Annotated in this window: 216 protein-coding genes, 1 tRNA gene and 2 pseudogenes; 76 read left to right on the forward strand and 143 right to left on the reverse strand. The window is 63.6% G+C overall.

Annotated features, from left to right (window positions below):
* Positions 1–286: 286 nt before the first annotated feature.
* From NOV21_RS06475 to NOV21_RS06490, 4 genes are all read left to right on the forward strand, one after another.
* A complete protein-coding gene (locus tag NOV21_RS06475) occupies positions 287–550 on the forward strand; it encodes a type II toxin-antitoxin system RelB/DinJ family antitoxin (protein WP_283170504.1) in 264 nt (87 codons plus the stop codon).
* Positions 551–832: a type II toxin-antitoxin system YafQ family toxin gene (locus tag NOV21_RS06480; RefSeq protein WP_283170497.1), complete on the forward strand. Its 282-nt coding sequence runs from the start codon at positions 551–553 to the stop codon at positions 830–832.
* Positions 833–1271: 439 nt separating this feature from the next.
* Positions 1272–2543, forward strand: a complete 1272-nt coding sequence (locus NOV21_RS06485) for an ammonium transporter (protein ID WP_283170496.1) — start codon at positions 1272–1274, stop codon at positions 2541–2543.
* A 16-nt stretch (positions 2544–2559) separates the two neighbouring features.
* Complete coding sequence (locus NOV21_RS06490; protein ID WP_283170503.1) at positions 2560–2898, forward strand: P-II family nitrogen regulator; 339 nt, start codon at positions 2560–2562, stop codon at positions 2896–2898.
* 117 nt (positions 2899–3015) lie between these two features.
* Here NOV21_RS06490 and pyrG read toward each other — a convergent pair whose 3' ends face one another.
* A complete protein-coding gene (pyrG, locus tag NOV21_RS06495) occupies positions 3016–4662 on the reverse strand; it encodes a CTP synthase (RefSeq protein WP_283170495.1) in 1647 nt (548 codons plus the stop codon).
* A 199-nt stretch (positions 4663–4861) separates the two neighbouring features.
* On the opposite strand from pyrG, the gene NOV21_RS06500 reads away from it, so the two are divergent.
* The 3 genes from NOV21_RS06500 to NOV21_RS06510 all read left to right on the forward strand — a co-directional run bounded on the left by NOV21_RS06500 (position 4862) and on the right by NOV21_RS06510 (position 7573).
* Complete coding sequence (locus NOV21_RS06500; protein ID WP_283170494.1) at positions 4862–5482, forward strand: hypothetical protein; 621 nt, start codon at positions 4862–4864, stop codon at positions 5480–5482.
* A 263-nt stretch (positions 5483–5745) separates the two neighbouring features.
* Entirely contained in the window at positions 5746–7170 is a 1425-nt protein-coding gene (locus tag NOV21_RS06505; RefSeq protein WP_283170493.1) for a dicarboxylate/amino acid:cation symporter, read from the forward strand.
* 70 nt (positions 7171–7240) lie between these two features.
* The gene (locus NOV21_RS06510; protein WP_283170492.1) at positions 7241–7573 is read left to right on the forward strand and encodes a glutaredoxin family protein; all 333 of its coding nucleotides are present in this window, start codon (positions 7241–7243) and stop codon (positions 7571–7573) included.
* Between the two features lie 302 nt (positions 7574–7875).
* On the opposite strand, the gene NOV21_RS06515 is transcribed toward NOV21_RS06510, so the two are convergent.
* Positions 7876–8784 (reverse strand): NAD(P)/FAD-dependent oxidoreductase, encoded by a 909-nt coding sequence (locus tag NOV21_RS06515; protein WP_283170491.1) that lies wholly within the window; start codon positions 8782–8784, stop codon positions 7876–7878.
* 108 nt (positions 8785–8892) lie between these two features.
* On the opposite strand from NOV21_RS06515, the gene NOV21_RS06520 reads away from it, so the two are divergent.
* From NOV21_RS06520 to gluQRS, 17 genes and pseudogenes are all read left to right on the forward strand, one after another.
* On the forward strand, positions 8893–9594 hold the full coding sequence (locus NOV21_RS06520) for a zinc dependent phospholipase C family protein (RefSeq protein WP_283170490.1): 702 nt from the start codon (positions 8893–8895) through the stop codon (positions 9592–9594).
* A gap of 140 nt (positions 9595–9734) precedes the next feature.
* A pseudogene (locus NOV21_RS11370) lies at positions 9735–9818 on the forward strand (topoisomerase DNA-binding C4 zinc finger domain-containing protein); the annotation flags it as partial.
* A 124-nt stretch (positions 9819–9942) separates the two neighbouring features.
* Complete coding sequence (locus NOV21_RS06525; protein ID WP_283170489.1) at positions 9943–11223, forward strand: Fic family protein; 1281 nt, start codon at positions 9943–9945, stop codon at positions 11221–11223.
* 261 nt (positions 11224–11484) lie between these two features.
* A complete protein-coding gene (gene gap / locus NOV21_RS06530) occupies positions 11485–12492 on the forward strand; it encodes a type I glyceraldehyde-3-phosphate dehydrogenase (protein WP_283170488.1) in 1008 nt (335 codons plus the stop codon).
* A gap of 235 nt (positions 12493–12727) precedes the next feature.
* Complete coding sequence (locus tag NOV21_RS06535) at positions 12728–14659, forward strand: NADH-quinone oxidoreductase subunit 5 family protein (protein ID WP_283170487.1); 1932 nt, start codon at positions 12728–12730, stop codon at positions 14657–14659.
* A 14-nt stretch (positions 14660–14673) separates the two neighbouring features.
* The gene (locus NOV21_RS06540; RefSeq protein WP_283170486.1) at positions 14674–15549 is read left to right on the forward strand and encodes a complex I subunit 1 family protein; all 876 of its coding nucleotides are present in this window, start codon (positions 14674–14676) and stop codon (positions 15547–15549) included.
* Positions 15550–15561: 12 nt separating this feature from the next.
* Positions 15562–16065, forward strand: a complete 504-nt coding sequence (locus NOV21_RS06545) for an NADH-quinone oxidoreductase subunit B family protein (protein WP_283170485.1) — start codon at positions 15562–15564, stop codon at positions 16063–16065.
* A gap of 3 nt (positions 16066–16068) precedes the next feature.
* Positions 16069–16527 (forward strand): NADH-quinone oxidoreductase subunit C, encoded by a 459-nt coding sequence (locus NOV21_RS06550; RefSeq protein ID WP_283170484.1) that lies wholly within the window; start codon positions 16069–16071, stop codon positions 16525–16527.
* A 1-nt stretch (position 16528) separates the two neighbouring features.
* Positions 16529–17617, forward strand: a complete 1089-nt coding sequence (locus NOV21_RS06555) for a hydrogenase large subunit (protein WP_283170483.1) — start codon at positions 16529–16531, stop codon at positions 17615–17617.
* A 6-nt stretch (positions 17618–17623) separates the two neighbouring features.
* On the forward strand, positions 17624–18055 hold the full coding sequence (locus NOV21_RS06560) for a 4Fe-4S dicluster domain-containing protein (protein WP_283170482.1): 432 nt from the start codon (positions 17624–17626) through the stop codon (positions 18053–18055).
* Between the two features lie 90 nt (positions 18056–18145).
* On the forward strand, positions 18146–18799 hold the full coding sequence (locus NOV21_RS06565; protein WP_283170481.1) for a CDP-alcohol phosphatidyltransferase family protein: 654 nt from the start codon (positions 18146–18148) through the stop codon (positions 18797–18799).
* A gap of 1 nt (position 18800) precedes the next feature.
* Positions 18801–21221, forward strand: coding sequence for a VanW family protein (locus NOV21_RS06570; RefSeq protein WP_283170480.1), 2421 nt, complete (start codon positions 18801–18803; stop codon positions 21219–21221).
* Positions 21222–21230: 9 nt separating this feature from the next.
* Positions 21231–22586, forward strand: coding sequence for a D-alanyl-D-alanine carboxypeptidase family protein (locus NOV21_RS06575; protein WP_283170479.1), 1356 nt, complete (start codon positions 21231–21233; stop codon positions 22584–22586).
* Between the two features lie 81 nt (positions 22587–22667).
* Positions 22668–23105: an FHA domain-containing protein gene (locus NOV21_RS06580; RefSeq protein ID WP_283170478.1), complete on the forward strand. Its 438-nt coding sequence runs from the start codon at positions 22668–22670 to the stop codon at positions 23103–23105.
* 54 nt (positions 23106–23159) lie between these two features.
* Positions 23160–24911: a thiamine pyrophosphate-dependent enzyme gene (locus NOV21_RS06585; RefSeq protein ID WP_283170477.1), complete on the forward strand. Its 1752-nt coding sequence runs from the start codon at positions 23160–23162 to the stop codon at positions 24909–24911.
* Entirely contained in the window at positions 24908–25513 is a 606-nt protein-coding gene (locus tag NOV21_RS06590) for an indolepyruvate oxidoreductase subunit beta (RefSeq protein WP_283170476.1), read from the forward strand. The genes NOV21_RS06585 and NOV21_RS06590 overlap by 4 nt, the downstream gene beginning before the upstream one ends.
* Positions 25503–26480 (forward strand): tRNA glutamyl-Q(34) synthetase GluQRS, encoded by a 978-nt coding sequence (gene gluQRS, locus NOV21_RS06595; protein ID WP_283170475.1) that lies wholly within the window; start codon positions 25503–25505, stop codon positions 26478–26480. Before NOV21_RS06590 ends, gluQRS begins: the two co-directional genes overlap by 11 nt.
* Here gluQRS and NOV21_RS06600 read toward each other — a convergent pair.
* The 3 genes from NOV21_RS06600 to NOV21_RS06610 are packed head-to-tail and all read right to left on the reverse strand — an operon-like array spanning position 26477 to position 29615.
* The gene (locus tag NOV21_RS06600) at positions 26477–27415 is read right to left on the reverse strand and encodes a prenyltransferase (RefSeq protein ID WP_283170474.1); all 939 of its coding nucleotides are present in this window, start codon (positions 27413–27415) and stop codon (positions 26477–26479) included. The two genes, gluQRS and NOV21_RS06600, sit on opposite strands and share 4 nt — an antisense overlap.
* Positions 27416–27417: 2 nt before the next feature.
* Positions 27418–28575, reverse strand: coding sequence for an Mbeg1-like protein (locus tag NOV21_RS06605; RefSeq protein WP_283170473.1), 1158 nt, complete (start codon positions 28573–28575; stop codon positions 27418–27420).
* A gap of 5 nt (positions 28576–28580) precedes the next feature.
* Entirely contained in the window at positions 28581–29615 is a 1035-nt protein-coding gene (locus NOV21_RS06610; RefSeq protein WP_283170472.1) for a coiled-coil domain-containing protein, read from the reverse strand.
* 265 nt (positions 29616–29880) lie between these two features.
* Between NOV21_RS06610 and NOV21_RS06615 the strand changes: the two genes are divergently transcribed.
* The 9 genes from NOV21_RS06615 to NOV21_RS06655 all read left to right on the forward strand — a co-directional run bounded on the left by NOV21_RS06615 (position 29881) and on the right by NOV21_RS06655 (position 40166).
* The gene (locus NOV21_RS06615) at positions 29881–30972 is read left to right on the forward strand and encodes an ABC transporter substrate-binding protein (protein ID WP_283170471.1); all 1092 of its coding nucleotides are present in this window, start codon (positions 29881–29883) and stop codon (positions 30970–30972) included.
* A gap of 153 nt (positions 30973–31125) precedes the next feature.
* The gene (locus tag NOV21_RS06620) at positions 31126–32106 is read left to right on the forward strand and encodes a FecCD family ABC transporter permease (RefSeq protein ID WP_283170502.1); all 981 of its coding nucleotides are present in this window, start codon (positions 31126–31128) and stop codon (positions 32104–32106) included.
* Positions 32103–32882 carry an ABC transporter ATP-binding protein gene (locus tag NOV21_RS06625; RefSeq protein ID WP_283170470.1) on the forward strand — a complete coding sequence of 260 codons (780 nt, stop codon included), beginning with the start codon at positions 32103–32105 and terminating at the stop codon, positions 32880–32882. The genes NOV21_RS06620 and NOV21_RS06625 overlap by 4 nt, the downstream gene beginning before the upstream one ends.
* 65 nt (positions 32883–32947) lie before the next feature.
* Positions 32948–33709, forward strand: coding sequence for a nucleotide-binding protein (locus NOV21_RS06630; protein WP_283170469.1), 762 nt, complete (start codon positions 32948–32950; stop codon positions 33707–33709).
* Entirely contained in the window at positions 33706–35001 is a 1296-nt protein-coding gene (locus NOV21_RS06635) for a nitrogenase component 1 (RefSeq protein WP_283170468.1), read from the forward strand. Before NOV21_RS06630 ends, NOV21_RS06635 begins: the two co-directional genes overlap by 4 nt.
* Positions 34998–36224: a nitrogenase component 1 gene (locus tag NOV21_RS06640; RefSeq protein WP_283170467.1), complete on the forward strand. Its 1227-nt coding sequence runs from the start codon at positions 34998–35000 to the stop codon at positions 36222–36224. Before NOV21_RS06635 ends, NOV21_RS06640 begins: the two co-directional genes overlap by 4 nt.
* A gap of 179 nt (positions 36225–36403) precedes the next feature.
* The gene (gene galE, locus NOV21_RS06645; protein WP_283170466.1) at positions 36404–37426 is read left to right on the forward strand and encodes a UDP-glucose 4-epimerase GalE; all 1023 of its coding nucleotides are present in this window, start codon (positions 36404–36406) and stop codon (positions 37424–37426) included.
* 57 nt (positions 37427–37483) lie between these two features.
* Positions 37484–39160 (forward strand): phospho-sugar mutase, encoded by a 1677-nt coding sequence (locus NOV21_RS06650; RefSeq protein WP_283170465.1) that lies wholly within the window; start codon positions 37484–37486, stop codon positions 39158–39160.
* Positions 39161–39173: 13 nt separating this feature from the next.
* The gene (locus tag NOV21_RS06655; protein ID WP_283170464.1) at positions 39174–40166 is read left to right on the forward strand and encodes a biotin--[acetyl-CoA-carboxylase] ligase; all 993 of its coding nucleotides are present in this window, start codon (positions 39174–39176) and stop codon (positions 40164–40166) included.
* A 232-nt stretch (positions 40167–40398) separates the two neighbouring features.
* Here the strand turns inward: NOV21_RS06655 and dut are convergent, their stop codons facing one another.
* The 3 genes from dut to NOV21_RS06670 form a co-directional block, all read right to left on the reverse strand.
* Positions 40399–40839, reverse strand: coding sequence for a dUTP diphosphatase (gene dut / locus NOV21_RS06660; RefSeq protein WP_283170463.1), 441 nt, complete (start codon positions 40837–40839; stop codon positions 40399–40401).
* Positions 40840–40889: 50 nt separating this feature from the next.
* Complete coding sequence (gene nrdR / locus NOV21_RS06665) at positions 40890–41333, reverse strand: transcriptional regulator NrdR (protein ID WP_283170462.1); 444 nt, start codon at positions 41331–41333, stop codon at positions 40890–40892.
* 235 nt (positions 41334–41568) lie between these two features.
* Complete coding sequence (locus NOV21_RS06670; protein ID WP_283170461.1) at positions 41569–41898, reverse strand: hypothetical protein; 330 nt, start codon at positions 41896–41898, stop codon at positions 41569–41571.
* Between the two features lie 109 nt (positions 41899–42007).
* On the opposite strand from NOV21_RS06670, the gene lexA reads away from it, so the two are divergent.
* The gene (lexA, locus tag NOV21_RS06675) at positions 42008–42643 is read left to right on the forward strand and encodes a transcriptional repressor LexA (protein ID WP_283170460.1); all 636 of its coding nucleotides are present in this window, start codon (positions 42008–42010) and stop codon (positions 42641–42643) included.
* A 20-nt stretch (positions 42644–42663) separates the two neighbouring features.
* On the opposite strand, the gene hflX is transcribed toward lexA, so the two are convergent.
* The 16 genes from hflX to dapB all read right to left on the reverse strand — a co-directional run bounded on the left by hflX (position 42664) and on the right by dapB (position 61911).
* Complete coding sequence (gene hflX / locus NOV21_RS06680; RefSeq protein WP_283170459.1) at positions 42664–43962, reverse strand: GTPase HflX; 1299 nt, start codon at positions 43960–43962, stop codon at positions 42664–42666.
* Entirely contained in the window at positions 43959–44888 is a 930-nt protein-coding gene (miaA, locus tag NOV21_RS06685; RefSeq protein ID WP_283170458.1) for a tRNA (adenosine(37)-N6)-dimethylallyltransferase MiaA, read from the reverse strand. The genes hflX and miaA overlap by 4 nt, the downstream gene beginning before the upstream one ends.
* Positions 44881–46224 carry a tRNA (N6-isopentenyl adenosine(37)-C2)-methylthiotransferase MiaB gene (gene miaB, locus NOV21_RS06690; RefSeq protein WP_283170457.1) on the reverse strand — a complete coding sequence of 448 codons (1344 nt, stop codon included), beginning with the start codon at positions 46222–46224 and terminating at the stop codon, positions 44881–44883. Before miaB ends, miaA begins: the two co-directional genes overlap by 8 nt.
* Positions 46225–46251: 27 nt before the next feature.
* On the reverse strand, positions 46252–46569 hold the full coding sequence (locus tag NOV21_RS06695) for a stage V sporulation protein S (protein ID WP_283170456.1): 318 nt from the start codon (positions 46567–46569) through the stop codon (positions 46252–46254).
* A 73-nt stretch (positions 46570–46642) separates the two neighbouring features.
* Positions 46643–47761 (reverse strand): ATP-binding protein, encoded by a 1119-nt coding sequence (locus NOV21_RS06700; RefSeq protein WP_283170455.1) that lies wholly within the window; start codon positions 47759–47761, stop codon positions 46643–46645.
* Between the two features lie 15 nt (positions 47762–47776).
* Entirely contained in the window at positions 47777–49360 is a 1584-nt protein-coding gene (gene rny / locus NOV21_RS06705) for a ribonuclease Y (protein WP_283170454.1), read from the reverse strand.
* 245 nt (positions 49361–49605) lie between these two features.
* The gene (locus tag NOV21_RS06710) at positions 49606–50193 is read right to left on the reverse strand and encodes a regulatory protein RecX (protein ID WP_283170453.1); all 588 of its coding nucleotides are present in this window, start codon (positions 50191–50193) and stop codon (positions 49606–49608) included.
* A gap of 11 nt (positions 50194–50204) precedes the next feature.
* Positions 50205–51260: a recombinase RecA gene (gene recA / locus NOV21_RS06715; RefSeq protein WP_283170452.1), complete on the reverse strand. Its 1056-nt coding sequence runs from the start codon at positions 51258–51260 to the stop codon at positions 50205–50207.
* A gap of 283 nt (positions 51261–51543) precedes the next feature.
* Complete coding sequence (pgsA, locus tag NOV21_RS06720) at positions 51544–52689, reverse strand: CDP-diacylglycerol--glycerol-3-phosphate 3-phosphatidyltransferase (RefSeq protein ID WP_283170451.1); 1146 nt, start codon at positions 52687–52689, stop codon at positions 51544–51546.
* Positions 52686–53984, reverse strand: coding sequence for a 30S ribosomal protein S12 methylthiotransferase RimO (rimO, locus tag NOV21_RS06725; RefSeq protein WP_283170450.1), 1299 nt, complete (start codon positions 53982–53984; stop codon positions 52686–52688). Before rimO ends, pgsA begins: the two co-directional genes overlap by 4 nt.
* Positions 53985–54003: 19 nt before the next feature.
* Complete coding sequence (locus NOV21_RS06730) at positions 54004–54501, reverse strand: YajQ family cyclic di-GMP-binding protein (RefSeq protein WP_283170449.1); 498 nt, start codon at positions 54499–54501, stop codon at positions 54004–54006.
* Between the two features lie 107 nt (positions 54502–54608).
* Positions 54609–55772: a helix-turn-helix domain-containing protein gene (locus NOV21_RS06735; RefSeq protein WP_283171790.1), complete on the reverse strand. Its 1164-nt coding sequence runs from the start codon at positions 55770–55772 to the stop codon at positions 54609–54611.
* Between the two features lie 2 nt (positions 55773–55774).
* Entirely contained in the window at positions 55775–58231 is a 2457-nt protein-coding gene (locus tag NOV21_RS06740; RefSeq protein ID WP_283170447.1) for an FtsK/SpoIIIE family DNA translocase, read from the reverse strand.
* A gap of 77 nt (positions 58232–58308) precedes the next feature.
* Complete coding sequence (locus NOV21_RS06745) at positions 58309–60150, reverse strand: ribonuclease J (RefSeq protein WP_283170446.1); 1842 nt, start codon at positions 60148–60150, stop codon at positions 58309–58311.
* A gap of 16 nt (positions 60151–60166) precedes the next feature.
* Positions 60167–61069 carry a 4-hydroxy-tetrahydrodipicolinate synthase gene (gene dapA / locus NOV21_RS06750; RefSeq protein WP_283170445.1) on the reverse strand — a complete coding sequence of 301 codons (903 nt, stop codon included), beginning with the start codon at positions 61067–61069 and terminating at the stop codon, positions 60167–60169.
* A 77-nt stretch (positions 61070–61146) separates the two neighbouring features.
* Positions 61147–61911 (reverse strand): 4-hydroxy-tetrahydrodipicolinate reductase, encoded by a 765-nt coding sequence (gene dapB / locus NOV21_RS06755; protein WP_283170444.1) that lies wholly within the window; start codon positions 61909–61911, stop codon positions 61147–61149.
* 160 nt (positions 61912–62071) lie between these two features.
* On the opposite strand from dapB, the gene NOV21_RS06760 reads away from it, so the two are divergent.
* The 4 genes from NOV21_RS06760 to NOV21_RS06775 all read left to right on the forward strand — a co-directional run bounded on the left by NOV21_RS06760 (position 62072) and on the right by NOV21_RS06775 (position 65128).
* A complete protein-coding gene (locus tag NOV21_RS06760; RefSeq protein WP_283170443.1) occupies positions 62072–63433 on the forward strand; it encodes a radical SAM/SPASM domain-containing protein in 1362 nt (453 codons plus the stop codon).
* Positions 63434–63596: 163 nt separating this feature from the next.
* Positions 63597–64160 (forward strand): type IV toxin-antitoxin system AbiEi family antitoxin domain-containing protein, encoded by a 564-nt coding sequence (locus NOV21_RS06765; protein ID WP_283170442.1) that lies wholly within the window; start codon positions 63597–63599, stop codon positions 64158–64160.
* Entirely contained in the window at positions 64120–64509 is a 390-nt protein-coding gene (locus tag NOV21_RS06770; RefSeq protein ID WP_283170441.1) for a hypothetical protein, read from the forward strand. Before NOV21_RS06765 ends, NOV21_RS06770 begins: the two co-directional genes overlap by 41 nt.
* 262 nt (positions 64510–64771) lie before the next feature.
* Positions 64772–65128, forward strand: coding sequence for a response regulator transcription factor (locus tag NOV21_RS06775; RefSeq protein ID WP_283170501.1), 357 nt, complete (start codon positions 64772–64774; stop codon positions 65126–65128).
* On the opposite strand, the pseudogene NOV21_RS11375 reads toward NOV21_RS06775, so the two are convergent.
* Together NOV21_RS11375 and NOV21_RS06780 are read right to left on the reverse strand one after the other, a co-directional pair.
* Positions 65084–65317, reverse strand: a pseudogene (locus NOV21_RS11375) (hypothetical protein); the annotation flags it as partial. The gene NOV21_RS06775 and the pseudogene NOV21_RS11375 sit on opposite strands and share 45 nt — an antisense overlap.
* Positions 65259–65546 (reverse strand): sodium:proline symporter, encoded by a 288-nt coding sequence (locus tag NOV21_RS06780; RefSeq protein ID WP_283170440.1) that lies wholly within the window; start codon positions 65544–65546, stop codon positions 65259–65261. The gene NOV21_RS06780 and the pseudogene NOV21_RS11375, both read right to left, overlap by 59 nt.
* A 291-nt stretch (positions 65547–65837) precedes the next feature.
* Here NOV21_RS06780 and NOV21_RS06785 point away from each other — a divergent pair, with 291 nt between their 5' ends.
* The 3 genes from NOV21_RS06785 (at position 65838) to NOV21_RS06795 (ending at position 68111) form a co-directional block, all read left to right on the forward strand.
* A complete protein-coding gene (locus tag NOV21_RS06785) occupies positions 65838–66794 on the forward strand; it encodes a Fic family protein (RefSeq protein WP_283170439.1) in 957 nt (318 codons plus the stop codon).
* 15 nt (positions 66795–66809) lie between these two features.
* The gene (locus tag NOV21_RS06790; protein ID WP_283170438.1) at positions 66810–67106 is read left to right on the forward strand and encodes an addiction module antidote protein; all 297 of its coding nucleotides are present in this window, start codon (positions 66810–66812) and stop codon (positions 67104–67106) included.
* 150 nt (positions 67107–67256) lie between these two features.
* Positions 67257–68111 carry a MerR family transcriptional regulator gene (locus tag NOV21_RS06795; protein WP_283170437.1) on the forward strand — a complete coding sequence of 285 codons (855 nt, stop codon included), beginning with the start codon at positions 67257–67259 and terminating at the stop codon, positions 68109–68111.
* A 28-nt stretch (positions 68112–68139) separates the two neighbouring features.
* Here the strand turns inward: NOV21_RS06795 and NOV21_RS06800 are convergent, their stop codons facing one another.
* The 4 genes from NOV21_RS06800 to NOV21_RS06815 all read right to left on the reverse strand — a co-directional run bounded on the left by NOV21_RS06800 (position 68140) and on the right by NOV21_RS06815 (position 72653).
* The gene (locus NOV21_RS06800) at positions 68140–69378 is read right to left on the reverse strand and encodes an aminotransferase class V-fold PLP-dependent enzyme (RefSeq protein WP_283170436.1); all 1239 of its coding nucleotides are present in this window, start codon (positions 69376–69378) and stop codon (positions 68140–68142) included.
* A gap of 84 nt (positions 69379–69462) precedes the next feature.
* Positions 69463–69834: a hypothetical protein gene (locus NOV21_RS06805; protein WP_283170435.1), complete on the reverse strand. Its 372-nt coding sequence runs from the start codon at positions 69832–69834 to the stop codon at positions 69463–69465.
* A gap of 14 nt (positions 69835–69848) precedes the next feature.
* The gene (locus NOV21_RS06810) at positions 69849–71918 is read right to left on the reverse strand and encodes an aldehyde ferredoxin oxidoreductase N-terminal domain-containing protein (protein WP_283170434.1); all 2070 of its coding nucleotides are present in this window, start codon (positions 71916–71918) and stop codon (positions 69849–69851) included.
* A 3-nt stretch (positions 71919–71921) separates the two neighbouring features.
* On the reverse strand, positions 71922–72653 hold the full coding sequence (locus NOV21_RS06815; RefSeq protein WP_283170433.1) for a 4Fe-4S dicluster domain-containing protein: 732 nt from the start codon (positions 72651–72653) through the stop codon (positions 71922–71924).
* Between the two features lie 434 nt (positions 72654–73087).
* Here NOV21_RS06815 and NOV21_RS06820 point away from each other — a divergent pair, with 434 nt between their 5' ends.
* A complete protein-coding gene (locus tag NOV21_RS06820) occupies positions 73088–73702 on the forward strand; it encodes a hypothetical protein (protein ID WP_283170432.1) in 615 nt (204 codons plus the stop codon).
* A gap of 159 nt (positions 73703–73861) precedes the next feature.
* Here the strand turns inward: NOV21_RS06820 and NOV21_RS06825 are convergent, their stop codons facing one another.
* The 3 genes from NOV21_RS06825 to rpsO form a co-directional block, all read right to left on the reverse strand.
* Positions 73862–74401, reverse strand: a complete 540-nt coding sequence (locus NOV21_RS06825; RefSeq protein ID WP_283170431.1) for a TetR/AcrR family transcriptional regulator — start codon at positions 74399–74401, stop codon at positions 73862–73864.
* Positions 74402–74632: 231 nt separating this feature from the next.
* Positions 74633–76849, reverse strand: coding sequence for a polyribonucleotide nucleotidyltransferase (pnp, locus tag NOV21_RS06830; protein ID WP_283170430.1), 2217 nt, complete (start codon positions 76847–76849; stop codon positions 74633–74635).
* A 170-nt stretch (positions 76850–77019) separates the two neighbouring features.
* Positions 77020–77307: a 30S ribosomal protein S15 gene (gene rpsO / locus NOV21_RS06835; RefSeq protein ID WP_283170429.1), complete on the reverse strand. Its 288-nt coding sequence runs from the start codon at positions 77305–77307 to the stop codon at positions 77020–77022.
* Positions 77308–77822: 515 nt separating this feature from the next.
* Here rpsO and NOV21_RS06840 point away from each other — a divergent pair.
* The gene (locus NOV21_RS06840) at positions 77823–78989 is read left to right on the forward strand and encodes an IS110 family RNA-guided transposase (RefSeq protein ID WP_283170428.1); all 1167 of its coding nucleotides are present in this window, start codon (positions 77823–77825) and stop codon (positions 78987–78989) included.
* A gap of 372 nt (positions 78990–79361) precedes the next feature.
* On the opposite strand, the gene recO is transcribed toward NOV21_RS06840, so the two are convergent.
* From recO to rpsT, 10 genes are all read right to left on the reverse strand, one after another.
* Positions 79362–80129: a DNA repair protein RecO gene (recO, locus tag NOV21_RS06845; RefSeq protein ID WP_283170427.1), complete on the reverse strand. Its 768-nt coding sequence runs from the start codon at positions 80127–80129 to the stop codon at positions 79362–79364.
* Positions 80130–81035 carry a GTPase Era gene (gene era / locus NOV21_RS06850; protein ID WP_283170426.1) on the reverse strand — a complete coding sequence of 302 codons (906 nt, stop codon included), beginning with the start codon at positions 81033–81035 and terminating at the stop codon, positions 80130–80132.
* Positions 81036–81038: 3 nt separating this feature from the next.
* Positions 81039–81416 (reverse strand): diacylglycerol kinase, encoded by a 378-nt coding sequence (locus tag NOV21_RS06855; protein ID WP_283170425.1) that lies wholly within the window; start codon positions 81414–81416, stop codon positions 81039–81041.
* Complete coding sequence (gene ybeY / locus NOV21_RS06860; RefSeq protein ID WP_283170424.1) at positions 81413–81874, reverse strand: rRNA maturation RNase YbeY; 462 nt, start codon at positions 81872–81874, stop codon at positions 81413–81415. Before ybeY ends, NOV21_RS06855 begins: the two co-directional genes overlap by 4 nt.
* An 8-nt stretch (positions 81875–81882) precedes the next feature.
* Positions 81883–82869: a PhoH family protein gene (locus NOV21_RS06865; RefSeq protein ID WP_283170423.1), complete on the reverse strand. Its 987-nt coding sequence runs from the start codon at positions 82867–82869 to the stop codon at positions 81883–81885.
* Positions 82866–84116 carry a MiaB/RimO family radical SAM methylthiotransferase gene (locus tag NOV21_RS06870; protein WP_283170422.1) on the reverse strand — a complete coding sequence of 417 codons (1251 nt, stop codon included), beginning with the start codon at positions 84114–84116 and terminating at the stop codon, positions 82866–82868. The genes NOV21_RS06865 and NOV21_RS06870 overlap by 4 nt, the downstream gene beginning before the upstream one ends.
* A complete protein-coding gene (locus NOV21_RS06875; protein ID WP_283170421.1) occupies positions 84113–84895 on the reverse strand; it encodes an RsmE family RNA methyltransferase in 783 nt (260 codons plus the stop codon). Before NOV21_RS06875 ends, NOV21_RS06870 begins: the two co-directional genes overlap by 4 nt.
* 3 nt (positions 84896–84898) lie before the next feature.
* Positions 84899–86023 (reverse strand): molecular chaperone DnaJ, encoded by a 1125-nt coding sequence (gene dnaJ, locus NOV21_RS06880; RefSeq protein WP_283170420.1) that lies wholly within the window; start codon positions 86021–86023, stop codon positions 84899–84901.
* Positions 86024–86045: 22 nt separating this feature from the next.
* On the reverse strand, positions 86046–87053 hold the full coding sequence (gene hrcA / locus NOV21_RS06885; RefSeq protein ID WP_283170419.1) for a heat-inducible transcriptional repressor HrcA: 1008 nt from the start codon (positions 87051–87053) through the stop codon (positions 86046–86048).
* 208 nt (positions 87054–87261) lie between these two features.
* Positions 87262–87765: a 30S ribosomal protein S20 gene (rpsT, locus tag NOV21_RS06890; protein WP_283170418.1), complete on the reverse strand. Its 504-nt coding sequence runs from the start codon at positions 87763–87765 to the stop codon at positions 87262–87264.
* Positions 87766–88159: 394 nt separating this feature from the next.
* On the opposite strand from rpsT, the gene lepA reads away from it, so the two are divergent.
* Genes lepA through hemW form a run of 4 tightly spaced genes read left to right on the forward strand, consistent with a single transcriptional unit; the run spans position 88160 to position 92252 of the window.
* Entirely contained in the window at positions 88160–89965 is a 1806-nt protein-coding gene (gene lepA / locus NOV21_RS06895; RefSeq protein WP_283170417.1) for a translation elongation factor 4, read from the forward strand.
* Complete coding sequence (locus tag NOV21_RS06900; protein WP_283170416.1) at positions 89966–90160, forward strand: hypothetical protein; 195 nt, start codon at positions 89966–89968, stop codon at positions 90158–90160.
* 9 nt (positions 90161–90169) lie between these two features.
* Positions 90170–91150 carry a tRNA dihydrouridine synthase DusB gene (dusB, locus tag NOV21_RS06905; protein WP_283170415.1) on the forward strand — a complete coding sequence of 327 codons (981 nt, stop codon included), beginning with the start codon at positions 90170–90172 and terminating at the stop codon, positions 91148–91150.
* On the forward strand, positions 91143–92252 hold the full coding sequence (gene hemW, locus NOV21_RS06910; RefSeq protein WP_283170414.1) for a radical SAM family heme chaperone HemW: 1110 nt from the start codon (positions 91143–91145) through the stop codon (positions 92250–92252). The genes dusB and hemW overlap by 8 nt, the downstream gene beginning before the upstream one ends.
* A 166-nt stretch (positions 92253–92418) precedes the next feature.
* On the opposite strand, the gene holA is transcribed toward hemW, so the two are convergent.
* The 14 genes from holA to pyrR form a co-directional block, all read right to left on the reverse strand.
* A complete protein-coding gene (gene holA, locus NOV21_RS06915; protein WP_283170413.1) occupies positions 92419–93390 on the reverse strand; it encodes a DNA polymerase III subunit delta in 972 nt (323 codons plus the stop codon).
* Between the two features lie 9 nt (positions 93391–93399).
* Complete coding sequence (locus NOV21_RS06920) at positions 93400–95673, reverse strand: DNA internalization-related competence protein ComEC/Rec2 (protein WP_283170412.1); 2274 nt, start codon at positions 95671–95673, stop codon at positions 93400–93402.
* Positions 95674–95698: 25 nt separating this feature from the next.
* The gene (locus tag NOV21_RS06925; protein ID WP_283170411.1) at positions 95699–96364 is read right to left on the reverse strand and encodes a ComEA family DNA-binding protein; all 666 of its coding nucleotides are present in this window, start codon (positions 96362–96364) and stop codon (positions 95699–95701) included.
* A 125-nt stretch (positions 96365–96489) separates the two neighbouring features.
* Positions 96490–97692 (reverse strand): tRNA uracil 4-sulfurtransferase ThiI, encoded by a 1203-nt coding sequence (gene thiI, locus NOV21_RS06930; RefSeq protein ID WP_283170410.1) that lies wholly within the window; start codon positions 97690–97692, stop codon positions 96490–96492.
* A gap of 111 nt (positions 97693–97803) precedes the next feature.
* Entirely contained in the window at positions 97804–98064 is a 261-nt protein-coding gene (locus NOV21_RS06935) for a DNA-directed RNA polymerase subunit omega (protein ID WP_283170409.1), read from the reverse strand.
* Positions 98065–98083: 19 nt separating this feature from the next.
* On the reverse strand, positions 98084–98650 hold the full coding sequence (gmk, locus tag NOV21_RS06940) for a guanylate kinase (protein ID WP_283170408.1): 567 nt from the start codon (positions 98648–98650) through the stop codon (positions 98084–98086).
* The gene (mihF, locus tag NOV21_RS06945; protein ID WP_283170407.1) at positions 98651–98959 is read right to left on the reverse strand and encodes an integration host factor, actinobacterial type; all 309 of its coding nucleotides are present in this window, start codon (positions 98957–98959) and stop codon (positions 98651–98653) included.
* A 211-nt stretch (positions 98960–99170) separates the two neighbouring features.
* A complete protein-coding gene (pyrF, locus tag NOV21_RS06950) occupies positions 99171–99902 on the reverse strand; it encodes an orotidine-5'-phosphate decarboxylase (protein WP_283170406.1) in 732 nt (243 codons plus the stop codon).
* The gene (locus tag NOV21_RS06955) at positions 99896–100816 is read right to left on the reverse strand and encodes a dihydroorotate dehydrogenase (RefSeq protein WP_283170405.1); all 921 of its coding nucleotides are present in this window, start codon (positions 100814–100816) and stop codon (positions 99896–99898) included. Before NOV21_RS06955 ends, pyrF begins: the two co-directional genes overlap by 7 nt.
* Positions 100817–101614, reverse strand: coding sequence for a dihydroorotate dehydrogenase electron transfer subunit (locus NOV21_RS06960; RefSeq protein WP_283170404.1), 798 nt, complete (start codon positions 101612–101614; stop codon positions 100817–100819).
* Positions 101615–101997: 383 nt separating this feature from the next.
* Positions 101998–102882 (reverse strand): patatin-like phospholipase family protein, encoded by an 885-nt coding sequence (locus NOV21_RS06965; RefSeq protein WP_283170403.1) that lies wholly within the window; start codon positions 102880–102882, stop codon positions 101998–102000.
* 8 nt (positions 102883–102890) lie between these two features.
* Positions 102891–104183 (reverse strand): dihydroorotase, encoded by a 1293-nt coding sequence (locus tag NOV21_RS06970; RefSeq protein WP_283170402.1) that lies wholly within the window; start codon positions 104181–104183, stop codon positions 102891–102893.
* Positions 104167–105111: an aspartate carbamoyltransferase catalytic subunit gene (locus NOV21_RS06975; RefSeq protein ID WP_283170401.1), complete on the reverse strand. Its 945-nt coding sequence runs from the start codon at positions 105109–105111 to the stop codon at positions 104167–104169. Before NOV21_RS06975 ends, NOV21_RS06970 begins: the two co-directional genes overlap by 17 nt.
* 3 nt (positions 105112–105114) lie before the next feature.
* The gene (pyrR, locus tag NOV21_RS06980) at positions 105115–105702 is read right to left on the reverse strand and encodes a bifunctional pyr operon transcriptional regulator/uracil phosphoribosyltransferase PyrR (protein WP_283170400.1); all 588 of its coding nucleotides are present in this window, start codon (positions 105700–105702) and stop codon (positions 105115–105117) included.
* Between the two features lie 360 nt (positions 105703–106062).
* Between pyrR and NOV21_RS06985 the strand changes: the two genes are divergently transcribed.
* From NOV21_RS06985 to NOV21_RS07005, 5 genes are all read left to right on the forward strand, one after another.
* On the forward strand, positions 106063–108486 hold the full coding sequence (locus NOV21_RS06985; protein ID WP_283170399.1) for a hypothetical protein: 2424 nt from the start codon (positions 106063–106065) through the stop codon (positions 108484–108486).
* A 132-nt stretch (positions 108487–108618) separates the two neighbouring features.
* The gene (locus tag NOV21_RS06990; protein ID WP_283170398.1) at positions 108619–110196 is read left to right on the forward strand and encodes a DUF438 domain-containing protein; all 1578 of its coding nucleotides are present in this window, start codon (positions 108619–108621) and stop codon (positions 110194–110196) included.
* A gap of 285 nt (positions 110197–110481) precedes the next feature.
* On the forward strand, positions 110482–111024 hold the full coding sequence (locus tag NOV21_RS06995; RefSeq protein ID WP_283170397.1) for a PadR family transcriptional regulator: 543 nt from the start codon (positions 110482–110484) through the stop codon (positions 111022–111024).
* Complete coding sequence (locus NOV21_RS07000; protein WP_283170396.1) at positions 111021–111647, forward strand: flavodoxin family protein; 627 nt, start codon at positions 111021–111023, stop codon at positions 111645–111647. Before NOV21_RS06995 ends, NOV21_RS07000 begins: the two co-directional genes overlap by 4 nt.
* A 22-nt stretch (positions 111648–111669) precedes the next feature.
* Positions 111670–112620 carry an SCP2 sterol-binding domain-containing protein gene (locus tag NOV21_RS07005; RefSeq protein WP_283170395.1) on the forward strand — a complete coding sequence of 317 codons (951 nt, stop codon included), beginning with the start codon at positions 111670–111672 and terminating at the stop codon, positions 112618–112620.
* Between the two features lie 224 nt (positions 112621–112844).
* On the opposite strand, the gene NOV21_RS07010 is transcribed toward NOV21_RS07005, so the two are convergent.
* From NOV21_RS07010 to NOV21_RS07040, 7 genes are all read right to left on the reverse strand, one after another.
* Positions 112845–113684, reverse strand: a complete 840-nt coding sequence (locus tag NOV21_RS07010; protein WP_283170394.1) for a radical SAM protein — start codon at positions 113682–113684, stop codon at positions 112845–112847.
* 8 nt (positions 113685–113692) lie between these two features.
* Positions 113693–114205 (reverse strand): AmmeMemoRadiSam system protein A, encoded by a 513-nt coding sequence (gene amrA / locus NOV21_RS07015; protein ID WP_283170393.1) that lies wholly within the window; start codon positions 114203–114205, stop codon positions 113693–113695.
* A gap of 19 nt (positions 114206–114224) precedes the next feature.
* The gene (locus tag NOV21_RS07020; protein ID WP_283170392.1) at positions 114225–115025 is read right to left on the reverse strand and encodes a class III extradiol dioxygenase subunit B-like domain-containing protein; all 801 of its coding nucleotides are present in this window, start codon (positions 115023–115025) and stop codon (positions 114225–114227) included.
* Between the two features lie 105 nt (positions 115026–115130).
* Positions 115131–115673: a 2-oxoacid:ferredoxin oxidoreductase subunit gamma family protein gene (locus NOV21_RS07025; protein WP_283170391.1), complete on the reverse strand. Its 543-nt coding sequence runs from the start codon at positions 115671–115673 to the stop codon at positions 115131–115133.
* Position 115674: 1 nt separating this feature from the next.
* Positions 115675–116496: a thiamine pyrophosphate-dependent enzyme gene (locus tag NOV21_RS07030; protein WP_283170390.1), complete on the reverse strand. Its 822-nt coding sequence runs from the start codon at positions 116494–116496 to the stop codon at positions 115675–115677.
* 3 nt (positions 116497–116499) lie between these two features.
* Positions 116500–117633 (reverse strand): 3-methyl-2-oxobutanoate dehydrogenase subunit VorB, encoded by a 1134-nt coding sequence (gene vorB / locus NOV21_RS07035; protein ID WP_283170389.1) that lies wholly within the window; start codon positions 117631–117633, stop codon positions 116500–116502.
* The gene (locus NOV21_RS07040) at positions 117634–117849 is read right to left on the reverse strand and encodes a 4Fe-4S dicluster domain-containing protein (RefSeq protein ID WP_283170388.1); all 216 of its coding nucleotides are present in this window, start codon (positions 117847–117849) and stop codon (positions 117634–117636) included. It abuts the gene before it with no gap.
* 193 nt (positions 117850–118042) lie between these two features.
* On the opposite strand from NOV21_RS07040, the gene NOV21_RS07045 reads away from it, so the two are divergent.
* Positions 118043–118642: a helix-turn-helix domain-containing protein gene (locus NOV21_RS07045; RefSeq protein WP_283170387.1), complete on the forward strand. Its 600-nt coding sequence runs from the start codon at positions 118043–118045 to the stop codon at positions 118640–118642.
* A gap of 100 nt (positions 118643–118742) precedes the next feature.
* Positions 118743–120524 (forward strand): AMP-binding protein, encoded by a 1782-nt coding sequence (locus NOV21_RS07050; RefSeq protein ID WP_283170386.1) that lies wholly within the window; start codon positions 118743–118745, stop codon positions 120522–120524.
* A 21-nt stretch (positions 120525–120545) separates the two neighbouring features.
* Here NOV21_RS07050 and feoB read toward each other — a convergent pair whose 3' ends face one another.
* From feoB to NOV21_RS07135, 17 genes are all read right to left on the reverse strand, one after another.
* Positions 120546–122672, reverse strand: a complete 2127-nt coding sequence (gene feoB / locus NOV21_RS07055; RefSeq protein WP_283170385.1) for a ferrous iron transport protein B — start codon at positions 122670–122672, stop codon at positions 120546–120548.
* On the reverse strand, positions 122672–122887 hold the full coding sequence (locus NOV21_RS07060; protein WP_283170384.1) for a FeoA family protein: 216 nt from the start codon (positions 122885–122887) through the stop codon (positions 122672–122674). The genes feoB and NOV21_RS07060 overlap by 1 nt, the downstream gene beginning before the upstream one ends.
* Positions 122888–123002: 115 nt before the next feature.
* A complete protein-coding gene (locus NOV21_RS07065) occupies positions 123003–124397 on the reverse strand; it encodes an RsmB/NOP family class I SAM-dependent RNA methyltransferase (protein ID WP_283170383.1) in 1395 nt (464 codons plus the stop codon).
* Positions 124381–125343, reverse strand: coding sequence for a methionyl-tRNA formyltransferase (gene fmt, locus NOV21_RS07070; RefSeq protein WP_283170382.1), 963 nt, complete (start codon positions 125341–125343; stop codon positions 124381–124383). Before fmt ends, NOV21_RS07065 begins: the two co-directional genes overlap by 17 nt.
* Before the next feature lie 42 nt (positions 125344–125385).
* On the reverse strand, positions 125386–125910 hold the full coding sequence (def, locus tag NOV21_RS07075) for a peptide deformylase (RefSeq protein ID WP_283170381.1): 525 nt from the start codon (positions 125908–125910) through the stop codon (positions 125386–125388).
* A 218-nt stretch (positions 125911–126128) separates the two neighbouring features.
* The gene (gene dnaG / locus NOV21_RS07080; protein ID WP_283170380.1) at positions 126129–128042 is read right to left on the reverse strand and encodes a DNA primase; all 1914 of its coding nucleotides are present in this window, start codon (positions 128040–128042) and stop codon (positions 126129–126131) included.
* Entirely contained in the window at positions 128042–128971 is a 930-nt protein-coding gene (ribF, locus tag NOV21_RS07085) for a riboflavin biosynthesis protein RibF (protein ID WP_283170379.1), read from the reverse strand. The genes dnaG and ribF overlap by 1 nt, the downstream gene beginning before the upstream one ends.
* Complete coding sequence (gene truB, locus NOV21_RS07090; RefSeq protein WP_283170378.1) at positions 128955–129944, reverse strand: tRNA pseudouridine(55) synthase TruB; 990 nt, start codon at positions 129942–129944, stop codon at positions 128955–128957. Before truB ends, ribF begins: the two co-directional genes overlap by 17 nt.
* Before the next feature lie 21 nt (positions 129945–129965).
* Positions 129966–130931 carry a DHH family phosphoesterase gene (locus NOV21_RS07095; RefSeq protein WP_283170377.1) on the reverse strand — a complete coding sequence of 322 codons (966 nt, stop codon included), beginning with the start codon at positions 130929–130931 and terminating at the stop codon, positions 129966–129968.
* Positions 130932–130935: 4 nt separating this feature from the next.
* Positions 130936–131301 carry a 30S ribosome-binding factor RbfA gene (rbfA, locus tag NOV21_RS07100; protein WP_283170376.1) on the reverse strand — a complete coding sequence of 122 codons (366 nt, stop codon included), beginning with the start codon at positions 131299–131301 and terminating at the stop codon, positions 130936–130938.
* A gap of 89 nt (positions 131302–131390) precedes the next feature.
* The gene (gene infB / locus NOV21_RS07105; RefSeq protein ID WP_283170375.1) at positions 131391–134126 is read right to left on the reverse strand and encodes a translation initiation factor IF-2; all 2736 of its coding nucleotides are present in this window, start codon (positions 134124–134126) and stop codon (positions 131391–131393) included.
* A gap of 10 nt (positions 134127–134136) precedes the next feature.
* Positions 134137–134442: an RNase P modulator RnpM gene (rnpM, locus tag NOV21_RS07110; protein ID WP_283170374.1), complete on the reverse strand. Its 306-nt coding sequence runs from the start codon at positions 134440–134442 to the stop codon at positions 134137–134139.
* Between the two features lie 3 nt (positions 134443–134445).
* Positions 134446–135651: a transcription termination factor NusA gene (gene nusA / locus NOV21_RS07115; RefSeq protein ID WP_283170373.1), complete on the reverse strand. Its 1206-nt coding sequence runs from the start codon at positions 135649–135651 to the stop codon at positions 134446–134448.
* 14 nt (positions 135652–135665) lie between these two features.
* Complete coding sequence (locus tag NOV21_RS07120; RefSeq protein ID WP_346428531.1) at positions 135666–136139, reverse strand: ribosome maturation factor RimP; 474 nt, start codon at positions 136137–136139, stop codon at positions 135666–135668.
* 228 nt (positions 136140–136367) lie between these two features.
* A complete protein-coding gene (locus tag NOV21_RS07125; RefSeq protein ID WP_283170372.1) occupies positions 136368–137105 on the reverse strand; it encodes an amino acid ABC transporter ATP-binding protein in 738 nt (245 codons plus the stop codon).
* Positions 137105–138577, reverse strand: coding sequence for an amino acid ABC transporter permease (locus NOV21_RS07130; RefSeq protein WP_283170371.1), 1473 nt, complete (start codon positions 138575–138577; stop codon positions 137105–137107). The genes NOV21_RS07125 and NOV21_RS07130 overlap by 1 nt, the downstream gene beginning before the upstream one ends.
* Positions 138578–138700: 123 nt before the next feature.
* Positions 138701–139528, reverse strand: coding sequence for an ABC transporter substrate-binding protein (locus tag NOV21_RS07135; protein WP_283170370.1), 828 nt, complete (start codon positions 139526–139528; stop codon positions 138701–138703).
* Between the two features lie 282 nt (positions 139529–139810).
* Between NOV21_RS07135 and NOV21_RS07140 the strand changes: the two genes are divergently transcribed.
* Positions 139811–140539: an acyl-[acyl-carrier-protein] thioesterase gene (locus NOV21_RS07140; RefSeq protein WP_283170369.1), complete on the forward strand. Its 729-nt coding sequence runs from the start codon at positions 139811–139813 to the stop codon at positions 140537–140539.
* A 41-nt stretch (positions 140540–140580) separates the two neighbouring features.
* Positions 140581–141750, forward strand: coding sequence for a Fic family protein (locus tag NOV21_RS07145; RefSeq protein ID WP_283170368.1), 1170 nt, complete (start codon positions 140581–140583; stop codon positions 141748–141750).
* Positions 141751–141989: 239 nt separating this feature from the next.
* Here NOV21_RS07145 and NOV21_RS07150 read toward each other — a convergent pair whose 3' ends face one another.
* Complete coding sequence (locus NOV21_RS07150; RefSeq protein ID WP_487277364.1) at positions 141990–142586, reverse strand: 5-formyltetrahydrofolate cyclo-ligase; 597 nt, start codon at positions 142584–142586, stop codon at positions 141990–141992.
* Positions 142587–142970: 384 nt separating this feature from the next.
* Between NOV21_RS07150 and NOV21_RS07155 the strand changes: the two genes are divergently transcribed.
* From NOV21_RS07155 to NOV21_RS07190, 8 genes are all read left to right on the forward strand, one after another.
* A complete protein-coding gene (locus NOV21_RS07155; RefSeq protein WP_283170366.1) occupies positions 142971–143861 on the forward strand; it encodes a hypothetical protein in 891 nt (296 codons plus the stop codon).
* A gap of 92 nt (positions 143862–143953) precedes the next feature.
* Positions 143954–146761 carry a molybdopterin-containing oxidoreductase family protein gene (locus NOV21_RS07160; RefSeq protein ID WP_283170365.1) on the forward strand — a complete coding sequence of 936 codons (2808 nt, stop codon included), beginning with the start codon at positions 143954–143956 and terminating at the stop codon, positions 146759–146761.
* Between the two features lie 30 nt (positions 146762–146791).
* The gene (locus NOV21_RS07165; RefSeq protein WP_283170364.1) at positions 146792–147382 is read left to right on the forward strand and encodes a 4Fe-4S dicluster domain-containing protein; all 591 of its coding nucleotides are present in this window, start codon (positions 146792–146794) and stop codon (positions 147380–147382) included.
* A complete protein-coding gene (locus NOV21_RS07170) occupies positions 147382–148179 on the forward strand; it encodes a dimethyl sulfoxide reductase anchor subunit family protein (protein ID WP_283170363.1) in 798 nt (265 codons plus the stop codon). Before NOV21_RS07165 ends, NOV21_RS07170 begins: the two co-directional genes overlap by 1 nt.
* 95 nt (positions 148180–148274) lie before the next feature.
* Positions 148275–148889, forward strand: coding sequence for a 4Fe-4S dicluster domain-containing protein (locus NOV21_RS07175; protein ID WP_283170362.1), 615 nt, complete (start codon positions 148275–148277; stop codon positions 148887–148889).
* Between the two features lie 2 nt (positions 148890–148891).
* On the forward strand, positions 148892–149857 hold the full coding sequence (locus NOV21_RS07180) for a 4Fe-4S binding protein (protein WP_283170361.1): 966 nt from the start codon (positions 148892–148894) through the stop codon (positions 149855–149857).
* A gap of 11 nt (positions 149858–149868) precedes the next feature.
* On the forward strand, positions 149869–150561 hold the full coding sequence (locus tag NOV21_RS07185) for a TorD/DmsD family molecular chaperone (protein WP_283170360.1): 693 nt from the start codon (positions 149869–149871) through the stop codon (positions 150559–150561).
* 60 nt (positions 150562–150621) lie between these two features.
* Positions 150622–152163, forward strand: a complete 1542-nt coding sequence (locus NOV21_RS07190; protein ID WP_283170359.1) for a helix-turn-helix transcriptional regulator — start codon at positions 150622–150624, stop codon at positions 152161–152163.
* A gap of 103 nt (positions 152164–152266) precedes the next feature.
* Here NOV21_RS07190 and NOV21_RS07195 read toward each other — a convergent pair whose 3' ends face one another.
* The 11 genes from NOV21_RS07195 to NOV21_RS07245 form a co-directional block, all read right to left on the reverse strand.
* Complete coding sequence (locus tag NOV21_RS07195; protein WP_283170358.1) at positions 152267–153316, reverse strand: inorganic phosphate transporter; 1050 nt, start codon at positions 153314–153316, stop codon at positions 152267–152269.
* 355 nt (positions 153317–153671) lie between these two features.
* Complete coding sequence (locus NOV21_RS07200; protein ID WP_283170357.1) at positions 153672–154205, reverse strand: hydrogenase maturation protease; 534 nt, start codon at positions 154203–154205, stop codon at positions 153672–153674.
* A gap of 78 nt (positions 154206–154283) precedes the next feature.
* Entirely contained in the window at positions 154284–154976 is a 693-nt protein-coding gene (locus tag NOV21_RS07205; RefSeq protein ID WP_283170356.1) for a cytochrome b/b6 domain-containing protein, read from the reverse strand.
* Between the two features lies 1 nt (position 154977).
* Positions 154978–156624 carry a nickel-dependent hydrogenase large subunit gene (locus NOV21_RS07210; protein ID WP_283170355.1) on the reverse strand — a complete coding sequence of 549 codons (1647 nt, stop codon included), beginning with the start codon at positions 156622–156624 and terminating at the stop codon, positions 154978–154980.
* Positions 156625–156627: 3 nt separating this feature from the next.
* Positions 156628–157947, reverse strand: coding sequence for a hydrogenase small subunit (locus NOV21_RS07215; protein ID WP_283170354.1), 1320 nt, complete (start codon positions 157945–157947; stop codon positions 156628–156630).
* Between the two features lie 236 nt (positions 157948–158183).
* Positions 158184–158723, reverse strand: coding sequence for a rubrerythrin (gene rbr / locus NOV21_RS07220; RefSeq protein ID WP_283170353.1), 540 nt, complete (start codon positions 158721–158723; stop codon positions 158184–158186).
* 118 nt (positions 158724–158841) lie between these two features.
* On the reverse strand, positions 158842–159687 hold the full coding sequence (locus tag NOV21_RS07225) for an HhH-GPD family protein (protein WP_283170352.1): 846 nt from the start codon (positions 159685–159687) through the stop codon (positions 158842–158844).
* Positions 159674–161095, reverse strand: a complete 1422-nt coding sequence (locus NOV21_RS07230; RefSeq protein ID WP_283170351.1) for a hypothetical protein — start codon at positions 161093–161095, stop codon at positions 159674–159676. The genes NOV21_RS07225 and NOV21_RS07230 overlap by 14 nt, the downstream gene beginning before the upstream one ends.
* A gap of 168 nt (positions 161096–161263) precedes the next feature.
* Entirely contained in the window at positions 161264–161995 is a 732-nt protein-coding gene (locus NOV21_RS07235) for an HAD family hydrolase (protein ID WP_283170350.1), read from the reverse strand.
* 12 nt (positions 161996–162007) lie between these two features.
* The gene (locus NOV21_RS07240) at positions 162008–163876 is read right to left on the reverse strand and encodes an ABC transporter ATP-binding protein (RefSeq protein WP_428978390.1); all 1869 of its coding nucleotides are present in this window, start codon (positions 163874–163876) and stop codon (positions 162008–162010) included.
* Positions 163876–165642 carry an ABC transporter ATP-binding protein gene (locus tag NOV21_RS07245; protein ID WP_283170349.1) on the reverse strand — a complete coding sequence of 589 codons (1767 nt, stop codon included), beginning with the start codon at positions 165640–165642 and terminating at the stop codon, positions 163876–163878. The genes NOV21_RS07240 and NOV21_RS07245 overlap by 1 nt, the downstream gene beginning before the upstream one ends.
* A 186-nt stretch (positions 165643–165828) precedes the next feature.
* On the opposite strand from NOV21_RS07245, the gene NOV21_RS07250 reads away from it, so the two are divergent.
* Positions 165829–166278: a MarR family winged helix-turn-helix transcriptional regulator gene (locus NOV21_RS07250; RefSeq protein ID WP_283170348.1), complete on the forward strand. Its 450-nt coding sequence runs from the start codon at positions 165829–165831 to the stop codon at positions 166276–166278.
* A gap of 10 nt (positions 166279–166288) precedes the next feature.
* Here the strand turns inward: NOV21_RS07250 and NOV21_RS07255 are convergent, their stop codons facing one another.
* From NOV21_RS07255 to NOV21_RS07270, 4 genes are all read right to left on the reverse strand, one after another.
* On the reverse strand, positions 166289–168205 hold the full coding sequence (locus tag NOV21_RS07255; protein WP_283170347.1) for a heavy metal translocating P-type ATPase: 1917 nt from the start codon (positions 168203–168205) through the stop codon (positions 166289–166291).
* Between the two features lie 9 nt (positions 168206–168214).
* Entirely contained in the window at positions 168215–168433 is a 219-nt protein-coding gene (locus NOV21_RS07260; protein ID WP_283170346.1) for a cation transporter, read from the reverse strand.
* Between the two features lie 35 nt (positions 168434–168468).
* A complete protein-coding gene (locus NOV21_RS07265) occupies positions 168469–168774 on the reverse strand; it encodes an ArsR/SmtB family transcription factor (RefSeq protein ID WP_283170345.1) in 306 nt (101 codons plus the stop codon).
* Between the two features lie 109 nt (positions 168775–168883).
* A complete protein-coding gene (locus NOV21_RS07270; RefSeq protein WP_283170344.1) occupies positions 168884–169735 on the reverse strand; it encodes a methyltransferase domain-containing protein in 852 nt (283 codons plus the stop codon).
* A 36-nt stretch (positions 169736–169771) separates the two neighbouring features.
* Between NOV21_RS07270 and NOV21_RS07275 the strand changes: the two genes are divergently transcribed.
* Positions 169772–171688 carry an elongator complex protein 3 gene (locus NOV21_RS07275; RefSeq protein ID WP_283170343.1) on the forward strand — a complete coding sequence of 639 codons (1917 nt, stop codon included), beginning with the start codon at positions 169772–169774 and terminating at the stop codon, positions 171686–171688.
* Positions 171689–171706: 18 nt separating this feature from the next.
* Here the strand turns inward: NOV21_RS07275 and NOV21_RS07280 are convergent, their stop codons facing one another.
* Genes NOV21_RS07280 through NOV21_RS07290 form a run of 3 tightly spaced genes read right to left on the reverse strand, consistent with a single transcriptional unit; the run spans position 171707 to position 174446 of the window.
* Positions 171707–172405 (reverse strand): 5'-methylthioadenosine/adenosylhomocysteine nucleosidase, encoded by a 699-nt coding sequence (locus NOV21_RS07280; RefSeq protein WP_283170342.1) that lies wholly within the window; start codon positions 172403–172405, stop codon positions 171707–171709.
* Position 172406: 1 nt separating this feature from the next.
* Positions 172407–174062, reverse strand: coding sequence for an ABC1 kinase family protein (locus NOV21_RS07285; RefSeq protein WP_283170341.1), 1656 nt, complete (start codon positions 174060–174062; stop codon positions 172407–172409).
* Between the two features lie 18 nt (positions 174063–174080).
* Positions 174081–174446 (reverse strand): hypothetical protein, encoded by a 366-nt coding sequence (locus tag NOV21_RS07290; RefSeq protein ID WP_283170340.1) that lies wholly within the window; start codon positions 174444–174446, stop codon positions 174081–174083.
* 126 nt (positions 174447–174572) lie between these two features.
* On the opposite strand from NOV21_RS07290, the gene murI reads away from it, so the two are divergent.
* A complete protein-coding gene (gene murI / locus NOV21_RS07295) occupies positions 174573–175349 on the forward strand; it encodes a glutamate racemase (RefSeq protein WP_283170339.1) in 777 nt (258 codons plus the stop codon).
* A gap of 18 nt (positions 175350–175367) precedes the next feature.
* Here murI and NOV21_RS07300 read toward each other — a convergent pair whose 3' ends face one another.
* Genes NOV21_RS07300 through NOV21_RS07310 form a run of 3 tightly spaced genes read right to left on the reverse strand, consistent with a single transcriptional unit; the run spans position 175368 to position 177447 of the window.
* Positions 175368–175670, reverse strand: coding sequence for a thiamine-binding protein (locus tag NOV21_RS07300; RefSeq protein ID WP_283170338.1), 303 nt, complete (start codon positions 175668–175670; stop codon positions 175368–175370).
* A gap of 1 nt (position 175671) precedes the next feature.
* Positions 175672–176499, reverse strand: a complete 828-nt coding sequence (thiM, locus tag NOV21_RS07305; protein ID WP_283170337.1) for a hydroxyethylthiazole kinase — start codon at positions 176497–176499, stop codon at positions 175672–175674.
* 33 nt (positions 176500–176532) lie between these two features.
* A complete protein-coding gene (locus NOV21_RS07310) occupies positions 176533–177447 on the reverse strand; it encodes a serine acetyltransferase domain-containing protein (protein WP_428978389.1) in 915 nt (304 codons plus the stop codon).
* 139 nt (positions 177448–177586) lie between these two features.
* Here NOV21_RS07310 and NOV21_RS07315 point away from each other — a divergent pair, with 139 nt between their 5' ends.
* Together NOV21_RS07315 and NOV21_RS07320 are read left to right on the forward strand one after the other, a co-directional pair.
* On the forward strand, positions 177587–178906 hold the full coding sequence (locus tag NOV21_RS07315; protein ID WP_283170335.1) for a Na+/H+ antiporter NhaC family protein: 1320 nt from the start codon (positions 177587–177589) through the stop codon (positions 178904–178906).
* A 55-nt stretch (positions 178907–178961) separates the two neighbouring features.
* Positions 178962–179207: a hypothetical protein gene (locus NOV21_RS07320; protein WP_283170334.1), complete on the forward strand. Its 246-nt coding sequence runs from the start codon at positions 178962–178964 to the stop codon at positions 179205–179207.
* Between the two features lie 1057 nt (positions 179208–180264).
* On the opposite strand, the gene NOV21_RS07325 is transcribed toward NOV21_RS07320, so the two are convergent.
* The 5 genes from NOV21_RS07325 to NOV21_RS07345 all read right to left on the reverse strand — a co-directional run bounded on the left by NOV21_RS07325 (position 180265) and on the right by NOV21_RS07345 (position 183933).
* Positions 180265–180534 carry a type II toxin-antitoxin system RelE family toxin gene (locus tag NOV21_RS07325; protein WP_283170333.1) on the reverse strand — a complete coding sequence of 90 codons (270 nt, stop codon included), beginning with the start codon at positions 180532–180534 and terminating at the stop codon, positions 180265–180267.
* On the reverse strand, positions 180534–180749 hold the full coding sequence (relB, locus tag NOV21_RS07330; RefSeq protein ID WP_283170332.1) for a type II toxin-antitoxin system RelB family antitoxin: 216 nt from the start codon (positions 180747–180749) through the stop codon (positions 180534–180536). The genes NOV21_RS07325 and relB overlap by 1 nt, the downstream gene beginning before the upstream one ends.
* 203 nt (positions 180750–180952) lie before the next feature.
* On the reverse strand, positions 180953–181669 hold the full coding sequence (locus tag NOV21_RS07335; protein ID WP_283170331.1) for a LutC/YkgG family protein: 717 nt from the start codon (positions 181667–181669) through the stop codon (positions 180953–180955).
* Complete coding sequence (locus NOV21_RS07340) at positions 181666–183153, reverse strand: LutB/LldF family L-lactate oxidation iron-sulfur protein (protein WP_283170330.1); 1488 nt, start codon at positions 183151–183153, stop codon at positions 181666–181668. The genes NOV21_RS07335 and NOV21_RS07340 overlap by 4 nt, the downstream gene beginning before the upstream one ends.
* 3 nt (positions 183154–183156) lie before the next feature.
* Complete coding sequence (locus NOV21_RS07345) at positions 183157–183933, reverse strand: (Fe-S)-binding protein (RefSeq protein ID WP_283170329.1); 777 nt, start codon at positions 183931–183933, stop codon at positions 183157–183159.
* 400 nt (positions 183934–184333) lie between these two features.
* On the opposite strand from NOV21_RS07345, the gene NOV21_RS07350 reads away from it, so the two are divergent.
* A tRNA-Asp gene (locus NOV21_RS07350) sits at positions 184334–184410 on the forward strand.
* 93 nt (positions 184411–184503) lie between these two features.
* Here the strand turns inward: NOV21_RS07350 and NOV21_RS07355 are convergent.
* From NOV21_RS07355 to NOV21_RS07420, 14 genes are all read right to left on the reverse strand, one after another.
* Positions 184504–184815 (reverse strand): ferredoxin family protein, encoded by a 312-nt coding sequence (locus NOV21_RS07355; RefSeq protein ID WP_283170328.1) that lies wholly within the window; start codon positions 184813–184815, stop codon positions 184504–184506.
* Positions 184812–186125 (reverse strand): FAD-dependent oxidoreductase, encoded by a 1314-nt coding sequence (locus tag NOV21_RS07360; RefSeq protein WP_283170327.1) that lies wholly within the window; start codon positions 186123–186125, stop codon positions 184812–184814. The genes NOV21_RS07355 and NOV21_RS07360 overlap by 4 nt, the downstream gene beginning before the upstream one ends.
* A gap of 158 nt (positions 186126–186283) precedes the next feature.
* The gene (locus tag NOV21_RS07365) at positions 186284–187816 is read right to left on the reverse strand and encodes a 2-isopropylmalate synthase (RefSeq protein ID WP_283170326.1); all 1533 of its coding nucleotides are present in this window, start codon (positions 187814–187816) and stop codon (positions 186284–186286) included.
* Positions 187817–187900: 84 nt separating this feature from the next.
* Positions 187901–188404 (reverse strand): acetolactate synthase small subunit, encoded by a 504-nt coding sequence (gene ilvN, locus NOV21_RS07370; protein WP_283170325.1) that lies wholly within the window; start codon positions 188402–188404, stop codon positions 187901–187903.
* A gap of 2 nt (positions 188405–188406) precedes the next feature.
* Positions 188407–190239, reverse strand: a complete 1833-nt coding sequence (ilvB, locus tag NOV21_RS07375; RefSeq protein WP_346428530.1) for a biosynthetic-type acetolactate synthase large subunit — start codon at positions 190237–190239, stop codon at positions 188407–188409.
* A gap of 582 nt (positions 190240–190821) precedes the next feature.
* Complete coding sequence (locus tag NOV21_RS07380; RefSeq protein ID WP_283170324.1) at positions 190822–192927, reverse strand: FAD-dependent oxidoreductase; 2106 nt, start codon at positions 192925–192927, stop codon at positions 190822–190824.
* Positions 192928–192938: 11 nt separating this feature from the next.
* The gene (gene nuoE / locus NOV21_RS07385; protein WP_283170323.1) at positions 192939–195176 is read right to left on the reverse strand and encodes an NADH-quinone oxidoreductase subunit NuoE; all 2238 of its coding nucleotides are present in this window, start codon (positions 195174–195176) and stop codon (positions 192939–192941) included.
* Positions 195177–195347: 171 nt separating this feature from the next.
* A complete protein-coding gene (gene pyrE, locus NOV21_RS07390) occupies positions 195348–196028 on the reverse strand; it encodes an orotate phosphoribosyltransferase (protein ID WP_283170322.1) in 681 nt (226 codons plus the stop codon).
* Between the two features lie 67 nt (positions 196029–196095).
* Positions 196096–196956, reverse strand: coding sequence for a purine-nucleoside phosphorylase (locus NOV21_RS07395; RefSeq protein WP_283170321.1), 861 nt, complete (start codon positions 196954–196956; stop codon positions 196096–196098).
* Positions 196957–196959: 3 nt separating this feature from the next.
* Complete coding sequence (locus NOV21_RS07400) at positions 196960–198210, reverse strand: N5-glutamine methyltransferase family protein (protein ID WP_283170320.1); 1251 nt, start codon at positions 198208–198210, stop codon at positions 196960–196962.
* Between the two features lie 651 nt (positions 198211–198861).
* Entirely contained in the window at positions 198862–199362 is a 501-nt protein-coding gene (locus tag NOV21_RS07405; protein ID WP_283170319.1) for a transposase, read from the reverse strand.
* 57 nt (positions 199363–199419) lie between these two features.
* Positions 199420–200073 (reverse strand): IS110 family transposase, encoded by a 654-nt coding sequence (locus tag NOV21_RS07410; RefSeq protein ID WP_283170318.1) that lies wholly within the window; start codon positions 200071–200073, stop codon positions 199420–199422.
* Positions 200074–200761: 688 nt separating this feature from the next.
* Positions 200762–201754: a nucleotidyl transferase AbiEii/AbiGii toxin family protein gene (locus NOV21_RS07415; protein WP_283170317.1), complete on the reverse strand. Its 993-nt coding sequence runs from the start codon at positions 201752–201754 to the stop codon at positions 200762–200764.
* Positions 201751–202329 carry a DUF6088 family protein gene (locus NOV21_RS07420; protein WP_283170316.1) on the reverse strand — a complete coding sequence of 193 codons (579 nt, stop codon included), beginning with the start codon at positions 202327–202329 and terminating at the stop codon, positions 201751–201753. Before NOV21_RS07420 ends, NOV21_RS07415 begins: the two co-directional genes overlap by 4 nt.
* A 404-nt stretch (positions 202330–202733) precedes the next feature.
* On the opposite strand from NOV21_RS07420, the gene NOV21_RS07425 reads away from it, so the two are divergent.
* A complete protein-coding gene (locus NOV21_RS07425; RefSeq protein WP_283170315.1) occupies positions 202734–203111 on the forward strand; it encodes a transposase in 378 nt (125 codons plus the stop codon).
* A 126-nt stretch (positions 203112–203237) separates the two neighbouring features.
* Here NOV21_RS07425 and NOV21_RS07430 read toward each other — a convergent pair whose 3' ends face one another.
* Positions 203238–203480 carry a helix-turn-helix transcriptional regulator gene (locus NOV21_RS07430; RefSeq protein ID WP_283170314.1) on the reverse strand — a complete coding sequence of 81 codons (243 nt, stop codon included), beginning with the start codon at positions 203478–203480 and terminating at the stop codon, positions 203238–203240.
* 173 nt (positions 203481–203653) lie between these two features.
* Here NOV21_RS07430 and NOV21_RS07435 point away from each other — a divergent pair, with 173 nt between their 5' ends.
* The 3 genes from NOV21_RS07435 to NOV21_RS07445 all read left to right on the forward strand — a co-directional run bounded on the left by NOV21_RS07435 (position 203654) and on the right by NOV21_RS07445 (position 204750).
* Complete coding sequence (locus NOV21_RS07435) at positions 203654–204217, forward strand: helix-turn-helix domain-containing protein (protein WP_283170313.1); 564 nt, start codon at positions 203654–203656, stop codon at positions 204215–204217.
* Between the two features lie 74 nt (positions 204218–204291).
* Positions 204292–204531, forward strand: a complete 240-nt coding sequence (locus NOV21_RS07440) for a hypothetical protein (RefSeq protein WP_283170312.1) — start codon at positions 204292–204294, stop codon at positions 204529–204531.
* Positions 204532–204543: 12 nt separating this feature from the next.
* Positions 204544–204750 (forward strand): hypothetical protein, encoded by a 207-nt coding sequence (locus tag NOV21_RS07445; protein WP_283170311.1) that lies wholly within the window; start codon positions 204544–204546, stop codon positions 204748–204750.
* Between the two features lie 554 nt (positions 204751–205304).
* On the opposite strand, the gene prfA is transcribed toward NOV21_RS07445, so the two are convergent.
* From prfA to NOV21_RS07470, 5 genes are all read right to left on the reverse strand, one after another.
* Positions 205305–206426, reverse strand: coding sequence for a peptide chain release factor 1 (prfA, locus tag NOV21_RS07450; protein ID WP_283170310.1), 1122 nt, complete (start codon positions 206424–206426; stop codon positions 205305–205307).
* A gap of 124 nt (positions 206427–206550) precedes the next feature.
* On the reverse strand, positions 206551–206856 hold the full coding sequence (trxA, locus tag NOV21_RS07455; RefSeq protein ID WP_283170309.1) for a thioredoxin: 306 nt from the start codon (positions 206854–206856) through the stop codon (positions 206551–206553).
* 501 nt (positions 206857–207357) lie between these two features.
* The gene (locus NOV21_RS07460; RefSeq protein ID WP_283170308.1) at positions 207358–207873 is read right to left on the reverse strand and encodes a GNAT family N-acetyltransferase; all 516 of its coding nucleotides are present in this window, start codon (positions 207871–207873) and stop codon (positions 207358–207360) included.
* Positions 207870–209339 (reverse strand): amino acid adenylation domain-containing protein, encoded by a 1470-nt coding sequence (locus NOV21_RS07465; RefSeq protein ID WP_283170307.1) that lies wholly within the window; start codon positions 209337–209339, stop codon positions 207870–207872. The genes NOV21_RS07460 and NOV21_RS07465 overlap by 4 nt, the downstream gene beginning before the upstream one ends.
* Positions 209340–209653: 314 nt before the next feature.
* A complete protein-coding gene (locus tag NOV21_RS07470; protein WP_283170306.1) occupies positions 209654–210346 on the reverse strand; it encodes a TetR/AcrR family transcriptional regulator in 693 nt (230 codons plus the stop codon).
* 104 nt (positions 210347–210450) lie between these two features.
* Here NOV21_RS07470 and NOV21_RS07475 point away from each other — a divergent pair, with 104 nt between their 5' ends.
* On the forward strand, positions 210451–211686 hold the full coding sequence (locus tag NOV21_RS07475) for an MFS transporter (RefSeq protein WP_283170305.1): 1236 nt from the start codon (positions 210451–210453) through the stop codon (positions 211684–211686).
* Positions 211687–211724: 38 nt separating this feature from the next.
* Here the strand turns inward: NOV21_RS07475 and NOV21_RS07480 are convergent, their stop codons facing one another.
* The 9 genes from NOV21_RS07480 to NOV21_RS07520 form a co-directional block, all read right to left on the reverse strand.
* Entirely contained in the window at positions 211725–213785 is a 2061-nt protein-coding gene (locus tag NOV21_RS07480) for an SEC-C metal-binding domain-containing protein (protein ID WP_283170304.1), read from the reverse strand.
* Positions 213786–213887: 102 nt separating this feature from the next.
* On the reverse strand, positions 213888–215006 hold the full coding sequence (gene glf, locus NOV21_RS07485; protein WP_283170303.1) for a UDP-galactopyranose mutase: 1119 nt from the start codon (positions 215004–215006) through the stop codon (positions 213888–213890).
* Positions 215007–215274: 268 nt separating this feature from the next.
* Complete coding sequence (locus NOV21_RS07490) at positions 215275–215472, reverse strand: hypothetical protein (RefSeq protein WP_283170302.1); 198 nt, start codon at positions 215470–215472, stop codon at positions 215275–215277.
* Between the two features lie 62 nt (positions 215473–215534).
* The gene (locus NOV21_RS07495; protein ID WP_283170301.1) at positions 215535–216077 is read right to left on the reverse strand and encodes a GNAT family N-acetyltransferase; all 543 of its coding nucleotides are present in this window, start codon (positions 216075–216077) and stop codon (positions 215535–215537) included.
* A gap of 37 nt (positions 216078–216114) precedes the next feature.
* Positions 216115–217401, reverse strand: coding sequence for a CDP-glycerol glycerophosphotransferase family protein (locus NOV21_RS07500; protein ID WP_283170300.1), 1287 nt, complete (start codon positions 217399–217401; stop codon positions 216115–216117).
* Between the two features lie 34 nt (positions 217402–217435).
* A complete protein-coding gene (locus tag NOV21_RS07505; protein ID WP_283170299.1) occupies positions 217436–218872 on the reverse strand; it encodes a lipopolysaccharide biosynthesis protein in 1437 nt (478 codons plus the stop codon).
* Positions 218873–218932: 60 nt separating this feature from the next.
* Complete coding sequence (locus tag NOV21_RS07510) at positions 218933–220033, reverse strand: DegT/DnrJ/EryC1/StrS family aminotransferase (protein WP_283170298.1); 1101 nt, start codon at positions 220031–220033, stop codon at positions 218933–218935.
* A gap of 3 nt (positions 220034–220036) precedes the next feature.
* Positions 220037–220441 (reverse strand): sugar 3,4-ketoisomerase, encoded by a 405-nt coding sequence (locus NOV21_RS07515; protein ID WP_283170297.1) that lies wholly within the window; start codon positions 220439–220441, stop codon positions 220037–220039.
* A gap of 128 nt (positions 220442–220569) precedes the next feature.
* Positions 220570–221556, reverse strand: a complete 987-nt coding sequence (locus tag NOV21_RS07520) for a glycosyltransferase (protein WP_283170296.1) — start codon at positions 221554–221556, stop codon at positions 220570–220572.
* Between the two features lie 132 nt (positions 221557–221688).
* Here NOV21_RS07520 and NOV21_RS11380 point away from each other — a divergent pair, with 132 nt between their 5' ends.
* Complete coding sequence (locus NOV21_RS11380) at positions 221689–221922, forward strand: LicD family protein (protein WP_428978387.1); 234 nt, start codon at positions 221689–221691, stop codon at positions 221920–221922.
* Positions 221923–222141: 219 nt separating this feature from the next.
* On the opposite strand, the gene NOV21_RS07530 is transcribed toward NOV21_RS11380, so the two are convergent.
* The 6 genes from NOV21_RS07530 to NOV21_RS07555 all read right to left on the reverse strand — a co-directional run bounded on the left by NOV21_RS07530 (position 222142) and on the right by NOV21_RS07555 (position 230251).
* Positions 222142–223188 (reverse strand): pyridoxal-phosphate-dependent aminotransferase family protein, encoded by a 1047-nt coding sequence (locus tag NOV21_RS07530; protein ID WP_283170294.1) that lies wholly within the window; start codon positions 223186–223188, stop codon positions 222142–222144.
* 54 nt (positions 223189–223242) lie between these two features.
* Positions 223243–224589: an adenylyltransferase/cytidyltransferase family protein gene (locus NOV21_RS07535; RefSeq protein WP_283170293.1), complete on the reverse strand. Its 1347-nt coding sequence runs from the start codon at positions 224587–224589 to the stop codon at positions 223243–223245.
* A complete protein-coding gene (locus NOV21_RS07540; protein ID WP_283170292.1) occupies positions 224590–226026 on the reverse strand; it encodes a cytosine permease in 1437 nt (478 codons plus the stop codon).
* Between the two features lie 12 nt (positions 226027–226038).
* Entirely contained in the window at positions 226039–226212 is a 174-nt protein-coding gene (locus tag NOV21_RS07545) for a hypothetical protein (RefSeq protein WP_283170291.1), read from the reverse strand.
* 71 nt (positions 226213–226283) lie between these two features.
* Positions 226284–228044, reverse strand: coding sequence for a phosphotransferase (locus NOV21_RS07550; protein WP_283170290.1), 1761 nt, complete (start codon positions 228042–228044; stop codon positions 226284–226286).
* A 377-nt stretch (positions 228045–228421) separates the two neighbouring features.
* Positions 228422–230251: a L,D-transpeptidase family protein gene (locus NOV21_RS07555; protein WP_283170289.1), complete on the reverse strand. Its 1830-nt coding sequence runs from the start codon at positions 230249–230251 to the stop codon at positions 228422–228424.
* Positions 230252–230686 lie beyond the last annotated feature (435 nt).

Consider the following 230686-nt stretch of genomic DNA (forward strand, 5'->3'; position numbering starts at 1 on the left):
CGGCCTTCGAGCCGCAGAAGAAGGAGGGGCCTGCGCAATGGGGCGACGGGCTGGTCTGGTCGGAGCTCCACCACTCGGCCAAGTGGCGCACCGATTGGGATTAGCCATCAACACGTTTTGGCCTATAGCCCGAAAGTTACGGTAACCTCGCGATTGCGACCAATGTAGATATTCAGATGACTATTCGAATCAATGCTATATACGTAATGCAATAGTGATACAATGCATATACAATTAAAGCAATTTTGGGAGGTGTATTCAATTGCCAAAGTCGGCGACTATAAACATGCGCGTGGATCCTGCCGTTAAGTCTGATGCCGAGTCCATTTTCGCTAGCCTTGGAATGACGCTTACGGAGGCGATCAACGTCTTCCTGCACAAGTCTGTTATGGAGGGCGGTCTACCCTTCGAGGTGCGTCAGCCCCGCTATAACGCCACAACTGAGACCGCTATGCGCGAGGCACGCGACATCATGGCAGGCAAGATCGAGGTGCCGGTTTACGACTCTGCGGCGGAGCTCTTTTCGGCTCTCGATGCCGAGGCGAAGTAGATGGCTCTAAGGCTTGCGACCACTGCGCAGTTCAAGAAGGACTACAGGAGAATAAAAAAGCGCGGATTCGACACATCGGAGCTTCAGGCGGTCATCGATGACCTTTGTGCGCAGAAAACGCTGTCTGAGGAGAAGCGCGACCATGCGCTCGCGGGCAGCTATTCTGGCTTCCGCGAGTGCCATATTCGTCCTGATTGGCTCATTGTCTACGCAGTCGATGGGGAGAAGCTCATATTGACTGCATCTCGTACCGGTACGCACTCGGATCTCTTCATGAGGTAGCTCTCGTCGGAGACAGTGAAGCGTCGGCATGCGTGCGAAGCAAGCCGACGAACATGCAATCAAGCTGATTAGATATACAATGAGTTTTTAGCACAGTTAAACGCGCTTATACGCAGCTGCTGACACGGAAGAGGCCACAAGTTTCCCACGGGACGAGATTCGCGTCGCAAATCTCGTAACGCCCACCATAATGTCGCAACTCGTAAAATCAGTTCTCGGGCTGCTTTGCCCCCCGTTGACAATCTTTTCAAAATATGGAGCGCACCTCCCTCGGAGACGAGGGGAAACGCCCCTAGACAAGCTCTTATCTGCGTCGATGCGAGCAATCAGTTCCATTTTCCATGACGGGGTTATTTTCAGGGCGAAGTTAACCGTTTGGAAAGAATTGCGTGCGAACATAGTCTGCGAAAATGGTACTCGATTGCAGGAGGCTGGTCGCATGGACACTGCGCTTACCGCGTTCACACTGCTGAGCGCCGCCATGGTTCTCGTCATGACCCCGGGCATAGCCCTCTTCTACGGGGGGTTGAGCAGGAAGAAGAACGTCGGCAACACCATAGCCATGGTGCTGCTGTCGTTGGGGGTGGCGGGAGTCGTATGGGTCGCGTTCGGGTATTCTATTGCCTTCGACGGGTCCGACGGCGACCAAGGCGGTCTTGCCCGGCAGTTCGTTGGCGGCCTTTCACAGCTCATGCTCTCCGGGACCGATATGCTTGCGCAGGGAAGCATCGAAGACGGGCTCCCCGATATGGCGTTCTCGGTCTTCCAAGGAGCGTTCTGCATGATCACGGTGGGCATCATCGTTGGATCGGTATCCGGGCGCATCAAGTTCGGAGCGTTCGCTGCCTTCATAGCTGCATGGGTAGCGCTCGTGTACGGCCCGCTTGCGCATATGGTGTGGGGCGGCGGGCTCATAGGCGAGACCATAGGCGCCCTCGACTTCGCGGGAGGAGACGTGGTTCACATCTCGTCGGGAACAGCAGGCCTCGTGCTCGCTCTCCTCGCGGGAAAGAGGCGGGGTTACGGTAACGCCTCGTACCGCGCCCACAGCACCCCGCTCGTCGCCATCGGCGCGGCTTTTCTCTGGTTCGGCTGGATGGGCTTCAACGGCGGTTCGGCCTTCTCTCTCGACGACGGGGTTGCCGCGCTTGCTATTTCCAATACGGTAGCGGCGTCATGCGCAGGCCTTTTGAGTTGGATGGTCTGCGACAAGGTGGTGACGGGGCATGTCACGCTTGTCGGTGCGTGCACGGGACTCGTCGCGGGACTTGTGGCCATCACGCCAGCGGCAGGGTTCGTTACCGCGGGACCGGCTATGCTCATGGGAGCGGCGGTCTGCCCGGTGTGTTACTTCGCCATAGCGAAGCTGAAGCTGCGCCTTGGTTACGACGACGCACTTGATGCGTTCGGGCTGCATGGTGTGGGCGGCGTGTTCGGCGGGGTTATGACCGGTCTCTTCTGCGTTCCCGAGCTTTCCTGGACAGGGGAGGGCGGCCTGCTCTACACGGGCGATCCGAGCCTGCTGCTCGCTCAGTGCCTGGGTATACTGGTGACCGTAGCATTCGTCATCGTCGCGACGTTGGCTATCGGCCTGGCCGTGCGCGCATGCTTCGGAGGCAGCCTGCGTGTGGATGGGCACGACGAGGGGCGCGGGCTCGACGTAACGGTGCACGGCGAGGACGCATATCCCGCATTTGACGGAATGGATTAGGAACAGAGGTGTGGGAATGAAGAAGGTGCAGGCGATCATAAGGCCGGATTTCCTCGAGGACCTCGAGGAAAGGATCTCGGAATCGGATATCGGCGGCATGACGGTGAGCGCGGTGCATGGTTGCGGCAAGCAAAACGGCTGGAAGGAATACTACCGCGGAACGGAGATCGCGATGAACATGCAGCCGAAGCTCTGCTGCGAGTTCGTCGTTGAGGACAGCCTGGTCGAAGAGGCAATAGCGCTTATCGTGGAGGTTTGCCGCACGGGCGAGGTGGGGGACGGGAAAATCTTCGTCACCCCTGTTGAGCAGGTCGTGCGCATCCGCACCGGGGAGCGGGATTCGGCTGCGCTGTAGCGCTGGGGGATCCGCCCATGACAGCGACCTCCCATCCGGTGCGCGTCGCGGGTAGGTGGGAAAGCCGTACGATATAGGAGCGACGGCTGAAGCCGGCAGGCAAGGGATCTATTCCCCTCAGTTCGGTTCGACCAGGCGTCGCTCGCATCCCTCGTGGTGGGCGATCGCCGCTCGGACGAATTCGCGGAAGAGCGGTGCCGGGCGGGTTGGACGGCTTTTGAACTCCGGGTGCGCCTGGGTGGCGACGAACCATGGGTGCGCGCTTTCCGGCAGCTCGACCATCTCCACCAGGCTTCCGTCGGGGGAGGCCCCGGATATCGTCAACCCGGCCTCCGCCAAGGCGGCGCGGTATCCGTTGTTCACCTCGTAGCGGTGACGGTGGCGCTCCAGCACCGAATCCTCGCCGTACGCCTCCCGGGCCAGGGTTCCGCAAGCGATCTTGCAGGGATATGCCCCCAGGCGCATCGAGGCGCCCTTGCCGGAAACGCCGACCTGCTCGGGCATCAGGTCAATGACGGGATTCGCCGCATCGGGCTCGAATTCCGACGAGGTGGCGCCGTCGATCCCCGCAACGCTCCGCGCGAACTCGCACACCGCGACCTGCAGCCCCAAGCAAATACCCAAGTAGGGGGTTTTCCGCAGGCGTGCGAGCTTCGCCGCGAGGATCTTGCCTTCGATGCCGCGCAATCCGAAGCCGCCCGGCACCAGAATGCCGTCGGCGCCCCCGAGCGCCTCCTCGGCGATGCCCTCGTCGAGGTTCTCGCCGTCGACCAGCTCGATATCCACGTGACGGCCGAAGAACACCCCCGCATGGTGGATGGCCTCGATCACGGAAAGGTACGCGTCGGGCAGCTGCGTGTACTTTCCGACGACCTTGATGCGGGTCGCGTCGCAACGCTCGTCGGCGCGGTGCATGGAGGCTGTGAACGAATCCCAGGCGCTCATGTCGCTTTCGCGCAGGGGAAGCCCGAGCCTCTCGAGCACCTTCGCGTCGAGGTCCTGCGCTGCGAGGTGCGCCGGCACGTCGTATATCGAGGGGCAGTCGGCGTTCTCGAAGACGCAGCTGGGATCCACATCGCAGAACATGGCGATTTTCGCGCGGACCCCCTCGTCGATCGAGCGGTCGCCGCGGCAGACGATGAAGTCGGGCTGGATGCCCATGGACCGCAGCTCCTTCACGGAATGCTGCGTGGGCTTGGTCTTCAGCTCGTGGGCGGCGGCGATGTAGGGGACCAGGCTCACGTGGATCACTACCGTGTCGGCCCGATCCCTCTCCTTCCGGAACTGGCGCATGGCCTCCACGAAGGGCTGGCCCTCGATGTCGCCGATCGTGCCGCCCAGCTCGGTTATCACCACGTCTGCGCCCGATTGCTCCTCGATGCCCGCGAAACGCTCCTTGATGGCGTTCGTGACGTGGGGGATGACCTGGACCGTGCCGCCGAGGAAGTCGCCGCGCCGCTCGCGCGCGATGAGGTCCCGGTAGATCGCGCCCGTGGTGAAGTTGGAATTCCGTGAAAGGTTCTCGTCGATGAAGCGCTCGTAATGGCCCAGGTCCAGGTCGGACTCGTAGCCGTCCTCGGTCACGAACACCTCGCCGTGCTGGAAGGGGCTCATCGTCCCCGGATCCACGTTCAGGTACGGATCCGCCTTCTGCATGGTCACCTTGTAGCCGCGGGCCTTCAGGAGGCGCCCCAGCGATGCAGCCGTGATGCCCTTGCCCAACGATGAGACGACGCCGCCGGTGACGAAGATGTGCTTTGCCATGTGAACCTCCCGCAAGTTGCTCGCTCTTACGGGATTCCATTATATCGCCCCGCGGTTTCGTGCTCGTTACAATATCGCTCGAATCCGCATCCCGTCGTTCGGTCCGGACGGCGGGTTCCCCGTCGGCCTCCGGACGGATCTGCGCTCCATGGTACAATCCCTAACTTGTACGGGGAGATGTCTGCAAGGGGGATATGATTTGAACATCACTACACTCAAACGGGGGAGCGTTGCATTCGCCCTCGCCCTCGGCCTCATGCTTTGCTGTTCCGTCATCGCGGGTTGCAGCGGCCCTTCCGGCTCGGACGCTAAAGCCTATGTCCCCAAAGACATCCCGCTCGAGAACACCGTCGTTGAGACCGACGCAACGGCCCAGTTCGGCTCGCTCCGCATTCCCATCTCGTCGTCATGGCGGCATGAGGAAGCCGACAAGATGAAGGCGGATGCGGTCGAGCACTACCTGGTCGACGAGGATAAGGCGGTGCGCATCACGCTCACGCGCGTTCTGATCGACAACGCGCCGTCGCATGACGAGTACGACAACTACGAGGCCATGGCGAAAACCATGCAGGACCTTTTCAGCACCCAAAACATCCAGGTTTCCCTGGAGGAATCGTCCGTCGCGGGACATGTGGCCGTCAAATGCCTGTTCGAGGGGGAGGGATACGAAAACATCATCTCCGAGAACCATCAGTACGTCTTCATGAACAGCGAGGGCCTCTATCAGATCACGTTCGGCAAATCCGCCGGCTCCGGCTACGATTTGAGCGTTTTGGAGAACGCGGTGATCCCCGCCATCGCCGAAGGATCGGCGCTCTAACGACGGATCGGGCATCGTCAGGGGGCCGCGCTGTAGCCCGGTGCGGGGCGTGGCGCGTTCGGGGCGGCGGGCACCTCGGCGCTTTCGTCAGCGCCTTTTCCGCTTTTCGCTCTTCCACTTCGGGCAAATGAGGGCACCATGGCCCCGTTTAGGATAAAATAGCCTGCGTCTGCCGAAATCGGCATACGATTCTGCCGTGCGGGGAAAGCAGCTCGTCCTGCGCCCCCTCGCGTTTTAGCAACGCATCCCAGAAAGGCCCGAAGGTGTCTACCGAATCGAATAAGTTCAACCTCACCACCTGGATCCTCCTGTCGCTCGCCCTCGGCGTCGCCGCAGGGCTCGTCTGCAACGCCATGCTCCCGCGCGAGACCATGGCATACGACATCCTTATCGAAGGCGTCTGCTACGTCTTCGGGCAATGGTTCGTGCGCATCATGCAGATGATGGTCATCCCCCTGGTGTTCTGCTCCATCGTCTGCGGCGCCGCCTCGATGAGCGATCCCAAGATGTTGGGCAAGGTCGGCATCGGCACCATCGCGATGTACCTGGTCACCACCGCGCTCGCCGTCGTCATCGCCATATTCTTGGCCCAGCTGTGCCAACCGGGCGTCGGGCTCGACATGAGCAAGGTCGTCTCCCAAGCGCCCTCGGCGACTACCACCGACCAGACCATGCGCGACATGCTCGTGAACATCGTTCCGAAGAACATTTTCGCAAGCATGGCGTCGGGCGATATGCTGCCCATCATCTTCTTCGCATTGGTGCTGGGTTTCCTCCTGGGGCACTTGGGCAAGAAGGTCGGCACGGTCAACCGCTTCTTCGCGCAGTTCAACGCCATCATGATGAAGATGATAGGCTACTTCCTGCGCATCGCCCCCATCGGCATCTTCTGCCTCATCGCTCGCACGTTCTGCAACCTCGGCATCGAGGGCATCCTGCCCATGCTGAAGTTCATCGGCACCGTGTACCTAGGACTCGCGGTGCAGCTGCTGGTGGTGTACATGCTCATCCTCGTCATCGGCGCGCGCTTGAACCCCCTGCGCTTCCTGCACAAGTTCTGGCCCGTCATGGTGTTCGCCTTCTCCACGAGCTCGTCGAACGCCACGATCCCCCTGAACATGGAAACGTTGAGTAAGAAGATCGGCGTGGACGAGCGCGTCACCAGCTTCACGATTCCGCTGGGCGCCACCATCAACATGGACGGCACGGCTATCATGCAGGGCGCCGCCGTCGTGTTCATCGCGCAGGCGTTCGGCATCGACCTTTCCACGACTGCCCTGCTCACGGTCATCGTCACGGCCGTCACCGCCTCCATCGGCACCGCGGGCGTACCGGGCGTGGGCACCATCATGCTGGCGATGGTCTTCAACTCCATCGGGCTGCCCGCCGAGGGCGTTGCCATGATCATGGGCATCGATCGCATCCTCGACATGGGGCGCACCGCCATCAACATCACGGGCGACGCCGTCGTCACCACGGTGATGGGCAGCGCCGTGGGCATGCTCGACAAGAGCGTGTTCCATAACGCCGATTTCAGCGCGGTGAGCGTCGACGATCTCGACGAGCCCCTCGATCCCGTCGTGTACGACGATTACGCGGCGGAGGGGGACCCCGATGAGGTTCTGGAGCAGGGCGAGCCCGACCGCTTCGCCGACATCGACGAGCCCGTCGTTGCAAAGCGTCACTGACCTGCAACTTTGAATCCGCCTCTCACCTGATATGATGCGCGGCGACACAATTTGATCCGAAAGGAACGTTATGGATAGCGTGAAGGATATACCCGGATTGACGCTTTACAAGGCCGCCTGGTGCCCCTATTGCCACGAGGTGCTGTCGTTCATGGAGCAGGCGGGCATCCAAATCCCCGTGGTCGACATCGATGTCGACCATTCCGCCATCGACACCATCTACGCCGCAGCCGGAACCGACCAGGTTCCCTGCCTGATGATCGACGGCGAGCCGATGCTCGAGTCCGTCGACATCATCAAATACCTGGGGCAGCTGTTCGGCAAGGCGGATGAGGCCCGGGCCTACATCGACGGGCAGGATATCGGCAGCGGCGGGTGCTCCGGAGGCGTCTGCTCGCTGTAGCCGCATTCCGATCGCAGCGCGGTTTCCGTCCTCCGTTCCGTATGGCCATGAAACGCTTCCGCGCGGCGGGAAGCATGCATCGATTTGCCGTGTACGAGGTCGAGGCAAATGCGGCATAGGGCAGCCATCGGATCGCGCGGTGGTTTGCGCGCTTTGATCCCCACGAGGGCAACCATAGCGGCGATGCCCGGCCCCACCGCGATGCAACCGAGTGCCGAGACGGGGAGGAGACCCCCGGTTTTGAAATCGCCGGGGGCCTCCTCGGCCGAGACGCGTTGCATTGGAAAGAGCGGAGGGGGCGCTTACTTCAAGCTCGCCGAAGCGTTGATCGCGGCGATCGTGCCATCGGAAACGGCAGTCGATGCCTGCCGCACCTGCTTGGCGCGGATATCGCCCGCCGCGTACACGCCCGCGATGGTGGTTTCCATCTTCTCGTTCACCGGGATGAAGCCGTCCTGCAGCCCCAGTGCTTCGAGACCCTGGGTGTTGGGCACCGTCCCCGCGTAGATGAATATGCCGCACCCGGGATCGGCGATCGTCTCCTCGTCGCCGGTGTGCTCGTCGCGCAGCACGAGGCTTTCGACCTCATCCGCTCCGTCGACGGCGGCAAGGCGCGCATGCAGGCGGTATTCCACGTTGCCGAGTTGCGCCAGGCGGTCCTTGAATTCCGCGATGCAGCCGATCTGATCCTCCCAATGGATGATCGTGAGCTTCTTGGCGAAATCTGCCAGGTACAGCGCCTCTTTGATGGCGCCGTCAGCGCCACCGACCACATAGATGTTCTTGCCGCGGTAACGTTCCGCATCGCGCGGTGCGTTGAGGTCGACGCCGTGGCCGGCCAGACGGTCTTCGTTGGGAACGTGCAGCTTGCGCGGCGCGCAACCTGCGGCGATGATGAGGCGTTTCCCCTCGTATGCGCCGGTATCGGCGATGACGCGTTTGATATCGCCCTCCATATCGACCGACTCAACCGTTCCGAATACGGTTTCGATGGTGGGGTAGCGGGTGAGCTGGTCGGACAGCTTTTCGGCGAAGGAGGCGCCGGTCTCATCGCCGTCGACCGAGGCGTAGTGCGTCACGGAGGAGACGTTGCCCACCAATCCGCCTACTTTGGATTTCTCGATCAGAAGGACCGTGCGCCCACGGCTTGCCGCGTATACGGCCGCGCTGACGCCCGCGGGACCCGCTCCGATGATGAGGATGTCGTACATTCGTTGCTCCCTTCGGTAAAGTGCATCATGCGTGAAAAGGGTAGGGGGACGCCGTGATGTTGTCAAAGGAAAAAGGGGAAACCTGCGCGGGAGTGCTATGTTACGTTCATGCCGAGCTGGAACATACATATCCACCATGCCGAAGCGGTGCTCCGCGATCCGTCTTTGGGCGGGGAAGTGCGCGATCCGGATGCGTTCCTTTTGGGGAACTGCCTGCCCGATCTGTACGTCGGATACATGGTGCCCAACTGCTCGCACCTCATCCCGTACCGCATAACGCATTTCACCGAGCCGGGACCCCTCCCCGAGCCCCATTACTGGGAGTTCTGGAATGAATACGCATTGCCTCCGATCGCCGAGCGGCGAAAAGCCGATGACTTGGTGCTGGGTGCATGGGCGCACCTCGCGGCCGACTTCGCCTACAACCATGCTTTCAACGAGTTCCTCGCACGGCGCGGAATGAAGCCGAGCGACGAGATCCGGATAAAGAAGCAGAACGATTACGATGCGTACGGCAAGCGCCTGGGCATCTCGTCCATTCCACAGGTTTCGCCGATGGTGCTGAGGGAATGCGCGGCGTTCCCCCAGTATCGGATCGACGAGCCCGATGTCCGCGCGATGGCGGACGTGATGGGCGGGATCGTAGAGGCGGCCGGTTCGATCGGGCCCGCGAGCGACCACGTGTACGCGTTTCTGACCGAAGAGCTTCTCGAGCAGTCGAGGGAAGCAGCCGAAGCGCTGATCGCACGCGGCCTTTTCGCTTTCTTCAACGGCGACATGGAGTCCCCGGGCGCACGCCCGCAAGGGTAAACCTGCGCCTACCGACGTGCCTGATAGGGAGTTGGGCGCCCCGATCGAAAACATGCTGGCACGGCCCCTCGAACGCACATCCGGCTTTTCTTCCTCGCGCGTTCCGGCGAAGAGACTCGCAAACATGATGCGGTAGCGAGCTCGTCGAGCGCAACGGCAAGTATGGCAGGTTCCTGGGTTGCAGCAACTATCCCGAATGCAGGTTCACGTGCTATTTGCGGTAAGAATGCCATCGCATCGCATTCGGCCGCTTACTTTCGCACCGTCTGCATCGAACGATGCTTTCCGCGAGATTAAGACATCGTCTTGCTACGAGTTGTATAATAAGTCGGAACAAGGAGGTGCCCCATGGGGACTTTTCATAAGGCTTACTGGGCGAGCGAGGGTGCGGGACGCAGCCGCCGCGAGCGGCGGAGCGGCGAGTACGAGTACTACGTCCCAACGCCGCTTGCCGATTTAAGCGCGGCGCTGGAGGCGGACGTCGTGGGCGATGTCGCGAGGGCCGAGCGCGCCATCGCCGAGCTGAACGCCGGCGTGGCGGCGCTGCACAGCTCGGATGGCCTCGCTCGGCTGCTGCTGCGCGCCGAGGCCGTGTCATCGTCCCATATCGAAGGGTTGACCATCGGGACCCGCAGGCTGTTGCGCGCGGAGGCGAACCTCGGCGGAGGAGAGTTCAGGGGGGATGCTGCCGCGGCCGAGGTCGTGGGCAACATCCACGCGATGCAGGACGCGCTCGATACGGCGCTCGGCGGCGGCCCTGTGACCGTGGACACCATCCTGGGGATCCACCGCACGCTGCTCGCCGACACGCGCATAGCCGACCTCGGCGGCGTCGTGCGCGACCGACAGAACTGGGTGGGCGGAAACTCCTACAACCCCCTGGAGGCCGACTATGTCCCGCCCGCGCCCGAGTCCGTCGGGGATCTGCTGGAGGACGTGGCGGCCTACTGCAACGACGAGCTGCCCTCACCTGTGCTGCAGGCGGCTCTCGTCCACGCGCAGTTCGAGACGATCCACCCGTTTATGGACGGCAATGGCAGGACCGGGCGCGCGTTGATCCACCTGGTCCTGAGAAAGCGGGGGCTGGCTCCGAACCTGGTGCCGCCGATATCGCTGGTGCTGGCGACGCATGCGAAGTCCTATGTCGACGGCCTCGCGGGCTTCCGCGGCGTCGACGGAGGGGGAGATGCCGCCGCGGAAGGCGTCAACGAGTGGGTTTCGTTTTTCGCGGGCTCGTGCGCTGAGGCGTGCGAAGAGGCGGCTAAGTTCGAGGAAGCGGCCGCGCACTTGCAGGATTCTTGGCGCGAGCGGCTGGGCTCGGTGAGGGCGAACTCGGCGCTGGATGTGCTTTTGCCCGAGCTGGTTGGCATGCCGCTCTTCACGGTGAAGTCTGCCGCAGCGGCCACCGGGAGGTCGGTGAGCTCCATGAACGTCGCCGTGCAGCGCTGTCTGGATGCGGGCATCGCCAAGGCCGCCAAGAAGCAGAAGCGCAACCGGGCATTCGAGGTCCCCGAGGTAATCGACGAGTTCAACCTCTTCGAACGCAGGCTGGCAAGCCCCGTCGGCGACACCCGCGCCGCCAGACCCGTCCGGCCCGTTCCGGAGAACCTGGCGAAGAAGAAAGGCTAACGGCGGCATCGATGTAATCCGCATACCGAGATACGCGCAAAGATCTGCACAGACGGGAAAGGGCTTGCTATCGCATCGCATTTCTGCATGACGGATTGAGGCAAGTGAGATAATAAAGACCGAAAACGACCACGGAACCCTCGATCTCCAATCCGCATCAGGCGAATCCCTGATTGCAAGATAGGCAAAAGAAATGGCATGCGTTGGGGTACAATCAATCCGATGGATCAATACCATTGCTGAAAGTTCAGGAGGATTGACATGGCAGTAAAAGTTGCAATCAACGGGTTCGGCCGCATCGGCCGCCTCGCATTCCGCCAGATGTTCGACGCCGACGGATACGAAGTGGTCGCCATCAACGACCTCACCAAACCCGAGATGCTCGCCTATCTGTTGAAATACGACACCATGCACGGCCGCTACGACAAAACCGTGGAATCCACCGACGACAAGATGATCGTCGACGGCAAGGAGATCCCCATCTTCGCGGAACCCGATGCCGGCAAGCTCCCCTGGGGCGAGCTGAACGTCGATGTCGTCCTCGAATGCACGGGCTTCTACACCAAGAAGGATAAGGCGATGGCGCACATCGACGCCGGCGCCCGCAAGGTCGTCATCTCCGCCCCCGCGGGCAAGGACCTGCCGACGGTCGTCTTCAACGTGAACCACGGCATCCTAAAGCCCACCGACCAGATCATCTCCGCCGCGTCCTGCACCACCAACTGCCTGGCGCCTATGGCCAAGGCCCTCAACGACTTCGCGCCCATCCAGGCCGGCATCATGCAGACCATCCACGCCTACACGGGCGACCAGATGCTGGTCGACGGCCCGCAGCGCAAGGGCAACCTGCGCCGCAGCCGCACCGCCGCCCTGAACATCGTTCCCACCAGCTCCGGCGCAGCCAAGGCCATCGGCCTGGTCGTTCCCGAGCTCGACGGCAAGCTGATCGGCGCCGCCCAGCGCGTTCCCACGGCCACCGGCTCCACCACGATACTGATCGCCACGGTCAAGGGTGCCGTCACCGCCGAAGAGGTGAACGCCGCCATGAAGGCCGCCGAGACCGAGTCCTTCGAGTACAACACCGACCAGATCGTGTCCTCGGACATCGTCGACAGCACCGCCGGATCCATCTTCGACGCAACCCAGACGAGCTGCGTGCCCATGGACGACGGCAACACGCTGGTGCAAGTCGTCGCCTGGTACGACAACGAGGCATCCTACACATACCAGATGGTCCGCACCATCAAGTACTTCTCGGAACTCGCGTAACGCGATACGCATTCCCTAGCGGTATGGAAGCCCGGCTCCCCAAGGAGTCGGGCTTTTTTCCGTTGGCGGGAAGAGCGCATCCGTTCGCCCCAGATATAGGATTTCTTAATAACCGCTCGCCGACTCAGATCAAAGGCGGCTGCCATCAGGCTGTTTTCACGCGGGCATATTTGATATTGTAGCCGGAGGCTCTGCAGGCCATTTTTTATTGGGAGAGTTCAGGAAGGGGAAGCACGTGAACGTGATTATGTTTTTGATCATCTTCCCGCTTGTCGCCGCGGCATTGCTGCTGTTCGTCAAGTCGGACGGTGGGCGCAACGCCATCGTGTACGCGTCTTCGGCCATCATCGCCGCCGCGACGCTGTTGCTGTGCGCGACGAATCTATCCACGGGACCGGTTTATTATCTCTCGAGTTCGGAAGCGGTGGACATCATCTGCACCGTGGTGGGTGTCGCGATCGCTGCCATCGTCGTCGGCTTCGCGGTCAAGTACAAGAACGTGTGGGCCGGGCTTCTGGCGATCGTCCAGGTTGTCGCCGCGCTCATCTTCGACCTCACCATAGCTCCGGGCGTGGAGGTCGCCTACTCCCTCTACCTCGACCAGCTTTCCCTCATACTTGCCTTCATCATCGGCATCGTGGGCACCGGCATCTGCGTGTACGCCCTGGGCTACATGAAGGATTTCCAAGACCATGAACCTGAAGGCGCGAAAGATCGCCGTCCCGTCTTCTTCGCCATCATGTTCCTGTTCCTGTCCGCCATGTACGTCATCGCGTTCAGCAATAACATGATCTGGCTGTTCACCGGCTGGGAAGTCACCACGGTCTGCTCGTTCCTGCTCATCGCTTACACGCGCACCGACGAGGCCATCCGCAATGCCTTCCGCCAGATCATCATGAACATCGCGGGCGGCATCGGATTCGTCTTCGCCCTGTATTATGCGGGCGGCGCCATGGGCACGCTCTCGTTCGCGGACTTCATCGCTATGGGCGTGATCAGCCCCATCCTCGTGATGTTCCCCGTCACCTGCCTCGCGTTCGCCGGGCTCACCAAGGCTGCCCAGATGCCGTTCCACACCTGGCTTCTGGGCGCCATGGTCGCACCAACTCCCACCAGCGCCTTGCTCCATAGCTCGACGATGGTGAAGGCGGGCGTCTTCCTGCTCATCAAGCTCGCGCCCGTGTTCGCGGTCTCCCTTGCCCCCTCCATGATGGTCATCCTGGTCGGCGGCATCACGTTCTGCCTCGCCAGCTTCATGGCGATCAGCCAGAGCAACGCCAAGCGCGTGCTCGCCTATTCCACGATCGCCAACCTCGGCCTGATCGTCGCATGCGCCGGCGTCGGCACCGCGGAAGCCGTGTGGGCGGCCATCTTCCTGATGATCTTCCACGCGTTCGCGAAGAGCCTGCTCTTCCTGTGCGTCGGCACGGCCGAGCACCATATCGGCAGCCGCAACATCGAAGACATGGACCTCCTGTTCGACCGCATGCCCCGGCTGGCGCGTCTCATGATGCTCGGCATCATGGCCATGTTCATCGCGCCGTTCGGCATGCTCGTCAGCAAGTGGGCCACGCTCGTGTCCCTGGTCGAGACGAATCAGGTCGCGTTCATCATCCTGCTCGCCTTCGGCAGCGCCGCCACCTTCTTCTTCTGGGCGAAGTGGTTGGGTAAGCTCGCCGGCATCGCGGGCAGCCCCGAGAACGTCGAAGGCACCATCCATGCAAGCGAGTGGATCTCGCTCGGCATCATGGCGGCGCTCATCGTGCTCGCCTGCGTGTTCATGCCCATCATCAGCGACGTCTGCGTCCTGCCGTATCTGAACGCCATCGCCATCTACGCGGGCGCCTGCAGCACGCTCGGCAACGACATACTCGCCATCACGAGCATACTATCCGCCGTCATCGTCATCGTGCTCTTCTCCGGCCTCGGCCGCAAGAGCGGCGATGTCGGGCACACGAGCGTCTACCTTGCTGGCATAAGCATGGACAACGATGCGCGCGAATTCCGCAACGCGCTTACCGGCACGACCAAGGCGACCTTCCGCAACTGGTACATGGAGGGCGTATTCGGCGAGGCTAAATTAAGGCCCATCGGCGAGATTTCCTGTGCGGTGCTGATTGTCGTGTGCTTCATGCTGTCCGTTCCCGCGATCGCGGCGCTGTTCTAGAAAGGGGCGGAACCATGGAAACTTTGATTACCACGATCATCGGTTCGATCATCTTCGCGATCGCCGCCCCGATCATAGGCTGCTTCCTCCAGGGGCTCGACCGCATCATCAGCGCGCGCATGCAGGGCCGCGTCGGCCCGAAGCTGCTGCAGCCCTATTGGGATGTGCGCAAGCTTCTGGGCAAGCAGCGCAAGAGCGTCAACACCGTCGAGGGGACGTACGTCACGTGGGCGCTCGTCTTCGCGATCATCGCCGGCGGTGTGTTCTTCAGCGGCGGGAACTTCCTGCTGTGCGTGTTCATCATCACGCTGGGCAGCCTGTTCTTCATCCTTGCCGCGTACAGCACGCGCAGCCCCTACGCGGAGGTCGGCGCCGCCCGCGAGGCACTCCAGGTCATGAGCTATGAGCCGATGGTGCTTCTGGTGGGCGTGGCGATGTATGTGCTCGCCGGCACGTTCAACGTCGCAGGCCTGTTCAGCCAGCCCGAACCGCTGATCTGCTGGGGATGGGGAGTGCTCTTCGGCCTTATCTTCATCCTGACCATCAAGCTGCGCAAGAGCCCCTTCGACCTGTCGGACAGCGGGCATCACGCCCATCAAGACATCGTGAAGGGCGTTACCACCGAGATGAGCGGCCCCACGCTCGCCAAGGTGGAGATCATGCACTGGTGCGAGAACGTGATGTTCCTCGGCTGGGTGGGCATGTTCTTCGTGTTCGCCGCCGGCTGGTCCATCCCCGTCGCCATCGTGTGCGTGCTCGCCGTATGGTTCCTGGAGATCTGGATCGACAACAACTTCGCGCGCGTGAAGTGGCAGGCGATGCTCAAATGGGCATGGGCGGTCGCGTTCATCGCGGGCGGCATCAACATCACCGTCCTGGCGTTCATCTAAGGAGGGCCGAGAATGTCTTTTGCAAGCAAATCGCCCTGGGTTATCCATTACGACGCCAGCAGCTGCAACGGTTGCGACATCGAGGTGCTGGCCACACTGTGCCCCGGGTTCGACGCCGAGCGCTTCGGCGTGGTCAACACCGGCAACCCCAAGCATGCCGACATCTTCATGGTGACGGGCAGCGTGAACGAGCGGAACATCCATGTCATACGCGAGATCTACAGCCAGATGGTAGAACCGAAAGCCGTGATAGCCTGCGGATGCTGCGCGTGCACCGGCGGTCTGTTCCACGACTGCTATAACGTGATCGGCGGCGTCGACAAGGCGATTCCCGTCGACGTCTACGCCCCCGGCTGCGCCGTCAGGCCCGAGGCGCTCATCGACGCCGTGGTCGAGGCGGTCGGCGTGCTGGACGAGAAGGCGGAGGCAATCGAGAACGGGACATACACGCCCGCGAAGCTTCCCGAGATCACGCGGGGAACGCCTATTGAAGAAGAAATCGAGAAGGGGGCATAGAGCATGGGACTGACGCGCAAGTTCACCGACATCGAACTTCCAGCCCTGCGCGATCTTGCACAGGAGAAGTATGATACCGGCTGGCGTGCGGTGCAGACGCATTGCGTCAACGCCGACTCCGGCATCGATTTGGTCTACACGTTCGAGAAGGACGGGGTCTACGACAACTACCGCATCCGCGGCGTCCAGAAGGGAACGCCGGTTTCCTCGCTGCAGGATCTGGATCTCGCCCTGTTCCCGTTCGAGAACGAGGCGCACGACCTGTTCGGCGTCAACATGACGGGCATGGTCCTCGACTTCCAGGGCGGGTTCTACGACCTGGCAGAGAAGGAGCCGATGACCGTGATCACGCCGGAATTGAAGGAACGCCGCGAAAAGGCGGCGAAGGCCGCCAAGCTCAAGGCCGAGCGTGCGGCTGCCGCTGCGGCCAAGAAGGCCGCCCAGGAAGGGAAGGGGGAGTAGCATGGCCCAGAAGACGATCATCCCCTTCGGCCCGCAGCATCCCGTTCTGCCCGAGCCGCTGCATCTCGATTTGGTGGTCGAGGATGAAACGGTCATCGAGGCGATCCCTCAAATCGGATTCATCCACCGCGGCCTCGAGCGCCTCACCCAGGTGCGGGATTACAATCAGTTCATCTACGTCGCAGAGCGCATTTGCGGCATCTGCGCCTTCGGGCACAGCATGGGTTACGCCGAGACGGTCGAGAACCTTTTGGGGGTCGAGATCCCTAAACGCGCGGAATACCTGCGCGTCATACTGCACGAGCTCTCACGCATCCATTCACATGTGCTGTGGATGGGCCTCGCCGCCGACGGATTCGGCTTCGAAAGTTTGTTCATGCACTGCTGGCGCCTGCGCGAGCGCGTCCTGGACTGCTTCGAGATGATGACCGGCGGCCGCGTGATCTTCTCGAGCGTCCTGGTCGGCGGCATGGTCAAGGACCAGGATGCCGACACGCTCTCGCACCTCGTCTCCACGCTCGAGGGCATCAGGCACGATTACACCGAGATCTGCAACTCGTTCCTGAAGGACAAGAGCGTTCTCAACCGTCTCGTCGGCATCGGCGTGGTGAGCACCGAAGACGCCAAGAAGTACGGCATGGTGGGCCCCTTCGCCCGCGGGTCCAACGTCAACAACGACGTGCGCAGGCTCGGCAACGGCGGGTATAAGTACCTTGCCGACTTCCAGCCCATCCTCGATGACAACTGCGATTGCTACGCGCGCGTCAAGGTCCGCGCCCTGGAGGTGCTTCAGTCGATCGACATCATCGAGGAGATGATCAAGGGCATCCCCGAGGGACCGGTTTCCATTCCCGTGAACGGGGCTCCCGCCGAGGGCTCCATGGCGTGCAGCGCGCTCGAGCAACCTCGCGGCGAGGTGTACTACTACGCGCAGGGAAACGGGACGAAATACCTCGAGCGCATGCGTATACGCACGCCCACCAGCATCAACCTCGCCGGAATGGCGACGGCGCTGGCAGGTTGCGACTTAGCCGACGTCAACATGATCGTGCTGACCATCGACCCCTGCATCAGCTGCACGGAAAGGTAGGCGCACATGGGAACCAAGCTGGGAAAGATGACGCTCCGCTCCCTGTTCGGCAAGCCGGAGACTGTACGGTATCCTTTTGAAACTAAGCCCATGCCCGAAGGCCTGAAGGGCCACATCGAAAACGATATGGAGCAATGCATCCTGTGCGGCATGTGCGAACGCACCTGCCCGGCGAATGCGATTACGGTCGATAGGGCGGCGAAGACATGGTCGATCAACCGTTTCCGCTGCGTGCAGTGCAAAAGCTGCACGCGCGCATGCCCGAAGAAGTGCCTGACGATGAGGCCCGAATACCAGAAGCCGGCGCGCCATATCAACATAGAGACGCTTGACAAGCCGGAGGAATCCGAAGAGGAGAAGGCGGCCAAGGAAGCAGCCAAGAAGGCGAAAGTTGAAGCGGCTATGAAAGCGAAGGCCGAAAAAGAGGCCAACGCGTAGTTCAAATTCGGCATTTGCTACAATTGCAGGTCGGGTAGCGGGCAACCGCTCCCGGCCTTTGCTTATTCGCATGCGAGAGAAGGGGAATGCGTGGCGCGCCAGATCGAACAGCACGCCGGAACGCCGGATGATCCGCTGACACGCGTCTTCACCGTGTCCAACGCGATCACGTTCGCGAGGCTTTGCATGATCCCCGCTTTCTTCGTCGAGCTTGTCGGCGGCAACAACGTCGCCGCTTGCGTGCTGTTCGCCCTTGCGGCGGGCACCGACTGGTTCGATGGGCAGATCGCCCGTCGAACGAACACGGTGAGCGTCCTCGGGCGCATGCTGGACCCCTGCGTGGACCGGCTGCTCATGATCTTCGGCGTCATCGGCGTGTTCATCGTCGGGAGGATCCCCCTGTGGATCATACTCCTCGTCCTCATCCGCGACATCGGCATGATCGCGGGATACTCCTACCTTCTCAAGCGATGGGGCATCCGCATCGACGTGATATACCCCGGCAAGGTGTGCACCACGTTGTTTTTCATCGGGTTCGCAGCCCTGCTGCTCAACTTCCCGCCCCTTGTCGGCCTCGGGTTGACCGACCTCTCCTGGCTTCCCGGCTTTAACGGCGAAATCTATTCATGGGGCATTTGGTTCATATACGCCGGCCTCGTGCTGTGCGTCTACACGACCGGATACTACATCCGAACGGCGCTCGCGCGGCTCGATGACGCGCGCAACGGGTCGGAAAGGCGGTAGCATGCCTCCATCTTCATCTGCGAACAATGGGGCACGCCGTGCACGTCCGACCGTGAAGAAAGCCGACAAGGACGCCGCGAAGAGGGCGGCAGCGAACGCTTCGCCCCATCTGTCCTCCGCATCGTCGAGACGGGAACGGTCCCGCACGTCCAACGCCGAGCGTGGGACAGCGGGCAATCCCAAACGCCTCGCCGTCCCGAAGCGCATGAGAGCGCGTCCCGGCGAAGAGCCGGCGACCGCGCCGAGGCGGAGGCAATCGGCGAAGAGCCCGCTTCCGGTCGCCACCGCGCCCATGCGGAAGGAACGCGTCGCCGGCGGCCGCGTGCGCATCGATGCGCGGGGAAGCCAGCCATCCGCTCCCGATAGGCGTACGCGTGCCGGGCGCAACTCCCACCGTAGCGCAATCGGAGCCAACGCGCAGGTCCGAACATACGGGAAGGGGATCGGCACTCCCCAGACCATCGGGCCTAGCCCGCGCTACACGCCTATCGGAACCACGTACAGCAATCGCAAAGGCACCAGCTTCCCGCAGCGAATCCTCGATTACGTCAAGGGGTTCTTCGAAGCCTGCTACCGCCACGCCCCCCGCGCGACGATCGGCGTGGCCGCCGGCATCCTCATCGTCCTATGCGCCAACATCGCCTATGGCATCGACGGCATCAACAGCGCCGACAAGATCATGCCCGGCGTCAGCGTGAGCGGCGTCGACGTTTCGGGGATGACGCAAGAAGAGGCCGTCACCGCCGTGTCATCCAAATACGAGCCGCTCCTGGGCAAGGATGCCGTGCACATCTACGCAAGCGACGACTACCGCCTCGCGCAGGCGAAGAACACGGGCACGACCGACCAGGCCTCCGTGGCGGAAAACAGCTCCAACACGGTCGTATGGGATGCCACGTCCGACTCCCTGCAGGCGACCATCGACTACTACGGGCTGGCGCGCTCCGCCTACGATCAAGGACGCGGAGGCGTGCTCGACAGGCTTTTCCTGAACTTCGGAGGACGGAACCTCGACGTCGGGGTCGAGCTGAACGGCGAAGCGGTCAACAACCTCGCCTTGCAGATCGACGCGACGCTGGGAGAGGCCTCCCAGGAGTTCGGCATATCCATCGATGGAGGCGCCGCGCAGGTGACCGAGGGCCACGACGGGAACATGGTGGACCGCGTGTGGCTCACCGACCAGATCTCCCGTATGCTCCTGCAGGAGAGCGACGACCCGCGCGGCTTCACCGCGGTGGTGCAGTACACCCCCGTCCGCATCGACCGAAAGGCCGCGCAAGCCACCGCCGACGCGGTGAACGCGGCGCTCGCGCACGGAGCGGTCCTTTCATGCAACGGGCAAACGCTTTCCATCAGCGGGGAGGACCTCGGGTCCCTTGTCGGCACGACGGTGGCGCCGATCGGGAACGGCTCGTACCGCCTCGACCCCTATCTCGACGAGGAGGGGGTCAAGAAGACCGTGCTCAAGTTCGTGACCTCCACCACGGAGGAGGCTCCCAACGCATCGGTGGGGTTCTACAAAGCGGATGATGGGACCATCATGGTGCGGCCGGCGAACATAGGCCTCATGCCCCAATCGTCGGAGGCGGCGTCGAACTTGGACCGCCAGCTCTTCGATTCGTACCGCAATACGGGGAAGGCCGCCGATTTCTCCGAAGCCCCCACGGTCGAGGTGTCCATGACAGAGGCTCCCAGCACCATGACCTTCGACGATGCTGTCTCGTACGGCGTGGTCACGGTGATACAGTCGTTCACCACCGAGTACACGGCTAACCGCGAGGCTCGCAACACCAACATCCACCTGGCCGCGGACTTGCTGAACAACTCCATCGTCCCGGCAGACGGCGGCGTGTGGAGCTTCAACGACATCGCAGGCGAATGCAATGCCGAGAAGGGGTTCATGGCGGCGGGATCGGTCGTCGGCGGCCAGCATACCGACGAGATCGGCGGCGGGATCTGCCAGGTGGCCACCACGGTGTTCAACGCCGTCTTTTTGGCCGGCTACCCCGTCAAGGAGCGGCACAACCATTCCATCTACATCTCGGCGTACCCCGCCGGCCGCGACGCCGCGATTTCGTGGACGTCGCCCGATTTGAAATGGACGAACGACACGCCGAGCGACGTGCTCGTGCGCATGGACTACGATGACACCACGGTCACCTGCACGCTCTACGGCATCGACCCGGATTACAAGGTCGAATACCAGACGGGCGATTGGGAGGAAGGCGAGGACTTCAAGACGGTGTACGAGACGGACGATTCCCTCGCCACCGGCGTGCAGGTCCTTGCGCAGAACGGCACCAAAGGCCGCCACATCACCGTCACCAGGACGGTGAAGGACGCCGCCAGAACCGTTCGCGGCGAGGACACGTTCACCTCGAACTACGTCGCGCAGAACAGGATCATCAAAGTAGGCGCCTAAGGAGGCCCCATGCACGCACGAACCGGATACGCCACATGGATCGCGCTCGCGGCCGCCCTCGCATGCGCGCTGGCGCTTGCCCTTCCGCAGGCGGGCTACGCCAACGTGCGGAAGAGCGACACGGTGTACGGCAGCACGGTCGAGCAGCGGGGGCTGGCATCGTCCCAATGCCCCGACGTCTCCGCCGAGCGAGCCATCGTTCTCGGCTCGGACGGCACGGTGTATTTCGAGCGAAACGCCGATGACGAATGCCATATCGCCAGCATCACCAAGGTCATGACGGCGATCGTCGCCTGCGAGAACGCCCCCCTCGACGCCACGGTCACCGTCAGCGCGAACGCGGCGGGCGTCGGCGAATCGACCGCGTCGCTCAGGAAGGGTGACACGATGACGCTCGGGGAGGCGCTGAAGGCGCTGCTCTGGCCGTCGGGCAACGACGCGGCCATCGCCATCGCCGAATCCGTCGGGGGGAGCCTGCTGCAGTCCGAGGGACGGGATCCCTCGGATGCCGCGGCCTGTTTGGACCGCTTCGTCGAGGCCATGAACGAGCAGGCCTCGAAGATCGGCATGACCGGCACGGTGTTCAGCAACCCGCACGGGCTGGATACCGATGCCTTCGGCAACGAGCAGATGCACTCCAGCGCGCGCGATGTGGCAACCATGTCGGCATATGCCATGAACGTCGATGCCATCCGCTCCATCACCAGCGTCGACGGGGGAACCTGCACGGTCAATCGTGACGGCGGGGAGGCGAAGCTCGAGCTGATGAGCACCGACGAGCTGCTGGGCGCGGTCGATGGCGCCCAAGGCGTGAAGACCGGGTTCACCGACAGCGCCGGCTACTGCTTCGCCGGATCGTGCGAGCGCGACGGCGAGCGGATCATCGCGGTGTCGTTGGGCTGCGCCGCCGCCTCGCAGCGATTCACCGACTGCAAGAACCTCTGGGAATGGACGTTTGCGCACCGCATCTCCTATCCGCTCGCCCATGCCTCCACGAACCAGAACGGCAAACCGGTCGTCGCCTACGTCAGCTGCACCGCCTGGCCCGACTCCTCCGTGGCCGCCACGCTTGCGAACCCCGACGAGGCGATCACGGTGTTCGACCTGGGCGGCAACGTCAGCGAGCAGGCCAGCTTCAAGGAGCCCGAGGGCGGTGTCAAGCAGGGCGACGATCTGGGGGAGCTCACGTTCTACCAGCGAAACAGGGTGGTCGCCACGGCGACGCTCGTCGCGGCGGAGGACAAGCCCGCGCCGAATCCGCTGGAGGGCATCGGCATATGGTGGCAGCGGCTCTTCGGCGGAGCCGCTCCGGGCGAAAGCTACCTGGCGAACGACACGCCGCTCATCTACGACAAAGCCGCGTAACGGGTTTGTCCCGCCCCTTGGGGCCGATTTCAGATTGTTAGAGTAAGATTGTTCGAAATCTTGCAGAGGTGAGGATGAAGTATGGATAAATGCCCTGTTTGCAACGGGCCCTTGCAGCCGACCGACACCGTATGCCCCGCATGCGGCTTCAAGCTCGCCGGCGCCACCGAGGAGTTCAAGCCGATCGATCTCGCCGAGGACGAGACCGCGGCTGCGGCCGACAAGCGCACGCCCGGCACGCTCACCGTCGTGCGCGGGCCGGCCCAGATCAACACCGTCTATTCGCTCGAGAACCGCGAGATGAGCGTCGGCCGGTCGCCCCAGTGCGACATCTTCCTCAACGACATGACGGTTTCCCGAGAGCATGCGGTCGTCCAACCGGTGGGAACGGAATACGCCATCCGCGATGCCGATAGCTTCAACGGCGTATGGATCAACAACGAGAACATCGCGCAAGCGGTCATGAAAGACGGCGACCTGGTGCAGATAGGCGCCTTCATCCTCGCATACCAGCGTTAGCAGACGACGGGCGGGCGCCGTTTCCCAGCGCCTGCGCAAGAGAGAAGGAATTCCATGGAGCTATTGAGCGGCAATGAGGCCATTGCCCAAGGAGCATGGGAGGCGGGCGCCCACATCGGCGTCGGCTACCCCGGCACCCCCTCCACCGAGACGATGGAGGCGTTCGCGGCGAAGGCGGACGTCTATGCGGAATGGTGCAACAACGAGAAAGTCGCCATCGAAGTCGGGTTCGGCGCCAGCGCCGGCGGCGCCCGCGTGCTGGCGACCATGAAGCACGTCGGCGTCAACGTCGGCGCCGATCCCCTGTTCGCGGGCGCCCACACGGGCGTGGGCGGCGGATTCGTCATCCTCGCGGCAGACGACCCCGGCATGCACAGCAGCCAGGACGAGCAGGATTCGCGGTTCTACGCGCAGGCTGCGCGCGTGCCCGTCTTCGAACCCTCCGACTCCGCCGAGGCGCGTGCGTTCACGAAGGCCGCCTTCGACCTCTCCGAGAAATTCGACATCCCCTTCCTCATCCGCAGCACGGTCCGCATCAGCCATGCGAAATCGCCAGTCGAGGTGGGGGAGCGGGAAACCCGTCCCATCAAGCCCTACGAGAAGGACGCGGCCAAATGGGTCACGCTGCCCGCCTACGCCAGGGGACGGCGTGCCGATCTGGACCGCAGGCAGGATGCGCTCGCCGCATGGGCCGAGTTCTGCGATTACAACGCGGCGGAGATGAGGGATGCGCGCATGGGCGTCATAACCGCGGGCGCATGCTACCAGTACGTCCGCGATGCGCTGCCCGAGGCGAGCGTTCTGAAGCTCGGCATCACCTGGCCCCTGCCATCCGATCTCATCCGCGATTTCGCGCGGAAGGTCGATCTGCTCTACGTGGTCGAGGAAGCGTCGACCTACCTGTCGACCCAGGTCAAGGCGACGGGTGTCGTGGTATCCGAGCCGCCCGCGGCTCCGCTTCCGCGCGCAGGCGAGCTTTCCCCGGCGCGCATCGCCGCATCTTTCGGATTGGGACTGCCCGAGGCCCTCGACCCAGTCGACGACATCCCCGCCCGTCCGCCCGCACTGTGCGCGGGATGCCCGCACCGCCTGGTGTTCAAGGAGCTCGCCCGGGCGAAGTGCATCGTCACCGGCGACATCGGCTGCTACACGCTCGGGGCGCTGCCGCCCCTGTCCGCCATGGACACCTGCCTGTGCATGGGTGGGAGCGTATCGATGGCGCATGGATTCGAGCTCGCCTTGGCGGCGCAGGAGCATCGGCCCGTCATCGCCGTCATCGGCGACAGCACGTTCGCGCATTCCGGCTATTCGAGCCTCCTGAACACCGCCTACAACCGCGGGGCGGGCACCATCTGCATCCTCGACAACCGCACGACCGGCATGACCGGCCACCAGGGCAACCCGTTCAACGGGATCACGCTTCAGGGCCGACCCAGTCGCGAGCTCGGGCTCGAGGGCATGGTGCGCGCTCTGGGGATCGACGACATCCAGACGGTCGACCCCAACGATATGACGGCTGTCCGCGCCGCCATCAGGGAAGCGACCGGAAGGACCGACGAGCTTTCCGTCATCGTCTTCCGCGCTCCCTGCGCGCTCTTGAAGAAGGAATTCATCCGCCAGGCACCCTATGCGGTCAACGATAGCTGCCGTGCATGCGGCGCGTGCACGCAGCTCGGATGCCCCGCCATCGCCCGTAACGAGGACGGCACGGCGAGCATCGATGGCGAGCAGTGCGTCGGCTGCGGCCAGTGCGCCGCCTACTGCGCCTTCGGGTGCATCACGCAAGGGGAAGGGGCGCTTCGATGAGCGATGCGAACGTCTACAGCGATGGTTCGACCACGGTATTGCTGGCCGGCGTCGGCGGGCAGGGGACCATCCTCGCAGCCGACCTTCTGGCGAAGACGGCCATCGCCAACGGGCTTTCCGTCAAGCTGTCCGAGATCCACGGGATGTCCCAGCGCGGAGGCTCCGTGACGACCGTCGTCCGCCTGGGCAAGACGGTGAACAGCATGGTCTGCGGCGCGGGGAGCGCCGATTACCTGCTCTCGTTCGAGACCACCGAGGCCCTGCGCAACCTACCCTATCTGAAACGCGGTGGCTTGCTCCTGGTGAACGACGCGAGCATCAAACCGCTGCCCGTTCTCACGGGGAAGGACAACATGCCGAAGCATGCGCGCGAGCGCCTGCTGGACGTTGGAGCCACGTTGGTTCCAGCCCGCAGGCTCGCGTGCCAGGCCGGCAGCGTAAAGTGCGCGAACGTCGTCCTTTTGGGCGCGTTGGCCGCGGGGATGCCCTTCGCCCAAGAGAGCTGGGAGGGCCAGATCAGGCTGCGTGTCCCCCCGAAAACCATCGACATGAACATCGAGGCCTTCCGTCTGGGGATGGAAGCCGTTCAACATGCCGAATAGCGATCCGGGCGGCAGCGTCCGGCCATCGAGCCAGGAGGCGCTCGTCGGCCGGTACGCGCCTTCGCCCACGGGGAGGATCCACGCGGGGAACATCTTCGCTTCGCTGGTCGCCTTCATAGTCGCCCGGCGGAGCGGAGGGCACATGGCCATGCGCATCGAGGACCTCGATCCCGACCGGAGCAAGCAGGCCTACATCGATGCCATCTTCCGCGATTACGAGCTTCTCGGGCTGGAATGGGAAGGCGAGGCAGTTTACCAAAGCAAGCGGCGCGAGGCATACGAGGACGCCTTCCGGCGCATCCGGGCCGGGCACCGCGTCTACGAGTGCTTCTGCACGCGCGCGGACATCCACGCCGCCAGCGCGCCGCATCGGGGGGAGAAGGCCGTCTACCCCGGCACCTGCCGCGCTCTGACAGCTGAGCAGCGCAGATTGCGAATCGAAGGCGGGCGGAGGCCCGCCTGGCGCCTCGAAGTTCCTCCGGTGCGCATAGGCCTCGTCGACGGGCTCCAAGGCGCCTACGGGCAGTGGCTCGACCGCGATTGCGGCGACTTCATCATCAAGCGCAACGACGGGGCGTTCGCCTACCAGCTCGCCGTGGTGGTGGACGACGCCGCCCAGGGGGTCACCTCGGTTGTGCGCGGGGTCGACCTGCTTCCCAGCACGCCCCAGCAGATCTTCCTGCAACGCTGCCTGGGACTCGTCACGCCCGCCTACGCGCACGTGCCCCTGCTCGTTGCGAAGCGGGACCGCCGCCTCTCGAAGCGCGACCGGGATGCGGGCATGGAGGAGCTTCTGGGCCGGTATAAGACCGCGGAAGGCATCCTCGGGCATATCGCCTACCGTGCGGGGCTGATATCCGATGACGCTCCGACCAGCGCGGAAGAGCTCGTCTCGTGCGCCCGCCTCGACGCGCTCGCCGGCAAGATCCAAATCCCCTGGAACGGCGCGGCGCACGAGCGGGATTAGATCGCCGCGCAGAAGATCGCCGCAGCGTAAAACGCCCCGAGCGCCACGTTAAGGCTCGTGCACTGGCCGAACGCGGCCCCGCGCGTGCGGGGGACGAGCGGGTTGGCAAGCAACGCGCGCCCGAGCGGATGGACCGCGAGCAGCATGAAGGGCAGCACCACCCACCCCTTGGTGAAGAACAGCAGCACGATGGCGCAGATGGAGAGCACCCATGCGTAGACCGCGCCATGGTAGGCGGCCACCGTGCGCTCATGGCCGAGCAGCACCGGCAGGGTCCGGCGATTCGCCTCGATATCCTTTTCGATGTCGCACCCGTTGTTGGTCATCATGATCAGCCCGATCCCCAAAATCAACGGGAGCGACCACACGAGCACGAGGGGGTCGAACCGCAGCGTGAGCACCTGATAGCTTGCCAGCGTGATCAACCCGCCCATGGTGATGCCGCTCACCAGCTCGCCGATGGGGAGATATGAGATGGGCGTCCGCCCTCCCGAGTACAGGAACACGATGAGGACACCCACGCAGGCGATTGCGAGCGGGATCCATCCCGCCAGGACGATGCAGTAGATTCCCAGGGAGAACGCGCAGGCGATGAGGATGATCGCGTAGGCGAGCGCGTGCCGCGGATCCACGTTGTTGTACACCAGCACGGCATCCGTCGGATCGTCCTGGTTCTCCGCCGTGTCCGTGCCCTTGACGTAGTCGAAGTAGTCGTTGATCGTGTTCACCGCGCTCTGGAACAGCACGCTGATGGCAAGCAGGATGCACACGGTCAACCCGCTGAGGGCGCCCGCCATCGCCGCCGCGTCGGTCGCAAAGGCGAGCGCCACCGCTGTGAGGACGGGGAAGATGGAGGCGGGCCAGGTATGCGGGGCGGCGAGCTCCACCATCATCTTCGGAGTCAATCGCCCGTAATCGCTCGATTGTCGTGCCATGCTCATTCAGCTTCTTCCCTCTGCTCCGCTTTTCCGGGCAGGCGCGGCGGCCCGGGAAGCTTCTCGCGCGCCTTCCCCCATGCATTGTTGCGCAATATGCCGAAGGCATCGCCGAGCATGCCGAACATGGCCTGCCGGGTGGTGGCATCGGTCTTCGCAGCCTCCTCGAAGATCGTCTTCACGTACGAGAAGGTGTCCTCGTTCACTTCGCTCCACGAGTGGATTCCCGCCGATCGGAGCACGTCGAACACGTTGTCGACGAAATACTCGCGCTTCTCGGGTGGATAGCTGTACGCCCACTTGGTGAGCGTGCCCCCGATGACGACGGCGTTGGACGACAGCTCGTGCGCATCGACGAAATCGTCGCCTTCGATCGTCCAGTTCAGCGGCGCATGCTGATCCATCAGCGCCCCGCGAGCCTTGACCACGCGATAGTCCGCGCGCCTTTCCATGAGCATGCCGAAGATGCTGCTCTCCGGAACCGTCTTGTGCAGCCGGTTGCGGTAGTCGATGGTGCCCATGCGCGGCGCGACGTCGGTGCAGAAGCTGGGGCCGTCGTGGTTGTACACGCGCGCGACCTTCTTATACGCCTGCGGGTTGCAGGTGATCGCCGCGTATTCGGCAAGGTTCCCACCCTTGCTGTGCCCGCCGACGTAGATCATGGGGATGGTGAGCCGCGCGAGCCGTTCGACATAGGCGCGCGCCGCCACCTGCCCTGGCGTGCCCTCCATGAACGACAGGTTGAAATCCTCCTTCCAACCGGCAAGGGAGTTGTCGGTTCCCCGGAACGCGGCGTACGCGCAACCGTCGGGGAAGAAGAAGGTGATCGCCTCGAACTGCTTCTCCATCGCATCGGAGAACTCGTCGATGTAGTATGAGACCTGCAGGGACATGAAGCGCGGCGATTGGAGCAGGGCGGCGAGGAACCCCCGTCCGTCGTAATTCTTAAGCCAGCCCGATCCGATGAGGGCGGGGTAGGGGATGCCGCAGATCGCCTGCGCGAGGGGGACGAGCCGTTCGCTTTGCCCCGCGCCAAGCATTCCCTCTTCGAAATGGAAATAGGATATCGTCGAGAGGACGAGGCTGTCCACGCCGGAGAAGGGGGCGTCGTCAAACGACGCGGTCTGGCGTTCGAGGTATTCGATCAACGTGCCCTGCATGGCAGCTACAGGAATCGATAGCTGACGGTGCGCAGGCCCCAGTGGTCGCACGACGAATACCCGAACGCGCCGAATACCCCGGGCTGCAAATCGAGCGAGCGCAAGCCGCCTCCCATGCTGCCGCAGTCGTTGACCACTGCGATCACCGTCTGCCCGCCATAGCGGATCTCGACCAGCTTTCCGAAGAAGCTGCGATAATTCGGCCAGCTCATGGGAACGGCCACGCCCATGGTGCCGTCGGTGCACAGGGCGCCCGTCGCCGTGGTGCCCGGATTGGGGGTGCTCGGATCGGTGGAACCCCCGTAGGCGGAGGCGATGCCGGTATACCAGCCCGTCGCGTTCGCCTCGCCGGCCTCGATATCCTCGACGGTCACGACACCCTGCATCGAGCTGCCGATCGAAGCGTTCAGCGCCTCGAGTGCGGCAAGGCGGGCGGCCTCTTCCGCCTGCGCATCGGACAGGGCGGCGCTCGCCTGATCGACGATCGCCTGGGCCTCCGCCTGGGCGGCCTGCAACTCGCGCAGCTTCTGCTGCTGCGCGTCGCGCTGCGCATCGAGCTCGGCGAGGAGGGCCCGGAACTCCTCCGACCGGCGCTTTTGATCTTCCACCTGGTCGGAATAGAATTGCATGAGGTATTGGCAGTAATCGAGCGATTGGACGAGGTCCTCGACGGAGTCAGATTCGACGATCATGGCCAGAAGGAGCGAGAAGTCGCCCGAGCGGTACCTCGCCGCCGCCGTGCGGGCCAGGCTCTCGCGGCCCTGGACGACCAGCTCCTGCGCTTGGGCCGCCTGCTGCGCGGTCGAGTCTATCTGCATCTGCATGCGCTCGTATTCCGCGTTGGCGGCGTCGTAGGCGTCGACGGCCGATTGCATCTTCGCCTCGGCATCGTCGAGGCTCGCCTGCGCCTCCTCGACAGACAGGGCGGAAGCGGGGCAGGGGGAAGCGGCAACCCACGCCAAGGCGCATGCCGCGAGCGCGAAACCGAGCGCGAAACCGCGCGCCCGTATTCGGATTTCCGTTGATTCCTCAGAAAACATGACGACTAGTTTACCGGAGCGGGGCCGCAAGGGCAACTTTTGCCAAGACATCCACGCAGGCCCGCAACCGCCTCCATGTTCCGGCAGGGTCGGGAAGGATCCCCTGCGCGGCTTCGGATGACCGGAAAACGGAAATAAATACCCCACTTGAGAATAAACTGGTGTTAGGATTATTGCCATATGCGAATATTATCTCGCAGGGGTAGCAGGATCCGTCTCATACGGCCCAGAGCCCTGTATGCGGAACCAATCGTAAGGAGGAACCATGAGATTTGGAAAACTACGGGAAGGGGCGAGGATACGCAGGGCGGCGATTCCGTTCGTGTTCGCCTGTGCCCTGATTCTGGGCTGCGCGGTCGCGGCAGGGTGCTCTTCGCAGGCGGAGACGAATCGGTCTAGCGGCGGGAGAGCGAACGAAACCGCCGCCCAGAACGACGCTTTCCCCACAACGATCACGGATGCGGGCGGGCGTTCCGTCACCATACAAGAGCAACCCGAATCCATCCTCACCGTGTATGGGCTGAAATACGTCCTGGCCCTCGGCCTGGGCGATAAGGTAGTCAACCAGAGCAAGGGCGCGTTCGAACTCGCCGTGGCACCCAACATGGCAGATGGCGTTCCTTTCGGAAAAGATCAGATGAACGCGGAGACCATCGCGCAATTGGAACCCGATATATTCATCCATAAGGCGCATGCGGACGAGATGTACGATGCTCTCGACAAACTTGGGATCGCGGGCCTGGGCATCCAGATGGAAACCCCGGACGAGGTGGTTGCCACCACCGAGCTCTTGGGCAAGGCCCTGGGCGTCGAGGACCGTGCGGACATGCTGTGCGACTACTATGAGAACCTAATGGGCAAGGGCGCCGATCTCACGAAGGGCATTCCCGATAACCAGCGTCCTACCGCCATCCTCATGGGGAACACCATCGGGAAGGTCGCGAACGGGTCCATGCTCCAGTCCATCATGATAGAAAAGGCAGGCGGCAACAACCTGGCAAAGGATATCGAGAGCAAGGAGACCTGGCCCACCGTGGGCACGGAGCAGATCTTCGAATGGAATCCCGATTACATCTTCATCATGAACTCCACAGCCCGCGACTACGATGCGCAGTCCCTTTTGGAAGATCCCGCATGGCAGAACATCAAGGCCGTCCAGAACGGCAATGTGTACGTGGTCCCAAGCGATATCGATTCCTGGGAGTACCCCTCACTGGAAAGCGCGCTGGGAACCCTGTGGATGACCCACATCATGTTCCCGGACAAACTGGGAGATGCCGAATTCGAGGCAGCTGTCGACGACTTCTATCAGACCGTCTACAACGTGAGCTTCACTCGCGAGCAGCTGAACTACTAAACGCCCGCATCCAGCAGGCAAAAGCATGAGGAAGATGCTGGGAGCCGGCACGCTTTCGGCATCCGGCCTCGCCAAGGGGATTCATTGGACTCTTTCGATATCCGATCGAGCCGGCGCGTTAAGAACGCGCCGGCATGGTTCGCTTTTTTAGGCGTGTTGCTCGGGCTGGTATGCCTGGCCGGGCTTTGCGTTGGACAATACAGGATAGACCCGGGGCAATGCGTATCGATCCTGCTCTCGTCGATCGTACCCGGCATCGAACGAGATTGGTCCCGCGTGAGCGAGGAAGTCGTCTGGTACCTGCGCATGCCCCGGATCCTCGCGGCCGCCCTGGTGGGCGCCTCCCTCTCCATGGCGGGCGCATGCTTCCAAGGTGTGTTCCAAAACCCTCTGGTGTCGCCCGACCTTCTAGGCGTATCGTCCGGGTCCTGCGTCGGTGCCGCGCTGGCGATCCTTCTGGGACTGGGCGCCGCGGGCATCCAGGGATTTGCATTCGCCATGGGGGTTGCCACGGTGGCGCTCACGCTGCTGATCCCGCGACTTCTGAAGAACGACACCAACATAATGCTGGTGCTGTCCGGCATCATCGTGGGCGGGCTCATGGGATCCGTCATGGGATTTATCAAGTACGTTGCCGATCCCGAATCGGAGTTGGCAACCATCACGTACTGGCAGATGGGCAGCTTCGCCTACATCACGCCGGGGGACCTCCTGAGCATCCTTCCCGCTCTGGCCGTGGGATTCGCGGGACTGTTCGTGCTCGCGTGGCAGATCGACCTGATGAGCCTCGGCGAGAGGGAAGCACGCATATTGGGGGTGAACGTGCGGCCCATCAGGAGGCTCGCGATCCTCTGCGCCACGCTCCTCACAGCGGGATCGGTCTGCATCTCGGGGACTATCGGATGGGTCGGCTTGGTGGTCCCGCATTTCGCACGCGGGTTCGTGGGACCGAACAACCGGGTGCTTTTGCCCTCGTCGGCCTGCCTGGGAGCCATCTTCCTGGTGATCGTGGATACCTGTGCTCGCACCATCACCACCACGGAGCTTCCCATCAGCGTCATCACGGGCCTGATAGGCGCTCCCTTCTACGTCTTCCTCCTATACAAGCAGAAGACGAGGATGGACGCTCGATGATCTACTCCGTCCATGGCATCACGCTTGCCTATCCGAGGATGCCCCCGGTGGTGAGGGAGGCGAGTTTCGAGCTTGATGCAGGCGATATCCTCACCATCCTGGGACCAAACGGAGCAGGAAAATCGACGTTGCTCAACGGCTTGATGGGATTGCACGAGTTGGATGGGGGACGTATAGAGGTGGGTGGAAAGGACCTGGGATCGCTCTCGCCGAAGGAGCTCGCCCGCAGCGTTGCCTACGTGCAGCAGCACCAAGCGCCGGTATTCGCGTTCTCGGTAGGGGACTTCGTGGCGATGGGGCGCGCTCCGCATCTAAGCGTGTACGGCAAGCCGAGGAGACGAGATAGGGAGGCGGTGGAGGCGGCGGTGCGCGCCATGGACTTGGATGGCCTTGTCGATCGCCCGTGCACCGACATCTCCGGCGGGCAGCGCCAGCAGGCCGCCATAGCCCGTGCGCTTGCCCAGCAGCCGAAGGCCATCCTCCTCGACGAGCCGACGGCGCATCTGGATTTCGGGAACCAGATCAAGATCGTTCGCCTGGTGCGGCATCTTTCCAAGATGGGTTACGCCGTCATCATGACCACGCACGACCCGAACCAGGCAATCATGCTGCGCGGGCGGGTCGCCATATTGGACACGGCCGGCACATTGACCGTGGGATCGGTCCAAGAACTCATGGAGGAGCGGGCGCTGTGCGACCTGTACCGCACGGATCTGAAGCTCGCCTATGTGGAATCTGTCGAACGGGACGCCGTCCTGGCGGTCACTCCGGATTGACGGAGGCTGCTGTTATTCGGCGGCGCCGCAGCATTTCGCATTCATTACGAGAAAGAGGGAAGCCAATGGTGAAGATAGCCATATACGGGAAGGGCGGTATCGGCAAGTCGACCACCGCATCCAACATTGCAGTGGCGCTCGCCGAACGCGGGCTGAGGATCATGCAGATTGGCTGCGACCCCAAGGCCGATTCCACGAGGTTCCTAACGGGCGGGGCATCCATCCCCACGGTGCTCGATCGCATGAGGGAGGATCCGGACTCGATGGAACTCGATGATATCATGGCAACCGGCTACGCGGGCGTGATGTGCGTGGAGGCTGGAGGGCCAACCCCGGGTATCGGATGCGCCGGACGGGGCATCATCACGGCATTCGAGAAGCTCGCGGAACTGGACGCCTACGAGATCGGCCATCCGGACGTGATCCTCTACGATGTGCTGGGGGATGTCGTCTGCGGCGGATTCGCCATGCCATTGAGGAAGGACTACGCGGACGAGGTGTTTGTCGTGACTTCCGGAGAGAAGATGGCGCTCTATGCGGCTGCCAACATCATGCTCGCGTTGAAGAATTTCAAGACCCGTGGGTACGCCGAGCTGGGAGGGCTGGTTCTCAACGAGAGGAATGTCGCCCGCGAGCGCGAGCTGGTGGAGGAGCTCGCCTGCGAGGAAGGCACATCCGTTGTGGGCTCGATCCCCCGCGCTCCCGAGGTGCAGGCGTCCGAGGACAGGGGGCAGACCGTCATGCAGTCATTCCCGCAGAGCGCGATAGCCGGACGATATCGCACGCTTGCCGAACGCATGCTCGAGGCCTGCGGGGTCCCGGCATGAGGGGAACGTGCTTCGCATGCTCCCCAGGAAGCAAGCCGGACGGGCGGAGCGGCCTGGAAAGCACGCTGTCCTACCGCATCCCCGAGGCACCGCGCAAGCGCACCCTGTTGCATATCCCGGAAAGCCATACCCTGTTCACGGGACCGTCCTCCTGCATGCGACGCCATTCCCTGGCAGCGAGGCAGTACGGGAACATCGAGAATATATCCTGCCTGTGCATCACGCAGGCCGACGTCATCTCCGGGAACTACGAGGACCTGATCGTGGAGGCGGCGGGCGAGCTCCTGGAAACCCTGCGCCGCAGACCGCGCATCATATTTATCGACCTCTTCTGCATCGATGATTTCCTGGGCACAGATGACGAATCCCTTGCAGGCGCCTTGGCTGCCGCCTATCCGGATACCCGGTTCGCCGTGGAGCACATCCACCCGGTGGCATTGAACGAGAAGGTCTCCATGGGCGAGGTCGACCATTTCAACCTGTACTCGTTCGTGGACCCCGTCCCGCCCGACGAGCACGATGGCGGTGTGAACGTGCTGGGGGCCTTCGTCCCCTTCAACCCGCGGAGCGAATTCTTCCGCGTGCTGGAGCAGATGGAGGCGGGTCCCGTGCGCTATCTGCATGCTTGCAGCACGTTCGGCGAGTATCAGGATATGGGGAAAAGCTCGCTTGCCTTGGTTGCGCGCGCCCTGGGGCGCACCGCAGCCGAGGACATGCGAGACCGGTTGGGCATCCCCTTCATGTCCTTCCCGGCTTGCTACGATTGCGACCAGGTGGGAGCAGACTACAAGCGCATGGCTCAGCTTCTCGGGAAGCCTGAACCCGATTTATCGGAGTGGGATCGCCGCGCGCGCTCCGCCGTGAAACAGACGGTCGAGGTTCTGGGCGACGTGCCCCTTGCCGTGGACTGCGAGGGATCCTTGGTTCCCCATTCGCTCGCCCGGGCTCTTCTGGATTACGGTTTCAACGTGAGATGGCTCTTCCGCTCCAAGCACCTTTTCGACACAGACGCGGACGATAGGGAAGTGTTGGCAGCGCGATACCCAGACCTTTCGATAGCTCGCGTTGACGATGCTCGTCTCCACGTGGACGCCATGGTAGGCGGGCGGGACATCCGCCGCCGGAAAGATGTTCTGGCGATAGGGAGGAGCGCGGCATGCATACTGGGTACGCCCTATTACATCGATATGTGGCACGATGAGGGCTTCACCGGCTACCACGGCATCTGCGAGCTCATGCGCCTGATGCGTGGGCAGCGCGCCCGCATGGAGGGGAAGGAGGCAGCGCTATGAACGGGCTCCTGCATTACCTTCCGCCCTTCGCCAGCGACTACTCGGGTGTTGCCTCCGCGTTGCACGGCATGGGGAGCATGACGATTCTGTGCGATGCGGGATGCTGCACGGACCAGTACATCTTCTACGATGAGCCCCGGTGGGCCGAGCAGCAGGAACCAGTGTTCTCCACCACGCTCCGAACGGTGGATGCGGTTTTGGGCTGCGACGCCGGAATCGTAGAGCGGTGTGTCGCCATGGTCGGATCCCTGAACGTGCGTCCCGCATTCATCGCGCTGATCGCCACGCCGGTTCCCGCCATTGTGGGCATGGACGCTCGCGGTGTGGCCTGTGAAATCGAGAGTGCGCTGGGCATCCCCGCCCTCGGGTTCGACACGACGGGGTTCCGATTCTACGACTGGGGGATCGAGGCGGTGCCGCGCGCCCTCGTGGACCGCTTCGGACCCGAAGCTCCCGCCGTGGCTTCACGGGAAGTGATCGTGAACCTCTTGGGGGCGACGCCGTTGGATTTCGGAGACGTGGGGATGCTTGAACGCACGACCGATGCCCTGGCCTTGCACGGCATCCGCGTGAACGTCTGCCTGCCGGGAGCGGGCGGTACGGATCGGATATCCCATATCGCCGATGCGCATGCGAACCTGGCGCTCACGGCATCGGGTGTGGGGATAGCCCGCATGCTGGAGCGGCGGTACGGTACGCCCTACGCGATTGGGTGCCCTTACGGACCGGTTGGCGGTGACATCGTCGCCGCCCTTGCGGATGCGATTCGCTCCGTCGCCTGCGGCGAGCAACCCAGCGGGTTCGCACCGCTGCACCCCTCCACAGGACGCAAGCTGCAAGGGCATGACGGCGGTCCGTATCCACCCGATGGAGAGAGCGCAGCCATGCCCGTAGGCGCGAACGAGCGCGTTTTGGTCATCGGGGACCAGGTGATGGCGCAAAGCGCGCGAGCAGACTACGCGGCGCGACACCCCGAGGCGCGAATCGCCGTGGCGAGTCCCTTCGGATGGCGGAAGGAGCTCGCGGCTCCCGGGGATTTCCACTTCAAGGGCGAGCAGGACCTAATTGACGAGGCCAAGGCATTCGGCCCCCAGACGGTGGTCGCCGACCCGCTCTACGGGTTTTTGGCAGATACGCTCGACGGCTGCACGCTTATCCCAAAGGTCCATCCGGCGATCTCCGGAAAGCTCCACTGGAAGGATGCGCGCAACCCCATCACCTGATACGCCGAGCAAGGCGCCGGGCGAGAGCCACGACCTCTGGTTCTTGGTCGCGTGCTCCGCCGTCGCCCTGCTGGCCGCCTGGGCCGCCATGCGACGAGGGGAGTTCTTCTAGCCGCCGTCCGATGTGATGGGCTTGGGGTACAATGGATTCGCTTTCCCACCATCGCAAAGGAGACCGTATGCAAACCATCCTCGTCAGCGGCGGAACGGGCTTCATCGGAAGCCATACCTGCGTCGAGTTGATCAAAGCCGGCTACGATGTCGTCGTGTTCGACAACCTGAGCAATTCGAAGGAGGAGTCCCTCAACCGCGTGCAGCGGATCACCGGCGTCAAGCCCCGTTTCTACCGGGCGGACATGCTCGACCGCGACGCGCTGGAGAGCATCTTCGAAGCGGAGCCGGACATCTCGGCCGTCATCCATTTCGCCGGGCTCAAAGCGGTGGGCGAGAGCGTGCAGAAGCCCTGGGAGTACTACCAGAACAACATCGAGGGCACCCTGGTGCTGGTGGACGTCATGCGTCGCCACGGCGTGAAATCCATCGTGTTCAGCAGCTCCGCCACCGTGTACGGCGACCCGGCCTTCGTGCCCATCACCGAGGAATGCCCCCTGGGCAACCCCACCAACCCCTACGGCCAGACGAAGAAGATGCTCGAGCAGATCCTCACCGACCTCAACGTGGCGGATCCCGAGTGGAACGTTTCCCTGCTGCGCTACTTCAATCCCATCGGCGCGCACGAGAGCGGTCTGATGGGCGAGGACCCCAACGGCATCCCCAACAACCTCATGCCCTACATCACGCAGGTGGCCCTGGGCAAGCTGCCGCGGCTGGGCGTGTTCGGCGACGATTACGACACCCCCGACGGCACCGGCGTGCGCGACTACATCCACGTCGTCGATCTCGCGCGAGGCCACGTGAAGACGCTGCAGGCGACCGACGGGAAGCCGGGCGTGCACATCTGGAACCTGGGCACCGGGGTCGGCTACAGCGTGCTCGACGTGGTGCGCGCGTTCACGGAGGCGACGGGCGTCGAAGTGCCCTACGAGATCAAGCCCCGGCGCGCGGGCGACATCGCGCAATGCTACGCCAGCGCCGGCAAAGCCGCGCGCGACCTAGGCTGGAAGGCGGAATTCGACCTGCGCGACATGTGCCGCGACAGCTGGAGGTGGCAGAAGGGCAATCCGAACGGATACGATAACTGACGGCCGAGGAGCCGGGCGGCGGATACGCCCGGCGCTCCCTCGGGGAAAAGGGGACCGATGGACATCAAGCAAGAATTCCAACGCTGGCTCGCGTCGGCCGAGGATCCGGAGATCATCGACGAGCTGCATGCCATGGAAGGGGACGACCGGGCGATCGAGGATGCGTTCTTCCAGGAGCTCGCCTTCGGCACGGCGGGGCTGCGCGGCGTGCTCGGCGCGGGCACGAACCGCATGAACGTCTACACGGTGGGGAAGGCAACCCAGGGGCTCGCGGACTACCTGACGGCCCATTTCGCGGAGCCGACGGTGGCGATCGCACGCGACAGCCGCAACAAGGGCGAGCTCTTCGTGCGGGTGACCGCGGCAATCCTCGCCGCCAACGGGGTGAAATGCCACCTGTTCCCCCGCATCGAGCCCGTGCCCGCGCTGTCCTTCGCGGTACGCGACCTGGGCACCACGGCGGGCATCGTCATGACGGCGAGCCACAACCCCGCCGAGTACAACGGCTACAAGGTCTACGGGGCAGACGGCTGCCAGATCGCAAGCGAGGCCGCGGATGATATCTCCGCGGCGATCGATGATGTCGACGCCTTCGCCGATGTCAAGACGGGCGATTTCGACGCCTTCGTCGAAGCCGGGACGATCGATTGGATCGACGATGGCGTGCTCGACCGCTTCCTCGATGCGGAGCTCGCCGCCAGCATGGCCGACCCCGATGCCGCGGACGTGTCGTTGAGGCTCGTGTACACGCCCCTCAACGGTTCCGGGCTCGAGTTGAACACGCGCATGTTCGAGCGCATCGGCGTCACGGACGTGACCATCGTTCCCGAGCAGAGGGATCCGGACGGCGATTTCCCCACCTGCCCGTACCCCAACCCCGAGATCCGCGAGGCCATGCAGAAGGGGATCGAGTGCTGCGAGCGCGTCCATCCCGACCTGTTGCTGGCGACCGATCCCGATGCCGACCGCTGCGGCATCGCCGTCAAGGACGGGGACGACTACACGCTGCTCACGGGCAACGAGGTGGGAATCCTCATGCTCGACTACATCTGCAAGATGCACGAGAAGCGCGGCGACATGCCGGCCGACCCCGTCGCGGTCAGCACGATCGTCTCGACCATGATGATCGACGCCATCGCCGAGCGGTACGGGGTCGCCATCCGGCGCACGCTCACCGGGTTCAAATACATAGGCGGCGTCATCAGCGAGCTCGTCGACGCGGGGCATCCCGAGCGCTACCTGCTCGGCTTCGAGGAGAGCTACGGGTACTTGGGCGCCACCCACGTGCGGGACAAGGATTCCATCAGCGCGAGCCTGCTCATCTGCCAGATGGCGCAACATTGCAAGCTGCACGGCATGAATCTCGCCGATGCGATCCGCGCCCTCTACGAGGAATACGGATACTATCGCAACAAGACGGTGACGCTCGCGTTCCCCGGGGCGCAGGGCTCCGCCAAGATGGCCTCGATCATGCAGTCCTTGCGCGACGAGCCGCTTCGCGAGATCGCGGGGCGCCCCGTGCTCGAATCCATCGATTACGCCCCCGGCTACAACGGGCTGCCCTCCGCCGACGTCATCGAATTCCGCTTGCCCGACAGCAACAAGGTCATATTCCGTCCGAGCGGAACCGAGCCGAAGATCAAAGCGTACCTCTTCGGCAGGGGGGCCACGGAGGAAGCCGCGGATGCGGTGGTCGCGGACCTCGAAACCGCCGCGCGCGAAGTGCTCTCATAAGGCGGCCCGATCGATGGCGCTCAAAGACGGCATCCGCGCCCGTTTGCTCCAGGGGAGCCGGGCGGGCGCGGGCGATTGGCTATCCGGGGAAGACCTATCGCGCGAATTCGGGGTGAGCCGCACGGCGGTGTGGAAGGCGGTCGAGGGCATCCGCTCCGAGGGGTTCGCCGTCGAATCGTCCCGGAACAGGGGATACCGCCTTGCAGCCGACCAGGACGCGCTGACCGAGGAGGGCATTCTTGGCAATCTTCTCGAATATAGTACGGATGTTCACCTTTCGGTCGAGAAGCGAACGGGGAGCACGAATGCCGACGCGAAGATGCTCGCGGAAGCTGGCGCCCCCGAGCTCACGTGCCTCGTCGCTGGGGAGCAGACCGCCGGAAGAGGGCGTCGCGGACGGCCGTTCTTCTCGCTAGGGGATACCGGCGTCTACCTGAGCATCGTGCTGCGGCCGCACTGGTCGTTGGACCGGGCCGCCCTGATCACCGGGGCCGCCGCGGTCGCCGTCTGCCGCGCGCTCGATCCGATGGCATCCGGGGAACCCCGCATCAAGTGGGTGAACGATATCTATATCGCCGGGCGGAAGGTCTGCGGCATCCTCACCGAGGGGTCCGCCGACCTCGAGACCGGAGGGCTGGCCTATGCCGTCGTGGGCATCGGCGTGAACGTCTACGAGCCCGACGGGGGCTTCCCGGAGGAGATCTCCCGCAGGGCGGGCGCCGTGCTGACGCGGAAGCGCCAAGGTATGCGCGATGCGATCGCCGCTCGCATCATACGGGAGTTCATCGGGATCTACCGGGATGCCGCTTGGCCGGGGTTCATCGGCGAATATCGAAGCCGATCGTTCTTGCTGGGGGAATCAGTCGAGGTGGTCGGCGGTTCGCATGATGGGGAAACCGTGAGCGTCATCGGGATCGACGATGCCCTGGGACTCCGCGTCCGCTTGCCCGACGGGTCTTCCGCCGTGCTTCGCTCCGGGGAAGTGTCGCTCCGTTTGGAGGGATAGGGCCTCCCTTTCCTTCTTTGCCTTTTGGTTTACATAATATATATTATCAATAATATATATGCGGGATACCAGGAAGCTTCGATGGCCACGACTCCGGGGCTTCAAGCCCTTTCGAGGGCGTCGCCGCATCCGGACCTGCGATGTCCCGGGCTCTCCAAGGCCCCATATCCCGCAAGCCCGCTAAAGCATCGGGAATGCAAGTACCCCCGATGCTCGCAATTTTGCTATTTTGCTATTTGGTGCCGCTCGAGCCGAACCCGCTGGTTCCGCGCTCCGTCTCATCCAGTTGGGCGCATTCGACGAGGCGGACGTTCTCGACCTTCATGATCACCAGCTGCGCGATGCGGTCGCCAGGGCTGATTTCTATGGGATTTTCAGCATCGAGGTTGATGAGGATGCACTTCAGCTCGCCACGATAGCCGCTATCGACGAGGCCTGGAGCGTTCACCAGCGATAGCCCCCGCTTGATGGCGGAGCCGCTTCGAGGAAGGACGAAGCCGGCATATCCTTCGGGGATCGCCACGGCCAAGCCGGTTGCGACGGCGGCGCGCTCGAAGGGCCCGAGCGTGACCGACTCTATCGAACGCAGATCGATGCCCGCATCGCCCTGGTAAGCGGTTGCGGGAAGCTGTGCACGCTCGTCGAGCTTCTTAACTGGCATATCAAGGGACATAGGGAGTACTCCTTAGATGCATGCGAATGTATGAAGTTAGGTCTTCCTACTTAAAGACCCTGTATCGCCTGGTTGAACTCTTCCACGGTTTGGAAGTCTTTATAGACGCTTGCGAAGCGGATATAGGCGACATCGTCGAGATGCTTCAGGCGCTCGAGGACCATGTCCCCCAAATCCTTCGACCGAACCTGGGCGAACCCCTTGTTGCGAAGCTCGGTTTCCAAGTCGTCGACGAGGCCGTCGATCTGATCGGGCGTGATACGCCGCTTCGCGCAGGCGATGTACAGGCCCCGGAGGATCTTGTCGCGGTGATACACCTCGGAGGTCCCATCCGACTTGAGAACAACCAAGGGATTCTCCCCCAGCCGCTCGTACGTGGTGAAACGCCGGCCGCAATTCAGGCATTCGCGGCGGCGCCGGATGGTCGACCCATCTTCCGAAGGACGGGAATCAACGACTTTGGAGTCGGTCTCCCCACATGAAGGACAACGCATACTCTATCCTCTCTCACTCGATGGAAAAAGAGTACCACACTTGCGCCAGCTGTCGGCAACGGCCCGCCTTTCAGCACGGACTCAACGCCTTGCGATCCCCTCCGGGCGGGAGTCCGTGGAACGTAAGGCAGGCCGAGGTTGGAAATCGATGGAAGCGCGTGCGCCCAAACGCAGCATCGGGCGCACGCAAGGGATGGCAACCGGAAAACGCAGCCAGGGTTGCCCGGAGAAAACGTTATGATCCTATGATGATGGCGGCAAGCCCCATGATGGAGTACACCGATCCGGCGGCCGCGAGCTTCCATGCCGGGACGCCACGGGAGGCCTTTTCGCCTTCAAGCGACCCGGAACGCATATCGCCGGCCATCTGTGACCGCTCGTATGCCGCTGCAAGCCGATGCATGAAGCGTTTCAGACCCCGCGCCTCGGATGCGCGAACGCCACCCGCTTGGATCAGGGCGTCCTGGAAGCTGATAATGCGCTCGTTTTCGTTGCCGTATCGAGAACAACCAGGCTTCAAAGCGGACGTTCCCTCGATGAGCGCACCGAAATCGCTGTCCTTCATTTTTGCCTCCTTGCCCTTGTTTAGAACTTTTGTTCGTGTATACTGTAAAGCGAACATAAGTTCTTGTCAACGACTTTCTCAAACATTTGTTCGTATGAAAGGAAGCGCTGTGGCAAAGCCGATCACCAAACGCCAGCAGGCGGTGCTTGACTGCATTACGGAATTCATCGAGGAAAAGGGCTACGGTCCCACCGTGCGCGAGGTCTGCGAAAATCTCGGCCTCTCCTCCCCTTCCACGGTCCATGTTCACCTCAAGGCGCTCGAGGAGAAGGGGCTCATCAATCGCGACCCCTTGAAATCCCGTTCGATCACGCTCTCGTGCCCTTCATCCCCCATCACGCACGATGGCATCGCGTTCTCGTACGGGAACGTGGTCGACCTCCCCTTGGTCGGCGACGTGGCGGCGGGGGTGCCCTTGCTCGCGGAGGAGAACATCACCGAAACGATCTCGCTTCCCACGGAGATCGTGGGCAATTCCGCATCCTTCCTGCTTTCCGTGCATGGCGACAGCATGGTCGAGGCGGGCATCAACAGCGGAGATTACGTCGTCGTGCGCGAGCAGCAAACCGCAGAGAACGGCGACATCGTCGTCGCGCTCATCGACGATGGGGCGACTGTGAAGCGCTTCTATCGTGAAAAGGACCACATCAGGCTGCAACCCGAGAATTCCTCGATGGACCCCATCCTCGTGCGGGATTGCTCCATCGTCGGCAAGGTGGTCGCGCTCTTCCGAAGGATACGCTAGAAGCCCTCCAGGCGTCGCGGCTACCCCGACACCGCGAACGGCTCGAACGCCGTTTTCATCCGCTTGCTCACGCGCAGCGTCATGCGCGTGCCATCTGGCGCATACTCCTCGTCGATGATGAGGCAGCGCTCGTGGGCCAGCGAGACGATGTCCCCCCGGGAATACGGTATGGACAGATGGAGCACCTCGTCCTGCGCCGAGGCGACGCGCACGATCCGTTCGACGAGATCCTCCACGCCCTCCCCGGTGGCAGCGGAAACGAGCAGTGCGCTCCCATATCGTCCCGCCAGGGCCTCCCGCTCCCCATCTGAGAGCATGTCGCATTTATTGAACACGAGGATACGGCTTATCTCCTGCGCGCCGATTTCTTGGAGCACGTCCTCCACGGCGACCATCTGCCGCTCGAAAGCGGATGCTGACGCGTCAACCACATGCAGTATGATATCCGCCTCGCGGATCTCGTCGAGCGTGCTCTTGAACGATTCGACCAAGGTGGTCGGGAGCTTCTGGATGAATCCGACGGTATCCGTCAGCGTGATCTCGCGCCCTTCGGGCAAGGTGAACCTCCGCGTCGTCGAATCGAGCGTAGCGAACAGCTTGTCGTAGCTGAGCACATGGGCGTCGGTAAGACGGTTGAGCAGGCTCGATTTCCCCGCATTCGTGTAGCCGGCAAGGGCGACGCGCAGCATGCCGCTCGCCCTCCTGCTGCTCCGTTGCACATCGCGGTTCTTCTCCAGTTCGGCGAGCTCGCGCTCGATGCGCATGATTCGCTTCCGGACGATGCGGCGGTCAACCTCAAGCTGGCTCTCTCCCTCGCCGAAGCGGCTCCCCACTCCCCCGCCCATGCGGTTGCTGGCGAGGTGCGCCCACATGCCCCGGAGGCGGGGCAGCAGATACTTGTTCTGCGCGAGCCGCACCTGCAAGCGGCCCTCTTTCGTCGTCGCGTGCAGGGCGAAGATATCGAGGATCAGCGCAGTCCGATCGATAACCTTCACCTCGGACCCGACGATCTTCTCGAGATTCGATTGCTGCGAGGGGGTCAACTCATCGTCGAAAATCACCACATCGGCATTGAAGGAGCGGCACATCCGCGCGATCTCGGCCGCCTTGCCGGAGCCGACGAACGTCTTGGGATGCGGGGCGTCAAGGCGCTGAAGGGTCCGGGCGACCGGTTCGCTTCCCGCCGTCTCGGCGAGGCGGCCGAGTTCCGCAAGCGTCTCATCCGCATCCCATTCAGCCCCGGGGCGGTCGATCCCCACGAGTATGGCGCGTTCCGCATGCCGCGCCGTTTCGAAGAGGGGGAAACGTCCGCGGTTCATGCGAGGATCGCCTCCGACTCGGCGGTGAGCCGCGTCAGGTCGAATTCATCGGCATCCAGCCAGTGAATCCGCTTGTCCTTGCGGAACCAGGTGCGCTGTCGTTTCGCATACTGCCGCGTGGCTACGACGATGCGTTCAACCGCCTCGTCCATGGAGACGGCGCCATCGAGCGCGGCGACGATTTCCTTGTAGCCGATCGCCTGGCTCGAGGTCAATGCGCCCCGCAATCCCCGGGAAAGCAATGTACGGACTTCGTCGACAAGTCCGTTGTCGACCATGCCCGCCACCCGGCGCTCGATGCGTCCCGCAAGCACGGAGGGCGTTACGCTCAAACCGATGAAAACCGCGGGATAGAGTTGGGGGATGCTCCTCAGCTGTTCGCGCTGGCGCGCGTACGATGTTCCCTCGTGCAGCAGCTCGAAAGCGCGGATGACGCGCTTGACGTCGTTCTCGTGGATGATCTGCGCCGATGCGGGGTCGATGCGGAGAAGCTCCTCCCACACGGCATGGGCGCCCTCGCTGTCGATTCGGGCCATGTATTCGTCGCGCACGGCATTGCCCGTCTGCTCCCCTGCGGGGAACCGGTAATCATCCACGACCGCGCGAACGTAGAACCCGGTGCCGCCGCACAGGATGCACTGGCCGCCTTGCGCGTCGATGAACCGGATGACCTCCCGGCCGTACGCCTGGAACAAGGCGGCCGAATAGGGCTGACCGGGGTCCGCGATGTCAAGGCCGAAATAGGGGACGGTCCGCTCATGGGGCGGTATCTTGCCCGTGCCGATATCCATACCCCGGTAGATCTGCATGCTGTCCGCGGAGAGCACGGCGGCGCCGCGCCGTTCGGCCAATGCCTGCGCGAGCTCCGTTTTGCCCGCCGCGGTCGGCCCTACGACCACGATAAGGTCATGTGCGAGCCTATGCAATTGAACCCTTGAGGTACCAGCGGCGCGCTTCGGTGATCGAGGCGTCCACGATAGTCCCCGCATAGTCGCCGATCGCGCCATCGCCGGGAACGTCCACGAGCACCGTTTGGTTCTTCGGGCTCTTGCCCGACATCAATCCCCTTCCCCGCTTGCTCTCGCCCTCGATCAGGACGGGCAGCGTGAGCCCCACATCCGACTGGTTCACGTCGTAGGCGGAATCCTGCACAAGGTCAACCAGCCGCTGGAATCGCTCCTGCACCACCTCGTGCGGGGCATCGTCGGGCATCTCGGCCGCGGGCGTGCCCGCGCGCTTGCTGTATATGAACGTGAACACCTGGCTGTAGCCCACGCGTTCGACCAGGTCGTACGTTGCCTGGAAATCCTTCTCGGACTCTCCCGGAAAGCCCACGATGATATCGGTGGACAGCGCGATTCCGGGCCGGATGCGGCGGAGCTTCTCTATGAGGCCAAGATACTGCTCGACCGTGTAGTTTCGGTTCATCTTGGTCAGGATGCGATTCGACCCGGACTGCACCGGAAGATGCAGCGCGGGCATGAGGTTGGGCAGGGTTGCGAAGCGTTCGATGACCCCGTCGGTCAAATCCTTCGGATGGCTGGTGGCGAACCTGATGCGCTCGACGCCCGATGCCGAGACCGCATCGAGGACATCGTCGAAGCGCGGGCGGCCGTACAGATCGCGTCCGTACGAGTTCACGTTTTGCCCAAGGAGCGTGATCTCCTTCACGCCGTGGACAACATACTCGCGCGCCGACTGCGCTATCTCCTCGATCGGGCGGCTGATCTCCCTGCCGCGCACGTAGGGGACGATGCAGTACGTGCAGAAGTTGTTGCAGCCGACGGTGATGGGGAGCCATGCAGCCCAGGGGTGCTCGCGATCCTCGGGCAGCTCATCGTGGAATTCGGCCCTGCCGTCGATGATGGACGCGCGCTGCGACCCGGATTCGATCGCATCTTGCAGCAGGCGCGGGAGATCCTCCATATTGTGCGTGCCGAACACGACATCGACGTTGGGCAGCGCGTCGAAGAGCCCATCCCCATCGCGCTGGCCGATGCAGCCGCCGATGGCGACGAATCGCTTGCCGTACGGGCTCGACGGGCGAACGGGCAGGTTTTTCATGGAGCGTACCTGGCCGAGCAGGCGCTCATCCGCACGCTCCCGCACGCAGCAGGTCATATAGATGGCGAAGTCGGCATCGTCGAGCGAATCGACGGGAACCGATCCGAGCGATTCGAGCAGGCCGGCGATACGCTCGCTATCGTGCTTGTTCATCTGGCACCCGAATGTGGTGACGAAGAAGGTTGAATTGTCGAACATAGGGTCCTGAAATCTCGACAGCTCGCCCTAGAGCGAGGAAACGGAAAGCTCCACCGAATGGGATAGCACGCGGAACCGGATAGCCGTGCGGTACTCGCCGTCGATGACGATATCGGCGAAATTGGGGATGCAGGCGACCTCGATGCCCACGGGGGAAAGGAACCCCCGCGCTATGGCGATGGCCTTCACCGCTTGGTTGACCGCGCCGGCGCCAACCGCCTGCAGTTCCACCTCGGTCCCATCTTTGATCATTCCGGCGATTGCTCCGGCGACCGATGCCGAAGATGATTTAGACGAGACCTTGAGGAAACCGGGCTGGCTCTGCGTCTCGATTGGTGCTGACAAGGGGCAATCCTTTTAACTCGTGCATTTGATACGGCAAATATGCTGCGTGTACGTTGACGCGGGGAGTATTCTATCACGGTTCCGGCACGACGGGTATCGTCACATGTATCGCCCCTCCACGAACGACCGTGGATATCTGCACGTTGGGCGCGAGGTAATACGCTCGCGCTATAGGATCGAAGGCGCGCAGGACCCCCTCCGCAAGCGCGCGCTTCTCATCCTCGGACAGATGCAGCGCACCGGTGGGACCCGATGGGGGAACGATGCCGCCTGTGCCCTCCTTCGATGAACGGCCGTTCAGCGCGGAATCAGTCCCGGTTGCGGGAGAATCCAGGACAGCAACCTCTTCCGAAAGCGGGATCAACGGGGAAATCGACCCGTCCATGATGCGGCGCGCGCTACGGGGGGATAGCTCGAGTCCGATGCCATGGGCGATTTCCGCGAAGTCCTCGGGAGAGGAGGCAACGGCCAACCGCTTGCACAGGGGAAGGGCGGAGGTGTCGTCGCAGAAGGCGATAGCGGAATTCGAAAGGGCGGTTTTGCCGTATTCCCACAACGTGGCGGCGATGTCGACGGGCGAGCCCAGGTACAGCGCGACTTGATCACGGTCGATGAAGGCGAACTCGGCAGCGGTCCGCACGATGTTCTTCGGACCGCGCGCGACGATGGTCCCCCGCTCCGTCCGCGCGAACACGGGACGGGAGCTCTGATCAGCCTTCTCGGGAAGCGAGGAGGTGTCGGTTTCCACGACGATCGACGTGCCGCCCCCCTCGAGGCTGTCCGACACGTAGGCGCGCTCGGAGTTCTGGGCGATCGCATACAGCGCCATCCCCCGTCCATGGATGCCCCACGCGTCCATATGGACGGAGTCGAGCTTGCTCGTGACGCGCGCTTCGAAGATGCGCCCCCACATGCGTCGCGGAACGCCGGAGCCGTCGTCTATGAAGGCGAACCGGCGGGCGGTCCCCTCGCGAGATGTCGCGACGAAGATGGAACGCGCGCCCGCATCACGCGCGTTCCTCAACATCTCGATGACGATATCCTCGGAGCTGCGCACGTCGTGCTTCGCCTGACGGCGCTCGGCCTCGGCGCTCCGCAAACGGACGAAGCCGCCCCCGAAGTCGTTTTCGACCCGGAGATGGCTATCGCCCGAAACATCTTCGATGAATTGAACGAGACGATCGTCCGCCATGCGTACGACCTCGTTTTACTTGGCTATGCCGATGGCGCGGCTCTCGCGGATGACGACGACCTTCACCTGCCCGGGGTACTGGAGGGTGTTCTCGATCTCCTCCGCGATATCGTGGGCGAGGACCGTCGTCGCAGCCTCGTCGACTTCCTCGGGCTGGACCATGACGCGGATCTCGCGGCCGGCCTGAATCGCGTACGTGCGTTCCACGCCCTTATGGGAGCTGGCGATTTCCTCGAGCTTCTCGAGTCGCTTGACGTAGGCGTCGAGCGTTTCTTTGCGGGCGCCGGGGCGCGCGGCGGAAACGGCATCGGCGGCCTGCACGATGACGTCGAGCACGCTGTTGGGATCGACATCGTTATGATGCGCCTCTATCGCGTGCACGATGGCTTCCGACTCGCCGAAGCGGCGGGCCAGATCCGCGCCGATGACGGCGTGGCTCCCGTCGACCTCGCGGTCGACGGCCTTCCCGATATCGTGCAGCAAGCCCGCGCGTTTCGCCGTGATGGGGTCGAGTCCGAGCTCGGAGGCGATCACACCTGACAGGTAGGCGACCTCGAGCGAGTGGTTGAGCACGTTTTGACCGTAGCTCGTACGGTACAGGAGCCGCCCGAGCGTATGCGTGAGTTCGGGATGGAGGTCATGCATGCCGGTATCGAAGGCGGCTTGCTCCCCCGCCTCCTCGATCTTCTGGTTGACGAGCTTTTCCGCCTTCTTGTACATCTCCTCGATGCGGGCGGGATGGATGCGGCCGTCGGCGATGAGGTTCTCCATGGTGACGCGTCCGATCTCGCGGCGCACCGGATCGAAGCAGCTGATGGTGACGCTCTCCGGCGTGTCGTCGATGATCAGATTCGTACCCGTGAGCTGCTCGAACGAGCGGATGTTGCGGCCCTCGCGGCCGATGATGCGGCCTTTGAGGTCATCGGACGGGATATGGATGGAAGACACCGTGATCTCAGCGGTGAAATCGGCAGCGATGCGCTGAATCGCGAGCGAAAGGATCTCGCGCGAGGTCTTCTCCGCCTCCGCCTTGGTGCGGGCTTCGGATTCGCGGATGATTGTCGCGCTCTCATGCGTGACCTCGTCTTTGAGATTGTCGAGCAGCTCGGTTTTCGCCTCATCGGAGGTCATCCCGGCGACCTTCTCGAGCTGACGGTTGATCTCGAGGTGCTCTTCCTCGACTTCGTCGCGGCGGCGCTTGAGCTGGCGCTCGCTCTCCTGCAGGTCGCGGTTCCTCTTATCCACCTGCCCCTGCATGCTGGAAAGCTGATGCTCGCGGGCATCGAGGGAATCGCTGCGCTTGTCCAAGGATTTCTCCCGCTTGTCAAGGCGCTCCTCCGACGAACGCACCTCCCTCAGGCGGTCCTTCTTCTCGGATTCGATCTCCTGGCGAAGCCGCAACGCCTCGTCTTTGGCCTCGACCTCGGCTTCCTTGCGCAGCGTATCGGCCTGCTTGCGTGCGTCGTCCATGAGCGCCTGAGCTTCGCGCTCGCGCTGCTGCTGGCGCGTTTTGCCCGTATGGCGAATGATCGCGAAACCCACGGCGGCGCCGATAACCAGGCCGATGGCCAACCATATGAATGCGGCAAATTCGAACATCTGCTCACCCCTATTCATCTGTGTGAAGGCATAAAAAATGCCACTGGCTCCAATGGCATGAGACCAGGTGCGGGGGCACCTGTTGTTCTATACGGATATGGTATATGCAAACGCCGGTGAAGGCGTGTTCTCACGCTCCTCTATATTACGTGTTGAGCAGCATGTTTTGATTCGGAACATGAAATTTATCAGAAAAAGATCAACGGCAAGGCGACTGAGGCGGCTAGGATGAGCAGGCAGGGCGACTATCGGCTGCCTTCCATCCACTTCCGCACCGCCGAAGAGCAGACAGCCGCCGGATACCCCCGTGCGACCAGCTTTCGGTAGGCGGAACCCCACGCATCCTTGGCACGGGGAGGATGGGCGTCCAAAAAGGCGATCGCGCGCTCCGTCTGAGCCGCGTCGGCGAAGCTTTCTCCGCCGAGCAGCCGGTTGACGATATCGTCCGCTATGCCGTATCGGCGCTTCAAGTCGGTGGCGATCGATCGCGATCCCTTCCCCGCGGAAAGCCTCCCCCGGATGAAGGATTCGGCGAATCGCTCGTCGTCGATCAAACCGCATCCGATCGCCCGGTCGATCGCCGCCCGGGCATCCACGTCGGCATACCCCTCCTTCGAAAGGCGTTGGGCCACCTCGGATGCAGACCGTTCCCGCTGCGAGCACAGGCGCACCACCTTGGAGAACGCCGGCTGGCTCGGCTGCCCGCCGCCGGGCGGCGACCCCCTCCGGCCCGTCCTCGAAACGCCCTCGTCGGGGACGAACGACCCGACGGCGCGCCCAAACGAGGACGAGCCGGCACCGGGGGCCGGAAACGACTCGCGGTAGGATACCATGGCGAAGCCGCCTACTTGTGCTTTCCCGGCTTCGGGGCGGGCGTCGGCGTCGAATCGCTGGCAGAGGGGTCCTGGAAGGGGATATCGTATTCCTCCCGCACCTTTTTCTCAATCTCCTCGCGCAAATCGGGGTTCTCGCGCAGGGTGCGTTTTGCCGCCTCCCTGCCCTGCCCCAGACGCTCCTCGCCGTAGGTGTACCAGGCACCGCTCTTCTTGGCAACGCCGCATTCGACCGCCATATCGATGATGCATCCCTCCTTCGAGATGCCCTCGCCGTACATGAGGTCGAACTCGGCTTGGCGGAACGGGGCGGCGACCTTGTTCTTGACGACCTTCGCCCTCACGCGATTGCCCACCGTCTCGCCGTTGAGCTTGACGTAATCGCACCGGCGCACATCGATGCGCACGCTGCTGAAGAACTTGAGCGCGCGGCCGCCGGTCGTCGTCTCCGGATTGCCGAACATGACGCCGATCTTCTCGCGCAGCTGGTTGATGAATATGCAGGTGGTGTTCGACCTTGAGAGCGATCCGGCGAGCTTGCGAAGGGCCTGGCTCATCAGGCGCGCCTGCAAGCCGACGGAGGTGTCCCCGATCTCGCCTTCGATCTCGGCGCGGGGCACCAAGGCGGCAACGGAGTCGATGACGACGCAGTCGATAGCTCCGCTGCGCACGAGCATGTCGCAGATCTCGAGCGCCTGCTCGCCCGTGTCGGGCTGGCTGATGAGGACGTCGTCGATGTCCACCCCCAAGCGGGCGGCGTACACCGGGTCGAGGGCATGCTCCGCATCGATGAAGGCGACGATGCCGCCGAGCGCCTGGGCCTCGGCGAGCACGTGCAGGGCGAGCGTGGTCTTGCCGGACGATTCGGGGCCGTAGATCTCGACGATGCGCCCGCGCGGCAGGCCCCCGATGCCCAAAGCGGCATCCAGGGAAAGCGCGCCAGTGGGGATTACGCCGATCTCCAAATGGCCGCCGTCCTCCCCCAGCTTCATGATGGCACCTTTGCCGAACTTCTGCTCGATCTGGTCGGTCGTAAGTTTGATCAGCTTGTCTTTATCCTGGGGCATCTGCGCACCTGACCCTTCGTGTATTGGATAGAATGATTATCACGAACATCTGTTTGCCTGTCAAGAAAAGAATGCGGTTCCATCTTAGGGAACCGCATTCATCGCGCTATCCCCGCGATCTTCATCAGCGGAATCCCGCATCCAGTGGCGAGAATGCCGCGCGCCGCCCTGGAAAGGGGCGGCACCCCGGCGGACAGAGCGTCGCGCGAGACGACGCCAAGAGGACCCGCATCGGCACTCCCCTGCCGGGCCGGCGAAGCCCGATCCCGCAAGCCGGGGCGCGCTAACTCTGCCGCAACTCCTCGAGAAGCATCTCCAAGGCGCGGTTGACGGTTTGGGTCCGCACCTGCTCACGGCCCCCCGCGAAATGGTTAAGTTCCGCATGGGAGCCTCCGGGGCCGCTTACCCCGATCCAGACCGTCCCGACCGGCTTCCCCGGAACCGCGCCCCCCGGTCCGGCGATTCCCGTGGCGGACACGGCGATATCGGCATGCGTCACGGCACGGGACCCTTCGGCCATCGCGCACGCGGTCTCCTCGCTCACGGCGCCGACGGTGTCGAGGACATGCTGGGGAACCCCCAAGACGTCGCGTTTCACCTCGTTCGCGTAGCTGATGACCCCGCCGACGACCGCCGAAGACGAGCCTGCCGCGTGCGTGAGCGCGGCGCCGATGCGGCCGCCCGTGCAGCTTTCCGCCGTGGAGACCGTCTTCCCCCGAGCCGTGCCCTCTTGCACGACCCGGGAGGCCAGATCGTAGGTGCGCTGATGAGCGGAATCGCGGTCGGCGGGCGAGGTGTCTTCTCCGAACCCGAGGACGTGCGACGCCTTCGAGAAGTAATCGAGCATCGAGATGATCGTGAGCGCCAGCGCCACGATCATGACGGCCCAGCTGAAGAGGTACAGCGCGATATAGGCGTCATCGCCCATATTGACGACGAGCTGGCTGTCCTTGACGATGAACAGCACGATCGCGATGATCTGAGAGACCGTCTTGGCTTTTCCGTACCAGCTTGCGGCGATGACGACGCTCTTGCTTGCCGCCACCATGCGCAGCCCCGAGATGATGAACTCGCGCGCGAGGATGATGAGCGCCACCCACGAGGGCAGAGGCCCCAGCTGAACGAGGGCGAGCAGCGCCGCCGCCACGAGTATCTTGTCGGCGAGCGGGTCCATGAACTTCCCGAGGTCGGTCACCTCGCCTCTGCTGCGCGCGAGGTGCCCGTCGATCGAATCGGTGAAAGCGATGCCGATGAACACCGCGGCGGCAACCCACGGCTTCCAATAGTCCGCCTCGATCCACAGCGGGAACCAATCCGGCCAAGGACTGATGATGGCAACCACGAAAACCGGTATGAGCATGATGCGGAGCAGCGTCACCTTGTTCGCGGCGGTCCAGATCTTCTCGCTCGGCTCCCCTTCGGGCCTCATTCGACCTCACCCTCCATCTCGTACAGAAGGGTATCCGTGATACGCGCGCGCACGATCGTCCCCGGCTCCCCGCCGTCAAGATAGGTTACCCCGTCCACGTCGGGGGCTTGGCATTCGGCCCGCCCGTACAGCCGGCCATCCTCATCATGCCCGAGGACGAGGACGTCCATATCCTGGCCAATGCGCCTCTCCATCCGAAGCCGGGAGATCGCATCGGCGCGATCGCGGAGCTCCTGGGCGCGGCGCTCCCTGGTATCCTGGTCGATTTGACCGGGAAGCTCCGCGGCGCGCGTGCCCTCCTCCTGCGAGTATGGAAACACACCCACGTAATCGAAGTCGATTTCATCGGCAAACGCGCGCAACCGATCGAAATCTTCGTCAGTCTCGCCTGGGAACCCCGTGATGAACGTGGTCCTGAGCGTGATGCCCGGAACGCGCTCGCGCACGCGCTCGACGAGCCGGACGTACGATTCGAACGAACCGGACCGGTTCATGGCGCGCAGGATATCCTCCTGGCAATGCTGGAAGGGGATGTCCAGATACGCGCAGATGTTCCCGCGCCGGCTCATGGCATCGAGAAGCTCGTCGGTGACCCCTTCGGGCTGCAGGTACATCACGCGGAACCGGGTGGACGGATATTCCTCCGCCAAACCGTCCATGAGCTGCGCCAAGGTGGAAGGCTCATCGAAATCCTCCCCCCAGCGCCCGGTGTCCTGGGCGATGAGGACGATTTCCCTCGCGCCGCCGTCCACGGCGGCCGCCACGTCCCCCCGGATGCGGTCCCGGGTGAAGCTATGGTAGCGCCCCCTGATGTAGGGGATGGCGCAATACGAGCAGAACCGGTCGCATCCGTCGGATATCTTGACATAGGCGCTTGGTTTGATCGAGGGCTCCCCCTTCCGCCCGCGCCCAACCGCGCGAGATGGGAAGAGGGAATCGAGCACCGCGGCGATATCGTCCTCCCTGCCGCAGGGGACGAACGTCTTGACCTCGTCCAGCGATTCCGCCAGATCGTCCCCGTAGCGCGCGGGCATGCACCCCGCGATGACGACCGTGGCATTCCCCGCCGCCACCTTGGGCAGCTCGCAGGCATCGAAAATCGCCTGGAGGCTCTCCTCGGTGGCAGCCTGGATGAAGGAGCACGTGTTGACGATGACCGCGTCGGCTTGCGCGGGATCTTCGCACATGCGGTACCCGGCGGCATCCAGCCGCTCGGACATGCGTGCGGAATCGACTTCGTTCTTCGCGCATCCCATCGTCACGATGGAGACGCTCACCTCGTTACGCTGTGGCAAAACGCTACCCGCCTGCGATCTAGCGGTAGTTGACGAACTGAAGCGGTTGGCCGTAATCGTTCTCGCGGACGAAGGCGATCACCTCTTGCAGCGTATCGCGCGAGGCGCTGCTCACTCGCAGCTTGTCGCCCTCGATAGTCACCTTCGCCTTGAATTTACGGCCCTTGATGTCCTTGTTGATCTTCCCGGCCAGGTCACGCTCGATGCCCTCCACGATCGACGCGCGACGGCGCACCGTGCCGCCGGAAGCCGCCTCGGGGGCGCTCCAGGCGATCGCGGCGAGGTCGATGCCCCTTCTCACCAGCTTGCTCGAGAGGATATCGACCACCTGGCCCGCGACGAAGTCGCTCGGGGCCTGCACGGTAAGCGCATGCCCCGCCTTGTCGAGGGTTATCGTCGAACCCGAATCCTTCAGGTCGTACCGGGCCTTCAGCTCCTTCGATGCCTGGTTGAAGGCGTTCTCGACTTCCTGCATATCAACCGTCGAAACGATGTCGAAGCTTGACTCTTTCGCCATGTCTCCTTCTTTCTCGCCTCCCGCCGCCGCTGCGGTCAGCTCATAGTAGCAAACCGCGCATGCTCCGGCGGGGCATGCGCGGTTTCGCCTCGAAAAATGCCCTGGCCCTACCGCGCGGAACTCGATGGGGTATCGGACGGGGCCGAAGCGCTGGTCGATGATGATTTCGCCGACGAGGCATTCGAGGAACCCGACGACGTGGACACGCCGTTATCCGCCTGCCACTGCTTCAGGATATCGCTGAACTCGTAGGTGTTCTTCACGATGCCATTCGAATTCTCCTCGAGCTCCTGCTGTTTCCCGTTGATGGTGAGCGTCACGCCCTCGGTGCCGACAGAGACGAATTGGAACGAATCGGTGAACGTGTAGGAGTAGGATTGGGGGCCCTTCACCGTATCGGCAACCTGCACCTCGCCGTTGACGTACAGCTCGAGGTACACAGACGTGCCGCTGGCCACCTCGACCTTCGCCTCGCCCTCGGTGGGGGCCGCGGCGGCGGTCGACGAGGCCGCGGATGCACCCGCGGCCGCGGAGGAATCCGAAAGGCCCGTGACGGGCAGCGTGGATACGGCCGACGTGCCCGGTGAGGATTTACCGCCGAACAGGAGCACGCTGACCAGGATCACGATGACGAGGATAACCGCCGCCGCGATGATGAACGGGAGCTTCGACGACCCTTGGCCCAGTGTGCCGCGGGCACCCGAGCCTCCGCCGATGCGCTGATCGAGGAACGACGATGAGGGCAGCACGCTCCCGCGCGAATCGCGCGTGCGGCTGTCGGGATAGACGTAGTTGCTGCCCCCGTGGTTGTAGCCGCGGGACCGCTGCATGCTTTCGAGCCCTTCGGTCGTGTAGGCGCTTCCCCTGCCGGTCCTCCTCCTGCGGTCGGAAGGGGGTTGCGATGCGCGGCGCCCCTCGGGGGAGGAAAGGCGGCTCGTGGTCCCCCGCCGGGGGAACCGGGTGTTCTCGGGCGCTTCCGACATGTCGAAGCCGGTCGAGCGGCGCCGCGACGACGAGATGCCGTTCTCATAGCGCGAGAGCTCGGAAAGGTACATGCCCGTTATCTCGGTCGGGTTGAGGCCAAGATACCGCGCATAGCCCGTGATCATGTTGCGCGTGTACCCGCGCGGGGGCATGGCGGCGAAATTGCCCGCTTCGATGGCGCGCAGGATGTCGGGGCGGATGCGCAGGCGCCGAGCGGTCGCATTCAGGTCGAGCCCTTTGCGCTCACGAGTCTGGCGAAGGATCTCGCCGAAGCCCATCTCGTCCATCATCACTCCTTGCCGCTATCGTTCGCTTCGAAAGCCTTGAGGGTTTCGAGCTCCATCGTGTCGACCAGCACCTCGCGCGGCTTGCTGCCGTTCGGCGGGCCGACGACGCCCTTGTCCTCCAGCATGTCCATTATACGCCCTGCACGAGAATAGCCAACTTTCAAACGGCGCTGGATATTCGACGTGGAGCCGAGGCCGCTGCTGACCACGATCTCGGCCGCCTCCCAGATCAGCGGATCGTCGGCGGTGGACGACCCCCCGCTGCCGTCGGGGGCGGTATCCCCCACCGACATGACGTTGGTCTGCAAGATCTCCTGATGGTAGTCGGGTTCGCCCTGCTCCTTCAGATGGGCTACGACAGCGTTGATCTCGTCCTCGGTGACCAGGCATCCCTGCAGGCGCTGAGGCTTGGGGTATTCGGGTTTCGAAAGCAGCATGTCCCCCCAACCGATCAGGTTCTCGGCGCCGGGGGTGTCCAGGATAACGCGGGAGTCGATGCCGCTCGCCACGTTGAAGGCGATGCGGTTGGTGATGTTCGCCTTGATAAGACCCGTGACGACGTTGGTGCTCGGGCGTTGGGTGGCGACGATCATGTGGATGCCGGCGGCGCGCGCGAGCTGGGCCAGGCGGCTGATGGAGAACTCGACCTCCTTGCCCACGTTCATCATCAGGTCGGCGAGCTCGTCGATGATGATGACGATATAGGGGAGCTCCTCGGCCTCGTCGTCGCCGATCCGCATGCCCGCCTGCGCCTTGGCGTTGTACTGCCCGATGTTGCGGGCGCCCACCTTGGCGAAGACCTTCAGGCGCCGCTCCATCTCGGCCACGGCCCACGAGAGCGCGCTTGCCGCCTCCTTGCATTCCGTGACCACGGGAACGTACAGGTGCGGGATGCCATTGTAGGGCGTGAATTCCACGCGCTTCGGGTCGACCATGATGAATCGCACCTCCGCAGGGGTCGCGCGCATGAGAATGCTCATGATCATGCCGTTTATGGAAACCGACTTACCCGAACCCGTGGTGCCGCCGATGAGGAGGTGGGGCATCTTAGCCAGGTCGGAGACGATCGGGTTCCCCTCGACATCCTCGCCGATGGCCACCTGCAGCGGACCCTTGCCCGCGGCGGGAAGCACGTCGGAGAGCAGCACGCTGCGCCGCTTCACGTTCGGCACTTCGATGCCGACGTAGTTGGTGCCGGGGATGGGGCTGAAGATGCGCACGCCCTGGCTCGCCATCGCCAGCGCGATGTCGTCGGTGAGGTTGGACACCTTGCTCACGCGCACCCCGCTCGGCAGCGACACCTTGAACAGGGTCACCGTCGGGCCGGCAGCCCAGTCGACGACCGTCGCCTCGACGCCGAAATCGGCGAGCGTCTCCTGCAACAGCATCGCGGTGTCCCGCAGCGTCTCCTGCGACTCCGCGCTCGCTGACTCCTTGGTGGCCTGCGTGAGCAGCTCCATCGGCGGCAGGACGAAATCCTCGGAGGGGCGGGGTGAGGGGGCTTGGGCGGCGGGTTGCCTCTTGGCCTTCCCCTGCGCCGCATCCGCTTTCCCCTTGCGGCCCAGCTTCCGCGTGAGCTGGCCGGAATCGGAGGATTTCGCGGCGCCGCGCGCTTGCTGCGCCCGGTTCCCCGCGGCTTCTGCGGAGAATTCCTCCGTGCCCGCCTCGGAGGGGTCCCCGGGCATGCGGGGCAGCACCGCGGTGCGCACGGGACGCAGCGTCCCATCGCGCTTGCCGCCGAACCGTTTGCGCGGAATCGAGCCCCTCCCCGCCGATACGGGCTTGAACGCCGGCGCGGGCATGACCGACAGCGCCTCCTCCTGAGCGCGGGCCTGGTCTTTCATCTCCCGCCGCTTCGAGCGCACCTTCTCGACGACGGCGCTGATGGAAAAGCCGATGATGATGAACGAGACGACGATGAGCCCCGCCACGATGACCGTGCTCACCGGCTGGCCGAACAGGGTGAGGAGCGCCCAGGAGATGCCCGCCCCCACGTAGCCGCCCTGGTGGACGAGGTTGTCCTGCACGAAGAGGAACTGGAGGCTGTTCTGCCCCACGAGCGGCGTCGCGAGCCCCAGAAGCACGATGATGCAGACGAACAGCAGCAGCAGCCCCACCGCGACCCTGCCGCTGATGCTGGCCCCCTCCTTGCGGTAGAACAGGCTCGCCGCGATCAGGATGAGGATGAACGGGAGGATGTAGCACCCGAGACCGAGTCCCAGGTGCAGGCCGGTGGACAGAACGCCGGTCACGATCCCATCCTGCGGCATGCTCGCCATGATGAACAGGGCGATCGCGAGCACCGCGCAGCACACGCCCCCGATGTCCCGACGCGATTTCTCGTCGAGGAGGCCGGGGGGTTGCTGCTGGACCTGGGCGCGCCGCGCGGCCGCCTTCTGCGCAGGCGACGGCGCTTTCGATTTTCTATTCTGCGCGTTGCTTGAATTCGCGCGAGCCACATGCGCTCCTTAATACTGCGGTTGAACTGCGTTTGGCCTTCGATCGGCGACGACGGGCGCCGCCGCCCTATTGTAGTCTAGATTTCGATAAGGTTCACGATCACCATGGGCCGTTGCTTGATGCGCTCCCATAGGACCTGCTGCAGCGCTTGGCGGCACGCTTTCTCGACCTCGCGGCGTTTCGCGTGGCCCTCGAGCGACCTGCGCAGCGCACGCTGCACGGCGGACTGCGCATCCTCGATGAGATAGGGGTCCTCGCCGCCGGCGATGCCGCGCATCTGCACCTCCACCTTGCCGACGGGTTTCCGGTCGCCCGCCGTGATAGCGCAGGCGATGGATGCGACGCCCATCTCCACGAGCATGCTGCGCTCGTTGAGGACGTCCTGGCTCGTATCGCCCACCGAAAGGCCGTCCACGAACACCACGCCGCTTTCGACCGCCTCGCCCCTGCGGGCACCTCGGGCATCGAGCTCGAGCGTGTCGCCGTTGTCCATGATGAAGATATTATCGCGGTTGACGCCGACCGCCTCGGCCAGCCGCGCGTGCGCCCTCAGGTGCGCGGCCTCGCCGTGGACGGGCATGAACGCCTTGGGCTTCACGATGGATAGGATCAGCTTGAGCTCCTCCTGCCCCGCATGGCCGGACACGTGCACGGGCGCGCGCTTCTTGTCGTACACGTCCGCGCCGACTTTGGCGAGCAGGTTGATGACGCGCGTGACCGCCTTCTCGTTGCCTGGAACCGGGGTCGCGCTGATGATGACGGTGTCGCCGCGATCCAATTCGATCGTCTTATGCTCCCCCGCCGCGATGCGCGCGAGGGCGCTCAACGGCTCGCCCTGGGATCCGGTGCACATGATCACGACCTGCTCGGGCGGAAGGCCCTTCAGATCGTAGGCGTCGATGATATCCTGGTCGCCGATATGCAGGTATCCGAGCTTGCGGGCGATGTCGGTGTTCTGAACCATCGACCGCCCCGTCACGACCACCTTGCGGCCGTTGGCCACCGCCGCATCGCAGATCTGCTGCATGCGGTGGATATGGCTCGCGAAGCTTGCGATGATCACGCGCCCCTTCGCCTGGGAGATGATCTTGTTGAGCGCCACGCCCACGGTCGCCTCGCTGGGCGTGAAGACGGGCACCGTCGCGTTGGTCGAGTCGCTCATCAGCAAGTCCACGCCGATGCGGCTGAATCGGGAAAGCGCCCCGAAGTCGGTGGTCACGCCGTCGATGGGGGTCTGGTCCAGCTTGAAGTCGCCCGTATGCAGCACGTTAGCCGCCGGGGTTTGGAAGAACACGCCGACCGCCCCGGGGATGCTGTGGTTGACCGCGAAGAAATCGCAGGTGAAGCACCCCAGTTTGATCCGCTGGCCGGGCTTGATCTCGATCAATTTGGCGTTCTTGATGCGATGCTCCGCGAATTTGCCCTCGATCAGCCCCAGCGTCATCTTCGTGCCGTAGATGGGAACCGGGCGGTCGAGGTCCCTCATCAGGTACGGAAGGCTTCCGGTGTGGTCCTCGTGGCCGTGGGTGATCACGATGCCGCGCAGCTTGTCGGCATGCTCGAGCACATAGGTGTAATCGGGGAGGATGAGGTCGATGCCGGGATGATCGTCATCGGGGAACATCAGGCCCGCATCGTCGAGCACCAAATCGCCGTCGCATTCGAGGACGGTCATGTTCTTGCCGATCGCATCCAAGCCGCCCAGCGGGATGACCCGCAGCTGGCTCTTCGGGTTCTTGTCGGGGGAAAGCACCGAGCGCTTCCTCTGGCCCTGGGCGGACCCCTTCGCAGGCGCGCCGCCCTCCGCGGGCTTTCGGGAAAGCTGCGGCCGCTCGCGCTCGATGTCGGCATGCTTGAACGAGCGCGACGGACGGCGCTTGCGGTGCCCCTGCTGGGGCTGGTTATTCACTTGTTCCAATATACGTTCCTTTTCGCTAGTCGAGCACCCCGACCTCGCGCATGATCGCGGCGAGCGCCTCGGTTTGCTCGAATGTCGCGTCGACAAGCGGAAGCCTCAGGCCGCCGACGGAGAAGCCCTGCAGGTTGAGCGCCTGCTTGACCAGGATGGGGTTCGCCGTGGCGAACAGCCCCTTCATCAGCGGAAGGATCGCCTCGTGCGCGGCGCGCGCCTCGTCCCACCGGCCAGCGGCTGCGTTATCGACTATCTTCTTCATTTCAGCGGGCGCGCAGTTGCCGGTCGTGCTTATGACGCCCGCCCCGCCCCGCTTCATCACTTCGTATGTGAGGCTGTCGTCGCCCGAGTAGACGGCGAAGCCCTCGGGCGCACCGTCGCAGATCCGCGCGATCTGGTCAAGGTCGCCGGAAGCCTCCTTCACGGCGGCGATGTTCTCGCAATCGCGCGCCAGGCGCAGCGTCGTCTCCGCAGTCATGTTCACGCCGCACCGGCCGGGGATGTTGTACATCACGATCGGCAGGTCCACCGCCTCGGCAATGGCCCGGAAATGGCGGTACAGCCCCTCCTGGGGAGGCTTATTGTAGAACGGGACGACGGCCATCAGCCCGTCCACCCCGGTCTGGGCGGCCTTACGGGCGAACGCGATGGAATCGGCCGTGCAGTTGGTGCCGACGTTCGCGATGACGGGCACGCCGCCCTTCTGATCGGCCGCCATGGCCTCGAACACCGCGAGCTTGTCCTCCGGGGAGACCGTCGGGCCCTCGCCCGTGGTGCCGAACACCAGCAGGGAGTCGCTGCCGCCCTCGACCAGGCGCCGCCCCAAGGCCACCGCTTGCTTCACATCCACATTGCCCGCCTCATCGAAGGGCGTGACCATAGCCGGAATCATCCGGCCGAAGGGAAGGGTTGATTCGTTTGCCATGAGAGTCTCCTCGATACAATCGGCGATCGGCCGCGCCGGGCCGATCAACAGTATGACACGTTATCGCGCGCGGGCGCCTAATCCAAGAAATTCTCCAAGCCGACCACCAGGCCCTCGCACGCCCCCACCTTGCGGATGCCCAGCAGCACGCCCGGCATATAGCTCTGCGTGTCCCAACTGTTATGGGTGATCGTAAGCGTCTGGCCCATGCCGCCGAAGATCACTTCTTGCTGGGCGGAGAACCCGTTGCTGCGCACGGAATGCACGGGAACGCCGTCCACGAGCGCGCCGCGGGCGCCCCCGCATCCCTCGATCTCGGTTTCCCTTCCCGGCGCGGAGCTCTCGAAATCGCGCGCGGAGGCGATCATGCGTGCCGTGCGCACGGCGGTGCCGCTCGGGGCGTCCTTCTTGCGCGCATGGTGGAACTCGATGACCTCCGCTTCCGGGAAATACGGCGCGGCCGCCTGGGCGAACCGCATCATCAGCACCGCGCCGATGGTGAAGTTGGGCGCGAAGAACAGCGCCGTCCCCTCCGGCGCCAGGTCGGCAAGCTCCTGGAGCTTCTCCCTCTCGAGCCCCGTCGTCCCGATGACGCAGTCGATCCCGGCGGGCAGCGCGGCGCGGATATCCCCTTCCACCGCGGACGGCTGGGTGAAATCGACGAGCACGTCGAACGAGGCCTCGCGGACGGCCTCCGCAACGCTTGCGAACACGGGGAATCCGCCCATGTGCCCGTGGGGGTCGATTCCGCACACGAGGCGCATGTCATCGGCGGCCTGAACCGCCGCCGCGGTCGCCTTGCCCATCCTGCCGGCGCACCCGGCAACTGCCACATCGATCATCGCGCTCTCCACCTTCCGCATCGCTGCTTCGCCGCCCCGCATGGAGTCGCAACACGCGGCCCCTTTACACTTACAAACGCGGGTTTCTGCCTATTTTCGCGAATTCGCGCAATGCATACGATGAATTGGACAAAATCACTAGAAAGAGGAGTCATCGCCAATGGGTATCAGCAATTCGGTGAAGAGCTACGGGCTTTCCAAGCTCTTCGATTACGTGGAGAAAGAGCCCGCCCACAACATGGGCAAAGTGATGGAATTCATCGACAAGATCACGCCGGGGGATGTCATGGCCACCCAGCGCGCCGCCGCGCGCCGCGTCACCGCCGACCCCGGCAACGTGTGGAACGGCATGATCTGCGACCTGTTCCGGGACATCGACCCCTTCGTGCTGAAGCAGGCGTTCCAGAACTTCGTCATCAACGGCAGCCTGAACGGCTGGGCCCAGCAGGAGAAGATGCGCAAGCAGTACGGCTGCAACATCCCCTGGGCGATCCTCCTCGACCCCACGAGCGCCTGCAATCTGCATTGCACGGGCTGCTGGGCGGCGGAGTACGGCAACAAGCTGAACCTGACCTTCGACGAAATCGACAGCATCATCGAGCAGGGCAAGGAGCTGGGCTGCTACATCTACATCTACACGGGCGGCGAGCCGCTGGTCCGCAAGAAGGACCTGATCGCACTCGCGAACAAGCACAACGACTGCGAGTTCCTCTGCTTCACCAACGCCACGCTCATCGATGACGATTTCTGCAAGGAGATGCTGCGCGTGGGCAACTTCATGCCCATCCCCAGCGTCGAGGGCTTCGAGGCCAGCACCGACTTCCGCCGTGGCGAGGGCACCTACGAGAAGGTGACCAACGCCATGAAGCTGATGAGGAAGTACAATCTGGCGTACGGCGTCAGCTGCTGCTACACCAGCAAGAACGTTGACGTCATCGGCAGCGAGGAGTACTTCGACTGGATGATCGGCATGGGCGTCAAATTCGCCTGGTTCTTCAGCTACATGCCCGTGGGCGCCGGAGCCGACACGTCGCTGATCACGCGGGCCGACCAACGCGAGTGGATGTACAACCAGGTCCGCAAGTTCCGCAAGTCCAAGCCCATCTTCACGCTCGACTTTATGGACGACGGAGAGTACGTGGGCGGCTGCATCGCCGGCGGCAGGCGCTACCTGCACATCAACGCCAACGGCGACATGGACCCATGCGTGTTCATCCACTACAGCGACACCAACATCCGCGAGCACACCCTGCTCGAGGGCCTGCAGCGCCCCATGTTCATGGCCTATCACGACAACCAGCCCTTCAACGAGAACATGCTGCGCCCCTGCCCCGTGCTGGACAACCCGGGCCGCCTGACGCAGATGGTGGAGGACACCGGCGCCCACAGCACCGAGGTCCTCGTGCCCGAGGACGTGCGCGACTATTCCGCGCGCACGGTCGAGGCGGCCAAGGAATGGAAGCCGCGCGCCGACCGTCTGTGGGCGAGCAAGTACCACAACCCGGCATTGCTGGTGAAGTAACCGACGGCGGCAAAGGCATGCGAAGAGGGCTCGGATCGCTCCGAGCCCTCTTTTTACCAGGGTTCCCTACTCTTGGATTTCGTACAGAAAGCGGAAAGACTCTCAATCCCGCTTGCCCCATCTCCCATTGCCAAAACATCACCATATCTGGTAATATTTTGGCATGACGCATTACGAGACCATATACGAGACGGCAGCCGACAACTACGGCATCGTAACCGCTGCGCAGGCAAGGGGCATGGGCATCTCCTACAAGGAAATGAACGCACTCGCTTCGCGCGGCATGATCGAGCGCCGCGGACACGGCGTTTACAAGCTCACGCACTGGGTGCCCACCCCCAACGACCACTACGCCGAGGCGGTGGCGCTCGTGGGCCCGGGCGCGTACCTGTGGGGCGACGCCGTGCTCGCTATGCACGGGCTCGCATTCGTGAACCCACGTTCGCTCACGATCGCGAGCCCCAGGCGCGTGCGCCGGGAGCTGCCGCCTTGGGTAAGGGTCGTTCCCGGCGTGGACGGCGAGGCGGTTTCTTACGAGGGCATCCCCAGCCAAAGCATCCCCGACGCCATCAGGGCATGCAGGGGTAGGGTGATGCCCGACCGTCTCGAACAGGCCGTCTGCGACGCGAGGCGGGAAGGCCTCATCACTCAGGAAGAAGCGGGCGAATTGCTGAATGAGGCGGGAGATGGCTGGAAGCAAGAGGCCGAACAGCAGGCGCAACCTTGACATAGCCATCAACAGGCTCGCATCCGCCGGCGGGGACCCGCTGCGACTCCGAACCGCACTTGCGAACACCGTCGTAGGCCAGATGTTGCCCGAGGGGACGGTGAAAGGAGGGAGCACCCTTAAGATTGGCTGGGAGGGCTTCACCGGCGCGCTCGTCCGCAGGGAGCCGGCCAAGCCGAAGGGAATCCCCGGCGAGTACGTAATGCAGCCCTACGAGGTCAAGCTTTCCTACAACGAGAAGCCGTGGTGCACCGTTCCGCTCGAGATCGGCCACGATAAGATCGGGGGTGCCGGGAAGGTGGAATGGGCGAATGACCTGATACGTCTCATTAATGAATCCGAAGGCTAATCGCCGGGGAGCACCAGCGCCGAAAGCGGTAAGTGCTTTCATGCGGATTCGCTGCCGATCCATGTATCGCCTTCCCCTGCTTTACCAGATGGGCTTCTTGCCCGGCACGATGCTGGCAGATTTCGACTTGGCAGGGATCTTCATGGTCATGTACATGTTGTAGGCCTGCACAGCGGATCACACGATGCCCATGATGTAGAACCACGGCCGGTCGAAGGGCTGCCTCGGAAAGCAGCGGAACCCCGCTTCGTCGGAGCGCCCGATTTTACACGGCGGCGGCACTGCGGCGACAACGGCCCGCAGGCGCCAGACTGATTTATCCCCGCGCGAGCTTGAAGTCGCCCGCATGGTGGCGACGGGCCTGACGAACGCCGAAATTGCCGCATCGCTGCACCTTTCGCAGAACACCGTGAAGAATCACATCGCCCGCATCTTCGACAAGATGAGCGTGAACAACCGCGCGGAGCTCACCCGCAAGACCATCGACCTAAGGCACCGATGGACCGTACGGCAGCGCTATGAAGCCAATCTCGTCGTTCCCGGGTTGGTAGCGATAAACGATAACGAACGACGACACGGGGAACTTCCGCAAGCCACCGCCAAATTGACGAACGAGTGACTCTCTCACCTGTTCAGACCCGATTTCGGGAAATTCCTCGATGGTGGCGAGCACTCCGTCGAGCTCAGAAAGAACCTTCTCTGAGTAGATTGCGCTCACGTCGTTGATGAACCGTTCGGAGTAGCGGACCCTAGGCATTGGCTCTGCGCTCTTTCGCCTGGGCAAACATCTCTTCCCGTGAAGTAGCATAGCGGCCGGATTTCAGGTCTGACACGCCCTGAGCGACAGCAGCGGTTACGTACGCCTCGTACGCCGCATCCGCGCGCTCCCGTTTAATCAACTCGTCAAGCTCCCGCTCGCTAGTAAAGATATAGGCGCCTCTTCCGTTTTCGGTGATATGCACGATGCCCCGGTCGGCCTCCGCCTTGACCGACTTCAAGTCCTTGGACAAAGCCGTAAGTGGATAAATCGCTTCCATGCTCTCCCCTTTTACACAACTATCAGATTATTTTCGGATTATACACCGATTTGCTGGCCAACGTCTTAAAGCCGCACGGCACCATCCGGCGAAAACACCCCACGCGGCTCTAGCGCCGGCAAACTCCCTCAGGCGGCTGCTACAAGGCCTCCGCAAGGCAAGGCATCGGGGATTTGCGCCATGGGAATGCCGAATACCCCATGAGCACATAATCCCAACCTTCGGGCATGGAAAGACATCCTGATAACCGCCAATGGCGGTATAATGATGGCGGCAATGAAAGGACGTCCCATGGCATACGAGCCGCCGTTCCGGCGCAACGACGCGATCGACTCGCTCTGCATGGAGATCGCAGAGCTCGTAGGCATGCTCTCCCCGCAGGCGCCGCTGGCGAAAAGCCCCACCCTGCATCGGAAGCTCAGGATAAAATCGATCCACTCCTCCCTCGTGATCGAAGGCAACAAGCTCGACGAGAGAACCGTCACCGCCATCCTCGACGGCAAGCGCGTCCTGGGCGACAGCCGCGACATCCTGGAGGTCGAGAACGCCGCGCGCGCCTACGGCCTCATCCCCGAGCTGGACCCCTGCTCCATAGACGACCTGCTGAGAGCCCATCGCACGATGATGGAGGGCCTGGTCCCCGAAGCAGGCCGCTTCCGCAGCGGAAACGTCGGCGTGTTCGACGGGGACGTCCTCATACACGCTGGCACTCCCGCAGCGTACGTCCCCGAGGTAATGGCGGACATCTTCGGCTGGCTCAAAGGCACGAGCACGCATCCTCTTCTCGCATCGTGCATCTTCCATTTCGAGTTCGAGTTCTGCCATCCCTTCTCCGACGGCAACGGGAGGACGGGAAGGCTGTGGCACACGCTGCTCCTGTCGAAATGGAGACCCGTGCTCGCTTGGCTGCCCATCGAGAGCACCATCAGGCAACGACAGGCGGGCTACTACGGGGCGCTCGCGGATTCGGACGCGACGGGTTCGAGTGAGCTGTTCGTCCAGTTCATGCTGGAGGCGATACGCGACTCGATCCTGCCGTTCTCAAGACCCGCAAGCGAGAAGGAGCTGAGCCGCTCCAAGGCGCTCGAATTCTTCAGGGAGCACGGCGATGGCAACATCTCCCAGCTCGCGGAAAGCCTCGGATGCTCGAAGCGAAGCGCCGAGCGCATTGTCGCAGAGCTGAAGGAGGAGGGCGCGCGCTCGAGGCAAGGAAGCGCCAGGTCCGGCATCTGGATCGTCGCGGATTAGGCTAGGGATCGCACCATGACAGCTAACGTCAGCAAGTGGGATGCGAGCGAGTACCTCGAAACCGAGGAGGATATCGCGGAATACCTGAACGCCATCATCGAGGAGAACGGCCCCGCCCTTCTGCAGGAAGCATTGGGGGACGTCGCCAAAACGCGCGGCATGAGCGGCATCGCCCGCGATGCCGACGTCGGCCTCCTCTACGAGACATACGCTTCCAACCCGAAGGAACAGGCCAGGCCGCTCGAATGGGGCGACAGCCTGGTTTGGATGGAAATCCACCAGAAGACGAGGTACCCATACGCCATCGATTAGGCTCCGGACACGCCTTTTTCCTGTAACCCACAGTTTTATGGTAGATAATCAAATCGGGCGTGAGACGAGGGGCGCCTTTCTTGGCAAGAGTGCTGCGTACCGATGCGGATGCTGTGCGCTGCCACGCCTTACGAGTACGGGGGTAGCAGCATGTTAAGCAAGCCAAACATCAGCGCAAAAGACATTTTCATGTTCCTGGATATCTCGTCGACATCGATTCGCATGTACGAAAAATACCTCGAAAAACCCCCTTACGAGGTGCTCGATTCGGGATATCGCCAATACGACGCATCGAGCCTCTTTCACCTTTTCGAGCTGCGCTCCTTCTCGAAAAGCGGGATGAGCGTCCAGAACTCCACCAAGGACATCACCGCTGCATCGCTGGAGGATAAGTACGCAAGCCTCAACAAATGCAGGACCGCCGTTTGCGATGAGATCCAACGCAACCAAGCCGTACTCGACGGACTCAACGACAAGCGGGCCCTCCTCTCCAAGATCAGCACCCTCTACAACAGCTTCGACTACGAGGTAATACCTGGCTTCTGGTTCTTGGAGTGCGAGGAAAACGGCCAAATTCTGAAGGACCCCGACGACCGCAAGGTCATCCAGAACTGGGCGAGTCAAATCCCGCTCGTCTACCTTATCAACCATCTGAGGATGGAAGATGTTAGGGAGAACAAATGGAGCTACCGACTCGGTCTTGGCATTTCCGATAAGGCTTCTTCGTACGTCAATCTTGCCAATAAGCACATCAGACACGTCCCAGCCCAGCTTTGCCTTGCGATGATCGTCAAAGATGTGCATTCCAAATCCTTGCGTGCTTTCGGGTATGACATACTCGACGCCCACGTGAGAACCGGCCTGGATTACCTTGCGCAGGAGAATCTGACCCTTAAGGGCGACGTGTTCAGTCGCCTCGTCGCCATCAACCTAGACGAACAGGGCGACAAGCGCACCGGCGAGTCCGAAACCGGCGACTTCTATTTCATCACCTATCCCATCTAGGATAGAGGCGGCCACAGAGAGCGGGACCTCAGCGCCCCTTCATCTTGGCGTTGGTGATTCGCGAATAGACGCGGTCCAAACGGTCGAGGAAGTAATCCACGTCTTCGATGGTGTTGTAGGGCGCAAGGCTTACACGACACGTTGCGCTTGCTCCGAGGAAGGCGAGGAGCGGTTGGGCGCAATGCGTTCCCGCACGCAGCGTCACTCCTTCCATGTCGAGATAGCCGGCAACCGTCAGCGGGCTTTGCCCGGCTATGTTGAACGAGATGATGCCTCCCTTGTCAGGGACTGCATCCCTCGCGCCGTAGATGACCATCTTGGGCATGTCCCGCATCCCGTCGAGCAGACGCTTGGTGAGCTCTCGCTCATGCGCAACGATGCGGTCCTGGCCCAAGCACTCCAGATAATCGAGCGCGGCGGCGAATGCATAGGCCCCCGCAGGATCCTGGGTGCCGCCCTCGAAGCGCATCGGTGGCTTCTCGAAGAGCGCCCTGCGCTCGGTCACGCCGATGACCGTCTCGCCCCCGCGCAGGAACGGCGGCATCTGGTCGAGCAGGTCATAACGCCCCCAAAGCACGCCGATTCCGTTAGGGCCGAACGCCTTGTGCGCCGAGAAAGCTGCGAAGTCGGCACCGCACTCGGAAACGTCGATGCCCCGATGCAAAAGCCCCTGGGCGCAATCGACAACGAGGTATGCCCCGACCTCGTGCGCACGGTCGGCGAGCTTTCGGATTGGAAGCTCCATGCCCAAAACGTTGCCTACCTGAGCGCATGCAACGAGCTTGGTTCGCGAATCTATCTTGGATTCGATCTCCGAGTCCGGTAGACGCCCGTCGTCGTCGCATAAAATGTAAACGAGGTGGGCGCCTGTCTGTTTGCACAGGTGTTGCCAGGGGAGCAGGTTGCTGTGATGCTCCGATATGGGAATCGCCACTGTATCGCCAGGTTCAACTACGGAAGGGGCGAACGCCAACGCAACCATGTTGAGCGCCTCGGTGGCATTACGGCAAAATACGACCTCGTCTTTGCGGGCATGGATATGATCTGCCATCACCTGACGCGAAAACTCGAAAGCATCGGTCGCTGCCTTCGAGAGCACGTATGTTCCCCGGTGGGGGTTGGCGTTGTGCTCCGTATACCATTCCGTCATGGCCTCGATGACGCATCTCGGCTTCTGAGTGGTTGCGGCGTTGTCGAGATAGACGAATGAGCGGCCCTCCGCCCGCAGATGTGTTATCAGGGGGAAATCTGCCGTAATGTCAAACACGGAATCACTCCTATTTCGTATACCATGCCTCAAATGGGCGCAGAGAGCGCAGGCGACTCCCCAATCCGCCTGCGCTCTCGAGCTTCAGCGCCCGTCGTCCTCTTCCAGGACTTCGTAGTACTGGTTCATCCTGGAGTTGAGGATGACGCGGATGATGTCCATCTTCTCCGACATGGAAACCTCTTGCTTGAAAACCTTATCGAGCAGCTTGGAAAGCTCCTCATCGCCAACGACCTCGCACAGCCATTTCGTCACCTCGCCGCCGTTGAGCGACCTCACGCCCCCGGTCGGGTCTTTGGGGTTGCGCAGCGACACGCGCGTGGCGAACTCGTTCATGCTGTAGCACTGATCGACGACAACCCCGCGATGGTAGCCTTGCGAGAGCACCTCGAAACGCTCGTCCCAGGTCAAATCGCGCGTGAAGCGTGACGCCTCTTCTTTCGTGGGGTATTCCATGCGATAGTTCATCGCTACTCAGCCCCTAGTCTTCCAGCAGTCTCCAGCGCATCAGCAACGTTGCCCAGGTCCATCTCCTCGAGCGTAGAGCGCATCGGCCATCCGGTCGCAGGGTCCCAGCCCTCGCGCACATAGAAGCGCGTCTTGAAATCCTCGAACTTCTCACGGTCGAGCGTGCGGCCCTTGCCGGAATGGTATCCCCACTTGCCGTCGATGAACATCGGGTAGAGCGCGTCTTCGGGGTTCGGGCGGTCGTAGACGTAGTCCGAGAAGACCTCTTGGTCGCGATGGCGCCCCTGGAGGGTCCAGATGGCCTTGTCCAACGTGAAGATCTTGTGCCCGAGCTCCAGAGCGCTCTCGCGCGTGATGTCCTTGCCGGTGACTGCCTTGTAGAACTTGCACATGTAGCTGTCCATGTCCCAACGGTAGTCGCCGTAAGGGTCATTGTAATTCGCGTGGATGCCGCACCAGCTCCAGTCGCAGAAGGTGAGCGACTGAGTCCAGACACGCGTCCAATGGCGGCTCCAGACCACCATGTCGAGCCGTGCATCGCTGTAGGTGCTGTTCTCGCTATAGTCGAAGCTCATGGGGTCGAGGCCGGTCGAATACGACAGAGTTTCCGCCAACTCCTTCGCCGTTTGCAGCGGGGGCTTCTCAAGAAGCGTCATCGTGGACTTCGGCATCCAATAGACCTGGAAGTTGAAGTAGTGCTCGTTGATGTCACGTTCTCCGAAGACGCTTCCGTAGCCCCATTCGGATTCGACCTGCGGTGCGTAATGCTCGTAGTAGCCCCATTGCGGATGCACGAGCAGGCCGGTCCGCTGGTCCTCGTCCCACGTGCCCCAGGCCTTTGCCGCACGGGCGACGCCGTCTGCCAGCGCCCCAATGTCGCCATCGCGGTTGACCATCTTGGTCAACACCTGCTTGGCGAACTCGTGGGTCCCATAGGTGCTCCAGTCCAGGTCGCCCGAGTCAATCTGCTTGCCTGGGCCGGCGATTCCGCGCTTGTACAGCGAGTAGAGATACGACGTAGTGTCGATCTCGAAGCCGTTAATCCCCCAGCGGTTGAGGAGATGTGCGTTGTGCCGGCCGGTCTCCTCAGGCTCGATCGAACCCTTGCCCCAGTTGAAGATGATGCAGAACGACTCGTTGCCGATGCCGTCGGGATACATGGCACGGCAGGCACCGTTGCATCCCTCACAGGCTTCGGGCCGCATGGGGATGTAGCTGAAGTTCGACAGTCCCAGACCACGGGTCGGCAGGTTGAAGATGTGCGTCATGAAGTGACCGTCGTAGGGGATGTTGTCGGGATGGTCGACCTTGTAGACCGACTTCTCATAGACCTCCCTGCGCAGGTTCATCAATGCATTGGGATCGGCGACCGTGAAACTCTGCGCCCCGGTGAAGCTGACCGCCTTGAGGTTCTTGGAGCCCCACACGGCGGCAAAGCCTGTCTGCGCCGCGATATGGCTCGCGTCGTGCACGATGCCGCCGACCCGCCCAAGCCGCGGCTCCTGCGAGATCGGCGCAATCGCCATGACTGCTGGACGTTGCATGGTCGAACCGCCGAAATCGGTTTTCTCGATGTCATACCACTCGCCGACGTCTACACCGGCCACACGCTTCTGTATCTCGATCTGGGTATCCCAGGCGTCGAGCTCCATGAGGTCGGTTGCATCCTCTATGGTCACCTTGCCGTCTATGACGTTGATCCAAACCGGCGTCTCAGATCGGCCCGTGACCATGAACGCGTCGAACCCGGCACGCTTCATGCCCGGACCGATCCTGCCGCCCATGCTCGAACGTGTGTACCACTCGGGTTCGGCGAAGCTCCCGATGCCGGTAATCTCGACGCGTGCCGCCGCAGTAGGGACGATGGTCCCGGAGAAGGGGTTGGCGGCGATGACGATGAGGTTCTTCGGGTCGAAGGGCTCGATCGTCTTGTCCTCGCAATAATCCCAGAACAGAGCGCTGGCCATGCCATGGCCGCCAATCCACTGCTCGTAGGGCTCGGTGTCGACGAACTTCACTTCCCGGGTCGTCAGGTTGACGTAGGCTATCTTGCCCATGTATCCAGATGACATAGTCTATTCTCCTTCCTCGATCTCGGGGTCGTCCCAGAAGCTGCGCGTCACTCCGGACCCGGTCGGAATGAGCCCCGCTTCGGCAATAGCCTCCTTAGGAGGCTGTAGGCCATCGTCGCTGATGGGGAGGTTCGCACGTGCATAATGCAAGCTTTTGCGCAAGTTGACGTTGTAGCCCGCATCGCTTTGCTCGGGAACATCGCGGGTGAATACGATCGCCTTCAGCGAGCAGACATCGACACAAGCGTGATTGTCCGTTATGCCGCCCTCCTTCTCCCAGTACGGAGTGCCGAGGCACAGGTCGCACTTCACCGCCTTCCTGTACTCGAAGTCATACATAATCCGCGGCGGGTCGAAGGAGCATGCTTTGATGCACATCTTGCAGCCGATGCACGCATCCTCATCGATGACGCGCACACCGGTTGCCTCCTCGATGTGCAGGGCGCCGACCGGGCAGGCATCGACGCACGGCGCATCCACGCACTGTCGACAGACGTACTGCTCGATGTCGTCGACAGGATATTTCCCGAACACGTTCTTCTTGATCTGAATGCGGGCTTTTGACAGGTTGATAATGCCGTTATGCACCATCGAGCAGGCAATCATACAGCTCATGCAGCCCGAGCACTTCTTCGTGTCGATGAGCAGATAACCTTGTGAAAGCTGCTTTCCGACTCCCGCTTGCTCCATTCCCGGTTGCCCAGTTGCGGATCTCTCTTCAACTGCTGTCGGCATACTCTCTCCTCCTCTTTAGCATTCGTCTTTCGCGGCCTAAAAGGACGTAAATGGGGTCGGCCGCACCCGGCGCCCGCAATGCGCCTGGTTCGCAAGACTTTCTCCGCGAGCCTGCAAACGCCTTCATACTAGATGCGGAACTAGGTTTCTAGTCAATGCTTGGATTTGCCCGATGTTTGTTCGTTATCTTGCTTTGAGGCTAATAAGGAACTGCAATTATATTGATTTGCTTATGCATCTGGCCTTTATTTTTTAGGGCTTGATTCCGAACCCCGTTTCGACGCTAACATTTTTTATCGGCGGATGCGAAACGACGTTCGCCTCATGGGGCGCGGCGGGTATCCTCTCCGGATAAAAGGACGTTTACTGTGCCCCTGCGGGATGCGCCGCAAAGGCATCCCCCTCCTGCCTTCGAGTTGAAAGGAGACTGGATCATGCAAGAAAACGAACCCAAGGAGATTGCGGTAAAGGGGCTCGTCCCCACTGCCAATATCGGCGCAGGCATGTCTATCGGGTATGCCTGTCTATGCTTCGCCTTCTGGGCGAACGCGATGGGGTTCACGGTGCCGGGCGGCTTCGGCATTGCAATCGGCGTCGTGCTCATCGGCTTTTTCGTCATCTACTGGGTCGGCGGCATGTACTTCCTAAAGCAAGGAAACACGATCTCCGGCGCCATTTTCGTCACATTTGCGTGCGTCTTCGGGCTGTTCAGCGGTGGCATGAACCTGACAGGCGCTATCTGCACGACCTTGGGAGTGCCCTTCGACTACACGATATTGAACATCTCGTTCGTCTTAGCTGGCCTGTTCCTTCTTTTCATCCTGCCTTCAATGACCGGGTTCAGCAAGGTAGACTTCTGTTGCTTCCTGTTTTCGGGAATCGGCGTGGCCGGATTTGGCGTCGCAGGGCTTGGCATCGCACCCGATATCGCCAACGCAATCGCCGGGTGGTCTATCCTCATCGGCGGCATCTGCTCGTATTACGGTGGTGTCGCCGCAGTGCTGGCTGCAAGTGGGAAGACGCTTCCCAAGGGGGCGCCGTTCTTCTAAGGAAACGTAGTTGAATTCCGCTTTGGCGAGTGCGCGCAGAGCAGGTTCGCCAAGGCGGAAGGCGCCTGCAACGCTAGGTGCACCCTGCCGAACTTTAACACCCGCGGCGGTACGCGGGTGCATATGTCCAAAGGTTGTCAGACAAGATTCTTATCGGGCCTATGTGGAGATATGGTCGTAGACTAGTCTGAGATAGCGGTCGACGTAGCTGCGTATGTCCACGTCGATATCGTGGTTCAACGCGCTTGAAACCATTCCGGTAATGCTGAACGTGGTCATCTGGATAAAGAATTCGACGTCGTTCTCCGCGATGCCCTCGAATTTCGGGTCGAGTTCGGTGCACCGTTCAATCACCTCGTACACGAGGCGATTCAGATTGCGATCCAGCATGCTGCGGTCGAGATGCTGGTAGTTCTCCAGCATGCTCAAACCCGAATGGTCTTCGGTCATCTCTATGATGCTGCCCCCCACGATCTGCCACGCTTCACGGGGGGACTGGGCCTTCTCGAACGCTTCGTCGATATGCTGGCGGTACATCCAGTCGACCAGGTCGTAGATATCTTTGAAATGGTAGTAGAACGTCATGCGGGAGACGCCGGCACGATCCACCACGTCCTTCACCGTGATGGTCTGCGTCCCGCCTTCTAGGAGGATCTGCCGATACGACTCCGCGAGGCTCAGCTTGGTATCGTCGCTCAAGGTACCTCCTCAAGTTAGATGCCAGTAATTACGCGGCATATCCTACCTTCCAGATTGGCAATTTCGAAAACCGTCACCAAAAAGAAACGGAAACCCATGCGTGCTTTCAACATGCTGAACGGCAGACTGCAACCGACACGCCTTCGTTCTTGGAAAACGGAGGGGGCACGGTCCGCATGAACCGTGCCCCTGCTGAAGCGGGTATGTTGTTCGGCGCGCGCCTGCTGCCGCCTACTCGCCGGTGTGGCGGCGGCGGGGCTTGCGGTGGCTGTCGCCGTTGCCGTGCCCCCCGCGATCGCCGGGATGGCGGCGGGGCTTGTCGTTGCGCTCGCGGCGCGGGCGATCCTCAAAGCTTCCCTCGGGCGCGTCGGGCTTGTCGACGCGGTCGAGGCTGATCTTGCCGTTGTCGCCGACCTCGATGACCTCGACCTTCACCTCGTCGCCGAGGGAGAGCACGTCCTCGACCTTGCCCACGCGGCCGTTGGCCATGCGGGAGATGTGCAACAGCCCGTCCTTGGTGGGGGTCAGGCTCACGAACGCCCCGAAGTCCTTGATGCCCACGACCCTTCCGTCGAAGACCTCGCCCACCTCGGGCTCCTTGACGATGTCGAGGATGGCCTTCTTGGCCGCCTCGCCCGCCGGGCCCTCGACGGCGGCGATATGCACGGTGCCGTCCTCCTCGACCTCGATGGTCGCGCCGGTCTCGTCCTGCAAGCCGCGGATGACCTTGCCGCCCGTGCCGATGACGTCGCGGATCTTATCCACGGGGATCTTGATGGTCTCGATGCGGGGAGCGAAATCGGACAGGCTCTCGCGCGGGGCCGGGATCTCCTTCAGCATGGCATCCAGGATGAACGCGCGTCCCTCCTTTGCCTGCTGCAGAGCGGCACCGAGGATTTCGGTGGACAGGCCCTTGGCCTTGTTGTCCATCTGCAGCGCGGTGATGCCGGCGGCGGTGCCCGTCACCTTGAAGTCCATGTCGCCGAGGAAGTCCTCCAGGCCCTGGATGTCGGACAGTATGACCACGCCGTCGTCTTCCTTGATCAAGCCCATCGCGATGCCGGACACCGGCGCGCTGATGGGCACGCCCGCGTCCATCAGCGCAAGGCAGGAGCCGCACGTGGACGCCATCGAGGACGATCCGTTCGATTCCAGGATCTCGCTTACCACGCGGATGGCGTACGGGAAGACATCCTCGTCGGGGAGGACGGGAAGCAGCGCGCGCTCGGCGAGGGCGCCATGGCCGACCTCGCGGCGCTTCGGCGCGCCCAGGCGGCCCGTCTCGCCCGTGCAGAACGGTGGGAAGTTGTATTGATGCATGTAGCGCTTGCCCTCGGCGGGATCGATGGTGTCCAAGCGCTGGCCTTCGCGCAGGGTTCCCAGCGTGCAGACCGAAAGCGCCTGGGTCTGGCCGCGCTGGAAGAGGCCGCTGCCGTGGACGCGGGGAAGGTACCCGGGCTTGATGTAGAGCGGGCGGATCTCCTTGGCGGTGCGGCCGTCGGCGCGCTCGCCCGTCTCGATGATCATGCGGCGCATGGCCTTCTTCTCAAGCGCTTTGAGGGCGGCGGCGATGTCGCTGGCCCATGCGGCCTGCTCATCTTCCGAGAAGTCGGCCTGCCTGACGGAAGCCTTCAGCGCCTCGACCTTGCCGATGCGGCTCTGCTTGTCAGCGTCGTGCAGCGCGGCGGACATCTCGTCGAAGTGGGCGTTCACGCGCTCGGCGATGCTGGGATCCGCCTCGTGCAGCTTGTACTCCAGGGGCGTGATGTCGCACTTGTCCAAAAACGCCTGCTGATGCGCGCAGAACTCGGCGATGGCCTTCTGGCCGAAGTCCATGGCGGCGAGCATGTCGATCTCGCTGATCTGGTCCGCGCCGGCCTCCACCATGCTGATGTAGCCGGCGGTGCCCGCGATCGTCAGGTTGAGGTCGCTGCCCTCCTGCTCTTCGAAGGTCGGGTTCACGATGAAGTCGCCCGTCTCGGGGTTGCGGCCGATACGCACGCACGCGGCCGGCCCGTCGAACGGGGCGCCGCCGACCAGCAGCGCGGCGCTCGCGCCGTTCACGCAGATGCAATCGGGCGGATTCTGGCCGTCAACGACGAACGTGGTGGCCACGATCTGCACCTCGTTTTTGAACCCGTCGGGGAAGCCCGGGCGGATGGGGCGGTCGACCATGCGGGCGGTCAGCGTGCCCTTCTCGCTCGCGCGGCCCTCGCGCTTCAGATACCCGCCGGGGATGCGGCCCACGGCGTACATCTTTTCCTGAAAGTCCACCGTGAGGGGGAAGAAATCGTAGTCGCGCTCTTCCTTGCTGACAACCGCGGTGACCAGGATAGTGGTGTCACCCTGCGTGACCAGCACGGCGCCGGTCGCCTGCTTGGCAAGTTCACCGGTCTCGAAGCGGTACTTCTTGCCGTAGAGCTCGAATTCTTCGACGATTTTGTTCATATGCCTTCTTGTTCTTTCTCTTTCCTCCGCGCCCTATTGCGCGAAAGCTTCTTCGAAGGGGTTCCTTCACGAGCAGGCGGGGCACCTTTCCCCTCCCGACCGTTTTCCAGGCGCCGCCTCCTGCGAGCACCCGGATATGCAAAGCCCGCCTGGCGGCGGGCCAAATGCATTTACACGTTGTCGCGGATGCCGAGTTTCTTGATAAGGGCACGGTATTCCGTGATGTCGCGGTTCTTGATGTACTTCAGCAGGCCGCGGCGCTTACCGATGAGCATCATCAGGCCGCGACGGCTGTGGTTGTCCTTCTTGTGGGACTTCAGATGCTCGGTGAGGTTGCTGATGCGCTCGGTGAGGATGGCAACCTGCACCTCGGCGGAGCCGGAATCGTTCTCGTTCTTGCCGTATTCCTTCATGAGCTCGGCAACGCGCTCTTTGGAAATGCTCAGCTTGTCAGCCATGAGATTCCACCTTTCTAACCGCCCCGCAGGGCTTACCGATCCGCTCCCCTCCGGGCGGGCATGCAGGTGGTGCGTGCGGGCTAAGAGGAAAGTACGCCGCGTTTTCGCAGCTCGCCCATTATAGGGAAGCCGCCGCGGGCAGCGGGCCGCCATCCGCAAACCTGCACGGGACGCACATAGGCCGCGGAGCGGGCCCAGGAGCCAAGCAGCCGGGAGAACCACTGCACGACGCCGGTTCGGCAATTCGGCAATTCGACTCGCGAACAGGCCGGCAGCCCGCATATTTGGAGCATGAACGCCCGCGACGCCATGGGGATCGGCTGCGATGCCGGCTCGGTCTCCGCCGGCATCGCCGGGACGCCTAGACAATATGCCCCGCACCAACGATAGCGGGGCCTTGCAGAAAAAAAGAAGACCCCACCGTCTGTTGACGCGGGCTCCGGCTGATACGCTGACAGCTGACAGGCGAGTCGGCTACGGCCGTACCGCAAAGAGATCCGAGGAAGGGGCCTTCCATGCCGAAGTATACCATCAACGCGGAATACGCCACGCTGGTCGCGATCGACCAGCACGCACGGTCGAGCACGTTGAGCGCGCTCGACCTGACGACGGGGGAGCGCAGGAGGACGAGGCTGACGGGCTGCCCGTCGGCCGAGCAGGTCGCGGCCTGGGCGCGGGGATGGGCGACGGCGCCGTGCCGCTTCGCGTACGAGTCCGGGCCGTGCGGGTTCGGGCTCCTGCGCGGCCTGCGGGCGCTCGGGCACGGGTGCGACGTGATTGCCGTGGCGAGCATCCCGCGCGACGGGAAGGACAAGCTGCTCAAGGACGACCGCAGGGATGCCGACCGGCTGCTCTCGGAGATGGCGAACCCGGCGAGCAAGATAAGGTCGGTCTGGGTGCCGGACGCGGCCACCGAGGGGCTGAGGGACCTGACCGGGGCGTACCTGGACGCCTCCTCCGCCTCCAGGCGGTCGAAGCTGCAGGCCGGCGGCTTCCTGCTGCGCCATGGGCACGTCTGGGACGAGAGGACCAAGGCGGGCGGCCTCAAGAAGACCTGGACGCCCGGCTACATGAAGTGGCTCTCCGGAATCTCCTTCGCCGACCCGCGCGCCCAGGAGGCCTTCAAGCGCTACGTCAAGACCGCCACCGAGGACATCGAGCGGGCGCGCTCGCTCGCGCGGAGGTGCAGGGAGGCCGCCGAGGCGCCGGCGTACAAGCCCTATGCCGACGCGCTGTGCAGACTCAAGGGCGTCGACGCCATCGGCGCGCTCGTCTTCATCGCCGCGATGGGCGACTTCTCCCGCTTCAGGAACGGCAGGTCCGTCTCCGCCTACTTCGGCCTGGTGCCGACGAAGCACGACAGCGGCCCCAAGGTCGGCAACAACGGGCGGATCACCAAGGCGGGCGACACGTCGTGCCGCAGGGCCGCGATCGAGGCCCTCGCCGGAATCGGCCGCTACAACGCCGGGCCGAAGTCGGCGCCGAGGAGGGGCCACGAGGTCTCCGCGGCGGTCGAGGCGGAGGCGCTGAGGTGCAACGTCCGGATCGCCGAGCGCTACAAGCACCTGGTGGCCAGGGGCAAGCCGGCCAACGCGGCGAAGACCGCGGCGGCATCCGAGCTCGTGCGCGACATGTGGGCGATGGGCATGATCGTGCGCGCGGAGCTCGCCGCCGGGGAATAGCGGCGAGCGGGCAAACCATCGCCGCCGTCCGCTCCTTCAGGGAGCGTCGGGGAGCTCGCGACTTCCCTATGCACGCCGGGACGGGATTCCGGTGCGTGCGAACCTAGACTGACACGCGACAATCCCCATGCCGAGCCTTTCGAAGTGCGGGCCGGGAGACCGGTGTCCGCGAATATGAGAATGCCGCAACGCAGGCGTCTTCAGCGGAGACTTCTCCGAACGGGTCGGACGGCGTGATGCATAGGAGCCTCCCAGGCCGAATCGACGGGTTCGGCCTGGGAGAAATTTACCTCTTGACAGGGTGCGGGGCATATGAGGGAACCGCTGATATATTCCGCCAGCCCGGGGACGGCGGAATCCATCAGCGCTTCCCTAGAACAAACCGCAGGTGAAGAGGTAGTTCAAGCTCTTCAGATTCAGGTTGAGCTGCGAGCGGAACCAGCTTTGGCAGAAATGCAGGACGCCAAAGCTGTCGGACAGAGACGGCTCGCCAGCTTCCACCTGGGAAAATGTGGAATGGAGGAACATATCCGATACGGTGATCGCGCGCGCCGGCACGCGCACATGGTCGATGGAGGAAGCGCAGTCCGGGCATACCGCCCCCCCGTCGGGAAACGAGAAATCGACCTCGGCGCCCCCCGTCGGATCGACGTGCGCGCCGCATCCCACGCATTCGGAAAAACTGGGGCGGAACCCCAGCAGCGAAACCAGCTTGACAAGGAAGGCAGCGGTGATGGCGGGAGCGATGGGAAGCTCGCACGCCCCCAACCGGTCGAGCGCCGCATCCGCCATGTCGAACAGGCGCGGAACCGGAAGATCCTCCTGCGATGCGCGAGCGAGCGATTCGAGCACGGGGGCCGCGGCCGACATGCGCGCGATATCCTCCCTAAGCGTCATATGGGCCGCCACCAGGCGCGCTTCGCTGATGATGTCGAGCTTCGGACGGGAAACGGCGAGCACGTCGCACACCGAGAACAGATCCATCCGCGCGGCGAACGTGTTCTTCGGCTTGCGCGCACCCTTCGCCACCGCCCGCAGCTGGGAGCCGTCCTCCCGCAGCAGGGTGAGGATCAGGTCGGCCTCGCCCAGGTTCGTCTTCTTCAGGACGAGCACGCGCGTGCGGTAGGTGGGGCTCGCCACCTACATGCCCTCCCCGTAGCCGAACCGCCGGATCTGGTTCAGGTCGCGGCGCCAGTTCTTGCGCACCTTCACATGCAGATCGAGGTAGACGCGCTCCCCCAGCAGCTGCTCCAGATCCGCACGCGCCTCCGAGCCGATCCGCTTCAGGGCGCCTCCGCCCTTGCCTATGATGATGCCCTTCTGGCTGTCGCGCTCCACGTATATCGTGGCGAAGATACGCTCCAGCTTCTTCTTCCGGTCGTACTCCATCTCATCGACGAGCACGCCGATGGCATGGGGGACCTCGTCGTGGAAACCGCGCAGTATCTTCTCGCGGATGAACTCCGCGACGACGACCTCGATCGGCTGGTCGGTCTCCATATCCGCTGGGAACCAGGCGGGTCCGGGGGGCAGCAGGGCGGCTGTGGCGTCCACGAACTCCCGGACTCCTTCGCCCGTGACCGATGACACGCACACCACCGCATCCCACGGGGCGGCATCGCCCGCGGCGCGCGCCTGCGCCTCTATCGCGCCGGCATCCACCAGGTCGGTCTTCGTGACCACGAGGATCTTCGGCGCATGCACCGCCGCCACATGCCCGACGACCCAGGCATCCCCCGTGCCGAACGGCTTGCTCGCGTCCAGCAAAAACGCCACGGCGTCGATGCCGTCGAGCGCCTGCATGGCGCTCTCGTTCAACTCCTCGCCGAGCGCGTCGTGCGGCTTGTGCAGCCCCGGCGTGTCCACCAGCACCAGCTGGTAATCGTCACGCGTGCACACGGCGCGGAAGCGATGGCGCGTGGTCTGCGCGGTGTCGCTGGTGATCGCCACCTTCTTGCCCATGATGGCGTTGATGAGCGTGCTCTTGCCCGCGTTCGGCCGCCCCACGAGCGTGACGAAGCCGGAACGGAACTCTTTATCTTCCATGGATCATCCTAACACGGCGAGGATACGGGGGAGGAACACGATGCACCCGACGGCCACCGACATGATAGAGAAAACCGAGACCGCGCCCGCCGCCATATCCTTGGCGCGCTCTGCGAGGGGGTTGATGCGGGGCTCGGCGAGATCGACGGCGTCCTCGATGGCGGAATTGATGCACTCGGCGCCGATAACGAGCCCGCAGCAGATCAGAACCGCGCACCACTCGGCGGCGTCGAGGCGTAGCGCGAGCCCCAAAACCACCACCAGCACCGCGACCGCCGTCTGCACGCGGATGTTGAAGCCGGTGCGATAGGCCGCGCGAATGCCCCGCCATGCGTAGCGGAAGGACGTGAGGAAGGGCGTTTTCCCGGAGCCGGGCTTCACGACCGGGATCTCCATTCGCCGAGCAGCGCCCGCTCCCGCGCCTCCATGGCCTCCGCCTCGTCCTCTTCGATATGATCGTAACCGCACAGGTGCAAAAGCCCGTGCGTCAGGAGCAGCTCGATCTCCTGCTGGAAGGTGTTGCCGTACCGCGGCGCCTGACGCTTGCACACGTCCACCGCGATGACGACGTCCCCCAGCTCGTAGGGGACCCCCTCCGGCGCGGCAGCGTCGAAATCGTCGTCGAGGTTGTCGCACTCGAAGCTGAGCACGTCGGTGGGCCCCCGCTTGCCGCGGTACCCCTCGTTGAGGCGCGCCATCTCGTCGTCGTCGACGAAGCTGATCGACACCTCGGTGTTCGCCGGCTTCCCCTCGGCGGCGATGACGAACTCCGCCAACCCTTCCACGGGGAGGGGCTCCACGTCGTCGCGGCCGTACTCGTAGTTGATGGTGATGTCCATGGATCGCCCTACTTCCTCCGCGCCTGCATGGGGCGCCGGGCGGTCTCGGCCTCGGCGCGGGAGTATGCCGCCACGATCTCAGCCACCAGGCTGTGCCGCACGACATCCCTTCCCTCAAGTTCGCAGAACGCGATATCCGGCACGCCCTCCACTATGGGACGCACCTGCTTAAGCCCCGACACGCCGCCCGGAAGGTCCAGCTGGGTGATGTCCCCGGTGATGACCATCTTACTGCCGAAACCGAGGCGGGTGAGGAACATCTTCATCTGCTCCGGCGTGGCGTTCTGCGCCTCGTCCAGGATGATGAACGCATCGGAGAGCGTGCGGCCGCGCATGAACGCGAGCGGTGCGATCTCGATCGTGCCGTCGTCGAGCAGGCGCTGCGCCGCGTCGCGGTCCATCATCTCGAAGAGCGCATCGTAGAGCGGCCTGATGTACGGGTCGATCTTCTCGAACAACGTACCGGGCAGGAAGCCCAGGCTCTCCCCCGCCTCCACGACGGGACGCGACAGAACCAGCCGCGACACCTCTTTGCGTTGGAGCGACGCCACCGCCATGGCCATCGCAAGATAGGTCTTGCCGGTGCCCGCCGGGCCTATGCTGAAGGTGATCGTGTTGTTGCGGATAGCATCGACGTAATGCTTCTGGCCGGCGGTCTTGGGGCGCACGGCTCTCCCACGGTGCGAGATGATCACGTCCTCGCGCAGGGACCGGGGGGAGAACTCACCCGTTTTAAGCAGCTCGATGGCGCGCTTGACATACGGCTCGTCGGGGGTGCCTCCCCCCTGCACCATTTTGAACAGGTCCGAGAAGAGCGAGGCGGCCGAATCGACCTCGATCGCATCCCCCGAGATGCTCACCTCGTCGCCGCGCACGGTGATGGAGGCGCGGTACGCTTGCTGTATCAGGCGCAGCATGCCGTCGGACGGACCGACGACGGCCGCCATGTCCACGTTGCGCGGGGCGGTCAGCTTGATATGGGCGGAATTCGTCATAGGCAGAAGATACCATCCTTATCCAAAGATGTTAAGGTCGCGCTCACCAGTGAGCCCGTCTGCAGATCCCCGGTGCGGACCGGGAAATACGACTCGCTCGTCCCGCGGCCGTCCGCCTCCACCAGCACGCGCTCGCGCGTTCCCACCCGCTGCAGGGAGCAGTCACGGCGCAATTCGGCTGCGAGCGACTGCAGGACGCGCGCACGGCGCGCGATCGCCTCGGGGGGGACCTGGTCCGCTCGCGCGGCGGCGGGCGTCCCCTCCCGCTTGCTGTACCGGAAGACATGGATCTTGCTAAATCGGCAGGCGCGCGCGACTTCGAGCGTCCGCTCGAAGTCCTCGTCGGTCTCGCCCGGGAATCCGACGATGATGTCGGTGGAGAGGCTCATGCTCGGAACGCGGTCGTAGAGCCGCCGCGCGATGGAGCAGAACTCCTCCGCGGAATACGGCCGCGCCATGTCGCGGAGCACGCGCGTGCTCCCCGCCTGCAGGGGCAGGTGGAGATGCCGGCAGACCATCCCCTCCTCCCTCGCGAGGAGCTCGACCAGGGCGTCGTCGACGTTCCTCGGCTCGACGCTGGATATGCGCACGCGGGCCTCGGGGCAGCCGAGGCGGATCTTTCGCACCAAGTCCGCCAGGCCGATCCCATCCGAGGCGTATGCCCCCAAATTGATGCCCGTGAGCACGAGCTCGCGCGCCCCGGCATCCACGTGGGCGCGCGCCGTGGCAAGGACGTCGTCGACCGGCAGGCTCGCCTCGCGACCGCGGGCGGTGTGGACGATGCAGTACGTGCACGCGTGGTTGCATCCATCCTGCACCTTGATGCCGACCCGCGTGGGGAACCCCCCGCCGAAGCGCACGACGGGCGCCTGCGCAACGCCGGCGATCTCGGGGCAGGGCGCCTCCGACACACCGGCGCCGTCGGCGAAGAGCGCTTCGCACACGTCGACGACCTGCGCCTTCCCCACAACCTGCACCCGCGGGCTCATGGAGGCGAACGCCTCCGCATCGATGGCGGCGGCGCAGCCCGTGACGAGCACCGTCGCATCCGCATGCGCACGGAGGACGCCGCGCACCGCTTTGCGCGTCTTCTTCTCCGCCTCACCGGTGACGGTGCAGGTGTTGACGACCACGACCTGCGGATCCGACGCGTCGTGGATGGAGCCGGCAGCCAGCAGCTTCGCGGCGATGCCATCGATCTCCACGCGGTTGACCTTGCAGCCCAGATTCACGACGTCGAATCTCATTGCAGGCCGCCCAACTCGTAGAGGACCAGCGCGGGCGCGACGATGCCGGCGGTCTCCGTGCGCAGTATGCTGCGCCCCAGCGTGACCGTGCATGCCCGTGGATTGCACGCGAGGAACGCATCGACCTCGCTTTCGGAAAGGCCGCCCTCGGGCCCCACGACGACGGCGACCCGCGCATCCTCCGCCGGAATGCGCAACTGCTCGAGCGATGCCCGCACCGCCCGCCCGATCGCGCCCGCGCGCGCCTCCTCCCAGCAGACGAGGACGCATGTCGCGCCGGATAGGAGGGCCGCGGCATCGCCGGCCGTCATGATGCCGGCCACCTCGGGGATGGCCGGCTGCCCGGACTGCATGGCCGCGCTCTTCGCGATGGCGCGCCACCGCTCGAGCCGCTTGGCGGCCCGCTTTTCATCGAGCCTCACCACGCTGCGCTCGCAGGCGAGGGGGATGAATGCGGAAACGCCCAGCTCCGTGGCGTGGCGGATGACCGAATCCATCTTGTCGCCCTTCGTCACCCCCTGCAAGAGAATCACGCTCGCCCCGTCCGCGGCGGCCCCCTCGTGGGCGGCTATGCGCACGGCCATGCCGCCGGCATCGACCTCGACCACTTCGCATTCGAAGTAGTCGCGCGCCGCGTCCACCACCGCGATATGCTCGCCGGGCGCAAGCCGCAGCGCGCGCGCGTGCCTGGTGTCCTCGGCGCTCAAACGCAGGGGAAACGTCGGCGCAACCTCGGCACCGAGCACCTGGCCGTCCAAGAAGAATCGGGGAAGGCTCATGGGCTATCCGGCGAAGGAGTCTTTGATCTTCTGAAACGTCGAGCGCTCCTCGGAGTAACTCTGGCCCATCTCCCGGGCGAGCTCCTCGAGCAGCTCGCGCTCGCGTTTGGAGAGCTTCTTCGGAACCGTCACGCTCACGTGGACGAACAGGTCGCCGCGGAGGTCGCTCCTGAAGCGGGGCATGCCGAAGCCGCGCGTGCGCACCACCTGGTCGTTCTGGCAGCCGGCGGGGATCTGCACCTTCACCTTCTCGCCGTCGAAGATGCCGCCGACCTCGATCTCGGCGCCCAGGCACGCCTGGACGATCGACACGTCCACGCGGGTGTGGAGGTTATCCCCGTCGCGCTGGAAATACTCGTGCGGCATAACGCGCACCGTGACGATCAGATCGCCTGCCGCCGAGCCCTGCATGCCCGCCTCGCCGAAGCCGGCGAGGCGCAGCTGTTGGCCGTCGCGAATGCCGACCGGAACCTCCACCGACACCTGGGTGCGGTCGGGCACGCGGCCCTGGCCCTCGCATTCGGGGCAGGGATTCTCGACCGTGTGCCCGGTGCCGTGGCAGCGGGGGCAGGTCGTCGCCGTCTGCATATCGCCCATGAATGTGTGCTGCACGGTCACCACGCGCCCCTGCCCATGGCACTCGGGGCAGGTGACAACCTTGCCGCTCTCGCCCAGGCCGCTGCCTCCGCATTCGGGGCAGGGAGCAAGCCTGTCGTATGCGATCTCCTTCTTGACGCCCTTGGCGACCTCTTCCAGCGTCACGCGCAGGCCGACGCCCATGTCGCGCCCCTCGCGGCGGGCGCGGCCGCCGCCGGCCGCCGCGCCTCCGAAGAAGCTGCTGAACAGGTCGCCCATGCCGAACCCTCCGAATATGTCGTCGAAGTCGACGTAGGGCTGACCGCCGCCGGACGCGCCGGGGATCGTCCCGAACCGGTCGTACTGGGCGCGCTTGTTGGCATCGGAAAGGACGTCGTAGGCCTCGTTGAGCTCCTTGAACTGCTCCTCGGCGTCCGCCGCCTTGTTAACGTCCGGATGAAGCTGGCGCGCTTTATGGCGAAACGCCTTCTTAATCTCATCGTCCGTGGCATTCCTGTCGACGCCGAGTACCTCGTAGAGATCTTTCGCCATGTCCTCCGATTGCCTCTCTCGTCTATTCGCCCAAAGCGGCCCGTGCGGCATGCACCGCGCGGATCACCTGCGCATAATCCATCCGGGTGGGGCCGATGATGGCCACCACGCCCTCTCCCGCGCCGCGGCCGTAGCGCCCTGCGACCACGCTGACCCCGGAGAGCTGCGACGATCGGTTCTCGTGCCCGATCCGCACGGTAGTCTTGTCCGGCGAGTCGGGGTGGAGGATCTGAAGCAGCACCGTGTCGTCCTCCAGGACCTCGAGCACGGGCATGAGCACCTCCGCCTGGGCGAACTCCGGCTGGCGCACCAGCGTGGAGAGCCCGAGCCGATGGCCCCGCGACCCGTCGCCGTCCTCCAAGCAGGCGAACACCTCGTCGCACAGCGTGCGAACCACCGGGTCGGCCAGGACGGCGGCCGCCTCATCGTCGAACTCGGCGCGAATCTGCCCCAGGCACTTCCCCGCGAGCAGACGGTTGAGCAGCGTCTGCGCGGCGGCGAGGTCGTCCGCGGAAACCTCGTGGGCGAAATCGACCTGCCGATTGAGCACCTGGCCGTCCTCCGTGATCACGACCACGAGCACGCGATGCGCGGAAAAGGAGACGAAGGTGATCTGCCGGACGTTCAACGATAGGGCGCTGGGGGGAAGCACGATGGAAAGGCAGTGCGTGAGCCGCGAGAGGGCCTCCGTCGTGCGATTCTCCAGCTCGTCGAGCTCGGAAGCGCTCTGCCGCAGGCGCTCGACCGCCTTGCTGGTCTCCTCGTCGAGCCGCTCATCCGTCAGCTCGTTCTCCAGCAGGTCGTCGACGAAGCTGCGGTACCCCGCGTCGGTGGGGATGCGCCCCGCCGAGGTGTGCGGCTGCGCGATGTAGCCCTCACCCTCGAGCGCGGAGAGCTCGTTGCGCACGGTCGCGCTGGATACGCCCAAGTTGTAGCGTTCCACGAGGGTACGGCTGCCGACGGGGAGGGCATGCGAGACGTACTCCTCGATGAGGGCGGCAAGCACTCTCTGCCGTCTATCTGAAAGCATTCGTCCCCTTCCGCGCGCGGGTTCCATTAGGTCAACTCAAGCATTTTAGCAATCGCGGAACCCGAGTGCTGAAACGACACCAAGCCGTCATTATGCTGCGGAAAGCGGCTGCGGAAAGCGTGCCCCCACCGCTCAAAAAGAGAGAAGCCGCATGGGCTTCCCTCTTCCTTGATATGCGGAACGGATCCGTGCGGATTCGCTGCTGCGCTTATTCAGCGGCTTCCTCGGAGGTTTCGGCTGCCTCGGCTGCGGCTGCGGCTGCTTCCTCGGCCTTGCGCTTCTCGGCAGAGGCCTGCGCCTTCTGATCCTCCTTGCGGTTGGCCTCCTTCGCCTTCGCCTTCTCGGCGTAGGCGGCGGCGCGCTCGGCCTTGCGGGCGGCCTTCTTGGTGCCGCCCTTTGCAACGGGCTGCTTCTTCTCGGGAGCCTTGTACGCGGCGATCTCCTCCGGCGTGGCAATGCGGTTGGCCAGCTTCATGACGCCGCTCTTGCGGTTGGCGGCCTGGTTCTTGTGAATGACGCCCTTGCTGGCAGCCTTGTCCAGCAGACGGCTCGCCTTATGTGCGGCAGCGACGGCTTCCGCCCCGTTGCCCGCCTCCGCGGCTTCGCGGACAGCGCGCACCGCGGTGTGCAGTTCGCTCTTGTAGGCGCGGTTGCGCTTGCGTGCCTTCTCGTTCGTGAGAATGCGCTTCTTCTGGCTCTTGATATTCGCCACGTTCGTCCTCCGTTGTACTTATACTCTGCGTTCCGTGAAAGAAACCCGGAAAGCGTACCACAATGCTTCGCATAAGGGTACACGTTCGCACGGTAAAATATCCACCTTCCCCACATCGGGTAAAGCGGACGTGGGGATATGGTACCGGAGGGAGGGAAAGCCATGAAGAAAGCAGACGGCGAATCCACAATTTACCGGCAAGCCGACCTACCCCGACCCACCAGTCGACGCCCATCGACGCCCATGGTTGGTTGCGAATCTAACCCCCGGCGTCCCGTTTAAAAATTCAACCTGCCGAGTTTCCAGACGGCCTCCCCCACTCGCGGTTCTGTCGGTTTGGAGCAGGCAGGGCCATTTGATGCGCAGCGCGATGCGGTACGGTACACTTGTGCCCATGACTACAGACGCATCGCACATCCGCAATTTCAGCATCATCGCGCACATCGACCACGGCAAGTCAACCATCTCCGACCGCGTGTTGGAGATGACCGGCACCGTGGCGCACCGCGACATGCAAGCCCAGCTGCTCGACAGCATGGAGATCGAGCGCGAGCGCGGCATCACCATCAAGAGCCAGGCCGTGCGCGTGGATTACGCCGCCGATGACGGCGAGGTGTACCATTTCAACCTCATCGACACGCCGGGCCACGTGGACTTCACCTACGAGGTGAGCCGCAGCCTGGCCGCCTGCGAGGGCGCCGTGCTGGTGGTCGACGCCACCCAGGGCGTGGAGGCCCAAACCGTCGCCAACGCCATGATGGCCATGAACGCGAACCTGGAGATCATCCCGCTGATCAACAAGATCGACCTACCCAGCGCCGAGCCGGAGCGCGTTCGCGCCGAGATCGAGGACGCCCTCGCCATCCCGGCCGACGAGGCGGTGCTGGCGAGCGGCAAGACGGGCGAGGGCATCCACGACCTGCTCGAATCGATCGTGTACACCATCCCCGCCCCCACGGGCGATGCCGCAGCGCCCCTGAAGGCGCTCATCTTCGACTCGTACTTCGACCCGTACCGCGGCGTCGTGGCGCTGGTGCGCGTATACGACGGCTGCATGCGCAAGGGCGCGAGGATCCGCCTCATGGCAACCGACGAGGAGACGCTCGTGGAGGACGTGGGCGTGCGCCGTCCCGCCGAGATATCCACCGGCGAACTGGGCGTCGGCGAGGTCGGCTACCTGGTCACCGGGCTGAAGGACCCGAGCGCCGTGAAGGTGGGCGACACGATCACGCTGGCCGAGGGCGGGGTCGCCGAACCTCTGCCGGGATACCGCGAGGCGAAGCCCATGGTGTTCGCCGGGCTGTTCCCCATCGAATCGGACCAGTACCCCGCCCTGCGCGATGCGCTTGAGAAGCTCACGCTGAACGACCCCGCGCTCGTGTTCGAGCCCGAGACGAGCCATGCGCTGAGCTTCGGCTTCCGCGTGGGCTTCTTGGGCCTGCTGCATATGGAGGTGGTGAAGGAGCGGCTCGAGCGCGAATTCGGGCTGGACCTCCTGGCCACCGCCCCCAGCGTGGAATACCGCGTGCACCTCAAGGGCGGCGAGGTGTCGAGCATCCGCTCCCCACAGGACATGCCCGACCCCAGCGCCATCGACCGCATCGAGGAACCCTACCTGAAGGCGCGCATCCTGGTGCCCCCCGATTTCGTGGGCGCCGTCATGGACCTGACGGTCGCGCGGCGCGGCACCTTCGTGACGATGAACTACCTCTCGCAGACCACGGTGGAGGAGATCTGGGAGCTGCCGCTGTCGGAGCTGATCCTGGATTACTTCGACCGCCTGAAGAGCAGCACCAAAGGATACGCCTCCCTCGATTACGAATTCGACGGTTACAAACCGAGCGAGCTGGTCAAACTCGATATCCTGCTCTCCGGCAAGCCCATCGACGCGCTCAGCTTCATCGTGCACAAGGACAAGGCCTACGACCGCGGCAACGTATTATGCAAGAAGCTGAAGGAGATCATCCCCCGCCAGCTGTTCGAGGTGCCCATCCAGGCCGCCGTGGGCAGCCGCGTGCTCGCGCGCACCAACGTCAAGGCGAAGCGGAAGGACGTGCTCGCCAAATGCTACGGCGGCGATATCAGCCGCAAGCGCAAACTGCTGGAAAAGCAGAGGCAGGGCAAGAAGCGCATGAAGAGCATCGGAAACGTGGAGGTCCCCCAGGAGGCTTTCATGGCGATTCTGAAGGTGGATGAGTAGATGGGCAGGCGCGCGGAATACGATTGGCTCGACGATCCGTTCGACGAGAAGAAGAGCGCGCAGCTGGGCGGCGGCATGAGCGGCGGGAGCAAGGCCGCCGTCGGCATCGGGTGCACCGTCGCCGTCGCTGTGCTTCTGGTGCTGTTCGCGATGCTGCTGGGCAGCATCGGCGACCTGCTCACCTCGCTCTCGTAGGGGCCCGCCTTGACGGGGTACCGGGAATTCCTCCGAAGCCATCCGGCGATCCTCGCGCCCATGGCCGGCGTGACCGACGTCGTGTTCAGGCAGCTGTGCGTCGAGCAGGGAGCTTCGCTCACGTTCACCGAGATGGTGTCCGCGAAGGGGCTGTCGTATCGCAACGTGCGGACCGGCGACCTGCTGGAGGTCGCGCCCAACGAGCATGCCGTGGGCGTCCAGCTGTTCGGCCACGAGCCCGCCGTGATGGCGCAGGAGGCGCAGCACGTCGCTCGGATCCTGGGCGATCGGCTGGCGGTCATCGACATCAACATGGGCTGTCCGGCCCGGAAGATCGTTTCGAAGGGCGACGGCGCCTCGCTCATGCAGCGGCCCGCGGAGGCGCGGGAGATCATCCGCGCGGTGGCTTCGTCCGTTCGCGTGCCCGTAACGGTGAAGTTCCGGCGCGGCTTCGAATGCGGCAACGAAACCTCCGCGGCATTCGCGGCGATGGCGCAGGAGGCCGGCGCCTCCGGCGTCACCGTGCACGGCCGGTTCGCGCAGCAGATGTACCGGGGGACAGCCGATTGGGAGGCCATCGCCCGCGTCGTGCGCGCGGTCGATATCCCCGTCGTGGGCAACGGCGACGTCGCAAGCGCGCGCGATGCGGTCTCGATGCGCCGGCGGACGGGATGCGACGCGGTGATGGTCGCCCGCGCCGCGGAGGGCAACCCCTGGTTGTTCGCCCAGATCTCGGCCGCGCTGGCGGGGGAGCCGGTACCTGCGGGCCCGACGTTCGAGGAGCGCATCGCGACCATGCGCCGCCACGCCCGCCTGCTCGCCGCCCGGGATGCGCGCACCTTGGTGCGGATGAGGAAGCATGCGGGCTGGTACGTGAAGGGGTTCCCCGGCGCCTCGGCGGCGCGGGGGGCGCTCAACACCGCGACGACGCTCGCCGATTTCGAGGCGATTTTCGACGAGCTCCTTTCGAAAGGCGGGCCAAATGCATGATCCGTACAAAGCGCTCTACATCCACGTGCCGTTCTGCAAGCAGCGATGCCGATATTGCGACTTCGCCACGCAGGCCGCGCCCGCCGGATCCCCCCTTTTCGACGAATACACCGCGCGCATGCTCATGGATATCCGCAAGGCGAGCCGCGACGGGATGCTGGGAAGCATCGAGACCGTCTACATCGGCGGCGGCACACCCAGCTACCTGGGCCACGCCCGCCTGACCGAGATCCTCTACATGCTCAGCCTCTCCATGCGCCTGACCACCGACGTGGAATGCAGCATGGAGGCGAACCCCGAAAGCCTGACCGACCGCATGGTGAAGGACATCTTCGCCCTGGGGGTGAATAGGCTCTCGATCGGCGTGCAGAGCTTCGATGACGAGGTGCTGGGAAAGCTCGGGCGCATCCATGATGCCGCCGCCGCGCGGCGTGCGGTGGAGACCGCGCACGAGCGCTTCGACAACGTGAGCGTCGATTTGATGTGCGGGGTTCCCGGGCAAACCCGCGAGAGCTTCCGATCGAGCGTGCGCCAGGCAATCGATCTGGACGTTTCGCATGTGTCCGTCTATCCGCTCACCATCGAGCCGGGCACGCCCTTCTACGGGCTCGTCGCGAAAGGGCGGATGGACGACATCGACCCGGATGCGCAGGCCCGGCAGATGGAGGATGCCGAATCGCTCCTGCGGGAGGCCGGGTTCGAGCGCTACGAGGTGGCAAGCTACGCGAAGCCCGGGTTCGCCTGCCGCCACAACAAGGCCTACTGGACCGGCATTCCCTATCTGGGGCTGGGGCCTTCCGTGGTGACGATGACGCAGAACGCGGAGCGTCGCATGCGCAAGCAGGACGGGCAGGTCATCGACGATTTGGACGTCAAGCAGATGCGCGTGGAGGACATCATGCTCGGCATGCGGATGAGCGAGGGCGTTTCCGATGGGAAGGTCGCCTGGGCGGCCGAGGTCGCTCCCGAGCTCCCCTCCGTCCTCCGGCGCCTCGAGGAGAACGGCCTCGTGATGCGCGGACCGGGCCGCTGGATGCCGACGGAGCGAGGCTGGATCTGCGGCAACGACCTCTACGAACCCATCTTCGAGCTGGCTCCCTAGCACTGATGAATTCCGCCTTGGCCGGGGACGGCGGGCTGAGCGCCGGAGCGGCGGAAGGCAAGCGGGCGCAGGCGTGCTCGAACGGGGATCGAGCCGCTCCGGCGCCAGCATGCCGTTCTCGGGCTGGCGGAATTCGCCAGTGCTTCCCTAGCCGGGTCCCGCCGGCTCAGCGCCTCGCAATCGCCTGGAGCCACCAAGCTTGGAACGCGCCTTCGGGGTCGGCCCCGCTCTTCATGGCCATCTCCGCGTCCCGTGCCGACACGAGCGCCCGATGCAGCTCGTCGGCGGTGAACCCGCGCGCCCACATCATGTGGTTCCTCACACGCCAGGAGGGCTGATGCAGCACGCTCGCCAAGTCGGCCTGGCGCCCCCGCTCTGCCAAACTGCGGGCGATCATGAGCTCGCGGACGCGCGTGACGCACATGCCGAGCAGGGCGAAGGGGCTTGTGCCGCCCAGACGCGACCTGATGTAGAGGCACTTCTGCACGTTGCGCTGCGAGAACGCGTCGGTGAAATCCCATGGCTTCCGCTCCGCCGTCGCCGCGACCTGGGCGACGACCTCGCTCTCGTTGACGGCATCCGACCCGGTGTGCGCAAGCGCGAGCTTCCCCAACTGGGCCTCCAGGGCGACCGTGTTCTCCCCCACGCGATCGACCAGGGCCTCGGCGGCCGCGGGCGTGAGCGTGATGCCCTTGCCCGTCGCCATGGCGCGCACCTGGGCGGGAAGGTCCTTCCGCTTGGGAAGCGCGCAATCGATCACCGCGCTTTTCCCCAACGCGGCGACCGCCTTGTACAGCCGCGAGTTCTTCTGGAGGCTTGGCGACACCAGGCAGAGCACGGTCGTGGGCGATGGAGATTCCAGGTACGCGACGATGGGCTCGCGATCGGCGGTGGAGAGCCTGTCGCAATCGTCCACCTGCACCAACCGCACGGGACTCGCGAAGGGGAGCGTGTTGCAGGCGACGACGATCGCCTCCCCCGAGGCGGTGGCCCCGTCGAACGTCTCGGAATTGAAATCGAGATTCCCCTCGCGCGCGATGCGCTGGCGGAGCCGCTTGACGACGACCTCGCGTTTGAGATCGTCCGATCCCATGGCGAGGTAGGCGGGAAGGAGGGGGTGTTGATCGTTCCGGTCCATGGCGCCATTCTATCGTTGCGTGGTGACGCGGATGCCGCGGGGCCGCAAAGCGCACACAACATCCCCCTGCTCGTCGGTGCGATACACCGCCGCTCCTTCTTCACGCAGCAGGTCGACCACCTGGGAGGAGGGATGCCCGTACCCATTCCCCTCCCCCACGCTCACCAGCGCGACGCGCGGACGCAGCGATTCGGCCATCTCCACGTCCACCCCGGCGCGCGAGCCGTGGTGCGGTACCTTGAGTATATCGACGGGGCCGATGGGCGACCTCCCGTCCACCGAGTGGAGGATATCCGCCTCGGCATCGCCCGTGAACAGCGCCCGCATGTCGATCGAGCCATCCCGGTCGCAATCGCACGCGACGGCCATGACGATGCTATCCGCATTGCCCCCTCCATCGACGAAGCGCTCGGGCGAGAGGACCTCCGCGGAGAACCCGCCCCAAAAGATCGCATCCCCCGCATGGAGCGCCTCAACCCGCCCTGCGGGCAGGTTCCGGCGAAGGCGGGCGCACGATTCCGAATCGTCGGCGAGCAGATCGCCCGCAACGCAGACGCAACCCGTGGGCACCGCATCGAGCAGGGCGGGCAAGCTGCCGCAATGGTCGTCGTCCGCATGCGTGATGAGGACTGCATCCAGCGCGCGGGCATCGTGGCGCGCCAGGCCGGCGAGCAGCAGGGAGTCGTTCGTCCCCGTGTCCACCAGCATCGCATGGCGTCCCGACCGGATCAGCAGGGCGTCCCCCTGCCCCACGTCCAGCATGACGATCTCGCATCCATGGACGTCGGGAAGCACGAACAGCCCGGCGAGCGCGATGGCTGCCAAGGCGCTGAACGCGCCCCATCCGTCGGCGCATCGTGGCGTGGGCCACCACCGCCACACCGCCGTCGCCCCGACCACGGTGGCGAGCACCCCCATCGCAAGATCGGCGGATGCGGGGATGCAACCGCAGGGAACATGGGCGAGGGCATGCACGATCGAGCACGCCGCCTCCCCCGCGGCGATCGCGCAGCCGATCGCCAGGTTCGAGCAGCAGGGTGCGATCAGGGATGCGGCGACGCACAGCGACCCGCCCCCGCACATGATCGCGAACAACGGGGCGACCAGGAGGTTGGAGACGAGGGAGATCAGCGGCAGCTGGCTGAAGAGCGGGATCGATATGCCCGCCGTGCAGGCATTCGCCGCGAGGGTGAGCCCGAACGCGTCGGCAACCGGCCGGAACCTCCCCTTGCACATCGCACGGACCCATGCCCCCGCGTAGCGCGCGAAGACGACGATTCCCAGCGTCGCAGAGGCCGAGAGGGCGAACGAGGCCGACAGCGCGATGAAGGGGTTCGCCGCGATCAGCGCGATGGCGCACAGCGACAGGGCGGACAGGGCGGACGGCCTGCGTTTGACGAAGAACGCGGAAAGGCCGCAGACCGCCATGAGGGCCGCCCGGATGGCCGAATGGGACGCCCCGGTGAACAGCACATACACGGTAATGAACCCCGAAAGCGCGATCGCCGAAGCGGGACGCGGGACGCGCATCGCCCGGAGCAGCAGCGCGGCCATGCCGGCGATCAAGGCGAGATGGGCGCCCGAGACCGCCGCCAGGTGCGCCAGCCCGACCGCCTTCAGCTCACCGTACAGGGGGCGCGTGAACAAACGCCGCCTATCTCCGAACAGAAGGGCCTTCATCAACGCGACGCCATCGGACTCCCGGCCGTCGAAGAGCGCACCGCATGCTGCGCGGAATCGCCCGATCGAAGCGAGCGGCGAATCGGAATCGATGATTTGCAGGGAATGGACGGTCGCCGAGCCCACCGCGCCCTGCCGCCAGTAGTACCCGGCAGCCCGCGCGCTCGGCCCTTTCACGCGGCACCGCGCCTCGAACACCGTCCAGCACGACAGGCTCGCATCTTCGGGAAGGTTGATGCGCACGAGGGCGCGTTTCCCGCTCGGCAGCTCGCATTCGGCGAGGCAGCTCGAACCGAAATCCCCCTCCGCCGCATCGGAGACGACGCGGTAGGCCCTGCCATCTGCGGCAAGGTCCAACGCCTCGCGGGAACGGGCATGGAGCGAGACGGCGGCTTGGCATGCGAGGCACACCCCTAGCCCGACGCCGAGGAGCGCCGCCCAGGGCAACGGATGCGTCGAGCGGGAACATCCGAGCCACGCCATACCCGCGCACGCAAGGCCCGCTGCGCCGATGGCAAGGCAGGACCCGTCTCCGACCTCGGCCAGGCCGGGAAGGACGGCGGCGCAGGCGAGCCACAATCCCAACGCCATGGGCAACGTCAAAGGGATTCCCGGGCGGGGTGGAGCCTCAGACGCAGATGAGGTCTTCGAGAGCCGCATACTTCTTGTCACCGATCCCGGAAATCCGCTTCAAGTCGTCCTTTTGGATAAACGGCCCCTCATCAGCGCGATTCGCCACGATTCGGGCGGCGGTCGAAGGTCCTATGCCCGGAAGCGACTCCAGCTCCGCCTGGCTTGCCGTGTTGATGTTCACCAAGCTTCCCGAGGGGGAGCCGCCTCCCCCGCCGTCCGATCCGCTCGCCTCGGATTCGTCCGCGGCATCGGCCTGGCCTTGCGCGGGGATGGAGACATGCTCGCCGTCCACGACCTTGCGGGCGAGGTTGATGCTCTCCGGGGCGGCGTCGTCGGCCAAACCCCCGGCGCATTCGATGGCGTCGGCCACGCGGGACCCCTCGGGAACTTCGTAGACTCCGGGAGAGCCGACGCATCCGGTGAGGTAAACCGAGATCATCGCGACGGCAGAACAATCGCCCTGCGCCCCCTCGGCCGCCGCAAGGGCGCCGCCTCGCCGCTCTATGGCGAAATCGTCGCCCGTGGCGAAATTCGCCAGATTGAGAACCGCGATCGCCGCGATGGCGATGGCCAGGGCGGATAACCCGACAAGGAGCGGGATGCTCACCTGGGGAAGGCGCAGCTTCAAACGCACGGTTTCGGCAGAATCGATGAACGGCATGATCGCATCTCCTTCGTAGGTGGATGCGACCGTATCAATGCGAGGTCACCGGATCAGCCCCGCGCAAACCTCGCTCGCTCCCCCCGGGCGTCGCGCGCTCATCGCGCAAAGCCCCCGCGATGCTCCTATGCGCGCTTGCGATACGACGGGCAGACGTAGTCGTGCACCTCCGCCGCCTCGACGATCTCGTCCACCCACGCCTCGATGGGAAGGCCGGCTTCCGCGGCCTCCACCTTTTCCGGCTTCGCATGCGTCTCCGGATTGCGCGGCATGAACAGCGTGCAGCAGTCGGGTGCGTCCTGGCTGGAGATCTCGAAGGTCCCGAGCTGTTCCGCATCGCTTATGATCTCCTGCTTGTCGCTGCCGATCAGCGGGCGGAACACGGGAAGGCCCACCACGGCATTGGTGACGAGGATGTTCTCGATGGTCTGCGAGGCCACCTGCCCCAGGCTCTCGCCGGACACCAGGGCCTTCGCGCCCTCGCGCTGCGCGATGCGCTCCGCCACCCTGAACATCAGCCGTCGGTACAGTATGATGCGGAGCTCGGGCGGGCAGGAGACGGCGATCTCGCGCTGGTAGTTGCCGAAGGGCACCATGTACACGCGCGCGATGCAGCCGGTGCGCTCGAGCAGATGCGCGATGTCATCCACCAAAAACTCGCTCGTGGAACTCGTCTGCGGACGGCCGCTGAAATGCACGCCGATGACGATGGCGCCGCGCCGCGCCATGCGCCAGCTGGCGACCGGCGAGTCGATGCCGCTCGAAAGCATGCTGACGACCTTGCCCGAAGAGCCCACGGGAAGCCCTCCCACGCCGCGCTCGCTGCGCGCGTACACGTACGCTCCGCCTTGGATGACCTCCACGTGCACCAGCGCATCGGGATCCTTCATTTTCACGATCTTATCGGGGAAGGCAGCGCACAGGAGGGCGCCCACCTCGCGGTTGAGCGTCATGCTGTCGATGGGGAAATCGGTGTGGTTGCGCCGCGCGGCGACCTTGAACGTCGTGAAATCCCCCGCATCATCCAACGCAGCCACGGCTGCCCGGCCGATGGCCTCGAGGTCGCGCTCGCAGGCGTAGCCGCACGAAACGCGGGCGACGCCGGGCACCCCCAGGACGGACTCTTCGATATCGCAGGCGTCCTCCCAGGTCGCCCCCTGCTCGACGAGGATCAGCACGCGGCCCGAGATGCGCCGGATATCGCGGATCGGCTTGCCTTCGAGCAGGGCGCGGATGTTCTTGAGGAGCCGGTTCTCGAACGACGAGCGGTTATGGCCCTTCAGGCCGATCTCATGATAATGCACCAAGCAGATGCGCTGGAATTCCATATGGTTCCTTACCGTGAAGAAGAAAGCCCGTCCGACGAATCGGAGCGGGCATGCATGCGGGGGAAAATCGACGCCGGGCAGCGAGCGGACGGCGAGGCAGGGCAGCGGGGTTTAATGCCTCTTCGCGTCGATGGTCTCGGGGTCGTACGAAACGTCCTCGTTCGCGATCTCCTTGAACGCGATGGACAGCGGCTTCTTGGTGGAAGCCCGGGCGATCTCGACCGCGGTGTCCAACTGCATGGCGCGGTCGCGCTGGCCTCGCAGCATGTCGTTGATGTCATGCGCGCGATGCGAGGCGACGGCGCACAGCAGGAAGCGGTCGTTGTCCGCCTCGTCCAGAAGCTTGTCGATTTTAGGTTCGATAAGGCTCATACTTGCAGATTCCCCTACTTCACTCTTCGGCTTGACGCTGAATGTAGCCCGCCAATTCGGCGGTCGCCCGTTCAATATCGTCATTCACAACCGTGTAATCATACTGCGATTTCAAAGAAAGCTCCATGTCGGCAACGCGCATCCTCGCAGCAATCACATCTTCAGCTTCGGTCCCGCGTTCGCGGAGGCGCCGCAGCAGCTCCTTCCGGCTTGGGACATCGATGAAGATGAGATGGCACTCGGGCAGCTTCTCCTTCACCTGGAAGGCGCCTTGCACGTCTATCTCCAATATCACCTGGTCGCCGGCGGCCATATGCTCGCGCACGCTCGCCAGCGGGGTGCCGTATCTGGCTGTGTGCACGTCGGCCCATTCCAAGAAGCCGTCGGCGGCGGCGATGCGGTCGAATTCCTCATCGGAGAGGAAGAGATAATGGACGCCGTCCTGCTCGCCGGGCCGGGGCTTGCGCGTGGTGGCCGATACCGAGACCCACGCATCGGGCACCCGCTCCAGCACGCGGGCAACCAAGGTCCCCTTGCCGGCGCCCGACGGGCCGGATATCACGTACAGGTTCCCTTTTCGAGCCATCTAGCCGAGCCGCTCCAGCAGCGCGGCCTTCTGTCGGTCGCCCAGCCCGCGCAAGCGGCGGCTGGGGGCGATGCGAAGCTCGTTCATGAGTTTTTCCGCCTTGGCTTTCCCGTATCCGGGAAGCGTCTCAATCAAGGTGGAGACCTTCATGCGGCCGATGACCTCGTCATCGCGCATGTCGATCACCTGCGACAACGTCACCTTCCCGCCCTTCAGGTCCTCGCGGACCCGGGCGCGCTTGATGCGCGCTGCCTTCGCTTTGTCGAGGGCGGCTTTTCTCTCTTCGGGGGTCAGCTGAGGAATAGCCATACATAACTCCTAATCTCCCGCAGATTCTGCTTCGCATAAAGCATACTCTGGTAGATAGTAATACATCGAAAGCGCCTCTACCAGCAGATTTGCCCATTTGAGCCATACTTTAGACGGACGGCGCAAATGAACAGGCCTTATGCGGGCTCCCTTTTTCAAATCGCCCGATGCGAGACCCTTGCCGCCCGGGAGGCGGGCGAAGGGCCTCACGTCAGGCCCCGATCTCGGCGGCGATCGCCTCGAACGCGGCGGCCGGGTCGGCCGCCTGCGTGATGGGCCGGCCGATGACCAGGTGGGATGCCCCGGCGGCTAAAGCCTCGGCAGGGGTCGCGATACGCTTCTGGTCGCCCGCGTCGGCGCCCGCCGGGCGGACGCCCGGAGTCACGATCGCAGCGTTCGGGCCGAGCGCCTCGCGGAGCATCGCCGCCTCCATGGGAGACGCAACCACTCCGGAAAGGCCCGCGGCCTGCGCCTGCATGCCGAGGGAGAGCACCTGATCGGCAATCGGGCGCTCCACACCCGAGGCGGCGAGGGCTTCCTGGTCCATGCTGGTGAGGACCGTGATTCCCAGCGTGATGGGCTCTTCGATCCCGTAATCGGATGCCGCCTCGCGCGTGCCCTCCAGCGCTGCCTGCATCATTGCCGCGCCGCCGATGGCGTGCATGGTCAGCATGTCGGCGCCGTTGTGCGTGGCGGATGCAGCCGCCCCGCGCACCTGATGGGGGATGTCGTGGAATTTCAGGTCGAGGAACACCTTGTAGCCGCGGCTCTTGAAATCGTAGACGACCTGGGGTCCCAGCTTGTAGAACAGCGTCATCCCGATCTTAAGCCACGCGGCGTGCCCATGGAGGATGTCGGCGAGGTCCATCGCCCTCCCCACGCCGCAATCCAGCGCGACGATGATGCGCTCGCGCGCGGGGATGTCCTGGTAGTCCGTTAGCATTGCAGGCCTCCTATCAACTCGTTTACGTCGGCGACGCCCTGCTCAAGGCAATACGCCCGTATCCCATCGATCACTTCGGCCGTCGCATGCGGATTGGCGAAGTTCGCCGTGCCCACCGCGACCGCCGTCGCGCCGGCGAGCATGAACTCGACGGCATCGATGCCCGACGAGATGCCGCCCATGCCCAGGATCGGCACGTCCACGGCGCCATGCACCTGCCACACCATGCGCAGGGCGACCGGCTTCACGGCGGGGCCGGAGAGCCCACCCACCACGCGGGCCAGCACCGGCTTGCGGGTGCGCGCGTCGACCGCCATGCCGAGCAACGTGTTGATCAGGCTCAGGGCGTCCGCCCCCGCCGCCTCGGCCGCCTTCGCGATCTCGACCACGTCGGTCACGTTCGGCGAAAGCTTCACGATCATGGGCTTCTTCGTGGCCGCGCGACACATCCCCACGACCTTCTCCACGCTCGGCGCGTGGACGCCGAACGTCATGCCGCCGGAATCCACGTTCGGGCAGCTGATGTTCACCTCGTACGCGCTCACGCGGTCGTCCTCGTCGAGCGATTCGATGACCTGCACGTACTCGTCGAAGCTATGACCTGACACGTTCACGATGACCGGGACGTCGCGCCCCTCGAGCCATGCGAGGTCCTTGCGCTTCAGCGCCTCGACGCCGGGATTCTGGAGCCCGATGCTGTTCAGCATGCCGGCGGGCGTCTCCGCGATGCGGGGGCTGGCATTGCCCTCCCATCCGTTGAGCGACACGCCCTTCGTCGTGACCGCTCCGAGGCGTTCGACCGGTACGAAATCGTTGTACTCCCGGCCGGAGGCGAACGTGCCGCTCGCCACCGTCACGGGGTTCTTCATGGCGAGTCCGCCCAAGTTGACGGACATGCTCACCTGCGAAGCCATCTACCACACCACCTGTTCCGCGTCGAAGATGGGCCCGTCCACGCACGCGCGCTTCTTGCCCGCCGCCGTCTCCACCACGCATGACAGGCATGCGCCCACGCCGCAGGCCATGCGTCGCTCGAGCGAGATCTGGCACGGCACCCCGGCTTCGGCGGCGGCCTGGGCCACCTTCCTCATCAGCGGCTCGGGGCCGCACGTGATGGCCCGCGTGTACGACCCGCGCCGAAGCAGGTCGGCAGCCGGTTGCGTGGCGAAACCCGCATGGCCGAACGATCCGTCATCGGTCGCGCACACCGCATCCCGTCCCAGAAGGGCCGCGTAGCGCTCGTGCGAAACCAGCGCCTCGGCCGTGCGGGCGCCCAGCACCACATCGGCCGACCCTCCGGCTTCCAACGTCGCCTTCACCTGCATGAACACCGCAGGCGCGCCGGCGCCCCCCGCGACGGCGAGCAGGCGGTCGCCGCCCGCGGGGGCATCCCACGGCCGCCCGATCGGGCCGATCTGATCGAGAACGGCCCCAGGCTCCACCTGCGCAAGGTGCTCAGTGCCGAAGCCGACGACCTGGTAGAGGATATCCATCGTCCCCCGGTCGGGAAACGCCTCGTACACGCTGAAGGGCCGCCGAAGCAGATGGGCCTCCATGCCGGGAATGCGGACGTGGGTGAACTGGCCGGGTTGCAGCCGCGCGGCGATACGCGGGCTCTCGAGCGTCATAACGTACAGCTCGGGCCCCACCTGAACGTTCTCGAGCAGGATCGCCTGCTCGTCGATGAGACCTGCTCGTTGGATATGCTCCATGCGCTCCCCTTCTCCATCGGGAATTTCCGCTTTCCATCATACCATCTGGAACAGCTCGGACCGCTCCGCCCCTTACAGTAGAAATCGGTCGACAGAGCGAGCAAAGCGATGCCCGGCGGCAACGTGGCGCTCGCATGTTGGTCTAGGATGATGGCAGCCCTTTTACAGGGTTGCCGGCCGGCCGCCTTTTTCCCGCCGGCACGGGCGAATCCCTGGAAGCATGCCGCGGAAAGGACGAGGGGAGCCCCGGGATGGGCGGCGCCGTGCGGCGTCGCGGAAGCCGGCGGCGGCATCGCCGGGGAAGCGCCGAAACGGGAGGTGCCGCGATCGCCGTGGCGCCGACGATGGGGTCGGCCCGAAAACGCACGGCAGGGCCCCCATCGTCACCCCCTCAGAAAGCGCTCGATCGCCGGAAGGTCGCGCCTGATCTGCGCCTGGCCCGAATCGTAACTCGCGAGCAGGCGCCCCACATCGGTGGTGTTGTTCTCGACCGCCATATCCTCCGCGTAGAACACGTAGGCGCTTCCCTGCGCCTCGAGCCGCTCGAGCTCATCGCAGACCGCGTTGTATCCGGGACCCCAGTTCGTCAGCGCCTCGCGCATGCGCGGCCTCCGCCAGAAGAAGGCCATCGCCCAGGGGTTGGGCGCGAGCGGCTTGCGGTAGCCCCTCGGCCGCGTGCACACCACGAGGAACTTCTCGAACCCGTCGCGGCGGGCCTGCTCGAGGAGGATGCCGTTGCCCTCGGCCAGCCCGCCATCGTAGTGATAGCTGCCCTCGATATTCGCCGGGGGCATCACGATGGGCAGCGTGCTCGACGCCCGCACGCGGATCATGAGGTCGTCGAGCGTGGGCATGTCTTCCTTCGTCCAGAACCTGCTGCGGCCCGTGTCGCGTTCGGTGCTCGCGATGGTCACCTGGGCCGGGTTCTGGCAGAAGGTTTCGAAGTCGTATTCGAGGTCGCGGCCGGTCTGGCATATCTCCTGATAGATGTAATGAGCGTTGAACCAGCCCTTATGCGCGAGGAACTTCCCCGTGCCGAACGTCTTCTTGTCGTCCATCAGCGTGGTGAAGGACCATTTGGTGCGCCCCACATCGCGCGAGACGTAGTTGACGGAATTGCTGCTGCCCGCCGAGACACCGTACACGTGGCTGAAGTTCATGCCGTTCTCGATCAACGCGACGGCGACGGCCGCCGTGTACGACGCACGCATGCCGCCGCCCTCGAAGATGAGCGCCGTGTCGGTGATGTTGCACTGCAAATCGCCCATGGAGCGGCCTAGCCGAGGACCTTCCCGTCGAGCATCGTGGGTTCGCCCCCGACGAGCACGTCGGTCGCCCGACCCTTCAGGTGCGCGCCGATGAATCCGGAGTTCTTCGATTTGCTCTCGAAGTCATCCGCGTCCACCGTCCACTCGACCGCGGGGTCGAACACGGTGATGTCCGCCGTGCTTCCGGCGGCGATCCGCACCGGCTCGACCTGGATGATCCTGCGCGGGTTCACGGCCATCAGCTCAACCATCCGGGCATAGCCCATCACGCCGGTGCCGACGAGCTGGGTGAGCACGAGCCCCAAGGAGGTCTCCAGGCCGGTCATGCCGAACTTGGCGAGTTCGAACTCGCAATCCTTTTCCCAGGGGCAGTGGGGCGCATGGTCCGTGACGATGCAGTCGATGGTGCCGTCGAGGATGCCCGCCGTCACGGCGGCGCGGTCCTCCTCCGTGCGAAGCGGCGGGTTGACCTTGTAGTTCGCGTTGTACGTGTCATCGATGATCTCGTCGGTGAGGAACAGGTGGTGCGGCGTGGCCTCCGCGGTGACGGGAAGCCCCTCGGCCTTCGCGTCGCGCACGAGCTGCACGCCGCGCGCCGTGGTGATATGCTGCACGTGCAGCGGGGTCCCCGTCAGACGGCACAGCGCGATATCGCGCGCGATCTGGATCTCCTCGCCCGCGGCGGGCCAGCCCAAGAGCCCCAGGCGCGTGCTGCACTCGCCCTCGTTCACCACGCCGTCGCCCACCAGGTCCTCGTCCTGGCAGTGGGACATGATGACCTTGCCGAACTGGTGCGCGTAATCCATCACGCGGCGCATCATGCCCGCGCCCTGGACGCCCCGCCCGTCATCGGTGAAGGCCACGGCCCCGTGCCTCGCCATATCGCCCATGTCGGAGAGGATCTCGCCCGCGAGGCCCGTGGTGCAGGAGCCCGCCACGTGGACGCGGCACTTCCCCACCCGCTCGGCCGTGCCGCGCACGTACTCCACGGCGAACGCGGTGTCGATGGTCGGCGCGGTGTTGGGCATGCAGCATACCGCGGTGAACCCGCCGTGGGCAGCCGCGCGGGTGCCGGTCTCGATGGTCTCCTTCTGCTCCTGGCCGGGATCGCGCAGATGGACGTGGATATCCACCAGACCGGGCACGAGGATCTTGCCGGCAAGGTCGAGCTCGCGGCATCCCGGGCGGGAAAGCCCCTTCCCCACCTCGGCGATCTTCCCGTCTTCGACGAGCACGTCGACGATATCGTCGAGGCCGGCCTGCGGGTCGATGGCCCGGGCCCCTTTAAGCAGTAGCGTCATTGTCGCTCCCTCCCAGCAGCAGGTACATCGCCGCCATGCGAACGCAGATTCCGGAATAGACTTGGTCGAGGATCAGCGACCGCTGCGGGTGATCGGCCATGTAGCTGTCCAGCTCGACCCCGCGGTTGATGGGGCCGGGATGGCATATCACGGCATCGGGCCTCATCAGCGGCTCGCGCTCGCGCGTCAGGCCGAAGAGCATGTTGTACTCGCGCGCGTTGGGGAACGGCGCGCCTTCCAGGCGCTCGTTCTGCACGCGCAGCATGTACACCACGTCGAGCTCGGGAAGCGCCGCGTCGAGGTCGGCCGTCACATGGTCGGCTCCCAGCACGTCGGGACGCGCCGGGAGCAGCGTCTGCGGTGCGATCACGGTCACCTCGTTGCCCATGATCTTCAGCGCGGGGATCAGGCTGCCGCACACGCGGCTGTGGCCGATATCCCCCACGAGCCCCACGTGCAAGCCGTCGATGGCGCCTTTGCTGCGCCATATGCTGAACAGGTCGAGCAGCGCCTGCGTGGGATGCTGGTGCTTGCCGTCCCCCGCGTCGATGACGCTCGCGGGCGTGTGCTGCGTGATGAAATGCGGCACGCCCGCGTGCTTGTCGCGCACCACCACGAGGTCGATCTTGTAGGAGTTGAGCGTCTCCACGGTGTCGGCCAGGCTCTCCCCTTTCACCGCGGAGGTGCTCTTCCCCCCGAAATTCAGCAAGTCGCAGCTCAGGCGCTTCTCGGCCAGCTCGAAGCTGCTGCGGGTGCGGGTGCTGGGCTCGTTGAGCATGTTCACGACGGTCACGCCGCGCAGCAGCGGGACCTTCTTGATCTTGCGCTCGTTCACCGCCATGAACGTCTTCGCTGTCTCCAGTATCTGCATGATGTCGTCGGGCGAGTACTCGGCGAGGTCGATGAGGTGCTTGTGGTCGAATGCCATATCCTAGCGCCCCCCCAGCGGAGCGGAACCCGCGCGGGAGCCCGGCTCGATATCGAGGATGTCAACCTCGCTCCTGCCGTCCACTTCCCGCAGGAACAGCCTCACGTTCTCGTGCGACGAGCTGGGCACGTTCTTGCCCACGTAATCGGCCCGGATGGGCAGCTCTCGGTGGCCGCGGTCCACCAGCACGGCGAGCTGCACGGTTTTCGGTCGGCCGATGTCCATGAGGGCGTCGAGCGCCGCGCGGATGGTGCGCCCCGTGTACAGCACGTCGTCGACCAGCACGATATCCTTCCCGTCGATATCGAACGGGATGCGCGTCTCGTGGACTTCCGGGGCGAGATGCGTGAGGTAGTCGTCGCGGTAGAAGCTGATGTCCAGATGGCCGAGCGGGACCTTGACCCCCTCGATCTGCTCGATCCTGTCCACCAGTTTGCTCGCGAGGACGTCCCCGCGGGTGACGATCCCGACAAGCGCGATATTGCCGGCGCCGCGGTTCGATTCCACGATCTGGTGGGCGATGCGCGTGAGCGAACGCTCGATCTCGTCGGCGTCCATGCAGATTGATTTCACCTGCGCATTCTCGCTCATACACACTCTCCTTCCGATTCGAGTGCGCACAAAGCGACCTGCCGGCGGCTCCGATGCCGGGCGGCACCGGGGGCAACGGCTCCCAAGTTGCGGCGGCGATCTCCGCTGATCGGACGCCCGCATGCCTTGTCGGTCTCTCTGTACCGCTTTTAAAGACGCCCCATTGTAGGCATTCGGAACCTCGGCAGACAATATCCGATTCGCCGCACCATGGTAAAATCTCAAGAACCGCCCCCATGGGCGCTTGGAGATAAATGATGGCCTTTATGCAGCGGAGACGGGCTTTTCCCGACTCGTTGACTCGAAGTTAGACATTCCGAACTATAATGGAACCGCAACCAACATCGTGGAGGTCCAACCATGAGAGATATAAACGGAATCGGCAAGCTGCGCAATGTCGCGATCGCGACGATACTCTGCGCCGGCGTGGTGTGCCCCACCTACGTTGCCACCGCGGCGGAGAACCAGGCGGCGGCGACCGCTGCGCAGCCATCCTCCCCATCCTCGTCCGGCAGCGGCGATTTCTCAATCGGCAAGGTGTTCGACAACGAGGAGAGCGCCAACGACGTCGACAAGACGGAAACCGTGTACGTGTTCACCACCGCCGACGGCACGCCGAAAAGCACCACGGTGACCAACTGGCTGAAGAACCCCGGAAAGGCCGATGCCATCGACGATAGGACGAGCCTCACCGACCTCGAGAACACCGGCGGGTCCCAGCCCTTCACGCAGGCGGGCGACGCCACCACGTGGCAGGCGCGCGGCTCGGACATCCACTACAAGGGACGCACCACCGCCACGGCGCCTGTGAGCGTCAAGATCACGTACGTCCTCGACGGGATCGAAACGACGCCGCAGGAGATCGCCGGCAAAAGCGGCCACGTCAAGATCCGCTACGAGTTCGCAAACAGCTCGGCATCGACCGCCGTCATCGATGGGAAGGAGACGACCATCTACACCCCGTTCACCTGTTTGACGGGGATGATCCTGGACAACGACAATTTCAAGAACATCACCGGCACGAATGCGAAGATCATCAACGATGGCGACCGCACCACGGTGGCGGGCTACGCGTTCCCGGGGATGAAGGAGAACCTGGACGTCGACGACGGGGACGCCGATCTTCCCTCGTCGTTCGAAGTGGAAGCCGATGTGACCGGTTTCGAGCTTGCCACCACGGCGACCATCGTGACGCCGGGGCTGCTGAACAGCCTCAACCCGGATGCGATGGACTCCGGCAGCATCGAGGACGACCTGAATTCCCTGAGCGACGCCATGACGCAGCTCGAGAACGGATCGGGGGAATTGTACGACGGCCTCGTCCAGCTCGCCGACGGAGCGGGCCAGCTCGACGCCGGCATCGGGACGCTGCGGGACTCCGCCGCCGCACTGCCCGATTCCACGCGGGCCCTCGCCGACGGCAGCGCCGCCCTAACCAGCGGCCTCGCGCAGCTCTCCTCCGGCAGCGGGCAGCTGTTGGAAGTTGCGAGGCAGGTCGATGGAGGCGCCAAGCTGCTTGCGGAAGGAGAGGACGGTGCGGGCGGCCTCAAAGCCGCGAAAGACGGGGCGGCCCAGCTCAAAGGAGGAGCCGACGGCCTCGCGCAAGGCATTGGGCAGCTCTCGGCGGCCATCGGGGAGGCCGATCCCTCAAACGACGACACCGATACGCTCTACAGAGCGCTGAACACGGCCAAATCGAGCCTCGCGGGCACGGACCCCGGCAAGATTAAATCCGCGTTGGAATCTTTGAAGTATGCGGGGGATAAGCTCGCCGAGCTGTCCGGTAAATGCCAAGAGGCGGAAACGTCACTGAACGACATCGCAACCTCCCTGGGAAGCGTCGATTTCACCGAAGCGGTCGCTGCGCTCGATGCCGCGCAGGCGGATATCGATGCCTCGGGCTACTCGCACGTAAACGATGCGGTCGATGCGCTCGACGGTATCGACGCATCCGGGTTGAGCGCCGCCGACAAGGAGCTGCTCGACAAGGCGAAATCCGAGCTCCGAAACGTAGATACCGATAAGCTTGATTCGGCGGAAAAGCGCATCTCGACCGCAAAGGACTCCCTCGCCTCCGCCGGTGCGGGCATCGCAGCGCTGAAAGCGGACATCGAGGCGGAGGCTGCGCACTTCAAAGCCGCCGCAACCCAACTTAAGGAGAACGCCGAGCAACTGCGGGCCATCTATTCGAACGCGGTCCCCTCGGCGACGGGCTACGCCGCCGCCCAGCAGTGCGTGGAAGGCGCCCTGGACGGCCTTGCGAAAACGAAGCAGGGCCTCGACGGCGCGAGCATGGGAGCGAAAGATCTGGCTGCGGGAGCCGAATCCCTCGACTCGGGACTCGGTGAGGCCGTCGACGGCATCACCGCCCTGCGGAAGGGCACGAACGCGCTCGTGGTCAATCTTGGCCCGCTCGCCGCAGGCGCGCAAAACGCGCAGACCGGCTCGAGCCGGCTCGCCTCCGGGCTGCAGCAGCTCAACGAGGCCTCCCCCGCCCTGGTCGCAGGCATCGCCGCGCTCAAAGAGGGGTCGACGGCGCTCTCCGACGGCACCTCTTCCGCGGCAAACGGTTCAGGCCAGCTCACCGACGGGATCCGGCAGCTCGACGAGCAGGCCATCGGCAAGATCATCAGCCTGTACAACGACGACGTGAAGGGGCTGTCCGGCCGCTTGAGGGCAACCGTCCAGGCTGGCAGGGACTACCAGACGTTCAGCGGCAAGGCCGATGGCGCCACCGGCGATGTGAAGTTCATCTTCGAGACGGATGCCATCAAGAACGGGTAGCCCGCACGGATGTGACGGCGAAAAATTTTTCCCATATGTTGTCGTTCCAACATACATGGGGTTAGGGACGCCTTAAAGTCGGCTGCGAAAGATGGATGCGCCGAATGGGCGCCAACCGTAAGGAGACCCGCTATGGGAAAAACGCTTGACCTGACCCGCACCGTGCACGATTTGGTGGGGGACTACCCCGAACTGCAACAGGTTATGGCCGACATCGGCTTCACCGACATCGCCAAGCCCATGGCCCTCAAAACCGTCGGCCGCGTGATGACGATCCCCAAAGGCTGCGCCATTAAAGAGTTCGACCTCGACGACGTGGTCGCGAAACTCGAGGCAGCGAGCTTCACCGTGGTGAACGCCCATGCGGAAGACGTCGACGATGGGGAGGGGGATACGGCCGGCTCGGCAGAGCCGATCGCCAACCAGCCTCAACGAGCCGAAACCGCCGCCGGCGCCGTGCAAGCCGCCAGCCGGCATGGGCAAGCAAGCCCCGCTCCGGACGCCGATGGGGCCTCAGCCCGCAAGGAGCTTCTGAAGGGGTTCGTGGCACGCCTTTCCGCCGGGGAGGACCTGGAGGCCGTCTGCACCGACTTCACCCGGCATTTCGACAACGTCGATGCGCTCGAAATCGCCCAAGCGGAGCAGGAGCTGATCGCCGCCGGCACCCCCGTATCGCAGGTGCAGAAGCTCTGCGACGTGCACTCCGCGCTGTTCCACGGATGCACGCACGAGGAGCTGCTGGCGAACGCCGAAGCAGCCGTGGAAGCGGGCCTTTCCCAAACGGAAACCCCCGACAGCAAGGCGAAGGCGCTCGCCTCCATCCCCGGCCACCCGCTCGATATCCTCACGCGCGAGAACCAGGCGATCGCGCGGCAGATCGAGCGCACCGATGCCGCGCTTTCCGAGGGCGATGGCGCCCTCGCACTCGACGAGCTGCGGAAACTGCGCGCCGTGGCAATCCATTACGCCAAGAAGGGCGACCTGATCTACCCGATCCTCTCCACCCGCTATGACATCATCGGCCCGTCGAAGGTGATGTGGGGCGTGGATGACGAGATACGCGATGAACTGCGCAGCCTGGTTGCCGACCCCGATGGCGAGGATTGGATCGCACGGGCGCAGGCCGTGGCGAAACGGGCCGACGAGATGGTCTACAAGGAGACGAACATACTGTTCCCCCTGTGCGCCGACAACCTCTCCGAAGAGGAATGGCAGCAGATGCGCCGCGACATGCATCAGTATGAGCTGTGCCTAATCGAGGACGCCCCCGAATGGGAGGCCGCCTCCCCCGACGAGCGGACCGCCCCCGCCGCGGAGCAGGGCATGATACGGCTCGCGGGCGGCACCTTCACCCCGCAGCAGCTCGAGGCCGTGCTGAACACCATCCCCTTGGAGCTCACGTTCGTGGATGCGGAGAACATCAACCGGTTCTTCGACGAATCCACCCCGAAGCTGTTCAAGCGCCCCCTCGCCGCTTTGGGCCGCGATGTTTCCAGCTGCCATCCCCCGCAAATCGCGCCCATGGTGCTCGGCATCATCGAATCCTTCCGCCAAGGCCGGGCGGACACCGCCGACCGATGGATGCAGAAGGGCGGCGATCCGGTGCTCGTGCGCTACATGGCCGTCCGCGACCACAACGGCTCCTATCTGGGAACGTTGGAATGCGTTCAGAACATGGCGTTCGCGCAGGAGCATTTCCGGCAAGAGTAGCGCCCGCCCGCGGGTAATCCCGCCCCGTACTGCCCGCGGGACTGCCGCCTCGCCCGGTGACGCCCGCCCGCGAGGCGCCTTGCCGCTCGGCCGGGTGCAGGGCATTGGCGACCTCGTGTGCGGCGCCCGCCCGCGGGGGCTTGCCGCCCCGGCATCGCAGATTGCCCGCAGATTGCCGGCGGGCGCTACGGTTTCTCATCGCCGCCGTCGCGAGAGTGCCTTGCGCAATAAAACTTCATAGTATATTTTTATATTATTATATGAGTATTATCTATGGGGGATGCTATGTCGTTGGCATATGGGATTCTAGGGTTTCTCGCCTACGGGGATATGACCGGATACGATCTCGCGAAGGCGTTCGACTCCTCCGTGAAATCCTTCTGGCACGCCCAGAAAGCGCAGATATACCAGACGCTCGGCAAGCTCGAAAGGCAAGGCCTCGTGGCCCACGAGCGCATCGTGCAGAACGCGCGGCCCAACAAAAAGCTCTACGCCATCACGGATGAGGGGCGGTCGGCGTTTCTGGCTTGGCTTGCCGACGGGTCCGGCGACGTTGATTTCAAGAGCTCGTTTCTGATGAAGCTCTTCTTCTCCGGAAGCCTGCCCGTCGACCAGGCCATCGACCACATGGAAGCGTTCATCGCCGATTGCGAGGAATTCGCCGAGGCCATGCAGAAGACCCCCGAGGTCATCGAATCCTACGGCGCATCCGCACCTGCCGGGGAAAGCGTGTACTGGGGCTTCACGGCCGATTTCGGAGCGCGCTACATCGAGATGTGCCTCGAATGGGCGCGCGATACCCTCGAGAAGCTGGAGGGGATGCGATGAAGGCGCTCGTTCTGCACGGCAGCCCCAAGGGGAAGGCGTCGAACACCCTCCAGCTGACCAAGGCGTTCGTCGACGGCATGGCGCCCGACGAGGTTGAGATCCTCGACCTGCACAAGCTGGACGTCCATGAATGCCGAGGGTGCTTCGCCTGTTGGGGCAAGACGCCGGGCGTTTGCGTGATCGATGACGACATGGCGGATGTCATCCGGAAGCTGGCCGATGCCGATGTGATCGTCTGGAGCTTCCCGTTATACTACTTCTCGCTTCCCTCGCGGGTGAAGATGGTGATGGACCGCCTGCTGCCGATGAGCCTTCCGTTCATGACCGGCGATGCCGGCGGTGGCCATCCAAGCCGCTACGACATGGGCGGCAAGCGCTACGTCGTGATCTCCACCTGCGGGTTCTATACGGCGCAAGGCAACTATGAAGCGGTGGACTCCCTATTCGCCCGGCTCTGCGGCGAATACGAGCGGATCTACTGCGGGCAGGGCGAGCTCTTTCGCGTGAAGGAGCTGTCCGCCCGAACGTCGCAATACCTCGACGCCGTTCGGACGGCCGGAGAAGAATTCTCGCACGGCGGCATAAGCCGGGCGACACGCGGGCGTTTGGACGAGATGCTATAACCCGCGCGAGGCGTTCGAGCAGATGGCAGACGCCAGCTGGAGCGTGTCGGCCGATGGCATCGAGTCCCTGCCGCCCGCCGTCTCCTTCACGCGGCAGATGGCCGCCCTGTACAACCCCGCCGCCTGGGAGAAGGACATCGTCTTGCAAATGGACTACACCGACGAGGGCTTGAGCGTGCAAATCATCTTGGAAAGGGACGGCCAGCGCGTGATCACGGAGGATTTCCTGCCGTGCACGACGCGCATCCGAACGCCGCTCTCCACATGGCGATCCATCGCGCGCGGCGAGATCTCGGGCACGCAGGCGATGATGGACCACCTCTACACCGTGGAAGGCGACTTCGACACGATGCTGCGCTGGGATGACCTTTTCGGAACGGAGGGCGCAAGCACCGGCGCGGATGGCGGAGCCCATGCGCCGAAATCCCCGGGAGACCGCCGCTCCAACATGGGCGTGATGCTCTTCCCGTGGATCGCATGCTTCGTCGCCGTGCCCATCGACGCATGGATCGGCGGCATCGCGAGCATTCTCGCGGCGGCCATGACCCCGCTCCTGCTCTTGAAGTGGAAACCCACCGTCTACGAGTATGCCACGATCCCATCGGTGGCGGCCATCGGACTCGCGTCCCTTCTCGGCGCGCCGCCCCGCATCGTGGTGCCGGCGTCATACCTGGCCTTCGGCATCATGTGGTTCTCGAGCGCGTTCATGAAGATTCCGCTTTCCGCGCACTACTCGATGAGCGGATACGGGTTCGAGAAAGCATTCTCCAACCCCCTGTTCGTATCCACGAACCGAATCTTGAGCTGCTGTTGGGGCGTGCTGTACTTGCTGACGCCCATCTGGACCTACATCCTTATGGGTACCCCGCTCGCCGTCTATGTCGGCCTTATCAACTCGGCGCTCCCCGCGCTTTTGGGAGTGTTCACGGCATGGTTCCAGAAATGGTACCCCGCGCACTACGTCCGCGGGTGAGCGTCGGGATATGGTTTCGATGGCAACTGGGAAGATCCGCGGATCGCCCCGCTCGGCTGCGCGCGCTTAGGGAAGCACTGATGAATTCCGCCTCGGCCGGGGACGGCGGGCTGAGTGCCAAAGCGGCGAAAGGCGAGCGGGCGCAGGCGTGCGCGAACGGGGATCGAGCCGCTCCGGCGCCAGCATGTCGTTCTCGGGCCGTCGGAATTTATCAGCGCCCCCCCTTAGACGTTGCCCACGTACACGCGGCTGAGATGCCGCCGCGCGCGATCGGCGTATTCGTCGATCTTCGCACGCGGCAGCGGCGGCTCGCGATAGCGCCATGCGGGATGGTACTGCGTAATGTGATAGGGGATGTCGGGGTCGAGGCTCGCCAGCCACGCCGCCGCTTCCTCCATCTCCTCATCGCGCACGAGGCCGGGGACCACGAGCGTCGTCACCTCCAGATGGCAGGTCGGGCACGCGGCGGCCGCCGCGATCGACGCCCGCACCTCCCGGAAGCCGTCGAACCCGCAGGCGGCGTAATACCGGCTTGAGAACCCCTTGAGATCGATGTTCATCGCATCGATGGATGGAAGCACCTCGGAGAATGCCTCGGCGCACACCATGCCGTTCGTCACCACGGCGAACTCCAACCCCGCCTCATGCGTTGCGCGGGCGGTGTCGTTGAGGTAGTCGAAGCTGACGAACGGCTCGTTGTAGGTGATGGCGACGCCGATATTCCCGTAGGGGCGCAGGCCGAGGGCCTTTCGCACCACATCGGACGGTGAGGCGAACCGCGTGCGCACCGCCCCCTCCCCCGCTTGCGATATGCCGGCGTTCTGGCAGAACGGGCAGGAAAGGTTGCATCCGTAGCCGCCGATGGACAGTATGAGCGATCCGGGCTCCCACTCCGCGAACGGCTTCTTCTCCACCGGGTCGAGCGCGATCGATGTCAGCTCCCCGTAGTGCGCATCGACCACGATGCCATCGCGGTTGGTCCGCGCGCGGCAGAATCCCAGAGCGCCCGGCGCAATCGCGCAGTGTCGCGGGCACACGTGGCATATCGCCCTCTCGCCTGCCATGACAGCCCCTATACGTGGCGGACGACGGTGAACCGCTGCAACCCGCAGTGATCTCCGGGGGCGATGCCCGCCTTGCGCTTCGCGATCGCCACTTGGGTCTGCGCGTCGCCCACGCCTTCCAGATCCGGTAGAAGCACGCCGCGTCGCCAGCCGGATGACACGATGACGCCGTACTTCTTCGGATCGAGCTGGTCGATGCCCTCGATAGGCTCCGGCTCCCCCAGCACGTCGACGCTGCACGTTATGCGCGGAAGCTCATCGGGGCGCACCGGCGGAAAGCGCGGGTCGCGACTGCAGGCGGAGATCGCGTTCTGGATCACCTCGTCGGCGATGCTGCGCCGGGTCGGCTCCAACGTGCCGATGCATCCGCGCAGCTCGCCGTCCTTATGCAGCGACACGAAACACGCCCCTCGCTCGTTGCGTAGGTAGGGCGGCAGCATGTTGGGGGCCTTGATGCGCGTTCCGTCGTTCACGAACGCGGTGTAGCTTGCCCGTGCGAGCGCGACGTAAGGATCATCCATGATTCGTTTCCTCCCTCTCCTATTCGACTTCGAACGCCGCTACGCCGTAGCCGACGCCGAACGGGCCTTCGTAGCTGAGCAGCTCGCCCGTGTGGCGCAGCCCGTCGAGGGCGCCAGCCATGATTTGGAACGAGCGGAGGCCGCATTCCGCCGCGCGCCTCACGATCCGCCCGTCGAGGTTGAACAGCGCATCCAGGTCGTTCGACCGAAACGCCGCGCACAGCTGCCGATCGAGCTCGGGCCCCTCGGGAACGAAGCCATAGGGGCCGTCCTCCTTGAGCTTGTGGGACCAATCGCCGCTCGCGATGAACACGACGCGCCTTCCCAACGCGTCGGCCGTGCCGGCGAGCGCCTTGCCCAGCTCGAAATGATCGCGGGCCGGCAGGCCCGACAACCCCACCTCGACCAGGCGGTAATCGGCATACGCTTGATTGACGAAGTACAGGGGGACGAACGCCGCATGGTCCATCGGCTCCCCGCGCCATGCGCGGCGCATGAGGGGGATTCCCGCAGCCCGGGCCCTCGCTTCGGCCGCAGCGCAGAATTCGACATCGACCGCGCAATCGAGCGCGTCTTCCCGATCGCGGAAGCGCTTCATGTCGCCGCGCAGCCGATCCCCATCCACGAGCGCGAACGCGTCGCGATAGGCGGGTGCATGCGGGCTGGACACGATGATCGTATCGGGCGCGTGGGCGGCGATGCGCCGGGCAACCTCCTCGTACGAGGAGATCGTCGCGGAAATGCACCGCTCCTCCCCGCGACCCACCCCGGGGATGATCAGGGGCGGATGGGGGACCGCGTAAGCTGCCAAGATGGGCATGGGAACCACCTCCGAAACATGCACGCCCCCATTGTAAGCCCCATGGGGAGAATAGCCACTCCCGCACCGGCGGCCGGGTTGCCGCAGACGGCGGCAGCCAGCTAGCTATTGCGCCATGCCCACGGCGAGCGCATCGAGGTTGGGCTGCAAAAGCTTCGCCCGCTTGCCCGCCGGCACGACCCGCCGCACCGCCTCCTCGATGCTCTCCTGCGCGCAGAAATGCGTCTCGGCGAACAGCTTGCCCGTCAGGATGACGTTCGAAAGCGTCTTGAAACCGTGCCGCTCGGCAAGCTCCGTGCTGGGAACCGGGATGACGCGCACATCGTCGCGCTCCGGGATCTCGGGAACGAGCGAGCTGTCGATCAGCACCAGGCCGCCCGGCTTGACATCGTCCAAAAACTTCGTGACGCTGGGCAGGTTCATGGCGATGAGCACATCGGGCTGCGTCACCAGGGGACTGCCGATCGGATCGTCCTGCAGGACGACGGAGCAGTTCGCCGTGCCGCCGCGCATCTCCGGTCCGTAGCTCGGCAGCCACGAAACCTGGCGGTCCTCGATGAGCCCCGCCTGCGCGATGATCTTCCCCGCGAACAGCAGGCCCTGGCCGCCGAAGCCGCTCAGGATGATGTTCAGATTGCGCTCGGCCATCTTATGCCTCCTTCGGATGGACCATCGGGCAGTTCTTCGCGCGCTCGGCGGCCGCGTCGAGGGCGGTTTCGTATCCGTCCGCGACGCAGTCCTTGTACACACCCAGAGGGTAGTACGTGAGCATGTTCTCGCGCATCCAGTCCATCGCCTGCAGCGGCGTCATCTTCCAATTCGTGGAGCACGTGCCCACGATTTCGATCAAGCTGTAGCCGCGGCCTTCGCGCTGGTAGGCGAACGCCTTCTCGATCGCCCTCTTCGCCTTGCGCACGTGGGCCGGCGTGTCCACCGTCACGCGTTCCAGGTAGGCGACGCCATCCAGGTCCTCCAACAGCTCGCACACGCGGATGGGGTACCCCGCCGTGGAGACGTCGCGCCCGTAGGGGCTCGTCTGCGTGACCTGGTTCGGCAACGTGGTGGGGGCCATCTGGCCGCCCGTCATGCCGTAGATCGCGTTGTTGTAGAAGATGACGGTGATGTTCTCGCCGCGGGCGGCGGCATGCACGGTCTCGGCCATGCCGATGCTGGCGAGATCGCCGTCGCCTTGGTACGCGAACACCGTGTTCTCGGGATGCACGCGCTTGACCGCGGTGGCGACCGCCGGCGCGCGACCGTGGGCCGCCTCGATCATGTCGCAGCCGAAATAATCGTATGCGAGCACCGAGCACCCCACCGGGGCGATGCCCACGGTCTCCCCTTCGATGTCCAGCTTATCCATAGCCTCCGCCACCAGCCGGTGCACGATGCCGTGCGGGCATCCGGGGCAATAATGGAAGGGGACGGGCAGCAGCGACTTGGGCCGCTCGAACACTACTTTTTCAGCCATGTGCTACACACTCTCCTTCGGGTCGATGACCAACTGCCCCGCCGCGCTCTGCGCAACGCCCATGCCGGGCGTGACGGGCTTTCCGGCTGCCTGGTCGCGCAGCGCGAAGAGCACCTCGTCAGGCGTGGGAATGACGCCGCCGGCGCGGCCGAAGAACTCCACGGGAGCCTTGCCGGCCACATGAAGGCGCACGTCGTCGACCATCTGGCCCATGTTGAACTCCACGGACAGGAACGCTTTCGCGTGCTCGGCCGCCTGCTTGACGCCGTCTGCGGGGAAGGGCCACAGGGTGATGGGGCGTAGGAGCCCCGCCTTGATGCCCTCTTCGCGTGCGGCGACCACGGCGCTGCGGGCGATGCGGGCGGCGGCGCCGAACGCCACGACCACGTACTCCGCATCGTCGAGCATGACGCCCTCGAAGCGCTGCTCCTCGCGCTCGATCCTCGCATAGCGCTCGTAGCGCTCCTTCAGCACTTCCTCGAGCTCGGCGGGCTGCAGATACAGCGAGTTCGCCACGTTATGGGCTCGCTTATGATGATGCCCCACCGTCGCCCAGGGCTTTTCGGGAAGGTCCTCCTTCTCCGGTGGCAGCACAACCGGCTCCATCATCTGCCCGAGAAGGCCGTCCGCCAGGATGATGACGGGCATGCGGTACTCGTCCGCCTTATCGAAGGCGAGGTACACCAGATCGGCATCCTCCTGCACGGTGCTCGGCGCGAGCACGATATGGCGGGAGTCGCCATGGCCCATGGCGCGCGTTGCCTGCAAGTAATCGGACTGGCTCGGCTGGATGGTGCCCAGGCCCGGGCCGCCGCGCTGCACGTTCACGATGACGGCGGGAAGGTCCGCGCCCGCCATGTAGGAGATGCCCTCGCCTTTGAGCGAGATCCCGGGCGAACTGCTGCTCGTCATGGCGCGGGCGCCCGCCGCGGCGGCGCCGTACAGCATGTTGACGGCGGCGATCTCGCTTTCGGCCTGCAGGAACGTTCCGCCGATCTTGGGCATGGCCTTGCTCATGTACGCGGCGACCTCGGTCTGCGGCGTGATGGGGTACCCGAAATAGAACCGGCAACCCGCGCGCACGGCGGCGGCGGCCAGGGCCTCGTTCCCCTTCATGAGGATCTTTTCTTCAGACATCTACTTCACCTCCTTGTAAACCGTGATGGCCACATCGGGGCACATCAGGGCGCAATTGCAGCACGCAGTGCATTTCTCGGGCTCCGTCTGGCAGGCGGGATGGTAGCCTTTCGCATTGATGCGCGCGGTGTCCAGCGCGATGATGTCCACCGGGCACGCATCGACGCACAAGCCGCACCCTTTGCAATACGTTTCATCAACAACGATTCGCGACACTTCTTCCCCCTTCTCTAACCGGGAATGTTTCGCAACCTTACTTACGAGGTTCGCACGCTTCGGTGCTCGTGAATATTCTAAGCACGACTTACTCCACCCTGCGAAAGTGCGTTAGAATATCCATAAAACAGGTGGGTTATCGTCATTTACCAGCTGATTCCGCCCGTTGGGTCCGCGCGATAGGAAGCTGATCATGGAAATCAACAACGAGGAAGTCGCTCATCGCATCAAGTCGCTGCGCGAGGATATCGGCATCAGCATGCAGGAGATGGCGCAAGCCACGGGCCGCACCCTGTCGGATTACATGGCGCAGGAAAGCGGCCGGAAGGAGTTGGATTTCACCTTCCTCTCCAAGTGCGCCGACGCGATGGGCGTCACCGAGATCGAGCTCCTCACCGGCGAGGCGCCGCATCTGAAGGGGTATTCGCTCGTGCGCAAGGGCGACGGCTTGAACCTCAACCGCAATTCGTTCTACGAATACCTGCATGTGGCGCCGAACCTATCGCAGAACCACTGCGAGCCGTTCATCGTCACCATCCCCTACCGCGCCGAGGAGCAGGGCGCGGATCTGCCCCTCGCCTACCACGAGGGACTCGAGCTGGACTACGTGCTGGAGGGGCGCATCCGCTTCCAGTACGAGGACCGCACGAAGACCAAGAGCGAGGAAATCGCGAACCCGGGCGACTGCCTGCTGTACGACAGCGGCAACGGCCATGGCCTCAGCGCCCTGGACGGGAAGCCCGCGCGCATCCTCGCAGTTGTGATGAAGCCCAACAGCACGGCGATTCGATAGGCGTTGCCGCATCGTCGACAGCGCCGCCGCGCCTCCCACATCTTCTCGTCCAGCCCGCGGATGCGGGCTTCATCCACATTCAGCAAAGGGCACGACTATCATGCGAAACATCAACCTCCGCTACGTAGAGGAAAGCTACGATGCGAATGGGACGCTCACGCGGTTCCACGCCTCCTACCCCGACGATTTCAACTTCGGCTACGATATCGTCGACGACATCGCCACCGAGGACCCCGCCCGGCGCGCCATGGTATGGTGCAACCCCGAGGGCGAGGAGCACGTCTTCACGTTCGCGGATATGAAGACGTGGTCCGACAAGACCGCGCGCTTCATGCACGACCAGGGCATCGGCGCCGGCGATATGGTCATGGTCATCCTCCGTCGGCACTATCAATTCTGGTTCGTCGCCACCGCGCTGCACAAGCTCGGGGCGGTCATGGTGCCGGCAACCTTCATGCTGAAGGAGCACGACCTGCTCTACCGCGTGCAGAGCGCCGGGATCAAGGCCATCGTCTGCACCGATTGCGGCGATATCGCCCAGATCGTGGACAACGTCGCCCCCGAATGCCCCAGCCTGAGGGCGCGGATCCTGGTGGCGGGCGGCGGTGGCGGCATGCATCTGGAGGATGCGGCCGACCTCGGATACGGCCAAGCGCTTTCGGGGGAGGCGGGCATCTGCGCCCTACCCGGCGAGCGCGAGGGCTGGATCGATTTCAACACGGGCGTGCGGGATGCCCCCGCAATATGGGAGAGAGTGAAGACCCGCGCCTCCGACCCGATGCTCATGTACTTCTCCAGCGGCACGAGCGGCAATCCCAAGATGGTGCTGCACGATAGCGGGTACGCGATCGCCCACACGGTCACCGCGAAGCACTGGCACAATGTGCGCAGCGACGGCGGACTGCACCTGACGATCGCCGACACCGGCTGGGGAAAGGCGGTATGGGGAAAGCTCTACGGGCAGTGGATCATGGAGGCGTGCGTCCTGACCTACGACTTCGACCGCTTCCACGCCGACGAGATGATGAACCTGATCGCAAAATACCGCGTGACCACGCTGTGCTGCCCTCCCACCATGTACCGCATGTTCACCGAGCAGGATATCGATTCGTTCGATTTGAGCTCGCTCGAGTACTGCACCACCGCCGGCGAGGCACTGAACCCCGACCTGTTCGAGTATTGGAAGGAGCACACCGGGCTCACCATCTACGAGGGGTTCGGTCAGACGGAGACGCCGCTCACCATCGCCAACCTCGTCGGCAGCACGCCGCGGCCCGGCAGCATGGGGCGTCCGACGCCCCAGTACACAATCGAGGTCCACAACCCCGATGGCACGCGTTGCCACATCGGCCAGACGGGCGAGATCTGCATCCTCATGGACGAGGACACCCGCGGCGTGATGATGGAGTACTACCGCAACCCCGAGAAGACCGCCCAGGCCATCCACGATGGCTGGTACCACACCGGCGACACGGCCTGGGAGGACCACGAGGGGTACTTCTGGTACGTCGGCCGCAACGACGATGTGATCAAGAGCAGCGGCTACCGCATCGGACCCTTCGAGATCGAGAGCGTCATGCTCGAGCACGATGCCGTGCGCGAGGTCGCCGTCACCGGCGTGCCCGACCCTTTGCGCGGCTTCGCCGTCAAGGCAACCGTGGTGCTCGCCCCGGGCTTCCAGCCGAGCGAGAGCCTCACAAAGGAGCTGCAGACGTGGGTGAAGCGCAAGACGGCGCCGTACAAGTACCCGCGCATCATCGACTACGTCGAGGAGCTGCCCAAGACCGTGAACGGCAAGATCCGCCGCGTGGCCATCAGGAAGCAGGATGCGGAGGCGGCGCACTTGGCCGATGTCCACGACAAGAAAGACGGCCTCATCTAACGTTTAAGGGCGAGGCCCCGCCTACATCCCCGCTGCGAGAGCGAGATGGTACGCGGCGAGGGAGACGATCCAGGCCACGGCGAACCCGTAGGCGATCTGGGCGAACGTCCACTTCCACGAGTTGCTCTCGCGCTTGAGCGCGGCCACGGTGGCGAGGCACGGCAGGTACAGCAGCGTGAACACCATGAACGAGAACGAGCCCGCCTGGGTGAAGCCCAGGCTGCCGAGGGCCGCGGCGGAAAGCCCGGCGCCCGCATCGTCGCCCGCGGTGCCGGCGAGGACGCCGAGCGTCCCCACGACGGCCTCCTTCGCGGCGAAACCCGTGATGAGCGCCACGGCGGCCGGCCACACGCCGAATCCCAGCGGGATGAAGAGCGGGGCGATCGCGCCGCCCGCGATGGCGAGGAGGGAGTGCTCGACATCGACCATGCCGAACGCCCCGTCCGCGAACCCGAAGCTGCTCGCGAACCAAACCGCGATGCTCATGAGGAATATGATCGTGCCCGCGCGCTGCAGATAGTCCTTGATCGTCGCCCAGAGGGCCAGCCCCAAGCTGCTCATGCGCGGGGCCCGGTATTTGGGCAGCTCGATGATCAGGGGCGTCGTCTCGCCCTTGAGCACAAACGTCTTCAGAAGCCACCCGGTGGCGAAGGCCACCAGTATTCCCAGAACGTAGAGCCCGAACACGATCACGTCGCCGTTCGTCGGGAAGAACGCGCTGGCGAACACCAGAAAGATGGTCGCGCGCGCCCCGCAGTTCATGAACGGGACCAGGAACAGCGTGATCTTGCGATCGACCTCGCTCTCCATCGTGCGGCACGCCATCATGGCGGGCACGTTGCAGCCGAATCCCATGAGCATGGGCACGAAGCTCTTCCCCGACATGCCGAAGGGCCGCATCGCGCGGTCCATGATGAACGCCGCGCGCGCCATGTACCCCACGTCCTCGAGCAACGTGAGGAAGAAGAACAGCACGCATATCTGCGGCAGGAACGAGAGCACGGCCCCCACGCCGCCGCATATGCCGCCGACCACGAGCCCGTAGGCCCACGTATCCTCGACGAGGACGCCCCCCAATCCCCGCGCGACGGCGTCGACCAGCATCTGGGCGACGTTCTGCAGCCACACCCCCGGGCTGGGGACGGGGTCGAGCCCCAGCGCGGAGAGCCCGAGGAAATCCTCGGAGAACGTGCAGTGGAACATGGCGAACATCACCAGCAGGAACAGCGGGATGCCCCAGATGCGATGCGTGACCACGCGGTCGATCCGATCGCTTCGGTTCATCTCCCTCTGCTTGTGCACGTGGGTGACGCTCGCGTTCACGACCTGCTTGATGAAGGCGTAGCGGCGGTTCGCGTTCTCCGTCTCCTGCTCCTCGGTAAGGGGCGCGTCGGCGGTCGGCTGGTAGGTCATCGGCCCCTTGTAATGGTTGTGGTACTTGTACGCGGAGATCAGCGCGTTCGTGCGCCCACGCGAATCGGTGTGGTGGTCGAGGCGGTGCTCATCGGGGTCCTCGATGTCCTGGAACCCGTGTCCGTGCTCGTCCTCCCCCTCGTGGAAGGGGCTCGAGCTCTCCAGCTCGGCAGCCTCGATCAGCTTGCCCATGCCGACCGTGTGCATGAGCTCGATCACGCCCTCGCCCGTCACCGCGGTGATGGGCATCACGGGCAACCCCAGCCGGCGGGACAACTCCTCGGTGTCGATGACGGCGCCGGCGGCGCGCGCCTCGTCCATCATGTTGACCGCCACCACCATGGGCACCCCCAGCTCGGCGATCTGGCAGGTGAGGAAGAGGTTGCGCTCGATGTTCATCGCCTCCACGATGTCGATCACGACATCGGGCTTCGACTCGACGATGTAGGCCCTGCTCACCTGCTCTTCGATCGAGTAGCTCGTGAGCGAGTAGATTCCCGGCAGATCGACGATGTCCGCCTCGCCGTATCGGGGGCGCAGAGCGCCGACCTTCTGCTCCACCGTCACGCCGGGCCAGTTCCCCACATGCTGGTTGGTGCCCGTCAGCTCGTTGAAAAGCGTGGTCTTGCCGCAGTTGGGGTTTCCGATCAGCGCGAACACCTTGCGGTCTCGCTCGCGCTCCTTTGCCGTGGCCCAGGGCTGCGCCGCGATGGGCTCGTGGCGGCCGCCGGCCATCAGGCGCTCACCTCCATGGTGTCGGCAACGGCCTTGCAGAGCGCGAGCCTGCTCCCCTTGATCTCCAGTATGAGGCCGGCCCAGCTGCTCGAAAGCACGTCGACGCGCTCCCCCACGACCAGGCCCAGGCTGTCGAGCCGGGCGCGGGCGGGCCCCGACGCATGGCACGCCGTGATGGTGTGCGCGGACCCGGTTCGGGCATCGCTTAACTTCAAGTGCTCCTCCTCGCGAACGTTTGCCGCGACCCACTCTACGGGTTCGGCGCGTCAATCGCAACCGCTTGGAGCAAATCGGATCCAGATGGATTATCAATGGATGAGCAGGGATAGCCTATTCCACGCGGAGGAGGCGCGCGGCGAAGTGCGCGTCGCACCCGTCGGGCTGCAATGAGCTCTTGAAGAACAGCACGGGCTTCCCCTCGGGCGTTTTCCCATACGGCAGTATGCGATACCCCGCCCCCACCTTGGCGTCGAGGAAGCGTTTGACGGTGAATTCGTTCTCGGTCGCCAGCGGGCTGCAGGTGGAGTAGGTCAGCTGCCCGCCCACGCGCACGTGGCGGGAGGCCTCCGTCACCATCGCCAGCTGGAGCTTCGCGAGATCGTTGACCTCCTCGGCGCGCAAGCGCCATCGGATCTCGGGATGGCGGCGCAGCGTCCCCACGCCGCTGCAAGGCGCATCGACGAACGCGGCGTCGAAGGTGCGCTGCCCCAGCGCCGCGGAGAGATCACGGGCGTCGGCGGCGATCGCACGTTCGGTGAGGCACCCGTAGGCGCTCATGCGCTTGCGCAGAAGCTCGATCTTGTAGGGATGGCTGTCGACGGGCACGAAGTCCAGCTGGGCTCCCCACCGCCTGAAGGTGCACGACTGCAAGAGCACGCTCTTGGTGCCGCGGCCGCTGCCGATCTCGAGGAAGTCGCGAGGGCGTTGCTCGGGGAGGGCGAGGTCGGCGATGTACTGCGCTGCCGCATCGCTGATAAGCACGGCCCCCTCGCGGAAGAGGCGGCGCGCGGTGCCCGTCGCGACCGTATGGGCATCGGCCACCTTCAGGCAGCCCGGGATCGGGCCTTCGGGGGAGCCCGGGGCACCCAAGTCGGCGATGGGGACCTCGCCCGCGATGAGCCTGTCGCGCAGGAAGAGCTCCTGCACCCGGCGCTCGTCCGACCTGATCGCGTTCACGCCGACGAAGATTGCGGGCGGATGGTTGCAGGCGGCCATGAACCGTGCCGCCTCGGCGCGGCCCATCTGCACGATGAGCACCTGCGCGAGCCATCGCGGGAACCCGTGGAGGCGGGCCAGGGCGGCATCGTCGACCGTCGGATCGCCGAAGGGGAACGACTCCGCCGCGCGGGCGACCTTGCGCAGCACGGCGTTCGCAAGGCGCGAGGCGCGCGGTTCCACCGAGCGCACGAGCCCCACCCCCTGGTCGACCGCGACGTATGCGTCCTTGCCGAGGAAGATGATCTCGTAGGCGCTCACGCGGAGCGCGTCGCGCACGTAGGCGCGCACATCGGAGGGCGAGTTCATGCAGCGGTTCAGCACCTCGTCCAACGTGCCGCGCGTGGCGGCGACGCCGAGCGAGAGCACGCGCGCGAAGGCGGCGTCCTGCGGGCTGATGGAGATCTCCTCGAGCTTCGCGTCCAGCACATCGCCGGCGAAGGCGGAGCGCTCGCGGCACGCGGCGCCCACTTCGCACGCCAACCGCCGCGCGTTAGTGGTCCTGGACATCCAGCGCCTCCCATGTGATGAGGCCGCTCTTTATGTTCTGCACCCCCCGGGCGAAATCCGCCCCGGTCATCTCATGCTTGCCATCGGGATGGATCCCGTCGATGCGCAGCAGCTGGTCGGCCATGCACAGGTACAGCTGCCTGTCGTAGAGGATGGCGCGCCCGGGAACGAGCTTCGTCTTCTCGCGCAGAAGGCGGCTCGGTTCGCGCTCCGCCCGCGTGATGGCGACGGAGCGGCTGGCGACCTTGCAGCGCGCCGGATGGGCCGGGGAGCTTGCCTGCACCTTGCGCTGGGCGATTTTCGCCTTGTCCGTGGGCGCGAGGTTGAGCTCGCCCTTCTCGATCTTATGGGCGTAGGTGGCGAAGAAATCGTCTTGCTTCTTCCATTCCAACGTCCCCTGCTCCATATGGGCCAGGGCGGTGAGCAGCGCTTGGCTGCCCAATATCGCCAACTCGGCCGTCAGCTCCTCCGCGTTCTTGCGACCGATCGCCGTCTGGCGCATGATGCAGTAGTCGCCGGTGTCGAGCCCCTCCTCCATGCGCATGACGCACACGCCGGTCTCCTCATCGCCGGCGAGGATAGCGCGCTCGACCGGGGCGGCGCCGCGCCAGTGGGGCAAGAGCGACGCATGGACGTTGAGGCAGCCGCGGGGAGGGATCGCCAGCACCTCGGCAGGGAGGATGGCGCCGTACGCCGCCACGCATATCGCATCCGGGGCGAGGGAGGCGATCTCGGCCTGCACGGCGGGGTCCCGGAGCGTGCGCGGCGTGAACACGGGGATACCCTGCAGGGCGGCGACCTGCTTCACCGGGCTGGCGACCAGCCTCCGGCCCCGGCCGCGGACCGCGTCCGGCCGCGTGTACACCCCCGCCACCTCGTGCTGCGCGATCAGGTTCTCCAATATCGTCGCGGCATAGGAGGGGGTCCCCATGAAGACTATGCGCATGTCTCTCCCTTCGACGGGCATGTCGGGCGGCGGCGCCGCCGGCTAGATGGACGTTTCCCCGGGCTTGGCGCCCGCCGCCAGGGCGGCGTCGTAATCGCGGAGCGCCTTGATGCGGGAGACGGGGTCGGTGCTCTCGAAGAGCGTGCGGCCCTCCAGGTGGTCGAGCTCGTGCTGAAGGCAGCGGCCGAGCAGCCCGTCGCCCTCGATGAACCGCTCGTTGCCGTCCAGATCGAAGTACTTGACGCGGGCCCACGGCCGGCGTTTGACGGGAACGGTTATGCCCGGCAGGGAGAGGCAGCCCTCCCCGTCGACGACGGGGTCGCCCTCCGTGGCGACGAGCTCGGGGTTCACCAGCGTGATGGGATTCTCCCCATAGGATTCGGAATCGCAGTCGACCACGACGATGCGCTGCAGCACGCCCACCTGGGGTCCTGCGAGCCCGCATCCGTCGTTTTTGTACATGGTGCGCGCCATCTGCTTCGCGAGCTTCCTCAATGACGAATCGCCCGGAACGCATTCCTGCGCGCGCTGGCGCAGTATAGGATCCGGGGAAAGAATGATCTTCATATTGCATCCTTTTTCTGTTGCGTGTTTCCCCTTGATTGTACGCCCTCGTCGCGCGCACGCAACATCCGCCGCGAAAACTCCAGCGGAAGCCTCACCAGGTGAAATCGAAAATGGAACGGCAGCGCGCAGGAGGGCGGGTTTGGGCGATGCCGCACGTCCGGCCCGAAGGAGCGCGTCCCGGCGCATCGGCCCGGGGGCGCGCCCCTCGGGCGGATCCCTTACGCGTGGATGCCCGGGTCGGCGCGCAGGTGGCGGGCGCGGCGGCCGATGAGCTCGCGCTGGAGGGAGGATACCGCGGCGTAGACGATGCCCTCGTCCCCCTCCGAGAGCGATCCGCTCTTGAGCTGCGCCGTGAACGAATCGATCTGCGCCTCGATATCACCGAGGGCGAGCTCCTCGGAAAGGAAGTCCGCGAGCGCATGGGGGTTGCGGCCCTCGCCGCCCCCCCGGGCGAGGATGGCGCCCGCGGAGGGCACGGCGGCGGCGATCGCCACCGAGACCTGGGCGGCTGTGGCGTTCGGGTTCTGCTGGAGCGCGGCGAGCAACGCGTCTGCCGCCTGGGCGTGCTGCGGCACGTGCCAGGCGACCTGCGCGAGGGCGCCCGCCTTGTCCAATCCGATGGCGGGGTTGCAGGCGCATACCGCGATGAATTCCGCCTCGTAGCGCCGGCGGCTCGTCTCGGCCTCCGGCAGCCGCAGGGGCGGTTTGCCATCGTCGGCGAGCGCGGAGCCGTCATCGGAGGGGACGGCGTCCCCGGCCGAAGGGGGCCCGCCCGGGAGGGGGCCGTCGCCTTGCCGCCGGGGTTGGGGGCGGCGCGGCGGTTTCAGCCGCTCGAGCCGGGCGAGGGCATCGTTCTCCCGCATCATCAGCCTCCCCGCGATCATGATCGCGTAGTCCTTCGCCAGCAGGGAGTCCTTGATCGGCGCGAGGATTTGGATCGCATCCGCGAACGCGGCCGTCCGCCCCTCGGGCGTGCCGGTGTCGAAACGGTCGATATGGCGGTCGATGCCGAATTCGATGAGGGGCTTCGCGCCCTCCAGCGCCGCGAGCAACCCCCCGGAGCCGAAGCGCCCCACGAAGTCGGCGGGGTCGAGATCGTCCGGAAGCGTGCAGGCGAGCAGGTCGATCCGATGCTTCCCCGCCTCGGGCGTCATGTCCTCGTCGATGAACTGCAGCGCCCGATCCGTGGCGCGCTGCCCGGCCTCGTCGCCGTCGAACAGGTACACGATCTTCTTCGCGGCATGCCGCGAGATGCTGCGGATATGCTGCGTGGTCAGCGCGGTCCCCAGCGTCGCGACGGCGTTTCCGATGCCCGCTTCGTGCAGGGCGATCACATCGGTGTAGCCCTCGACCACCAGCGCGGTGCCGGTTGCGGTGATCTGCGCCTTCGCGCGGTCGAGGCCGTACAGGACGCTGCTTTTGCTGAACAGCGGCGTCGTCTGGCTGTTCAGGTACTTCGGCTCGCCCTGGCCGACGATGCGCCCGCCGAACGCGATGGTCTCGCCGCGGTCATCGTTGATCGGGAACATGATGCGGCCGTAGAACCGATCCGCCGCGCGGCCGTTCCGGTCGACCGCCACGTTCGCGTCGATCATCTCCTTGGGCTGGTACCCCCGCCCCAGAAGATGGCGCACCAGCGCTCCCCGCCCGGGGGCGAAGCCCAGCTGCCAGTCCTTCGGAACGCGGCCGCCCAGATCGCGGCCGGCCAGATAGGCGCGCGCGGCGGCGGCCTCGTCCGATGCGCCCCGCATCAGCTGCAGATGGTAGAAGTCGCGCGTCTCGCGGCACACGCCGCGCAGGCGCTCCTTGTAGCTGCGCGGGGCGCCGCCCCGCCCCGTCTCCTTGATCTCGATGTTGGCGCGGTCGGCGAGGCGCCGCACGGCATCGGGGAAATCGACGTCCTCCGTCTTCATGACGAAGGTGAAGACGTCACCGCTCTCATGGCACCCGAAGCAGTAGTAGCGCTGCGTGTTCGGGTCGATCTTGCACGAGGGCGATTTCTCCTCGTGGAAGGGGCAGCAGCACCAGAATTCCCTGCCCCTCTGCTTCAGGACGCAGCGGTCCTGGAACAGCGAGACGATATCGGTCGCCTCGCGCACGCGCTCGATATCTTCGTTCGAGATCCCCGCCATCACAGATCCATGTTATCGCGGACCCATTGTATGTTGCCCTTGACCGTCGCAATCAACTGGTCGATGGAGTCGAATTTGATCATGGGGCGAAGGTAATGGTGCAGTTCGACCCATATGTCCTGCCCGTAGATGTCGCGGTCGAAATCGAGGATGTTCACCTCGCAGGTGGCGGTGCTCCCGCTTTCGAACACGGGGCTCTTCCCCACCGCGATGGCCGCACGGTACCTTCGCCCGTCGACGAATGCGTACCCTCCGTACACCGCCTCCGCAGCCACCTGGCGTTCCACGGGAAGCTCGAGGTTGGCGGTGCGGAATCCGAACTCCCTGCCGTCCCGCCGGCCGGGGCGCACGATATCGTGCAGGGCGTATGGGCGGCCCAAGAGCTCGGCCGCCTCCTCGCACCTCCCCTCGGCGAGCAGGTCGCGGATGCGCGTGGCCGTCACGGGAAGGCCGTCGCTCGACACGAGATGGTGGGCATGGACGTCCGTGCCGTTCGCGCGCGCCCATTCCTCGAGCTCGGCTACGTGGCCGGACGCCCCGGCCCCGAAGCTGAAGTCGACGCCGACGTGCAGATGGGCGGGCGCATGGCCCTCGAAGGTGCTCTCGAGGAACTCCTCGGGGCTCTTCGCGGCGAACTCCCGCGTGAAGGGCAGCACGCAGACCGCGTCCACGCCGCTCCGGGCGAGCGCGTCGAGGCGATCCTCGTTCGTGAGCAGCTTCTTCATGTGCTCGGGGCGGAACAGCTCGTCGGGATCGCGGTCGAAGGTGAGGGCGATGCTCCTGCCGCCCTCGTCGGCCGCCGTGCCCTGGGCGGCGGCAAGCAGGTACCGGTGCCCGCGATGGACCCCGTCGAAGACGCCGAACGCCGCCGAGCTGCCGTCGAGCACGTCGAAGTCGAATCCCCCGTCGATGTTATATATCACTGCCACGTTTCACTCCCCGTGAAAAACCGCAGACGGAGCGCAAGGCGCCGCCCGTGAATTCATAAACCGCCATCAGCTCGGACCCGTTGACGACGGCGATCCTCTCGCCGTCGGACAGGGGGCCCGGCGCATTCCGAGCACCGTCCGTGCAGCCGCATCCAGCCAGCCCGCCGCGCGTGCCATAGGCGAAAAGGTCCTCGTCGGCGAGTTTGAGCGGCCGCCCGTGGGAAACGTCGTCCGCCTGGCCCCGGTCGGCGAATACGAACCGCATCCCCAGCAGGACAACCGGATCGAGCAGGCTTCCGAACGGATCGGACTCGAGCGCCTCCAGTGTAACGCAATCGGCGAGCCGCACCGAACCCGCTTGGATGCGGCGCAGCGATCCGACATGGGCGACCGTGCCCAGCGCGCGCCCGCAGTCGCGAGCGATGCTGCGCACGTACGTGCCGGCGCTCACATGGGCGCGCACCGTCCAAACCGTGGAGCCCCGATCGCTTTCGCATGAGATCAGCTCCGCCGAGTATATCTCGATGGGCCTCGGCTCCAGTTCGATGACGTTGCCGGCGCGGGCCGCCGCATAGCTTTTCGTCCCGTTCACCTTGATTGCCGAATACACGGGGGGAAGCTGCATATGCTTGCCGACCAGGCCCTCGACCGCCCTCCGCGCAAATGCGGGGTCTCCCGCCTTCTCGGGGACGGCCGCGCTATGGATGACCGCCCCCTCCGCGTCATCGGTATCGGTCGCGGTGCCGAACACGATCGCGAATTCGTAGGTCTTGCCATGTCCGGTCAGGAAACGGGCGAGGCGGGTCGCGGGACCCACGCACACCACCAGCACTCCGCTCGCGGCGGGGTCGAGCGTGCCCGTATGGCCGATCCTGCGCTCCCCGTAGACGCGACGGCAGCGGGCGACGACGTCATGCGACGTCATCCCCGCGGGCTTGTCCACGCCGACCGCGAACGAGTAGTCGGTTGTCATGCGCCTCTTCGCCATGGCGCCCTAGAGCCGCGCGAGTTCCGCGATGACCGCATCGAGGGCTTCCTGCAGCGTGCCGTGCACGGTGAACCCGGCAGCGGCTCGATGACCTCCCCCGCCCAACCGGCGCGCGATCGAGGCGACGTCCGTGCCGTCCTTGGCGCGAAGGCTTCCGCGGACGCAGCCCTCCTGCTCGCGCAGCATGCATGCGACCCGCACGCCCCGCACGCTGCGCAGCGTGTCGATCAGGGGGGCGGCGTCGATCTTCTCCGCGCCGGTGCGCCGGTAGTCGTCAAGCGTGGTGTAGCTGACCACCACCTGGCCCCGCGCATGCGCGTGGATGCGCGATAGCATGAGGCGCTCCAGCTTCAACGAGGCGAACGAACGGCTTTGGTACACGTCGGCGGCGACCTGCGCGGGATCCGCCCCCGCGGCGACCATCTCGCCCGCAAGGCGGAACGCCTCGGACGTGGTGTTCTGATAGCGGAAGCTGCCCGTGTCGGTGGAAAGCCCCGTGAAGCAGCAGGTGGCCATCGTCCGGTCGGGCTCCACCCCCAGGTACGGCAGAAGCTTCCACACGATCATCGCGCACGCGGGCGCCTCGCTGTCGATGTAGTTCGCCTGCGAGAGCGGCTTGCGCGACAGGTGATGGTCGATGGTGATGGTGCGCGCGGCGCGCGAATGGAGCGCGGCGGCGTCGCCCAAGCGGTCGGCCGACGGCACGTCGACGGTCACGAACGTGCCGATGGGCCCTTCGACCTGCACGGCGGGAATGAGGGAGCCGGCACCCGGGAGGGTGCGCAGCCCGAACTCGATGTCCTCGTCCCGCGCGAGAACGCACATGGCGCGCTTGCCAAGCGAGCGCAGCGCGGCCGCCAGCGAAAGCTGGCTGCCGATGCAGTCCCCGTCGGGGCTCACGTGCCCCCCGATGACGAAATCATCGACTTCGAGCAGGGCGTTGGCGATCTCTTGCAAGCTTCCCGTCAGCATGGCGCTACTCCCCTTCGGCAGAAGCTTCGAAGCGCTTCTGCTCGCGGTTGAGCGCGCGCCCGATGCGCTCGGCCTCATCGACCGTGGTGTCCAGCATGAAGCGCAGCTCAGGCGCGACGCGCCAGGACAGCTTCTTGGCCATCAGCGACCTGATCCTGCCCCCGGCGGCCTGGAAGGCGGCGGCTGCGTCCTCGTAGGCGTCCTTGCCGGCGGAGTAGTACACGTTGCAGTAGCTTCGGTCGTAGCTGACCTCGCATCCGGTCACGGTCACCATGGACAAGCGGGGGTCGGAGATCTCGAACAGCAGTATCGTGGCGATCACCTCGCGCGCCCGCTCGTTCACCTTGCGGCTTCCACTTCCCTGTTTCATCTGTGCTCCTTCCGAGAAAGGGGACATCTGCCGTGGCACATGTCCCCTGGAGGGGTAGACCGCCCCTGCAATCCGCCCCGGATCGTATGTTACTCGGTGCGCTCGACTTCCACGGTGCGGTAGCCCTCGATGGAGTCGCCCACCTTGATGTCCTGATAGCCCTCGATGCCGATGCCGCACTCGTAGCCGCGGGCGACGCTCTTGACGTCATCCTTGAATCGGCGCAGCGATGCGATCCTGCCCTCGAAGATGACGGTGCCATCGCGCACGATGCGCACCTTGTCATCGCGGTGGATCTCGCCTTCCTGCACGTAGCCGCCGGCGATGGTGCCCGCTTTGGGAACGCGGAAGGTCTCGCGGACCTCGACGACGCCGGTGTCCTTCTCGACGATATCCGGCGAGAGCAGGCCCACGCGGGCCGCATTGATGTCCTCGAGCGCCTGGTAGATGACGCGGTACAGGCGAATATCCACTTTCTCCTTCTCGGCCATCGCCTTGCTCTTGCCCATCGGGCGCACGTTGAAGCCGATGATGATGGCGTCGCTGGCTGCGGCCAAGGTGACGTCCGTCTCGGTGATGCCGCCCACGGCCGCGTGGATGATGTTGATCTTGACCTCGGTCTGGTCCATCTTCTCGAACGCGTCGCGCAGCGCCTCGATGGAACCCTGCACGTCGGCCTTCACCACCAGGTTCAGGTCGGTCTGCTTGCCCTCCTCGATATGGCTGAAGAGCTCGTCGAGGCTCATATGGTGCGTCTCCTGCTCCTTCAGCCGCTGGCGCAGGGACCGCTCCTCTGCGAGCTTGCGGGCGTCGCGCTCGTCCTCGAACACGCGGAACTCGTCGCCCGCGGTGGCAACGCTGCCCAAGCCCAGGATCTCGACGGGATCGGCCGGCTTGGCGACCTTGACTTTCTGACCGCGCGTGCCCACGAGGGCGCGCACGCGACCGTAGGCGGTCCCGGCTACGACGGTGTCGCCGGGACGCAGCGTTCCGCGCGAGACGAGCACCGTAGCAACCGGGCCGCGGCCCTTGTCGAGCTTCGCCTCGATAACATAGCCGCTGGCCAGCGCGTTGGGGTTTGCCTTCAGCTCCAGGACATCCGCCTGGAGGAGGATGGTTTCCAGCAGATCGTCGATATGCAGGCGCTTCTTCGCCGACACGTCGACGAACATGTTCTGGCCGCCCCATTCCTCGGGGATGATGCCGTATTCGGTGAGCTCCTGGCGCACGCGGTTCGGATCGGCGCCGGGCTTGTCGATCTTGTTCACCGCGACGACGATGGGAACGCCTGCCGCCTTCGCGTGGTTGATGGATTCGATCGTCTGCGGCATGACGCCGTCATCGGCGGCGACCACCAAGACGGCGATGTCGGTGATCTGGGCGCCGCGGGCGCGCATGGCGGTGAAAGCCTCGTGGCCGGGCGTGTCGATGAAGGTGACCTGGCGGCCGTCCAAGTCGACGACGGATGCGCCGATATGCTGCGTGATGCCGCCCGCCTCGTGCTCGGCAACGCCGGTCTCGCGGATGGCATCGAGCAGGCTGGTCTTGCCGTGGTCGACATGGCCCATGACGGTGACGACCGGCGGACGGGGCATCAGATCCTCGGGAGCGTCATTGTACACGACGGCGTATTCCTCCTCGGGGGAGACCACGCGCACCTTGCGGCCCATATCGTCGGCGATCAACTCGACCAGATCGTCGCTCATGGTCTGCGTGAGCGTCAGCGGGCTGCCCAGGAGGAACAGGCGCTTGATGACGTCGTTGGGGGCGATGCCGGTGAGCTCGGCGAACTTCTGCACCGTGGCGCCCTCGGGGATCTCGATCACGGAATCGTCGAGCACCAACGAGGGGTCCAAGCCCTTCTCCATCGCTTCCTCGGCGGCCTTCTCGCGCGCCTCGGCCTGGCGTTTCTCCTTGCGCTTCTTGCGCCGGCCCTCGCCCTCGTGGCTTGCGGCGGCGACGGCAGCGCGAGCCTCGGCGAGCACCTTGTCTCGCTGGAACTTCTCCGCCTGCATGGCCATCTGGGCGTAGCGGTCCTCGCCGCCCGCCTCCGGGGAGGAGGGGGCAACCAACTCGGGGACCTCGGGCTCGAACGAATGGTGCTGGACCTTCTTCTTGCCCTTCCGGCCCTGGGGCCTCTGCTGGGTCTGGGAACGCTGCTCCTGCAGGCGGGTGCGCTCGGATTCGATCTGCGAGAGCAGCGAGTCGAACTGGCTCGTCCTGCGCGCGGGCGCAGGTTTCGCCGCATGCGGCTGGGCTGCTGGCGCCTCGGTCGCGTGCGATTTGGCGCGGGAGGCGCCGTGCAAGCGCTCCTCGACGGCCTTCTTCTTGGCCACGTCGCGCTGCACCGCGGCCAGGCGCGCGCGGGCGGCAGCCTCGGCGCGCTCGCGCTCGACGCGCTCCTTCTCGGCGATGATCTGCTGTTCCAGTGAGGCGTAAGGCGACGGGGCCTTCTTCGCCTTACGCTCCTCGCCCTCGGCCGCGTCCGCCGCCCCGGGGCCCTTGTGCTTCCGGCGCTTGCGCTCGGCCTCGCGCGCCTTGCGCTCCGCCTCCACCGCCGCGCGGCGGGCGGCTTCTTCCTCCGCCTTCTTCTGCACCGCGGCGGCCTTTTCCCGGGCGAGGTCCTTCGCTTCGGCATCGTCGATGATGCCCGCGCGCTCCTTCAGCTCGGGCTCGAGGTTCTTGCGAATCTTGTCCACGTAGGCCTCGTTCAAGACGCTGGCATGGCTCTTGGCGGGGATCTTCATCTCCGCAAGCTTGTCGAGCAGTTGCTTGCTCGTCATGTTCAGCTCCTTAGCCAACTCGTGTACACGCATGCTGGGCATTCGCAGCTCCTTACCTGTTCATATCATGGAAAGCGTCGTCCTGCCATGCAGCCAGACGCTCGTAATCCTGCTTGGAGAGTCTCGTCTTCAGCGCGCGGTCGAACCGATGCGACGCGCACGCCTTCTGCAAGCACGCGGCGGAGCAGACGTACGCCCCGCGGCCCGCGGCGCGGCCCCCCTCGTCCACCGAAACCTCGCCTTCGGGGGAACGCACCACGCGCATCAGCCTGCCTTTTGGCAGCTTGGCCCCGCAGACCACGCAGGTGCGCATGCCCTTGCGCGGGATGGTCGCGGCGATGTCGTTCCCGTGCGCCATCGACTATGCCTCCTGATCGGCGTGGATGCCGCAGAATCTGCTGCCGGGGCGCTTGTGGTTGCGGCAGCGCACCCCCTCGGGGCTCACGTACTCGCACAGGCCGTCCTCGTCGGTCTCGACCTCGTCGATGAGCTCGTTCTCCTCCTTGACGGGCTTGATGGCGAAGCTCGCGGACTTGATGTCGATGCGCCAGCCGGTCAGGCGCGCGGCGAGGCGGGCGTTCTGGCCCTCCTTGCCGATGGCCAGCGAAAGCTGGTCGTCGGGCACGATGACGGTCGCGTAGTTGTTCTCATCGTCGATTTCGACGCGGGAGACGCGCGCCGGGGAGAGCGCGTTGCGTACGTAGGCAGCGGGATCGTCGCTCCACTGGATGACGTCCACGCGCTCGTTGCGCAGCTCCTCCACGACCATGCGCACGCGGCTGCCCTTGGGGCCGACGCAGGCGCCCACCGGGTCGAGGTTGCCCTCGTGGCTGTACACGGCCACCTTGCTGCGGGCGCCGGGCTCGCGGGCGATGGATTTGATCTCCACCAGGCCGTCGTAGATCTCCGGTACCTCGATCTCGAAGAGACGTCTGATCAGGTCCGGGTGCGTGCGGGACACCACGATGCTGGGGCGCTGCTGCTCGCCGCGGCGGGGCGCATCCTCGTCGTTGGGGTTGCGCACCTCGATGATCAACGTCTTCAGGCGCTGGTTGTGGCGGTAGCGCTCGCCCGCGGGTCGCTCGTTGCGCTCGTCGGGGTTGCGCTTCAAATCGTAATGGGGCAGCTCCGCTTCCACGCCGTCGCGGATCTTGATGATCGTGAAATCGGGGGTGCCCTGCAGCACGGTGCCCGTGACCAGATCGCCCACGCGCTGGCTGAATTCCTCGTAGATGGAGGCACGGCCCGCCTCGCGCACGATGGAGTTGATGACGCTCTTGGCGTTCTGCGCGGCGATGCGGCTCACGTCGTCTGGTGTGACGTCGCGCTCCTCGAACTCTGTGTACTCGCCCGTCTCCTCATCGGGCTCGCCCACGGGAACCAGCTCGTACACGTAGATCTTTCCCGTCGCGCGATCGATCGTCACGCGGGCATCCCATTCCAAATCGAGGATGCGCTCGTAGCTTTTCGCCAGCGAGTCCTCGAGACGCTCGATGAGGTAGAACTCGTCGATGCGGCGCTCGTGCGCAAGCGCCTGCAGCGCTTCGATCAGCTCTGAAGTTGCCATGCCAATCTACCTTCCTATCTTGTGAAGTCAATCGCGCCCTTGACGTGGGCGCGTTTGAGGTTGCCAAAATCAAGCGGGACGTCCGCGCCGTCGACGGCGAGCGTCACCACGCCGTCAGCGCAGCCCACGAGCGTGCCCGTGAATTTCTTGCGCCCGTCCACCGCCTCGTGGCAGGCGACCTGCACGGTCTCGCCCGCGAAGCGGGAGAAGTGCTCGGGGGTGCGCAGGGGGCGGTCGATGCCGGGGCTCGTGACGTCCAATATGTAGGCGCCGGGGAACGGGTCGATATCCTCCACGATTTGGTTGATCCACGGCTGAGCCTCGGAAAGCTCGTCGAATCCCACGCCGGTGGGCGTGTCGATGTACACCGTGATCCGCGGCGCCTTGCTTCCGCCGGCCACCTCCACCGTGACGATTTCGACACCATGCTTTTCCGCGGTTGGCTCAAGAGCGTCGATGAGCTGCTTTTCCTTCGCCGTCACCAGCACGTATGCCCTCCTTCGTTTCCGCCGCCCCACAATAAAAGAAAGCGGGCGTAAGCCCACTTTCCCTTCTTGAAAAAGTTGTCCGCTTGCAAAGGGAACACCCGGTCGCGTGGCGTTGCCCTTTCCTTGCCCGCATCATTTAACCACGATTCCATGGTGCAGCGCCAGCCGGCCGGCCCTTCCGCATGTATGCTCCATAAATCGCGCGGACGGGGCGGACGGAAGGCCATCCTATGCGATGTGGCCAAGGAAATCCTGGGTGCGCCGGTGCTGCGGATGATCGAACACAGCTTCGGGAGGGCCCTCCTCCACGATCACGCCCCCGTCCATGAAGATCACGCGGTCGGCGACGTCGCGCGCGAAGCCCATCTCGTGCGTGACGACGATCATCGTCATCCCGCTCTCGGCCAGATCCGTCATCACGTTCAGCACGCCGCGCACGAGCTCGGGATCCAGGGCGCTCGTGGGCTCGTCGAACAGCATGACGTGCGGGTCCATGGCCAAGGCGCGCGCGATGGCGACGCGCTGCTGCTGCCCGCCGGAAAGCTGGCTGGGCTTGTAGTCGGCGCGGTCGCCGAGCCCCACCTTCTCCAGGTTCTCCAACGCGATGCGCTCGGCCTCCTCCCGCGACCGCTTGAGCACCTTCTGCTGGGCCAGCATGACATTGCCCTTCGCGGTGAGGTGCGGGAACAAGTTGAAGTTCTGGAACACCATGCCGACCTTGGCGCGCACGGCGTTCAAATCGCACTTCAGATCGGTGATCTCGGTGCTCTCGAACCATATGCGGCCACTCGTGGGCTCCTCGAGCCGGTTGATGCAGCGCAGCATGGTCGACTTGCCAGAGCCCGACGGCCCCAGCACGACGACGACCTCGCCGCGCTCGACGTCCAGATCGACGCCCTGCAGCACCTGCAGGTCGCCGAAGTACTTATGCAGGTCCTGGATCCGCACGATCGGCTGCTCCGCCATCACAGGGCCCCCTCTCCCGCCATGCCCGGTTCGGGCGCCTCGAACGGGGACGCCGGCTTCGGCGCGCCTGCGGCGGCTTGTTTCATCTGGTCCAGCTCCTGCTGCGCGATTATCTGCCTCTCCTCGGCGGTCATTCCGCCCTTCCTCCCCTTCTTGCGGGGCGCGCTGCCGCTGTCGTTGCTCGCAAGCTTGCGCTCCAGGCTGCCCACCAAACGCGCGAGGGGGATGGTGATCACCAGATAGAAGCATGCCGCGACGATATAGGGCGTGATGGAGCCGGTGTTGGCAACGATGGTCTTGGCGTACATGACCACTTCCATGACGCCCACGGCCGCCAGCATCGAGGTGTCCTTGTACAGCAGGATGAACTCGTTGGTCATCGTGGGGATCACGCGGCGGATGGTCTGGGGGATGATCACGCTGAACATGGTTTGGGCACCGTTCATGCCCAGCGAGCGCGACGCCTCGAACTGCCCCTTGGAGATGGACTGGATGCCCGCGCGCATGATCTCGCACTGGTATGCGCACGAGTTCATGGCCAACACGATCACGCCGAGCGGGAAATTGGGGATCTGCACGCCCGCCAGGGGCAGGCCGAAGAATGCGATGTAGATCTGCAGGAACAGGGGGGTGCCGCGCACGATGTTGACGTACAGGCTGGCCAGGCCCCGCAGGAGCCTCAGCCGGGACATGCGCATGAGGGCCAGCATGAGCCCGAACGGGATGGCGAGGGGAAAGCTGACCACCACGATCGCGAGCGCCATGAAGAAGCCGCGCAGCACGATGGGGAAGCTGGTCACCAGCACGGTGGGGTCGAAGAACAGGTGCAGGAACTTGTTCGAGTTCCAGTTCTTCACCCAATCCTGCTCGGAAAGTCGCTTGGACAGCGCCTCGGAGGGATCGATGCCCACGACGGGGATCGGGGGGATCCCCTGGAAATCGGCAACGGTGCCGTCGGAGAGCGCATAGGTGGCGCTGCATTGCATGTCGCCGCCCTCGGCGGGGAACACGACGCCGTACACCTCGAGCCTGATAAACGAGCCGGCGGGCGCGGCCTCGCCAAAGTCGGCGGTGAGCGTTGCTCCATCGGCCGACAGGACGGCGTTGGGAAGCGCGATGCGCTTGCCGGGGTCGGTCGGGTCGGTCGGGTTCTTCTCGATGAGGGTGATCTTCGAATCCTCGGCGGAGTACGCCGTGCCGTTCGGGACGGTGAACGTGAGCCCCGTCACCTCCTCGGCGCCCGCGGCCTGGGCCTCGAGCGTGATGCGCGTCTGCGTTCCGGCGGCCACCGTGTTATCCGTGCTGCTGACGTTGGAACGCGCCGTGCATTTGCTCACCTCCATCGCATGCGCCTGCGGAGGAGCCGCCGCGATCACGACCAGCGCGCACAAAAACGCGGCCATCGCGCCGAACGCCAGCTGCACGGCGTTTCGCCTTCCCGCGCAGGCGGCGGCATGTGAGTTGAATTCCATTTCGTTTCCCTTCGTTGCCTGGAAGCACCGATGAAGCCCGGGCGGCAGACACCGGGCTTCATCGAGGATCCCCATAAGAAGCCCCCTCCGCCTGCGGCAGAGGGGGCCTGCATCCATCGAGGCTTAGCCGAAGTACTTCTGGGTCAGCTTGTCGATGGTACCATCTTTCTGCAGTTCGGCAAGGGCGGCGTTGACGGCCTTCGTCAGCTCCGGGTTGTCCTTGGACACCACGATAGCGTACTCCTCGCCCGTCGCGTCGGCCTTGATGACCTGCGCATCCTGGTACGAGTTGGCGATGGTGTTCTTGGCCACGGCGTTGTTGGTGCACACGATGTTCGCCTCGCCAGCCTGCAGGGCGGCGAAGCAGTCGGTGGCGTTGCCGTAGGGCTTGACGGTCGCGTTCGGGAAGTTCTCCTTGGCGTAATCCTCTCCCGTGGTGCCGGACTGCACCGCGATGACGACATCGGCCGAGTTGACGGCGGTGTCGACGTTCTCAGCGGTGAACTGGGACGACTTCATCGCCACGACCGCCTGGTCATCCACGTAGTAGGCGTCGGAGAAGTCGATCTGCTGGGCGCGCTCGGGGTCGATGGAGAAGCCGGAGAGCCCTATGTCGCACTGGCCGCCGGCGATGACGGCGGGGATGATGCCGTCGAACTGGATGGTGGTGGGGGCGAAGGCGAGGCCCATCTTCTCGGCCACGGCTTTGCCCAGATCCATGTCGAAGCCGACGTACTCGTCGCCCTCGAGGTTCTCGAACGGCGGGAAGTCGGGCGAGGTGCCCACGGTGAGCGTGCCTTCCTTCACGAGCGAGTACGACCCCGCATCGGATTTGCCGGCGGAAGAGCTCGAGCTGGAGGAAGTGCCGCCGCTGGAGCAACCCGCCAAGGCCAAAGCAGCCACCAGCGCGCCGAGCGCGGCAACAAGGAGTATCTTGCTTTTCTTATTCATGGTGAATCCATTTCCTTTCCTGCATTTCCCGTCTTATTCCCTTGCATCAAGAGAAATGCACTGAAATGAATCATAGCACCGAATGTATACAATCAGGGGAATAAAATGGGGGGACGGCCCCTCCTCGACCTGACCACCACATTTCACGTGCCGCCGAGGAGGCCTCCAAACGCCTCCGGCGGTATCATATTCGCATCTTCTCGCTAGAGGTTTGGCGCAGATGCCCTCATCGCGCTGGGAAAAGGCGTATCCTCGTCAAAAACGAGCGGGAAGGGCGCGAACATGATGTGGGAACTTACGAAGGATTATCGGCTCCGGTGGATGGATTTCGACCGCTACGGCAGGATCCACCCCGCCGTCGTCTTGGACATATTCCAGGATATCGCCACCCTGCAGGCGAACGACGTGGGCATCGGCCATGACGAGATGCTCGAAAAGGGCGTGTTCTGGGCGGTCGCCCGCATGAAGTACGAGGTGCTGCGAGAGCCTGTCCAAGGCAGCGTGGTCTCCGCGTCAACCTGGCCGCACTCTCCCTCCCATTTCTCCTTCATGCGCGACTATCTGATGGCTGACGAAGATGGAGCGGCGCTCATCAAGGCCACATCGGAATGGGTGCTCATCGATGCCGAGAACCGCGAGCTCGCCTCGGTGAAGGACGCGATCGATCTGACCGACTTCGAGACGTTGGAGAAGCGCGCGTTCGCGAAGAAACCGCGCAAAATCAAAACCTTCCCCATCGAAGGCTCCCCCCGGCGCATCGTCGCCCCCGCGTACAGCGACATCGACCTCAACGGCCATATGAACAACGCCCGCTACGCATACTTCGCCGTGGACACCATGGGCGACGAGGGAGACCGCGCGATCCGCTCGTTCCAGATCGACTACCGCGTCGAGGCGCTTGAAGGCGAGGAGCTGCGCCTGTACGAGCGCGACGACGAGGATACCGTGACCATCGTGGGCATGAACCCCGAGGGCAAGATATCCTTCACGTGCGCGATGGAAGTGCGGTAAAATCTTACCCATATCATCTCTCGTGAGAATGGGGAAGATCCATGAGGCCTTTCGAGTACACCGACATCCCGGCGGAATTGAGCTCGCTTGCGATCGGGCGCACGTTGGAGATGCTCCACGAGCACGAAGCCTTGCGCGAGGCATACCGCAACGACGAGGCGGACAACCTCGGGCCCCTGCGCGATACGGTCCTTGCCCGCAGCGCCAAGGCGATGGCGAAGCTCGAGGGAACCTCGATCGACGATGCGCGCCTCCAGCTGCTCATGGACGGCAAGGCGGAGCCCTCGGGCGACGTGCAATGCAAGGCCACCGGCTACGTGTACGTCCGCGACCTCGTCGACAATCGATTCGAGAGCATGGCGGTATCCCCCGGCGTCATCATGCAGCTGCATCGCGATCTGAACTTCTTCGGCCCCGTCGCGGGAGGCAGATGGCGGACCGCGAAGGATGACGAGCAGGCACCTCGGTGCCCCGCCATCGCCGCCGGCGAGATCGCCGCCCACATGCGGCACCTCTGCCAAGCCTACGACGCGGGCATCCGCGCCGGGCGGCGGGACCCGCTCATCTTGGCCACGATGTTCGCCTGCGACCTCATGCGCATCTCCCCCTTCCCCTCCGACAACCTGCGCATCGCGCTTTTGTTGCTGCACGAGCTGCTTCTGAAATGCGGATGGTCGTTCATCTCGTACGGGTGCATCGAGGAGGAGATCCTGGCCAAGAAAGCCGCGGGTGAGGAAGCGCTGGCGCTAAGCCACGCATCCTGGCCCGAGAAGGGATCCTACCTCCCCTTCGTCGATTTCCTGCTCGACGCGCTCGACGGCACGTTCCGCGCGATGGGAAACTCCCCCAAGCCGCTCCACCCGGCCTTCGGGAAAAAGCCGGGGGAGGTAGGCGCGCAAGCGAGCACGACGCCATTTCCCGCCGATCCGGCCCCGCGCGCAACGCAGGCGGAGGCGGTCCCGATAGCGCAGCCAAGCCTGAAGTCGGCGAGGCGGGCCGCCAGGGGCGCCCGGAGCGGCGGATCGGGAAACGAGGCCCTCATCCGCGCGTACTTCGCCCGCACGGCGGAGGCCGTCTCCAAGGCGCAGATCATGGAGGCCAACACCTCGATGAGCCAGAAGACGATCGAGCGGATACTTCAGAAGCTGCAGCGCGAAGGCACGGTTCGGCGCGTCGGCGCCGCCCGGGCGACCAAATACCAGCGCGTGTGATATTCGGCTGTTTCGCCTTAATCGCAAACCAGTCGCACGTTCCCTTCGCTCCGATTCGGTTTGGGCTTGGTCGGATATTCCCCGATACGCACATCAGGGAGTTGCATCACCGATCCCACCCCGGGCGCCGCTCATTCCAACCTCTCGTTCGATGCGCCGTCCTGCCTGAGGAAAGCCAGCGAGAATCGCCGTCGGCGGAGGCGATCGCCATCCTTCCCGCAGCATGATGCGAGGTCAAGTCAGCAATTAGAAAGCACGCGATGCTCGGTTGCAACCATATCGACGGGAACGTCATGCGGTTCGAGGAAGGGAAGCTCGTCCATGGTTTGGACCGACCGCGCCAGCCCGATCGATGTTCCTTTGAAATCTCCCAGGAAGGCATCGTAGAACCCTCCCCCGTAGCCGAGCCGATACCCTTTCCTATCGAACACGAATCCGGGCACGAGCGCGATGGATCGTTCCGTGCCGAAACGGTCGACGGGCTCGGTGCCCTCCGCTCTCGGCTCCCATACGCCGAAAGCGCTCTTCACCACATCGCCGGGCGACGCCACCCGGCGCCATTCCATCACGCGGCTTCCCTTCATGCACCGCGGAACGGCGAGCACCTTGCCCTCGCGCACGGCCCGACGGCACAGCTCATGGGTGTCCACCTCGTCGCCGACCGAAAGGTAGGCGTAGACGGCATCGGCCCGGGAGAACGAATCGAGGTCGACGATGCGGGCTGTAATCGACGAATCGATGCTCCGACGCCGATCCGCGCCGAGGTCTGCACGAAGTCGCGCATAGCGTTCGCGCATCTCCTGCTTTTCCTTACGATAATCGCCCCCGACATCCATACCTGTTTCCCCGTCTCCGCGCCATCGAACATGTCCTCAGTTTACAGCCATTGCCCCTGCAAGCGCTCCGAAACCGCCAAAAGATGCCCGGAGCCGTTTCCGCGGCGGCGGGCGATCCCTTATGCGCGGCGAGGGGAGCACAGCGGAACCCCCAGGAGCAGAGGTTCTGGGCACATCCCGCCAAAAGCGGGATGATTTGCCTCAATTACGCTTTGAGCTGGTCTTTTCATATCTCTAGTCCGCACCGGACGAGAGATAATCCATCTCTCTCGCCTCATTTACGCCGCTATGCACGATGGGAAGAAGCCCCCATCTGATTATCTTCGAACCGTTGCAAAGACGCATGACGGCAGAGGGACCGTCATCCAGTTCGAGGAGAAGGCAATGGACAAGTTTTCGCGCGAGCAGGTGATCGCGGGCGCCCGCTCGTTCAAAGATAAGGTGGAGCGGACGATCCACGATGCGGCAGCCGAGGAGATTCGCAAGGAAGAGGAGCGGATGCGCAAGCTCGAGGAGCCTGCCATCCCCGCCGATGAGGCACGCGCCCGGGAAGAAGCCGAGAAAAGCGGCATGAGCCAGGAAGAGTGGCAGGCCCGGCAGGAAGCCGAATCGGCGCGCGATCTCACCACCGAGGAGAAAGCCGATCGGCTTATCAAGAAGCTGAAGGGCAACAACTCCATCAGCGAGCCGACGAGGCGCATTCTTGCGGCATGCCTGCCGCAAGCTCGCGAAGGGGAAGCTCTGCTGGATGCCGTGGGGACATCGCTGGAAGAAGAGGGCAAGATGCCCCTCCAGCCGCTTTCCAGCCTCATGGAAATGTGCGTGCGCTACGGCGCAATAGAAGAGCGTCTCACTCTTAATGGGAAGCCGTATGGAGGCACCCTTGAGGACGCTTTCCTCGACGAATCCATCGCGGAAGACGATGAGGTCCTGATCTGGGAGCAGACCACCGAAGCCGGCCGCATCGTGTGCGAGCGCTTTACGCCCACGTCGCGCATGGACGACCTGTTCGCCACACGCCCCGAACTCGTCGAACCGCTGGTGCGCACGCTGGAGCTCTGCGATTCCGAAGCGGGATTGAAGACGAAAGAACTCGAACGCTTCCTCGACGACGAGGGGCTTCTTTTCCGAGATCCTCAGACCAACATGCCCGCCATCTATCCGAGTTTATACGGAAACCTGCTCCTCGATGCCGGCGGGATCCGTTGGGACCACGCATGGATAACCACCGAGGCGGGAAAGCGGGCGGCCGCCTGTCAACGGGCGCTCGCATAAACCAACGGCGCGCCGATCGGTCATCAGCCGGACCTGTGTTGCAGGATCCGTTTGACGAGAAAAAGAAAGTAAAAAGGGATAAGGAGGTAAGGATGAGGAAACTGAACATGTCGCGTCGCAGCTTCGTGAAGACGGCGGCAGTTGCAGGTGCCGTTGCTGCGGTGACCGGCACGTCTGCCACTGATTTCGTCGAAACGGCAAACGCGGCGGCTTCCTCGGAGGAAGAGTATGTGGTCAACTCCGCATGCCGTGCCTGTATCTCGAACTGCGCCGTGAAGGTGACGGTTCGAAACGGACGTGTGGTGCGCATCGAGGGTGATCCCATCGACCCCATGAGCAAGGGGCGTATCTGCGCGAAGGGCGCGGTCGGCATTCAAGCGCTGTATCACCCGAATCGCCTGAAGTACCCGATGAGGCTCGTCGGGGAGCGCGGCAGCAACCAATGGGAGCGCATCACCTGGAAAGAGGCGATCGACACCATCGCCGATAAACTCATGGAGGTTTACGAGCAGGATCCCATGACGCTCGTCGTGTCATGCGGAGGCGGCGGCAACCCTCAGTTCTGGAGCCTGTCGCGATTCCTGCAGAGCTTCGACGGGGGCAACTTCTTCGAGCCGGGCTGCGCCCAGTGCTTCCTGCCGCGCAACCACGCCCAGCCGGTCGTCAACGGCCAAACGGACAACTCGATCGCCGACTCCAATGCATACGAGATCTACTACTCGGAGAACCAGTACGGCAACAACGGTTGCAAGACGCTCGTTCTGTGGGGCACCGACCCTTCGCAAAGCTGTCCCGCTTCCGGCGGGCGCGCCGTAGCGAACCTCCGCGCGAACGGCACCAAGACCGTCGTCGTCGACCCTCGTTTCACGCCTGATGCGGCGAAGGCGGACGTGTGGCTGCCCGTTCGCCCCGGCACCGACGTGGCCCTTGAGCTCACCTGGATCAAGTACATTCTGGACAACGAGCTCTACGACGAAGAGTTCTGCATGAAGTGGACCAACCTCCCCTTCCTGATCAACCCTGAGACCAAGTACACCTACAAGGCCTCGGAACTCGGATTAGATGTTGCCGGAGCGGATGACAAGCTCACGTTCGCGGTATGGGACAAGACGAAGAACGCCCCTGTTCCCTGCCCCTTCCCCTGGGATGAGTCCATTGACTGCCAAATGGATGGCGAGTTCGAGTACAACGGCATCAAAGGCATCAAGACCGGATTCCGCGCCCTCAAGGAAGCTTGCGAAGGATGGACCCTCGAGAAAGGAGCCGAAACCTGCTGGCTCCGTAAAGAGGATATCGAAAAGGCCATCAAGCTCTATGTGGAAGGCAGCCCCAATGCCGGCATCAGCCTAGGCGTGGCGACCGACCAGTACGAGCAGAGCGCTCAGGCAGCATTGGGCACCGCCATCCTCGACGTCATCATGAGCAATGTCGACAATCCCGGCAATATCACGCAGATGCGCCCCGCCCAGAACCCCGGCACCTACCTCATTCCGCCATATGATAAATTCGGCGCCAACGAGATGGGGCCGAGCTATGAGGCAACCGCTCGTCGTCTCGGCTTCATCGAGCACAAGGGCTTGGGATTCTGGAAGGCAAGCCACATCGGCACCATCCGCGAAGCGCTCGAGACCGGCGAGCCGTATCTGCCCCGTGTTTGGATCGACCGTTCCGGCAACAAGCCCATCATGCTCGGCGGCGCTCGCTACTTCATGGAAGCTGCTAAGAAGTTCGAGCTCGTCGTCCACATGTACATGTACCCGACCGCGCAATCCGTCGAGGCGGCTGACATCCTGCTTCCCGCAACCGAATGGCTCGAGACCAGCTACGCTTCCGACCGTTGCAACGTCTTCGTCATCCGCCAGCGCGTAGTGCAGCTGTTCGAAGACGTGGACGAAAGCCTCATGTGGAGCTGGCTTACCAAGGCGTTGGCCGATCGAGGACATCCGAAGGCGCAGAAGTCCTTCACCCAGTTCGACAATTATCAGAAACTCGGCATCAACTGGCTCACGTACGAAGACTACGAAGAATACCTCGCCAGCGTCATCAGCCGCTCCTTTACCAAGCAGTACCCCAATGGCCTCACCTGGGCTCAGTGCAAGGAGCTCCTTCCTATGGAGATCGCCGAGGAGAAAAAATGGGTTGAGGACTCCTATGGCTTCTACAAACAAATCAGCACGAAGACGGGTAAACTCAACGGATTCAGCCGCACTCCGAGCCTGCGGTGCGAACCGTATGCCGAAGGTATGATCCGCCTCGGCCGCACGGGAAATGCGGCCGGCAAAGACAGCATGGGCTATATCATGCCCCCGGCAAACGAGGACTACCCCCCTCTGCCTTATTATCGCGAACCCGACGAGACGCCCGTCGCCTCTGAAAAGAATTACGATGCCGAGTACCCCTACACGCTGACCGAGGGCCGCATCCCGATGTTTCACCATAGCACGCTGCGCAACAACCCCTACATGCGGGAGATCTACCCCGTCGCCCGCTGCTGGATCAACCCGGAGACGGCCAAGGAGATCGGCGTCGTGGATGAGGACTGGGTGAAGATCACGAGCCATCGCGATTCAACGTGGGGCAAGGTGCTGATCACCGAGGGCATCGCGCCCAAGGTAGTGTATCAGGAACGCTTCTGGAACCCGGAGCTACTGGATTCCGACGACCCGAGCCAGGCGTGGAAAGTGATGAACATCAATCTTCTGACCAGGCACGATGGACCCTACAACCCCGAATACGGAACACATACGCTCCGCGGGTTCACCGTGAAGATCGAAAAGTCGAGCAAGCCCAAGGGCGTGTGGGAGAAACCCGAAGAATTCGAGCCGTGGATGCCCGAGCCCAGCGAGGACACCGGCGGCGGCAACGCCATCTACGACGCGGCGACCGGAACGATGAGATAACTCGGAGAGAAAGTAAGGAGGCGATTTTTTATGCCGCATAATTGCATAGTCGTAGACCTAGACCGCTGCATCGGCTGTTACAGCTGCGAGGCGAACTGCAAGATGGAGAACGATATCGCCCTCGGCGAATATTGGAACAAAGTGATCGTCGAAGGCCCCTTTGGAACGTTTCCCGATATCGAGCAATATTGGCTCCCCACCATGTGCCAGCAGTGCGAGGACGCGCCCTGTGTCCATGTCTGCCCCACCGGAGCGAGCTATCGCGACCCGGAGACAAACATCGTGCTCATCGACAAGGAGAAATGCATCGGGTGCAAGTATTGCATGATGGCCTGCCCCTACGGTGTGCGTTCCTGGAACAAGAAAGAGAATGTCGTCGAGAAATGCACGCTGTGCTCGCATCTGACCGTGAACGGAGAGCTACCCGCCTGCGTGGCGAAGTGCTGCGGGGAATGCCGCTACTACGGCGACTTGGACGACCCCGAATCCGCTCCGTCCAAGGCGATAGCCGCCGTCAGCGACAAATCCGCCTTGCATCACCTGACCGACGTGGGCAACCATCCCACGACGGTATACATCTTGCACGATAAAATCGCGACCTGGAGGAGCAGTGAGGAGTAATGGATATTCAATGGTCACTTGTGCTCTTCACCGCGCTCACCGGCGCCGCTGGATGGATGCTCGCGACGATAGCCTACGCCGAGGTTAAGGGCATTCAGAGGGGCATCGCGTTCAACTCCGCCCTCATTGCGCTCATAGGGCTCATCGTCGGCGGCGTCTGCTCGGTAACCCACCTGGCTCACCCCGAACGCATGCTTGGAGCCCTGGGGCACCCCACGAGCGGCATATTCACCGAAGCGGTGCTTGTCGGCATCACGGCCCTCTTCACGATCATCTACCTGATCCTCCTGAAGCGCGGTGCTTCAGAGGGAACCCGCAAGGGAATCATCGTCATCGCCGGCATATTCGGCGTGCTGCTGAGCTTCATGTCCGGGTATTCGTATATGATGCCCTCGCACATGAGCTGGAACACCTTGTTGCTCCCCTGCGGCTATCTGGGCACGGCAATACCTGCTGGCATCGCCCTGTACCTCGGCTACGCCAAGCTGAAGGGCGATGACGAGCTGGGCGCCCTCCCTAAGCTTCTGGGAATCGGCGGCATCGTCGCCGCTGTCCTCGCCGCCGCCTACGTGGCGTACGCCGGCGGACCCGACGCGATGCTACTCGGATGGGCGCTTGCCGTCCTCGTCGGCGGCGTCGTTCCCGCAATCTGCGGGTTCATGATGGAGAAGAAACCCGAAGGCGCCTGCGCGATGGCATGGATTGCCTTCGTATGCGCCATCATCGGTTGCACGGCATACCGCGTCTTCATGTGGGTGTCCGCAAGCATCATCGACAGCTTCTTCGGCCCCCTCTAGGCCCATCCCCGGATACCGAAGCCGCATGCACTATGCGGCTTCGGCCGTATCCGAGAAAAACGCGGAACTGCGTCCTGATCGACGAAACGAGGAACATGGAAAGGTCCAGCAAAAACGAAGGCCGTCAGCCGCAGATGTCCCGTCGCGCCTTCGCCCTGGGAACAGGTAGCGTCGCTGCCCTGTTCGCCCTGGGCGCAGCAGGACCGGCGATCGCAGGGGCGAAGGAGGTCCTCAGGCCCCCCGGAGGCCAGGACGAGAAGGCGTTCATCGCAAGCTGCCTCATGTGCGACAAATGCAGGAGCATCTGCCCCGAGAACTGCCTGACAACCTGCGTCCTCGAAGACGGAATCGCGAATTTCCGTACACCCCGCATCGATTTCCGGAAAGGGTACTGCACCTTCTGCGACGAATGCATCGAGGTTTGCCCCACGCGCGCCCTCCTTCCCTTCGACGAAGGCAAAGATTCTATCGGCATCGCCGTCGTCAACGAGGACGAATGCATCGCCTTTTTGGGAAGCGGGTGCCACGTGTGCGTCGATGCCTGCCGATACGATGCCATATCGCTCTCGGCAACCGACAAGCCGGTGGTAGATGACGCGCTTTGCAACGGATGCGGGCAATGCGAGTTCGAGTGCCCGTCCGCAAAATACCGCGTGTGGACGGGAAGCGATAAGCGCGGGATCAACGTTGAAGCAGGCGAGAGAAGATGAAGATGCGCTCGAAGCAAGCTCTGGTCGCCTTGATCGTGTTCGTCTCGGTCATCGTCGGCCTGGTGATTCATACAGGAACGGGCACCCTGTGCGCGCTCGGGTGGCGAGACATCGCGCTCATCTGCCCGGTGGGCGTCTTGGAAACCCTTGCCGGATCGAAAAGCCTTCTGCTCCACCCGCTCATCCTTCTTGCCGTTGCAGTGCTCATCGCGTTTTTCGCAGGGCGCGCTTTCTGCGGCTGGGCATGCCCTGTGCCGCATGTCGAAAATTTCTTCCATCCCAAACGAAGCAAGCACACGCAGCATGACGCGGGGGCAGCGGGAAAGGGCAACCCCGAGAAAAGCGCACCGAGCGATTCGGAGAGGCCCGCTCCGGCGGAGACGGCCGCCATCATGCAAGATGACTGGTCGAACCGCTCCCCCGAACCCCTTCCCCCAGTCGGAGGAGAACGCGATGGGCGCCATGTCGACAGCCGGCATCTCGTCCTCGCGGGAGCTATCGCAAGCTCCTTCGCATTCGGTTTTCCCGTCTTCTGCCTCGTCTGCCCGGTAGGACTCTCCTTCGCCGTGACGATCGCAGTGTGGAATCTGCTTCGATTCAACGAGGCAAGCTGGGGCCTTATCGTCTTCCCGCTTATCATGATGGCGGAGATCGTCCTGTTCCGGCGGTGGTGCCACACATTCTGCCCGATCGGCGCCCTGCTCTCACTGGTCGCTGGCAGGACCACGATCCTGCGGCCCATCGTTGAGAGGAGCACCTGCCTGCGCACCACAGGCACCGATTGCCGTTCATGCGTGTCCGTCTGCCCTGAAAAGGTGGATCCGCATGCGCCGTCCATCCCCGAGTGCAGCCGGTGCGGCCTGTGCGTGGAAGCCTGCCCTTCCAAAGCGATCCGCATAAGCCCCTTCGGGAAGACGACCGACCGGGGCAAAAGCACTGGTCCGTCAGCATCAGAAACGAAACGATAGGAAGCAGCACCATGCAAGAAGAGCTAGCCGTCAACGAGAATATCGCCATTGCCATGGAGGGCAGGCGCGATGCGTACCGATTCTTCTCCAGCGCGCTCCTGCACGAATTCACCGTCGAGCAGATTCGGCAGATGAGGCAGATTGCTCCGGATCAAGGAAGTCAGTCCCAGGTCGAAGAGTACTTTTCTCGAATCCGGCGATACCTCGCCCACCCCGGCCCGGACCCGCGCATCGCTCTGGCAGTCGATTATGCGCGCGTGTTCTTATCGGCGGGCATCTACGAAGGGCGCACGGCAGAACCCTACGAAAGCGCCTTTACCGGCCCCGAGTATCTTCTCATGCAGGAGGCACGTGATCAGGTGGTGACCATCTACCGGGAGAACGGGGTCGACATCGATGCGGAGCTTCATATGCCGGAGGACCATCTCGGCCTGGAGCTGGAGTTCATGAGCCTGATGGCGGACAAGACCGCCCGCGAGCTTCGCGCCGGGGACGGCGAAGCTGCCACCGTTCGAAATCTCGCGATCGTTCAGCGCGACTTCTGCAACGATCACATACTGAATTGGATCGACAATCTGACGGAGAAAGTGGACGAATTCGCAAAATTACCGCTCTATCCTGCACTGATGCGTATTATCAAGGGATATGTGCAGGATGACGTTGCTCTGATGGACGAACTGGCCCAAGCCGCCTCCGATTGCTAGGCCCGAAAGGACGCGGTGATTGGCCTTCAAACCGGCAAAGTGGCTATGGATGGATGATTCATGCGGATAACTCTGAGAAACGCCCAGGTGGGCTTCGAGAACATCATGCCGGCTATCGCTTTGATGTCGCCCGCTTTTTGGATCGCCTGGATCGAGCTCATCTACTCGGGCGAAGTGTACGCCCCGCCTTTTGCCCCCTCCCAATCGGATGTCATCCTCAACTACATCATCTCGACCGCGACGATGGCGCTCATGCTCATCGCATACGGATGCAAGCCTGATGCGATCCAGAGGCGCCTGCAAAAACCGGCTTGGCCGATTGCCGCAGGTCTCGGGGCGTCGATAGCCACCCTGGCATCGCTTATGGCGAACTCCGTCATTGCGGTGGCGCTCACCGGTGCGTTCACTTCGGTGCTTGCAGCCCGATTCGCCTTCATGCTCGCCCAGATCAAACCGAAGGAAATCCTCCTCATCGCGCTTCTTCAACAGATCTTCGCCGGTTTCGTCTACGGGTATGTGCTCTACCTTCCCTTTGCATGGCGGCCGATCTTCCTCTGCCTTCTGCCGCTGATGGCAGGCGCATGTTCGGCGCTCGATGGGGGCAGGCTCCGCTACGATTCCGTCGGCTTGCTCGACATCAAGGAATTGCCCCATGCAAAGAAGATGATGGGCAACCTCGTGCGGCTCATCATCGCCATCGGACTGTTCGCTGCAACGATCAACATCGTGCGCGGATTCTACCCGTCGATGATAGAGATGGACACCTTTGCAGAGGCCCGGGGTTCGTCATCGATCCTCTTCTTTTTCGTCAAGGTCATGCTCTGCCTGGTGGTCGCCGGACTGCCCTTGAATACGAACCTGGCGAGGCTGTCGTATTGGTGTTTCTTGATCCTCGCCTTCTGCACGCTGCCTCTTCCCCTCCTCGGCCTGGGATCGTCGCTCACGCTCCAATCATTCGGATGCATAAACGCGCTGCAGAACGTCGTCGTCTGGACGCTGCTCTGCAGCATCGCCTACAAATCGGGTAGGTCGCCCATACGCATCTTCGGATGGGGATGGGGGTCCATGGCGCTTTGCTCCGTCCTCGGATGGGCCGCCGGCACCGCACTGGTCAACCTGGGCACCAATCCGGACATGATGCTGACCGTCGAGATCGTGATGCTCGCCATCATGCTCATATCGGGGATAGTCATCATAAACCAGCAAGTCATCGAGGCGCTCTTCATCCCCATCGACCGCGATGCCCCCGCTTCGGTCCGAATTTCGCTGAACGGGTCCCGCGAAAGCAACCAGAGGCTCGAGACCGAGCTCGTGGAATCATCTCCCTCCCCCGTCTCCGCAGTCGAGAATAGGGGGCGCTGGGGGCGCGCCGTGCAGAGTATGGCATACGACCATGCGCTTTCCGATCGCGAGCGCGATGTGCTCAAGCTGCTTTTGAAGGGCTACACGAAGAACAGGGTGGCGGAGGAATTGTGCATCTCGTACAACACAGTCCGCAGCCATGTGCGCAACATATACGTTAAATGCGATGCCCACAACCAGCAAGAGCTCATCGATTCGTTCGATGCGTACATGCGGGAGCAAGCGAGGCGTAACGTCTAAGGCGAATCATTCGCGCAACACGCGCTGCCTGCAGCCCGTGCCCGTGGGATCCTTCCTATTCGCTCAACGCGCACATGCGTGGCACGGCGCTCATGGCGACGGGTTAGAACAGCAGCATGAAGAGGCGCGCGAGGGCGTAGCCGATGATGCCGCAAGCCGGGAACGTGAGAACCCAGGCGATCACCATGTTGCGCGCGATGCCCCAGTTGACGTTTCGCAGGCTGCGCCCTGCCCCCACACCCATGATGGCGGAGGTACTGCAATGCGAGGTGGATACGGGCATGCCCGTGAGGCTGGACACCAGCAGCGTGACCACCGTGGAGGACGCCGCCGCGGCGCCCTGGTACTTGTCGATGTCGACCATCTCCATGGCGACCGATTTGATGATGCGCTTGCCGCCGATAAACGTGCCCAGCGAGATCGCCAGGCTGCAGACTACCATGAGCCACATCGGGAAGCCCGCATCCCCCGACATCTCCGCGCCGATGGCCATGGCCAGCCCCATCATGCCGATGGACATGAATTTCTGCCCGTCCTGCGCGCCGTGCAGAAACGCCAGGGCGCACGCAAGCACATCCTGCAGGACCGTGCTGATGCGGTTGCCGGTTTCGCGGTTGATGGTGCTGAACAGCTTCTCGATGAGCTTGGTGAAGATCCACCCCAGCGCGAACCCCGCAAGCAGGCTGAACACGAGGCCGTAGACGACCTTCACCCATTCGCCGGGGACGACGCCCGCCCAGCCGTTCATGGCGATGGCGCCGCCCGTGATGCCGGCGATGAGCGAATGCGATTTCGAGCAGGGGATGCCGAAGAACCAGCAGAACACGCCCCATGCGATGGAGCCGATCATGGACGCCTCCAGCGCCATGAGGGCCAAATGGGTGTCGCCGGAAAAATCGACCATGGAGAACATCGTGTGCGCCACGGCGGTGGACACGTACGTCATGCCGATAAGGCCGACGAAGTTGAATACGGCTGCCAGGATCAGGGCGGTGACCGGCCTCAGGCACCGCGTGGCGACCGCGGTCGCGATGGCGTTGGGGGCGTCGGTTGCGCCGGATACCAGGGTGACGCCGATGACGAGAACGAGAATCACCGCCACTGCGGGATGGGTAGCTGCGAGGGCGAAAACCGCGCCTAATGTGAGGTCCATCGGCATCCTTTGCAAGGCCGCTGCATACAACCTCCTAATTGTATCTCAACTGGACCGCCGTTCATACGGGTTTCACCTTGTGAAAGCGAGGAAACGCTACGCCTTGCCCGCCTGGATTGCCAATTTAAACGTCCGCACCTCAAGCGTTGCAAACATCGGTTCAATTGGCTCAGATCAATCGAACGCAAGGCGATCGATCTCCCGATGCCGAGCGTGCCCGAACCGGATAACGTCCCGAAAGGTGCGCTCGCATACGCTTGAATACGGCAGGATGCGCAGGGGGATCGATGGACGTGGCCGATTCGGCGCATTTGGCGCTGCACGGACCGATGGGGACACACGCATGCCGACTAGACTATGGCCGAGTCGGGGTATGGTGGAACCCCGGGGCAACCGGCTCGCCCGTTTCCCTCACGCGGACGGGCACACCCTCGCCCACCAGCGCGGCGAGGACGCAATCAACCAGGGCGGGGATTTTTTCAGCCACCGCGGGCGTCAGCCCCACCGTGAACTCAGCGGGTTCGCCGTTCTCCACCTGCATCCCGAAGCACAGCCCCCGCGCTTGGTAGCCCAGAAGCTCCGCCGCCTCGAACAGGTCGGCGAGCTTCAGATCGTGCAGGCTCTGCGTGCCGAAGGGACGGCCCGCCATATCCCCGGGCGCGAAGCTGACTATGGTGCCCGCGGGATGGCCCGTGCCGTCCACCGCATCGACCGATATGATGAAGTCGTAGTCGTCCACGGCGGTGAGCAGGTCCATGCTCATGCACCCCACGTCGAACACGTCGACGCACGCGGGCAGCTCGTAGGCCTGCAGCTCGTCGTACACCGCGCAGCCGATGCCGTCGTCGAGCATCAGCTTGTTCCCAACGCAGAATATCGCTATGCGCACCGATCCTCCTCAAAAGAAGCGGAGGGTCCGCAATCGCAGCCCCTCCGCAATGCCTCTGCAGCTATGGTAGCAGTTCGGCTACTTGACCGAGTTGTCGATGCCGGCGATATCGTGCGATTCGATATCGTAGGTGAGGCCGCCATGCTCCTTGCGGGCGAACATGTTCGCCAAGAGCGACAGGCCGCCTTCGGACGCAGCCATGTAGACATGGATGATCATGAAGATGATGAAGACCCACATCATGAAGTAATGGATGATGCGAACGCTCATCAGGCCGCCCATCGCAGCCGTGCCCGCCGCGAAGATCCCCAGGTCCATCGTGGGAGCCCACAGGCACAGGCCCGTGTACCCCATGAACAGGATCAGGAACGGGATCAGGCAGTACGCGATTTTCTGCAGCGGGTTGAACTTGGCCGCCAGAGGATGGTCCTTTTTGATGAACAGGTAGAACTTGATCCATGCGCCCATCTGGTGCTTGTTATCCGGGCCCGCAACCCAGCTCTTGATGTCGGTGACCTGCTGGCGCGTGCCGCCCGTGGGGGCGCTCTTCATGGTGAAGGCCATGATGATGCGCACGATGCAGTTGATCAGGATCACGATGCCGCAGAAGACGTGCACGCCGCGGCAGATGCCCATGTTGAGCAGCGGGATACCCGGGTAATGGATGATGAAGCCGCTGAAGATGAGCAGGATGAAGCCGACCAGGTTGATGTAGTGGGTGATTACCATCGGAAGCGGATGGGCTTCCTTGTAGTGCGCGAGATGTGCCATGCTACTTCACCCCCCAAGGGCTGGTGACCGTGGAGAACGACTTGCCCGTCTTGGGCTCCGTGATGTGCACGGCGCAGGCGGTGCAGGGGTCGAAGCTGTGGACGGTGCGCAGCGCGTTGATGGGCTTCTCGACATCCTCCACCGGGACGCCGATGAGCGCCTGCTCCACCGGCCCGTGCTCGCCCTTCGCGTTGATGGGCGCGATGTTCCACGTGGTCGGAATGATGATCTGGTAGCCGGTGATCTTGCCGTCCTTCACATGCTCGGTGTGGTAGAGGGCACCGCGCGGGGCCTCCCAGAAGCCCGTGCCCTCGCCCGTGGTGCGGGCCGGGGTGCGGAAGTACTCGCTGTCGCCGCTCTTGATGGCCGCGATGAGCTCCTTGACCCAATCCTTCATGAGGCCGGCGATGTAGACGGTCTCGATCTGGCGCGCGGCGGTGCGGCCGAGCGTGCTCTGCAGCACTTCGATCTGGCCCGGGACGCCCAACGTCTCGAGCACGCCGTCGATGGCGTCGACCACGAACTTGACGTTGCGCTTGTACGCGACCAGCAGGCGGGAAAGGCCGCCGGCCTCCATGGCCTGGCCGTCGTAGGAGGGGGACTTGCTCCAGGTGTAGCGGTCCTTGACGTCGTATTCGGTGTACTCAGGATCGGTGACTCCCTCGCGGGGGTTCAGGTCGCTGTTGCCCACGTACCAGCTATGGCCGACGTACTCGTGGATTTTGTCCTCGTCGACGTCGGAGAGCTTCAGTCCGTCGCCCAGCACGCCGGCGGGCAGATAGCGCTTGTTCATCTCGAAGGACGGGTCGTCGAACACGCCCCAGGCGATGTAGCGGCCGCAGCCCTTGCCGAAGGTGAAGGCATCCTTGTAATACGGCACGAGCGCCAGGGAGTCCTGGACGAGCGTGCCCGCTGCCCAGTCATAGAGCTCGTTGACCAGGCCCCACAGGTCGTCGAGCTTCTCCTCGGTGGGCACGAACATGGTGCCTCCGACGGTGCTCGTCATGATATGGGGCATCTTGCCGCCGAGCAGGGCCGCGATTTCGCTGGCCTTGGCCTGCATGGTCAGCGCCTCCAGGTAATGGCTGGTGAGCAGCAGGTCCGCCTCGGGGGGCAGCAGGTAGCCCACGGTGTCCTTGGAGTCGAACCAGTTGCCGCTGAAGATGGACAGCTGCTTGTTCTCCGCGAACTTCGTGAGGCGGGCCGCCACGGCGTGCAAATCGCTCGTGTTGGACGTGCCGAGCTCCTTCGCCAAATCGATGGCGGCGTCGACGTCGGCGGAAAGCCCGTTGATCGGGTTCACGTAGTCAAGCGCGCACAGGTTGTAGAACCACAGGATGTGGCTGTGCAGGAACTGGGCACCCTCGACGAGGTTGCGGATGATGCGGGCGTTGTTCGAGATGGTGATCCCATACGACTTCTCGCCTGCGATGGAGGAGGCATGGGCATGGGACACCGGGCAAACGCCGCAGATGCGCTGCACGATCTGGGCTGCGTCGTCGGGGGTTCGGTTCTCGACAACCAATTCCATGCCGCGGAAGCAGCCGCCCGACATCCAGGCGTTGGTTACCACACCGTTTTCCACTTCCATCTCCGCACGAAGATGGCCTTCGATACGGGTGATCGGATCGATGATTGAACGCGTCATGATTTACTTGCCCCCTTTCATGTTCGCAACGGTCTTCTCGTACTCGGCGTCCTGTTCCTTCCAGAACTCCTCGGCGCTGACGGTCGTGGTGGTGCCGTCCTCGTTGATGATCGTCTTGTCGGCGCCGTACCGGCCCACGGACTTGTCGGGATGGCTCTCGTCCCAGGCGCGCTGCTGCTCGAACTTCAGCTTGCCCTTCATGCGGCCGGATGCCTTGACGCCGAAGCCGTGGACGACCACGGCCGCCGCGACGACAGCGGTGACCGCAATGGCCAGCGTCTGGGGCTGGAACCACCAGTCGCCGATGCGCAGGTCGCGGGAGCGCTCGTGGAAGGGGGTGTTGACCTCCACCCAGTTGTCGCCCGGGTCCATGGGGTTGGCCTCGCAGCACCCGATGCAGGGGGCGCCGGCCTCGATGCACCAGCTGCGGCGGTGGTTGTACCGCACGATGCCGCAATTCGCCTTGGTCTGGGGACCGCGGCACCCGAGCGCGTACAGGCAGTAGCCCTTCGCTTCCTCGGGGCTGCCGAACTGGTAGACGAACTCGCCGTTCTCGAAATGGCCGCGGCGCTGGCAGTTGTCGTGGATCGTCTGGTTGAACATCAACGCGGGCTTGTTCTCGCTGTTGAGCTCGGGCAGGACGCCCATCATGACGACGTCGACCAGCACGGCGACGAGCCATTCGGGGTTGGCGGGGCAACCGGGGATGTTGACGACCGGCACGTTGATGCCGTTCTTCTGCAGGAGCTTCTGGACGCCGATGGCGCCGACCTTCCCCGCAACCCGGGAGGTGGCCGCCATCCAGCCGCCGTTGACGGCGCAGGAACCCAACGCGACGACGGCATTGGCACCCTTCGCAGCCGCCAGAAGGCTCGTGACGCCCGGGGTGTCGGCCACGCGCAGAGCCTGGCCCGACCAGCCCTCGAGCGGGGCGCCTTCGTACACCAGAATGTAGTTACCGGCCTCGATGGTCTGCTCTTTGGCCTCCTCCATCGACCAACCGGCTGCTGCGGAAAGGGTCTCGTTGTAGTTCAACGAGATCATCTCCAGCACCACGGTTGCGGGATCCGGTGCATCGATCTGCGCAAACGCCTCCGTGCAACCCGTGCAGGACGCTCCCTCGATCCAGATGACCGGATAGAGGTTCCCCTCCTTGGCGCCGATCACGGACTCTTCAAGAGCCTGAGCGACTCGAGGAACGGTCAGCTGGGATACCCCGGCAGCCGCCGCCACTGCCCCGCACAGCTTGAGGAAGCTGCGACGTGAAACGCCGCGCGCTTCGAGCATAGCCTCGAACCGGGTGTGGTTGTCCTCTCTTTCCATGTGCACACCTCCTTGGTGTTTCTCGACTGCTTGCTGTTCGCAAACCGGTTCCGATTTTGCACCAAACCGTCAATAAAAGGACAGATAAGGTGCCAAATGCGGGATATCGCGGGCAAAAGGCACGAAAGTATTACGGGCGACAATCTACGTAACATACTTTCTCGGAATCGTACCCGATTTCGGGCGGCGCGGGCTCGTCCGCCGCGCCGAGCCGCCCTCCCACCCATTCTGAAATCCTAGTAGTTTTCAGCCTTGACCTCGAAATACGATTGGGGATGCGCGCACACCGGGCACACGGTCGGCGCCGTCTTGCCGATGTGGATATGGCCGCAGTTGTTGCACTTCCAGGCGTACACGCCGTCGCGCTCGAACACCTCGCCGGCGTTGATGCGCTCGATCAGCTTGCGGTAGCGCGCCTCGTGCTCCTTCTCCACGGCGCCCACGCCGTCGAACAGGGAGGCGAGGTCGTCGAAGCCCTCGGCGCGCGCGGTCTCGGCGAATTCCCGGTACATGTCGGTCCACTCGTAGTTCTCGCCCGCGGCGGCGTCCGCCAGGTTGTCGAGCGTGCCGGGGACCGCCCCGCCGTGCAGCGCCTTGAACCACAGCTTCGCGTGCTCCTTCTCGTTCCTCGAGGTCTCCTCGAAGATGGACTGGATCTGCACGTAGCCGTCCTTCTTGGCCTGGCTCGCGTAATACTCGTACTTGGTGTGGGCCTGCGATTCGCCCGCGAACGCGGTCTGCAGGTTCTTCTCGGTCTGGCTTCCCTTCAGCTCCATTGGGATAACCTTCCTTCCTGGTCGATCGATTACCGTAGGCACGATTATACCGGGATAGGGTTGAAAGGGTATCCTAACCCCAGATGAGAAGCGAAATCAGGAAAATGCCCCGCGGGTATCAGGGGCGCAACGCGTCCCCTTCGCGTGCGAAGAACCCCTCCGAGACGAGATCCTCGACGATGCCCGCGAACTCCGCCGGATCGACGGCGGGGCGTCCGGAGGCGCGCTCCTCGCCGTCGAGGAGCTCCCCCACGCGCGCGCACACGATGCCCGGCTGCGCGAGCACCTCGCGAACGATGAAGGCGCGTTTCTGGCGGCGCGATCCCTCGAAGGCGCTCTGCCGCGCATAGTGGGCGCTGCGCCGCGAGGGGTTCGTCCCGGTGGATTTCAGATGCGCGCCCCAATCGAGCAGCGCGTAGTACCAGCCGCGCGGATCGTCCTCGCTGCAGGTGCGCTCGAGGATGGGGGCGATCTCGCGATCGGGGACCTTGTCGCAGTCGGGGAAGTACTCGTGGAGCACGACCGCGCGGACGTTCGTCTCGAGGTAGACGCCGGGGAGCTGGAACGCGAACGCGCGGATGCCCGCCGCGGTGGCGGGGCCGATGCCGGGCAGAGCCATGAGCTCGTCCAGCCCGCGCGGCATGGTGCCCGCATGCCGCTCCGAGCATATCTCAGCGGTCCTCTTCAGGGCGAGGGCGCGGCGGTTGTATCCGAGGCCCTGCCACAACTCCAGCACGTCGGATGTCGAAGCGGCGGCCAGGGCGTCGATGGCGGGGAACGCCGCCAGGAACCGCCGCCAATACGCGAGCACGCGTTTGACCTGCGTCTGCTGCAACATCGCTTCGGAAAGCCACACCGGATAGGGGTCGTCCAAATTGCGCCACGGCAGATCGTCGCGGCCATGCGCCGCGCCCTCCTCCCATACGCGCGCGATGAAGTCGCGGTCGCGCCTAGAGGCCGGCATCTTCCCGCCATCGGTCGACCGCGCTCTCCAAGTCGTCGAACTCCCTGCCCAGATTTTCGGCGAGCGCCTCCTCGACCTCGCGGTATTCCTCCGACCCCAAGGACTGGTACAGGGCGATCTTCTCGAGCACGTTCGCGCGCGTGACCGGGACGTAGCGCCGGTTGCGAATGCCCTCGCGCCACGCCTCCTCGACCGCCTGGCGGCCCGCCGAGTAGATGTCGGTGCGGGACATGCCCTGCGTCAAGGCGACGAGCTCCTCGCGGTCGAGCATGCCGAGCGAGGGATGCAGGGTGCTGGCGTAGTTCCACAACGAGCCGCGTTCCTCGCGCGTGGGCGGCTTGATCTCGAAATGCTCGAGGGGGAACAGCAGGTCGGCGAAGAAGGCGTCGAGCTGGGCATCGGGCCCGGACGAGGCCATCACCTGCACCTGCGGATCCTCGACTGCATTGCGGATGAACGACACCACCTGCAGGGCACCGCGCGTGAGCTGCATGTACAGCGGAAGCGGCGCGCCATCGGGCGCGGAGAAATCGGGGACTCCCCATTCGTCGATGTTCTCGAGCATCAGGACGCCGGGGCCCGAAAATCCGTTGGTTATGAGCTTTTGGCCGTTGTGCATGCCCTTCGACATCATGATCGAAAGCGTCGGCAGCCCTATGGCGTTCTCCTCCACGCGCATGCGGATGGCGGGAAATCCCAGCTCGGCCCCGGTCGCCAGCATGAAGATGTTGGCGTCGTCGGGAGAATCCGCGCTGATGAGCAGCGAGCCCGTGCGGGCCGCGTCCTCGATGCCGTGGCGCAGGCGCATCATGGCGAGGAACTCGTTGAACTCCCCGTCGTCCGCCATCCCCACGCCCCGGCGGCGCATCGCCTCGATCGCGCGCTCGAAGCCGACGAGGTCGGCATAGCCCGACTGCTCTTCTGCCTCCTCGGCCTCTTCGTCATCCTCTTCGGAATCCCGGTCGGCGGCATGCTTCTTGCCCGCCAGCTGCATCAGCTGCGTGGCGTCGGCGGTGTCGCCGGTGAGCATCTCGGCCATGCCCTGCGCCTCGTCGGTCGGCATGCCGAAGCCCTCGAGCGCGCTTTGCGCCATCGACTGGAGATGATGTGTATGGTCCGCCTCGTCCTGGGCGGTTGAATACGGCTCCAACAGCCCGTACACGTGCTCCGCGAGGGAGGCGTCCTTCAGCTCCACGGCGGTCTTCCACGCCTTGCGCAACCCGTCGACGTAATCCGCCCCGGGCGTTCCCTTCGATTGCGCGGCATCGAACGCCGCGAGATACAGATGCGCGGACTGCGGCAGGTCGCCGCGAAGCACCGCCTCGTCGGCGAGTTTCAGATATTCGCGTGCGGTCGAATCGGCACCTGCGTTTCCTGCGCGTTCATCGCAACCTTCATGTGCGGTCATACTCGACCCCCTTATGCGGCTCAACGGTCTGCTTATGTGTTTAACCACGTCATAGTAAAGCGTGGCGATCGGAGCGTGCGGCCAGAATCCCCCGCCGTTCGCGAATCGTCATAATTCATATGCAGGCGGTGGCGAATCCGCCGCCCCGACGGCGAACGGAGCGCTGGATCAGCCGTACGTGTAGTAGCCCGCCCGCTCCTCGCGGGCCTCCCAATCGAGCACCGGCCAGCCCGCCACCTTCGCGCGGCGCTCGAGCGGGTTGTCGGGCGTGACGGCATGGGGGTGATCCGCCATCTCGAGCAGGGGGATGTCGGAATGGTGGTCGCCGTAGGCGTCGGTGATGCGCCAGCGACCGGCGCCGAAGCGCCTGTCGGCGAAGCGCGTGATCGCGGCGACCTTCTCCTCCCCCTCCACGGGCAGGCCGTCGACCTGGCGCGTGTAGCAGCCCCTCTCGTCCACCACCATGCGGGTGCTCACCTGGTATTCGAAGGGATGGCGTTCCAACGCGCGGGCGACGATGGCGTCCCACGAGGCGCTGACCACCACGACCACCTTGCCATCGGCGGCGTGCGAGCGCATGCTGGAGTCGGCGGCAGGGCGGAATCGCTTCTCGATCACCTCGTCGTAAAACCCCCGCAGGTACACGTCGGCCTCCTGCCTCGGCATGCCGTCGAAGGCGCGGAACACCTGGCTGCGGACCCAGCTTTCGTTCTGGGGAAGCTGCAACTTGTAGAACAGCGCCCAGAACCCGATCCCGATCCCCGGGGCCAGCCGCAGCTTGCGATGCAGCAGCAGATGGCGCACGAGCAGCACCGGTGAGTTCCCGGTGATGCACGTCCCGTCGAAATCGTAGACGGCAAGTTCGACGGGCTTTCCGTCCTGGCCTGCATGCTCCGCCATGCGGATGACCTCCTAGCCTTCCTCTTCGCACACGAATTGCGAATTGTACAACTTCGAGTAGAACCCGCCAAGCGCCATCAGCTCCTCATGCGTGCCCTGCTCCACGATATCGCCGTGGTCGATGCACAGGATGAGGTCGGCGTTGCGGATGGTGGACAGGCGATGGGCGATCACGAACGAGGTGCGGTCGCGCATCAACGCGTCCATCGCGGCTTGGATCTGCCGCTCGGTGCGCGTGTCGACGGAGCTGGTTGCCTCGTCGAGCACGAGCATGCGGCGATCCGACAGGAAGGCGCGGGCGATGGTGATAAGCTGGCGCTGACCCGCCGACAGGTTGCCGGCATCCTCGGCGAGCTCCATGTCGTAGCCGCCGGGCTCCGTGCAGATGAAATGGTGCGCGTGGGCCGCGCGCGCCGCCGCCTCGACCTCCTCGTCGGTGGCATCCGGATTGCCGTACCTGATATTGTCGCGGATGGTGCCGCTGAACAGCCACGTGTCCTGCAACACCATCCCGACGCAGCTGCGCAGTGCGAAGCGATCGTATTCCCGCAGGTCGTGGCCATCCAGCCGGATCGACCCGCCCTGCACATCGTAGAAGCGCATGAGCAGCTTCACCATCGTGGTCTTGCCCGCGCCCGTAGGTCCCACCAGCGCCACCGTCTGGCCCGGCTCCACCGTGGCGCTGAAATCCTTGATCACCGGATGGTCCGGATCGTAGCCGAAGCGCACGTGCTCGAATTCGACGCGGCCCTCCACGTCGGAGGCATCTGCTCGTGCGGGCGCGTCTTCGATCTCGTCCTCTTCCAAAAACTCGAACACGCGCTCGGCGGCGGCCGCCATGGACTGCAGCACGTTCGCCACCTGGGCGAGCTCCTGGATCGGCTGCGTGAAGTTCTTCACGTACTGGATGAACGCCTGGATATCGCCCACGGTGATGGACCCCCGCACCGCGAGCATCGCCCCCGCGACGGCGGTGGCCACGTATCCCAGATTGCTGATCAGGTTCATGGCGGGCATCATGAGCCCGCTGATGAACTGCGATTTCCAGGCGCTTTCGTACAGCTTGCCGTTCGCACGGTCGAACTCGTCCAGGGCGCGCGCCTCGCCGTTGAACGCCTTCACCACCTCATGGCCGGAGAACGTCTCCTCCACCTGGCCGTCGATGGCGCCCAGCATGGCCTGCTGCGCCTTGAAGTAGCCTTGGCTGCGCTTGACGACCACGCGCAGGAGCAGCGCCGTGAGGGGCACGATCACGAGCGCGATCAGCGTGAGCACGGGCGAGATGAGCAGCATCATGATCAGCACGCCCACGATGGTGACGAGCGAGGTGACCAGCTGGGTGAGCCCCTGGTTGAGGCTCTGGCCCAGAAGGTCGACATCGTTGGTGATGCGGGAGAGCACGTCGCCGGTGGAGCTCCGCTCGAAATACCCCAGGGGCATGCGATCGATCTTCAGGTCGATCTGGCGCCGCATGTCGTAGCACACGCGCTGGGCGATGCCGGACATGATCCAGCCCTGCCCGAACGCGCAGGCGGACGACACCGCGTACAGCGCCAGGGCGCCGATGAGGATGCTCGCGACCGCCCCGAAGTCGATGCCGCCCGCCCCCTGCGCCGCCGCGACCGAGCCGTCGAACACCTCCGTGGTGGCGAGCGAGAGGACCTTGGGCCCGATGACGTTGAACACGGTGGAGGCCAGCGCGAACACGACGACGAAGGCCAAGCCGGCCTTGTGCGGGGACAGGAACCGCACAAGCGACCGCATCGAACCCTTCAAGTCGCGCGGTTTCTCGCCCGCGACCATCGAGGAGGGGCCGCGCGTGGGCGCACGGTGCTGCCGCCGCCTCTGCTGCTCCTGCTTGAGCTCTTCCGACGTGGTCATCACGCACCCCCTTCCGCCGCCAGCTCTTCGGGCGAAAGCTGGCTCGTAGCAATTTCGCGATAGGTCCCGCACGTTTCCATCAGCTGGGCGTGGGTGCCCTTCCCCGCCAGGCGGCCCTCGTCGAGGACGATGATGGTGTCGGCGTTGCGGATCGTGCTGATGCGCTGCGCGACGATGACGACCGTCCTGCCCGCGAGCTCGCGCGCCAGGGCGGCCCGCAGCGCGGCATCGGTCGAGTAATCGAGGGCGCTGAAGGAATCGTCGAACAGGTAGGCGCGCGCCGGCAGCGCGACCGCGCGGGCGATGGCCAGGCGCTGGCGCTGCCCGCCCGACACGTTGGTGCCCCCCTGCGATATCTCGGCGTCCAGGCCGCCCAGCTCTTCCACGAACGAATCCGCCTGCGCGATGCGCAGCGCCTTCCATATGTCCTCGTCCGTCGCATCGGGCACGCCGTAGGCAACGTTGTCGCGCACCGTCCCCGCGAAGAGGAAGGCCTTCTGGGGCACGTAGCCCATCTGCGCGTGCAGGGCATCGAGGGGGATGTCGCGCACATCTTCGCCGTCGAGCGAAACCGTGCCCTCCGTCGCATCGTACGACCGCGTCATCAGGCGCAATATGGACGATTTGCCGCAGCCCGTCGGTCCGATGATCGCCGTGGTCCGCCCCGGCTCGGCAACGAAGCCGATATCGCGCAGCGCGGGCTCGGAACCGCAGTCGTAGCGGAAGGTGACCCCATCGAAGGCGATGCGCGCGCCGGCATCGGCGGCGGAGGCGCCCGCAAGCGGATGCGGGGCATCCGCCACCGACGGCTGCGTGCCCAGCACCTCGTCGATGCGCCCTGCGGAAATATCCGCGCGCGGCAGCATCATCATGATCAATGAGAGCATCATGAACCCCATGACGATGACCATCGTGTAGGTGATGAATGCGATCATCTGGCCCGTCTCCATGGCCCCTTGGCCGATGAACCCCGCGGCCACCCACACGATCAAGCACGAGGTGGCGTTCATCACGAGCATGGTCAGGGGGCGCATCAGCGACATGACGCGGTTGGTGAACAGCTGGGTGTCCCTCAGGTTGGCGTTGGCCTCGTCGAAGCGCGCCTGCTCATGGGATTGGCGGTTGAACGCCCTGATGACGGGGATGCCCGTGAGGATCTCGCGCGCGACCAGGTTCACCCGGTCGATGAGCTTCTGCATGATGCGGAACTTCGGCATGGCGACGCCGATGAGCACGGCGACGACGAGCGAGGTCGCCACGACCGCGGCGACGGCGATCCATCCCATGCCCGGCTGCGTGCGCACGACCATGATGATGCCGCCGATCGCCAGTATGGGCGCGTAGAGCACCACGCGCATGAGCAGGACCGAGATCATCTGTATCTGCTGCACGTCGTTCGTTGCGCGCGTGATGAGGGAGGCGGCGGAGAATTTCTGCACCTCGGCGCGCGAGAACCCGACCACGGTGGCAAACAGGCGCCCGCGCAGGTCGCGCCCGATGGCGGCCCCGGTGCGGCTGGCCAAGAACGAGATGACCGCGCTCGCGCACGCACCGACCGCCGTGACGCCGATCATCTTCCCGCCGATCGCCAGCAGGTACCCCATGTCCGCACCCGAGCCGGAGACCACGGCGCGTTGGATTCCGGTGTCCACCAGGTCGGCGGTCAGCGTGGGGAGCATCAGATCGCAGAACGCCTGCACGAGGAGGAGCCCCAATATGAGCACGACCACGCCGGCATGGGGCGCAAGATATTTCAAAGCACGCATGGGGGCGTCGACTCCTTGGGACGGCGAAAAATTCGAGAAGCATGCAACCAGCTCGAAAACTCGAGGGCACCCATTATAGGATAATGAAGAAATTCCTGTTTATCGGCCCGTATGGAGCGTAAACTGCTCGTTGAAAAGAAGCGGGGGAGCTTCGATGCCCCAGGCCGGCGAGAAAGGGAGAACGCCATGCCTCATGAACTGAACGATGCGTTGGAACTGCAGCGGTCGTGGCAGGCCTTCAACACCGCATGCGAGAACTACACGCGTCGCGCGGGGGTCTCCTCCGCCATGATGCAGGTGGTCGCGTACCTCTACCGAGAACCCGACAAGACGCAGAAGGAGATGTGCGAGCGCACGCACCTTCCGAAGCAGACCGTCAACAAGGTCATAACCACGCTGTACAAGCGGGGTTTCGTCGAGATGCAGGAGCTTCAGAAGGACCGCCGCGCGAAGGCGGTGCGGCTGACGCCGATGGGGCGCCGCCACGCCCGCCGCATGGTGGAATCGCTCACCGAGCTGGAGCGCAAGGCGCTGGCGTCCTTCACGCCCGAGCAACGGCGCGACTTCGTGGCGATGCTCAAGGCCGTCACCGCAACCGTGGAGGCGTCCGAGCCACCCGCCGACGCCTTGGCGTAAGGCCTTTCCCCTAGTCCGGGACGCGGAGGCAGCGCATGGCGTTGAGGATGGCGATGCACGCCACGCCTACGTCGCCGAACACGGCCAGCCACATGGTGGCGATGCCGATGCCGGGAAGCGCCAAGACCATGATCGCGATCTTCACGCCCAGGGCGAACACGATGTTCTGCCATACGATGCGCATGGTCTTGCGCGCGATGCGGATGGCGCGGGCGATGTTCGACGGCTTATCGTCCATGAGCACGATATCCGCTGCCTCGATGGCCGCGTCGGATCCCATCGCTCCCATGGCGACGCCGATATCGGCGCGCATGAGCACCGGCGCGTCGTTGATGCCGTCGCCCACGAAGGCGAGCTTGCCCCTCTCCGGCTCGGCCGCCAAAAGCTCTTCCACGCAGGCGACCTTGTCCTGCGGAAGCAACTGGGCGCGCACCTCGTCGATGCCGAGCTTCTCGGCCACCGCCACCGCCACCTCCTGGCGGTCGCCGGTGAGCATGACCGCCTTGCGCACGCCCGCGGCATGCAGGGCGCGCACGGTTTCCGCCGCATCGTCCTTCACCACGTCTGCGATGACGATGTGCCCGATGTAGGCCCCGTCGAGGGCGACGTGGAGGATGGTGCCCACGAGCGTGCAGTCGTGGAAGTCGATATGCTCGGCGAGCATGAGCTTGTCGTTGCCGACCAGCACCGCATGGTCGTCCACGCGCGCGAAGATCCCCTCGCCGCCGCGCTCCTCGACCTCGTCGATCTTGGCTTGGTCGATCTCGCCCGAGTAGCTCGCCCGCACGGACAGGGCGATGGGATGGTTCGAGAACGCCTCGGCATGGGCGGCGTAGGACAGCAGCAGATCGGGATCGGCGCCGGCATGCGGATGCACGGCCACCACGTTGAACGTCCCGTTGGTGAGCGTGCCCGTCTTGTCGAACGCCACGGTGTCGGTCGACGCCAGCGCCTCCAGGTAGCTGGAGCCCTTCACCATGATGCCCGCGCGGCTCGCGGCCCCGATGCCGCCGAAGAACGACAGCGGCACGCTGATGACCAGCGCGCACGGGCAACTGACCACCAGGAATACGAGCGCTCCTTGCACGGACTGGCTCCATGACGCCCCGAACGCGGGGCTGAGCACCATGATCGCCGCCGCCAGGCCCACCACGACCGGGGTGTAGTACCGGGCGAACCGCGTGATGAAGTTCTCGGTGCGGGCCTTCTTCTCGCTGGCGTTCTCCACCAAATCGAGGATGCGCTGGACGGTCGACTCGCCGTAGGGTTTGGTCGTTCGCATGGTCAGCACGCCGGTCAGGTTGACGCAGCCGCTCGCCACGGAAACGCCCTCCTCAACGGTGCGGGGGACGCTCTCCCCCGTGAGCGCGCTCGTGTCGATCTCCGACCGCCCCGACACGACCACGCCGTCCAGAGGCACGCGCTCGCCCGGCTTCACCACGACGATGCTGCCGACCGCGACCTCGGCGGGGTCGACCTGCTCGATCGCGCCGTCGCGTTCGACGTTGGCGAACTCGGGCGCGATGTCCATCATGTCGGAGATGCTGCGGCGGGTCGCGCCGACGGCGTAGCTCTCGAACAATTCCCCCACCTGGTAGAACAGCATGACCGCGGCGCCCTCGGCCATATGGGGCTCGGCATCGGGGAACAGCACCAGCGCGAACGCGCCGATCGTGGCGATGGTCATCAAGAGGTTCTCGTCGAAAGGCTGCTTATGCACGATGCCGTGCCATGCGCGCCCGAGCACGTCGTACCCCGCGACGAGGTACGGTACCAAGAATGCGGCGAATTCGACCCAGAGCCCGTTCGGCATGCGATCGAACGCGTGGAAGCCGGCGTTCGCCACCTCGAGCACGGCGAATATCGCCAATGCCACGACGATTCGGTTGCGGCGCTTCCGCTGCTTCTTCGAGAGCCTCCCCTTCATGATGGCACGCTACCGTAGCACGTCGCAGTCGGGCTCGATGTCGGAGAATATCTCGATCGACTGCGAGAGCGCATCGTCGAACGCCGCGTCATCCGCATCGAGCGTGAACTTCATCGTCATGGCGTTGACGCTCGCGCTGCGAACCCCCGGGATCTGCTCGATCCTCGCCTGGATCTTGCCGGCGCAGTTCGCGCAGATCTCCCCATCGAGTTTCATTACCTTCCGCATGTTGCTTCCTCCTTATAGGACCTTTCCATACGCCGTTATTCGCATATATGCGTCATGCCCTGGCTGAGCATGGTGTGCACGTGGTCGTCGGACAGCGAGTAGATGATCTGCTTGCCCTCTTTCCTGAATTTCACCAGGCGGGCCTGCTTGAGGATGCGCAGCTGGTGCGACACGGCGCTCGGGCTGACCCCCACCGCCTCGGAGATGTCGGCGACGCAGAGCTCGGAATCCATCAGCGTGTACAGTATGCGCATCCGCGTGGTGTCGGCAAGCGCCTTGAAAAACTCGGCGAGGTCGTAGAGGATCTCCTCGTTTGCAGGCACCTCGCATGCATCCTCCATGGTTCCGCCTCCGTTTCACCTTATGCCGATCGCGTCTTTCAGCAAATATATGAGCATATGTTCATATGTTATCGCAACAATACTCCCGGAACGCCCCGCCGTCAAGCGATCAGAACGGAATCGCAATAAGATATTCGTTGAGCGTTCCGGACCGCCCATCCGCCCGGAAGCGGGCGGCGGACCTGCCCGCGCCCTCGACCTGCTCCGCGAGGGAGGCGACCTCGGCGTCGGAGAAGCTATGGGCGTACCGGTACGCTCCGGGCCTGCCCTGCCACCCCAGCAGGCTATCCCCTTCGCCGAACTGGGACGGGTCGACCCCGATGCCCTGCAGGGCGAGCTCGACGAACGCTCGGCGGTGCGACGCGCGCGCCTTCTCCGCCAGCGAGGGGTCGTCCATGAAGCGCCAGAGCGACACCGCGCAGAGCCCGTCGGGGGCGGTGTGCGAGAGCAGCCATGCCAGAAGGCGGCCGCGGAGCCCTCCGGTCGGCACATGGTGGAAGAAGCCGAAGCAGGCGACCATGTCGAACGCCGCGCGCGCCTCGGACGGCGCGGCCGGCGCGCAACCCGCGGGGGCGGCGGCGAAGGCAAGGCGCGCGTCGTCGACGACGCCCTCCCCCGCGAGCAGCGATGAGATGATGTCGGCCTCGATGAAAGCCGCATCCCCGTCGTCCGGCACGAGGGACGCGCAGGCGTCGATCCCCACCGCGCGGATATCCGCCTGGGAGAACGCCTCCCGCAGGAAGCGCTCGAAGCGGAGGTTTCCGCATGCCACGTCCAGCACGCGCAGGGGCGCCGCCCCCGTCAAACGCGGATCGCCGCTCCCCCACCGGCCCTCCATCTGCCCGGCGACGCACCTCCACCCCGGCCACGCGCTCCGCCGGGTGGCGGAGAACGACTCCGCGTTCCGCTCGTAGAAGCGCCGATCGAGTGCAGCGAGCGTATGTGCCGTTTTCGCGTCCATGCCCCGACTATAGCGCAAGCGGTACAATGGGTCGCTATGAACGAGCTATTCAACGACATCGTCGCGCACCTGCACGCCGAGGGAGGTTTGGAGCCCTCGGCCTTGCGGCGCATCCTGGCGGAGCACAACCGGCGAGCGCGGGCCGGCGAGCGCGCGTTCGCCAAGAAGCACCTGTACCCCTATTTCCTGAATGTGCGCGCGACCGACCCGGAGCGGTGGCGCGCCTGGAACCTCAGCGACGCCGAAATCGAGGCCATCACCGCCGCCGTGCGCATGAAGCCGCGACGGACGCAATCCGGCGTGGCGACCATCACCGTGATCACGAAACCCTGGCCCTGCAGCGGGCAGTGCCGCTACTGCCCCAGCGATATAAGGATGCCCAAGAGCTACCTGTCCGACGAACCTGCCTGCCAACGGGCGGAGCGCAACTGCTTCGACCCCTACCTCCAGGTGGCGAGCAGGCTGACCGCGCTCACGCAGATGGGCCATACGACCGACAAGCTCGAGATCATCGTGCTGGGAGGGACCTTCGCCGAATATCCGCGCGGCTACCAGGTCTGGTTCGCGCGGGAGCTGTTCCGCGCCGCGAACGACGCGGGAGGCAGCACCGGTGCGGAACGCGCCCTTTCGGGGGACACCGCAGCCCTACCGGCGCAGCGGGGCGCGGAGGGCGGAAAGCCGCACGGCTGCGGCGGAGGCACGTCCCTCCTCGCCAAATCCGTGCAGGCCAGGCGTCGGTTCTACGAGGAAGCGGGGATCCCCTGCGACCCCGATGAGCTCGCCCGAGCAGGCGAGTCCGCGCAAGCCGCCATCGATAGCGGCCGAGAAACGTACAACGAGGCATTCCCCGCCCTCTACGGCAGCGGCTCGGCCTGGCAGCGCGCCGCGGCGGTGCAGACCGCGACGATAGAAGACCTTGAGCGCGAGCAGACCGCCAACGAAGGCGCCGCCCACCGCGTGGTGGGACTGGTCGTCGAAACGCGCCCCGACACCATCGACCCCGCCAGCCTGACGCTCTTCCGCCGGCTCGGGTGCACCAAGGTGCAGATCGGCGTGCAGAGCATCTCGCAAGACCTTCTCGACGCGAACCTGTGCTGCATTGATGTCGGGCGAATCGCTCAGTCATTCGAGCTGCTGCGCGGCTTCGGGTTCAAAACGCACGCGCATGCCATGGTGAACCTGATGGGGTCCGAACCCGACCGAGATCGCCGCGAGTTCGCCCGCTTCGTCTCCGAGGCCCCCTGGCAGCCGGACGAGGTCAAGCTCTACCCGGCAGCCCTCATCGGCGGAACGCAGCTGGAACGCGATTGGATGGAGGGGCGGTGGAAGCCCTACGATGAGGAAACGCTGGTCGGCGTGCTCGCCGCCGACGTGCTCGCCACGCCGCCCTACACCCGTATCAGCCGCATGATCAGGGATTTCAGCAGCGGGGATATCATTGCCGGCAATAGGAAGCCCAATTTGCGCCAACTGGTGGAGGAGCGGGTCGCCGGGTCCGGCGCACCCGTGCGCGAGATCCGCTACCGCGAGATCGGCAAGGCCGGGTGCCGGGCCGAGGACCTGCACCTCGAGACCATCCCCTACGAGACGACGAACACGGACGAGCGGTTCCTGCAATGGACCACCCCCGAGGGGAGGATCGCGGGGTTCTTGCGGCTCTCGCTCCCCCGCCGCCGCTACGTCGCCGAGCACGGGGAAGAGCTGCCCATCGGCGAAGGCGAGGCCATGATACGCGAGGTGCACGTGTACGGAAGCGTTGCCCGGCTGGGCGCGGATGCCGCCGCGCCCGCCCAGCACCACGGCTTGGGCACGCAGCTGGTGGAGGAGGCCTGCCGAATCGCGCGCGAGGCGGGGTACGGGAAGCTCAACGTGATCAGCGCGGTGGGCACGCGCGGATACTACCGCGCGCGAGGGTTCGAGGACAACGGGCTTTACCAGCAGCGCGCGCTGTAGGGTTTCGCCAAGGCGCGCTCAAGGGAGGGAGCGGAAGAACTCCACGACGATGCGCGCGCACTCGTCCGCCGCGATGCGCTCGAACACCGGGTACATCATCTCGCGGCTACCGTCGGCCTTGTCGGATATGGCCCGGATGATGACGAACGGGATGGCGTTGACGGTGCAGGCATGAGCGATCGCAGCCCCCTCCATCTCGCAGCAGCGGGCGCCGAACTGCCGGACGATGGCCCGCTTCGCCACGTCATCGCGGATGAACTGGTCCCCCGAGGCGATGCGCCCCTCATGCGCCGACACGTTGGGCGCGGCGGAGGCCGCGGCGGCGAGCACCGCCGCGCGCAAGGCGGGGTCGGCGGCGAACGAGGCGGCGGGCATGCCGGGCACCTGCCCGGGCTCGTACCCGAAGTTCGTCGCGTCGACGTCGTGGTATACGCAGTCCGTTGACACGACGATGTCGCAAATGTCGATGGCGGCGTCGAGGGAGCCAGCGACGCCGGTGTTCAGCACGTGGGTGACGCCGAACACGCTGGCGAGCACCTGCGCGCACAACGCGGCGTTCACCTTCCCCACACCGCTCTGGACGATCACGCACGGCACGCCCGAAATCTCGCCCTCCGAGAACTCCATCCCCGCAGCCGCCGTGTCCGCGCGGCGCGCGAGAACGGCACGCAAGCGGGCGACCTCGACATCCATCGCCCCGATGACCCCTATTTTCATGCTACCCCTTGCGCATTATGTTGATGATGACGGCGACCGACAGCACGAAGGCGCCCAGATAACCGAAGAACGACAGGATGGGCACGCCGAACACGTAGGCGCTGTCAGCGGCATACGGAAGCATCGACGAGCCGATGAACAGGCCCGCGATGATGATGGCCATCGACACGCGGCTGACCATCTCGCTCAGATCGCGCAGCGGCTTGGGCGGCATGACCATCTCCATGTTCACCTTCAGCTGCCCGCGCGTGAGCATGTGCAGGGCATCGCCCGCGTACGAGGCGGCCTCGGTCATCCCGACCGCAGCGCTGTACAGGGCCTTCGCCGCATCCTCGATCGTCTCCTTGGCCTTGTCAACCTCGCTCTCGGAGTTCTTGATATGGGCGTTGATGATCCCGATGATGCTGTCCTGCCCGACGAAGGGGGCAACCGTGCCCTCCATGGTCACGATGCCGCGCGACACGTTGGTGATCGACGTGGGCAGCGTGACCCTCGACTGACGCGTCAGCGCGAACACGTCGGAGAGGAACATGCCGATGTCCAAGTCTCCCACATCGACCGAGCCGTAGTCCTTCAGCAGAAGGTCGAGGTCGGCGAGGAAGCGCGGATGGTCGATGGCGGAATTGTCCTTGACGACCGCGAAGGCGAGCAGCGCGTCCTTCAGGCGGGCGGCGCTCCCCACGCCGACGGCGCTGATGATATCGCCGAACCCAGTGCGGTCACGCGGGGAGAGGCGCCCCATGATTCCCAGGTCGATGTAGACGATCTTCCCGTCGCGGATGATGATGTTGCCGGCATGCGGGTCGGCATGGAAGAAGCCGTGATCGAGAATCTGCGTGGCGTAGTTGTCCAGCAGCTTCTCGCCGATCTCCCTCAGATCGTAGCCCCCGGCCCGCAAACGCGCGGTATCGCTGATGGGGACGCCCTCGATGTACTCCATGACCAGCACGAACTCGGTGCAGTACTGCGGATACACCGTGGGGCACGAGATGTATTTGCAATCCTTGTTCAGGCGCCCGAAATCGAGCAGGTTCTGCGCCTCGCGCTCGAAGTCGGTCTCCTCCAGGAAGGTGCGCCACATCTCCTCGACGACGTCGTCGAAGTCGAGCATCTGCTCGCCGCGCACCCATGTCGAGGCGCGGCGGGCGAATTGGCGCATGATGGCGATGTCCTGCGCCATCTTCACCTTCACGCCGGGGCGCTGCACCTTGACCGCCACCGTCTCGCCCGAGACGAGCTGTGCCTTGTGGACCTGGGCGAGCGACGCGCTGCCCAAGGGGGTCGGGTCGATGCTATCGAAGATCTCGAAGAACCGCTCCTCCCCGTAATTGTCGAGAAGCGCTTTGCGAATCTCGTCGAAGGGAAGCGGCAAGCTCTCGCTTTGGAGCTTCTCCAGCTCCTGGCAGTACGCCTTGGGGAGGATCTCGGAGCGCGAGGACAGCGTCTGGCCGATCTTCACGAAGCTGGGGCCCAAGTCCTCCAGCATCTCCCGGAAGCCGACCGGTGAGATGCCCCGGAAGATGTGATGCTTGCGCGCGATCGAGTAGATCTCCCGCAGGCGCGCGGCCCGGGCGCGGCGGCCGAGGTCGAACCGCCGCTCGGGATCGACCTCGGACCCCGAGCTGAATATGAATCTCAGTACGGAACTTCCCGGCACGTCGTCCCCCTGGAGAGCCTAGGCTTCCGGTTCCTCTTCGTCGGCGGCGGATTCGCCCGCCCCCTCTTCGACGACCTCGGCCTCGACCACTTCGGCGGAAGCGTTCAGCTTTGCGGCGATCTCGGCCGCCTTCGCGGCGAACGCGGCGCGCTCTTCGGCGTTCATGGCGGTCATGCGGGCCTCCAACGCGGTCTCGCGCACAGCCTGCGTGGCGTCGTTCGCCTTGTGCTGCAGCTCTTCGTTGATCTGCTTGCCCTGTTCGACGGTCAACTCGCCCCGGGAGATCATCTTGTCGACCACTTCTTTGGCCTTTTCGCTCGTGAGCGCGGCAGCGCCGATGCCTGCCAGGAAAATGCTCTTGAAGCCTTCACCGATGTTTGCCATAACGACTCCTTGCTCTCGGATTCCGGTACCCTCATGATAGCGCAACGCATGGATTATCGGGGGTAACGGGATAGAGTCACTTGCAAAGGGTCCGTCATCCGCCGGCAGCGTGGTAGGATAGGCCGCATGGATGGATTCAACGGATATATCGGCGTGTTCGACTCGGGGGTCGGCGGCATCAGCGTGTTGAAGGAGCTCGTGCGCGAACTCCCGCACGAGAGATTCCTCTTCTTCGGGGATTCGGCGCACGCCCCCTACGGCGACAAGGGCGCCGACCAGATCGCGCGCCTCTCGCGGCGCATCGTCGGCACCATGGTCGACGGGGGCTGCAAGGCCATCGTCATAGCCTGCAACACCGCCACGAGCGCGGCGGCGGACGGGCTGCGCGCCCTCTGGCCCGAGGTCCCCATCGTGGGCATCGAGCCGGCCTTGAAGCCGGCGGCGGAGGCTCCGGAGAACGAGCGCATCCTCGTGATGGCGACCGCCGCAACGTTGCGCCTGGAGAAATTCCACGAGCTTGCGCGGGCCTGGGGCAGCTCGTCGGAGATCCGCACCCTCGCGTGCCCGGGGCTGGCCGACCTCATCGAAACGGGAAGGCTCGACTCCCCCGCGGTGCACGCTTACCTGGAGGAGAAGCTGGCACCGTATCGAGGGCTCGTGGACGCGGTGGTGCTGGGATGCACCCATTACCCCTTCGTCAAGAAGCAGATCCGGGATATCCTGGGCCCCGTGCCCTTCTTCGACGGTGCGCCGGGAACCGCGCGCCAGCTGCATCGCAAGCTGGAGGACGGCAACCTGGCCGCCCCCGCGCTGCAGCGCGGGGAAATCGTGTTCCGCAGCAGCATCGAGGGGGATGCGCAGCAGGCCCTCTATGAGCGCCTGTTCAACCTGCCAACCGAGTAGCGCCCCTCTCGGGAATGCCTATTCCTCGGAAAGGATCTCGTCGACGAGGTCGACCTTGGCGTGCATTCGGTCCTCGTACCCGGGCCGGATATCGGCCTTCAGCACGACCTCCGTGCGAATGCCCTTGTCGGCCAGGACGAAGGCGGCGTCGCGCACGACCCGCATGACCTCGTCCCATTCGCCTTCTATCTCGGTGAACATGGAGTTCGTCCGATTGGGCAGGCCGGACGCGCGGATGACGCGCACGACCTCCGCCACCTCTTCGGAAAGCTCGTCGCCCACGCCGAACGGGGCGATGGCGACCGCCACCAACGTGCTCATGCTATGCCTCCTCCACGACGATGTCCGCCGCGGCGATATCCGCGGGGACGATGCGATACAGCTCATCCAGGAACGCAACCTTGAAGCTCGCGGGGCCGCGCGATTCCTGCGCGGCGCGCTCCCCCGCCACCGCATAGGCGGAACTCGCGGCAACGGCAGCCGCGAAGGGCTCGGCCACGGAGGCGTACACGGCGCACACGCCGCCCAGGCTGCATCCCGAGCCGGTGACGGCGGTGAACAGCGGCGATCCGCCGCCCACGCGCGCGACCGAGGCTCCGTCCGTCACCAGGTCCGCATCGCCGGAGACGGCCACCGCGCCGTGCGTGAACCGCGCGAGCGCGATCGCCGCTCCGCGGGCGGCGGCGACGGTGTCGGTCGAATCCACGCCGCGCACGCTGCCGCCGGAAATCCCCGCATCGAGCTCCCACGTCTCCGCCAGCGCGATGGCCTCGGACGCGTTGCACCTGATGATGGCGGGCGGGAACTGCCTCATCTGCCCGTAGAGGCCGATCCGCATGTTCCCCAGCCCGATGCCCACCGGGTCGAGCACCCAGGGCACGCCCGAGGCGGCGCAGGATTTGATCGCGGCGGGGACGGCAGCCTCATGCACCGGAAGCAGCGATCCCATGTTGATGTACAGGGCCCCGCTGACCGAGGCCAGCGGGGAGATCTCGTCGGCGAGATAGGTGACGGCTCCGCTTCCGCCCACCGCGAGCTGGGCATTCACCACGAAATCCACCGTGATGACATTGGTGATGGCGGGCGCCAGCGGCTTCTTCGCGCGGGCCTCGCCCACCGCCTGCGCGGCGGCTTCGATAAGTTCGTTCAACGTGCTTCCTTTCAGCAGAGGTTTCCAGCGCGGCTACACCGTCTCGAAGTCAGCGGGCGATACGGGCTTGCCCGGTCGCATGGAGACCTCGACCTTCAGGCTGACGCGGGCGTTCTTGGGAACGCTGCTCGTGACGAACGCGCTGCCGCCGATGACGGCGCCCTCGCCCACCACGGTCTCGCCGCCCAGCACGCTGGCGTTCGAGTAGATGGTGACGTAATCCTCGATGGTGGGATGGCGCTTGACGCCCCGCAGGCCCTGGCCCGCACGGGTCGACAGCGCGCCCAATGTGACGCCCTGGTACACCTTCACGTGCTTGCCGATGATGGTGGTCTCGCCGATGACCACGCCCGTTGCGTGGTCGATGAAGAAGTAATCGTCGATGACCGCGCCCGGGTTGATGTCCACGCCGCTATGGGAATGCGCGTATTCGCTCATGATGCGCGGCACCAGGGGCACGTCCTGCACGTACAGCTCGTGCGCGATGCGGTACACGAAGATGGCGAAGAAGCCCGGATAGCTGAAGATGATCTCCTCCTTGCTCTGCGCCGCGGGGTCGCCGTCGAAGGCGGCCTGCACGTCGGTGAGCAGCGCTCGCTGGATCTCGGGGATCTTCTGCATGAATGTGCCGACGATCTCGTTCGCATGCGCGCCCACCCGCGCTGCCGGAGCATCGGTATCGCGGAAGAACAGCGCCTCCTTCACCTGCTCCTGCAGCGTCTCCTCGATGCGCGCCATCAACTCGCCGATGTAGTACTGCGGGTGCCGCAGTGCAGCCGATTCCCCGCCGAAGTACCGCGGGAACATCAGGCTGCGCAGATCCTTCAGCACGCCGATGGCGGCACCCCTGCTGGGAAAATGGCGGTCGGCGCAGTTCAGGCATATCTCCTTGTTGTCGTAATTTCGGGCGATCTCATCGACGATGGAGACAAACTTCTCGTTTTGGATCATTGATTCCTCCTTGCGGACACGCCGGCGGCGCCTTGTATTCACGCGCTATTCTAGCGCAATGGATGGTGAATCCGAGAATCTCCGTGGGTTGAGGTACCATGGCGTGGTCATTTGCTCTCTCTCCTAGGAGGATTCGATGGAAAAAGAAGCTGGGGTATCGGAAGCGCGGCTTTCGGGCCTTCTGCCCGTGGCGGTGTTCTTGGTGCTCTTCATCGGCAGCGGCGTGGTGCTGCAGAACTTCTACGCCATGCCCGCCGTCGTCGCGTTCCTGTGCGCCTTGGCAGTCGCGTTCGCCCAGAACCCGCGCCGCACGTTCGATGAGAAGCTCGACAGCGTCGCGCGCAGCATGGGCGAGCCGAACGTGATGATCATGTGCCTGGTGTTCGTGCTCGCCGGCGCGTTCACCGGTGCCGTGTCCGCGGCGGGCGGGGTGGATTCCACCGTCAATTTCGCGCTCTCCGTCCTTCCCACGGGCATCGTGTTGCCGGGCCTGTTCCTCATCGCGTGCTTCATAAGCTTGTCCATGGGCACGTCGGTGGGCACCATCGCCGCGCTCGCGCCCATCGCCATAGGCATCGCCTTGAAGACGGACCTCGGCGGAGCGCTGTGCCTGGGCGCCATCGTCGGAGGCGCCATGTTCGGCGACAACCTGTCGATGATCTCCGACACCACCATCGCCGCCACGCGCACCCAGGGATGCCGCATGGACGATAAGTTCAAGGAGAACTTCAAGATCGCGCTGCCCGCCGCCATCATCACGTTCGTCGTGCTGCTGGTCATCGGGCTGGGAAGCGACTACGCCGTCCAGGGGGACCTCACCTACAACCTGTGGCAGGTGCTCCCCTACATCGCCGTCCTGGTGGCGGCGCTGGCGGGCGTGAACGTGTTCGTCGTGCTGGTGGCGGGCACCGTGCTCTCTGCCATCGTCGGCCTCGCCCTGGGAACGATCAGCCCCGAGAATGTGTTCACCGTCGTGGGCAGCGGGCCGGACGGCAGCGGCGGCATCATGAACATGTACGACATCACCGTCATCAGCATCATATGCGCCGGCATCATCGGCCTGGTCAAGGACAACGGCGGCATCGACTGGGTGCTCGACCTCATCCGCGGCCGCGTGCACAGCCCCAAGGGCGCGCAGTTCGGCATCGCGGCGCTCACCAGCGCCGTCGACATCAGCACTGCCAACAACACGGTCGCCATCGTCATCGCGGGCCCCATCGTGAAGGACATCAGCGAGGAGTACGATATCTCACCCCGCAGGGCGGCATCGCTCATCGACACGTTCGCCAGCGTGTGGCAGGGCATCATCCCCTACGGCGCGCAACTGCTCTACGCGAGCGCGGGGGCCGCGGCCGCCGGCATGGCGGTGAGCCCCTTCGAGATCGTCCCGTTCCTGTTCTACCCCTTCCTGCTGGCCGCATCCGCGCTCGCATACATCGCGATCCGGCAGAAGTAGGCCGGGGATCGGCAACGCGAGCACCGCTTTCCCCATCCGCTGCGAGGGAGGCCGGGTGTTCTCGCATGCGCAAGGGGGCGTTGGCGTAGACCAGCGCCCCTTCTTCGCGCACTGCATTTTCGAGAAGTATCCGGCCGGGCAGAAAGCATGCCCGAAAATGGAAGGTCAAATCGATTTTGATGCCCTGCCATCGAGCTGCTTTCTCGTACCGGAAATCATCCGCGACCAGCAAGGATCGCCCTTTCTATGGCAGCGCCATAAAGTGCAGGGAAAGAAATTGAGAACCGGGATGGCGGCATAGGTCCAAAATCCCCGCACTCATGGCAGCATAGGTCCAAAATCCCCGCACTCGAAATCTTGACACGGGTCAATGGTGCGCATTTTGCAGCCCGCCCGCGATGCGACCTTTCCGACCGAGCTGCCGTCCAAACCTTGCGTGCTGCATCAGAGTCGAGAATGGCGTCCGGAACCGTGGTGTAAGAGCCCGCCTCCGAGGCGAGGGCCGCAGGCCCTCCCGATGAAGGCAGGCTCTTACACCACATTCACGGACGCGATCGAGCCGAGCATACGGTCGGCCGCCATCCACCAAAACGCTCGGCAGCCCAATTCATCGGGTTGTCAGCTTTTCGAAGGCTGAAGGCTCGAAAACGTAGAACCGAGCGCCAACTTCGGGGGTTTCCGGCCTTTCCCGAGCCTGGAAGGCCGGATGGCACCCTTCGGGAGCCAACTTCGGGGGTTTCCGGCTTTTCTCAGACCTGGTTACCCGAAGTGCTTTTCGGCATCAATGTTCTGAACTGGGAAAACGATATTTCCTTTGGAAAATCCTGAAAAACATTGCGGTTGAAAAGGTTAGAAAGCGGCTTTTCTGGCGCAAAAGAGCCGAATTTAGGCGGTTCAGGTTCCGGAAAAGCTAGAAACCCCCGAAACTGGCTCCCCTCGGTAACGTCCGGTTTCATTCGAAAAAAGCTGGAAACCGCCTTTTTTGGCGCAACGAGATGGCGTAATGCAAACCGCTCAAGGCGACATCGACGAAAAGGGTAAAGACCATCCGCGGATCGCGCGTCGAACGTTGGCGTAACGGCTGCCCCGCAGGAATCATGCGGGATGCTGAGCGGCTTTGGGTAGTTGGCCCTTGTTCAAGTCAGCGCCCCGCACCTGCTATCGTCGCCCTTAGCGTAAAGTAATCGAATGATTCCTATTTGAAGGGGCTTCAGCAGTTCGCCTAAGAAATCAACGGGTTGGCAACCAACGGGTTGGCAACCCCGTTTTGGGCAGATCGCAGAAAGAACGTCGGCATCCCCCATGTCCAACGCCCAATAAAGGGCAGCCAGACCCCCTTTCGCATCCGGATGGCAGGATCACCGCTTGTACATCTCGCTGCGATGCCCGAGAGCGAACATCTCAACCACAAGGATATCGTCCTCGATCATGCAGAGGACCCGATAATCGCCGACGCGGTAGCGCCACTCTATCGAGCGATTTGCGGTAAGCCCCTTGCCATGGGCGCGCGGGTCCTCACAACCCCCGAGGTTCTTGCCGATCCACGACGTAATGAGCCTCGCGTCGAAGCGATCCATCTTCTTCAGCTGCTTGAGGGCGCGCGCCGTATACTCGACCCGCCATGCCATTAGAGTCCCAATTCCGCCAGCACCGGAGCATGGCTGTAGCGCTCGCCCGGGTCCTCGGCCACGGCATCGAGCAACCCCTGCAGATCGCATGTGTCCTCGATCTTCTCGAAGATGGTGTCTCGTGCGAAGTCGGAGAAGCTCTTGCCCTGGAAGGCCGCAAACCTCTTGGCCACCTCGGCGTCGGCCTTGGACATCCTCAGCGTCATTGTCGCCATGCCCTCTCCTTTTCTCTCGATATGAATACATTGTTTTCTCTTCAAGGGGACCCTTTCCGTCCAGTGGGGAAATCGCTGACGTGGTAGCGCCGAAAGGGACGAAAGGGCGTTTTTCCCGGCGTAAAAAACCGAGCCCGTTGAGCGGACTCGGCATTTTCAATGCGCGGAGGCGCGGGGCCGTGCGACCATGCGGATCCGGGTGCCTACTCGACGATGATGTAGTAGACGAACATCGGGCCGTGCACGCCTTCGACGCGGACGAGCTCGATGTCGGCCGTGGCGGACATGCCGCTGATGAAATTGACGGACGAGGGAAGGTTCTCCCCCGCCGCGCCGCCTTCGGCGTCCAGCTTCTTCAGCGAATCGAGCATCGTGGGCAGTATGTCCTTCGCGTAGACGATGGCGATATGGCAAAGCGGCAGCAGGCTGATGCCCCGGCCGCACTGCGGACTGCACGGCTGGACGATCGTGCCCGTCTCGGCGATGCCGCCCGTGGCAACGGTCACGCCGAAGCGCGCCTTCGTGCAGGCGCGCATAAGGGCATCGTGGCCGAGCGCGGCGTCCCACTTCACCGCATTGGGACCCAGGGCGGCCGGGACGCCCATGGACTCAAGCGCCTCGGAATCCTCGTACACGGCGGGACCGTCCTGCACCAGGGCGCTGTCGGTCTCGGGCGGATCGGCGATGATGTTCCTCACCGCCTCGGCGACGCCGGCTTCGTCGGTGCGCGCCACGAACACGCGGATCGCCTCCGCCTGCTCGACGAAAAGATCGACCAACTGGCTCTGGGAGAGCCCGTCGGTGATGCGCGATGCCGGCTTCACGTCCTCCGCAACCGGCAGCGGGGCATCGGGAACCGCCGTGCGGCCGAGCTGCTTCGAGATGGGCGCGATGAATTCTTCGAGCGTGGTGCGGGTCATCGTCGGGCACCGCCTTCCTCTTCGATGGCGGCAGGCACGGCGATCTCCTCCGCCTGCTCGGCCTTATGCTGCTTGAACCATGTGCGGAAGCGGCTCTCGGAAAGCACATCCACATCGCGGAAGACGGTCCATCCGTTCAGCAGGGGGATCCACGTGCTTCCCGCGTCCAGGCGCCCCGTCTCCCTGCCGGCGAGTAGCTTCATGCCGAAGCGTCCGACCTTCATCGCCGCCTTGTACAAGCCGACATTCGTCCACATCTTCGAGGCGCCGCCCATCATGAGGCGTTCCCATCCGTGGCCCAATCCCGCGTCGATCATGTTCACGCGGTGCTGGCGGATGAGCGAATGGAGCGGGATCTCGACCGGGCAGCGCTCGTCGCAGGCGCCGCACAGCGTGCAGGCGTAGGCGAGCGTGTCGATCTTCTCGTACCCCTCCAGGGCGGCTGTGAGAACGATGCCCATGGGGCCCGGATAGATGCTGCCGTAGCCGTGCCCCGAGATGTGGCGGTACACGGGGCAGATGTTCAGGCAGGCGCCGCAGCGGATGCACCGCAGCATGCTCTCGAAATCGCCGCCGATCATGCTTGAGCGTTTATTGTCGATCAGCACGTAGTGGATCTCCTCGGGGCCGTCCGCCTCGCCCTCCTTGCGCAAGCCGGTGTCCAGCGTGAAATACGCCGTCGCCTGGGCGCCCACCGCGCTGCGCGCGAGCAGCCCGGCGATCGCGTCCAAGTCCTCGAGGTTGCGCACGAGGCGGTCGACGCCGATCAGCACGATCTCCACGGGCGGGCACGTGTCCACCATGCGCCCGTTGCCCTCGTTGGTGACCAGCGTGACGCTGCCCGTTTCCGCTACGGCGACATTGCAGCCGCGGACGCCCACGGGGGCGTTCAGAAACTCCTCCCGCAGGATCTTGCGGAGGAAGTGCGTGATGTGCTCGGGCACGCTATCGCCCTCGTAGCCGCATTCGTCGCGATAGATCTTCGCGATGGCATCGCGGTCGAGATGCAGCGCGGGAACGACGATATGGGAGGGCTTGTCGTTCGCGGTCTGCAGGATGTGCTCGGCGCAGTCCGTCTCCGTCACGGCGATGCCGGCGTCCTCCAGGATCTCGTTCATGCCGATCTCCTCGGACATCATGCTCTTGGACTTCACCGCGCTCGGGGCGGCATGCTGCTCGAACACGTCGAGCACCTCCCACATCGCCTCGGCACCGTCCTTGGCATAATGCATGCGCACGCCCTTGGCTTCCGCGTTCTCCGCGAATTGCTTCACGTAATAATCCAGGTTGCGCGTCACATCGATGCGTATCTCGCGGGCGACGTCGCGCATCTCCTCGAAGCCGGGCATGGCATCCACTACGCGGTTGCGGGTGTTGAAGAACGTCTGCTGGGCGTTCTCGATCGCCTGGTGTTTGAAGTCGTCGGCGATCGCGCCCGCCGCGCGCTGGCGAAGGGGCGTTTCGGTATCGTACAAGATCGGCATGGGCTACTCCCTCGCATCCAGAATCTCGGCGATATGCATGACGCGGATATCGCGGTCCAACTTGCCCTCGCTGCGCATGCGCTGAAGCGCGCCCTTTATGTTGGTCAGGCAGGGCACGTCGCCGCCCGCCAGCACCTCCGCGCCGGTGTCGATGGCGGTTTGGCACTTCTCCTCGACGATGGCGCCCGAGATCTCGGGCTCTTTGATGGAAAACGTCCCGCCGAAACCGCAGCATCGGCCGGCGTGGTCCATCTCGATGTACTCCAGACCGTCGACAGCGTTCAACAGCTGCAGGGGCTGGTCTTCCACGCCTAAAAAGCGCGACACGTGGCAGCTCTTGTGGTAGGTGACGGTGTGGTGGAAGCTCGCGCCCAGATCCGTCACGCCCAGCGTGTCGACGATGAACTCCGTGAACTCCTTGAGCTTGCTTCGCAGGGATATGGCATCGAGCTTCGCCTTGTAGTCAGGATCATCGATGACTAGCGGATAGTCGTCGATGATGGCGCTCATGCAGGAACCGGTCAACGAAACGATGTAGTCGTAATCCATATGGTAATACGAATCGATTATCCGCTCGGCAACGGGCACGAGCTCCTTGGTGTAGCCTGAATTCAACAGCATCTGACCGCAGCAGATCTGCTCATCGGGCATCTCCACATCGCAGCCCAACCGTTCGAGAACATGCACTGCGGCAACGCCTATCTCGGGATAGAGCATGTCTACCATGCATCCGGGGAAGAAGGCAACCTTCATGAACGAACCACCTCTCTCGTAGTGCACACATGAGTTCATTGTACCGGTGAAACGCCGCCCGCCTATTCAGGAAATCCAATCAGTCGCGCAATTCTCGTCACCGGTCGCACCCCGGCATAGGTGCGGAGAAGTACGGCAAGGAGCTGGTATTACCCGCATCCCGACGATGCCCGCGAACACCGTACCCTGGCTCCGGCGAGCGCGTTTCCGCGGCGGGTTCGCCCGCGGTCCGGCCTGCACGGCAGAGAACGGCGCCGCCGTGGCCGAGTCGATCTGCGCCTTCGAGGCGAGCGCCGCATCCACGTCCGTCCATGCCCCGCCCGTCCACGATTTCTCCTTAGGTGGGAAATGTTGCGAAATAATCCTTGCGCAACCCCAGGGCTATCTGTAGAATAGCTTTCGCTGCTTGAGCAGCCGTTGAGATTTTGGGGTGATAGCTCAGTTGGTTAGAGCGCCGGCCTGTCACGTCGGAGGTCGCGAGTTCAAGTCTCGTTCATCCCGCCACGAGAATCGAAAAGCCCGCTTTCGCGGGCTTTTTTTGGGTAGATTCCCGCCTCGGTTATCGGGTTGATCTCCGCCGCGGCAAGACGTCGGCCCCTATCCGAAGCGGTATTGGACGCCCATGGTGGGTTCGGGCATCTTCCACTGCGCGATGATCGTGTCGCCGCAGCAGATGCGGCACGTGCCGCATTCCAGGCATCCGTTGTAGTCGAACGTCTTGTTGCCGTCCTCGTCCACCTTGTAGCAGTGCGCCGGGCACACGCGCACGAGCTTGGCGAATTCGCCGTCGTCGACCGCGTTGACATCCTCGCTGTCGAGCTTGATGTGCGCGTTCTCGTCATCCACGTTGTACTTGTTGACGCCGATCAACTCGTCGACGTTCACCGTGATCTTGGGCAGATTCATCATAGGGCCTTCAGAGCTCCCCTCACTTCGCCGAGCAGTTTGAACACGCCGCGCTTCTTCACGATGGGCATGATGCGCTTCTTAAGCGGGATCGCCGGCGTTCCGTCGACTGTGAACATCGTGGTGAAGATCTCGCCGACCATGGTGGGGTAATCCGTGAACAGGCTGGTCCAACCCGCCATGACATTCGGCCATTTGCTGAACGTGCGCATGTCCTTGATGACGAAGGAGTTCTCCATCTTCTGGCGGTACGTCGCCAGACCCGCCTCCGAGACGTCGCCCGCATCGATGGCATCGCAGGCGGCTTCGGCGGCGAAGCGGCCGCTCGCGATGGCGAAATCCATCCCGCGCACCGTATACCCCAAGTTCAGCATAAGGAAAGCCGCGTCGCCCGCGATCAGGCACCCGTCGAACGCGTACCGGGGGATCATGTCGAACCCGCCCTCGGACACCATGTGCCCGCTGTGCTCCTTCAGCACCGCGCCGCGCAGCATAGGGGCGACAAGGGGATGTTTCTTGAAATCGTCCATAGCCTGGGTGATGGCGGTATCCGACTTCGCCATGTCCTCGATCGTCGCGACCAGTCCGATGCTGATGCTCTCCTTGTTCGTGTACATGAAGCCGCCGCCGACGTTCCCGTGGGTGGCATCGCCCACGAACATCATCGCGGCTCCCTCGCCCTTCGGGCAGAGGAAACGGTCCTCGATGGAGGAGGGAGGAAGCTCGTACACCTCTTTGATCCCCACGGCCATCTGGCTCGCCTTCGGGCGGGGATTGCCCAGGGCGCGTTCTGCCAGCAGGCTGTTCGCGCCTTCGGCAAGGATGACGACCTTGCCCGTCAGCTCGTCCTCGCCCGCTTTGATGCCGATGACGGCGCCGTCGGAGTCCTTGAGAAGGTCCTCGACCGCGATGCCGCATACCAGCTCGGCTCCCGCCTGCTCCGCCTGGCCAGCGAGCCAGGGATCGAATTTCGCGCGCAGCACGGCATAGCTGTCCCTGCCCGCTTCCGCCAGCTGCTCGCCGGTGAAATCGACGGTCATGGCGCTCGACGCGTCCATCATCGCGATGCGCTCGTGGGTGATCTTCCGCTCGAAGGGGATGTCCCCCCACTCGATCTCGCCGCCGGCGTAATCGTCGATCACGCCTCTCAGCGAATGCGCGTACAGCCGCCCGCCCGTCATGTTCTTGGATCCTACGCTCGTGCCGCGTTCGATGACGAGAACGCCCTTGCCCCGCTTCGCGGCGACGTAGGCGGCGGTTGCGCCCGCAACCCCAGAACCGACGACGATGACGTCAAAGTCCCGTTCTTCCATGCGGTTTCCTCCTTCGCAAAAGAATGCGTCTTGGTCTTCAACCGGGATAAACCTAGCATAGGGGGAACGGCGGGACGCGTCCGCCGTCCGCAACAGGGCGGCTGCGTCGGCTGCTGACCCGTTGATCAGGAAAAAGCGGGGAATCCCCGATGCGACCGCTAGCGGGCGGCAAGGCGTCCGGCTGAGATCATGCGATTCAGGGCGTTCAGGTAGGCCTTCGTGCTGCTGACGATGATGTCCCCGTCGCTGCCGCGTCCGATGAATATCCTGCCCTCGGGCCCCTTCACGCGGACCGTCACCTCGCCGAGGGCGTCGATGCCGCGCGACACGGATTTCACGCTGAAGCCCGCGAGGTCGGACCGTATCGAGACGATCTTGTCCACCGTCTTATAGGCGGCGTCGATGGGCCCGGTGCCCACCTCGCACACGGTATGGGGCTCCCCCGCCTCGTCGCGCAGCGTCAACGTTGCCGTGGGGATGAGGGGGAATCCGCAGCTCACCTGGAGGGATTCCAGCGTGTAGATGGCGTCCACGTCGCGCGCCGCCTCATTGACCAGGCTTTCCAAATCCTCGTCGTAGACTTCCTTCTTGCGGTCCGCGAGCTCCAAGAACCTCTGGTATAGGATGTCGAGCGTGCCTTCATCGAACGAATAGCCCAGATCGTCCAAGCGGCTCTTCAGGGCGGCATGGCCGCTTCGTGCCGTCAATATGATGCGGCTCCCCCATGCGCCCACCGTCTCGGGACTGATGATCTCGTAGGTCTCGCGGTTCTTCAGCACGCCGTCCTGGTGGATGCCGGAGCTATGGGCGAAGGCGTTCGCGCCCACGATCGCCTTGTTGGCCTGGACGTTCATGCCCGTGATGGATGAGACCAGGCGCGATGCCCTCGTGATCTCGCGCGGATCGACCTGTGTGAACGCGTCCAACTCGGCGTCGTGCAGGCGGATCGCCATGACCACCTCCTCCATGGCGGTGTTGCCCGCACGCTCCCCCAGGCCGTTGATGGTGCATTCCACCTGGGTGGCGCCGTTCGCGACGCCCGCGAGGGAAAGCGCGGTCGCCATGCCCAAGTCGTTGTGGCAATGGACCGAAAGCGTGATTCCGTCGATGCCGTCCACGTGCTCTTCGAGGAAGCGGATCCGCCGGCCGAACTCATCGGGCATCGAGTACCCGGTGGTATCGGGGATGTTCACCACGGTGGCGCCCGCCTCGATGACCGCCTGCACGACGCGGGCGAGGAACTCGTAGTCGCTGCGCCCCGCATCCTCGGCGTAGAACTGCACGTCATCGCACAGGTTGCGCGCGTACTTCACGCAATGCACCGCGCGCTCGACGCACTCGTCCGGCGTGATATGGAGTTTGTCGCGCAAATGGCTGGGGGAGACGCCCAGGCCGGTGTGGATGCGGGGGCGGATGCAGCCCTTCAGCGCGGCGGCGGCTGAGTCGATATCCTTGTCGACCGCGCGCGTGAGGGCGACCACCGATGCCCGGTCGCCGACAAGCTCGGCGATGCGCTGCACGCTCTCGAAGTCCCCGGGCGACGACACGGGGAACCCCGCCTCGATGGCGTCCACCTGCAAACGGAGGAGCTGGCGCGCGATGACGAGCTTCTCCTCGGTGTCCATCGAGCAGCCGGGCGACTGCTCCCCGTCGCGGAGCGTGGTGTCGAGTATTGCGATTTTGCGTGTCATACGTTTTCCTTCGAGGTGCGCGAGATGTCTAGGTTAGGGAAGTCAATGCGAGGGCGATCCCGGCGGCGGCAGTGCAGGCGCTCGTCAGAACGCCCCGCTTCTCGGCATGGCTATCTTGCCCGTGCGGATGATCTCGCGGATGCCGTAGGGGCGCAGCAGGTTCTCCAGGCCCGCCAGCTTGTTCTCATCGCCGGTCGCCTCGATGGTGACGGAATCCTTGCCCACGTCGATGATCTTGGCGCGGAAGATGTCCGCGATTTCGATGACCTGGCTTCGCACCTCGGGGAGCACGGAAACCTTGACCAACATAAGCTCGCGGACGATATCCACCCCGGAGGTCTGGCGCGTTATCTTGTACACGCTCACCAGCTTATTCAACTGCTTGGTGATCTGCTCGAAGGCGGCATCGTCCGCATCGACCACGATGGTCATGCGCGAGATGTCCGGATCCTCCGTGGGGCCGACGGCAAGCGATTCGATATTGAATCCGCGCCGAGAGATGAGGCCCGTCACGCGCGAGAGCACGCCTGCCTTGTTCTCCACCAGCACGCTGATGATATGGATGTTCGTCTTCTGGAAGCTGCCCATCTCTACTCCTTGCCCGCATCCTGCCCATCTTCGTACATCTTCGAGATATCGCCGACGGAAACCGCCCCAATTTCGTCGTCGAGCGAGCTGCCGGGTGCGACCATGGGGAAGACGCTCTCTTCCTCGGGGATGAGGACCTCCAGCAGCGCGGGACCTTCGGCGGCAAGCAGCTTCTCGAGCGCGCCCTGCACCTGCTCGGGCCGGGAGATGCGCGCTCCGCCCCAGCCGTACGCCTCGGCGATTTTCAGGAAGTCGGGCACGTGCGCAAGCTCGGTGGCGCTGTAGCGCCCCCGGTAGAAGAGGCTCTGCCACTGGTGAACCATGCCCAAGGCTCCGTTGTTCAGCACGATCACCTTCAGGGGGAGGCCATGGACCGTGGCGACCGCCATCTCCTCGATGCACATTTGGAACGACCCGTCCCCCGTGATGCAGACCACCTGCTTGCGGGGATTACCCACCTGCGCGCCGATCGAGGCGGGAAGTCCGTAGCCCATCGTCCCCGCCCCGCCGCTGGATAGAAACGAGCGGGGGCAGGTGCGCGCGATGTGCTGCGCCGCCCACATCTGATGCTGCCCGACATCGGTGACCACGATGCTCGATACTGGATCGAGTATGTCGGACAGGACGCGCATCAGGCCTTCGGGGGCTATACCCCCCTCGTAGGGGCTGGCGAGCTCGGCGGCGGGCAGCGGGTATCCATCCCGCCAGGCGCGCACACGGGCGAGCCACTCCCCCGTTCTCGGCTGGATGCCCTGCTTGCCCAACTCCAGCAGCAGCGCCGCCAGCGCCGCCTTGGCATCGCCAACGATCGGAACGTCGGCGTGGCGGTTCTTCCCGATCTCCGCGGGATCGACATCGATGTGGATGACATTGGCGCGGGGCGCGAACGTGCTGATATCGCCCGTGACGCGGTCGCTGAAACGGGCGCCCACGGCGATGAGCAGATCGCACGAGGTGATTGCGAGGTTCGCGTATTTCGATCCGTGCATGCCGACGAGCCCCAGGTTGAAGGGATCGTCGGCGGGGAGCGCATCCTTGCCCATGAGCGTGGTGACGACCGGCGCCTGCAGCGCGCGGGACAGGGCGGCGAGCTCCGCGCTGGCGCCCGACGCCGCGATGCCGCCGCCGACGTAGAGGATGGGCGACGTCGATTGCCCGATCAGGTCGATCGCCGCGCGCACCTGGCGCCCGTTCGGCTTGCGCGTCGGCTTGTAGCTGGCCAAGCTGCTCGAATCGAAGTAATGGAACTCGATCTGGGCGGAAAGGATATCGCTGGGCATATCGACGAGCACCGGGCCCGGACGGCCGGTGGTGGCGATATAGAACGCATCGCGCACCGTTTGAAGCAGGTCGGCGGGATCCTTGACCAGGAAGCTATGCTTCACGATGGGCATGGTGATGCCGAAGATATCGCTTTCTTGGAAGGCATCGGTGCCGATGCTTTTTGTGGGCACCTGGCCGGTGAGCACCACGAGCGGGACGCTGTCCATATAGGCGGTCGCGATCCCCGTGACGGTGTTGGTGGCGCCGGGCCCGCTGGTCACGAGGACCACGCCCGGGCGCCCGGTCGCGCGCGCATATCCGTCGGCCGCGTGCGTCGCGCCCTGCTCATGGCGGGCGAGGATATGATTGAGCTGCGCGCTATCGTAGAGCGCATCGTAGATCTTGATGGCCTGGCCGCCCGGATAGCCGAAAATCTCCTCGACCCCCTCGGCCTCCAACGCGGCGATGAGCGCCTGGGCGCCGTTCATGCGCCGCCCCTCGTTGGCGGTATGGCTTCCGAAGCGCGGAAGCCCCTTGCGATACCAGTCGAACCCCTGTTTTTCCTCGGCCATAAAAGGTCAGCCTCCTACCGCGGTGCGCATTTCCCGGTCATAAGCCCATACTAATGAAACCGGCGGGAAAGGTCAGGCGGGGTTTGCCGTTTTCACACCTTGCCGACCGGAGAGAAGCTGTTCCGGCCAGGGAGACCGCCCTGCCGACTCGAACCCCGCCGTTTCGCGGGCGCTTCGCCGCCCGCCGCATCCCCCTCCACAGGCTGTCTAGAAACTCCTATCAATCTGTTCAAACATGCATCATAGAGTATCTATATGTTTCTTGAAATACTATATGTCGTATAAGCAGAAGTATCAGAGGGGGTTTCCAGACAGCCTCCCCCGAGCGCACGTCGGGCCGGAAGCTTTCACGCTCCCGGCCCGACTATCGAGCTCGCGCTGCGCTATCGCACTTGCGCGCTTCCCCTGATCTCCGCGACGCGGCGTCTGCCGCGGCAACCTAGGGAACCGCTGATATATTCCGCCAGCCCGGGAACGACATGCTGGCGCCGGAGCGGCTCGATCCTCGTTCGCGCACGTCAGTGCGCTCGCTCGCCTTTCGCCGCTCCGGCACTCAGCCCGCCGTCCCCGGCCAAGGCGGAATTAATCAGTGCTTCCCTCGCTCAGAATCTTCAAAGCTCCCGTGGGGCAGGCTTCCGCGCATTTCTTGCAGCTCTTGCAGAAGTCGGCGTAATCCGGATCGACCGTGATGGTCTCGATCGACGTGGGGAACCCGCGGCCCTGCAGGCCGATGAACCCCTTGCCCACCTCTTCCTCGCACATGCGCACGCACGTGCCGCACAGAATGCATTTGCCCTGGTCGCGTTCGATGCACACCAGGCTCTGCTCCTTGTACGCCTCGTGCATCTCGCCCGCGAAGCGCTCGGGATGGATCTCGTCGTGGTGGATGGTATCCAACAGGCGGCATTCGTAGCGGTCGAAGCACCCGCAGTCCAGGCAGCGCTGCGCCTCCTTCTGCATCACCTCGTCGGTGAAGCCCAGGTAGACCGGCTCGAAGTTGGTTCTGCGCTCAGCAGCGGGCGCCACGGGCATCTTCGCCCGCGCCTCCTTCTGACGGCCTTCGGCGACTTCCTCCGCCGTGGGGTTGCGCTTCGAGTAATACGGCTCGGGAAGGACCAGGTCCATGCCGCCCAGGTACGCATCCACGACCTGCGCGCAGTACCGACCCTCGGCGATCGCCTCGATGGCGATGCCGGCGCCGTCGTTGGTGTTGTCGCCGCAGGCGTACACGCCTTCGATATTGGTCTTATACGTGTTCTTGCCCGCCACGATGGTGCGCCAATCGGTCAGCTCCAAACCCTCGAAGCCGACCGTGCTCACCTTCTGGCCGATGGCGGCGACCATCGAGGAAACGGGAATCGTCTCCGTTTGCCCCTCGACCGGCACGGGACGGCGGCGGCCCGAAGCATCGGGCTCGCCGAGCTCCATGACCTGCAGCTCGACCTCGGACACACGCCCATCCGGGCCCGCGATGACGCGGTTGGGGTTGCGCAGGAAGCGGAACCGGACGCCCTCTTCGCGCGCTTCATCGATCTCCACCTGCTCGGCGGGCATCTCCGCCTCCGTGCGGCGGTAGACGACGCTCACGTTCTTCACCCCCAGGCGCACGGCAGTGCGGCAACAGTCCATGGCGGTATTGCCTCCGCCGACGATGACGACGTCGTCGCCCAAGTCGAGCTTCTGGCCCAGCGCGACGCGCTCGAGCAGGTCGATGCCGTCCCACACGCCGGGAAGGTCGTCCCCCTCGCAGCGGAGCTTGCTGCTGGTCCAGGCGCCGGTGGCCACGATCGTCGCGTCGAAGCCCTTGCGGAACTCCTCGAAGGAGATGTTCTTAGCAAACCCGTCGCCCTCGAACAGGGCACGGAAATCCTTGCCCGGCTCGTCGACGCCGATATGGACGCCGTTCTCGTATGTGATCCCCAGGCTTTCGATCTCGGCCAGCTCGGCGTCGAGCGTCGCCTTGGGAAGGCGGTACTCGGGGATGCCGTAGCGCAGCATGCCGCCCATCTGGGGCATGGCGTCCACCACGGTGACCTGGTGCCCCGAAAGCGCCAGGAAGTACGCGGCGGTGAGGCCGGCCGGTCCGCCGCCGATGATGCCGACGGTCTTCCCCGTGGCGGGGTCGGGTTCGGGCACGTAGCCGCCTTGGTCGATGACGCGGTCGGCTGCGGCCGCCTTCAAGAAGCAAATGCTGACCGGCTCCTCCACATATTGCCGACGGCATTCCGTCTCGCAGGGATGCGGGCACACGCGCCCGATGCTCGCTGGCAGGGGAAGCCGCTCCTTGATGATCTGGACGGCATCCCTATTCTGGCCATGAGCGATGGCCTGGATATAATCCTGGACATGCACATGATTGGGGCAGCCGTGCACGCAGGGCCCCAGGCAGTCGCCCGTATGGTCGCTCATGATCAGCTCGAGGGCGATCTTCCGGCTGCGCGAGGCGCGCTCCGTCTCGGTGGAGACAACCTGGCCATCGCGCGCCTTGGTCGCGCACGCGCGCAGCAGGCGGCGTCCGCCCTCTTCCTCGCACACGCACACGCTGCAGCCGCCGTAGTGGCCAAGTTCCCCATTATGGCACAGATTGGCGATATAGATGCCGTTCGCCTCGGCAATGTCCAAGATAGTCTGACCTTCGGTGCCCTTGCACACGTGGCCGTTGATAGTGACGGTGATCTCGTTGTTCATTCCGGCACCCCCTACTCCACCGTGATAGCGCCGAAGTGGCACAGGTTATAGCATTGCTTGCAATGGATGCACGCATCCTGGTCGATGACGTGCGGTTCCTTGCGCTCGCCCGAGATGCACTGCACGGGGCATTTCCGCGCGCAGATATCGCATCCGGTGCATTTGTCCGGATCGATCGTGAGCGTGATCAGATCCTGGCATTCGTGCGCGGGGCATCGGCAGTCGCGGATATGCGCCTCGTATTCGTCGCGGAAGTACTTGATCGTGGTCAGTACCGGGTTGGGCGCCGTCTGCCCCAAGCCGCACATCGCGCCGTCGCAGATGGCCCGTGAAAGCTCCTCGAGCTTCTCGATGTCGCCTTCCTCTCCCTTGCCCTCGCAGAGCCGCGTGAGGATCTCCAGCATGCGCTTGGTGCCGATGCGGCACGGCACGCATTTGCCGCAGCTCTCGTTGGCGGTGAAGTTCAGGAAGAACTTGGCAGTGTTCACCATGCAGGTGTCGTCATCCATGACGACCATGCCGCCGCTGCCCATGATGGCGCCCGTGGCGCCCAGGGCCGCGTAATCGATCAGGGTGTCGTCCATGCTGGCGGGGATGCAGCCGCCCGAGGGGCCGCCCATCTGCACGGCCTTGAACTCGTGGCCCTCCTGCATGCCGCCGGCGATATCGAAGATCACGTCGTGCAGCGTCTTGCCCATGGGGACCTCGACCAATCCGCCGTGCTTCACCTTGCCGGACACGGCGAATACCTTGGTGCCCTTGCTGCCTTCCGTGCCGATGGCCGCGAAGGCGTCGCCGCCGTGCTCAATGATCCATGTGATGTTGGCGTATGTCTCCACGTTATTGATGTTGCTGGGCTTGCCCATGTACCCGGACTGCGCCGGGAAGGGGGGCTTCAGGCGCGGCATGCCGCGGTTGCCCTCGAGCGAGGCCAAGAGCGCGGTCTCCTCGCCGCAGACGAACGCGCCGGACCCCATCATGATGCGGATGTCGCAGCTGAAATCGGTGCCCAGGATATGCTCGCCCAGGTAGCCCGCCTCGTGCAGCTGATCGATGGCCGCCTGCAGGCGCTCGACCGCGAGCGGGTACTCGGCGCGGATGTACACGAAACCCGTGTGGGCTCCGATGGCGTACGCGCCGATGAGCATGCCCTCGAGCAGGTTGAACGGGTCGCCCTCGATGACGGCGCGGTCCATGAACGCGCCGGGGTCGCCCTCGTCGGCGTTGCAGATCAGGTACTTCTCCTCCCCCTCGGCGTCGCGCGCGCTGCGCCACTTAAACCAGGTGGGGAATCCGGCACCGCCGCGGCCGCCGATGCCCGACTTCTTCACCTCTTCGATCACGTCGTCGGGCGACATGTGCAGCACCTTGTCCAGCTGCTGGAATCCGCCGACGGCGCGGTAGTCCGCCAGGCTCGTGGGATTCAGTATGCCGCAGTGGCGCAGCGCGATGCGCGTCTGCTTGTTCAGGAACTCGGCGTCCTCGTCCGTGATCTCCAATCGCTCGACGCGCTTGAAGTTGCCCGTGCGCAGGGCCGCCACGATGTCGAAGGCATCCTTCTCCTGCACCTTCACGAAGCGATGGAGCAGCTTGTCGCCGTCGTACACGTCGACGATGGGCTCCAAAAAGCACATGCCGATGCAGCCGACGGGATGCACGCTGAAGCTGTCGGTCGCCGTCATGCACGCGCGGAGGACCCTTTCCACCCGTCCCGCGCCCGCCGCGATGCCGCAGCTGCCTTCGCCGACGGCCACGCGCAATCCGCCACCGTTGGCGATCGCCCGCAGCTCGCGCAGCGTCCTGATGGTCGTTTCCGGGGTAAGGTGGCCGTATGTCTGACCGTTGATCATCATGCAGGGCGCCATGCTGCAGCAACCCAGGCATGCGACCTCGGTCAGCGTGAACACGCCGTCCTCGGTGGTCTGGCCTACCGTGATCCCCAGCTCCTGCTGGATCGCCGTGACGATGCTATCCGCGCCGTTCACGTGGCATGCGGTGCCCTGGCACAGCAGGATCTCGTAGATGCCCACCGGCTCCAGCTTGAAGAAGCTGTAGAACGTCGCGATGCCGTACACCTTCGCCAGGCCCACACCCGCGTGCTGGGCGATCTCCTCCATCGCCCGCTTGGGAAGGTAACCGTAGGCTTGCTGCGCCATCTGCATGGCCGCGATCAGCTTGGAGTGATCGTCATCCAGCACTCTCAGCGCAGGAGCCAGCGGTTCCAAATCGATTACTGCCTGTTCAGGCACACCAACCGCCTCCTTCTAAAGGGTTTCGGGGCACCTCGTCCTCGCCCCAGAGAAACACTTCATCTCCGCCGGACATTATGACGCAAGAAGCCGCACCGGGAACCCACTTTCTCGTGGACGGTGCGGCTTACTAGGGGAATGACCTGCTGCGATCGATCCCGAGGGCGCGTATTACGCTTTCGCGCCGTATCGGGCGTAGTATTCGTCGATCGCGGCCTTCATGGCATCGTCGATCACGATCCTGCCCCGGCACTCGCGATTGTGCAGGTACTCGGTCACCTCGGCCATGTTCACGATGCTCGCCGTGGGGAACCCGTACTTGTCGGACACCTCGTCGATGGCTGCCTTCGCGCCGCCCTTTCCCACCTCCATGCGGTTGAGGGACACCATGAGCCCCATCACCTGCACATCGGCAGCCGCGGTGAGGATGGGATAGGTCTCGTCGATCGACTTGCCGCTGGTGGTCACATCCTCGACCATCACGACCTTGTCGCCGTCGTGCAGGGAGGCGCCCAGGAGGTTCCCGCCCTCGCCGTGATCCTTTGCCTCCTTGCGGTTGCTGCAGTACCGGGCCTCCTTGCCGTAGAGCTCCTGCAGGCCCATCACCGTGACCACCGACAGCGGGATGCCCTTGTACGCCGGGCCGAACACCACATCGAAATCGAGTCCGAAGGTGTCGTGGATGGCGCGCGCGTACGCGAGCCCGAGCCGATGGAGCTGGTCGCCCGTCACGTAGGCGCCCGCGTTCATGAAGAATGGGCTCTGCCGCCCGCTCTTCAGCGTGAACGAGCCGAACTTCAGCACCTGCGACTCGACCATGAACTCGATGAAATCCCGCTTGTACTCTTCCATTTACGCGCCTTTCTCTCGTCGAAGGCAGACGGCCGGCCGGGGGCGCCGCGGACCCATCGGAGGGGCTTTACGCCCGGGGCCCTTCGCCGTCTGCGAAAGCACCGGAACCCAAAATACCACGGATGAGGGTGCTGAATTGAGATTCGCGGGTTTTCGCCACGTCCATCACCTCGGCGCCGGTGGGGCTGGCCCCCTCGATGCCGGCGGCCATGTTGGACACCAGGCTGATCCCCAGCACGCGCATGCCCGAGTGCCGCGCGGCGATAACCTCCTCGCACACGCTCATGGCGACGGTATCCGCGCCGAGCGCCCGGAACGCGCGGATCTCCGCGGGGGTTTCGAAACTGGGTCCCAGGAGCCCCAGATACACCCCCTCGCGGGCGGCGATCCCCGCACGCGCCGCGACGTCGAGCGCCACCGCGCGCAGGACGGGGTCGTACGCGCCCGTCATGCTGAAGAAGCGCTCCGCCATGCCGGCGGCATCCGCGTTGGCGATGGGATTGCGCCCCGTGAGGTTGATATGGTCGGACATCACGCAGAAATCGCCGGGGGATAACGATTCGTCGATGCCCCCCGCGGCGTTCGTGGTGACGAGGGTTGTCGCGCCCAGGCGGCGCATCAGCCATACGGGGAAGGCGACCTCGACGGCAGAATAGCCCTCGTAGCCGTGCAGGCGGCCCTGCATGGCGATCACGCGCACGCCGGAAAGGGCGCCCGCGACGAACCTGCCCACGTGCCCCTCGGCGGTGCTCGTCTTCATATGGGGCACATCGGCGTAGGGGATGCGAATCGGGCCCTCGATCTCCTCGGCAAGGGGGTTCAGCCCGCTTCCCAGCACAAGGGCGACGCGCGGCCGGAACGAACCGAGCCGCCCGCGAATGATCGCGGCGGCTTCATCGAGGTGCGAAGCGAGCATGTTCTGCGTCATAAGCTATTCCTTTCCGATCTTTCGAGCCACGAGAACGCGCTGGCGCCCCGCCAGGTCGCAGGCGACGCGCACCTGGGCGAACCCGGCCGCCTGCGCCAGGCGGGCCGCCTCGTTCAAGCGGGTCTCATGCAATTCGACGGCGAGCACTCCTTGCGCGGAGAGCAGGCCGAACGCCTGCGGGAGCAGGCGGCGGTACAGATCCAGCCCGTCCCCTCCGCCGTCCAACGCGAGCCGCGGTTCGAAATCGACCACTTCCGCATCCATCCGGCCCAGCACCCGCGTGGGGATGTAGGGCGGGTTGCTGATGACAAGGTCCGTCCTCCCCGCCCAGTCCGCGGGCAGGCCGGACAGCAGATCGCCCTCGACCACGCTCACGCGGTCGGACAGCCCCAAATCGGAAGCGTTCTCACGCGTTAGGGCGGTCGCCTCGGGCGCGATGTCGGTGGCGATGACGCGAGCCTCGGGGACCTCGCTCGCAATCGCGCATGCTACGCACCCCGTGCCCGTGCAGGCATCCACCACCCTTATCTCGGAGCGCGAGACGGCCCCGTCGCCTCCCGCAGATTCGGCTGCATCGGGGACGGGCGCGCCATTCCCGTCGGCTCCGTCTTCAACGGCATCTGCGGGCGCGTCGCCCGGGATGCCGTCGACGCCGAATGAGATGGTGGCTTCATTCCCGGCGGCGTGCGAGTGCGGGCCGGCGCCGGACCCTGCGCCCCGACCGTTCTCATAGCCGTGACCGCCATCGGCGACGCGGGTGAAAGCGGCGCCCGCATCGGATCCGCCCTCAGCTGCGACGGCGGCGCCAAGCTCGGAGGAGCCATCGAGACCTTCGGCCCCCGCGCCACTCGCCGCGGCCAGCGATCTCAGACGCTCCGTCTCGACGGCATCGCGCATGGCCCTCAAACGCGGCTTCAGCTCTGCCAGGGCCTCGCTCACCAGGACCTCGGTCTCGGGGCGCGGGATCAGCACCCCTTTGCGCACCTTTACCGTGATGAAGCGGAAGTCCGTCGTTCCCGTGATGTACTGCAGAGGCTCCCCCGCTGCGCGGCGACGGGTGTAGTCGCGAAGCACCGTGCGCTCCTCCCCGCTTAAGGGGCGCTCGAGATCGGCGTACAGCTGTATGGGGCTAACGGCAAGCGCCTCCGCCACCAGCCAGCGGGCCGAACGCTTCGCGCCCGCGTCGCCATGCTCGGCCAGGAACCCCTCGATCCATGAAAGGATCCGCCCGACCGTCCATATTTCCTCCGCCATACGCTCTCCTCGTCGTCATGCGTGAAAAAACGCTCGAAAACTGAGCGGAATTTGGACTTAGGAGCCATTTTGAACGTCCATCCCACCCAACCTCGCGCTCCGATTTTGCATTTCCCCAGGTCGCGAAAGCCAACCAAGACGCACCACGCACATTATCGCCGGTAATGAACCACCCGATGGCTCCTAAATCCAAATTCCACTCACAAAATCGCAGTTTTTTCTCGTATAGCGCCTGGGAATCGGGAGGAGCCCCGCGGGATTCGGCACGTGCCATTTATTCAAAATAAATTGAAAGCGCTGGTAGATGCCCGCTTTTCTGGTAACCTGCGACCACTCCCCTCGGGGGACGGGGAGCTGCGGTGTCCCTGTTCCTGATTTGGTCCAGGATTTCCACCGCAGCCCCGGAGGTGTAGGTCCGATGGGAAGGTGACTACCAGCTAGGTGCAGGTTCTGGCACTGTTTTTGGGACACGGGCATAAGAAAACCCGCTGGTCAGCGGGCTTCTAGTCGGGGAGGAGGGGGAGCGTTAACAATAGAGACCAGCTAAATGATGTCAAGTGCTTTCTCGAGAATTTTTCCAATGCGGTTTTGGGCATGGCGAAGCGACCCACCACGGAGCGGAAGGCCCGATCTGCCGCTTTCACGTTTCGCTTATCCCGTCTGCCCCTGCGCCGACTGCACCGACGGCCTCCTCTCGTACGGCCTGCCCTCTTTCCACACGGCAAGCATGACGCCGGCGAGCTTGCGGGCCACGCCCGACAGAGCCACGTAGTGGTGCTTGCCGCGCGCACGCATGGAGTCGTAGTAGTCGCCGAAGTACGGGTCGAACCTGCGCGCCGCGTCGGCAGCCATCATGAGCGCGTGGCGCAGGCGCGGCGAGCCGCGCTTGGACATGCGCGCCTCGGCGCCCTCGAATCCGCCCGACTGCACCTTGGAGGCGTCTATGCCGGCGAAGGCGATCAGCTTCTTGGCATCCGCGAACCTGCCAGGGTCGCCGACCTCGGCGGCGATGACCGCCGCGTTCACGGGGCCTATGCCGGGGATGCTCTCGAGGACGTCGGCGCCGGTCTCGCGCAGGATGCGCGCGGCCTCGGCGTCCAGGTCGGCGACCTCGGAGTCCAGGCGCTCCACCAGCTCGACGATGTGCTTCATCGAAGGCGAACGCGCCCGAGGCGTATTTGACGCCCACCGACGACCTCGCGGCGTCCTTCAACGTCCGCGCCTCGGCCCTGCCGAGGCGCCCCATGCTCGCCTCGCGCAGCGCCTTCTCGAGCGTCCTGCGTCGGTGGAGGCGACCTCCTCGGGCGTGCCGTAGTCCCTGGCCACGGTCCTGAACGCCGCCGACTGCATGCCGCCGGGGAGCACCTTCGCGAGCTCCGGGAACAGCCTGTCCGCCAGCGCGGTCGCCCTGTTCTTCAGCGACGTGCGCTCGTCCACCAGGTGGGCGCGGTAGCGCGTGAGCTGGCGCAGGCCGTCGGCGGCCTCGGGCGAGACGGCCGAGGGGCCCAGCGCCTTGAACCTGGCGAACTGGGCGATCAGCACCGCGTCGATGTCGTCGGTCTTGGCCTTGCGGACCGCCTCGGCGCGCCTGAACGCGTCGGTCTGGATCGGGTTCACGAGCGCGAGCGCCCATCCTTCCGAGTCCAGGAACGGCCATAGGGCCAGCCAGTAGTGCCCTGTCGACTCCATAACGACGATGTCCCCCGCCGCGTCGCAGCCGGCCCCGTCGAGGAACTTCGCAAGCTTGTCGAATCCCTCCGCGTCGTTGGCGAAGGGGAACGGGCCCCCGATCAGCTCGCCGCGGTCGCTCACGGCGGCGGCGACGTGGCCGTTCTTGGCGATGTCGATCCCGATGTAGTTCAAGGCAGCCTCCCCGCACGAACCATATACGTCGGGAACGCTTCCGGCACCGCCCGCAGCACACAAACTCGTCGGATATGCGACCCCTATCGGCCATCCAGCCAAATACGTGTCCGCCTGCGGGAGGGCCGGGCGCAAGACTCAATTACGAGGCTAGACCCCAGTGGGAGATACCTGCGCCCCGGCGTTCCGCTAATCCGATTGACCCACACGCGGAAGGTGCGGTCAAGTGGATGTTTCCAATATACGAGTGGGAGTGACGGAAGAGCGCACTTCCCCAGGCCCTCGAACTAGGCTTGCTCCCAACCCGCTTTATTCGTTGGCTTCGCTTCGGCGACGCCTTTATGACACCGTGCCCCTGCGCTGCTTCTCACTCTTCTTCCTAACCGCCTCCAGTCCGTGCGTGCGCCCAATCGGTATATATTTCGCAGGGACATTCTCCCACGGGCGCTGCGGCACCGTAGGGCAGGATCAAACCCTAGCCTCGCTAAGCTACAGCAAGGCACACGGGGAGTTTGCCGATCGGGTCGGCGGTGGCATTTCTACTCCAGTACGAGCTCCCCGAACGCCGAGGCAGCTCAGAACAGCGCGGAAGCGCTGCATGAGGTGCTGACCATTCAGCCGTGCGTGGATGCGAGGTTTTGCGATGGCGATCAATGCATTCGTTGGAATCGTCGGGGATTCCGGAGGCCTAGCCGTTCACCCTCTTCTCGAGCTCGCCGACAAACGAAAGGATCTCCTCGAGAGCCGGCGCCTCCCCGAATATTATGGGGAGCATTGCGTCGTAGTCGCGCCCCAGCTCGGGCACTCGGTGCTCGGGCGGGACGAGCTTCAACGTCCCCGGCTTGGCATCCGCAAGCTTCGACCAGGGCGTCCTGTAGAACTTCTCCTTGAAGGCGACGACCTTGGCGAGGAGTTCCGGATGCTCGATCGCGCGTTCTGACACCTTGGAGTGGCCGAGTCTGTACATGTCGTAGTAATGGCGCGAATACCTGCGCGGCATCGCCTTGCCTTCCGGGCGGTTCGCCTCTTGGTGCAGAATCGTCGCCTTTTCCCAGAATGTGCGCTCCGGCACCGCTGTTCTTACCGTCGTCGACGGCGATGAGAAGACGTCCGGATGCCGCTCCGCCGCGTATGGCGTGATGGTCGCGTTCGATGATGGCAACCACGCCGCGAGCGGGCCGATCTCCAGCCTTATGACATCGAGCGTCGCCGTCGAAGAGAACGCGCGCGGGTAGGCGAAGATCACCGTCTCCTCCTCTGCCGCCGGGCGGATGTCGACCTCGACGCCCAGCTCTTCGGAGATGGAGCCTCTGATGGATGGGGCGAACTTCCCGGCGAGGAATCTGTCGGTGCGCTCGATGGTTTCCAGCTTGAACTTGTCCTGCTTGGTGTTGCTGCGATCCTCCCAGGGCTCGTCGACTCCGTAGCCGATGAGGCGCCAGTCGAGGATGAGGTCGATGTCCTCGGAGAAGCGCTCGATGATGCGGTACGCCTTCGAGAGGCTCGTCCCGCCCTTGAAGACGATGGAGTCCCCGAACTCGCTGCGGTGGAACAGGTGGTCGAGCGTGTAGCAGACCCAGAAGTCCTTCTCCACGATCGCGGGCTGCATCTTCATCTCGCCCGCCACCGTCCTGATGAGGTCCGAGCGGTCCTGCGCCGAGGCGCACGCTATCTCGATCACCCTTTCGCTCCTTCCGCTATGGCTCGCGCCGACTCCCTGACCCACGCGGTCGCCTGCAGGGTCTCGTCGAGCAGCGCCCGCTTCTCCCCTTCGCTCAGCCTGGAGGCGATGCGCCTTGTGAGCTCCTCGCTGGCACGCCCCCTGCCGAGCGCCTTCAGGGCCTGCACCACCAGAAGCGTCGCGGGAGACAGGTTCGTGACGTCCTTGTTCGCCGTGTGCTTGAACCTCACCGGCACGCCGCCGATCACCATGTCCGCGTAGGGGCCGTCGCTTATGTACTCGAATGTCGCCGGCACCTGCGTGTCCAGGCCGAGCCGGTTGAGGGCGGTCTGGCCGGACGGGGCTATGGTCCAGCGCCTGGACCGGGCCACCGCGTGCGCCGCGGCGTCCACGTCGACCGGCACGGGCGCCCCGAGCAGCTTGCTGTATCGGGGCTTGTAATACAGGCCCCTCGCCGCGCGGCATATCGTGCCCTCGTCCGCCAGGTCCTTCAGGACGCGCCTGGATGTTTCGGCGCTGGCCACGTCCGCGAAGTCTTTCGAGGTGAAGGCCGAGTCCTCCGGGAGCGCTGCCACGCGCCGCTCGATGGCGCTCCTCATGCCCTTGTCGTTCACCTTCGGCTCCTTTCGAAATCACGTAAAGTATACGATATTCGTGATTTTGAATCCAGCTCCGCCGTTTGGCTTGCTCATGGCTACGCCTCGTATCTTAATCATCGTCGCCTCCCGGCGACTTTCAGTCCTATATTCCTGACGACCGGATATGGGGCATGATTTCCGTCAGGCGGGGGGTCGCGTGATGCCAGTCCGCTGGGGCTCCATCCCCTTCGGGGGGGGCTCGCGCCCCCGCCCGGCGGAGTTGCGCCAATCAGCCGGATAGCGGTTCATCGCTTTATATCGAACGAGGCTGCGCGCCGCCGGTGCGAGGGGGCAACCGCCCGTGCATCCGTCCATGCCGACTGGAAAGGGGCGGGCGAAAGATGCACCGCATCGGAATCGACGCCGCCAAGTGCAAGCACCCGGCGGCAATCATCGGCGAAGGGGGAAAGCGGCTGCTGACGGGCTTCGAGCTCGCCAACGACGCAGACGGCTGCGACCCGTCGGCCTTCGAGTCGGGCGAGATGGCGGGGACGCGCGCGAAGATGTCCGAGCGCGGCTCGCCCTACCTCCGCTGGTGCCTTTGGCTCGCCGCCGACCGGGCACGCAGGTACGACCCGGCGCTCGGAGCGCACCACACCAAGAAGCGCGCCGGGGGAAAGTGCCACAAGGTCGCCGTCAGCGCCGTCGTGCGCAAGCTATGCTCGATCATCTTCGCAGTGCTGCGGGATAACAGGCCCTACGTCCGCCCCGCAGACTAGGAGCTCCTGAAAACCGCCGATCGGAAGCGTCCCGCATGGGGCGCTGCGCCAGCATGCCCTGGCACCATCGCCAATGACATGGAAATCATGTCCCATAGCGCATACCAGGTTCCCTTCTTTGCATCCTTATAGACCGCCATCTTCCTCGCCTCCTTCCCGGTGGTCGGGTTCCTGCTGCGGGGGCGCCTCTGTCGAGAAGTAGCGCTCCTCGAGGAAGGCGCTGTTCACCTTGCCGGGGATGGTGAGGATTCCTCGCTCGCGCAGGTCGCCGTTGAGCTTGCGGATGACGCGGTAGCCGTACGACCTCGACACCCCGAGGCGCTCGCACACCTCCTCCACTCCCAGCATCTGGCTCTTCTCTTCAGCCATGTTCACCGTCCTTTCTTTTGCCGTCTGCGCTTCCGAAAGCTCACGTTTATGTGCGCTTTCTTGTGGTAAAGATAAACTCACGTATTTGTGCTGTCAGCATACCTTTACAAATACGTGAGGTTTTTCTACAATGGGCATCACGTGGTACGAGGTGGTAAGGCAAGGGGTGGCCGATGAGCGTTACCGGCAAGATCTACAGGCACAGAAAGAGGCTCGGGCTTACCCAGGCGGAGCTGGCCGAGAAGACGGGGCTGAGCGAATCGGCGATAAGGAGCTACGAGCTCGGCAACCGCATCCCGAAGCAACCCCACAGGGAGGCGATAGCGAAGGCGCTCGGCATAAACCCGAAGACGCTCGACGACTTCTACGGCGAGGATGCCGACGCCACCATCCAGTGCCTCATGGACATGGAGGCCAACGACCTGCTCCGTCCCGTGCTCATAGACGGCATCGCCTACCTGATGCCGATGCATGCCGACATGGAGACGGGCGTCCAGGAATGGGCTGAGAAGCAGCTCGAGTACGCCGCGCGAAGCCTCTCGGACGATGGCTACGCAGAGTGGAAGGACTCGTACAGGCAGGCTGGGACCCAGAAGAGGGCTAAGGCCAACGCTGTGAACAGCCATTTCGACTTCGAGAAAGCGCGGGGAAAGCATATGGGGGAGGAACTCGCGAAGCTGCCTCTTGAAAGCGATCGCGAAAAGACGAGGACGATGCTGGAAGGCGGCGCCGGATAGGGATGCGAGGCTGACGGGGCCTTCCTTGGTTATTACAATGCAGGTGGGATATCCCACTAGATAAGGAACCTGCCATGTCGCCCACGAAGGAATACACTGCCCGACCGGACTCCAAGCGCCGCGTGACGCTGCGTGGGGCGAGCTACCCGTACTACCAGGTCAAGGAATACGAAAACGGCTGCATCCTGCTCGAGCCGCGCGAGCTCTCGGCCCCCGACACCATCTCCGCCCGCACGCTCGCCGACATGGACCGCGCCGTCGCGAACTTCAGCGCCGGCAGGGCGTCCGGGCCAATCGACCTCTCCGCTTTCTAGAGGGCGGTGACGATGGAGTTCGCCATACGGCTGGGCAGCGGCGTGCGCAACCTCTTCAAGTACTCGAGCCGCTACTCGGGCGCTGACCCCCGGTTCATCGAGGGCGACGTGTTCCGCACCATCCTCCCGCTCGACGACGACTACTCGTTCGATGCTCGCATCGGCGCCGATGCGAGCGATAGGCAAGCGATAAAGTGGACGATGGGGATAGGTGGCTAGGTGACCGCCAGCGTGCGATTCTTGCGTATCTTCGGGAAAACGACGCGATTTCCACCGCGACAGCGGCCGAGATCCTGGGATTGAGCAGGACGCCGCCGCTTGCCCAGCTATCAGCCGAAACGGCGTACCACGCCCCGTTTGCGGGGAGGGCAACCGTTATCATCTGATTCCCGGTGTTCGCCACCGTTGCCGCCTGCGCCGTCGGCTGCCCATAGCCCGTCGTGGCGCTGCCGAAGTCGATGCTTTCTGGCGTGACGGATATCGCCCAGGTCTCCGGCTCGAAGACCATCGTCAGAGTCACATCGCCCGCCAGGCTGTCGAGAAACCCCTTCCATCCATTCAAGCACACACATAATGTCTACCTGTTTCTTGAAACACTATATGCCGTATGAGCAGAAGTCTCAGAGGGGGTTTCTCGACAGCCTCCCGTGGTCGCGTTTGAAAAATCAACCTACGGTTTTCTCCGAGCGGCCCCGCCTAACCTCAATCCGCCGTATGCCGGGCAGGCGCACCCGGGTCCCCCTTCATGCGGGAAGGGGCGCGCGGACCCCCGCCTACACCGCCTGCTCGAGCTTCCTCGCGCGGTCGGCGGCCTGCAGCGCCGTGATGAGCTCCTCCAAGCCCGCGCCGCCCGCGTTCAGCAGCACGCCGTTGTAGGTGCCGTTGTACCCGATACGGTGATCGGTCACGCGGTCCTGCGGCCCATTGTAGGTGCGGATCTTCTCGGAGCGGTCGCCCGTGCCGATCTGGGCGCGGCGCTCGGCCCCCTCGGCGGCGCGCTGCTCTTCCAGCATCTTGTCGTACAGGCGGGCGCGCAGAACCGCCATAGCGGCGATCTTGTTCTGCAGCTGGCTCTTCTGGTCCTGCGACTGCACCACCAAGCCCGTGGGAAGATGGGTGATGCGCACCGCGGAGTCCGTCGTGTTCACGCACTGGCCGCCCGGCCCGCCGGCGCGGTACACATCGATGCGCAGGTCCTCCTGCTTGATGTCCACTTCCACCTCGTCGGCCTCGGGCAGCACGGCGACCGTGGCGGTGCTGGTGTGGATGCGGCCCTGGCTCTCCGTCTTGGGAACGCGCTGCACGCGGTGCACGCCGGACTCGAACTTCATCTCGGAATAGACCTTGTCGCCCTTGACCTTGAACTGGACCTCCTTGAAGCCGCCCGCCTCGGAGGGGGATGCGTCCAGCATCTCGATCTTCCATTTGCGCTGCTCTGCGAAGCGCGTGTACATCTTGTACAAATCGCCTGCGAAGATCGCGGCCTCATCGCCGCCAGCGCCCGCACGGATCTCCACGATGATGTCCTTCTCGTCGGCGGGATCCGCCGGGATCAGCATGAACTTGATGTCCTCCTCCAGCCCGGGGAGCTCATCCTCGATGCGGACGATCTCCTCCTGCGCGAACTCGCGCATGTCGGCATCGGATTGCATCTCCTTCGCCTCGGCGAGGTCGTCCAGATCCTGAACGTAGCGCTTCGCCGCCTTGGCGAGCGGGCCCTGGTTGGAGTATTCCTTTGCCAGGCGGTTGTATTCCCTCTGGTTGGCCAGCACCGCAGGGTCGGTCATCTTCGTCTGCAGATCGCCATAGGCGTCCACGATCTTCTGCAGCTTCTCGCGCTCGAGCATGTCTTCCTCCGTTACCTCGATCAGCGCCGCATGTCCGCACCCCGGCATCGGCCTCCAGCGCGCCGCCGGGGTGCGGCAATCCGGCAACGCACGGAAAAAGAGGCCGAAGCCCCTTCGAACCGCAAGCCGCAACCCTGCGATCGGGATTGCGGCTTGCGAAAATGCAGTTCAGTTAGAACAAGGAGAGAACGTTCGCCTTCGGCTGCGCGCCCAGGGTCTGATTCTTGACCTCGCCGTTTTCGAACACGATGAGCGTCGGAATGCTCATGATGCCGTAGCGACCGGCGATATCGGGACACTCGTCGACGTCGACGCTGTACACGGCGGCTTCGCCGGCCTTCTCCTTGGCGATCTCGTCGATGACGGGGGCCATCATCTTGCAGGGGCCGCACCACGTCGCGAAGAAGTCCACCAGAACGGGGGTTTTGGCCTTCAGGACCTTCTCCTCGAATTCGGCGGAGGTGATTTTCTGGGTCATCGTTTTCTCCTGTCCTGCCCCTTTTGGGCAACCGGTTTCGTCCGCGTGCAACTATACCACGGCAGCCGGCAGTTCAGCGATCCTGCATAACCCCGACACGCAGCCGTTGCCTACCGCGTCCGCGCGTAACTTTTCATCTCAAGCGCAACACTAGCGGGGTGCGGTCATATTGGAAGCTACCACCGCGCCCGGAGGGTCTGGAGGTTTTCATCCATGACTTCTCGGGAAACTTCCTCGGTTTCGGGAGAGGCCGTGATGCGAGAGCCCGACGAGGGTGGGCGGCATTTCCCGTTTCCTCGGAATCGGCACCATGGTCGGCGCCGTGTGCGACACCGGGACGGGCGAGAGGATGCGTTCGGACGATCGGCGGCAAGTCCCCCTGCTGTCGCGATGGTCTGGCACGAGGGATCGGCCCGCGGAAAGCCGGCCGCCCCGGAAGCCTGGACGTGCAGCGCATCGCGGATGATCGGAGGCCCGAAGGCGGCACGTGCCGCCCGAGTTTCAGGCTCGGTCGGAAGAAGGGCCCGCCGCAGCGTCCCGCCCGCCTCGCCCCGCGAGCTTCATGTAATCCCGCATGGGCTCGAAGCCCGCCTTGGCGTACAGCGGCCGCGCCATATCGGTGGTCTCCAGATATATCTTCCCCGCCCCGGCACCGCGAGCCTGCTCCACCAGCCAATCGACAAGCGTCCCCGCCACCCCGCGGCCGCGGGCGGCGGGCAGGGTGAACACATTCATCAGGTACGCACAACATCCGGTGCGATTATCCGGCGATGGCATCTCGTCGTACAGGCAGATCGCACCGCATCCCGCGGCTTCGCCATCGAGCAGCGCAAGCCCGGCGACATGGCTGCCATCGGCAAGATGCTTCTCGTAGTACGCGCGGTTCATATCGAGCAGGCCTGCGTCCACGGGCTTCCCATCGGGAAGGTCGAACACGCTGCGCAGCACGCGCTCGCGCCACTCCATGAGCAGATCGAGGTCGTGCGCCCCCAGCCGCCTGATCGTCACGTCGCTCATGCGGACCTTCTCTCCACACGGGGCAGCGCATCATCGTCTACCTTGCCGTTCGGCGTGAGGGGCATCTTCTGAAGCTCGACGAACCTCTCCGGAATCATATAAGGGGGAAGCCGCTTCGCCATCTCGGCGCGCAGGACCTCTTCGGTGACATCATCGCTGGCAACATAATAGGCGACCAGATAGGATGCGAGCCCGCGTTCGTCTTGATAGGAGCGGACCACACCGGCCTTCACCTCGTCGCATCCGCACAGCACGCTTTCCACGCCTTCGGTCTCCACGCGCCTGCCCCATACCATGACCTGCGTGTCCTTGCGGCGAAGGAATGCGATGTCGCCGCTGGGCAGCTCATAGCCCATATCCCCGGAACGGTAGATGCGCGTTCCGTCGGGCGCCTCGGTGAAATACGCCGCCTGCCTGTCGGCGTTGCCGATGTAACCGCGGGACACGCCGCCGCCTGTGATGCAGATCTCGCCGGTCTCCCCTTGCGCGACCGGCTTCAAATCGTCATCCAGGATATGCACGCCCGCCCCCGAGACCGCATGCCCCACGGGATAGGTGCCATCCGCCAACTCCGCGCCGGGCAGGCAGCGGAAATATGTTGCGCACACCGTGGTTTCGCTAGGGCCGTACGTGTTGTAGACAGCCGCCTTCCCCACCAGGTTCGCAACATAGCTCGCACGGAGCACGTCTCCCCCGCTGATGAGAAGCCGCAGCGAAGATGGGATCTCCGGCAACTCGTTCATCTCCATGAGCAGGTAGGGGAACCCCGAGAGCATCGTCACGCCGTGCCCTTCGATGAACGACATGAGCGAGCCCAGATCGTCCTTCGTGGCCGCGGAGGGGATGGCAAGCGACGCGCCGTTGAGCAGCGAGGCCAACACCTCCTCCACGAATATGTCGAACGAGCACACGGAATGCTGCAGCATCACATCGCCCGGGCCGTTATGGAATTCGCGATTGAAGGCGCACGCGTAGTGGCATACATTGCGCTGCTCGACGGCCACGCCCTTGGGCCGTCCCGTGGAGCCCGACGTGTAAAGCACGTACGCCAGGTCCTCGGGACGGGAACGGGCGGGTTCGGGCAGGGTACCGGACGGCCCCGTATTCGGATGCACCAGCGCCAGCGGCGCGATTCCGGCCAACCTGCCTGCGTATTCCGCCTGCGTGACGATGGCACCCGCCCCGCAGTCCCCCATCATGAACCGTATGCGGTCCTCGGGGAAATTCGGCTCCACGGGCACATAGGCAGCACCCGCTCGCAGAACCCCCATGATCGCCGCGATCTGCATGGCGCCGTGGTCCATGACCACGCCTACCCGCCCAGCGTCTGCGGGGATCAAACCTTGCACGGTCGCGGCCAGCGCATCCAGCTCGGCGAACGTGAGGGAGCGGATCTCGTCTTCAACCGCAACCGCATCCGCCCGCGCCGCAACCTGTTCCGAAAACAGCCCGTATATCGTCTCCACCCTGTCGGTTCCCCTCTCGCGGATCCCGGTCCGACCGCCTATCAGGGCCGAACGCACTCCGTGATGATAACGCTCGCATCGGCCCGCCGCGTTCGCGATGGCCTCGCGTTTCGCGGCCGTCATTTTTCCCGCAGACGGGGATGATGGCGGCAGGAGGCGACTATGATCATCGATACCGGCGCGGCTCGCATCCGTATGCCATGCCCGCAAAGAGGCTGGAACCATGAGATCGCCGCCGAACACGCTACTTCAGGAGAGACCGCTGGTTAGGGCGGCGCTGCCGTCGGGGAACCATGGGGTCGCCCTCGAACACGTTACTTCAGGGTCGATTCGATTCCGTTGAGCATCGAGCGGATGATGAGGGTGAAATACCGGTCGCTCATCTCGCCGGCGCCCTCCCCCCGGTCCTGCTCGGCAAGCGGGGCCATGAACGTGGACAGAAACTCGGAAAGGGCTTGCGAGCCGGCCGCATGCTCCCCGAGCTCGCGCACCGTCTGAGCGAGGTCCACTTTCTGGTTCCGCTCGTTTGCCGAACGGTGGTCGCGCGCCGCGATCGCGCCCAAGGCCGTGTTCATGATCATCGCATACGCATACGGGGTCAGATCGCCGAAGCCCGCTTCCCGGAGCTTGCCGACGCCACCTTCGGCTATCGGCACTAAGCTGAGGGGAAACCGGTTGACGAGCAGGAGATCGGCCACCCCGTTGTGGGCGAGCAGCGCCTTCCTCATGCTGAGGGAGACAGCGAGAAACCAATCCTTCCAAGGCAGTTTGCTATCGGGAACCTCCACCATGGAGCCCACGCGTTCGAGAACGGCCGTGCAAATCGCCTCCCGGTTCGGGAAGTAATGGTACACGACCGACGGGGAAACGTCCAATTCCGCAGCGAGGTCGCGCATGCTCCACCCGTTGATCCCCTTGCAGCCCGTCAGGCGGAGCGCCCCTTCGGCGATCTTATCCTCGTTCAAACCGGCTCGATAGCCCGTCGATCTCATATCGTCCCCCGCCACGCCTGCTCATCCGAATGCGGGACCAACATGGTCGATCCCCATTGACTTTCTAGAACTATGCCCTACTTTATACTAGAACATAGTTCTAGTATAAAGTAGCAACCATGAACGAACCGGAACCCACTCCCGTCTCGCCCGCCCGGAAAAAGCAGCAGACGGGGATCCTGCTCGTCGTCGTGGTCCTCGCCTACATGGGCCAGATGATCCTCAATCCTGTCCTCGCGCCGCTTGCGCGGACCCTCGGCATGGAAGAATGGCACGTTGGAGCCATCATCTCGATGTCGGCCCTCGTCGTCACGCTGCTCAGCCGTTTCTGGGGTACGTATTCCCAGAAAGTCGGGGCGAAACGCGTGCTCATGATATCGATGCTCGGCGGATTCGCCTCGCTGGGGGCATTCGCGCTCGTCGCGCATTTCGCCGACCGGGGGTTGATAGCCGGGTTCTGGCTCGTATTCGGGGCGATCGCCACGCGCGGCGTCCTCTACGGCGGCTCCATCTTGGGCGTCATGCCCGCAGCGCAGTCCTACGTCGTCCTCCAATCGGAATCGGAACAGGAGCGCGTCAAATCCGTGGGTGCGCTGGGGGCGATGAACGGCCTTTCGGGAATCCTCGGATCGCTCGCCGGGGGCGCGCTCTCCATGATCGGGGGGCTGATGCTCCCGCTCGCCGTGATGCCGCTCATGATGCTCGTCGCGTTCGCCGTCGTCGCGTTGGCGTTCAAGCCGGTCCGCGGGGCCGGAACCGCCGAGAATCCTCGCAAGGTCCGTTACTTCGACCACCGCGTGCTGCCCTTCCTCCTCGTCGGGTTCGCGCTCTTCCTCCTCTTCTCATCACTTCAGACCGTCTTCGGGTTCATGGTGCAGGATCGGCTCGCCCTCGACCCGGCGCAGACGGCCGGCCACACCGCTGCCCTGATGATCGTCATGTCCGTGGTCATGATCGCATTCCAGGCTGCGATCGCCCCCAAGCTGGGGCTTCCGGCGAGAAGGATGATCCTCGTCGGGTTCGCGCTCCTGGTGGCGAGCGCGGCGATCTTCCTCTTCGCCGGCGATCTGCCCTCCATCGTCGCCGCCACGGTCGCGATGGGTGCGGGGACCGGGTTCGCCATGCCGGGCTACAATGCCGCGCCGACGATGGAGGTCGATGCCGATGAGCAGGGCGGCCTCGCGGGCCTCATCATGGCCAACAACAGCCTGACCTACATCATCGCACCGATACTCTCAACCTTCCTGTACGGCCTTGATCCGCTCTCCCCCTTCGTGCTCAACCTCGCGCTGGCAGCGGCCGGCCTGATCCTGTGCATCGCCCACCCCCGACTGCGTTCCGGCTCGAGGCAGTAGACGCTGCCGGAGCGCGATGCGGCGGCCCTCCGCGGCTGCTACCGGCCGTGGCACCTGCGGTAGGGTTTGCCGCTGCCGCAGGGGCAGGGGTCGTTCGGCCCGATGCGCATCTCGCCGCCGTCCTCGTCGTAGAAGATAGTGCGCCCGGTAAGCCACTCGGTCAGCTCGCGCGGGGACCAACCGTTGTTCTCCCAGCTCGGGACATTGTTGTATAGCATCTCGATCAGCTGGGGCAGCTTAGACCGGTTAGAATCGCCTTCAAGGAGCCCCAGCTCGCGCACGTACTCGAGCGGCGCCTCGCTGTGGCCCGACTCGATCATGAGCATCACGATCTCCTCCACCACGCTCTCCGCGTAGAAGAAATCGTCCTGCCCGTCGGGCATGTGCTCGTCGATGTAGTTCCGCACGGCGACGGCAGCCGGCGCGCTCAGCAGCGCGGACATCGCATCGCCGGAGAGCATGTCCGCCGGAAGGGGCCGCATGGCGTAACGCTCGTGCTCGGCGACCAGGTAGAGCAGAAGCTCGTCGAGGCGGTCGAGGTCTTGCGCGACGGCAGAGCGGACCATCTCGTACATGCGGTTCGCCATCTGGTCGGGATTTTCGTCGGGCGCGGTGCTCTCGAAGTGGAAGGCAAGCTCCTGCTGGCGGCTGCCGTTCAGGGACTGGCGCGCCACGTAACGACGGTCGAGCGTGAAATGGATGATGAAGTCCTCGTCGGTCTGCGGGTTGCGCCACAGCTCGTAGGACAAATCGCCGAAGCTCGCCTCGTCGGCGAGGATGGCGGCGAACTCCTCTTCGTGGAGGGTGCCGGGGAAAGCGGCTTCGTACTGGGCGAACGCGTCGCCGAACGACACCGCTCCGCAGCATGTGGCGCATGCGTCGGCGATGCAGAGCACGTTCGAGACGAGGGCGCGGCGCGCCTCGGCCGCCCCGAAATCGACGTCGGCAAGCATCGCGAGCACCTCGGGGGGCACGACGAAGGAGAGCCCCTCGCCCTCTTGGATGAAGAACGAGTACGGCTCGATGGGCTCGAGGGGCGAAGGCCCGCCGATATCCTTGGGAAGCAGCGCGACCGCATATGCGGAAGCCTCCTCCCCCGAACCGCCGCCCGCGCGCGCCGCCTCGCGCATGCGGGAGAAGGTCGCCTCGCGCGCGTGGACCAGCGCATCGTCCAGCTGTTCGGGATGGGAGAGGACCGAGCTTGCGAGCGCCTGCGCGAGATGCGCCTTCCCCAACCGCGCCGCGGAGGGAATGCCCCATTCGACAGCCGCCTGAGACAGGCTCGCGCGGTCATAGCCGAGCAGGATTTTGGCCAGGGGGGCGGAGGACTCGACATTGAGCGCGATCTGCCGGTACGCCTGCATCACGCTCCCCCGCTCCGCCTGCTCGATCTCGCGCACGTGTCCGGCAAGCGCCGCGGCACGGTCCTCGCCCGCAAGGCCCGCGAGCGCGCCCCGGTGGAAGCCCTCGGGAAGGTCGACGGCCGAATCGGAGTCCCCCAGCCCGGCAAGCCAATCGTCCATCTCGCGCGCCTGGCGCTCACGCTGCCATTCCCTCACGCGATGGATGAAGGCGGGGGCATCGGCGACGATTCCTTGGGCAACGCGCCGTTCGAATTCGTCCTCTATCTCGCGCTCGACGGCGAGGCCGACGTCGCCCGCCGTCAAGAACCCGTCATAGATGACCTGCCCCTCGAACGGCAGGAGCGTCGCCCGCACCGTCGCCGGGGCGCGGCCGATCACCTGGTCCATATCCTCATCGATGCCGCAGACCGCGAATATGCCGACCTCGCTCATCAGCAGCGCCCGCCCGGCTTGGTAGCGCACGAGCGTGAACGTGCCCGGCAGGGCGAGCTTCCAATCGGCCGCTGCGGTAAGGTCGCGCGCGGGCAGCCGGAAGGGGTTCTCGTGGACGAAATCGTCGATCACGGCGGTGTTGCGCCACAGCTCGGCGGCGATCAGCTGCGCCTTGTCCTCCGCCAACGGGTCGTCGTAGTCCATCGCGAAATCGGGCGTCACGTCGAAACGCCCGTTCACATACGTCAGCAACGCATCCATGATGTCGAAGAACCGATCGCCCTGCTCAAGCGAAAGATGCACGTTTCCTCCCCTATGCTCGAAAAACGACCCGCCAAGATGGATGCCCATCCGGCAGGTCATTCGCGGACGGCCGCGGTGCCGCCCGCGCAGTTGCCTCGCCCGCTATGCGACCGTGACGCCCAATTCGCGCTCGACCAGGTCGAACGCGGCATCGATGGCCTTGTCCATGTCGTAGTACTTGTACCCGCCCAAACGACCGGCGAACACGACCTCGCCCTCGGATTTCGCCAGGTCCTCGTAGCGCGCGTACAGGGCGGAATTCGCCTCGTCATTGATCGGGTAGTACGGCTCGTCGCCCGGCTTCCAGTCCGCCGGGTACTCGCGCGTCACCACGGTCTTGGGCTGCTCTCCGTACTCGAAATGCTTGTGCTCGATGATGCGCGTGTACGGCACCTCGCGCTCGGTGTAGTTCACCACGGCGTTGCCCTGGTGGTTCTCCTCGTCCAAAACCTCGCTCTCGAAGCGCAGGCTGCGGTACTCCAGCCGGCCCAGCTTGTAATCGTAGAATTCGTCGATAGGGCCGCAGTAGATGATGCGGTCGGCCGCATCGGGGTTCGCGGCGATGAAGTCGCGGTACTCGGTGTTCAAGCGGATCTCGGTGCCACCGAACATCCTCTGGACCATCTGGGTGTAGCCGCCCATGGGGATTCCCTGCCAACGGTCGTTGAAGTAGTTGTTGTCGAAGCGGAAGCGGCACGGAAGGCGCTTGATGATACTCGCCGGCAGGTCCTTGCAATCGCGGCCCCACTGCTTTTCGGTGTAGCCGCGGATCAGCTTCTCGAACACGTCGCGGCCGACTAGGGAAAGCGCCTGCTCTTCCAGGTTCTGCGGCTCGACGATGCCGGCCTCGGCAACCTGCTCGGCGATTCGAGCCTGCGCTTGCGCGGGCGTGCGCACGTCGTGCCACATCTGGGCGAAGGTGTTCATGTTGAAGGGCAGGTTGTACAGCTCGTCCTTGTACACGGCCACGGGGCTGTTGATGTAGTTGTTGAACTCGGCGAAGCGGTTCACGTAATCCCATACGCGGCGGATGCTGGTGTGGAAGATGTGCGCACCGTACGTGTGCACGTTGATTCCCTCGACGACCTCGCAGTATACGTTGCCCGCGATATGAGGGCGGCGGTCGATGACCAGGCAGGTCTTCCCCGTCTCGGCGGCCTCGTGCGCGAACACGGCGCCGGTGATGCCGGCGCCGACGACAAGATAATCGTATTGAGCCACAACTGGTCCTTTCCATAAGCAACGGGACCCGCGAGCCCCGTTGAAATTCCGCATATGCAACTATACACGCACCCATGCCAAACGCCGGCAGCTGCGCAAAAACTACCACCTGAGCAGCCCCCGCGAACCCCCCGCTAGGCTGTCTAGAAACTCCTATCAATCTGCTCAAGCATGCCTCATATAGTGTCTATATGTTCCTTGAAACATATATGCCGTGCGAGTAGCAGTCTCAAGAGTTTCTAAACAGCCCCCCGCGGGTTTTGCCACGCTACTGCTCGGGAGCCGCCTGGGACTTGGCGGCCTCCTGCTCTGCCGCCACCGCCGCATCGAATCCGTCCACGGTGTTGCCACCGCGATCCGTATACGTCAGGTAACCGACTCCCTGCTTGAAGCACACGTCCGCATTCGAAAGCCCCATCAGGTTGATATCGCGCAGCATGATGAGCGAATCGCCCGACGCTAACATCGGTCGGACACCACTAATCTTGGGCCGCAACCGTCATCCACCAGTGCGTCTGGATTATGCGCCTATCGCCTGCTTGGGGAGAAATCCTCCTCCAACATGCTGAACCAAATTAGGTCGACGAATCCAGCACCGCCCTTATTCGCCATCCCATCTCGAGAAACGCCTTCCCGGAGGAATCCGACCTTGTCGTAGAACGCGATAGCCCGAGTATTGTCCGCCCTTACGTCAAGGAACACCCGATGAAGATGCAACTCTTCGAAGGCATAGCGGAGAACATCGATCGTCGCACCGTACGCAGCACCTGTCCCATGGGCGCACCTTCGGGTGCTGATCGCATATTCTGCACTTCGATTGACCATGTCGATGTGCTTCAGACTGACCGTTCCGAGATAAGCATCGTTCTGGTCCGTGATGGCAAAATGGCGCGATTCGGTCGTTTCAGCGCTCTCCTCGATGAACCGTTCGGCTTCCGCGATTCCAAATGAAGAAAAATCGACTTGAAACCAATTGGCAACGTCGCCATCCCCCATCCATTCGAGCATACCATCGGCATCTCGCTTCTCAAGCGGGCGGATGGAACCGTATGTTATTGCCTTATCGGACACTATGAACCCCTAACAGATGCCAATGAAAAGAACGATGTCACTGCCGTGCAGCATCACTAATGATATCTTCCAGTATCAATTGCGGCGCAGAGCTCAGCGTGTCGCCCCAAATTTCTTCAATAATCTCGCGCCGCATATCCCGCAGCGGGTCTTCCCCCGCCGACAGCATCGTTACATAATCCGACACCTCATCGAAGGTGTGGGCAATATACATGCCATCGAGCATGCGGTTGAGGGTTTCCACGTAATCTGGAGCGCCTATGCCAGTCGGAGGGCAAAAGACCACTGGTTTCCCTGTGACAAAATACTCAAACAGCACACCGGAGATATCGGTAACAAGAGCATTCGAGCTCCAGAACGAAGCCGCATATTCACCGCTCTCGTCGAGAACGACATTGCTCAACGCCCTGCACGCCCGCCGATACTCCTTGACTTGCTCTGCTGTCATTTCCCCCGTTTTCACAAAATGCGGGAAGGTCAAGGGATGCGGTCTGAACAGAAAGCAAACATCCTCTCTACGCTGCGCCAGATCGAGAAACAGCTTTTCATAGACGAGGAAGTTGCTACCCCCTACGACTGGATCCGTCGACCAACGTGGGGTCCATATAACCTTGAACTGTCCGGTATGATTGCCCCACGCGCCGGAATCCGCAGAATCCTTCCGCTCCACCATATTGGTAACCCCTGGATAGCCTAGGAAAATCGACCTCTGAGCGGTGTTTCGCTGAATGTCGCTCTGGTAAAACTCAAGGTCCTCGGAAGTCGATGCATAATAGCAATAGCAGTATGCATAAAAATCCTTGTTCATCACGGGAGCAACCTGCGTCTTGTTTGTATGCATGCCATACAGAATGTTGCACACTTTTGAGTAGGAACTCACGACGCTGCTTCTATAACACCTGGGAAGATACACATTATACGGTCGTGAGTAGAACGTATATGCGCAGTTGAGTTCACGCAGGTCCAACCAACTTCCATCTGACTGCTTCGCGTTCACGCACTCATATCCCTTGCCTTGGAAGAACCGAAGGACATCGTTCTCGTCCGGCGCGCACCCAAGGTCATTGGGAACGCATACGATGACAGGCCGCGTCCTCTCATCGGCAAGAAGCAACGCATACAGCGACTCGAACTTGTTCCAAGCTTGCACATATTGCATGAGAAAGCAAACCTTGACCGGCAGGACACCTGGTTGTACCCGTTCTTTTTCCAATCGGAACTGTCGACGCGCATGGAAATACGCGTAGCGATTCGCGGCCCTTCTGTAAAGACGGGCTAAGTCCGGAACAGCCGCCGCAAGCGCATCTTTAATATCACTTTGCATTATTCCTCCAACAAGCAGTTCGAAGCATTCAACATTAGCGGATCTTTTCAACCAATGTCATAATCTGTTTTCTGCGGATCAGGCCGACAACGGCAAGCGCCGCAAGGGCGATCGCGCGCAGAAGCACATACGGGTACAGCGCCATTCCAACGAATCCCAATACAACGAACACGCCCAAAATCGCAAGAAGTTGATGCAAATCATAGGCATCCTGTGCCTTCCCCTGGATAGACAGGGTCTGCTTCAGCGCCAGATAATTGCTTCCCGCAAACACAATATAACTGGCAAAAGTCGTATAACCAGCTGCAACAAACCCGAATATCGGAATGAGCCACGCATTCAAGAGGATATTCAAAACCGCAGCGCCAATGGATGCGAAAACCAAATGGCGTTTCTGCTCGTAATAAAACTCGACATTGATGAAGAGCTGCGCGTAGAACAACAGCAGCAAGCTCATCGCAATCGGCGGAATCACGTAGGCGGCCTTGGCGTACCGGGAACCGCCCAGAATGAAGACCAATTCGGGTGCGAGCCAATCGACCATCAGGACCAAAGCCGCCAGCAACCCCGCAATGGCGGTAGCGACCGGCTTGTTCTCGGATTGGGCTCCCACTTTGATTTTCCCATACAACCAGGGAATGTATGAGTTATTGATCGCATTCAGCAAAAACGTGAGCACCATCGCTATGTTGTAGGCAACACCGTACAGAGCTGCCGCGTCCGGTCCGACAATCGCGTTGATCATGAGCCGGTCGGACTGGTTGAAAACCACCTGAGACAGGTAGTAGGCTAGCAACGGAATGTTGAACGCAAGCGCATACTTCCAAAAACGCTTCTCGAACACGCGCCTGCCCTGGACGAGGTTGAACACGAACACGGCACCGCCGAGCACGATATTCGTTATTGCAATCCCCAGGATGTACGCATAGCCCTTCTCGTTTGTATTCAATACCAGCAGCAGGGCCACGAGCGGGGCGATTGCGGCATTCGCCAGATTGAGCGCAACCACTCCCTTGTACTTGTATTCGAACTGTTTTTTACCGCACCATAAGGCGATGCCATACTGCCCTACGATTTCGAGCACCATCACGATAATCAGGGGCGTGGGCAAATCGAAAAGCATATTCCACAGGTCGGCGAAGGAAAGGTAGACCGCAACGAATATGGCGGCGAGGGCGAGGCAGATTCCCTCCACCGACGCAATATAGGCATCACGCTCGCTTTCGAATTTGGCCATGGCGGGCGCGAACGACCCATACGCCAGATTTAGCGTGATGAAAATGCAGACAATGCTCTCCCACGACAGGTAAATGGTGAACTGCCCGTACTGCTCAGTTGTGAGCAGGCGCGTGAACAGAGGGAGCGTGAGAAACGCAATACCCTTCTGCAAGATGCTAGAAACTGCGTACGCTGACGCAGCCTTAGCGGGCAAAGGAACATTTTGTGTTTTCCGTTTAAGAGCATTCAGCATTGTCGTAAAACCAGAAACAGAAGAGGGGTAGAAATTCGAATAAGTCCGTGCCGCAAAAGTCTAGCACCCGAAGGAATTAAGCGCGTCAACCACGTAGGTGATTTCTTCGTTGGTCATTCCATAATACATGGGAATGCTGAGTTCAGTGCGGCTGATCTCCTCTGCTATAGGAAGCGAGCCCTCTCCCAGGCCCAGGTTCTTGTAGGCGCCTTGCAAGTGCATGGGGATGGGGTAGTGCATATTGGTCGCAATTCCGTTGTCGGCTAAGTACGCGGCAAGCGCATCACGGTCGTTGCAGCGAATCGCAAAAATATGCCAGACAGGCACGACATCGGGAATCACGAACGGAAGAACAAGCGCCTCGTTCGTGATCTCGTCCAAATACCGCTGGGCAATCCGGCGACGCTCCTCATTGACATGATCGAGCAGCGGAAGCTTGGCTGCCAGGAATGCTGCCTGCAATTCATCCAGACGGGAATTGTTCCCCTGATAGATATGGTGGTATTTATAGTCGGAGCCGTAATTCGCCAGCGCGCGAATCTTATCGGCAACTGCCCGGTCGTTTGCAACGACTGCGCCGGCGTCGCCCAAGGCGCCCAAATTCTTACCCGGGTAGAAGCTAAACCCCGCAGCAGCGCCAAAGGAACCGACAGTCTTACCCTTGTACTGCGCCCCATGAGCCTGAGCGCAATCTTCAACGACTTTCAGACCGTGCTGCTTCGCCACTGCGAGAATAGGATCCATATCGGCAGGCTGACCATAGAGGTGGACGGGCACGATCGCCCGCGTCTTGCTCGTGATCTTTTCCTCGATCCGTGCGGGATCGATGTTGAACGTGCGGATGTCCGGCTCCACGAACACCGGCGTTGCACCAACGTAGGAAACCGCGAGCGCTGTGGCAATGAATGTATTCGAGGGAACGAGAACCTCGTCCCTCTCCCCAATGCCAAGCGCCTTGAGCGAGAGCAACAACGAATCCAGCCCGTTTCCGCATCCTACGCAATGCGAAACGCCGCAGTAATCGGCAAAAGCTTTTTCAAAGGCCTCGTCTTCAACACCCTCGATGTACCAGCTACGCTCGAACACGCGTTTAAATGCACCTCTGAGCTGGGAATCCAATTCCTTCTCCAGGGGTTTGAAGCTGACGAAGGGAATATTCACAATCTACTCCTGATCTACGGCGTAACGCAGGAATTCGTCGTAGTCCCTGATGTAATCCGCCTCATCGTATAATTCGGAAGCAAGCACCAGAAGCACTGCGTCGGGGGAAAAATCGTACATCTCGCGCCACATACTATTCGATACGTACACGCCTTCGTAGGGCTTCTCGAGGGGCACTTCCTTTTTCTCGTGCCCATTATCGAGCAAGATTTTGCAGCTGCCGTGAATGCACACAAGAATCTGTTCAAGCGATTTGTGCGCGTGCTTTCCGCGCACAACTCCCTCGCCCGTATCATACATGTAGTAGACACGCTTAATGCTGAACGGGATGTCCTTGAACTCTTCCAGGGCAACAAGCTGGCCGCGGTCGTCGCCATGCGGCTGAAAGACGTATTTCATTACTTGCATAAAATCTCACCTCATATGGACCGATGAGCCATTGTAGCGTGTTTTCGCAGCCGATTAATACGGGCTCCTAATCCACGGGGATTAAACGCAGTCGCTAGGCAGCACCACTCGAAACAGACGCGGTTCCGCTATTCGCCAAGAAGCCTGAGCTTTCGTCGCAGCATCAGCAACGCATCATAGGCAGCAAAGGGGAAATGGCTCAGAATGAGTCCCGTTTTCTGGGCAGCACTCATCGAGCTCCACCCGGTCTTTTTCAGAAAATAACGGCAACCGGCGCGCTGCAACGCGTTGTTCACCACCTGAAACATGCCATAGCGGGTGTCATTCGGGAAAATGTAGTCCTCGTAAATCGTCATCATATCCTTGAAGAACTGCTCATTGTAATTCCCGGTGCTCGTCGATCCACTCAACTTATAGTCGATCATTACTTCGTCGATAAGCCCGATGCGCACCCCATTGTGGGAAAGATTCAGCACAAAGGGATAGTCCTCCATCAGGCAGATCGATTCCGGAAAGTAACCGAACTCGTCGAATATCGATCTCTTCACAAACATCGCGGGCGCTGGTAGGCAGTTGTTCTTGAACAGACGTTGCTCCATCTGCACAGGAGTCAACGAACTCAAGGCCTCAAAATCACGGCCGCATACCCGGTGATTGTAGAGACGCTTGCCCTCCACCGTTACCGCGCACATCTTTCCGAAGCAGACGGAAAGGCCCGTCTCGACAAGATAAGAGACGTAATCCATGATTACACGTTCATGCGTGAAACGATCGTCCGCGCCAATCAACTTTACATACTCACCATGCGAAGCTCGAATTGCTCCGTTGATGTTCTTTACCGTGCCCTTATTTTCCCGGGGATGAAGGATGATGGCATTCTGAATGTTTTGCCCTTTCTTTTCGTCGATATAACGACGCAGGGGCGCAACTTCGCCGTCGAAACCGGGAGTGCCATCATCGGCGATAATGATTTCGAGTGCGGGATAGATTTGGGAAAGGACGCTCTCAAGCGTCGTGTAAACCCCATCGGTATTCTTATACGAGAGAATAATGACGGTAACTAAATTCAGCGGCTCATCGCCACCTGCAATAGCGCGCATTCCGGTATTATGCATATTCGCAAATCCTATTTGTTGAAATCATCAGCAAAATTGTACACACCGCAAGGCAAGGAACAACCCGTAAGCAATCCCCATCCAGGAAATTCACTTTAGAAACTGCAGAGCATCGAGCTCGACGTTCTCTCCGTGATTGATCGGCTTTGCCGGGACAACAGCATCGATTACTTTATCGACAGCAACACTTGCTTGGGAGCCATACGTTACGGCGGATTCACCCCTTGGGGCGACGAAATCGATTTCGGGCGCGATAGCCCCCGAAATACTGCCCGCCGATTACTCGTTGCGTACTTCGCTCAATACGTCAGGATTTTCCACCCTATGGCCGAAAGTGTCCAAAGACGGCACAGGATTAATCGATGACAACGCCGATGAGACGGGATGCGAGCAGGGCATCTCCGTGGACGTCTTCGCGTATTGCCAGCTCGACGAGAATCCAGATAAAGAGAAGAAGCGATGCGGCAAGGCGCGCACCTCACAGCTGAAATCGTATCTGAAACATTTTCCCGCCCGAGAGCGGCCCTTACAAGCACGCTCCGCTCGTGCTCGACTTTGGTTGAATGCGATCGAGGAACCGCAAGCTTAGAGCAGTCCGCGTTTGTTCATGTCGGCAAAAGCCGCTTCCAATGCGGCGGTGTCCTGAGCGGAAATCGTGCCGATGTGGCCCACACGGAAGACTTCGTCGGCAAGGGAGCCCCCGTTGGGGCACAACCAGATTCCGTATTCATCCTTCATGGTGTCGTTGATTGAGCGGGCGCCCACGTTCAGAGGATGCAGCGCTGTGACTGTGTTCGACGGACTTTCCGACACCAGCTCAAAGGGATAGTCGGCTATGAACGTGCGGAAACGCCGGGCTCGGCCGCGAATGACCGCCTGCTCGGCTTCGACACCGCCCGCCGCTTCGATTGACTTGAGACGTGCGTTGATTTCCAGCAGCGTGGTAACTGCCGGCGTGAAAGGAGTCTGACCGCGCGCGCCGTTGCTCAACGCCTGTTTCAAACTCAAGTACAGGCACTTCTCGGGATTCTTCTCCACCCATTCAATCGCCTGCGGGGCAAGCGCCACCACGGCAATGCCAGGATGCACGGCTAGGGCCTTCTGCGATCCCGTGATCACCACTGCCGCGCTCAGGGCCGTCATATCGAGTTCGTCGGAAATGAAGGCGCTGATGGCATCGACCACCAGCAGCATGCCGTTCGCCTGACAGAACTCGGCGATCAGCGGCATGTCGTACAGCGTGCCAGAAGACGTTTCGTCCATATTCACCAACAGCGCGGTAAAACCCTGGCCGGTGCATTCCCCCAATTGTTCCGCACGTATCTGATGGCCGAATGGCACCTTGATCTCTAGATACTCCAAACCGTGCAGTGCGCACAGGTCCACGAATCGCTGGCCGAAACTACCGCCGTTCACCACCAGCACCTTGTCGTCGGCGCTGAGTACGTTCATGACAACGGACTCCATGGCCCCCGTTCCCGACGTGGTCAGGAACACGCAACGGCTCCCCTTCGGCGCATGCAGGAATCGCAGCATAAGCCGCTCGTTCTCGAGCATGGTCTGGGAGAACTCGGGCGTGCGAAAGTACGGCGCGGACTGGCTGCCTACCTTCAGCACCTGGGATTCGGACATTACAGGACCTACCGTGAAATTCAGCATGGAAAAGCCTTTCGCACACATTCGCGCTTACGCCAGCTCGAACAAATCGTTCTTTGCGTAGAAGTCAGCAATGATCCCGGACGTCGCCAGCGAGACCGCATCGTCTATATATGCATCGGTTTTGCCAGTCTGAATCTGCTTCAGGAAATCGACGAGCATGTAACGGATTCCCTCGCCGTCCAACTTATAAAAATACCGCTTTGTATCGGCTAGGTCTTCGTAGCGCACTTCAAAATACTCGGTCTTCCACCAGGGCGACGGCACGTACACGTATCCGCACGTCCCGGTGATCACTAAGTCGCCTTCCGATTTGGCTCCCTTACCAACCTTGATCGAAGCGACAGCGTGGGGGTAAAGGAAGTCGATCTTGGTGAACGAGTCGAACTCTTTACCGGGATCTGCAAAATGGGTGACGATACGTTTCGAGAGGTATTCCGTTCCCAGCAGTTGGAACACCGGTAGCAGTGCCGTAGGACCCCACTCGCAGATACTGTTCCACACGCGCGACATCTGGCGCTCGTCGTCAACATCGACCGCACGCAGGCTGGTGCAGGCGGCATCTACCGAGCGCACTTGGCCGATGCGTCCGCTCTTCACCAGCAGCAGCAAACGCTCGTAGGCCATGGAATAAGCTGTGCGCAGGGCGTTCACCAGCACGCAGCCCTTCGACTGCGCAAGAGAGCGCAGCTCGCGCTCTCGATCAGGGTCGGTAACCACGGGCGACTCGCACAACACATGCACGCCCGCCTCCAACGCCTTCCTGATTTGCTCGTAATGCTCGCTCGGGTGCGAAATCAGAAAGACCGCGTCTACGGAATCCAGCAGCTCATCGTAGTCCTCTGTGACCACCGGCAAATCCCGTAGATCTTCGGGAACGACTTCTACATCGCTCGAGAACACGCCTCGCACGTCGATTCCGTTCACATACGCGCTTTCCCGTAGGAACTTGGCCAAGTACGCATGGCTGCCGACCAGGCCCATGCGCAGTGCACGCTTGTCGGAGCGAATCTGCGTGCTGGAAACTCCCTGCGTGCGCGGCAGGTACACGACTTTGCAGAACTCGTTTAGATAGTCGAAATTCCCAACCCAATCGTTGCCGACCGTGAAGATGTCGATGCCCAAGCGCTTGATGTCATCGATCTTCTGGCCTTCGTATTCTTCCACGATAATCTCGTCGGCAAGGCCGGTCTCACGCACGGCGGCAATGCGCTCAATAAGCGATTGCTGCACGTTGATTTTGCCGCGCGCACGGTCGAAGTCATCGGACGTTACGCCCACGACCAGGTAATCACCTAAGGCTTTCGCCCGCTCGAGCAAGCGAATATGTCCTCGATGGAGCAGGTCATAGGTACCGTAGGTGATTACCTTTGTCATTTACACGATCTCCAAATCATCCCTGTCGCGCAGCATGATGTCCCTGAGTGAGGGGACCTTCGACGCGAGCCAATACAGGAATCCGCCGAACACCGCGGTGAAACCCGAGCCGGTGGTGAAGTTGAAGACCACGCTCTGAATCTCGCCAGTGACGGGGTTGTAGACCATGAACAGCGCAACGAACAGCGTGAGCAGGATCACCACAACGCCAATCCAGTTGAACCCGCCCTTGAAGTCGTAGGCGTCGTGGCCTTCCTGGTAATAGAGGCTCTTAATCGAGAACCTGCGCTTGCGCAGGATGATGTAGTCCACGAACATAATGCCGATGATGGGACCCTGGATGTAGGCGGCGATGGAGATGAACTGTCCGAAGTTCGCCGTAACCTGGCCGGAGTAGGTGAGCACGGCAACGTAGATGGCGGAAAGCAGCACGAGCACCTTGTAGTCGACCTTAGGCCATGCGGCCTTGAGCACCATGTCGTTCACGTAGCCGCCCACGGCCTGGGTGCCGATGTTCGCAAACGCGACCAGCATGAGGGACAGCAGAGCGACCTGCGGCCCCAAGGTTGCCAGCATGACGGTGGGGTCGTCCACATACACACCCGTGGTGACGAACATGACGATGGCCATCACACCTCCGATGAACACAAAGAACGGCGCCACGATCGCATACCCTGCAAAGGTACCCCAGTAGCCGCCGCGCTCGGTTTTAGAAAGACGCGGCAGAACGATCGCTTGGGTGGACCAGCTGAAGGAGAACGCCGCCATTCCCTCGGCCGCCATTGCATACGCCTCAAAATTGTTGCCACCCACGGATGACAAATCCGGCCTGTAAGCGATGACCTGATCTATCGGCGCTATGGTGAAGCACATAAAAAATACGATGACCCCGATGGCGAGCAGCAGCGTGACCAGGATACGCGACGTCCATTTGATGGCGGAAGGACCGGCGATCGCGATAAGCGATCCTCCTGCCACGCTGATGATCGAAATCCACCGTACGGCCTTGTCCGGAACGATAATCCCGAATCCAGCGCAAATCTGAGCAATCGAGGATCCGAACATGTTCGCAGCAACCGCATACCAAAACCAGTTCCCCAGTATGACGAGAGTTGCGAACACCTTCACACCGTTCTTCCCCAAAACGGCGCGGAGATACACCCAAAGATCCACCCCATAGCGCACGGCGAAGATAACCGGCAAGCATTCAATGATGAGGAAGATGCCGCCCATTGCGAATGTGACGATAAGCGTCTGCCAAAAATCGAGATAACTCGCAGAGAGGGCTCCCTGCGAATAGCACAAAGTTGCGATGGCAAAGCCACTCGTTACAAGAAGCGTATCCCAAAAACCGTACGAGCGCTCACTCTTCTTGACCGGAACGAGCCCGAATATGGTTTCCTGGTTGACGTATTCCTCCATGGTCTGCTTGGACATGCCCTCACCTCCCTACAGGAATTCGCCGATAACAAGCAGAATGAGGGAAACGATAGGGCAAGCGACGATCAGCGCCCAGTCCACCTTCCCCAACGCCCGGGGGAACTCATAACCGGACTCTTCCATGATCGCCAGGCGTTCGCGAACCTCGCGATCGAGCTCTTCTTCAAAGTTATTATCCGGCATTAACTCTCCTTCGGCCGTCTCGGGGATTTTTTACGATGCGCCGCACGCAAGCGCCGCAGCACGCAGAAGAATCAGTCGCTAAGGCACAGCTCCGCGTACCTCTTCGCCGAGCGATACCAGAGGTAAACCCACGACCCGACTTGACCGCCTTCAGACTGCTTGTAAAGAGCCCAGACGTACCAATAGTACGAGCAGATAGCCACGTATCCGAAGCAATGACGCATCTCTTCGGGAGTCGGGGTTCGCCCGAAATATTCCCGCACGACGCCTTCCGCCTCCTTTGGGGTATAGTCGGAACAGCATATGAACGTGCCCAAATCACTCGCGTAATCTGCCATCGCGGAATACTCCCAATCGATGAGATCCATCCCACTTGCGTGGACAAGGAAGTTCGGGGCGTACATATCATTGTGGCACAGGCACAGTCTGTCCGCATCGGAAGCGACCAGGTCATGCACTCGGTCGATGCTCTGGGTAAGGGAGTCAAAGTCGACGGGCTTCGGATACGATCTATCCTCTAGGGATTCGACGATCTCGCGAGCCTTTGCGTACACGTCGAATGACCACTCCGACTTGACATCGCAGGTGTGAAGCTTGCGAGCTATGCCGAGAGCGGCAGAAACGTGCGCGGGATCGTGGTAATCGAACGGAACGCAGTCCTTGATGAAATACGACAGTTTCCAACCGTGCTCGGAATCTTCATAGAGAAACGTCGAGTCGACACCCAGATCCTTCGCCACCTTCTGGGAGAATGCTTCGCTATCCCTGCAGATTATCGCCTCCGTGCCAGAACCGGGATGCCGATAGACATAGGTCTTTTCGCGAAGCGAGAATCGAAAGGAAAGGTTTGTGATCCCTTCCTTGATGGGAACGACGTTCGAAAGGTCTTCGCGATCGCACGAAAAGAAATTACAAATGTTGTCCAAAATAGATGAGTCGACATTCGCGAGGAAGTCTTTATCGAATGCTCGGACGTCCTCCAGCGAATCGAACTCGAAAATTATACCTGACTCGTATTCTTTGCGTGCCATCGACAGTTCATGGACATGCTCAGCGAAGATATCCTCCCAGAGTTTCGGAGCAGTTTCGGGCAGATCGTATTCGGCTTCCAATATTTCGACGAACTTCTTCGAGAACGCCCGGTCGAAGTAGACATGCCCCAGCATGCACCACGCATCATTCCCCCCATTCACACCAACCTTGGTGATACGTCCATGAGGTCCGGTTTCAACTACGTATTCGTCAGTCGGGCCCGCGAAAAAGACCGTCGAATAATACGCCCGATATACGTAGCGCGTGAAGGGATTCTGGGTGAAATAGTCATCCGACGAGCAGATGTAGGTATTGCCGAGGATATTGCGCACCAGATGGAGGGTCGAATTATTGTTGCGCTCGGCAAAATGCTCATTGACAACGATCTTCACACCGAATAGGTCCTCCAGGTAGAAGAAAGCCTCTTTCATGTAGCCGACGACCAACGTGATATCCGTAATTCCGGCTTCGTGCAGCTGGCGAATTTGCCGTTCGATCAGAATCTCGCCCCGAATGCGCATCATACCCTTCGGTTTTTCGTACGATAGGGGAACGAAGCGTGAAGAGAGTCCTGCGGCCATGATTACTGCGTTTTCGACACGGTAGGGTTCGAGCGCAGTAACACCCGACTCGGTAATCCCCTCGCGGCCAGCAAGCCCGTCTTTCACGCATCGAGAGAACGCTTTGTTGACCGTACCCAACGAAAGACCCGTCATACGAGCCATCTCCCGCTGGGGCATGGAGGAGCCAGCGGTATCCAACGCCTGGAGAACCTTGAATGAATTCTCATCAAGTTGCACGTTTGCCTCTTCTCATATGGGCATCGAGCTGCACGTTCAGAAATGCCGAAAAGAGAATAGACCCTGAACAAGCACGTGCGAATCGGTCCGACGATTATTCACTCAACCTTCAACCGAGAGGCGCAAAGGAAACGAGAATCGGGAAGAACCATAAATCGTCCCCCGACCACTCAAGTCGGTTGAGCATTAGCCAATCCGGCGAATCGCAGCCTATGGCAAACCGCTCGCCGACCGGCGAGCACAGTTCCGCGCTCCTTTTTGCAGCCTAAGAATTTCTGCCCAACATTCGTACCATCTTCCAGTGGGGTACGATTTTCGCTTATCCAGCGCTTGGAACGCTTGCACCATAGAATAAGAACCGCACCTGCAAAATCAATCTAGTAGTACACGTGAACCGTCGTGCCTAGGGGAACGTTATCGTAAATCCATCGCGCATTATCGACATCAACGCGAACGCAGCCGTGGGAGAGATAACGATACGAGCCGAGCTCATTTCCAGTCCCCAGTATGCTGTGGATAAAATACGCCCCGTAGAACTGCGTGCACCACCGCGCTGTGTATGCAGTACTCAGGTGTGGCTTACGGGATAGTGTCGAGAACGTCCCCGTCACCGTTGGCGTAGAAGGCTTTCCCGGACTCGCCAGCCAATAGTACCAATTTGACCAATTCCCCTGCGAACCCGAATAGATTCCCATCATCGCGGTTGAAAGATTGATCATGATGAGCTTGTCCGTCGCACTCCACAGCCCTTGCGCAGCCTGGTTCATGTACCAATGCGCAGGGGGCGTACTCTTTGTCAGAACGCCATCGTTATCGCTGTGGTACCAGGTAGACCCTTGGTTGATGAAGTCGTTTCGCAAGACGTAACCCTGGCCGCCTACTCCGTAGTACTTCTTTCCATCTACTTTGAAGAACGAAGTCCGCATAGCATGATCCGAACCAATGTAATAGTATCGTTGCCAACCCCCGTCGTACTTTTTCGTGACAAGCCAGCCGTCCTTACCATCGGGAGTACTGGCAAGAACGCCGTTTTTGTCGGCGACATAAACGCGAGCATGCCCATTGTCCCACTTCCCACGAACGATACATCCGTCAGGCCTTGCGTAGGAATAGCAACCTGCCCCCTCTTCAGGGGTGATAAGGCGATCCTTCGCAACCTGTGCATCCGAGGCAACCCACTGCCATTCTCGACCATGCGATGTGAGAGTGGTTAGCCATCGCGGCTCAAAAGGTAGTTTCACCCCGTCGACAGCACGCCAGGCAATCCCCTCGGGAATCCATCCAATGCGAGCAAGAGCACGATCTTCAACTTCGGAAGTGGTGAAGTTGTGAGCACCCGCTACCGCATTGGGATTGTATTGGCGCAGGACGGCAAGCCCCGACTCGTCATGCGAATACCAGCCGACTCCCTCATAGATCCAGCCTTTAGAGCGCAATGAATTCCGCTCTTTGACGGAAACGGTGTAATGATGGTCCCCGGCGTTGGGATTGTAAAGGCGGTACACGGGGAAAGACGACTTCTTCGGGGCAACCCAGCCGACCCCTTCCCACACCCACCCCGCACGGGTCACATTCTCTGCCTCTTTCTCGCTCGAAGTGTAGAAATGCTCACCGCTATTTGGGTTGTAAAGGCGGATCATATTGACGCAGTTCTCTGCAGGATCAGATTTGGGAGCAGGCTTCGCAGCGGACTTCGCCATAGGCTTTGCAGAATCAATAGCGGCTTCATCAGTGGTTTTCTCCACCGCGTCAACCTTAGCGTGACTTTCTGCTTTTACGGAAGCCTTTGCGGAGCTCGAAGTCTCGTCAACCAATGCGCCAGCCGATGCCGATTTGGTCTCTCCCGTTACTTCGGATTGCGGCTTGCTCGCCATCCCAACAGTCTTTTCGTCCTTCTTCACGGATGAATCGGGCGTATTTTGCGTATCGATCGCGGGTGCAATCGCATTCGAGTCCCCGGCCTGGGAGGCGGAGGAAGACGATCCGTTTTCGGATGGCTCGGAAGAAGGCTTGGCTTCGACGGCTCCAGAGGTACCAATTTTAGAAGGCGTATCAATGATAACAGCCGGTTCATCCACTGATCTGGAAGAAGCAATCTCGTCAGCAAACGCGTACGATCCGCACGACAGCATTAAAGCTATAGCGATACATGCCGAAACGAAAACGAGAAAACTGGATGACAGGGTCTTTCGATTAGGACTGTTCACAGAGCACTCCTTCTACTTAACTGCGATAGCAACCATAGATGTATGTATAGTCTATCTTAATTTGGAAACACGTAAGCTAGAAAATTGATGCGACGAGTAGCGCCTCATCGAACTCGATTGCAGAGATTGCAGCAGCGCGATCAAACCCCCAGGGAAATCGATCTGATTTTCCAGCCTGCCCACCAAGATAGCATTCGCACCTTCTGCGCTCTTGCAACCTCTACAATGCGTCGCTCGGAGCGATATGGCAGCCGCGGGCACAATAGCATATGTATAGAAAATGCCGTATCGAACCTCACGTATCTATCTGCATTTGCATCGCTTTCTGTCTCTTCTTCATTGCGGAAGATGGGCTCGAAGGACGGTGGATGATGGGCTGCTATACTTTCGTTCCACTACGAAAACCTCTTCAAGGAACGGGGAGTTGCCATGAGG

Source organism: Curtanaerobium respiraculi (assembly GCF_024609215.1).
Taxonomy (GTDB): domain Bacteria; phylum Actinomycetota; class Coriobacteriia; order Coriobacteriales; family Eggerthellaceae; genus Curtanaerobium; species Curtanaerobium respiraculi.

Bases quoted from the DNA above. Each gene is read 5' to 3' on its own strand.
- NOV21_RS06475 (WP_283170504.1), top strand. From the start codon at position 287: ATGCGCGTGGATCCTGCCGTTAAGTCTGATGCCGAGTCCATTTTCGCT.
- NOV21_RS06480 (WP_283170497.1), top strand. From the start codon at position 551: ATGGCTCTAAGGCTTGCGACCACTGCGCAGTTCAAGAAGGACTACAGG.
- NOV21_RS06485 (WP_283170496.1), top strand. From the start codon at position 1,272: ATGGACACTGCGCTTACCGCGTTCACACTGCTGAGCGCCGCCATGGTT.
- NOV21_RS06490 (WP_283170503.1), top strand. From the start codon at position 2,560: ATGAAGAAGGTGCAGGCGATCATAAGGCCGGATTTCCTCGAGGACCTC.
- pyrG (WP_283170495.1), bottom strand. From the start codon at position 4,662: ATGGCAAAGCACATCTTCGTCACCGGCGGCGTCGTCTCATCGTTGGGC.
- NOV21_RS06510 (WP_283170492.1), top strand. From the start codon at position 7,241: ATGGATAGCGTGAAGGATATACCCGGATTGACGCTTTACAAGGCCGCC.
- NOV21_RS06515 (WP_283170491.1), bottom strand. From the start codon at position 8,784: ATGTACGACATCCTCATCATCGGAGCGGGTCCCGCGGGCGTCAGCGCG.
- NOV21_RS06520 (WP_283170490.1), top strand. From the start codon at position 8,893: ATGCCGAGCTGGAACATACATATCCACCATGCCGAAGCGGTGCTCCGC.
- NOV21_RS06525 (WP_283170489.1), top strand. From the start codon at position 9,943: ATGGGGACTTTTCATAAGGCTTACTGGGCGAGCGAGGGTGCGGGACGC.
- gap (WP_283170488.1), top strand. From the start codon at position 11,485: ATGGCAGTAAAAGTTGCAATCAACGGGTTCGGCCGCATCGGCCGCCTC.
- NOV21_RS06540 (WP_283170486.1), top strand. From the start codon at position 14,674: ATGGAAACTTTGATTACCACGATCATCGGTTCGATCATCTTCGCGATC.
- NOV21_RS06545 (WP_283170485.1), top strand. From the start codon at position 15,562: ATGTCTTTTGCAAGCAAATCGCCCTGGGTTATCCATTACGACGCCAGC.
- NOV21_RS06550 (WP_283170484.1), top strand. From the start codon at position 16,069: ATGGGACTGACGCGCAAGTTCACCGACATCGAACTTCCAGCCCTGCGC.
- NOV21_RS06555 (WP_283170483.1), top strand. From the start codon at position 16,529: ATGGCCCAGAAGACGATCATCCCCTTCGGCCCGCAGCATCCCGTTCTG.
- NOV21_RS06560 (WP_283170482.1), top strand. From the start codon at position 17,624: ATGGGAACCAAGCTGGGAAAGATGACGCTCCGCTCCCTGTTCGGCAAG.
- NOV21_RS06570 (WP_283170480.1), top strand. From the start codon at position 18,801: ATGCCTCCATCTTCATCTGCGAACAATGGGGCACGCCGTGCACGTCCG.
- NOV21_RS06575 (WP_283170479.1), top strand. From the start codon at position 21,231: ATGCACGCACGAACCGGATACGCCACATGGATCGCGCTCGCGGCCGCC.
- NOV21_RS06580 (WP_283170478.1), top strand. From the start codon at position 22,668: ATGGATAAATGCCCTGTTTGCAACGGGCCCTTGCAGCCGACCGACACC.
- NOV21_RS06585 (WP_283170477.1), top strand. From the start codon at position 23,160: ATGGAGCTATTGAGCGGCAATGAGGCCATTGCCCAAGGAGCATGGGAG.
- NOV21_RS06590 (WP_283170476.1), top strand. From the start codon at position 24,908: ATGAGCGATGCGAACGTCTACAGCGATGGTTCGACCACGGTATTGCTG.
- gluQRS (WP_283170475.1), top strand. From the start codon at position 25,503: ATGCCGAATAGCGATCCGGGCGGCAGCGTCCGGCCATCGAGCCAGGAG.
- NOV21_RS06600 (WP_283170474.1), bottom strand. From the start codon at position 27,415: ATGGCACGACAATCGAGCGATTACGGGCGATTGACTCCGAAGATGATG.
- NOV21_RS06605 (WP_283170473.1), bottom strand. From the start codon at position 28,575: ATGCAGGGCACGTTGATCGAATACCTCGAACGCCAGACCGCGTCGTTT.
- NOV21_RS06610 (WP_283170472.1), bottom strand. From the start codon at position 29,615: ATGTTTTCTGAGGAATCAACGGAAATCCGAATACGGGCGCGCGGTTTC.
- NOV21_RS06615 (WP_283170471.1), top strand. From the start codon at position 29,881: ATGAGATTTGGAAAACTACGGGAAGGGGCGAGGATACGCAGGGCGGCG.
- NOV21_RS06625 (WP_283170470.1), top strand. From the start codon at position 32,103: ATGATCTACTCCGTCCATGGCATCACGCTTGCCTATCCGAGGATGCCC.
- NOV21_RS06630 (WP_283170469.1), top strand. From the start codon at position 32,948: ATGGTGAAGATAGCCATATACGGGAAGGGCGGTATCGGCAAGTCGACC.
- NOV21_RS06635 (WP_283170468.1), top strand. From the start codon at position 33,706: ATGAGGGGAACGTGCTTCGCATGCTCCCCAGGAAGCAAGCCGGACGGG.
- NOV21_RS06640 (WP_283170467.1), top strand. From the start codon at position 34,998: ATGAACGGGCTCCTGCATTACCTTCCGCCCTTCGCCAGCGACTACTCG.
- galE (WP_283170466.1), top strand. From the start codon at position 36,404: ATGCAAACCATCCTCGTCAGCGGCGGAACGGGCTTCATCGGAAGCCAT.
- NOV21_RS06650 (WP_283170465.1), top strand. From the start codon at position 37,484: ATGGACATCAAGCAAGAATTCCAACGCTGGCTCGCGTCGGCCGAGGAT.
- NOV21_RS06655 (WP_283170464.1), top strand. From the start codon at position 39,174: ATGGCGCTCAAAGACGGCATCCGCGCCCGTTTGCTCCAGGGGAGCCGG.
- dut (WP_283170463.1), bottom strand. From the start codon at position 40,839: ATGTCCCTTGATATGCCAGTTAAGAAGCTCGACGAGCGTGCACAGCTT.
- nrdR (WP_283170462.1), bottom strand. From the start codon at position 41,333: ATGCGTTGTCCTTCATGTGGGGAGACCGACTCCAAAGTCGTTGATTCC.
- NOV21_RS06670 (WP_283170461.1), bottom strand. From the start codon at position 41,898: ATGAAGGACAGCGATTTCGGTGCGCTCATCGAGGGAACGTCCGCTTTG.
- hflX (WP_283170459.1), bottom strand. From the start codon at position 43,962: ATGAACCGCGGACGTTTCCCCCTCTTCGAAACGGCGCGGCATGCGGAA.
- miaB (WP_283170457.1), bottom strand. From the start codon at position 46,224: ATGTTCGACAATTCAACCTTCTTCGTCACCACATTCGGGTGCCAGATG.
- NOV21_RS06700 (WP_283170455.1), bottom strand. From the start codon at position 47,761: ATGGCGGACGATCGTCTCGTTCAATTCATCGAAGATGTTTCGGGCGAT.
- rny (WP_283170454.1), bottom strand. From the start codon at position 49,360: ATGTTCGAATTTGCCGCATTCATATGGTTGGCCATCGGCCTGGTTATC.
- NOV21_RS06710 (WP_283170453.1), bottom strand. From the start codon at position 50,193: ATGGTATCCTACCGCGAGTCGTTTCCGGCCCCCGGTGCCGGCTCGTCC.
- recA (WP_283170452.1), bottom strand. From the start codon at position 51,260: ATGCCCCAGGATAAAGACAAGCTGATCAAACTTACGACCGACCAGATC.
- pgsA (WP_283170451.1), bottom strand. From the start codon at position 52,689: ATGAGGCCCGAAGGGGAGCCGAGCGAGAAGATCTGGACCGCCGCGAAC.
- NOV21_RS06730 (WP_283170449.1), bottom strand. From the start codon at position 54,501: ATGGCGAAAGAGTCAAGCTTCGACATCGTTTCGACGGTTGATATGCAG.
- NOV21_RS06735 (WP_283171790.1), bottom strand. From the start codon at position 55,772: ATGGACGAGATGGGCTTCGGCGAGATCCTTCGCCAGACTCGTGAGCGC.
- dapA (WP_283170445.1), bottom strand. From the start codon at position 61,069: ATGGCAAACGAATCAACCCTTCCCTTCGGCCGGATGATTCCGGCTATG.
- dapB (WP_283170444.1), bottom strand. From the start codon at position 61,911: ATGATCGATGTGGCAGTTGCCGGGTGCGCCGGCAGGATGGGCAAGGCG.
- NOV21_RS06760 (WP_283170443.1), top strand. From the start codon at position 62,072: ATGGGTATCAGCAATTCGGTGAAGAGCTACGGGCTTTCCAAGCTCTTC.
- NOV21_RS06765 (WP_283170442.1), top strand. From the start codon at position 63,597: ATGACGCATTACGAGACCATATACGAGACGGCAGCCGACAACTACGGC.
- NOV21_RS06770 (WP_283170441.1), top strand. From the start codon at position 64,120: ATGGCTGGAAGCAAGAGGCCGAACAGCAGGCGCAACCTTGACATAGCC.
- NOV21_RS06780 (WP_283170440.1), bottom strand. From the start codon at position 65,546: ATGGAAGCGATTTATCCACTTACGGCTTTGTCCAAGGACTTGAAGTCG.
- NOV21_RS06785 (WP_283170439.1), top strand. From the start codon at position 65,838: ATGGCATACGAGCCGCCGTTCCGGCGCAACGACGCGATCGACTCGCTC.
- NOV21_RS06790 (WP_283170438.1), top strand. From the start codon at position 66,810: ATGACAGCTAACGTCAGCAAGTGGGATGCGAGCGAGTACCTCGAAACC.
- NOV21_RS06795 (WP_283170437.1), top strand. From the start codon at position 67,257: ATGTTAAGCAAGCCAAACATCAGCGCAAAAGACATTTTCATGTTCCTG.
- NOV21_RS06805 (WP_283170435.1), bottom strand. From the start codon at position 69,834: ATGGAATACCCCACGAAAGAAGAGGCGTCACGCTTCACGCGCGATTTG.
- NOV21_RS06810 (WP_283170434.1), bottom strand. From the start codon at position 71,918: ATGTCATCTGGATACATGGGCAAGATAGCCTACGTCAACCTGACGACC.
- NOV21_RS06815 (WP_283170433.1), bottom strand. From the start codon at position 72,653: ATGCCGACAGCAGTTGAAGAGAGATCCGCAACTGGGCAACCGGGAATG.
- NOV21_RS06820 (WP_283170432.1), top strand. From the start codon at position 73,088: ATGCAAGAAAACGAACCCAAGGAGATTGCGGTAAAGGGGCTCGTCCCC.
- pnp (WP_283170430.1), bottom strand. From the start codon at position 76,849: ATGAACAAAATCGTCGAAGAATTCGAGCTCTACGGCAAGAAGTACCGC.
- rpsO (WP_283170429.1), bottom strand. From the start codon at position 77,307: ATGGCTGACAAGCTGAGCATTTCCAAAGAGCGCGTTGCCGAGCTCATG.
- NOV21_RS06840 (WP_283170428.1), top strand. From the start codon at position 77,823: ATGCCGAAGTATACCATCAACGCGGAATACGCCACGCTGGTCGCGATC.
- era (WP_283170426.1), bottom strand. From the start codon at position 81,035: ATGGAAGATAAAGAGTTCCGTTCCGGCTTCGTCACGCTCGTGGGGCGG.
- ybeY (WP_283170424.1), bottom strand. From the start codon at position 81,874: ATGGACATCACCATCAACTACGAGTACGGCCGCGACGACGTGGAGCCC.
- NOV21_RS06865 (WP_283170423.1), bottom strand. From the start codon at position 82,869: ATGACGAATTCCGCCCATATCAAGCTGACCGCCCCGCGCAACGTGGAC.
- NOV21_RS06870 (WP_283170422.1), bottom strand. From the start codon at position 84,116: ATGAGATTCGACGTCGTGAATCTGGGCTGCAAGGTCAACCGCGTGGAG.
- NOV21_RS06875 (WP_283170421.1), bottom strand. From the start codon at position 84,895: ATGAGCCTTCCCCGATTCTTCTTGGACGGCCAGGTGCTCGGTGCCGAG.
- dnaJ (WP_283170420.1), bottom strand. From the start codon at position 86,023: ATGGCGAAAGATCTCTACGAGGTACTCGGCGTCGACAGGAATGCCACG.
- hrcA (WP_283170419.1), bottom strand. From the start codon at position 87,053: ATGCTTTCAGATAGACGGCAGAGAGTGCTTGCCGCCCTCATCGAGGAG.
- lepA (WP_283170417.1), top strand. From the start codon at position 88,160: ATGACTACAGACGCATCGCACATCCGCAATTTCAGCATCATCGCGCAC.
- NOV21_RS06900 (WP_283170416.1), top strand. From the start codon at position 89,966: ATGGGCAGGCGCGCGGAATACGATTGGCTCGACGATCCGTTCGACGAG.
- hemW (WP_283170414.1), top strand. From the start codon at position 91,143: ATGCATGATCCGTACAAAGCGCTCTACATCCACGTGCCGTTCTGCAAG.
- holA (WP_283170413.1), bottom strand. From the start codon at position 93,390: ATGGACCGGAACGATCAACACCCCCTCCTTCCCGCCTACCTCGCCATG.
- NOV21_RS06925 (WP_283170411.1), bottom strand. From the start codon at position 96,364: ATGCCGTTCATCGATTCTGCCGAAACCGTGCGTTTGAAGCTGCGCCTT.
- thiI (WP_283170410.1), bottom strand. From the start codon at position 97,692: ATGGAATTCCAGCGCATCTGCTTGGTGCATTATCATGAGATCGGCCTG.
- NOV21_RS06935 (WP_283170409.1), bottom strand. From the start codon at position 98,064: ATGAGCCTTATCGAACCTAAAATCGACAAGCTTCTGGACGAGGCGGAC.
- gmk (WP_283170408.1), bottom strand. From the start codon at position 98,650: ATGGCTCGAAAAGGGAACCTGTACGTGATATCCGGCCCGTCGGGCGCC.
- mihF (WP_283170407.1), bottom strand. From the start codon at position 98,959: ATGGCTATTCCTCAGCTGACCCCCGAAGAGAGAAAAGCCGCCCTCGAC.
- pyrF (WP_283170406.1), bottom strand. From the start codon at position 99,902: ATGCTAACGGACTACCAGGACATCCCCGCGCGCGAGCGCATCATCGTC.
- NOV21_RS06955 (WP_283170405.1), bottom strand. From the start codon at position 100,816: ATGGCTTCGCAGGTGAGCATGTCCGTCAACTTGGGCGGACTCGCCATG.
- NOV21_RS06960 (WP_283170404.1), bottom strand. From the start codon at position 101,614: ATGGAGCATATCCAACGAGCAGGTCTCATCGACGAGCAGGCGATCCTG.
- NOV21_RS06965 (WP_283170403.1), bottom strand. From the start codon at position 102,882: ATGGGCGATTTGCAGTGCAACATCACCGACACGGCGCTCATCTTCGAG.
- NOV21_RS06970 (WP_283170402.1), bottom strand. From the start codon at position 104,183: ATGACGCTACTGCTTAAAGGGGCCCGGGCCATCGACCCGCAGGCCGGC.
- NOV21_RS06975 (WP_283170401.1), bottom strand. From the start codon at position 105,111: ATGGCATTCGACCACAAGCACCTCATCGACCTCGCCGAGTACTCGCCC.
- pyrR (WP_283170400.1), bottom strand. From the start codon at position 105,702: ATGAGCGAGAATGCGCAGGTGAAATCAATCTGCATGGACGCCGACGAG.
- NOV21_RS06985 (WP_283170399.1), top strand. From the start codon at position 106,063: ATGAGAGATATAAACGGAATCGGCAAGCTGCGCAATGTCGCGATCGCG.
- NOV21_RS06990 (WP_283170398.1), top strand. From the start codon at position 108,619: ATGGGAAAAACGCTTGACCTGACCCGCACCGTGCACGATTTGGTGGGG.
- NOV21_RS06995 (WP_283170397.1), top strand. From the start codon at position 110,482: ATGTCGTTGGCATATGGGATTCTAGGGTTTCTCGCCTACGGGGATATG.
- NOV21_RS07000 (WP_283170396.1), top strand. From the start codon at position 111,021: ATGAAGGCGCTCGTTCTGCACGGCAGCCCCAAGGGGAAGGCGTCGAAC.
- NOV21_RS07005 (WP_283170395.1), top strand. From the start codon at position 111,670: ATGGCAGACGCCAGCTGGAGCGTGTCGGCCGATGGCATCGAGTCCCTG.
- NOV21_RS07010 (WP_283170394.1), bottom strand. From the start codon at position 113,684: ATGGCAGGCGAGAGGGCGATATGCCACGTGTGCCCGCGACACTGCGCG.
- amrA (WP_283170393.1), bottom strand. From the start codon at position 114,205: ATGGATGATCCTTACGTCGCGCTCGCACGGGCAAGCTACACCGCGTTC.
- NOV21_RS07020 (WP_283170392.1), bottom strand. From the start codon at position 115,025: ATGCCCATCTTGGCAGCTTACGCGGTCCCCCATCCGCCCCTGATCATC.
- NOV21_RS07025 (WP_283170391.1), bottom strand. From the start codon at position 115,673: ATGGCCGAGCGCAATCTGAACATCATCCTGAGCGGCTTCGGCGGCCAG.
- NOV21_RS07030 (WP_283170390.1), bottom strand. From the start codon at position 116,496: ATGGCTGAAAAAGTAGTGTTCGAGCGGCCCAAGTCGCTGCTGCCCGTC.
- vorB (WP_283170389.1), bottom strand. From the start codon at position 117,633: ATGTCTGAAGAAAAGATCCTCATGAAGGGGAACGAGGCCCTGGCCGCC.
- NOV21_RS07045 (WP_283170387.1), top strand. From the start codon at position 118,043: ATGGAAATCAACAACGAGGAAGTCGCTCATCGCATCAAGTCGCTGCGC.
- NOV21_RS07050 (WP_283170386.1), top strand. From the start codon at position 118,743: ATGCGAAACATCAACCTCCGCTACGTAGAGGAAAGCTACGATGCGAAT.
- feoB (WP_283170385.1), bottom strand. From the start codon at position 122,672: ATGGCCGGCGGCCGCCACGAGCCCATCGCGGCGCAGCCCTGGGCCACG.
- NOV21_RS07065 (WP_283170383.1), bottom strand. From the start codon at position 124,397: ATGTCCAGGACCACTAACGCGCGGCGGTTGGCGTGCGAAGTGGGCGCC.
- fmt (WP_283170382.1), bottom strand. From the start codon at position 125,343: ATGCGCATAGTCTTCATGGGGACCCCCTCCTATGCCGCGACGATATTG.
- def (WP_283170381.1), bottom strand. From the start codon at position 125,910: ATGAAGATCATTCTTTCCCCGGATCCTATACTGCGCCAGCGCGCGCAG.
- dnaG (WP_283170380.1), bottom strand. From the start codon at position 128,042: ATGGCGGGGATCTCGAACGAAGATATCGAGCGCGTGCGCGAGGCGACC.
- truB (WP_283170378.1), bottom strand. From the start codon at position 129,944: ATGACAACCGACTACTCGTTCGCGGTCGGCGTGGACAAGCCCGCGGGG.
- NOV21_RS07095 (WP_283170377.1), bottom strand. From the start codon at position 130,931: ATGCTGACGGGAAGCTTGCAAGAGATCGCCAACGCCCTGCTCGAAGTC.
- rbfA (WP_283170376.1), bottom strand. From the start codon at position 131,301: ATGAAACAGGGAAGTGGAAGCCGCAAGGTGAACGAGCGGGCGCGCGAG.
- infB (WP_283170375.1), bottom strand. From the start codon at position 134,126: ATGCCCAGCATGCGTGTACACGAGTTGGCTAAGGAGCTGAACATGACG.
- rnpM (WP_283170374.1), bottom strand. From the start codon at position 134,442: ATGGCGCACGGGAACGACATCGCCGCGACCATCCCGCGCAAGGGCATG.
- nusA (WP_283170373.1), bottom strand. From the start codon at position 135,651: ATGGCAACTTCAGAGCTGATCGAAGCGCTGCAGGCGCTTGCGCACGAG.
- NOV21_RS07125 (WP_283170372.1), bottom strand. From the start codon at position 137,105: ATGGCGGAGCAGCCGATCGTGCGGATCCAGGACCTGCATAAGTACTTC.
- NOV21_RS07130 (WP_283170371.1), bottom strand. From the start codon at position 138,577: ATGGAATTCAACTCACATGCCGCCGCCTGCGCGGGAAGGCGAAACGCC.
- NOV21_RS07135 (WP_283170370.1), bottom strand. From the start codon at position 139,528: ATGAATAAGAAAAGCAAGATACTCCTTGTTGCCGCGCTCGGCGCGCTG.
- NOV21_RS07140 (WP_283170369.1), top strand. From the start codon at position 139,811: ATGATGTGGGAACTTACGAAGGATTATCGGCTCCGGTGGATGGATTTC.
- NOV21_RS07145 (WP_283170368.1), top strand. From the start codon at position 140,581: ATGAGGCCTTTCGAGTACACCGACATCCCGGCGGAATTGAGCTCGCTT.
- NOV21_RS07150 (WP_487277364.1), bottom strand. From the start codon at position 142,586: ATGGATGTCGGGGGCGATTATCGTAAGGAAAAGCAGGAGATGCGCGAA.
- NOV21_RS07155 (WP_283170366.1), top strand. From the start codon at position 142,971: ATGGACAAGTTTTCGCGCGAGCAGGTGATCGCGGGCGCCCGCTCGTTC.
- NOV21_RS07160 (WP_283170365.1), top strand. From the start codon at position 143,954: ATGAGGAAACTGAACATGTCGCGTCGCAGCTTCGTGAAGACGGCGGCA.
- NOV21_RS07165 (WP_283170364.1), top strand. From the start codon at position 146,792: ATGCCGCATAATTGCATAGTCGTAGACCTAGACCGCTGCATCGGCTGT.
- NOV21_RS07170 (WP_283170363.1), top strand. From the start codon at position 147,382: ATGGATATTCAATGGTCACTTGTGCTCTTCACCGCGCTCACCGGCGCC.
- NOV21_RS07175 (WP_283170362.1), top strand. From the start codon at position 148,275: ATGGAAAGGTCCAGCAAAAACGAAGGCCGTCAGCCGCAGATGTCCCGT.
- NOV21_RS07180 (WP_283170361.1), top strand. From the start codon at position 148,892: ATGCGCTCGAAGCAAGCTCTGGTCGCCTTGATCGTGTTCGTCTCGGTC.
- NOV21_RS07185 (WP_283170360.1), top strand. From the start codon at position 149,869: ATGCAAGAAGAGCTAGCCGTCAACGAGAATATCGCCATTGCCATGGAG.
- NOV21_RS07190 (WP_283170359.1), top strand. From the start codon at position 150,622: ATGCGGATAACTCTGAGAAACGCCCAGGTGGGCTTCGAGAACATCATG.
- NOV21_RS07195 (WP_283170358.1), bottom strand. From the start codon at position 153,316: ATGGACCTCACATTAGGCGCGGTTTTCGCCCTCGCAGCTACCCATCCC.
- NOV21_RS07205 (WP_283170356.1), bottom strand. From the start codon at position 154,976: ATGGCACATCTCGCGCACTACAAGGAAGCCCATCCGCTTCCGATGGTA.
- NOV21_RS07210 (WP_283170355.1), bottom strand. From the start codon at position 156,624: ATGACGCGTTCAATCATCGATCCGATCACCCGTATCGAAGGCCATCTT.
- NOV21_RS07215 (WP_283170354.1), bottom strand. From the start codon at position 157,947: ATGGAAAGAGAGGACAACCACACCCGGTTCGAGGCTATGCTCGAAGCG.
- rbr (WP_283170353.1), bottom strand. From the start codon at position 158,723: ATGGAGCTGAAGGGAAGCCAGACCGAGAAGAACCTGCAGACCGCGTTC.
- NOV21_RS07225 (WP_283170352.1), bottom strand. From the start codon at position 159,687: ATGCCGGCCTCTAGGCGCGACCGCGACTTCATCGCGCGCGTATGGGAG.
- NOV21_RS07230 (WP_283170351.1), bottom strand. From the start codon at position 161,095: ATGACCGCACATGAAGGTTGCGATGAACGCGCAGGAAACGCAGGTGCC.
- NOV21_RS07235 (WP_283170350.1), bottom strand. From the start codon at position 161,995: ATGGCGGAGCATGCAGGCCAGGACGGAAAGCCCGTCGAACTTGCCGTC.
- NOV21_RS07240 (WP_428978390.1), bottom strand. From the start codon at position 163,876: ATGACCACGTCGGAAGAGCTCAAGCAGGAGCAGCAGAGGCGGCGGCAG.
- NOV21_RS07245 (WP_283170349.1), bottom strand. From the start codon at position 165,642: ATGCGTGCTTTGAAATATCTTGCGCCCCATGCCGGCGTGGTCGTGCTC.
- NOV21_RS07250 (WP_283170348.1), top strand. From the start codon at position 165,829: ATGCCTCATGAACTGAACGATGCGTTGGAACTGCAGCGGTCGTGGCAG.
- NOV21_RS07255 (WP_283170347.1), bottom strand. From the start codon at position 168,205: ATGAAGGGGAGGCTCTCGAAGAAGCAGCGGAAGCGCCGCAACCGAATC.
- NOV21_RS07260 (WP_283170346.1), bottom strand. From the start codon at position 168,433: ATGCGGAAGGTAATGAAACTCGATGGGGAGATCTGCGCGAACTGCGCC.
- NOV21_RS07265 (WP_283170345.1), bottom strand. From the start codon at position 168,774: ATGGAGGATGCATGCGAGGTGCCTGCAAACGAGGAGATCCTCTACGAC.
- NOV21_RS07270 (WP_283170344.1), bottom strand. From the start codon at position 169,735: ATGGACGCGAAAACGGCACATACGCTCGCTGCACTCGATCGGCGCTTC.
- NOV21_RS07275 (WP_283170343.1), top strand. From the start codon at position 169,772: ATGAACGAGCTATTCAACGACATCGTCGCGCACCTGCACGCCGAGGGA.
- NOV21_RS07280 (WP_283170342.1), bottom strand. From the start codon at position 172,405: ATGAAAATAGGGGTCATCGGGGCGATGGATGTCGAGGTCGCCCGCTTG.
- NOV21_RS07290 (WP_283170340.1), bottom strand. From the start codon at position 174,446: ATGGCAAACATCGGTGAAGGCTTCAAGAGCATTTTCCTGGCAGGCATC.
- murI (WP_283170339.1), top strand. From the start codon at position 174,573: ATGGATGGATTCAACGGATATATCGGCGTGTTCGACTCGGGGGTCGGC.
- NOV21_RS07300 (WP_283170338.1), bottom strand. From the start codon at position 175,670: ATGAGCACGTTGGTGGCGGTCGCCATCGCCCCGTTCGGCGTGGGCGAC.
- NOV21_RS07315 (WP_283170335.1), top strand. From the start codon at position 177,587: ATGGAAAAAGAAGCTGGGGTATCGGAAGCGCGGCTTTCGGGCCTTCTG.
- NOV21_RS07325 (WP_283170333.1), bottom strand. From the start codon at position 180,534: ATGGCATGGCGGGTCGAGTATACGGCGCGCGCCCTCAAGCAGCTGAAG.
- relB (WP_283170332.1), bottom strand. From the start codon at position 180,749: ATGGCGACAATGACGCTGAGGATGTCCAAGGCCGACGCCGAGGTGGCC.
- NOV21_RS07335 (WP_283170331.1), bottom strand. From the start codon at position 181,669: ATGACCCGCACCACGCTCGAAGAATTCATCGCGCCCATCTCGAAGCAG.
- NOV21_RS07340 (WP_283170330.1), bottom strand. From the start codon at position 183,153: ATGCCGATCTTGTACGATACCGAAACGCCCCTTCGCCAGCGCGCGGCG.
- NOV21_RS07355 (WP_283170328.1), bottom strand. From the start codon at position 184,815: ATGATGAATCTGCCCAAGATCACGGTGAACGTCGACGAGTTGATCGGC.
- NOV21_RS07360 (WP_283170327.1), bottom strand. From the start codon at position 186,125: ATGGAAGAACGGGACTTTGACGTCATCGTCGTCGGTTCTGGGGTTGCG.
- NOV21_RS07365 (WP_283170326.1), bottom strand. From the start codon at position 187,816: ATGACACGCAAAATCGCAATACTCGACACCACGCTCCGCGACGGGGAG.
- ilvN (WP_283170325.1), bottom strand. From the start codon at position 188,404: ATGGGCAGCTTCCAGAAGACGAACATCCATATCATCAGCGTGCTGGTG.
- ilvB (WP_346428530.1), bottom strand. From the start codon at position 190,239: ATGGCCGAGGAAAAACAGGGGTTCGACTGGTATCGCAAGGGGCTTCCG.
- NOV21_RS07380 (WP_283170324.1), bottom strand. From the start codon at position 192,927: ATGAACAACGAGATCACCGTCACTATCAACGGCCACGTGTGCAAGGGC.
- pyrE (WP_283170322.1), bottom strand. From the start codon at position 196,028: ATGGAAGAGTACAAGCGGGATTTCATCGAGTTCATGGTCGAGTCGCAG.
- NOV21_RS07395 (WP_283170321.1), bottom strand. From the start codon at position 196,956: ATGACGCAGAACATGCTCGCTTCGCACCTCGATGAAGCCGCCGCGATC.
- NOV21_RS07400 (WP_283170320.1), bottom strand. From the start codon at position 198,210: ATGGCGGAGGAAATATGGACGGTCGGGCGGATCCTTTCATGGATCGAG.
- NOV21_RS07405 (WP_283170319.1), bottom strand. From the start codon at position 199,362: ATGAAGCACATCGTCGAGCTGGTGGAGCGCCTGGACTCCGAGGTCGCC.
- NOV21_RS07425 (WP_283170315.1), top strand. From the start codon at position 202,734: ATGCACCGCATCGGAATCGACGCCGCCAAGTGCAAGCACCCGGCGGCA.
- NOV21_RS07430 (WP_283170314.1), bottom strand. From the start codon at position 203,480: ATGGCTGAAGAGAAGAGCCAGATGCTGGGAGTGGAGGAGGTGTGCGAG.
- NOV21_RS07435 (WP_283170313.1), top strand. From the start codon at position 203,654: ATGAGCGTTACCGGCAAGATCTACAGGCACAGAAAGAGGCTCGGGCTT.
- NOV21_RS07440 (WP_283170312.1), top strand. From the start codon at position 204,292: ATGTCGCCCACGAAGGAATACACTGCCCGACCGGACTCCAAGCGCCGC.
- NOV21_RS07445 (WP_283170311.1), top strand. From the start codon at position 204,544: ATGGAGTTCGCCATACGGCTGGGCAGCGGCGTGCGCAACCTCTTCAAG.
- prfA (WP_283170310.1), bottom strand. From the start codon at position 206,426: ATGCCGGGGTGCGGACATGCGGCGCTGATCGAGGTAACGGAGGAAGAC.
- trxA (WP_283170309.1), bottom strand. From the start codon at position 206,856: ATGACCCAGAAAATCACCTCCGCCGAATTCGAGGAGAAGGTCCTGAAG.
- NOV21_RS07460 (WP_283170308.1), bottom strand. From the start codon at position 207,873: ATGAGCGACGTGACGATCAGGCGGCTGGGGGCGCACGACCTCGATCTG.
- NOV21_RS07475 (WP_283170305.1), top strand. From the start codon at position 210,451: ATGAACGAACCGGAACCCACTCCCGTCTCGCCCGCCCGGAAAAAGCAG.
- NOV21_RS07490 (WP_283170302.1), bottom strand. From the start codon at position 215,472: ATGTTAGCGTCGGGCGATTCGCTCATCATGCTGCGCGATATCAACCTG.
- NOV21_RS07500 (WP_283170300.1), bottom strand. From the start codon at position 217,401: ATGCAAAGTGATATTAAAGATGCGCTTGCGGCGGCTGTTCCGGACTTA.
- NOV21_RS07505 (WP_283170299.1), bottom strand. From the start codon at position 218,872: ATGCTGAATGCTCTTAAACGGAAAACACAAAATGTTCCTTTGCCCGCT.
- NOV21_RS07515 (WP_283170297.1), bottom strand. From the start codon at position 220,441: ATGCAAGTAATGAAATACGTCTTTCAGCCGCATGGCGACGACCGCGGC.
- NOV21_RS07520 (WP_283170296.1), bottom strand. From the start codon at position 221,556: ATGCATAATACCGGAATGCGCGCTATTGCAGGTGGCGATGAGCCGCTG.
- NOV21_RS07530 (WP_283170294.1), bottom strand. From the start codon at position 223,188: ATGTCCGAATCCCAGGTGCTGAAGGTAGGCAGCCAGTCCGCGCCGTAC.
- NOV21_RS07535 (WP_283170293.1), bottom strand. From the start codon at position 224,589: ATGACAAAGGTAATCACCTACGGTACCTATGACCTGCTCCATCGAGGA.
- NOV21_RS07540 (WP_283170292.1), bottom strand. From the start codon at position 226,026: ATGTCCAAGCAGACCATGGAGGAATACGTCAACCAGGAAACCATATTC.
- NOV21_RS07545 (WP_283170291.1), bottom strand. From the start codon at position 226,212: ATGCCGGATAATAACTTTGAAGAAGAGCTCGATCGCGAGGTTCGCGAA.